Genomic DNA, 230,184 nt, shown 5'->3' with positions numbered 1-230,184 from the left:
GAGCGACGACATCGGTGTGTTGAATATTCCAGTGATCGAGCAACTGCGCCAACAGTTGGTTTTGCACGCCGAGAGAGACATCGGCGTCAGGTTGCTCGGAGCGCCCGTAGCCCAGCAGGTCGAAGTAATGCACGCGATGCGTGGCGAAAAAGTGCGGCGCGATCCGGTGCCACACGTATGACGAAAACGGCGTGCCATGCACGAACACCAGCGGCGGGCCGTCGCCGCGTATGGCGTAATGAACGGGATGCCCGTTGAAGTCAAAGACCTGATCCAGCAGCCAGTCTGTCATCGGCCTGTCCTCTTGGCGGGTGGGAGCCAAAAAGCATAGGCGTAAAAAAACAGCCTCGCGGGCTGTTCTCTATTTCCCAGACAAAACACCAATCCCCCTGTAGGAGCCTTCGGCAGCTCCTACGAGGGAGATCTACGTCAGGTTATTCACCGCGATAGATGCAACCGCTGGTGCACGTCTCGTGAATACGGATCGCGCTCAGTTCCGGCAACAACGGCTTCATTTCATTCCAGATGAATTTGGCCAGCACTTCGCTGGTCGGGTTTTCCAGACCGGGAATGTCGTTCAGGTAGTTGTGATCGAGACGCTCGTACAGCGGCTTGAAGATCGCTTTGATTTCAGAGAAATCGCGGATCCAGCCGGTGTGCGGATCGAGGTCGCCGCTGAGGTGAAGCGCCACTTTGAACGAGTGACCGTGCAGACGCCCGCACTTGTGGCCGTCCGGGACGTGCGGCAGGCGGTGGGCGGATTCGAAAGTAAACTCTTTGAAGATTTCCACGGTATTTTCGGCTCTGTTCAGATGGCGTTCGCCGCAGCGATTCGGGCAGGCGGCGAGTTTACCAGCTTGTCTTTGGCCGTGCTGACTAAAGGGTCAGCAAGCGCTCGGCGAGGCGACCATTGGCAGTCAGTTCAAGGAACTCATCGCCGAGGCGACGGCTCTCGTCCATCGCTGCGTGCCAGTATTTCTGCCGGCTCGGCGCATCGCCCATGAAGCGTTTGAAATCATTACGATCGGGGAGTTTGCCGTAGGGCAGACGCGCCAGATATTCCTTCGAAGGCGCGAGCAGCAGCACGTCCTGCAAGCGCTCCACCGAGGCCTTGCGCCATGGCAGGGTCTTGTCGAACCAGCCGGGAATCACCCGATCAGTGAAGTGCGGATAAAGCACGATGCCGTCGCCGCTGTAGGGCAGGTCAAGGTGATAGTCGAGCAGGCCACCGTCGCGGAACGTCCCGGCACCGGCGCCCGGCAGGTCGCGTACGCCTTCCATGACCATCGGGATCGATCCCGACGCCAACAAGGCCTGACGCAGATTGCCGGCATTCAGGGCGACAAAGCGCGACGGGAAATCGTTCAGCGCATTGACCGGCGGGGCGAGGCGTGGGTCGTGGATGATCAGTCGTTCGAAGTGCCGCGACAGCCGCGCGCGACCGCGCAGGTTGTCGGCAATCACCGAGCCCAGTGCCAGACCCAGTCGGCCGCGATGGTCATCGGCCAGACGCCCCTGACTTTTCACCACCATGATGTTCAGCCGGTAATGCGCGTTGTCGAGGATGCTCGCGTCGCGGCCGTCGAGCAGGTCGTTGAGCATGCGCTGCGAACTCTGGCTGATCTCGGCCATGGTCACGCCTTTGTTGAAATTCTGCTCGGCGTACAGATGACCGAGGCGGCGAATGCCTTCGGCGGCGTCCGGCAGGCAGGCGCTGGCGAAGCGCCAGGAACCGACCGAGGCGCCGATCAGCGAACGCTCACGCGGTGCACTCGGCAGCCATTCACCGAACAACGCCAGATCCAGTCCCTGAATGCCCAACGCCTTCGGTCCACCGGCCGCGCCGGGCAGGGTGCCGACATCGGCGGCGTTCAGGCCTTGGGCACGAATGCGCGCCATGGCGCGTGGGCCGGCCTTGAGGGTGAGGGCGGGGAATTTGATGTGGATGGCGGTCATACCGGTCTCGATCGTTAGCAAGCGAACAATTATAAGCACATGTTACAAAATCCTGTAGGAGCTGCCGCAGCCTGCGGCAGCTCCTACACGGGGGTATGTGTTGAGCTGGGGCAATGATGGCAATTCAGTTTCAGTTAAGTTCATCTCGCTAAGGTGCCCACCGTAAGCAACACATAAAAATACGGAGACCCCATGAAAACCCTGACTGCCCTGTCCATTGCCGCGATCATCGGCTTCACCGCCAACCTCGCCCACGCCCGCGATCTCGGCCCCGACGAAGCCCTGCGTCTGCGCGACGCTGGTACTATCGTCTCCTTCGAGAAGCTCAACGCCACGGCGCTGGAAAAACACCCGGGTTCGACGATCACCGATACCGAGCTGGAAGAGCAGTACGGCAAGTACATCTACCAGATCGAAATGCGTGATCCGCAGGGGCTGGAGTGGGATCTGGAATTAGACGCGGTGACTGGGCAGGTTCTCAAGGATCATCAGGATACGTAATGAAGGTTAATGTTCGCGCCACCCGCCGTACGGCGTTGGCGCTGGTGATGTGTTGCTCGACGGCCATGGCCCGCGACCTCGGTCCGGACGAGGCGCTTGATCTGCGCAAGCAGGGCGTGATCCTGCCGCTGGAGCAAGTGCTGCAGCAGGCGATGGATCGTTATCCCGGCGCAAAACTGCTGGAAGTCGAGCTGGAAGAAAAACACGACGTCTACATTTATGAAGTCGAGTTGCTGACCGTCGAAGGTGTCGCCCGTGAGCTGCACTTGAAGGCCGATACCGGCGAACTGGTGAAAGACAAGGAAGATTGATCGATGCGTTTGCTATTGGTGGAAGACCACGTACCGCTGGCCGACGAATTGCTCGCCGGCCTGCAACGCCAGGGCTATGCAGTCGATTGGCTGGCGGACGGCCGCGATGCGCTGTATCAGGGCAGCAGCGAACCCTATGACCTGATCATTCTCGACCTCGGCCTGCCCGGTGTACCGGGGCTTGAAGTGCTGGCGCAGTGGCGCGCCGGCGGCCTGGCGATTCCAGTGCTGATCCTCACGGCGCGCGATTCCTGGGCCGAGCGCATCGAAGGCCTGAAGGCCGGCGCTGACGATTACCTGACCAAACCGTTCCACCCCGAAGAGTTGCAGTTGCGCATTCAATCGCTGCTGCGTCGCTCCAAAGGCCAGGCCAATCAACCCACATTGCAGGCGGCCGGTCTGCATCTGGACGAAGGTCGCCAATGCGTGGTGCGCGACGGCGCCGACATTCAATTGACCGCCGCCGAATTCCGCCTGCTGCGCTATTTCATGCTGCACCCGGAGCAGATCCTCTCCAAAAGCCACCTCGCCGAACACCTCTACGACGGTGAAACCGAGCGCGATTCCAACGTCCTCGAAGTGCACGTCAATCACCTGCGGCGCAAGCTCGGCAAAAGTGTGATCGAAACCCGTCGAGGTCAGGGTTACCTGTTCGGCGGGCAAGCTTCGTGAGGTCGATCCAACGCCGCTTGAGCCTGGGTTTGATCAGCGTGATGGTGGTCGTCGGTGTGGTGGTGGCGCAAACCAGTCTGTGGTTGTTCGAAGTAGGTTTGCAGCGCTATCTCGAAGCCGGTCTGCGCAACGACAGCGAAAGTCTGCTGGTGGCATTGGTGCGCGGGCCGCAAGGCCTGCAACTGGATGAGCGGCATTTGTCGCCAGCTTATCAGCGGCCGTTTTCCGGGCACTATTTCCGCATTGATTTTGCCGACAGCCATTGGCGTTCGCGTTCGTTGTGGGATCAGGATCTGCCACTGCTCGACCATCCCGGGCTGCACAGCAATCTGCAACTGGGGCCGGACGGTCAGCAATTGCTGGTGCTGCGTTCGGACTATCGGCGTCTCGGCCAGTCGATTTCGATCAGCGTCGCCCAGGATTACACGCCGGTGCGCGAGAGCTTTCAGCGCATGCGCCAGATCGGCCTGGGCCTGGGTCTGGCGGCATTGCTGTTGATTCTGCTGCTGCAACGGCTGACCGTGCGTCGCGCCTTGAAACCACTGGAAAAGGCCCGCGAGCAGATTGCGCAATTGCAGCAGGGCCAGCGTTCACAACTCGATGAACAGGTGCCGGTGGAACTGGAACCGCTGGTGGCGCAGATCAACCATTTGTTGGCGCACACCGAAGACAGCCTCAAGCGCTCGCGCAATGCCTTGGGCAATCTCGGGCACGCCTTGAAAACGCCGTTGGCGGTGCTGTTGAGCCTGGCGTCCAGCGAAAAACTGGATGCGCATCCCGAGTTGCGCAAGGTCCTCAAGGAACAACTGGAGCAGGTGCAGCAACGGCTTAATCGCGAGTTGAACCGTGCGCGGCTGTCCGGTGATGCGTTGCCAGGTGCGCTGTTTGATTGCGATGCGGAACTGCCGGGATTGCTGGCGACCCTGAACATGATTCACGGCGAGCATCTGGCCTTGAGTTATGTCGCGCCGGCGGGATTGCAACTGCCGTGGGATCGTGAGGATTTGCTGGAACTGCTCGGCAACTTGCCTGGACAACGCCTGCAAATGGGCGGATGCCGAAGTGCGCCTGAGCGTGATCGAGCGTACGGATGGCTTTGCCCTGAGCGTGGAAGATGACGGTCCGGGGATTCCCGAAGAACAGCGCGCCGAGGTATTCAGCCGGGGCACGCGGCTGGATGAGCAGACCCACGGGCATGGCCTGGGGCTGGGGATTGTCCGCGATATTGTCGAGACCTGGGGTGGTTTGCTGGTGTTGGGCGAGAGTGAGTGGGGCGGGCTGAAGGTGGTGATCGAGTTGCCTCGGCGGTGAGCCTTTTAGAAGCCCCTCACCCTAGCCCTCTCCCGGAGGGAGAGGGGACTGACCGCGTTGTTTGTTCGAGGTACGCCGACGTGAGATACCGAGTCGAACTCAGGGTTTGAAAGCTTCCCTGTGACGTGAGACACCGAGTCGAAATAAGGTTTTGAAAGCATCACCGTGATCTGAAATAAGGAGTCGAACTCAGGTTTTGAATGGCACGGAGATCGGCTCCCTTTCCCCCTCGCCCCCCTTGGGGGGAGAGGGCTGGGGTGAGGGGGGAATCTCACTGACACCCCACAACCTGCGAATCAAACCCGAAACTGATCCATTAAACTCTGCTGCTGATTCGCCAGACTATTGAGCGACTGACTCACCCGCGCCGACTCATTCGCCTGCCCGGACAACGACTCGGTCACATCGCGAATCGTCGCCACGTTGTTATTGATCTCCTCGGCCACCGCACTTTGCTCTTCCGCCGCACTGGCAATCTGCAGGTTCATGTCGCTGATCACCGTGACCGCATCGCCAATCTGGCGCAGCGCCGTCACAGCCTGGCCAACCTGCTCGACACTGCCCTGAGCCTGACGATGGCTGTTGCCCATCGAACCAACCACATCTTGCGTACCGGTTTGCAGTTGTTCGATGACCTGACGGGTCTCTTCCACCGACTCTTGTGTGCGGCGGGCGAGGTTGCGGACTTCGTCGGCGACTACGGCAAAACCGCGTCCGGCCTCACCGGCGCGCGCCGCTTCGATCGCGGCATTAAGCGCGAGCAAGTTAGTCTGCTCGGCAATCGCACGAATGGTTTCCAGCACGGCGCCGATCTTCTCGCTGTTGGCGGCCAGGCCTTCGACTTGCACCATGGCTGCGCTCATGTCGGCGGCGAGGGTGTCGATGCTGGCGGTGGTGCGGTCGATCACGGTCAGGCCCTGACGGGTCGCGCGATCAGCATCCTTGGCGGCTTCGGCAGCCTGCGCGGCGCTGCGGGCGACGTCTTGCGCGGTGGCGCTCATTTCGTGGGAGGCAGTGGCAACCTGATCGACCTGGCGGTATTGCTGCTCCATGCCGGCGCTGGTTTGCGTGGCGATGGCCGAAGACTGGTCGGCGGTGTTGCGCGCGTCCTGCACCGAGCGTTTCACCTCGGCAATGATCGGCTGCAACTTGTCGAGGAACTTGTTGAACCAACCGGCCAGTTGCCCGAGTTCGTCCTTTTTGTCATAGGCCAGACGGCGGGTCAGATCGCCTTCGCCGCTGGCGATGTCTTCAAGCATGTGCGCCACGCCGAGGATCGGCTTGGTCACGCTGCGCGCCATCAGCCACACCAGCAGCAAGCCGATCAACGCGGCCAGCACGCCGAGGCTCAATTCGATCAGCGTGCCGGAGTTGTTGCTCGCGTCCAGTTGTTGCTTGAGCGCTTCGGCACGGCTGACCAGGACTTTCTCTGGCACATCCAGCAGCACGCCCCACGACGGACCCCCGGGAATCGGCTGAAATGGCGACAGCACTTTCAACTGGCCGTTGCTGTGCAGGCTGCTGACGCTTGTGCTGGAGGCGAGCTTGCTGAGCAACTCGGCGCCGCTGGTTTTATCCACCGCATCCAGACGCTGGCTGAGTTTGCCGGCGTCCGGGCTGTAACCGGCGAGCAGGCCAGCGGGACTGATGATGCTCACGGCGGTCTGGCCGTCGTAGAGCTTTTTGCTCGCGCCCTGGCTGATCGCTTGCAGGCTGTTGAGGTTGATGTCGACCGACAGCGAAGCGATGACTTTGCCGTTGACCATCAGCGGGAAGACGATGCTGGTCATCAGCACGTTTTGCCCGTCGATCACATAGAAGTACGGTTCGATCACACACGGCTTGAGCGTGGCGCGCGGGCAGGTGAACCAGGCGTTGGCCGCTTGACCGCTGGGACCGGTGCTGGTGTCGGCCATGTCGCTTTCCGGCAGGGCCATCGAGGTGACTTTGCCCGGGGTCGGTTGCGACCAGTACAGAGCGAAACGGCCCTTGTCGTTGCTGCCCAGTTCAGCCTGGCCGGCGAACAGTTCGTCTTTGCCGTCCAGTGCGTTGGCTTCGAACACCAGCGATAGGCCGAGCAGGTCCGGGTTGGCTTGCAGCGCCGATTTGACCTGACGGGTCATGTCTTCGCGCAGGTCGAAGGCATCGAGGAAGCGCTTCTCGGCCTGTTCGCGCAGGAACAGCACCTGCCGCGAGAAACCGTGGCCGTACTGATAGGCGTCCATGAATTGCTGGCGAATGCCGGCAGCCTGCACTTCACCTTGCGACTCGATGCGCGCTTGCGCCGACTCGGTGAGCATCTCCATGCTCGAAGCTTTCACCAGTTCAGAACTGTGCTCCATGCGATACAGCGAAAGACCCACCAACAGGGTCACGATACCGGCCAGGCAGAGGCCGGCGAGCAGGGTGATTTTCCATTGGATGGAAAGTTGTCTGAGCGACATGGAGACGTCCTTATTCGATAAATATCTGAGACTTTGCACTGTAACGGCCGCGTTTCGGCTTTCTTTATCCTTGAAACACAATATGACCGATTGCCGCAGCCGAAATCGCCCGCTCGCTTTGACACTGCGGCCACTCTGCGGCACAGTGCGCGCCCTTCTAATAAGACCCTCTTTGCAAATCCGCCGGTGAACCGTTGGCGGACTCATTCTGTCTGGCGGTCGGTTTTCCACCGCAGTGTTTTTCGAGGAAGTGAAATGAATGCAGTCATAGCGGCAGTCGGCGTCATGCTGATTCTCAGCCTGTCCCGCGTGCACGTAGTGATCGCCTTGATCGTTGGCGCGCTGGTCGGCGGCCTGACCGGTGGCCTGGGCATCGACGCCACGCTCAAGGCGTTCAACAGCGGCCTGGGCGGCGGGGCGACGGTGGCGTTGTCCTACGCGTTGCTCGGCGCTTTCGCCGTGGCGATTGCCAAGTCGGGCCTGGCCCATGCCCTGGCTGACAAGGCGCTGGCGATGGTTGATCGCCAGCATGCGACCGGCGGTGGCAGCGTCAAATGGCTGCTGATCGGCTTGCTGTGGGTCGTGGCGATCGCTTCGCAGAACATCCTGCCGATCCACATCGCGTTCATTCCGCTACTGGTGCCGCCACTTCTCTATGTACTGACCAAGCTGCAACTCGATCGCCGGCTGATCGCGTGCGTCATGACCTTCGGTCTGATCACGCCGTACATGTTCCTGCCGGTGGGCTTCGGCAACATCTTCCTCAATGAAATCCTGCTGGCCAACGTTGCCCGTAGCGGTGTTGATATCAGCGGCATCAATGTCACCCACGCCATGGGCATTCCGGCGCTGGGCATGGTCTTCGGCCTGGCGATGGCGTTCATCACTTATCGCAAGCGGCGCGTATACGACCTGGCGAAGATTGAGCAGGTCGAGCAAGTGGCGGTGCAGTACAACCCGCTGAGCCTGATGATTGCCGGTGTGGCGATTGCCGCTGCGTTCATCGTGCAGCTGCTGCTGGACTCGATGATTATCGGGGCGCTGGTCGGTTTCCTGATCTTCTCGGTGTCGGGCATTGTGAAATGGCGCGAGACCGATGACCTCTTCACCGAGGGCATGAAGATGATGGCGATGATCGGCTTCATCATGATCGCCGCCTCCGGGTTTGCCGAGGTGATGAAGGCCACCGGTGAGGTACAGACCCTGGTCGAGTCGTCGGCGTCGTGGATCAATCACAGCAAGGGCATCGGCGCGTTGTTGATGCTGCTGGTCGGGTTGCTGGTAACCATGGGGATTGGTTCGTCGTTTTCCACGGTGCCTATTCTGGCGGCGATTTTCGTGCCGCTGTGCGTGCAACTGGGCTTCAGCCCGATCGCTATCGTGTGCATCGTCGGTACCGCTGGTGCTTTGGGCGACGCCGGCTCGCCGGCCTCGGACTCGACGCTGGGCCCGACCTCCGGTCTGAACATCGACGGCCAGCATCACCACATCTGGGACACCGTGGTGCCGACGTTCCTGCACTACAACCTGCCGCTGCTGGCGTTCGGCTGGGTGGCCGCGATGGTTCTCTGAACCCCGCCGGTGATCGTTCCCACGCTCTGCGTGGGAATGCCTCTTGTGACGCGCTGCGTCACGTTGTTGGACGCGGAGCGTCCGGGGCTGCGTTCCCACGCAGAGCGTGGGAATGATCCTCATACCGAAGCTCAACTTTTGTGATGGCGTGCCGTTAAAGCCTTTAACCACGCCAATAAAACCAAAAGAGTGAGCTCCCACAATGCGCCTGAGCCTCAAGGCTAAAGTCCTGTCCCTCGCCGTTCTCCCGGTGTTGCTCTTTGCCCTAGTCATCAGCCTGACCACGCTGTTCATCCTCCAGGAACAGGCGCACAAAGAGGTCGAACAGACCCGCGAACGCCTGCTTGGCGATGCCAAAGCCACCCTGCAAAGTTACGTCGCCGTGGCCATGACCACGATCAAGCCGCTGTACGACGCGGCCGCGCCGGGTGATAACGAGGCACGCGCCCAGGCGATCAAACTGCTCTCCGGCATTCGCTACGGCAAGGACGGCTACTTCTTCGGCTACGACTCCGAGACCGTGCGCCTGTTCAAGGCCAACGACCCCGAAGGCGTGGGCAAAAGCTTTAAAGACAACCGCGACCCGAACGGCGTTTACGTCAACCTCGGCCTGGTGAAAGTGGCGAAGGACGGTACGCACTATCTGCAATACAGCTCGCCGTTGCCGGGTAATGCCAAGGTGTTGGTACCGAAACTCGGTTACACCGAATACCTGGCCAAGTGGGACATGGCGGTCGGTACCTCGGTCAACCTCGACGGCATCGAAGCGCAAGTCGCACAGGTCGAAGCGCAAGTGCAGGAGCGTATGCAAGGCGTGGTGCTGAGCATCGTCGGCGTGGCGGTGGTGGTGCTGCTGGTGATCGCGGCGGCGGGGATGTTGCTGGCCAATACCATTTTGCGTCCGTTGACCCTGATGAAAGCCAACCTCGATGACATTGCAGCGGGCGAGGGCGATCTGACCCGTCGCCTGAACATCACCAGCCAGGATGAACTCGGCGAACTGGCCGGCTCGTTCAACCGCTTCGTCGACAAGATCCATGGTCTGGTGCGGCAGATCACCGAGATGACCACGCAACTGACCGGGCTGGTGACGCAAGTGTCCGATCAGGCCCAGCGTTCGGATCAGGCGATGGAGCGTCAGCGGCACGAAACCGATCAGGTCGCCACGGCGATCAATGAAATGTCCGCCGCCGCGCAGGAAGTAGCGAAGAGCGCGCAGAACGCTGCCGTCGCCGCCCAGCAGACCGACGAAGAAGGCCAGAGCGCCAAGCGTGTGGTGGCCGGCAGCATCAAGCAGATTCATGCGCTGGTCGATGACATCCGCAGCAGCGGTGTGTCGCTCGACAGCCTGCAGCAGGACGTGACCTCGATTGTTGGCGTGCTCGGGGTGATCCGCTCGATTGCCGAGCAGACCAACCTGCTGGCACTGAACGCCGCGATTGAAGCGGCGCGCGCCGGTGAGGCCGGACGCGGGTTTGCCGTGGTGGCGGATGAGGTGCGGGCGTTGGCCAGTCGCACGCAGATCAGCACCCAGGAAATTCAGGGCATGATCGACCGCTTGCAGGCGGGTACGCAGTCGGCGGTTGAGGCGATGCGTCGCTCCAGTGAGGCGGGTGATGGTACTTCGCAACAGGCCAATCAGGCTGGGGCTTCGCTGGATGCGATGGCCGAGCTGATCGCGACGATCAACTCGATGAACGCGCAGATTGCCAGTGCGGCGGAAGAGCAGACGGCGGTGGCCGAAGAGATCAACCGCAGCGTGCATCAGATTGCGGTGGCGGTGGACAGCGTGGCCGATGAAACGCAGTTGGGTGCACAGACGTCGCGCAGTCTGGCGGAGCTGGGGCAGCGCCTTGGCAAACTCGTCGGCCAGTTCCGTATTTGACCGCTTGAAAAGCCCCTCACCCTAGCCCTCTCCCAGAGGGAGAGGGGACTGACCGAAGTGTCTTGCGTCATACATCGACCTGAAAGATTCAGTCGATTATGGATTCGGTAAAGCTGTTTCAGGTCGGCGTAGTTCCACAGCATCCCCCAATCAGTCCCCTCTCCCTCCGGGAGAGGGCTAGGGTGAGGGGCTCTTGAACTTCAGCCCCTCAAGGTCTATCCCAGTAGGGCACTTCGCCAAAGCATTCGACAAAGAAATCAATCACCGTCCGCACCTTCACCGACAACCGCCGGCTCCCCGGCCACAACACCGCAATCTGCTGCGGCTCCAGACTGTTCGATACCTGATATTCCCCCAACACTGGCACCAGCGTGCCATCGCGCACGGCTTCGCCAATCAGCCAAGACGGAAACATCACCAGCCCCAAACCCTGTTCAGCGGCTTGGGTAAGGGTGTCGGCGTGGTTGCCGGTGATCGGGCCTTTCACCGAATACGGCGTCCAGTCCTCGCCGTCGCGGCGGAAAAACCAGCGCTGCTGGCCGGTGGCGCCTTTGTAGGCGAGGCATTGGTGTTGCGCCAGATCTTCGGGTTTTTGCGGCGTACCGTGACGCTTGAGATACGCCGGGCTGGCCGCGACCTGAAAGCGATGCGGCGCAAGAATCCGTGCCTGCATGCTCGAGTCGTGCAACGGGCCGATGCGGAACAGCAGGTCGGCGCCTTCCTGCAATGGATCGACGTAGTGGTCGGTCTGCTGGATATCCAGTTGCAGCTTCGGATAACGCGCACACAACTGGCCCAGCCACGGCGTCAGATGCCGCTGGCCGAACACCACTGGCGCGTTGATGCGCACCAGCCCGGTGGGCTCGCTTTGCTGTTCCTGCAAGGCCTGTTCGGCTTCTTCCAGTTGCACCAGCACCAGCCGCGCGTGATGACCGAGCATGCGCCCGGCTTCGGTCGGCGTGACGGCGCGGGTGTGGCGGTAGAGCAATTGCTGGTTCAGCGCCTGCTCCATCAATTGAATCTGCCGGGAGATTGAAGAGGGCGCCACGCCTTCGCGGCGGGCGACTTCGGAAAAACTGCCGTGATCGAGAACGGCCACAAACAGCCTGAGTGCCTTGAATCCGAGTTCGTTGAGCCCGTGCATGGATGATCCTGTTGTGCGTATTGCGCAAAAGTGTTGTCCGGATGCTCCCATTTATCGCACAGCTGCGCCAGCCGATAATCCGCGCCATCGTTTACTTGAGTGGAAGGTTGTTTATGCAGACGTTGGATGAGGTGAGCGTTAGCGCGCCGGCGACGAAGTCGGGGTTGCGCTTGTTGTTGCTGCCGCTGGTGATTCTCGCGGGTATGGGCTTGTCGGTGGAGGCGGGGTTGCTCGGGCCGTTGGGCGTGCAGGTCGGGCATCTGTGGGCGACCTTGAGCATCTTTGGTGTGGGCTCGGCGATTCTGTTTTTGCTGTTGCTGTTCGCTGGCCCGCAAAAAGGCCCGGCACTGACTGATCTGCCGCGCTGGCAGTTGATTGGCGGGTTTCTGGGGCCGATGTATGTGGTGGTGCTGACCCTGGCGACGCCGCATATCGGCATTGCGATGACCATGATTGCGATTCTGTCCGGGCAGGTTGGCAAGAGTGTGTTGATTGACCATTTCGGTTGGTTCGGCGCGACGCGCAAGAAGGTCAATGCCGAGCGGTGGCTGGCGTTGGGGTTGATTGTGGTGGCTTTGGTTTTGATTGCGCGGGGGTGAGTGATGAGTCTGGTTATTTTGTTGGCGGTGGTGGTGTTGGCCGGTGCGGTGTTGAGTGTGCAGGCGGCGATCAATGGGCGTCTGGGCGAGAGCGTCGGGGTGTTGCGCAGTAGTTTGCTGACGTTTGTTGTGGGTGCGGTGTCGACCGGGTTGTTGATTTTGTTTTTTGAGCCGGCCCATGCGGTGAGTCTTTTCGATGTGCCGAAGTGGCAGTTGACCGGGGCGCTGTTTGGCGTGGTGTACATGATGGTGATGGTCGGGGCGGTGCCGGTGGTGGGGACGGCTGTGGCGACGGTGGCGGTGATTGTCGGGCAGTTGGGGATGGGGATGTTGATTGATAATTTTGGCTGGTTGGGGAATCCGGCGATTGAGCTGTCTGGTTCGCGGATTTTGGCGATGGTGTGTTTGGGGGTGGCTTTGGTGTTTATGTATAGGAGTTCGCGTCAGGCTGGGTGAGTTGGGTTTAGTTGAGTACATATCCGTTGCTGCGGTCACGGCGGCTTAGGGTTCCGCCCTTACGGCGGGTCACTTTTGACAAACGCCTCAAAAGTAACCAAAAACGCTTGCTCCTACGTACGGCCCGCTCGCTAGGGCTCGGGGTTCCTTCGCTGCGGGATCGATCCGGGCGCAGCGCCTACGGTTTGCTTCGCTGCACCTCCTCTCGCTGTGTTTGGCTGCGCCAAACGGTCGCTGCGCTCCCACGCCCGGATCAATCCCTCCACTCAGCCTTCCGACGTCGCCCGTGGGTCAAGATCAAGAGCAGGCGAGCTGACACTCGGCCTATTGAGTGGTGAAGAGCGGGGCGTGGTCGGCTTTGGATTTGTGGTGGATTTGCCCCTCACCCCAGCCCTCTCCCGAGGGAGAGGGAGCCGATTTTTGGGCTTTTCAGAATCTGAGTTCAACGCGGTATCGCACGTCGGCGTACCTCTCCCAAACACCACCGTCAGTCCCCTCTCCCTCCGGGAGAGGGCTAGGGTGAGGGGCTCTTGATCTGGCTCTTGATCTGGCTCTTGATCTGGCTCTTGATCTGGCTCTTGATCTGGCTCTTGATCTGGCTCTTGATCTGGCTCTTGATCTGGCTCTTGATCTGGCTTCGGCTTTTGATCTTTTGCCCCATCGGCAGGCCGAGCGGAGGTGTTCATCCGGGGGTAGGCGCGTAGCGCCGTGCGGCGAAGCCGCATACATCGAGAGGAGGTGCAGCGAAGCAAACCGTAGGCGATGCCCCCGGATGGACACCGTAGCGAGGGAACACTGAGCCTAAGCGAAGTGCCGTACGCCAGGGGCAAAGCCTTTTGCTTACTTTTCGGCGTCTGGAAAAGTGAGTCGCTGTAAGAGCGAAACCGCCAGCGGCAGCACCCGCAGCAACGGATATGCCCCCAAATCCCCCACCCCCCCAAATCTCCGGCAGCTTCTACACTGGTTATCACGGCTTGCCCTTCAAGCCCCAGACAACCCCCACCCAAGGAGTCTGTCCCATGCCCGATAGAAAATGCGATTGTCCCAACTGCAAGTGCACCATCAAGGAAGGCGAGCATGCCTACGCAGTTCACGGCAAACACTATTGCTGCGAGGCCTGCGCTCACCACCACAAGAGTGGCGAAGAATGTTCAACCAAGGGCTGTAAATGCGCCCACGGATGACGAACGACGCATAAAAAAAGTGGAGCCTAATCAGGCTCCACTTCCAGTTTCATACTTTCATCATCCAGCCGCTCTGTATGCCTCACTGTGCCTTGCAGCCGTCGCCCTTCAACCCTGACCACGATGGTTTTCGCCTGGTCCAGATCTTCAGGCAGCGGCGCCGGCACTCGCAAGGCAAAGCGAAACGGATCACCTTCGACCGCCTCCAGCCCAACGCGACAGTCCACGCTTTTGGTGATCCGCCCAAACAGCGTATCGAGGCCGTAGTCCAGGTGCGCCGGGCTGATGATGTTGCTCATGGTGCATTCCCCCGAATGATGCCGATCGATGCGCAGAGCTTAGCTGGTCGGTCGCCACACAACGTTTTCCACGCCGAATTTTTCCGCCATCGGTTTGCTGGTCTTCTGCACTTTTTCACGGCCAAAGCGCGGGATGCGACCAACGCCTGCGTCGCAGCTCGCCCAGTGCCACGCCTCGGTGTTGTCCATTTTGTCCGAGCGGATAATGAACGACTTGGGCGTGCCGTGAAGGGTGTATTCGATGACATAGAGTTTTGCGTTGTTCATAAAGCCCGTATTCCTCCCTGTGGTAATAGAGGGATCGCGGCGCTGCGGGAAAATTCACTCGGATTGTCCGACGGTATCTATCGTTGGCGACGCCGTGGCGCACTGGTTACCATGGGTTTTTCGCCAACCCCAATGAATGCTCGCCATGGCCCTTGCCGCACCCCCAGATCTGAGCGATACCGATGTGCCCGTGCAACGTGTGGCGCGGACGTATCCGCGCGGCTTGTTTATCGAGCCGCATGAGCATGTCTGGGGACAGTTGCTGTATGCGATGAGCGGGGTGATGTGGGTCGAGACGCCGCACGAAGCGCTGGTGGTGCCGCCGCAGCGGGCGGTGTGGTTGCCGCCGGGCGTGCCGCACGGGATTCGCGTGGTGTCGGATTTGCAGATGCGCAATATCTACCTGCGCCCGGCGCTGGCGGCGACGCTGGACACGACGGTACAGGTGATCGAGGTCGGTGGGTTGCTGCGCGAGTTGATTGTCGGGCTGGTGGAGCAGGGTGACAGTGGTGAACCAGCCTACTACGAGGCGTTGGTCGGGTTGGCGTTGCTGGAGCTGAAACGCGCACGGCGCTCGCAGTTGAAGATCCCGATGCCGGATGACTCCGACCGGCGCTTGATGAATCTGTGTCAGGCAGTGATGGCGGCGCCGTCGCTGGAGATTCCTTTCGAACAGCATGCGGAAAATGCCGGAGCCAGCGTGCGCACCCTGGCGCGGTTGTTCAAGGACAGCCTCGGCATGGGCTTCGCCGAGTGGCGGCGGCAGGTACAACTGGCGACGGCGGTGGCGGCGTTGATTCAGGGCGTGGCGGTGAGTGTCATTGCCCGGGAGCTCGGCTATTCACCCAGTAGCTTCAGCGACATGTTTCGTCGCGAACTGGGCGTCGCCCCTTCGCAATTCACTCTATAACGACGCTATATCCTGAACCTACACAGAACCTTGTGGGAGCTGGCTTGCCAGCGATAGCGGTGTGTCAGCCGATGAGGATGTCGGATGTACAGGCCTCATCGCTGGCAAGCCAGCTCCCACCGGGTTTTGTGGTGACTGTGGTTGGTTTGTCCGAAATTCAGAAGTCCTTGGCCGATGCCAACCTCGCCGACTCCCTAAACTTTGCCCATTCCTTTCCACGGGCGGAGTTCCTCCCCATGAATTACCTGATTTCGCTGGCCATCGGTCTGGGCGTCGGTCTGTTGTACGGCGCGCTGGATTTCCGTTCTCCGGCGCCACCGGCTATCGCGCTGGTCGGTTTACTCGGCATGTTGGCCGGTGAGCAGTTGTGGCCGATGGGCCGGCAACTGGTCGCGGGCTGGCTGTCCTGAATTCCCTCTTTTCCTTCGGTGGATGTCCCCATGAAAGCACTGCAATTCGATAAAACCGGCGACCTGTCTTCCCTGCGTTACGTCGAGGTGCCGACTCCGGTACCCGGCGCTGACGAAGTGCTGGTGCAGATCAAGGCTGCTGGCCTCAACCCCAGCGATGTGAAAAACGTCCTCGGCCGCTTCCCCTACACCACGCTGCCGCGAATTCCCGGTCGGGATTTCGCCGGTGTTGTGATTGAAGGCCCACAGGCGCTGATCGGTCAGGAAGTCTGGGGCACTGGCCGTGAGCTGGGCTTTTTCGCCGACGGCTCCCATGCCGAGTTCGTCAAACTGCCAGCCAATGGCGTCGCACACAAACCTTCGCACCTGAGTTTCGCCCAGGCCGCCAGCCTTGGCGTGCCCTACACCACGGCGTGGGATGCTTTGGAGCGTAGCCTCGTCACGGCTGACACTCGTTTGCTGGTGATCGGCGGCGGGGCTGTGGCGACTGCTGCTTTGGCGCTGGCGAAAGTGCGTGGTGCGCAATTGCTGGCAGCGGCGCGTCGCCCCGAGCAGGTCGCGGATTTGCAGGCGCAGGGTTATCAGACGATTCAACTGGATAAACCCGAAGACCTCGGTGCGCAGGTCAACGCGGTGTATCGCGGTGGTGCCGATGTGATCTTTGACACCACCGGTTTCTGGCTGCCGGCGTCGGTGGCAGCACTGGCCACTTTCGGACGGATCGCGATCATCGCCGCGCCGGTGGACGGGCATGTGCAACTGCCGGCGCTGGCCTTGTATCGCAAGGGCGGGTCGGTGGTCGGAATCAATTCGCTGTTGTATGGCGTTGAAGCCTGCGCGGCGATGCTCGAGCAGTTCGGGCGGTTCTTCGATGAAGGGTTGTTGCCGTTGCCGCAAGGGTTGGTCGAGGCGCCGTTGGCCGAAGGCCTGTTGCGCTACGCCGACGTCAATCAGGGCAGCGGCGACAAGGTCATCCTTATCCCCTGACACACCTTGGATCTCCTTGACACCTGGCAAACTGTGGGAGCTGGCTTGCCAGCGATAGCGTCAGTTCAGGCAACTTCTTCTTTGCCTGTTCCGCCGCCATCGCTGGCAAGCCAGCTCCCACAGGGATTTTCGGTGTTCTTAAGAGGCGGGGACGCCGTTTTCCCACGCCAACCAGTTTTTCAGTATGTCCTGCACCAGCGGATTCCCCGCGCGATAGAGGTTTTCCAGCGCCGGCACGAAGCCGCCCTGATCGGCGTATTTGAGCAGGTTATCCACTTCACTGCCGCCCGGCTCCGGGCGGTCAAAGTCGGAGCCTGCACGCACCACGGCGAGGCGTTGGACATCGACCAGACCTTCACGACCGGCACGCAGCAAGGCCTCATAGGTCGAGTTGTCTTCCTGCTGCGTCGTGCAGTATTCGCCCTTGTTGTCGGTGAGCAACTTGGTCCAGACCTCGGCCCGCTCGCTCAGGCGCGTTCCGGAAAACCAGGTGTTGCCGGCCAGTGTGTCGCAGCGCGTCACCACCGGCGGCTGATTGGCCGGGGCCGACGGATATTTCAGACGCCACGCGGCGGACTCTTTGCTTTCGCTCAGTTCGACCTTGTGGCTCAGGGCGAAGGCCTTGGCCTGCAGCTTCGGGTTGAGTTCAAAGACTTCGGTCTTGTAATCCAGCGGCGGTTTTTCGTTCGGCCCTTTGGTGTTGATGCCCAGATAGCCGGTCGGCCAGGTCGACGGCGCATCACGCGAATCGATCTCCCACTGCGTGCCGAATTCCACCAGATAGTGCGCCCATGCAGCGGTGCCGATGGTCCCGTGTTTCGGGCTGATGCCGGCAATGCCGGCGATCAGGAAGTAGCTTTTGCGCAGGTCGAATTTCGGCGACAGCGCCAACGCCAATGTCGAGGCGGCCGCATTGGTCTGGCCCATGCCGGTGGTCAACAGGCACACCTGCTGCGTGTTGCAGCGAATGCTCGGGTACTCGGCGGACAGGCCCGGCACGCGGACTTCCTGCTTCAGTTCAAGGCGATCAATCCAGTGCTGCGCCTCGGGGGCGAACATGGTGATCAACATGACTTTCGGTTGCATCGGGGCCTCGGCCGCCCACGCGGTGGAGGAGAGCAGGGCCGCACCGGCCAGGGTCAAACGCATCATTGCTTGCATGGAAAACTCCTTGATTCAGAACTGATAACCGACGCCGGCGTAGTAACCCCAGCCGTTGGAACGCGCGCGGAAATTGCCATCGCCAAAATTCAGCTCGCTGCCGTCTTCCCAGTTGCCGCCGTTGTGGAAATAACGGCCGACCAGGGTGAAGCGCAAGTGCGTGAACGAGTAGAGCAGGACGTTGGTCGCCACCGTCGCATTGGCGGTGCGCGCCGGGTTGTCCTTGTGGATGTCCGAGCCGAAATCGAAGTTGGTGAAGCCGATGTAGGTCAATGAGGCGCCGTTGCTGAATTTATCGATCGGCACGATGTACTTGAGCTGTGCGCGGTAGCCGTCCCAGGAATATTCGTTGCTGGCACCGTAATTTTCCCACTGATAGCGACCGTACAGATTGGCCGACAGGTTGACCCGCGAGTGCGTGTCGATGTCGGTGCCGAAACCGCTGTACAGCGTGTTGGCGCGGTTCTCTTTGCGGCTGCCGTGGTCGTAGATCCAGTCGAACGCCACATACCATTCCTTGAACGGACCGATGGCCAGGCTGCGGCCGGCGAGGTAGTCGATGGAGATGCGCGGTTCGTGCTCCATGAACACCGGCGAGCCGTGATCCCACACGCCTTTGTCGTGGCTGTTGCCGATGTTGAAGATCTTCGGAATGTCGACATAGCCGTACAGTTCGAACGGACCTTTGCGGCCGAAGTACTCGTATTCCAGATAGATATCGTCGGCCGGTTGCGGGCCGAAGCTGATGTCCTTGCTGCCGATCAGCATCAGGTCCTGGTTGTACCAGTCCGAGAGGTAGGCGCCTTTTTTCGGCGGGCTGGCTTCGGGGCTGAGGGCTTCGCCCTGGGCGGATTCTTCTTTGGCTGCCGGTTGCGCCAGAGCGCTGTGGCTGAGAAGTCCGGTAACGCCGGTCAGTAGCAAGGAAACAGCAAGCGTGCACGAGAAAGGTGCGCGAAAAGGGCATGCAATGGCCATTCAAAGTCCTTTTTTGCGGATCGAGGCCCGTGTTCCGTGGGCTTGTACGGTTTTGTTACGAAAACGTTGGGATTGACGTTACGCAAACGTTTGCACAAGGCATACCAGTTTTCTCAATGCCATGAAATATCGAAGAATTCGCAAATTTAACTGACGGACTGATCAGGTATAACTGATCACCGCAAACCCCTGTAGGCCATCGCGAGCAGGCGAAGGCCTACAGGTTCTGCGACAGGTTGAAGGGCCACGAATACGGGCTGAAACGCTTATTCCAGACCCCTCTAGTATTAAAGTATTAACACCATTTAATCCGTGCCCCATTGCCGGGCGTCTACTAGCTTTGTCCCCAATCAACGGTTTTGTGATGACCGTCGCAGTCTTGATTCGCGTGTGGAATAAGCACGGCTCTTCGCGCGCTCAAGGAAGAATTTGGCCACGACAAGGAGTAGCCCGTGGAAGCAAGGTTTGGTGTCGCCCTCGTTTCGCGCTTTTCCCCTCTTTCCCTTGCTGTGCATCTGAGTGTCGCCGGGCTGTTGTTCGGCGGCGTCAGCGCTCCTGCGTTGGCCACGTGCTCCACGGCGGGTTCAACGGTGACCTGCACCGGCGTGCCGAGCCTGCCGCTGTTTCTCAACAACTTCTCCAGCGCCACCAGTGGTTTGACGGTCAACGTCAACAGCGGGGCGCAGATGAACGCGACCCTCGGCGGCCATGTGATGGACCTGACCGGGGTGAACATTTCCCTGAACAACTCCGGCACGCTCGACCCGGCACTGCTCGGCCTGGTCTCGGTGCTGAGCGGCGGCGCGTTCATCGGCACTGGCGCTACGAGTACGGTCAGCGTGCTCAACAACGCCAGCGGGATCATTCGCGGCACGGGCATGTTGCTCGGGCTCAACCTGACCAGCATCGACGGCCTCGGCATTGCGGTGAACAACGCTGCTGCCGGCACCACCAGCATCACCAACAACGGCACCATCACCTCGACCGGTTTGTCGATCGGCGGCATCACCCTCGCCGACACCCCGGTGGTCGGCGTCTACGGCGGCTCGCAGGTCAACATGACCAACAGCAGCACCGGTGTGATCAACGGCCGGATCGCGTTCGAAACATCGGCGGCAGGCAATACCTTCACCAACGCCGGTGCGATTACCGGCGGCGTGTCGATGGGCGCGGCCAGCACCAACACCTTCACCGCGGTGACCGGTTCCAGCGTCAACGTCGGTGACGGTGTACAGATCAGCGTCGGCCTTGGCGGTTTGATCGGCATCAATCTGACCTTCGCTCCGACCGGCACGGTCGATGGTGGCGCGGGCGGCACCAACAGCCTGATTCTGCAAAACCCGATCGGCGTCGGCGGCGGCACCACGGGTGTCGGCACCGCATCGAGCGCGACCTACGTCAACTTCAACAACCTGACCCTCAATAGCGGCACCTGGACCTTGCAGGGGCCATTGGTCAGCGGCGCGACCACGCTTAACGGTGGTGTCGCCCAGTTCAACAACAACGCCACGTTCGGCAGCGGCGTGATCACCTCCAACGGCGGGATACTCCAGGCCAGCAATGCCGGGTTGAACGTCAGTAACCTGATTTCCCTCGGCGCGGGCGGCGTGACAGTGCAAGGTACCAACGCCACCACCCTGAGCGGCGTCATTTCCGGCAGCGGCGGCCTGACCAAAGTCGGTTCCGGGCAACTGAGCCTCAGCGCCGCCAACACCTACCTGGGCAACACCACGCTCAACGGCGGCACCGTGCAGTTGGGCAACAACCTGGCGCTGAGCACCGGCACCCTCAACGTCACTGGCGCGACAACGTTGAGCGCCCCGGGCACGATCAGCCTGAACAACGCCATCAGCCTCGGCGGCACCTTGACCGCCGGCGGCACTGGCGCGCTGACCCTCGGCGGTTTGATCAGCGGCAGCAGCGGCCTGACCAAAACCGGCAGCGGCAGCCTGACTGTCAGTGGCGCCAACAGCGGGTTCACCGGCACCACCACCCTGAGCGCCGGCACCCTGCTGGTGACCAACAACAACTCGCTGGGTAGTGGCGCGGTGAATACCGCCGCCGGCACCAGTCTGGACAGCACCACCAACGTCACCCTGGCCAACAACATCGGCATGACCGGTGCGCTCAACGTGCTCGGCAGCAATGCCCTGACACTCGGCGGCGTGTTGTCCGGCACTGGTGGGATTACCAAATCCGGCAGCGCCAGCCTGACCTTGAGCGGCAACAACACCAACAGCGGCAACACGCTGCTCAATGCCGGCAGCCTGTTCGTTGGCAGCAACACCGCGCTGGGTACGGGCGCGTTGAACGCGGCGGCCGGTACCACACTGGATGCGACCACGGCGGTGACTCTCGCCAACACCGTCGCGCTGGCGGCCGATCTGACCATCGGCGGCACGCAGGCGCTGGGTTTGAGCGGCGTCATCAGCGGTGCCGGTAATCTGATCAAGAACGGCACCGCCAACCTCAGCCTCAGCGGCAACAACACCTTTTCCGGCGGTACCGCGCTGAATGCCGGCACGCTGATTGTCGGCTCCAACACCGCGCTGGGCACGGGTGCCTTGACCACGGCGGCGGGCACCACCCTCGATGCCAGCACTGCCGTTGCGCTAACCAACGCAGTCTCACTCGGCGGCAACCTGACTGTCGGCGGCAGTGCCAACCTGACCCTGGGCGGGATTGTCAGCGGCAGCGGCGGGCTGACCAAAAACGGCGCGGCCAACCTGATTCTCAACGGCGCCAACACCTTCCTCGGTGCCGTCGCGTTGAACGCGGGTACGATCACGGCGGGCGCCAACGCGGCGCTGGGCAGTGGCAACATCACCGTCGGCGGCGTGGCCGCCCTCGACAGCAATGCGACGGTGACCCTGAACAATGCCATCATTCTCAACAACAGCCTGGGCATTGGCGGCAGCAACGCGCTGACCCTCGGCGGCGTGATCAGCGGCACCAGCCAACTGGTGAAAAACGGCGCCGCCAATCTCACGCTCAATGGCACCAATACCTACAGCGGCGGCACCACGCTGAATGCCGGCAGCTTGACGGTCGGCAACGGCGCGGCACTGGGCACTGGCGCCTTGTCGGTGGAAGGCGCGGGCACCCTCAACAGCAGTTCGGCCGTGACCCTCAACAACAACGTCATTCTCAACGCCAACCTCACCGCCGGCGGCGCCAATGCGCTGACCCTTGGCGGGGTGATCAGTGGCGGTAACGGTCTGATCAAAACCGGCGCTTCGAGTCTGACCCTCAACGGCAACAACACCTACACGGGCACCACGGCGCTGAACGCCGGTTCACTGATTGTCGGTTCCAGCACCGCCCTGGGCACCGGCACACTCAACGCCTCGAACGGCACCACCCTCGATACCAGTACCGCCGCGACCTTGGCCAACAACGTCAACCTCGCCGGCACTCTGACCCTGGGTGGCTCCAATGCGCTGACCCTCGGCGGCGTGGTCGCCGGTATCGGTGGACTGACCAAGAACGGTGCTGCCGACCTGACCCTCAACGGCGCCAACACTTATTTTGGCAACACCCTGTTGAACACCGGCAAACTGACCGTCGGCAGCAACACCGCGCTGGGTTCCGGCACGTTGAACGCGGCGGCCAACACCACGCTGGATGCCAACACCGCCGTCAGCCTGAACAATGCCGTGGCACTCGCCGGTGCCTTGAACATCGGCGGCACAGCGGATATGACCCTGACCGGTCTGGTCAGCGGGGCTGGCAGTCTGGTGAAAGACGGCGCGGCCAATCTGATTCTCAATGCCGCCAACAACTACCTCGGCGGCACCACGCTGAACGCCGGCACTCTGACCGTCGGCAACAGTTCGGCGCTCGGTTCCGGTGCATTGACCGTCGCTGGCGCCGCGACACTGGACAGCAACTCGCCGCTGGTCAGCCTCAACAACAATGTCGCCCTGAATGCGGCGCTGACCGTGGGCGGTACGCAGAACCTGACCCTCGGCGGCGTGACCAGTGGCACCGGCCAGTTGATCAAGGACGGCGCAGCCAACCTGACCGTCAATGGCAACAACACCTTCAGCGGCGGCACCACACTCAACGCCGGCACGTTGACCCTTGGCAATGCCAACGGTCTGGGCAGTGGCGCATTGCTCGTCGGTGGCGCGGCAACGCTGGATAACAGCGCATCGTTCGGCATCGGCAACGCCATTACCCTGAATGCCGGACTGACCGTCGCCGGCAACAACGATTTGAGCTTGAACGGCATCATTGACGGCGCCGGCAGCCTGACCAAAAACGGCCTTTCAGACCTGACCCTGGCCGGCAATAACACCTTCACTGGCGCGCTGAACATCATTTCGGGCAGCGTCACCACGCTCAATACCAACGCATTGGGCAACACCTCCGGCGTCAACATCAGCGCCGGCGCCGGCCTGAATCTGGGCAGTGACGCCAGCCTCGGCGCGCTGAGCGGCAGCGGCAGTGTGCAACTCACCGGCAGCAACACCCTGACGGTCGGCACCGGCAACGTCACCAGCATCTTTGATGGCGATCTCAGCGGCAGCGGCGGCCTGGTCAAAGTCGGTACCGGCACCTTGAACCTCACTGGCATCAACGGCATTACCGGCAATACCGCGATCGATGGCGGTATCGTGAACCTGAGCGGTTCGCTGGGCAGTGCTCAACTCAACGTCAATACCGGCGGCACCCTGACCGGTACCGGCTCGGCGCTCGGCGCGGTCAACATCAACAACGGTGGGCATCTGGCGTTGGCGTCGGGCAACACCTTGTCGGCGAGTGCTCTGACTCTCGGCGCCGGCAGCAACGTTGATGTAGCACTGGGCACACCGTCGACCGCGTCGCTGATGAACGTCGGCGGCAACCTCACGCTTGATGGCAATCTCAACGTCAGCGATGCCGGTGGTTTCGGCGTCGGCGTGTATCGCCTGTTCAACTACACCGGTGCCCTGACTAATCTCGGTCTGGACGTGGCCAGCGTGCCGGTCGGCTACGGCCTCGGCGATCTGCTGGTGCAAACCGGGGTGGCCAATCAGATCAACATTCAAGTCTCCGCGCCGAACGTCAACATTCGTTACTGGGACGGCAGCCAGACCATCGCCAACGGCGTGGTCGATGGCGGCAGCGGCACGTGGAACGCGGTCGGCACCAACTGGACCGACGCCAACGGTTTGGTCAACCAACCGTGGGCCGGCGACTTCGCGGTGTTCCAGGGCACTGCCGGCACGGTGACGGTGAACGGCACGCAAGCGTTTACCGGCATGCAATTCCTCACCGATGGCTACAACGTGGTCAACGGTGCGGCGGGGCAACTCACGGCGGTCAACGGCACCGGCGGCACCACTTCGTTGCGCGTCGATCCGGGCGTCACGGCGACCATCAATGCCAATATCGATGGCAGCGGCATCCTTAATAAACTTGACGCCGGCACCCTGGTGCTCGGCGGTGCGAACACTTACACCGGCGGCACGCAACTGGACGGCGGCAAGATTATCGTCGGCAGCAATACGGCGCTCGGTACCGGTACGCTGACGGCGAATGCCGGTACGCAGTTGGACAGCAACGCGGCGGTGACACTGGCCAACGCGGCGACGCTGAACGGCAACCTGACCATCGTCGGCAGCAATGCCCTGACCCTCAACGGCGTGATTGGCGGCACCGGTGGCCTGATCAAAACCGGCGCGGCCAACCTGACCCTCGGCGGCAACAATGCCTTCCTCGGGCCGGTCGCGCTGAATGCCGGCGGACTGGTTCTGGCGTCGAACTCGGCGCTGGGTTCCGGCACCTTGAACGCGGCGGGCGGCACTACGCTGGATGCGAGCACTGCGGTTTCGCTGAACAACGCGGTCAACCTCGCGGGCAACCTCGGCATTGGCGGCACGGCGGATCTGACCCTGGCCGGCACGGTCAACGGCGCCGGCAGCCTGAGCAAAAACGGCGCGGCCAACCTGAGCCTGAGTGGCAACAATAATTTTCTTGGTGGCGTGACCCTCAACGCGGGCACCCTGACCGCCGGCAGCAACTCGGCGCTGGGCCTGGGCAATCTCACCGTAGCCGGCGCCTCCGCGCTGGACAGCAACAGTGCGCTGAGCCTGGGCAACAACGTTGTGCTCAATGCCAATCTGAGCAACACCGGCAGCAACAATCTGACCCTCGCGGGTGTGGTCAGCGGCGCGGGTGGCTTGATCAAGGACGGCGCGTCGAACCTGACACTCAACGGCGTCAACACTTACACCGGCGGCACCACGTTGAACGCCGGTACGCTGACCCTCGGCACCGGTTCGGCATTGGGCAGCGGCGCACTGACCGTGGCCGGCGCGTCGAGCCTCGACACCAGTGCGCCGCTGGTGCTGGCGAACAACGTCAACGTCAATGCCAACCTGAGTCTGGCCGGCAACAACAACCTGACCCTCGGCGGCGTGATTGCCGGTGCGGGCACTCTGACCAAGAACGGTCTGGCCGACGTGACACTGTCCGGCAACAACACCTTCAGCGGCACTTTCGATGTACTGTCCGGCAGCCTGACCACCCTGAACGGCACGGCATTGGGCAATAACGCCACGGTCAATCTCGCGGGCGGCGCGGCGCTCAATCTTGGTGCTTCGGGCAGCCTTGCCAGCCTCACCGGCAGCGGTACTGCGCTGGTCGGTACGGGCAACACGCTGAGCCTCGGTGGCAACAACGTCAGCAGCACCTTCGCCGGCATCCTCAGCGGTGACGGCAGCCTGAGCAAACTTGGCACGGGCACCCTGACCCTCAGCGGCATCAGCGACCTGACCGGCGACACCAACGTCAACGCCGGTACCTTGCAGGTCAACGGTTCGCTGGCCAGCGGCAATGTGCTGGTCAACAACGGCGGCACCCTCGGCGGCAGCGGCACCCTGACCGGTGCCGTGACCGTGGCCGATGGCGGTCATCTGGCTGGCGTCACCGGCAGTACGCTGAACGTCAGTTCGCTGCTGTTCAACGGCAATTCAAACTTCGACGTCGGCCTCGGCACACCGGTGTCCGGCGGCGGCAATGCGCTGGTCAATGTCGGCGGCAACCTGACCCTCGACGGCACCCTGAACGTCAGCGACATCGGTGGTTTTGGCAGCGGTGTCTATCGCCTGATCGACTACACCGGCGGCCTGACCGACAACGGCATGCTCTTCGGCACACTGCCGGGCAGCGTCAGCCCTGGCGATTTGACCCTGCAAACCGCGCTGGCCAATCAGATCAACCTGCTGGTCACCGCACCGGGCGTCACCGTGCAGTTCTGGGACGGCAATCAACTGGTGGCCAACGGTTCGGTTGAGGGCGGCAGCGGCACCTGGGGCACCGGCACCACCAACTGGACCGACGTCAACGGCACCACCAATCAGGCCTGGACCAACAATTTTGCGGTGTTCCAGGGCGCGGCCGGCACAGTGACTGTCAACGGCGCGCAAACCATCACCGGCATGCAGTTCGTCACCGACGGCTACAGCCTAGTGAACGGCGCGGCGGGCTCGTTGAATCTGGTCAACGGTTCGCTGGGCAATGCCACGGTGCGGGTTGACCCGAACGCCACGGCAACCATTGGTGTCGCGCTGAACGGCAGCGGCACGCTGGGCAAATACGACAGCGGTACGCTGGTGCTCAACGCCGCCAACGGCTACAGCGGCGGCACGGTGCTCAATGGCGGCAAGATCGTAGTCGGCAACAACGCGGCGCTCGGCACTGGCGTGTTGACTGCTGCTGACGGCACAGCGCTGGACAGCAATGCGGCCGTCAGTCTGAGCAACGACCTGGTCGTCAACGGTGGTTTGACCGTTGCCGGTTCCAACGCCTTGACCCTCGGCGGCGTGGTTAGCGGCAGCGGCAGCCTGATCAAGGCCGGCGCGTCGAGCCTGACCCTCAACGGCAGCAACACCTACGGCGGCGGCACTCAACTCGCCGGCGGTACGCTGATCCTCGGCAACAACAGTGCAATCAGCAGCGGTGCACTCAACGTGACCGGCACCGGCACCCTCGACAGCACCTCGGCATTGCAACTGGCCAACACCGTCAACCTTGGCGCGCAACTGATCCTCGCCGGCAACCAGAACACCACGTTGATCGGTGCTGTGACTGGCACCGGCAGTCTGGTGAAAAACGGTAGCGGTGATCTCGTCCTCAGTGGCGCCAACACCTACAGCGGCGGCACCACCCTGAACGCCGGCACGACGCGCGGCGATACCAGCAGCCTGCAAGGTGCAATCGTCAACAACGCGACGCTGACCTTCGAGCAAAACGCCGACGGCAGCTACACCGGCAACCTCACCGGCGCCGGCACGCTGAACAAAACCGGCACTGGTGAACTTCTGCTGGCCGGCAACAACACCTTCACCGGCAACACCTCGGTGCAGGCCGGCAACCTGATCGTCAACGGGGTGCTCAACAGCGCCAACGTCAACGTCGCCAGCGGCGCGAGCATCGGCGGTGGCGGCCAACTCGGCGGCGCCGTGCAACTGGCCAACGGTGCGACGCTGGCCGGTGGCGGTACAGCAACGCCTTTGTCAGTCGGTTCGCTGGCGCTGTCGTCGGGAACCAATCTGGACTTCAGCCTCGGCGCGGCGACCAGTTCGACCACCGTGGTCAATGTTGCCGGCAACCTGACCCTCGACGGTACGTTGAACATCAGCAACGCCGGCGGCTTCGGCACCGGGGTTTATCAACTGTTCAGCTATGGCGGCAGCCTGACCGACAACGGTCTGGTGTATGGCAGCCTGCCGGTGTCGGCGGCCAATCTGACCCTGCAAACGGCTATCGCCAATCAGATCAATCTGCTGGTGCAAGGCACCCCGGGTGAGGTGCAGTTCTGGAACGGTGGCACTACCAATCCGGACGGCAGCATCGGTGGCGGCAGCGGTGTATGGGGTCCAGGCACCAACTGGACCGATCCGAGCGGTACTCAGGCCCTGGCTTCAAATGGTCAGTTCGCCGTGTTCGGCGGCCAGGCGGGTACGGTTACCGTGCAGGGCAATCAGAACTTCACCGGTGTGCAATTCCTCTCCGGCGGCTACAGCCTGGTTCCGGGGGCTGGCGGGACGTTGACGCCGGTCAATGGCGCGGACGGGAGCCTTGCACCGGTGCGGGTCAATGCCGGCGCGAGTGCAGAAATTTCCACGCCACTGGTGGGCACGGGTGGTATCGAAAAGCTTGATTCCGGCACGTTGGTATTGAGCGGTGCCAACACCTACAGCGGTGGCACCACCGTCAGCGGCGGTACGCTGGTCGGTAACACCACCAGTCTGCAAGGCAATATCCTCGACAACGCCACGCTGGTGTTCCAGCAGAATGCCAATGGTCAGTTCAACGGGGTCCTCAGCGGTCTCGGGGCGATGGCCAAACGCGGCACCGGCACCTTGCTGTTGAGCGGAGATAATCCGTTCAGCGGTACCGTCGCGGTTGATCAAGGCGTGCTGCAAGTCGGCAGCCGTTCGGCGCGGGCTTCGTTGGGCGGGCAAGTGACCGTGGCCAACGGTGCAGGGCTGAGCGGTAACGGCAGTGTCGGTTCGGTGATCAACCATGGTGTGGTGGCTTCCGGCGCTGAGGCCGGAACCCTGAGCGTGGCCGGTAACCTGACCAACGCCTCGGATGGCGTGCTGGCGCTGACTGTCAGTTCGCCAACCGCGACGCCGCTGGCCGTCGGTGGTACCGCAAACCTGGGCGGCGCTTTGCAAGTCAACTCGCTGGCACCGTTCACCGGCAACACCACGTATTCGCTGATTACGGCGGGCGGTGGCGTAAACGGCACCTTCAGCGCTGCGGACCTGCCGCAATATGCGTTCCTCAACAGCGCACTGGTGTATGACGCTAATGCGGTGAACCTGGTGGTCAGCCGCAACGGCAATTCCTTCGCCGATGTCGCCGCCACTGGCAACCAGTTCAGAACCGCCACCGCGCTGTCGAACAACGGCCCGGCCGGTGCGGCGTTGCAGAACGAGATCGTCAACCTCAGTGTCGCCGGTGCGCGTAATGCCTTCGACAGTCTGTCCGGTGAGATCCACGCCAGCACCGCCAGCGCCATCCTCGAGGATTCGCGCTACGTGCGTGACGCGGTCAACGATCGCATGCGCCAACCGTCATGCAGCGCGGCGGATGATCCACGCCGTGCCCTGGCGCCAAGTGACAACCAATTGAGCAGCAACGGTTGCCACGGCGAAATGGTCGGCTGGGCGCGGGCACTCGGTGCCTGGGGCGAGTCGGATGGCGACAGCAACGCGGCGAAACTCGACCGTAACCTCAGCGGCTTCATGCTCGGCACCGACAAGCAACTCGATGACCAATGGCGCGTGGGCATGGCCGCCGGTTACACCCGCAGCGACCTCGATGCGCATGATCGTCGCTCGGATGCCACCGTCGAAAGCTACCACCTGGCGGCGTATCTCAATTCGCAGTTTGACGCCTTGGCGGTGCGCCTCGGCGCGGCTTACAGCTGGCACGACATCGAGACCAAACGCAACGTCAGCGTCGGCAGCTACAACGATCGCCTGAAGGCCAATTACGATGCGCGCAGTGCGCAGGTATTCGGTGAAGTCGGCTACGCCATCGACGCTGGCGGCATTGCCCTCGAACCGTTTGCCGGTCTGGCCTACGTCAACTACGACACTGACAAAGCCAAGGAGAAGGGTGGAGTAGGGCGCCTGGAGGCCGATGCCGATCAGGACATCACCTTCTCGACCCTCGGCGTGCGTGCCGGCAAAGTCATCACCCTGGCCAACGGCGGGCAATTCACCCCGCGCGCGGCCATCGGCTGGCGCCATGCCTTTGGTGATACCAAGCCTGACGCCGACCTGACCTTCATCGACGGCGGCGCCTCGTTCAGCACCCAAGGCGTGCCGATTGCCAAGGACAGCGCCATCGTTGAAGCCGGTGTCGACTTCCAGATCAGCCCGACCGGCAAACTCGGTATCGGCTACTCGGGGCAACTGTCGAACGACAGCAACGACCATGCAATGACCATCAGCTTCAGCCTGGGCTTCTGATTTAGGGTCGAAGCACTTTTAGCCGCCCGTAAGGGCGGTTTTTTTTGCCTTGCCTCAAGCTGCTCGTTCCCACGCTCTGCGTGGGAATGCCTCTAGGGACGCTCCGCGTTCCGGCTCCGGAAGGGACGCGGAGCGTCCCGGTCTGCATTCCCACGCGGAGCGTGGGAACGATCAAAAAACTGCTGCGTCGCGCTCTGCTAGAATCGCCCCCATCAACAGCCTGAGACTCCCCCATGAGCGAGCCGATTCGTCTGACCCAATACAGCCACGGCGCCGGCTGCGGCTGCAAGATTTCCCCGCAGGTGCTCGAAGTTATTCTGGCCGGCAGCGGTGCGCAGAACCTTGACCCGAAACTGTGGGTCGGCAATGCCTCGCGCGATGATGCGGCGGTGTATGAGATCGATGCCGAGCGCGGAGTGGTCTCGACCACGGATTTTTTCATGCCGATCGTCGATGACCCGTTCGACTTCGGCCGCATTGCCGCGACCAATGCGATCAGTGACATCTATGCGATGGGCGGCGATCCGTTGATGGCCATCGCCATTCTCGGCTGGCCGGTCAATGTGCTGGCGCCGGAAGTGGCGCGTGAAGTGATTCGCGGCGGCCGCGCGGTGTGCGACGCGGCGGGCATTCCACTGGCGGGCGGGCATTCGATTGATGCGCCGGAACCGATCTTCGGTCTCGCCGTCACCGGTCTGGTGGAAAAGCGTCACATGAAGCGCAACGACACCGCCACCGCCGGCTGCCTGCTGTACCTGACCAAACCGCTGGGCATCGGCATCCTCACCACCGCCGAGAAAAAAGGCAAATTGCGCGCCGCCGACGTTGGCGTGGCCCGCGACTGGATGTGCACCCTGAACAAACCCGGCAGCCGTTTCGGCAAACTCGCCGGCGTTACCGCCATGACCGATGTCACCGGTTTTGGTCTGCTCGGGCATCTGGTGGAAATGGCCGATGGCAGCCAGCTCACCGCGCGCATCGCTTATGACCGTGTGCCGCGTCTGGACAGCGTCGAGTACTACCTCGATCAGGGCTGCGTTCCCGGCGGTACGCTGCGCAACTTCGACAGCTACGCGAGCAAGGTTGGCCGCGTGCAGGAACTGCACAAACGCGTGCTCTGCGACCCGCAAACCAGCGGTGGTCTGTTGATCGCGGTGACGCCTGAAGGCAATGAAGAGTTTCTCGCCGTAGCCGCCGAACTGGGCCTGAACCTGGCGCCAATCGGCGAACTGGTTGAGCGACAGACGAACGCAGTCGAGGTGATTTGATGCTCCGCGACTGCACTGATTACCGTGATATTTTCCTCAATGACCGGCCAATGATGGACGCCCGTGCGCCGGTCGAATTCTCCCACGGTGCTTTTCCCGGGGTGGTCAACCTGCCGCTGATGAACGATCGTGAGCGCGAACAGGTGGGCACCTGTTACAAACAACACGGACAGCAAGCCGCGATTGCCTTGGGCGAGCGACTGGTGTCCGCCGAGGTCAGAGAGCGGCGCATTCAAGGCTGGGTCGAGTTTGCCCGTAACCACCCCGATGGCTATCTGTATTGTTTCCGCGGCGGCCTGCGTTCACAGATCGTCCAGCAATGGATCAAGGACGAGGGCGGCATCGATTACCCGCGTGTCGCCGGCGGTTACAAGGCCATGCGCACATTCCTCCTGGAGACAGTCGATCAGGCTGTGGCCGAATGCGATCTGGTCCTGCTCGGCGGCATGACCGGTACTGGCAAGACTGAAGTGCTGGTGCAGTTGAGCAATGGTCTGGATCTGGAAGGTCACGCCAATCATCGCGGCTCGAGTTTTGGCAAGCGTGCCACCGGACAGCCGACCAATATCGATTTCGAAAACCGCCTGGCTGTCGATGTGCTGAAAAAACGCGCAGGCGGGATCAACCAGTTTGTTCTGGAAGACGAGAGTCGGGTGGTCGGCAGCTGTGCCTTGCCATTACCGCTCTACCGGGGCATGCAGGCGGCACCACTGGTCTGGCTGGAAGATAGCCTCGAGAGTCGGGTCGAGCGAATTCTGCAGGATTATGTCATCGACCTGTACGCCGAGTTTGTCGCGGTTCACGGCGAGCAGGGTTTTGCTTTGTATGCCGAGCGATTGATTTCCAGCCTGAACAATATTCAACGTCGGTTGGGTGGCGAGCGCTATCAACGCATGTATTTGCAGATGGAAGCGGCGCTGTCCGAACAGGCGCGCAGCGGGTCGGTCGAGCTGTTCCGTGAGTGGATCGGCGTACTGCTACGCGATTATTACGACCCGATGTATGTGTTTCAGCGCGAGAAGAAGGGCGGGCGGATCGAGTTTGCCGGGGAGCGTGGAGCGGTGCTTGAGTATCTGCGTGAGCGGGGGAATCAGAAGGTTTGATAGTGCTTTTGCTGGCCCCATCGCTGGCAAGCCAGCTCCCACAGGTATTGCGGATGTATATGGAATTTGTGTACACCCTGGAACCCTGTGGGAGCTGGCTTGCCAGCGATGGGGCCGGTTCAGACAGAAGATGACTCAGGTCGGACACGTTTCCTTGCCATGATCCAGCCCCTGCTTGTAGCTGTGGCTTTGCAAACTGGCCTTGCCGTTGTGCCAGGTCAGCGTCAGTACATACAGCGAGTCAAAGTCGTTGCCCGCCCAGTCCTCGGTGATGTTCTGTTTCTCGCCGACCGCTTTGCCCGCCACCTTGTTGATCAGCTCCGGCAGATAGCCGTGGGACCAGGCGGTGTAGATCGTCGAGTTGTGATACTTGTCTTCCAGCAGTTCGCGGGCCAGATCGCTGGTGTCGTTGGCCGAGAACTCGATGTTCACCGGCAGGCCGAGCTTGATCGCGGCGGGGCTGATGGTCATCAATGGACGGATGTAGCTGTAGGAGTTGTCCAGCTCACCTTCCTCGACATTGCGCGTCGGGTTGGCGGCGAACACGTAATCGGCCTTGCCGAATTTTTCCGGCAGCAGCGTCGACAGGTCGATGGCGCGGTTCAGGCCCTGACAGTTGAGCTGGCCGAGCCCGCCCTCGGGTTTTTCTGCGTGGCGCAGGAACACCAGTGTCTGGGTGCCGTCCACCGGTTGCGCGCGGCTTTCGCTGGACTCAAGCGACAGGAACAGTGCACTGACGGCCAGCAGGGAAGGCAGGGCCACATACGCGCGGTGTTTGAAACGTTTGGCGAATCGCATAAGGATCGTCATGAAATAAAGGGTTCTTCAGCAAATTCGGTTAAGGCTGACAAACCTTTACACCGCGGGCTCCCAGCACCGGGTGTTTTCCCTGTCGTGAACGGCTTCCTCTGCAACAAACGCATAGCTCAGAGTCCCCTGAGGGCCGTTTGGTTCGATCGTAAGAGTGCGCAGCACTCTAACGGCAACCTTCAACGGTCTGGCCGCAGGTTAGCGACAGGATGTTACGGGTTCATGTAGGCGCTCCGAAGGCTGCGATCGTTTTGCAGACTGCAAAGCCTCAAGATCAAAAGATCGCAGCCTGCGCAGCGCCTACATTATGATCAGGCTTTAATTTGTGACTGGATGCTTCTCATGACCGATCTGTCCACGTTCCCGATCACCCAGAAATGGCCGGCGCAGTACCCTGACTGGATTCAGCTCTATTCCTTGCCGACGCCTAACGGCGTCAAAGTCTCGATCATGCTTGAGGAAATCGGCCTGCCGTACGAACCGCACAAGGTCGCTTTCGACAACAATGATCAACTGTCCGCCGAGTTCCTGTCGCTGAATCCGAACAACAAGATTCCGGCGATCCTCGATCCGCACGGCCCTGATGATCAGCCGCTGCCGCTGTTCGAATCCGGTGCGATCCTGATTTATCTGGCCGACAAAAGCGGTCAGTTGCTGGCGCAGGAAGGCGCGCTGCGTTACGAGACCATCCAGTGGTTGATGTTCCAGATGGGTGGTATCGGTCCGATGTTCGGCCAGTTGGGTTTCTTCAACAAATTCGCCGGCAAGGATTACGAAGACAAGCGTCCGCGTGATCGTTATGTCGACGAAAGCAAACGCCTGCTCAAGGTGCTCGACGGCCGGCTCGAGGGCCGTGACTGGATCATGGGCGAGCGCTATACCATTGCCGATATCGCCACATTTCCGTGGGTGCGTAACTTGATCGGATTTTATGAGGCCGGTGATCTGGTTGGCATCAGCAACTTCCCGAATGTCACCCGTGTGCTTGAGCGTTTCCTCGCGCGTCCGGCAGTCATTCGCGGCCTGACCATTCCCTCGTAATTTTCGGACTACACACATAACCCTGTGGGAGCTGGCTTGCCAGCGATGACGCCGGCACAGTCGACATCTATGTTGACTGAACCACCGCCATCGCTGGCAAGCCAGCTCCCACAGGGATTTACAGTGTTCTGAAAGATTGTTACACCCCCAGTAATGCACTCTTGATTGATCCAGGTTTGTACCCCAACCCCCGCAAGGCATAAGCTTCGCCCCCTACGACTTTCGTCTCATCTGCCGTTTTCAGGAAAGGCCCTCATGTCCAGTCAGTTCCCCGAAGCACGTCCCCGCCGTCTGCGCCGCAATGCGAGCCTGCGCAGCCTGTTCCAGGAAACCGAATTCAGCCTGAACGATCTGGTCCTGCCGATTTTCGTTGAAGAAGAAATCGACGACTTCGTGCCGATCAACAGCATGCCCGGGGTGATGCGCATTCCCGAGCGCAAACTGGCCAGTGAAATCGAGCGCTATGCCCGCGCCGGCATCAAGTCGGTGATGACCTTCGGCGTGTCCCACCATCTGGACAGCAACGGCAGCGACACCTGGCGCGAAGAAGGTCTGGTCTCGCGCATGTCGCGCATTGCCAAAGATGCCGTGCCGGAAATGATCGTGATGTCCGACACCTGCTTCTGCGAATACACCGATCACGGCCACTGCGGCGTGATGCACAACCATGAAGTCGACAACGACCAGACCCTGATCAACCTCGGCAAACAAGCCGTGGCAGCGGCCCGCGCCGGTGCGGACGTGATCGCGCCGTCGGCAGCGATGGACGGTCAGGTGCGGGCGATTCGTCAGGCACTCGACGCGGCCGGGTTCACCCAGATTCCGATCATGGCCTACTCGACCAAATTCGCTTCGGCACTCTACGGCCCGTTCCGCGAGGCGGGTGGCAGCGCGCTGAAGGGCGATCGCAAAAGCTATCAGATGAACCCGATGAACCGCCGCGAAGCCCTGCGCGAATCGCTGCTCGACGAGCAGGAAGGCGCCGATGCGCTGATGGTCAAACCGGCCGGCGCTTACCTCGACATCATCCGCGACATTCGTGAGGCCTCGAACCTGCCGCTGGCGGCGTATCAGGTCAGTGGCGAATACGCGATGATCAAGTTCGGCGCGCAGGCCGGGGCGATCGATGAGGATCGTGTGGTGCGCGAAAGCCTGGGCGCGATCAAGCGTGCAGGCGCTGATTTGATCTTCACTTACTTTGCGATGGATCTGGCACTGGCCGGGATCTAAAGACCAACGCACAACCCTGTGGGAGCTGGCTTGCCAGCGATAGCGGCGCATCAGTCAACATTGATTTTGACTGTGCTGACGCCATCGCTGGCAAGCCAGCTCCCACAGGTTCTTGTGGTGTTCTTGGGTCAGAGGCAGGCAAAGAACGGCCGGATGCCGTGATCGCGGAAGTAGCGTTCAATCACCTTCGGATCCGCGCTGTTTTCGGCAATCGCCACATAGGTATCCGGGCGCAGCAGATAAAAACCGTTACGCCCCAACCCCGCCGTTTCAAACGCCGGGCGCCAGTCGAACACATGCAGCGGCAAATGATGTTCGTGGCACCAGGCAATCATTTCGTCGCTGGTGTCACCGTACACATGCACCTGCCAGCACGGCTGTCTGAGCGGTTCGTAATTATCTCCCTCACCATCATGCGCCCACGGCAAGCGGTCGCCGCCGTGCACATGGCCGGCGGCGCCCTGACTCAGAGGCATGCCGCGATAGTTGAGGGTGACCTGCGAAACGGTGCGAAAAAGGAACTCGCGACTGGCCTCGAACGAGGCCATTTTCGGGATCAGAAACGGTGCCACACGCATGCGCAGCAGATCGGCCATGCGCCCCTCGGCGGTGACGAAACTGAAGACTTTGTCGGTGGTCGACACCAGTCGACGGGCGAAGGCCTTGCGTTCGGTTTCGTAGCTGTCGAGCAGGCTCGGTTCAGCGGCGCCGCTGAGCACTGCGGCGAGTTTCCACGCCAGGTTGATCGCGTCGCCGATGCCGGTGTTCATGCCCTGACCGCCCGCCGGGCTGTGCACATGCGCGGCATCGCCGAGCAGAAACGCGCGGCCACTGCGAAAGTGCTCAGCCACGCGGTGATGCACGCGGTAGGTCGAGAACCAATGGACATCTTCGATATGCACTTTCAGGTGTTCGATGGCACGGCTGCTGACATCAGAAAATTCCAAGGTTTCGGCGCGATCCGCACGTTCGTCACGCACGGTGCCGATCAGCCTTGCGCGGCCTTCGCCGGCGAGAGGAAACACGGCGAGAAAGTCCGCTTCATCCAGATCCAGATGCAACTCGCCGTTCATCGCCGGGCCGCTGGCCTCGACATCTGCTACGTAGAAAATCTGCTGATAGGTGCCGCCGGGAAAACCGGTGTCGAGGGTTTTGCGCACGACTGAGCGGGCGCCGTCACAGCCGGCCAGATAACAGGCCTGGCAGATTTCCTGCTCGCCATCGGGCAGGCGCAGGTGCGCGGTGAGGCCATCGCCGGTTTCCTCGAAACTGTCCAGCGTGGTGTTGCGTTCGACCGTGACGCCGTAGTCTTCGAGACGCTCGATCAGCAGCCGTTCATGTTCATCCTGCGGGAAGACTTCAACGAACGCGTAGGGCGTCAGGCCTTCGCCGATGCGGTTCAGCGGCAATTGCGCGACCGGTTTGCCATTGACCCAGAAATTCGCCGCCGCCACCCGATGGCCGTTGCGCACAATAGTGTCGGCGAGGTCCAGTTGCCGGTACAACTCAAGGGTGCGCGCCTGCACCGCCAACGCTCGCGAAGTGGTGCCGGGCGCGGAGGTTTTATCGATGATGCGCACGCGTACGCCGAGTTTGCTCAGCCACAGGGCCAGCACCAGCCCGGTCGGGCCGGCGCCGATGATCAGGACGTCGCTGCGGTTCATGGGCCTGTCCTCCGTTTGCTGTGCAGCAAGTATGGATCAGCAGGAGCGGGTGGCCAGTTGATCGGCCAGACGGAGAAAGGCCCCGCAGCGGTGGGGCTGTGGGGCCTTTTTTCGGGTGTTCGGCAGGAGATATTGGTGACAGTGAAATTTACCCCCTCACCCCAGCCCTCTCCCCCAAGGGGGCGAGGGGGAAAGGGAGCCGATTTGGGTGCCTTTCAAAACCTGAGTTCGACTTGGTGGCACACGTCGGCGTAACTCGAAAGAACACCTCGGTCAGTCCCCTCTCCTCTAAAAGGCGAGGGGAAAGGGAGCCGATTTGGGTGCCTTTCAAAACCTGAGTTCGACTCGGTGGCACACGTCGGCGTAACTCGAAAGAACACCTCGGTCAGTCCCCTCTCCTCTAAAAGGCGAGGGGAAAGGGAGCCGATTTGGGTGCCTTTCAAAACCTGAGTTCGACTTGGTGGCACACGTCGGCGTAACTCGAAAGAACACCTCGGTCAGTCCCCTCTCCTCTAAAAGGCGAGGGGAAAGGGAGCCGATTTGGGTGCCTTTCAAAACCTGAGTTCGACTTGGTGGCACACGTCGGCGTAACTCGAAAAAACACCTCGGTCAGTCCCCTCTCCCTCCGGGAGAGGGCTAGGCGGGCGGCGTTCCGATGAGGGGCTTTTCAAGCTTAGAAATCAATGGTGCCGGACAGCTTCGCCACCCGCGGCTCACCCTGAGTCAGATACCCACCCTGAGCCGATTCCCAGTACTTCTTGTTCGCCAGGTTCTCCACACCCAGACGCACGGTCACGTCTTTCTCCGACACCTTGAACGCATAACGCGCACCCGCATCGAAACGGTTCCAGGTCGGCAGGCTCAGATTGTTCGCCGCATCGGCGTACTGGCCGCCAGTACGCAGCATCCGCGCATTCAGCGCTACGCCCTGCAGACCGGGTACATCCCAGTCAGCGCCGGCGTTGAACTGGAAGGTCGGCACGCCGATCGCACGGTTGCCGTCGTTGGCACCGTTGAGGGTGTTCTTCAGCTCTGTGTCCATCAGGGTCAGGCCGCTGATCAGGCGCAGGCCCTGGATCGGCTCGCCGAACACGTTCATTTCCACACCTTTGTTGATCTGCTCGCCTTCACGCACGTAGGTGCAGGTAGTGGCGCTGTCGATTTCGCAGTAACCATCGCTCGGCTGTTCGATGCGATAAACACCCAGGCTGGCGCCGTAAGTGCCCATGTCGACTTTCACCCCGACTTCGGTCTGCTTGGAGCGTGCCGGTGCATAGACTTCGTTGCCGTTGGTCACACGGAATCCGCCAGAACTGGTCGGCGAGGTCGGGCCCTGGGCCAAGCCTTCGATGTGGTTGGCGTAGAACGACACGTGTTCCCACGGTTTGAACACCACGCCGTACACCGGCGTGGTGATCGATTCGTCGTAGCTCGACTTGCGATCGCCGCTGCCCCAACTGGCGTAGTTGTAACCTTGCACCACCAGTTGTTGGCGACGCAGGCCGGCGGTGACCAGCAGGCGATCGTCGAAGAAACCGAGGGTGTCGGAAATCGCAATGCTGCGGTTGAAGGTCTTGCCGACGATGCCCGGATCATTCAAGTCGCCGCCGGCAAAATTGCCCACTGGCGACGGGGTTTGCACCGGGTGATAGATATTGTTGGCGTACTGGGTCAGGTCGAAGTCATAGGCGCTGCGCTGTTCGGCCCAGATGCCGGTCAGGCCGAAATTGAGTTTGTGGCTGACCGGGCCGGTGTTGAATTTACCGTTGAGGCCAGCCATCACACTGGTGTTGTCTTCGTCATGGGGAATGAACGAGCCGGTGGTGAACGAAGCGCCGCTGTTGCCGACCAGCGTGGTCGAGTTGTAGCGCCCGACTTCGCGGGTGTGCTTGGCGCCGCCGGCCGCGTAGGCGGTCCAGTTGTCGTTCAGGTCGTACTCGGCGCGGAGCATGCCGAAGGTGTCTTCGATGTCGGTGTAGCCCCACTTCGGCGCATAGTTGGTATCGGCCGACGGCGCGTCCGGAATGTGTGTGGCGGTGCCGAGGTTGACCGAGTTGCGGCCACCGTTGACGCGTTCTTTCTGGTAGGCGAAGTCGCCGGAAATGCGCAGGGCATCGCCGCGATAGTCGAGGCCGATGGCGAACAGTTTCGAGCGCTGGTTCTCGTGATCGATACCGGTGTCGCCTTCGCGCTGGGACAGGTTGATCCGGGCGCCGAAGCGGTTGTCTTCACCGAAACGCTGGCCGATGTCGAAGTGATGACCGATACGGCCTTCGCTGTTGATGTCGGTGGTGTAGCGACGCAACGGCACGTCGCCGGCGCGCTTCGGTTGCAGGTTGACGCCACCGCCAATGCCGGAGCCGGTCGGGGTCACGCCGTTGATAAAGGCGTTCGGGCCTTTGAACACTTCCACGCGCTCAAGGGCGTCGGTGGAAATGATCTGCCGTGGCAACACGCCGTACAGGCCGTTATAGGAAATGTCGTCGCCGTTCAGCGGCAGGCCGCGAATCATGAAGACCTGCGCCTGGTTGGAGAAACCCGAGGCCTGACGTACCGACGAATCGTTGAGCAGCACGTCGGCGACGTTTTCGGCCTGCTGATCCTGAATCAATTGTTCGGTGTAGGACGCGGCGCTGAACGGCACGTCCATCATGTCCTGATTGCCCAGCACGCCGAGTTGACCACCACGGGCAACTTGTCCGCCGGAGTAGACCGGAGGCAGGGCACCGGGTGTCGGGGCCTGGGCATTGACGTTGACGTCGTCCAGCACCAGCGCTTTGGTATCGCCTTCGGCGGCGTAAGCGGTGACAGTCAGGGAGCACAGCAGGGCGAGAAGCGTCGGGCGAAACGGGACGGCGAGTCGAGCTGAAGCGGGCATGTAGATACCTGGAGGCGCACGGCCGGTGAGAAAAATAAGGGCGGCGCGGGAACTCCTTGCGCAAATGCGACTCCAGGTGCAAATGATAGATTTTCTCAGTAACGTTTTGCAATCAGTTTGTCATCAGCCGTTGGAAGCTCTATTTCGGGGCACTTGGCGGCGCAGGGAAATGAACATCAAGGGAACAGGGCCAGATCAGCGCAGTCCTAGCCTGCGCCATACCATTGAACGTATGGTGAACCCGGCACAACGGACTGGATGAAGTTACATGCACAACTTTCGATTACCGATCACGCTCGCCGCACTGCTGGTGCTCGCCGGTTGCGCGGGGCAGCGCAGCCAGGAGCCGGTGCCGCGTGCGCCTGCCGAAGTGAAGGCCGAGATTGTGCGGCTGATGCCGGCCAAGACGGCCGATCGGCAAGGCTGGGCCACCGATATCTACGCCGCATTTGCCGCGCAAAACATCAGCCCGACCACGCAGAATCTGTGTTCGGTACTGGCCGTCGCCGAGCAGGAATCCACCTTCCAGGCCGACCCCTCCGTGCCCGGCCTGGGCAAAATCGCCCGCGACGAAATCGATCGCCGCGCCGCCAAAGTGCATATTCCCAGCCTGTTGGTCAGCGGCGCTCTGCAAGTGCGTTCAACCAACGGCAAGACCTACAGCGAACGCCTGAATGCGGCACGCAGTGAGAAAGAACTCAGTGGCATTTTCGACGACTTCATCGGTCGGGTGCCGATGGGCCGCACGCTGTTCGGCGGCTTCAACCCGGTGCACACCGGCGGGCCGATGCAGGTCAGCATCGAGTTTGCCGAGCAACACGCCAAGGATTATCCGTACCCGGTGGACGGCACGATCCGCCGTGAAGTGTTCAGCCGCCGTGGTGGCATGTATTTCGGTATCGCGCATTTGCTCGGTTATCCGGTGAGTTATCGCGAGCCGCTGTATCGGTTTGCCGACTTCAACGCCGGTTGGTACGCCAGTCGCAATGCTGCGTTTCAGAATGCGGTCAGTCGCGCCTCGGGCATTCCACTGGCGCTGGATGGCGACCTGATCCGCTACGACTCGATCATGCCCGGCGGCACGGAACTGGCGGTACGCACTCTCGGCAAGTCGCTGGGCATGCGCAACCCGACCATTCGCGATCAACTGGAGAAGGGCAAAACCCTGGAATTCGAAGAGACCAGACTCTATCAGCGGGTGTTCGAACTGGCGGAGCAAGCGGAGGGGAAAAAGCTGCCGCGTGCGGTGTTGCCGGGGATCGTACTGCAGAGTCCGAAGATCACCCGCAAGCTCACGACGGCCTGGTTCGCCAAACGCGTGGATGAGCGCTACAAGCGCTGCATGGCCAAGGCCGGATAAAACAACCGGGCATAAAAAACCCGGCTGAGGGAGCCGGGTTTCTCTGGGGTGTTGCGCTTGCAGCCATGCATTCAGGCAACGCGGCGTTCGAGCAGACGATCCGAGCCACCTTCGGCGACGCGGCGTTCCAGCAGACGATCCGAACCACCTTCGGCGACGCGGCGTTCGATCAGACGATCCGCACCACCTTCAGCCACGCGACGTTCCAGCAGACGATCCGAGCCACCTTCAGCAACGCGGCGTTCCAGCAGACGATCCGAACCACCTTCAGCAACGCGGCGTTCGAGCAGACGATCAGAACCACCTTCAGCAACGCGACGTTCAATCAGACGATCCGAACCACCTTCAGCCACACGGCTTTCGATCAGTTTGTCCGAGCCGCCTTCGGCGATCATGGTGTGGGCCGGGGTGGCGGCGAAAGCGTTGATAGCGAAGACCGAGAAAGCGATACCGAGAAGGGTTTGGCGTTTCATGATGGTGTGCTCCGGGGTGTTGTTGGTTGGTATGGAGCCGATGTTACGCCGGAGATTTTTTATGAGAACTTCATTGCCGTGATGGTGAACATCGATGTCGATGATGGTCGCCAGAAGCCGCAGATCAGAGCCTTACAGCACCTTCACCGCACGCCCGATCGCCTGAATCGGCCCGGTCGGTTTGCCGATCGGCGAGCCATTGGCACCCTCAAGTGTCAGCTCGAACAACTGATTGGGTTGCAGCGGCGGCAACTTGTCCAGCGGCACCGACAAGGCCTGCCCGGGTTTGACCAGTCCCAGCGAAACCGGCCCTTGCCAGCCGTCAGCCTTGGTCCAGAATTCCAGGGCCTTGTCCGCCGGCACCTCAACCACGCCCAATGGAATCAACTGAATCTCCCGCGAATTGCTTGCCTGAATCACCCAGCCCGGGGCCTTGTCCTGCGGCGCGACCAGCACCACCAGAAAGCTTGGTTTCGGCGTGGTCTGGGTCAACAGGATCGAACCCAAAATCAACGTGGCGGCCAATCCGATAGCACTCAACCCGCGCCAGAGTGGCAGCAGGTTCCACCATGAAGTCGACGGCGCTTTTGCCGTGAGTCGGTCGAGGCTGCGTTCGATGCGCGGCCACAACAACGCAGACGGTTGCTGCGAGGGGGCAAGATCAGTCAACTCCAGCAGGCGCCGCTCCCAGGCATCCACCGCTGCACGCAATTCGGGTTCGTTGGGCAAGCGTCGTTGCACCTCGATCCGCTGTTCAAAAGAAAGCGTGCCGAGCACATATTCGCCGGCCAGTTCATCGCGGTCTTGCGCTGATTCGCTGGTCATCCCATGCACTCCCGCAAGGCGTTGAGGCTGCGTTTGATCCACGCTTTGACCGTGCCCAGCGGCGTGTCGAGGCGCGCGGCAATTTGCGCGTGGCTGTAGCCGTCGACATAGGCATGCAGGATGCAGTGGCGGCGTTGCGGCTCCAGTTGCTCAAGGCAACGGTGGATACGCGCCGAATGAACTTGGGCGTCGAAACCGTCATCGTCTGCAGCCACTTCGTGGGCTTCGTCGAATGGTGTTTCCCGGCCCTGATCGCGTAGCAGATTCAGCGCCAGATGCCGCGTCACCGTGAACATCCAGCCCCGCGCCGAACCGCGTGCCGGGTCAAACCCCGCCGCGCCGTTCCAGATCTTGATGAACGCCTCATGAACGATGTCCTCCGCCAGCGCCGTATCGCGCACCAGACGCTTGGCCACACCGAGCAGACGCGGGCCTTCCTGCACATACAAATCGCGCAGGGCCGCACGCTCGCCACGGGCACAGGCAGCGAGGCGGGCTTCGTAATCGAACGCGGATTCGGCTAAAGGCATGTCGTGCAATCTAGCTCACATTCCGCAAACATCCAGAACACATGATTCCCCTTGTAGGCCTTCGCCTGCTCGCGATAGCGGTGTGTCAGTGATGCATATGTTGGCTGACACTCCGCTATCGCGAGCAGGCGAAGGCCTACAGGGGAGGCGGTAAATCCGGGAATCAGTTCGCCGCCCAGAAAATGTAATCGGCTTGATACTTCACCACTTCCTGCTTGCCCTTGTTCGCCGCCGTGCATTCACTGCCCGGCGCTACGCCGCCCTTGAGCGCGACCCGCTGGATGTAACTCACGCCGTTCATCGCGCCTTTGCCTTCGGCCGGATTGGCCTTGACCAGTTGATAGGGCAGGTTGCCCGGGCTGGACGGCGCCACGGCCAATTGCGTGCCGGTGACTTTCGAACCGTCCTTGGCCTGCCAGGTAGCCGGCGGGCCAAAGTAGGTGCCGACCTGCTTGCCGCTGCGATCATTGAGCACCGCTTTCGGGCCGACGAAGGTCCACTCGGTCTGCCCGGGCGCATTGGCTTTGTCCCGGCATTCGTAGGTGATCTCACCGACGCCGGTGGTTTCCATCGCGATCTTGTGGCCGTCCGGGACTTTGATCGCGTCGGGATAGCTGCTTTGGGCGAAGGTCGTCGAGGACAGGGCGAGCAAACCGGTGAGGCCAATCAGCTGGGTGATGTTCATCAGTGTTATCTCCGAAAAGGGTAAACCGCTGACAGCCGAAGAGGGCTGTTACAAGGACTACCCGTGGCGGAGGTGTTTGGATGCAGTGCCTGAAAAATATTTTTTGGACCACTTCTATACCTGTGGGAGCTGGCTTGCCAGCGATAGCGGTGGGTCAGCGAAGGGGATGTCGACTGACCCGGCGCCATCGCTGGCAAGCCAGCTCCCACAGGGTTTTGTGTCGGGCTTCAGGCCGGAGGCGTTCAAGAGCTCTTGGGTGTAGGGGTGTTTGGGCGCGGCGAAAATCTCGCGCGACGAACCCTGCTCAACCACCTTGCCATCCTTGATCACCATCAAGTCATGCGCCAACGCATGCACCACTGCCAGGTCATGGCTGATAAACAAATAGGTCAGCCCATGCCTGATCTGCAATTGCCGCAACAACTCCACCACCTGTTTCTGCACCGTACGATCCAGCGCCGATGTCGGCTCATCGAGCAGAATCAGCGCCGGCTCCAGCACCAGTGCGCGGGCGATGGAAATGCGCTGGCGCTGGCCGCCGGAAAACTCATGGGGATAACGATGGCGGCTCTGTGGATCGAGGCCGACTTCCTCCAGCACCCGAATCACCGCCGCCTCACGCTCGGCCTCGGTGCCGATGCCGTGAGTCAGCAAGCCTTCGGCAATAATCTGCTGCACTGACATCCGTGGGCTGAGGCTGCCGAACGGGTCCTGGAACACCACTTGAATCTGCCGCCGCAACGGCCGCATCAAACGTTGATTGAGCAAGCTCAGTTGCTTGTTACCAAAACGGATATTGCCCTCGGACTCGACCAACCGCAGGATCGCCTGACCCAGGGTCGATTTTCCTGAACCGGACTCGCCGACAATCCCCAAAGTCTTGCCCCGTTGCAGGGTGAAACTCACGCCGTCCACCGCTTTGATGTAATCCTGCTGGCGGCTGAACAACGCCTTGGGCAACGGAAACCACACCTTCAAATCATCAACTTCGAGCAGGTTGTGATCATACTCACTCGGCACCGGCCCACCGCTCGGCTCAGCCTCGATCAACAAGCGGCTGTAAGGATGCTGCGGCGCGCGAAACAACGCTTCGCAATCCGCCTGCTCGACGATTTCACCATGGCGCATCACGCACACCCGTTGCGCGATGCGCCGCACCAGATTGAGGTCATGGCTGATCAGCAACAGCGACATGCCGAGGCGTTGCTGCAACTCGATCAACAACTCAAGAATCTTCTGTTGTACCGTGACGTCGAGCGCCGTGGTCGGCTCATCGGCGATCAACAGCTCCGGCTCATTGGCCAGCGCCATGGCGATCATCACCCGTTGCCGCTGACCACCGGAGAGTTGATGTGGATAGGCTTTCAAGCGCTGCAACGGCTGGCGAATGCCGACCAGTTCCAGCAGCTCCAGAGTCCGTTCGCGGGCAGCGCGGCCCTTGAGGCCTTTGTGAATCTCCAGTACTTCGCTGACTTGCTTTTCCACCGTGTGCAACGGATTGAGCGAGGTCATCGGCTCCTGAAAAATCATCGCAATGCGGTTGCCGCGCAAACCGCGCATCTGCTGCTCGCTGGCGTGCAATAAATCCACGCCGTTGTAGCGGATCGCGCCGCTGCTGCTGACGTTCTTGCCCGGCAATAAACGCAGAATCGAATGCGCCGTCACCGACTTGCCCGAGCCGGATTCACCGACCAGTGCCAGACATTCGCCACGGCGAATATCCAGGTTCAAACCGTGCACCACTTCTTGCCCGGCGAAGGCCACGCGCAGATCGCGGATCTCGATCAAATTGTCGTTCATCTCAGCTCCGGGGATCGAATGCATCACGGCAAGCCTCACCAATAAAAACCAACAAGGACAGAATCAGTGCCAGGGCAAAAAACGCCGTCAGCCCTAGCCACGGCGCTTGCAGGTTGCGCTTGGCCTGACCGATCAATTCGCCCAGCGACGCGGTGCCAGCCGGCATGCCGAAGCCAAGAAAATCCAGCGCAGTCAGCGTCGCAATCGCACCAGTCAGAATGAATGGCAGATAGGTGAGGGTGGAGGTCATCGCGTTGGGCAGAATATGCCGGCACATCAGCTCGTTGTCGGTCAGACCCAGCGCTCGCGCGGCTTTGACGTATTCCAGATTGCGCCCACGGAGGAACTCGGCGCGCACCACATCGACCAGCGCCAGCCAGGAAAACAGCGCCATGATCCCCAGCAACCACCAGAAACTCGGCGAGACGAAGCCGGACAGAATGATCAGCAGGTACAGCACCGGCAACCCCGACCAGATCTCCAGCACCCGTTGCCCGAGCAAGTCGACCCAGCCACCGTAATAACCCTGCAACGCCCCGGCAACGATGCCGATAAACGCACTGATGCCGGTAAGGATCAGCGCAAACAGAATCGAAATCCGCGTGCCGAAAATCACCCGCGCCAGCACATCGCGCGCCTGATCATCGGTGCCCAGCCAGTTGCTTGCTGACGGTGGACTCGGCGCTGGTTCGCTGAGATCGTAATTGACCGTGTCGTAACTGAACGGGATCGGCGGAAACAACATCCAGCCGCCCTGATCCTCGATCAGTTTGTGTACATAGCTGCTGGCGTAATCCGGCTGAAACGGCAACTCGCCGCCGAAATCGGTTTCCAGATAATCGCTGAGGATCGGGAAGTAAAAAGCGTTGTGATAGCGAATCACCAACGGTTTGTCGTTGGCGATCAGCTCACCGCCGAGACAAATCAGGCACAGGCCGACAAACAGCCACAGCGACCAGCGTCCGCGCCGGTTGGCCTTGAACTGCGCAACACGACGCTGGCCGAGAGGAGAAAGTGTGAACATCAGGCAGTCCTCGCCGAGAAGTCGATGCGCGGGTCGAGCAGGGTGTAGCAGAGATCGCCGATCAGCTTGATCAACAGGCCGAACAGGGTGAACAGAAACAACGCACCGAACACCACCGGGTAATCGCGCGACACCGCCGCTTCGTAGCTCATGCGCCCGAGGCCGTCGAGGTTGAAGATGGTTTCGATCAGCAAGGAACCGGCGAAAAACACCTCGATCAGCGCCGACGGCACACCGGCAACGACCAAGAGCATGGCGTTGCGAAACACATGGCCGTAGAGCACGCGGCGCTCGGTCAGGCCTTTGGCCCGCGCGGTGATCACGTACTGGCGGCTGATCTCGTTGAGGAAGCTGTTCTTGGTCAGAATGGTCAGCGTGGCGAAACCGCCAATCACCAGCGCCGTCACTGGCAACACCAGGTGCCAGAGGTAGTCGCCGACCTTGCCCAAGGTGCTGAGGCTGTCGAAGTTATCCGAGACCAGCCCCTGCACTGGAAACCAGTTGACGTAGCTGCCGCCGGCAAACACCACGATCAACAGAATCGCGAACAGGAACGCTGGCATCGCATAGCCGATGATGATCGCCGTGCTGCTCCAGACATCGAAGGCGCTGCCGTTCTTGATCGCTTTGCGAATGCCCAGCGGGATCGAAATCAGGTAGGTGATCAACGTCGCCCACAAGCCCAGCGACAGCGACACCGGCAACTTCTGCACAATCAGATCGGTGACCTTGGCGCCGCGAAAGAAACTGCTGCCCAGATCCAGTTGCGCGTAGTTTTTCAGCATCAGCCACAGGCGTTCGTGCAGCGGTTTGTCGAAACCGTAATGGTGTTTGATCTCCTCGATCAGCGCCGGGTCGAGGCCACGGCTGCTGCGGCCTGCACCGCCAACCGCCGCGACCTCGCCACCGCCGCCCATGCTGTGGCCGCCGAAGCCTTGCAAGCGGGCGATGGCTTGCTCTACCGGCCCACCCGGCGCGGCCTGCACGATAAGGAAGTTGACCACCAGAATGCACAGCAGCGTCGGGATGATCAGCAGCAAACGTCGACTCAGATAACGCAGCATGTCACTGGCCCCCCGCAAGCTGAGTGTGCATCTGTTGCGTGGTCAATGCCTTGGTCGACACCTCCCACCAGGTGTTGAGGCCTTCGTCGTATGCCGGTTGCACGGGTGGCATGGCGAAGCGGTTCTGATACACCGTCGGCGTGCCTTTGGAGTAGTAGTTGGGAATCATGTAGTAACCCCATTGCAGCACCCGGTCGAGGGCGCGGGCGTAATGCACCATGGCTTCGCGGGTATTGGCCTGGACCAGCCCGTCGATCAACTGATCGACCGCCGGGTTGGCCAGCACCATCGAGTTGGAACTGCCGACTTGCGTGGCGCTTTGCGAGGCGTACAGGCTGTACAACTCACGGCCGGGGGATACGATCGGATCGCCGCTGCGCGGGAAAGCGACGACGATCATGTCGTAGTCGCGGGCGTTGAGGCGGTTGACGTATTGCGCCGAATCGATCCGCCGCAGATTGAGGGTGATGCCGATCTGCGCGAGGGTGCGTTTGAACGGCAAGAGCATGCGATCGAAGCCGCCCTGACCGTCGAGGAAAGTGAACTCCAGCGGCTCACCCGCAGCGTTGACCAGGCGATTGTGTTGCGGCGTCCAGCCAGCCTCGGCGAGCAGCTTCAGCGCCTGCAGTTGTTTGTCGCGGATGTAGCCGCTGCCATCGGTTTTCGGCGCTTCATACACTGTGGTGAAAACCTCGTCGGGGACTTGCCCGCGTAGCGGTTCGAGGATCTTCAATTCTTCAGCGTCGGGCAGGGCGGTGGCGGCCATTTCGCTCTTCGGCCAGAAGCTGTTCTGGCGCACGTAGAAGCCGCGCATCATCTGCTTGTTGGTCCACTCGAAATCCCACAGCAGGCTGATCGCCTGACGCACGCGGCGATCCTGGAAGATCGGGTTCTGCAGGTTGAACACAAAGCCTTGGGCGGCGGTGGGTTTCTCCGGCGCCAGAATCGACTGCTGCAAGCGACCGTCACGCAGTGCCGGGCTGTCGTAGCCGACCACGTAACCAGACGAGGAGAACTCGCGGTTGTAGTCGAATGCGCCGGCCTGCAGCAGTTGGCGGGCGACGTCGGTGTCGCCGTAGAAATTCACCGTGAGGGTGTCGAAGTTGTACATGCCGCGACTGACCGGCAGGTCTTTGCCCCACCAGTCCGGATCACGTTGAAAACTGATGCTGCGCCCGGCGTCGACCTTGCTGACCCGGTACGGGCCGCTGCCCAGCGGTGGCTCGAAGCCGCCGCCATTGGCGAAGTCGCGGGTTTTCCACCAGTGCTCGGGGACCACGCGCATCGTCGCCAAGTCCAGTGCGAGGGTGCGGTTCAGATTGTTCTTGAAGGTGAAGCGCACCTGCCGTGGGCCTTCGATCAGCACGTCCTGCACGTCGGCGTATTGCTGGCGATAACTCAGGCTGCCCTTGGTCATCAGCAGGTTGAAGGTGTAGCGCACGTCTTCGGCAGTGATCGGCGTACCGTCAGCGAAACGTGCTTTTGGATTGAGGGTGAAACGCACCCAGAGTCCATCGGGATCGCGCTCGATCTGTTGCGCGACCAGTGCGTAAACGGTGTACGGCTCGTCGAGCGAACGGAACGCCAATGGCGAGTACACCCAGTCGTTGACCTGCACCACGGAAATGCCCTGATCGGCATACGGGCTGATGTAGTTGTACTGGCCGATCTCCATCGACGCGCGACTGAGCGAACCGCCCTTGGGCGCGTTGGGATCGACGAAATCAAAGTGCTGGAAGTTCGCCGGATACTTCGGCGCTTCGCCGTACACCGTCAGCGCATAACTGCCGCCGGCCAGCGCCGAGGTGCCGGTGCACAGCAGCGCACTGCCCAAAAGCAGGCCCGCCATGTTGCGCAAAAAACTCATGCAATCACTCCTGAAAATCCCTGAAGAAACCCGGTCCCCATGTGGTAGCTGGCTTGCCAGCGATAGCGATATGTCAGTGAAGTAAATGTCGACTGATACGACGCCATCGCTGGCAAGCCAGCTCCCACAGGGTTTTGCGGTGCTCGTTCTTTAGAAGTGGTACGTCATGCGCGCAAACAAGGTGCGGCCCAGCGGATCGGTGTAGCGCGGGTCATAGCCGCTCTGGAAGTTGTAAGCCTGGTTGGAGAACGGCGGGTTGCGGTCGAACACGTTCTTCATTCCGGCATCGACATCCAGCACCTTGTTGAAGGTGTAGCCGGCCGACAGGTCCCACACCGAATACGACGCCACGCGCGCGTGGGTGTCGCGGTCGTAGTCGTTGTAACCGGTGGTGAAGCGGTTGGTCAGTGCCGCCCGCGCTGCGCCGAAGGTCCAGCTGCCGGTGAGGTTATGCTTCCAGCGGGCGATCACGCCGTCACCCTGGAAGTCGCCGACCTTGTCGGTGAACGGGCCTTTGATGGTGCTCTGGAAGTCGTACTCGTCAACATAGGTGCCTTGCAGGCCCAGACCGAACTGACCGTACGGCGTGTTCGGGAAGCGGTAGTCCAGCGAGACGTCGACACCGTTGGTTTCGACGATGCCGAGGTTGGCGTTGCCGGTAACGATGTAATTGAGCGTGCCGTCGGCGTTGCGCACGAAGCGATCCGGGTAGGAACCGGCCTGATCAAACACGGTGGATTCCGGGAACGGCTGGATCTGGTTGGAAATGTGAATCCACCAGAAATCCAGACCTACCGAGAGGTTGTTGATCGGCTGATAAACGAAGCCGAGGGTCACGTTGCGCGCCTTCTCCGGGGCCAGATCTTCGTTGCCGCCAATCTGGTTGAGGAACTGCTGACCGCAATCGCGGCCGCCGTTGCCGCCCGGTTGCACGACGCCACCGGTACACAGCACCGGGTCGTTGTAGTAGCCCTGGGTGAAGGTGATGCTGCGCGGCGAATACAGCTCGTACAGCGACGGCGCACGGAAACCTTCACTGTAGGCGCCACGCACCACCAGCTCTTTCAACGGCTGATAACGGAACGAGTATTTCGGGTTGGTGGTGCTGCCGAAGTCGCTGTATTTGTCGTGACGCACGGCGGCGGACAGTTCAAGGCTGTCGAGCACCGGCACGTTGATTTCGGCGTAGGCGGCTTTGACGCTGCGGTCGCCCTCGACGCTGCCGGCCGGGTCGATGCCAAGGCTCTGGATGTCGCCGGCGAACGACTCGAAATCCTGATGGAATTTCTCTTTGCGGTATTCGCCGCCCAGCGCCAGACCGGACGGACCGGCACCAAACCAGTCGCCGATTTCACGGCTGATACGCCCGTCGAATCCGGCCACGCGGCCAACGGCAGTGGAATAGGCGCCGTGGTATGCGGCATTGTCGATGTACTGCTGGCCGGCCGCCGACTGCGGGCCGAACGGGTTGAGCAGACCGCTGGCCAGACCGGCGATCATCGCCTGATCGCTGACAAAGCCATTGGTGACGCTGGAGACGATTTTGTTCTGGTTGTACGAGGCGCCGACGTTGTAATCCCAACCGGCGACCAGACCATCGAAACTGAGCAGGAAGCGCTGGCTGGTGTTCTGGTCTTTCGATTCCCGCGGGCCGGCCGCGGTTTCCCGCCAGTTCACATCGACCGGTTGGGTCGGGTCGAGGGCGAAATCGGTCGGCGCCGGGGTGATGCCGTTGCCGGGGTAGTAGGGCGACGAAGAATCGAGGCTCAGACCGGTCAGTGGTGCCGGGCCGATCGCCGTGGCGTTGTTGTTGCGCGACCAGAAGTATTCGAGATTGACGTTGTGATCGTCGCCGAGTTTGCCGGTGGTCTTGCCGAAGAACGAGGTCTTCTCGGTCTGCGGCACCAGGTCGATGTATTCGCGGGTGCTGAAGCGGCACAAGCCGTCGCGGGCGATCAGGTTGGGGCCGTTGCAATTGCTGTTGGCCAACGGGTTGGTGGCGTTGCCGTTCTGGCTGTAGTTACCGGGAAATGCGGTGCCGGAAGTCTGATCGAGACCGCGACCGGGGGCATAGTCAGTGGCAAAAGAGCGATCGTTGGCGTCGAGGTTCTGCTGCTTGTTGTAGTTGAACACGCCGAGGACGTTGAAGCGGTCCTCTTCCAGGTCGCCGTAGCCCCAACTGGCGCTCATGTCTTTGGTTTGGCCGCCGCCGCTGTGGGTCGGGGTTTCGCCGCCGAGGGTCAACTGGCCGTCGGTCAGGGATTTCTTGGTGATGAAGTTGATCACACCGCCGATGGCGTCAGTGCCGTACAGCGCCGACGCGCCGTCACGCAACACTTCCACGCGTTCGATGGCGGCAAACGGGATCATGTTCAGATCCACCGCGCCGCCGGCCGAGTTGGTTCCCGACAAGGCGTTGTTGGCCAGGCGTCGACCGTTGAGCAGCACCAGCGTCTTGTTCGCGCCGATGCCGCGCATGTCGGCGAACGAGGCGCCGCCAGTGGCTGCGCCGACTGAGCCTGCGCTGTTGTTGATCGACTGGCTGCCGGTGATGCGCTGCACCAGTTCGGCGGTGGTGGTCACGCCCTGTTTGCGCAGTTCATCGGCCTTGAGAATGGTGATCGGCACCGCCGTTTCCGCATCGACCCGGCGAATCGCCGAGCCCGTCACTTCGACCCGTTGCAGTTGCGTGGTCGGCGCAACCACCGCCGCAGCTGCCGGGACGGCAGCGTTGTCGTCCTCGGCCGCTTGCACAGTCCCAGCGCCCATCCCCATGGCCACCAGATACAACGGAACAAAACGGTGGCGAGAAATCGTGGCCACCAAGGGTTTGAGCGTGAAGCGTGGAGTGTTCATCAGCATGGTTATTTCCGACTTTTTAGACGTTATCGAATTGGCCTTGTGAGCCCCTCATTGCTCCGCTATCGGTGATACCGCGTGCGGAAAACCACTTTCTTCAAGCAAGCCGATCCCCTCCGAAGACGCGTGGCGTTTTTTCGGTCGGCTGATTGCGACAGGATTCAGCGGGCGGTGGCGGGCGCGTCTCTCAAGACCCGGCCGCCACCGCACTCAGTGGGTGGTCATCACCGATATTTTGGTAATGCCCGAGCGTTCGATCGACGCCATGGCCTTGGCCACCTGGCCGTAATTGACGGCGGAGTCGGCCTGCAATTGCACGCGGACTTCGGCGTCCTTGGCCTTGACCTCCTTGAGGCTGGCTTCCAGCGATTCCGGGGCCAACTCGGTTTTCGCCAGATAGAACTTGCCGTCCTGATCGACGCTGACCACCACCGGGTCTTTCTTTTCGGCGGGGGCGACGGCGTCGGTTTTCGGCAGATTCACTTTGATCGCGTTGGTCATCAGCGGCGCGGTGACGATGAACACCACCAGCAGCACCAGCATCACGTCGACCAACGGCGTGACGTTCATTTCGCTGAGTACTTCATCGCTGTCTTGAGTGGAGAACGACATCAGCTGGCCTCCCGCACGGCGGCTGTGGTTTTGCTGGCGATGGCCTGACGGCTGATGGAAAACGCACTGCGCGAGGCGAGGGCGTCGAAGTCGTGGGCGAAGTCATCCATGTCTGCCGAAGCCAGTTTCAAGCGGCGCAGGAAGAAGTTGTAAATCAGCACCGCTGGCACGGCGACAGCGATGCCGACACCGGTGGCGATCAGTGCGTGACCGATCGGCCCAGCCACTGCTTCAAGGCTGGCCGAACCGGTTTCGCCGATGCTTTTCAGCGCTTCCATGATTCCCCACACGGTGCCGAACAGGCCAATGAACGGCGCGGTGCTGCCGATACTGGCGAGGATCGCCTGGCCGTTTTCCAGCGAGCGGCGTTCCTTCTGGATCTGCTGGCGCAGGTTGCGTTCCAGGCGATCCGAGCGGTTGATGGTGTGTGCCAGTTGTTGCGTGGTGCGCGGCGAGTCTTCCACCAGCAGCGCTTCGAAACCGCTGCTGGCAATGCGCGCCAGCGAGCCCGGATACTGGCTGGCGTGTTCGGCGGCAGTGAGCAGATCCGGCGCGCCCCAGAAGGCTTTGGTGAACTGTTTGTTCTGCGCTTTCTGCCGCAGGTACTGCGCCGACTTGACCAGCAGGATCGCCCAGCTGACCACGGAAAACAGCACCAGACCCCAGAGCACGCCGGGGACAATCATCGAAGACAAATCGTTCATGGTGATACCTCGCTTGCGTTATTCGGTTGTGCGTTGATTGAGCGTTCGGTTATTGCGGCAATTTGAAATCGATGGTCTGGGTGGCGAAGCCGTCGATCGGCGTGTCACCGCGTTTGGCCGGAATAAATTTCCAGTTCTTCACGGCGGTAACAGCCGCGTCATCCAGTTGCGGTTTGCCGCTGGATTTGGTCACCGTCACCGAGCCGGCGCGACCATTGGCGAGCACCTGAATGCGCAGCACCACGTTGCCTTCCCAGTTGCGCCGCAGGGCCAGCGAGGGATATTCCGGCGGCGGGTTGCCGAGGCTGGCGAGGCCCGAGATCGCTGCCGATTCCTTGACCGGACCCGGCGCAGCGGCGGGTGCCGGGGGCGCGCTCGGTGTTGCCGGCGCAGCGGGTGCGGCCGGTTGTGCCGGGGCGGGTGGGGCTTTCGGCGGCTCGACCTTTTTCACCGGTTTCGGCTTCTCGACCGGTTTTGGTTTTTCGATCGGCTTGGGCTTCTCCACCGGTTTCGGCGGTGGCTTGACCGCGTCCTCGTCTTCCACCGGTTGTTCAGGTTCCGGCGGTGGTGGAGGAGGCGGCGGTGGCGGCGGTGGCGGCGGTTCCGGAGTGGGCGGTGCCGGTGGCGTCGGGCTGGTCAGCTCGACGGTCATTTCCGGAATCTGCGGTGGCGTTGGCAATGGCTGTGTTTTCGATTGCTGGAGAAACCACCAGGCGCCGCCATGTATCAGCGCCGACACAGCGACCAGCAACACCATCTGCTGTTTATTCAGACCACCGGGTTGCGAGGTATTGGCTTTAAACGCCGGCCTGCCCGGTGGCGGCGGAATTGGCGCTTCCCGCAACGGCCCCGGCAGGGTTCTGTGCTTTACCGCATCGTTCATTAAAGCTCCCTCGGGTTGATGAAGGGCAATAAGGTGCCGTCCGAACATCCAGGGGATATTCGAGTGGGTGGGTGTAACTTTCTTCAAGGTGTGCAGAAGCCGATAGTTGAACTATTCGGTTAACAAGGCTTGTGCAAACTTACTGGCTTGGCGTCATCGACTTCGAGTGTTCATTAGCCATTCCCTGGTTGTTCTTCTATTACGTGAGCGCACTGTCGGTGTCTCATGCTTGTTACACATAGCAACCGCTGTGCCACATGTTGCTGAAATGTAGAGTGCGTATTTCATGAGTGTTACCCATGTCGCATTTATATAAGTTTTACCCTTGTCGTGGTTTTTCCATGGCGCGCAGATTGCCGTTACTCCGGTTGAGGGAGCTTTTTCACAGGCGAGTCAGGCTGTGCGCCATATCACGCGGGTTGGCGGGATAGAGCGGCTACGCAGCTGGCGGCCAGGGCACTTGCTGGTGCGCGGCGGACTGAATTGGTGCGGGTCAATGTTTTAGCGGCTCACGGGGTATGTTCCTTGTTGTTGTTTAAATGAAATCACTGTTTTAAGTATTGAATAGTGCAAGTCCGTGGAGCAGTTTTGGTGCACTTGCAATGGCGCTGAAAGTTATTGTTCGACAATCCTGCTGTCGTTCAATGCACACTGCGGTTGTGCAATAACTGCCCGAGTCTTATTTAAAAAATAAATAGCACGCTGCCGTCGGCCAATAACTCATTGCCGAACGCAGTGCGCTGTCGAGGTGTCAGGTAATAAAGTAAGAGTGAAGGTAGCCGGGACTGTTCGGATGAACTCGGCGGCGAACGGATAAATGCAAAGAGGCTGTGATGCGGCAAAGCGTTTGAAGATTCACGCGGTGAACTCCTTGTTGCCAGCTCGGATACGCGAACTTTTGGTTCGGTATCGCACCTTACAAGAACGCGGATAGCGTTCGATGATTGCTCTTGGTGCGGGATGGGCACCGCCAGCGCTGTTTTGCGAGGTTTGAATTCGCAAGTCGCGAGTGCATGGGAAAACCGTGCCAAAACCGATACACAGGCAGATTTTTTCTACACCCACGCTACAGCCATCTACCCTGTGGCAATGGTCTTTTCGGGGGGATTGGATATGTACCAGCTCTACGGGCACAGAAATTCAGGCGCAGCCGCCATCGAAGCGGCGCTGGAACTGTGCCAGATCGCTTACCGTTTCATTGATATCGAAGCCAGCACCGAAGCCGCCGAGGCACTGGCCCAGCTCAATCCACTCAAGCAGATACCGACCTTGCAGCTGCCCGACGGCAGCGCTCTCACCGAGAGTGCGGCGATCCTGATTCATCTGGGCCTGACGTTTCCCAAGTCCGGCCTGCTGCCAGCCAAGGCGGATGATCGCGATCAGGCCATTCGCGGTCTGGTCTACATCGTCAGCAATTGCTACGCAGCGATCGGCGTCATCGATTATCCAGAGCGCTGGCTGCTGATGCCCGACGAAGCCTCGCGACAGAATCTGGTGGCCGGCGCGCGCGAGCGTTTGCACTGGAGTTGGGAGGTATTTGCCGACCAGTTTTCTGCCGAGCTGTATCTGGATGACGAAACGCCGGGGGCGCTGGATGTGCTGGCGGCGGTGGTGACGCGCTGGGCGGGCAGCCGCGAGCATTTGCGCCAGACGCGGCCGGGGTTTTATGCGTGGTTGCAGCGAATTGACCGGCACCCGGTGCTGGCGCCGGTGTTTGCCCGGCATTGGCCGTCCTGACCGACGATGATCGTTCCCACGCGGAGCGTGGGAACGATCTCGGTAAAGGAGGGTTATTCCCCGCGAATGTACTGCTCCAACTGCTTGATCAACTCCGCCTGTTCGGCAATCGCTTCCTTGACCAGGTCACCGATCGACAGCAGGCCGATCAACTTGCCGTTCTCTACCACCGGCAAGTGGCGCAGGCGTTTGTCCGACATGATGCCCAGGCAGGTGTCGACGGTTTGGTGGGTGTCGACGGTGATCACGTTCGCCACCATGATGTCGCGCACCGGCGTGCCCACGGATGAGCGGCCATGCAGTACCAATTTGCGCGCATAGTCCCGTTCGCTGATGATGCCGACCACTTTTTCGTCTTCGACCACCAGCAAGGCGCCGACGTTTTTCTCGGCCATCTTCATCAGCGCTTCGAGCACCATGTGATCAGGTTTGATCTGGTGCACTTCCTGATTTTTCTGATCTTTGAGCTTGAGCAGTTGGGCGACGGTCTTCATGGCGGTTACTCAGGTGTTGTCGTTGTTCTCCAAGCATCGTAGACGCAAGCGCGCAGGGCAAGGTGGCAAAGCGGCAGATAACACGCAAAAAACGTCATTTGCCGGTTTTTTCCGTGGCTGACGGCGATTTATCGCCAGAGTCATCCCAGGCAATGCCGCGTAGAATGCCCTTCTGATTCAATTCCTGAGGTTGCAGTGGTGGATTTACCGCAGGGCTTCGTCCTGACCCGGCATTGGCGCGATACGCCGGCCGGCACCGAAGTCGAGTTCTGGCTGGCGACCGACGCCGGGCCGCGCCGTGTGCGCCTGCCGCATCAGCCGTCGGTGGCGTTTGTTCCTGCCGAGCAGCGCGAGGCTGCCGAACGTCTGCTGCACGACGAAAAGAACGTCGAACTGCGCCCGTTGGCCCTGCAGGATTTCGAACATCGCCCGGTGCTCGGTCTGTATTGTCAGCAACACGGCCAGTTGATGCGCCTGGAAACCGCGCTCAACCGCAACGGGGTCGACGTCTACGAAGCCGACGTGCGCCCGCCGGAGCGCTATCTGATGGAGCGCTTCATCACCGCACCGGTACGGTTCAGTGGCACGTCCGATGCCGACGGCGTATTGCTCAACGCCCAGCTCAAACCTGACCCCGATTACCGACCGAAGCTGCGCCTTGTCTCGCTCGACATCGAAACCACCGAAACCGGCGAGTTGTATTCGATTGCCCTCGAAGGGTGCGGCGAACGTCAGGTGTACATGCTCGGTGCGCCGAACGGCGACGCCAGCATCGTCGACTTTGATCTTGAATACTGCGACTCGCGCACGGTCATTCTGAAGAAACTCAACGACTGGTTCGCCCGTCACGACCCCGACGCGATCATCGGCTGGAACGTCGTGCAGTTCGATCTGCGCATCCTCCACGAACACGCGCGACGCCTCGGCGTGCCGCTGAAGATCGGCCGTGGCGGCGAAGAGATGCAATGGCGCGAACACGGCAGCCGCAATCACTACTTCGCCTCCGCAGCGGGGCGGCTGATCATCGACGGTATCGAGTCCCTGCGTTCAGCGACCTGGAGCTTCCCGTCGTTCAGTCTGGAAAACGTTGCCCAGACTCTGCTCGGCGAAGGCAAGTCGATCGACAACCCGTACCAGCGCATGGACGAGATCAACCGCATGTTCGCCGAGGACAAACCGGCGCTGGCCAAGTACAACCTCAAGGACTGCGAACTGGTCACTCGGATCTTCGCCAAGACCGAGTTGCTGACCTTTCTGCTCGAGCGCGCCAGTGTCACCGGACTGCCGGCGGACAGAAGCGGTGGCTCGGTAGCAGCGTTCACGCATTTGTATATGCCGTTGATGCACCGACAGGGTTTTGTCGCGCCGAATCTCGGCACCAATCCGCCGCAGGCCAGCCCCGGCGGGTTTGTCATGGACTCGCAACCGGGCCTGTATGAGTCGGTGCTGGTGCTCGATTACAAGAGCCTTTATCCATCGATCATTCGCACCTTTCTGATCGACCCGGTCGGCCTGATCGAAGGCTTGCAACACCCGGACGATAGCGACTCCGTGCCGGGCTTCCGAGGTGCGCGGTTCTCGCGTACCCGGCATTGTCTGCCGTCAATCGTTTCGCGGGTGGCCGAAGGTCGTGAGACCGCCAAGCGCGAGCACAACGCACCGTTGTCGCAAGCGCTGAAAATCATCATGAACGCCTTCTACGGCGTGCTCGGCTCCAGCGGCTGCCGCTTCTTCGATACGCGGCTGGCCTCATCGATCACCCTGCGCGGTCACGAGATCATGCTGCGCACGCGCAAGCTGATCGAAGAGCAGGGCCACGCGGTGATCTATGGCGACACCGATTCAACGTTTGTCTGGCTGCGTCGCCCGCACGGACAGGAAGAAGCGGCGAACATCGGTCATGCGCTGGTCAAGCACGTCAACGACTGGTGGCGCGCGCATGTGCGTGATGAATATGGCCTGGAAAGCGCCCTCGAACTGCAATTCGAAATTCACTACAAACGCTTTCTGATGCCGACCATTCGCGGTGCCGAGGAGGGCAGCAAGAAGCGCTACGCCGGCCTCGTCACCCGCGCCGACGGCAGCGATGAAATGGTCTACAAAGGCCTGGAAACCGTGCGCACCGACTGGTCGTTGCTGGCCCGGCAATTCCAGCAGGAACTCTACGAGCGGATCTTCCAGCGCAAGCCCTATCAGGATTACGTGCGCGACTACGTGCGCAAAACCCTCGCTGGCGAATTCGATGATCGGCTGGTCTACCGCAAGCGCCTGCGCCGCACTCTCGACGATTACGAGCGCAACGTGCCGCCCCACGTGCGTGCGGCGCGGCTGGCCGACGACTACAACGCCCAGCACGGGCGCCCACGGCAGTACCAGAATGGCGGCTGGATCAGCTACGTCATCACCCTGGCAGGTCCCGAACCGCTGGAAGTGCGCCGCGCCGCGATCGACTACGACCACTACATCACCCGGCAACTGCAACCGGTGGCGGACGCGATTCTGCCGTTTGTCGACGACGATTTCTCAACCCTGATCGGGGGGCAACTGGGCCTGTTTTGAGTCGAGCAACTGCAGCGTCCATTCATCGAGAATGCCGTGGAAGTAGCGTTCCAGCGCCTGATTGAACACGCTGTCTTCAGCGCAAAACTGCGCGAACAGCGTCATCGAAGAATGAAATTTCAGGTCATCGGGATGGCCGAAAATCTCCGCGATCGAGCGCTGTTGCACTTTTAGCACTAGCTGCGTGCAAGTACGCAGGCGTGCGCCGAGCAGTTCGTGAGCCAGATAAGCCCGGGCTTCCTCGGCCGAACCGATGGCGTAGCGCCGGGACATTTCACTGCCGCCCAGGCCGGCGAACTGCGGAAAGACAAACCACATCCAGTGGCTGCGTTTGCGGCCCTCATCGAGTTCGCGTTGCACGCGCTCGAACACCGGGTCCTGGGCCTGGACAAAGCGTTGCAGGTTGAACGGGTCGTACTGATCAGTGCTTCTCATCGCGAAGCCCTCGCCAGTCGGCGGCTCAGACCATGGCCAGCCGCTGCTTGCGTTGTGGCGCTTTAAAAACCTGGTCCAGCGCCGCCAGATCCCCGGCCTCCAGTTGCAGTTGCGCGGCTTGTGCATTGAGTTGCACGTGCTCCGGTCGCACAGCCTTGGGAATCGCAATCACACCATCCTGACGCAGAATCCACGCCAGCGAAACCTGTGCCGGGGTTACACCATGACGAGCGGCAATCTCATTCAGCAGCGGTTCAGCCAGCATCGCGCCGCCCTGGCCGATTGGACAGTAGGCCATCAGCGGCATGCGCTGGTGTTGGCACCACGGCAGCAGATCGAACTCGATGCCGCGCTCCCCGAGGTTGTAAAGCACCTGATTGGTCGCGCAGGCCGAGCTTGAGAGTTCTTCGAGATCGTCAACATCGAAATTCGACACACCCCAACGGCCGATCTTGCCATCCTCGCGCAGGCGTTCGAAGGCCTCGACGGTTTCCTCCAGCGGATACTGGCCGCGCCAGTGCAACAGATAGAGGTCGATGTAGTCGGTGTCGAGCCGGCGCAAACTGCGCTCGCAAGCTTGCGGGATGCCCTTGCGGCTGGCGTTGTGCGGGTAGACCTTGCTCACCAGAAACACCTGATCGCGCAGGCCGGCGATGGCCTCGCCAACCAAGCTTTCGGCACCGCCCTCGGCGTACATTTCCGCCGTGTCGATCAGGGTCATGCCCAGCTCGATACCCGTGCGCAGCGCCGCCACTTCACGCTTGTGCGCCGAGCGATCTTCACCCATGCGCCAGGTGCCTTGGCCAATCACCGGAACCTGGACGCCGGCCAATTCGAGGGTACGCATGCAAACCTCCTTGCTGAATGTGTCGATACCTTTTAGTGGGCAGCAGGATAGCTCAGGGGTTCAATAAGCAAAGAGATCGCGGCCTTCGGCAGCGCTTTCCTTATGGGTAGCGGTTTCCCATGTAGGAGCTGCCGAAGGCTGCGATCTTTTGATCTGGCGCTCTTCTTTATCCATCCACGTACAAGTGCGCAAGAAGTTGCGCAGTGCCTCGCCTGTTTTCACCCGGATAAGTCTCTACAGGCCGCGTAGCTCGTGGCCTCCAGCCAAGTGCGCAACTTCTTGCACACCACTGCGCAAAAAGTTGCGCACTTTCCTTTGTTTTTCATTGGCTTAGTCACAGGAAAAAATCAGTCGATGAGCTCAAGGCATTGATCCGTATGGGCTGCATAAAAGCTGGCACGAAGTTTGATGGCGCATGGCCATCCTTTCAGGCAATGGTGCCTGAGAGGTATGTCTTTCAAGCAAGGAGAGCATCCCATGGCAACACCAGCGTACATGTCGGTTACCGGCGAAAAACAAGGCCTGATCACTGCCGGCGCATTCACCGCTGACTCCGTTGGCAACACCTACCAGGAAGGCCACGAAGACCAGGTTATGGTTCAGGCTTTCAGCCACGACGTGATCATCCCGCGTGACCCACAATCCGGTCAGCCAACCGGTCAGCGCGTTCACAAGCCAGTTGTGATCACCAAGGTCTACGACAAAGCTTCGCCTCTGCTGCAAGCCGCTCTGACCTCCGGCGAGCGCATGAGCGAAATCGTTATCCAGTGGTTCCGTACTTCTGCTCAAGGCACCCAAGAGCACTACTACACCACCAAACTGGAAGACGCGATCATCGTCGCCATCAACAACAAAATGCACAACTGCCAGGATCCAGGCAACTCGCACTTCACCCACCTGGAAGAAGTGCAGTTCACCTACCGTAAAATCACCTGGACCCACGAAGTCTCCGGTACTTCGGGTTCCGATGACTGGCGTGCTCCAGTCGTTTAATTACGGCTGATGGTTGTACCGCCCCGATCGGCATGACTGGTCGGGGCGGATTCACTTCTAAAGAATTTTTTGCCAATAGCCCCTTGAGGGCTGTTGCGCGTCGCAGCACTGCGCGAGGAACAAGGGATGTTCTCACCGGCCAACCAGCCTCATTTCAATCTGACCGTCGATGGCATCGACAGCGATTTCCAGGTGCTGTCGTTCACCGGTCGCGAGGCCCTCAACACGCCGTTCGAATTCGAGCTGGAACTGGTCAGCGAAAAGGCTTCGATCAACCTCGAAAGCGTGCTGCACAAACTGGCGTTTCTGCAGTTGTCGCCGAGCGGCAGCGGCATTCACGGGCTGGTCTACAGCATCGCCCAGGGCGAGGCGGGCAAACGCCTGACTCGTTACAAGATCTCCCTGCGCCCGCAACTGGCGTACCTCGCGCACCGGGTCAACCAGCGCATCTTCCAGCAGATGACCGTGCAGCAGATCATCAGCCAGGTGCTGGAAGAACACGGCATCCTTGCCAGCGATTACCACTTCCAGCTCAGCGCGATTTACCCCGAGCGCATTTACTGCGTGCAGTACGACGAATCGGACCTGGATTTCATCCAGCGCCTGTGCGAAGAGGAGGGCATTCACTACCACTTCCAGCACACGTCCAGCGGCCACAAGCTGACCTTCGGCGATGACCAGACGGTGTTCCCGAAACTGGCGCCAGTGGCCTATCAGCAGGACTCCGGACTGGTCGCCGACAAACCGGTGGTCAAGCGTTTCGGCCTGCGTCTGGCCACCCGTACCAGCCGCACCACGCGGCGCGATTACGACTTCGTCAAACCGAAGATCGAGCTGGAAAGCGATGCCAAGAGTTCGGCTCAGCCAGACCTCGAAGACTACGATTACCCGGGCCGTTTCGTTGACCGCGAGCGCGGCAAACACCTGGCCAATCGCGCCTTGGAACGGCATCGCAGCGACTATCGTCTGGCCGAGGGCAACAGCGATCAGCCAATCCTGGTCAGCGGGCATTTCCTCGCCCTGACCGACCACGCCAACTCGACGTGGAACGACCTCTGGCTGCTCACCGAAATCTTCCACGAAGGCAAGCAACCGCAGGTGCTGGAAGAGTCGGTGACCAGCGACACCACCGACCTCAAGGACGATTTTCACCAGGGCTACCGCAACCGCTTCAGCGCGATCCCGTGGGACGTGCCGTATCGTCCGCCGCTCGATCACCCGAAACCGAAAGTCCTCGGCACGCAAAGTGCGGTGGTCTGCGGCCCCGAGGGCGAAGAGATTTACTGCGACCAGTACGGCCGGGTGAAGGTGCAGTTCTTCTGGGATCGCGAAGGCAAGCACGACGACATGACCAGTTGCTGGATGCGCGTCGCGTCGAGTTGGGCGGCGGAAACCTTTGGTTCTATCAACATTCCGCGGGTCGGCATGGAAGTGCTGATCACCTTCCTCGAAGGCGATCCCGATCAGCCGCTGATCACCGGTTGCCTGTACCACGGCGCCAATCTGCCGCCGTACAAGCTGCCGGACTTCAAGACCCTGGCCACGGTCAAGAGCAAGGAATACAAGGGCAGTCGCGCCAACGAATTACGCATCGACGACACCACCAGCGAGATCAGCATCGCGCTGCGCAGCGACCACGGCGCGAGTGCGATCAACCTCGGTTATCTGACCCATCCGCGCCCTAGCGGTGGCCAGCCGCGTGGCGAAGGTTTTGAGTTAAGAACCGACCGCCACGGTGCGGTGCGTGCGGCCGCTGGTCTGCTGATCACTACCGAGCCACGGCCGAACGAATCCAAGCACCACAAGGACCTGCCGGAAACCGCCGAGCGTCTCGCCACGGCCAGCGATCAGCAGGATGGCTTCGCTGTTCAAGCCAAAGAGTTGCAAGCCCAGGAGGCGGGCGACCAGGACGACGTGGCCAAGGCCTTGCACGCCCAGCATCAAGGCGTGCTCGGCAGCGGTCCAGCCAACCTCACCGCCAACGAATTCCCCGAATTCACCGAACCGCATCTGGTTCTCGCCAGCCCGGCCGGCATCGCCCTGACAACGCCGCGCTCCAGCCACATCGCCACTGGCGAACATTTGGCATTGAGCAGCACCGGCCACACCAGCCTGTCGATCGGCAAACGCCTGCTGGCCAGCGCCAGTCGCGGCATGCGCCTGTTCGTGCAGAGCATGGGCTGGCGGCTGGTCGCGGCGTCCGGCGACATCGACGTGCGTGCGCTTAAGGACAGCATCAACCTGCTGGCCAAACTCAACATCACCGCCAATGCCGACCGCATCACCATCACCGCGAAAACCGAACTGGTGATCCAGGGCGGCGGCAGCGCCACCACCTACAACGCCGGCGGCATCACCCACGCCACCAGCGGCCCGTACACCGCGCACGCAGCGAACTTCGCCTACACCGGGGCGAAAAGTCTCGCCGGGGTGTTCCCGGAACCACCGAAACCCGGCAAGGGCAACCTTGAATTGTTCAACCAGTACGCCGGGCGTCAGGGCATCAAGGAAGGCGATTACGAAGTCATCGATGCGCTGGGTAAAAGCATCAAGGGCAAGCTCGACGGCAAGGGTTTTGCCAGCGTCGCCGGGGCTGCACCGGGGCCTGCGCGTGTGCTGTTCGGCAAGGATCCGGCGGACACCTGGAGCGATGGCAGTTACATCGGAAAACCGGAGTGGCCGTTGAATCCACCGGGTGCCGAAGACGTGCCGAGCCAAGTGCAAGCCATGGTCGCGCAGGTGTTGCCGAGCAAGAGCTGGGAGATGTTGGAGAAGGGTAAGGACATGGCGCAAACAGGGATGAGTGCGATGCAGACCGCGCAAGGTGCGATGCAAACGGCGCAGCAGGTGAAAGGCTTGGCGCAGGGCGGGGTGGCCGGGTTGCCGAAGCTGGCGAGTGCGGCGTTGCCGAGTGCGTCCGGGATTCTAGGGGCGGCGAGCAAGGCGGGCAACTTGCCGAGCCTGCCTGCACCGAGTCTGCCAAAACCTTCCTTGAAAACCCCGGGCCTGTTGGCGGGTGAGATGCTGTCATGACCACTGAAGTAGCTGCTGTAAAACGTGAACCTCAAGTTGCCATCGTTCCCCTGAATGCCATCGACATTCAGGATGTCGCCAGCGGTGCGGCAACCTTCGACGCCTGGCTGCAATCGGCTACGGATGGCGTGGTCACGCTTGATCGAATCAAGAACTACGCCGGCTTCCTGCCGGTGGTGGGCAACATCATGGCGCTAGTCGATGCGCTGGGTGACATCGTCACCCTGTCGAACGCCAAGCAACGCGACTTGCTCGCTTGGGCCAGTCTTGGCATCAACCTGATCGGCGTCTTGCCGTTGCCGCCGTCGATGGCCGCGGCGCGGATGACCCTGCGCCCGACGCTGTTTCTGGTGCGTCAGGAAATGAGGGCCAGCAGCAAGGTGTTGCTCAGCACTTCCGTGATCGAGGTGCTGGTCGGCCACCTGAACGCCTCGATTATCGGCACGCTGGATGATTTTGTTGAGCAAGCCAAAGGCAAGTTACCGGGCATTTTGGCGGACGCTGGCAAGCTCGGCGAAGAAATCATTGATCAGATTGCAATAGGCATCGAAGCGGTGGCGTTCGGCAATCTGGATGCCAAAGGTGATCTGAATGCAGCCAGCGCCCAGGCGAGCGCCGCAGCCGATCAATTCAAGAATGATCCGCTGGCGTCATTCAGCAATGTTTTTGGGGCTGCCAACAGCGCCCTGAAGTCGGCGGGCAAAGGCCTGGCCAACAGCGTGGCGCAAAACCTTGTCCCCGATGACTTCAAAAAAACCGTTTCTGACGAAACCAAAAAACTGCGCGCCATGGGCCCGGAGCTGCGTACGCAGTTGAGCAAGCTCGACGATGAGTCGGTGCAGAACTCGATCGGCTGGTTGCTGCTGATCCTCTCCAGTGCCGTGACCTTGTGGCGCAAGCGCAATGCCCATGGGCAGAACGCCGCGGTCCACCCGGACAAGACCGGTCAGGCGAAGCGTACGGCATCCGAGGGGCAGTTGGCCTCTAACGGCCAACAGGCTTCGGCGACTCACGCACCCGAGCCGAAAAAAAACTGCGCCTGCGCCAGCACGGGGCGCAGTATCAATTTCGCCATAGGCTCTGAAAGCCTCAGTCATACCGATTTCAGCCTGCCCGGCCCCTTCCCGATCGAATGGACGCGCACCTACAACTCGCGCCTCGATGCCTACGATCAGAGCGAACTCGGCGCTCGCTGGATCAGCGAATTCACCACGCGTTTCGACTGCGTGGACGATGGCCTGACGTTCTACAGCGCCGGCGGCCGCGACCACAGCTATCCGTTGCCTAAAGTCGGCCTGTTCCACTACGACGCCATCGAAAACATCACTCTGGTCCGCAACAGCGAAGATCAGCTGTTGCTGTGCCGTGGTTTCGAACGCAAAGAAACCTACGTCCGCCGTGGCCAGCGCTTTGTGCTGAGTAACATTTCGCTGCGCAACGGCGCCGGAGTGATGCTGCATTACGAGCATCGTCACGGCGAAGACTCCCTGCTCTCCGACCTGATCACCTATCAGGAAAACGACTTCACCAAAGTCCATTTGCACCTCGGCACGATGCTCGACGAGCACGGCCGGTTTATCGGCCTCTGGCAGATCGTTGACGGCGAACCGCTGCGCCAGCTCTGCGCCTATCAGTACGACACCTGTGGCGACCTGATTCAGGCGCAGGACGAGAACGGCGCCGTCTGGGCGTATCAGTTCCAGCACCACCTGATCACCCGCTACACCGACCGCACCGGGCGCGGCATGAACCTGCAGTGGAACGGTTCAAGCGCCAAGGCCAAAGCCGTGCGCGAATGGGCCGATGACGGTAGCTTCGACACGCGCCTGGAGTGGGACGAGAACATTCGTCTGACCTACGTCACCGACGCGCTCGGCAACGAGACTTGGCACTACTACGACATCCTTGGCTACACCTACCGCATCCGTTACGCCGATGAGCGTTCGGAATGGTTCTTCCGCGACGAGGCCAAGAACATCGTGCGCCGCGTCAATGCCGACGGCAGCACCGATCGCTACAGCTACGATGAACGCAGCAACTTGCTCGAACACATCCGCGCCGACCACACGGTGATGCATTACGCCTACGATGATCAGGACCTGCTGATCAAGATCAGCGATGCCGAGGGCGGTCAGTGGCAGCGCGCCTATGACGATCAAGGTAATCTGGTTGAAGCGCTCGATCCGCTGGGCAACAAAACCGAATACGCCTACAACAAATCCGGCCAGCCCACCGCGATCAAGGACGCCAACGGCAACGAAAAAAACCTCGACTACAACGACGCCGGGCAACTGGTCGAGTACGTCGATTGCTCGGGCAAGACCAGCGCGTGGGAATACAACGAACTGGGGCAGATGATCTGCTTCACCGACGCTGCCGGCAACGCCACCGAATACCAATACAAGGCCGGCCAACCGGTGCTGATCAAGCACCCGGACAAGACCGAAGAGCGTTTCGAGCGAGACGCCGAAGGTCGGTTGTTGGCGCACGTTGATGGACTTGATCGTTGCACCACGTGGAGCTACAGCGCCGCCGGTTTGATCGCCGAACGCATCGACGCAGCCGAACAAACCCTGCGCTATCGCTGGGACCGTCTCGGACGGTTAACGGCTTTGGAAAACGAAAACGAACAACGCGCGCACTTCCACTACGACCCGGTCGGTCGTCTGCTCGAGGAACGCGGTTTCGACGGCCGCAGCACGCGCTATCAGTACGACCCACTCACCGGCCGCCTCGCGCAATCGATCAATGGCCAACGCGTCATCTCTTTGAGCTTCGACCCGATGGGCCGCTTGACCGAGCGTCGCGCCACTCTGGGCGACCAGTCGCAAAGCGAAACCTTTGCCTACGATGGCAACGGCAATCTGGTGCTGGCCGACAACGCCGACAGCCGCCTGCAATGGTTCCATGACCCGGCCGGCAATCTGCTGCGCGAGCACCAGCATTATCTCGGCCTGGAAAAGCCCACCGTCGCGATCTGGCAGCACGAGTACGACGTGCTCAACCAACGAGTCGCCACCGTTCGCCCCGACGGCCACCGCGTCAGCTGGCTGACTTACGGCAGCGGCCACCTGCTGGGCCTGCGCCTCGATGAACACGAACTGATCGGCTACGAGCGTGACGACCTGCACCGCGAAGTCGCCCGCCATCAAGGCAACCACCTGCTGCAAACCCAAAGCTGGGACCCGGCCGGCCGCTTGCAGGAACAGTTGCTGGGACGCAGCGACGACAAATCCACCCTGCTCAAACGCGAGTACAGCTACGACGCCGCCGGCCAACTGACCGACATCAACGACAGCCGCCGCGGGCCGCTCGCCTATCGCTACGATCCGGTCGGCCGACTGCTCAGCGCCACCACACGTCAAGGCGTGGAAACCTTCGCCTTCGACCCGGCCGGCAACCTGCTCGACGACAAAGCGACAGAAATTCGCCGCCCACTGGACCTGACCCCACCACGCAGCAAACTGGTCGATAACCTGCTGCGCGAATACGCCGGCACCCACTTCGAGTACGACGAACGCGGCAACCAGATCCAGCGCTGGCACAACGGCCAACGGAGCGACCTGCGTTGGGATCTGTTTGATCGATTGGTGCATTTCGAGGACCCGCGCCTGAGCGTGGATTTCGCCTACGACGCACTGGGACGACGCCTGCACAAAAAATCCCGCGCGCATTACAAACAACGTCCTGAAGCAGGTTCCCTCTGGAACAGAAACGAGCACGCGCGCAAACAACGCGAACTCGGCTGCGGCTTCACCTTGTACGGCTGGGATGGCGACAACCTCGCCTGGGAAAGCAGCCCAGCGCAAAGCGATGGTGAACCGGGTCGCACGGTGCACTACGTCTTCGAACCGGGCACTTTTGTCCCTGTGGCACAGGCTGTACGGCACGCGCCAATCGATCTGATTGGGCTGCCGGATTACAGCGGTGAATACAGCCTCGATGAAGACCCGGTGTGGAATCACAAGGCAACGGCTTTACCGTTTGATGCGTTGGCCTGGTATCAGTGTGATCACCTCGGCACGCCGCAGGAATTGACGGACTCGCACGGCAACATGGCCTGGACCGCGCAGTACAAGGCGTGGGGACAGGTGACGGAGCAGCGTTCGGAGTAGGCGCAGCAGCATGGCGTGATGAACCCGATACGGTTCCAGGGGCAGTATCACGATCATGAGACGGGGCTGCATTACAATCGCTACCGATACTACGATTCTGAGGTAGGGCGTTTCATTTCACAGGACCCGATTGGGCTGGCTGGTGGACTGAACCTTTATCATTACGTACCTAACCCGCTGGAGTGGATTGATCCACTTGGCCTTTCCGCCTCTTCTGATCTACCTCGGATGAAAGGTACGAGTATTCCTCGCGCCGGTAGAACGTTGAACAGCGCCGGATTTTCGAAAACCAAAGACAATGGGGTTAACGAAACCTGGAAGCATGCAGACGGTTCAGAGGTCAGGGTTCACAAGTACGGAAACTTGAATGCCTGCCCTCACAAATCTGGCAACAATGCACACATCCATAAACAGGATCCGTCCAATCATCAACTGGATGATGAGGGTAAAGTTTCCACCGATCCTAATAAAACTCACATTGGCATTCGTAATCCTGCCGATTTACCAGCTGTCCGAGGGAGACCACACGGATCATGAGTTATGAATACAAATTGGTGTTTGACGACAACTCTACAGCTCAGCATGTCATCGACATTGTTAAAGCTAGTAGTGCTTGTGTTCGCTCGGGCGACGGTGATCTTTATTTGAAGGATCACTCGTTGAATAGCAGTGGGGCTTACGATACTCGTCTCATTTATGGGGATGATGAATCCCTGTGGCTCCAAGTGAATTTCCAATCAGCAGAACTGTACGCCCTACTTAAAAAAGCACTCAATGGAAGAAATTTCAGGTGTCTTGAAGATGGGGACGAGGATGAAGAGGTTGGCTTAAATGAGGCCTTCCGCGTGTAGGTTGACTCTCGGTCAAATTGCAGCCGAATAGCCACTTTTTAATCTCTAAAAATTTATGAAATATATCAGGGGCAGGCCACGTTTTTGAAGGTTGATTAAACGCAACCTGCCTCTGATAAAACTCTCTGCCATTGGTGGTCGAAAGACGCGAAATTGATCGAGGCTGCAGTCAACCCTCGTAGTCGAAGGAATGACAACATGAAAGACGCCATTCGCTTGGGCTACTCCACCACTCACGGTGGCAAAGTCCTCGAAGCCTTTTCCCAGACTGACCTCAACGGCAAGCCCATCGCAGGGGTTGGCCACAAAGTCAGTTGTCCTCTGTGCAAAGGCATTTTTCCAATTGCCGAAGGCAGCAGCACTTACACCGTCGATGGAACGCCCATCGCGCTGGACGGCATGAAAACCGCCTGCGGGGCCGCGCTGATTGCCAGTGGCCCGAAAGGAGCGGTGGTCAGTTGAATCCGCGAGGGTGAGCTCTTCGTTCGCCCTCAGGAATACTGCAAGTAAACAACCTGGCTTCATCCATTAAAGGAATAAACATGAAGAACACCGCTTTGATCCTCGCACTGACCGCCGCTCTCGGCACCGTCAATGTTGCTCACGCAGAAGGACCGGACGCCGCTACGTTGAAAGGGATGTACGACACTGGGCGCAACATGTCCGGTCTGATTAACCATTGCGTTGACAAAGGTTTCCTGAAAGCTGAAAGCGCTACGAACGCCAATAAAATGGTGGCGTTTGTTGCTGGTATTCCAGGGCAGATGGACAAGAGCGACGGCGATAAGAACGAGGCCCATGGTCGCAAGGGTGAAGTATTGGACGATGGTCAATACAAAACCCTGGAGGCCAATCTGCCGCCGAGTCTGACGCTGAAGCAGTGGTGCGAGCAGGCGGATCAAGGCATGCGTCAGGGATTGGAGCGTGTGGGTCTTTAATCCCTTGATGGTTGATCGTTCCCTCGCGCAGCAAAGGAATGCCTCAAGGGACGCGGAGCATCCCGGGCTGCATGCCTTTGCTGCGCGTGGGAACGATCAGGTGCAACGGGCAGGTTATTTTGCGGAGAACTTCAGCACCACGCTGTGGCTGTAGGTCTGCCCCGGATCAAGCCGTGTACTCGGGAAGTCCGGCTGATTCGGTGAATCCGGATAATGCTGAGTCTCCAGAGTAAACGCGCCCCAGTGCGGATACACCTTGCCACCCTTGCCCTTGACGGTGCCGTCGAGGAAGTTGCTGGTATAGAACTGCACACCCGGCTCCGTGGTGAACAACTGCAGCACGCGACCGGACTGCGGATCACTCACCTCAGTCGCAACTTTGCCGATATCACCCTTGGTATCCAGCGCCCAGTTGAAGTCGAAGCCACCTTGTTTCGGCTCAGCGAATTTCAGCTGCGGATGATCAGCCTTGATGTGCGTGCCGATTGCGGTCGGTTTGCTGAAGTCCATCGGCGTGCCGGCCACGGGTGCCAGTTCGCCGGTCGGGATCAGTTTGGCGGTGACCGGGGTGTAATGGCTGGCGTGCAGGGTGGCGACCTGTTTGAGAATGTCGCCATTGCCGGCGCCGGCGAGGTTGAAGTAGCTGTGGTTGGTCAGGTTGAGCACCGTCGGTTTGTCGGTGCTGGCCTTGTAGTCGATGCGCAGTTCGTTGTTGTCGGTGAGGCGATAGGTCACTTCGGTGGTGAGGTTGCCGGGGAAGCCCATTTCACCGTCGGCCGAGAGATAGGTCAGGGTCACGCCGACCGAATCCTTGTCCTTAGTTTCCTGGGCCTTCCAGACTTTCTTGTCGAAGCCCGATGTGCCGCCGTGCAGCGCGTTGGTCTTGTCGTTCTGCGGCACTTGATAGCGCTTGCCGTCGAGTTCGAACGCGCCTTCGGCGAGGCGATTGCCGAAGCGGCCGATGGTTGCGCCGAAGTAAGCGGTGCCTTTCTGATAGCCCTGCACATCGTCGAAGCCGAGTACGACGTCGTCGAACTTGCCGTGCTTGTCGGCGACTTTCAGCGATTGCAGGGTCGCGCCGTAGGTGATGACGGTGGCTTGCATGCCGTGGCTGTTGCGCAGGATGTATTGCTCGACGGGCGTGCCGTCATTGGTTTTGCCGAAGGCTTTGTGTTCGGCGCTGAGGCCGGCCGCGTTGGCGGAGAGGGTGGCGATCATCAGGGACAGTCCGAGGCCGGAGAGCAGGTGACGGGATTGAAGCATGGTTGACCTTCCTTTTTGTTGTTGTTTTCAAAATGGCGCCGATGCCGTGTAGGAGCTGCCGCAGGCTGCGATCTTTTGATTTTGGTTTTCAAAGGCAAGGTCAAAAGATCGCAGCCTGCGGCAGCTCCTACAGCGTAACTAGTCATGCTATTTGTATTTGCAATCAAGATTTATAGTTGATTAATCGTTTATTTCAACAATAAAGACAGACTAATTGGTTGGGCAGGCATTGCCGAAGGTCGGCTGGTCGTGCGCACCACTGCACTTTTTCGCAATCAGCGGCTCTATCCATGGCCAGGATGCGGTGACTCCCGCCGCACAGGAATGTGCCTGTTCGAGATTTCATGCCGAGAGTTTTTGCCCTGATCGCTGCTTTTTTCCGCCGCCCGAGCCTGTTGCTGGCGTGTTTGTCGTCGCTGCTGTTCAGCGGTTGCAGTCATCAGGACGGCAACGGCTTCTTCAATCAGATGCGTGAAGGGAAGCCGCAGGAGTTCCTGCAGACCAGCGTCGACCGCATGGCCACGCTGGCGATGCGCGACAACCTCAGCAGCCTCTATCGCTTGCAAGCCAAGCTGTACCTGCGCAACCCGGACGAGCTGCGCAAGTCAGGCTTTCTCAACATCCATGCCGCTGTGAAGCAGGTGCGGATGGCCGTAGAGCAGCAACAGCCGCTGCCGGTGTTGGGTGGTCGAAAGGATCTGGCGGCGCTGAGCTATGCGATGAGCCCGGAGTTTCTCGGTGACCGCGTCGGCGCGTTCATCTATGCCATCGGCAGCATGCTGGTCACCGCCCATGGCAATCGCACCGAGTTCTATATGACGGACGCGATCAACCCGACGTTCGTTCACAACGCCGCACGCAATATCGAAAAAGCCACGTGGATCTTGTCCCAGCGGCAGAACAAGGAAGGTCAGCCGCTGCTGTTTTCCAATGAGATCTCGGAGGAGGGCAGCAACCTGAGCTTCGCCACCGAGTTCGGCAAAATCGTTGCGCGACTGGATCTGATCACGCAGATGCTTGATGAGCGTTACCGGCGGATCGGCCTTAACTACGCGCAGAGTTTGCTGTTCCTGAATTTCTTGCCGGTGCAGTGAGTTCTGTTTGGGCGGTGATGATCAATTCACCACAAAACCCTGTGGGAGCTGGCTTGCCAGCGATAGCGGTGGGTCAAGCAAAGCAGTGTTGCCTGACCTGGCCTCATCGCTGGCAAGCCAGCTCCCACATTGATCGAATAGTGAAGGTTGTTTTTGTATACAATCCGTCACCGCTATTGATCAAAATGGAGCCACACCCGTCATGACCGACCCCGCCAGCGCCGATTTCAGCCGCGTCGACCGCACCGCCCGTGCGGACAAACTGCCCTACGCCGCGTTACTGGCGTTCGCCATGACCGGGTTCATTGCCATCCTCACCGAAACCCTGCCCGCCGGGCTGCTGCCGCAGATCGGTGCCGGGCTCAACGTCAGTGAAGTACTCGCCGGGCAACTGGTGACGCTGTACGCGCTGGGTTCGATTGTCGCGGCGATTCCGCTGACCGTCGCCACGCGCGGCTGGCCTCGACGCCGTGTTTTATTGATGACGGTCGGCGGGTTTCTGCTATTCAACACGGTCACCACGTTTTCCAGCCATTACGGTTTGACCCTGGCTTCGCGTTTTCTCGCCGGGATGGCGGCGGGGTTGTCGTGGGGGATCATGGCCGGTTATGCGCGCGGCATCGTGCCGGTGCATCAACAAGGGCGGGCGCTGGCGATTGCCATGCTCGGCACGCCGGTGGCGTTGTCACTGGGCACGCCGGCAGGGACGTGGCTGGGCAATCTGATCGGCTGGCGCGCGTCGTTCGGGATCATGTCGGCGCTGGCGCTGTTTTTGGCCGCGTGGATTGTTATCGCCGTGCCGGATCGTCCGGGGCAAACCAGCGAGGAGCGTCTGCCGTTGCTCGAATCGCTGCGCCTGCCGGGCGTGCGGCCGGTGCTGTTCGTGGTGCTGACGTGGATGCTCGGACACAACATTCTCTACACCTACATCGCGCCGTTTCTGATGCAGGCCGGGCTGGCTGATCGGGTCGATCTGGTGCTGCTGGTGTTTGGCCTGTGTTCGCTGGTGGGGATCTGGATTATTGGCATGCTGGTTGATCGCTGGCTGCGCTGGCTGACGCTGATCAGCCTCGCGGTGTTTGCGCTGACGGCATTGGTTCTGGCATTGGCAGCGCCGTCGCCTCTGATCATTTATGCCTGCATGGCGGTGTGGGGCTTGTCGTTTGGCGGCTCGGCCACTTTGCTGCTGACCTCGGCGGCGGACTCGGCTGGTGATCACGTCGACGTGGTGCAAGCAATGCTCACCACCTCTTGGAACGTGGCGATCGCCGGGGGCGGGTTGTTTGGCGGGTTGTTGCTGGATCGGGCGGGGGCGATGTCGTTTCCGTGGGCGTTGCTGATTCTGTCGCTGATCGCGCTGGCCACGGTGTGGATCAACAAAAACCACAGCTTCAAACCTGGCCGAAGGGTGCACTGAATCTGCATCCACCACCTGACCCTGTAGGAGTGAGCCTGCTCGCGATAGCGGAGGGTCAGTCACTGAATCCGTCACTGATAGACCGCTATCGCGAGCAGGCTCACTCCTACAGTAAAGCGCTGGTGAATTCGATATGGCATAACGATAGACCGCATCGATATATGTGGTTATAAGAAAAATCGCTATGCTGCGGGCCAGATTTTTCCTGTCGTTTTTCTGGACGGTTTAATGGAATTGGCAAATTTCGGCCTGGTGATTGCCGGGCTGGTAGTGGGGTTTATCGTCGGCATGACCGGTGTCGGCGGTGGTTCGTTGATGACGCCGATCCTGCTGTGGTTCGGCATCAACCCGGCAACGGCGGTGGGCACTGACCTGCTGTACGCCGCTATTACCAAATCCAGTGGCGTCCTCGTTCACCGCAAGAACAAGAACATCGACTGGGCCATCACCGGTTGGCTGACCCTCGGCAGCGTGCCGGCGGTAGCGATGACCTTGTGGTTCCTCAGCACCCTGCACACCGCGCCGGACGCGATGAACGCCATCATCAAACAGGCGCTGGGCTTCGTCCTGTTCGCCACGGCGCTGGCGATCTTCTTCAAGAAGCGCTTGCTCGAATTCGCCCACAAACGCGCCGGTGGCAACTACAACCCGAGCGGTTCGCGGTTGAACGTGATGACCGTGATCACTGGTCTGATCCTCGGCACCATGGTTGCCCTGACCTCGATCGGTGCGGGCGCCCTCGGCACCGTTGCGCTGTTTATCCTCTATCCGCTGCTGCCGACCCGCCGTCTGGTCGGCACTGAAATCGCTCACGCCGTGCCGCTGACCCTCGTTGCAGGCCTTGGCCACGCGAGCATGGGCAATATGGATTGGGGTGTGCTGGGCTTCTTGCTGGTCGGCTCGCTGCCAGGCATCTGGCTCGGCAGCCACCTGACCGGACGCATTTCCGATGAAGTGCTGCGCCCGTGCCTGGCGACGATGCTGGTGCTGATCGGTTACAAACTGGCGTTCTGATCCGGCCATGAGTGAAACCACTGTCCACTGCGAGGGCCGTCTCGCGATCACCGTCGAGCCGCGTGAGATGCGCATGAGCCATTGGCTGTACGCGCCGCGGGTGGTCGATCTGCAGCGCCAGCAAGTGCTGCTGGATCTGAGCGAGAGCCTGTGGGATTTGCTCGGTACTGCCAACGAGACGGCCAATGGCATCGAACTGATGTTGCGCAAATACCCGGGCGATCGGTCGTCGGTGAGGTTGAGTGTTGAACTCGACAGCGGTGAGCTCAAGCTCGGTGGACAACCTGTCGATCCTTCAGAATTGCTCTCCGTGCTCGATTCAGCGCTGGAGTGAGGCGGCACAGCTTGCGGCGCGCCGCCTCAGCACGGGTTAACGCTCAATGACGTATTTCATCACCGTCACCGGCAAATCGTCGTAGACCAGCTCTTCAACCACTTCCCAACCCAGTCGCGCATACAGCGACTGCGACGTGTCGGTGTACAGATACAACTCGGGCACGCCCAGCGCCGCCGCTTCTGCAACCACTCGATTGACCAGTTGCGAAGCAATCCCGCGACCGCGCTCCTCAGCCTTCACATAAACGCCTGCCAGCCACGGCGTCAGGTTCGGGCGCAGCTTCAGATCACTTTCGATCAGCAGCGCACCGCCCAGCAGTCGCGAACCCTCTAGCGCTACCACGACACTCGGCACGGCACGTTTGCCGCAGGACTCGCGCATGTGTTCGATACGGTCCTCGACGGTTTGTCCGGGACGAAACTCGCCCCACTCCTCGAAGTTGAGCGTGGCCAGTTCTTCGATCAATTCGGGGTGATCGCACAGGTAATCGATGTGCATGCGGGTGAACTCCATTTCATGGGCAGAACTGCCACCCTAATGCGGTCATAAAAGGTAATCAAATCCGCGTTGCGATCACCTCGGATATGTTGCGCAATGTCGCGCCTGTCCTAAGCTTCTGACTAGGCGGAAGATATTTGCCGGGTTGTCCCGGAACAATCGCCACGATGCGCAATCATTAGAGCGTGGATATCAAAAGGAGATGCGCATGCTCATCAGGTCATTGACCCTGACACTCTTGCTGGCGATTGCCGGCCCCTTGTTCGCCGCTGACAACGATTCACCCATCGCCGGGGACATGGGCCGCGCCCGACCGCTGATCGTGATCGCACAAAGCACCGTCGACCCCGTGTGGGTAGCCCTGAAAAAGTCGCTGGAGGATCCCGCCAACAAAAAGGGCGTCACCGACCGCAACATCAAGGTCTACACCATCCTCAACATGTCCGGTCAACTCGACGGCAAGGACATGGGCCAGCAAGACACCATGGCGCTGCTGCGCTCGCTGAAGCTAGGTGCCGGGGCGTATCCGAAAGTGTTTCTGGTGGGCAAGGACGGCGAGACCAAACTCTCGGCTTCTGGGGATGAGGCGAAAGCGGTGGATTTGAAGAAGATCTTCGACACCATCGATGCCATGCCAATGGCTGAGAAGGAGGCGGCCGCTGCGGCTCAAGCGCCGGTTGCTGCTACGCCGGAACCTGCAAAAGGCGCGAAGAACGCCAAACCGACCAAGCCTGCGAAACCAGCCAAGCCGCCGGAAATGCCGGATGATTGATCGGTTGTTGTAGAGACGGTTTCATGTCAAAGGGGCGAGAGGATTCAATCTTCTCGCCCCTTTTCTGTTTCTGCATGCTGCGACGCAAAGCCCTTCAACCTCGTCGGATTTTTCCTGCAAGTCGCGGCGGCGGTGGTGAACTGGTGGGCTTGGGTGAGGAGGGATAGTCTTCTTTGGCCGCTGCAAAACACAGTGGTCGGGTGTGGAAGTCCGGTGATTCCCGAGAGCGCATTGCGCCTGTAAACACATGTTGGTGGTTTTTATGCCAACATTGTTTGTTTATGGCAGCGATGCGCAGGAGCACTCTCGAGTGCACCGGGTTCCTCGGGTTTCCCCGGACTTCCACCCCTGCGCAAAGCTGCCACCCTCTCGTGGAAGTGAGTTCGGCAGTTTTTTCTTTGAATGTCCCGAGGATTTACTAATGAAAAAACATACTCCAAGTCCCCCCGAATCCCCCATGGATTCAGGATCCTTCGACGCCAACAACCCCCGCTTGCGCAACCCGCATCACCCCGATCCCATCAGCCATCTCTTCACCATCCTCCCCGATATCGATACGCCCACGCTGCTCTGCCACGCTTGCGAAACCCTCGCCTCACTGAACGTCCTGACCACTGACCTCGCCGCAGAACTGCAAGGTTCACCGCGCAGTCTCGCCTTGTCGATTCAGCAGTTGGCCGTACTCGGCGAGTTGCTGGTCAACCGTGCGCTGGACAATCTCGATCCACCAGCGGCGACGCAGCATTGAACAGGGAGGTTAAAACATGACGCGATACATTTCGCTGACCGGGATTGACTGCAAGATTCCCGCTCTGCTGATCGACCGCGAAGCACCGGTGGATGTGCTGCATGGCACGGCGGCTTACCGTTTGCGTTGTGTCACGCAACTTATGGAGACACTGGCGCTGGGGGATGGCAAGGGCCAAGACGCTTTGCTGCTGCAGGATTTCGCCCGGGTGATGGCGATTCCGTTGCGGGACAGTTGCGACTTGATGGATGTCATCGGCTGGAAGTTGCAGGCGCAGCTTTAAAGACAAAAGATCGCAGCCTGCGGCAGCTCCTACATTGACCGAGTGAAAACCCGATCCTGTAGGAGCTGCCGCAGGCTGCGATCTTTTGATTTTCAGTCAGTGACAGCGCTGAGGATTTTGTGGGCGATCTTCACCCGTTCAGGAATCGGAAAGTTCTTGTTGGCCATGATCACGATGCCAACGTCTTTGCTCGGCACAAACGCCACGTAAGTCCCGAAGCCACCTGTCGAGCCGGTCTTGTTGATCAGCACGTCATCCGGTTGCGGTCGCGGCGGATTCAGCCACTGCACCTTGTGCGGTTCCATGGCCATTTCCGTCGAGTTGCCGGCCAGCAAACGCTCGAGGCTGAGCGGGTAGCGATACATTTCCCAACCCAGGCCTTGGGTCATGTCGCCGACGGTGTAGTAACCGGTGTGGGTGTTGGCGATGGTTTTTTGCAGGGAGGCTTCCAGCGTTTCAGGTTTCAGATTGGCCTGTACGTAACGCAGCATGTCCACCGCGCTGGTTTTCACGCCATAGGCCTGTGAGTCAAGCGCACCGGGCGTGACGCGCACCGGTTTGCCGTTCTTGTCGTAACCCTGCGCATACAGGTCCATTTGCGCGGCCGGCACGCTGAGGTAGGTGTGCTGCAAACCGAGTTTCGGCAGCAGGGTTTGCGTCATTGCCTGATCGAAAGGCTGGCCCAGGCTTTTCGCGGCCAGATAACCGAACAAACCCAAACTCGGGTTGGAGTACTGGCGATGGCTGCCTGCCGGATAAACCGGTTTCCACTGCTGGAAATAGCCGAGCATCTTGTCAGACGAATCCGCGTTGTCCGGGAATTGCAGCGGCAAACCACCGGCGCTGTAGGTGCCCAGTTGCAGCACGCTGATAGTGTCGAAGGCGCTGCCTTTCAATTCGGGCCAGAGCTGACTGGCCTTGGTCGACAGGTCGAGTTTGCCAGTCGCTTGGGCGTAACCGGCGAGCGTCGCGGTGAAGGTTTTGCTCACCGAGCCGATTTCAAACAGGGTGTTTTCGCTGGCTTTTTGCCCGGTATCTTTGCTGGCGACGCCGTAGTTAAAGTAATGCGCTTTGCCGTTGATAGTCAGCGCCACGCTCAGGCCGGGAATGTTCTGCTGCTGCATCACGGGCGTTACCGCGTCGTTGACCAATGCTTGCAACTGCACAGCATCGGGCGCGGCGGCGAGGCAGGATGTGGCGCCGAATAACAGGCCGAAAGCGGCGCAGGAAATGACTTTTCTCGATTGAATGGATGACATGGGTGAACCACTCTCCATGAGTGTTGATGACGTTATCCCGCTACACTGCGGGCGATTTCTTCGTTGGGCGACCGATCAGCGCCGCCAATTTAGTTAGCGCGACGCCAATCGACAAACGATGAAAACTCGCACGAGCCATTAGAAAAATTTGGGACTGGGCATGATTCGACCGCAATTGCCGCTGAATGCACTGCGCGCCTTTGAAGCCTCCGCGCGTCATTTGAGCTTCACTCGCGCGGCCGTGGAGCTGTGCGTCACCCAGGCTGCCGTCAGCCATCAGGTCAAAAGCCTTGAGGCACAACTCAACGTTACCTTGTTCAAACGCCTGCCCCGTGGGCTGATGCTGACCAGCGAAGGCGAAACTTTGTTGCCGGTGCTGAGCACTTCGTTCGATCACATCGCGCAGATTCTCGAACGCCTGGCCGGTGGACAATATCGCGAAGTGCTGACCGTCGGCGCGGTCGGCACCTTCGCTGTCGGTTGGCTGTTGCCGAGGCTGGCGGACTTCCGGGCGAAACATCCGCTCATAGATTTGCGGCTGTCGACCAACAACAACCGCGTCGATGTCGCGGCGGAAGGGCTGGATTACGCGATCCGCTTCGGCGCCGGGGCGTGGCATGGCATCGAGGCGACGCGTTTGCTTGAGGCGCCGCTGTCGGTGTTGTGCGTGCCGGAGATCGCCCGGCAATTGCATTCGCCGGGGGATTTGTTGCAGCAAACACTGCTGCGTTCCTATCGCACCGATGAATGGCCGGAATGGTTTCAGGCTGCCGGGTTGGCGACGCAGGCAGCACCGCCGCAGAGCATCGTGTTTGATTCATCGCTGGCGATGATGGAAGCGGCTTTGCAGGGTAGCGGGGTGGCGCTGGCGCCACCGCTGATGTTCGCCCGGCAACTGGCGGCGGAGGCGATTTGTCAGCCGTTTGCGATTGAGATTACGACGGGGAGTTACTGGTTGACGCGGCTGCAGTCGCGGCCGGAAACGGCGGCGATGAGTGCGTTCAAAACCTGGCTGCTGCAAATCTCTACATGACTCACATCATCCCCTGTGGGAGCTGGCTTGCCAGCGATAGGGCCGGCACGGCCAACATCGATGTTGGCTGACCCACCGCTATCGCTGGCAAGCCAGCTCCCACAGGTTCATTTGTTGAACCAGCTACTCGGATTCAACCCCTATTCCCAGTAGAAGTGAGCCTGTGGGGATATCGGTTTGGGTTGATGATCAGCGCACCAGACACGGCCGCTTGTTATCGAACTTCCACCCCGGAATCAAAAACTGCATCGCCACGCTGTCATCCCGCGCGCCGAGGCCCATGCCTTTATATAGCTCATGAGCCTTGGCCACTTGGTCCATGTCCAGTTCGACACCCAGCCCCGGTTTCTTCGGCACTTGCACCAGACCGTCGACAATTTGCAGCGGCGCCTTGGTCAAACGCTGGCCGTCCTGCCAGATCCAGTGGGTGTCGATGGCGGTGATCTCGCCCGGTGCGGCCGCAGCGACATGGGTGAACATCGCCAGCGAAATGTCGAAGTGGTTGTTGGAATGCGAACCCCAGGTCAGGCCCCATTCATGGCACATCTGCGCCACGCGCACCGAACCCTGCATGGTCCAGAAGTGCGGGTCGGCCAGTGGAATGTCCACCGACTGCAACTGGATCGCATGACCCATTTCACGCCAGTCAGTGGCGATCATGTTAGTGGCGGTTTTCAGCCCTGTAGCGCGGCGAAATTCGGCCATCACTTCACGGCCCGAATAACCGTTTTCCGCACCGCACGGGTCTTCGGCGTAGGCGAGCACTTGATGCTGATCGCGGCACAAACGAATAGCTTCTTTGAGTGACCACGCACCGTTCGGATCAAGGGTGATGCGCGCCTCGGGAAAGCGTTCGGCCAGCGCTGTCACCGCTTCGATTTCGGCATCACCGCTGAGCACGCCGCCCTTGAGTTTGAAGTCCTTGAAACCGTACTTGGCATGGGCCGCTTCGGCGAGGCGCACCACGGCCTCGGCAGTCATGGCCTTCTCGTGACGTACGCGGAACCAGTCATTGTCGGCGTCCGGTTCGCTGCGATAGGCGAGATCGGTTTCGCGCTGATCACCAACGTAGAACAGATAACCGAGCATCTTCACTTCATCGCGTTGCTGACCTTCGCCGAGCAATGCCGCCACCGGTACGTCGAGATGCTGACCGAGCAAATCGAGCAGCGCGGCTTCGAGACCGGTGACCGCGTGGATGGTGATGCGCAGGTCAAAAGTCTGCAGACCACGACCGCCGGCATCGCGGTCGGCGAAGGTCTGGCGCACTTGATTGAGGATCTTCTGCCAGGTGCCGATCGGGCTGCCGACCACCAGGCTGCGCGCGTCCTCCAGGGTCTGGCGAATACGCTCGCCACCGGGCACTTCACCGACGCCGGTGTGGCCGGCGTTGTCCTTGAGGATGACGATGTTGCGGGTGAAAAACGGCCCGTGGGCGCCACTCAGATTGAGCAGCATGCCGTCGTGGCCGGCCACCGGGATGACTTGCATGTCGGTGATGATCGGGGCTTTGGCGGTGTCGTGTGCGGTCATGTTCTTATCCTTAATACGCAATCTTAAAAATGGGCGTCAGGCGTGTTTCGGCGCGGTCTCGACCACGGCGATGTCGGCAGCAGGTTTCGGTGTGATGCGGGCGAAGAAGACAATGATCGCGGCAATGATCGAGGTCGCGGCCAGGCCATAGAGGCCGCCCTGAATCGAGCCGGTGTGTTCTTCGAGCAGGCCGAACGTGGTCGGCGCGACGAAGCCGCCAAGGTTGCCCACCGAGTTGATCAACGCGATCACCGCTGCGGCGATGCGTGCATCCAGATAGGCCTGCGGAATCGGCCAGAACAGCGACGACGCGGATTTGAAGCCCAGTGCGGCAAAGCAGATCGCAACGAAGGCGAAGATCGGCCCGCCGGTGGTGGACATGAACATCCCCGCTGCGGCGATCAACAGGGCGGTGGCGACCCACGCCTGCTGGTGTTTCCACTTGGCCGAGAACGAAGCGAAGGCGTACATGCCGATGATCGACAACAACCACGGAATCGAGTTGAACAGGCCGACCTGGAAGTCGCTCATCTCGCCCATTTTCTTGATGATGCTCGGCAGCCAGAAGGTTGCCGCGTAGATGGTCAACTGAATGAAGAAGTAGATCAGGCAGAACAGGATGATCTGGCGATCCTTGAGCAGTTTGCCCATCGATGGCCGGATCGGCGTCGCGGCTTCGCGGGCTTTTTGTTCAGCGTCGATGGCGTTGACCAATGCGTCCTGTTCGGCGCGGCTCAGCCATTTCGCATCGTGAGGTTTGGCGTCGAGCCAGAACCAGACGAAGACGCACAGGCACACCGAGAACATCCCTTCAATGAAGTACATCCATTGCCAGCCGTGCATGCCCAGCCCGTTGATCTGCAGGAGCAGGCCGGACAACGGGCCGGAGATCAGCGAGGCCACGGCCGAGCCGCTGAGGAAGATCGCAATTGCCTTGCCGCGCTCGGCGCCGGGCAGCCAGCGGGTAAAGTAGTAGATCACCCCGGGAAAGAACCCGGCCTCGGCCACGCCGAGCAAAAAGCGCAATACGTAGAAGTGGGTTTCGTTCTGGATAAACGCCATGCCGGCGGCGACCAGGCCCCAGGTGAACATGATGCGGGTCAGCCAGATGCGTGCGCCGACTTTCTGCAAAAGCATGTTGGAGGGGACTTCAAACAGCGCGTAACCGATGAAGAACAACCCGGCGCCGAAGCCGTAAGCGGCGGCACCAATACCGAGGTCGTGTTCCATGTGGGTGCGGACGAAACCGATGTTCACCCGGTCAATGTAATTGACGATGAACATGATCACGAAGAGCGGCAGGACGTGGCGTTTCACTTTCGAGATGGCCGACGCGAGTGTCGAATCGACGCCCTCGTTCATCCCGGAGACGGAGGTTTTCACTTGGTTTTCTCCCACTGATTATTTTTATGCGGGGTAGAGCAGGTACTGCGTTGTTGCTAGACATCATACAACTGAGAATTTTTGTCCTACAAGTGGGGAAGGCCGATTAATTTTCTCTGGAAAGCCGGTTTTTTATGCTTTTTTACACGGATACTCAATGATTGCTGGGTGTTATGGCTTTTGAGAAGTGAAGGCTTCCTACGGTTGTGCGGCTCTGTTCGTCTGGGAAGTATCAAATTATTTCGATTAATTTGAGTGTTGTCATACAAGTTGGTCCGCTAAAATCAATCTTGTAAGCCCCGCGCGCGATGCTACGATCGGCAAGCCCCGATCACCGGAACCAACCATGCAAGAAGACCTCGACGCTCCCGCTCGCAAACGTGCGCACAACCTCGCCCATGATCTGGTGGAGAAACTCACCCAGAGCATCCTGCTCGGCCAGTTGTCACCCGGCGACAAGCTGCCCTCGGAGAACGCCATCGTTCAGGAACATGGCGTCAGCCGCACGGTGGTGCGCGAGGCGATTTCCAAATTGCAGGCTTCGGGACTGGTCGAGACGCGCCACGGCATCGGCACGTTTGTCATCGAGCGCGCGGCGGAGCAGGGCTTGCGCCTTAACGTCGACACGGCGCTCGGCGTGCGCAGCATTCTTGAATTGCGTCTGGGCCTGGAAACACAAGCGGCGGCGCTCGCGGCGCAACGCCGTACCGAGCAGCAATTGCTGCAAATGCGTCAGGCGCTGGATGACTATCAACGGCTGCTCGACAACAACGACAGCTGCGTCGAGGCCGATCGGCGCTTTCATCTGCTGATCGCGGAGGCCACCGGCAACGTCTGCTTCAGCGAGATCATGCAACACCTGGGCAGTGCGATGATTCCGCGTAACCGGCTCAATGCTGCTGAACGTGGCGCGGCGGATTTGAGCAAACTCGGGCAACTGGCCCATCTGGAGCATGAGGCGATTCTGAATGCGATCAAACGTCAGGATGCGGATGCCGCGCGGGCAGCCATGTGGTTGCACCTGACCAACAGCCGCGACCGTTTTTCCGCGCAAGGTTGAACGCCGTCGGTCTGTTCGATAGCACGCCGTCCACAGGCCTGATTCCAAGTTGTACGGCCCGGGTATTCCGGACCTCCTTGGTGAGGTGTGTCATGGCTAATGATTTGCTGTTTCAGGGTGGTGTGCTGCCAACCGATCCAACCCGGCCGATGCCGGGTACCGATGAACCGACCCTGGCCGATCACGATTCACCGATGGGCATGCCCCCAGGGCGTGATCCGTTGAGCGATGCTGATCGGCCCGAAGACTGGAAGGATCCGGCGGCGGATGACGATGTACCGCCGGCGGATGAGCCGACGCCGTTGTCGGATGATCGGCGCTGATCGGCGATTGCCTTGATTAATGTGTTGTCTGGGCTGGCCTCATCGCTGGCAAGCCAGCTCCCACAGGTTATGCGGATGTACCTGAAAACTATGTTCACCATAGAACCCTGTGGGAGCTGGCTTGCCAGCGATGTCGGCATTTGCCTCAACAACAATCATTGATCAGATCGCTGCCCGAACACCCCCAACCCGTCGCTCCAGATTCAACGCCAACACACTGATCAACACCACCACCGACCCCACCAGCATCAGCAACGTCGGCCGCTCCGCCAACCCGACCGACGCAATCCCCATCGCTGTTGGCGGAATCAGATACAACGTCATCGTCGCCCGGCTCAAATCCACATGCTGGAGCACAAACCCCCACGCCAGATAGGCCAGCGCACTGGGAAACACGCCCAATGCCAACACCGCCCACTGCACCCGCAGCGGCGCATTCAGCAAGGCTTGACCCAACCCGGGCAGATAAATCAGCAGCATCAACGTCCCCGACCACACCGCGTAACACGCCAGACTGAAGCCGTCGTAACGCCGCGCATGATGCTTTTGCAGGGCGAAGTAAACGCTCCATGAAACGGCCGCCAGCAGGATCAGCAGGGCATGCGCATCGATATCGCCCAGACCCTTATCGCCGCTGACCACAATCACCACACCGACAAAGCCGAGCAACACACAACCCCAGCGCCAGGCGCTGACCTGATCTTTGAACACGAATCGCGCCAGCAACGTGCTGAACAACGGGCTCGATTGCGCCAACACGCTGGAAGCGCCGGCACTGACACTTTGCTGGCCGATGTTCAGTGCGACGTGATGCAGGCTGACGGCGAAAAACCCCAGGGCGAACAACAGCGGCACATCGCGCCAGTGCGGCAGGCGCATGCCTTTGAAAACGGCGATCAACGCCATGAACAACGACGCCAACAGAAAGCGCAGCAATGCCAGATGCCCGGGGTCGTAGGCTTGCAGACCGATGTGAATGCCGGTCGGCGAATACGCCCAGCAGCCAACGACAAAGGCCATCGCCAAGAGGATTTTCCACGGGGAAGGGTGCGGCATGATCGGGCGCTCGGTGGTGTCGATGCGCCGAGTATCCGGGCCGCCAATCATTCGCCACAACTGACTTATACTGCGTCAAATGTTCACTCAGAGTGATGAATATGGAGCTGGCGCAAATCCGTATGTTCAAGACCGTGGCCGAGGTCGGCAGCATCGCGCGAGCGGCGGAAAAGCTGTTTTGCGTGCCCTCGAACATCACCGCGCGGATCAAGGCACTCGAGGCCGAGTTGGGCGTTGCGTTGTTTCTGCGTGAGGGGCGCGGGTTGCGCATCAGCCCGGCGGGGCAGACGTTTCTCGCCTATGCGGAAAAGATTCTGGCGCTGACCGTTGAAGCGAAACGTGCAGTGGACCCCTCGGCCGAGCCGTCCGGGCCGTTGCGCATCGGTGCGATCGAGTCCTCGGCGACCGGGCGCTTGCCGCGCTTGTTGGCGAAGTTTCACCAGCGCTATCCGCAGGTGGCGCTGGAACTCACCACCGGCACGTGGGGGCAGTTGCTCGATGACACCGTCAGCCATCGTCTCGACGGGGCGATTGTCGCGGTGGATGTCGAACGTTCGCAGCTCAGGCGCACGCCGATGTATCGCGAAGAATTGCTGTTGATCGCGTCGACGTCGTTCGGGCCAGTGCGCGGCATCGAAGACCTGCAGGACAAAACCGTGTTCATGTGGCCGCAGGGTTGTCCGTATCGAGCGGCGCTGGAGCATTGGTTGTTGCGTCAGGGGTTGTCGCTGCCGATCGTCAGTCTCGCCAGTTATGGCGCGATTGTCGGTTGTGTGAGTGCCGGGGCGGGCGTGGCGCTGGTGCCCAAGGGCGTGTTTGAGCAGTACGCGAAAGGGGCCGGGTGTGTGGGGTATGAGTTTGCTGAGCTGACGGCCGTCGACAACCTGTTTTACTGGCATGAAAACGCCGGGGTGCATCCGGCGCGGGAGGCGTTTGTGGCGATGTTGCGGGAGGAGTTTAGTGTGTAGGAAACTCCGACCCTCACCCCAGCCCTCTCCCAAAGGGAGAGGGGGCCGACCGAGTTGTCATGCGCTATACGCCGACCTGAAACACCGTGTTGAATATAGATTCAACCGAGTCCAGTGTGCTTGATCAGAAAAGTCGATTATGGATTCGGCGCAGCACGTTCAGGTCGATGAACCTCTCCAACATCCCCCAATCAGTCCCCTCTCCCTCTGGGAGAGGGGCCTTTTCAGGCAACACCGATATCCCGCATCAACAACCCAAACCGCAAATCCACCGCCTCCGGAATCGGCACAAAAACCGTGTGCCCATCCCCCGGCGCTACCTCGATCGCCTCACCCTCAACACTCTGCAACTCACGCAGATCAAAATGAAAATTGCCCGCGGGCGTCATCAATTCCAGATGATCACCAAGACCAAAACGGTTCTTCACCTTGACCTCGGCCAGCCCCTCACGCCGCTCCCCAGTCAGCTCACCCACAAACTGCTGACGCTCCGACACCGAGCTGCCATTTTGATAATTCTGGTACTCGTCATGCACATGCCGACGCAGAAAACCCTCGGTGTAGCCACGCTGCGCCAGTGACTCAAGATCCGTCATCAGGCTGCGATCAAACTCACGCCCGGCCACCGCATCATCAATCGCCCGGCGATACACCTGCGTGGTGCGCGCGCAATAGAAGTGCGATTTGGTCCGGCCTTCAATCTTCAATGAATGCACGCCCATGCGCGTCAGGCGCTCGACGTGCTGCACCGCGCGCAGGTCCTTGGCGTTCATGATGTAGGTGCCGTGCTCGTCTTCGAATGCCGGCATCAATTCATCGGGGCGGTTGGCTTCCTGAAGCAGGAACACCTGATCGGTAGGAGCGCCGAGGCCCAGGGTCGGCTCGGGCTGGAAGGTCTGGACGATGTCGCCGAGTTGATTTTCCGTGGCCGCTTGCGCCGAGTATTTCCAGCGACAGGCGTTGGTGCAGGTGCCCTGATTGGCATCGCGTTTGTTCATGTAACCCGACAGCAGGCAGCGCCCGGAGTAAGCCATGCACAATGCGCCATGAACGAACACTTCCAGTTCCATGCCCGGCACTTGTTCGCGAATTTCGCCGATTTCTTCCAGCGACAATTCCCGCGACAGGATGATCCGGCTCAAACCCTGTTGTTGCCAAAACTCGACGCTCGCCCAGTTCACCGTATTGGCCTGCACCGAGAGGTGGATCGGCATCTGCGGGAAATGCCGGCGCACCAGCATGATCAGGCCCGGGTCAGACATGATCAGTGCATCCGGCGCCATCTCGATCACCGGCGCCAGATCCTTGAGGAAGGTCTTCAACTTGGCGTTGTGCGGCGCGATGTTGACGACGACATAGAAGCGCTTGCCCTGTGCCTGGGCTTCGCGAATGCCCAGTGCCAGATTGGCGTGATCGAATTCATTGTTGCGCACCCGCAGGCTGTATCGCGGTTGGCCGGCGTAGACCGCATCGGCACCATAGGCGAAGGCGTAGCGCATGTTTTTCAGGGTGCCGGCGGGGGCGAGCAGTTCGGGGGTGGCGAGGGTCGGCGTCATGGCGGTGTCGGTCGTAAAAGCGCGGCAGGGTAGAACGGGTACCAATGGCGAGCATTGATCTGGATCTAGGTTTTGGCAGTTTCTGTTTGTGCAGAAACAGCACAAATCATGTGCCGGTTTCACTGTGTTCGACGGTCTGGCGGCTGCTTAAGCTTTGTTCATCACTTAACTGAACAGAGGCACTCGCCATGCAACGTTTTACCCGTCGTTTCCTCAGCGCCTGTGCATTTTCCGGTGTGTTGGCCAGCACCGGTGCACTGGCAGACAACCATCCGACCATTCGCGCAATGTCCGGGGCCACACCGGTCAGCCAGTTACCGGCCGGCAAGTCCGCCTTGTTGGTGATCGATTTTCAAAACGAATACTTCACCGGCAGGATGCCGATTCCGGACGGTGTCGCTGCGCTGGCGAAAACCCGTGAGTTGATCACGTTTGCCGACAGCCACAAGATCCCCGTGTACCACGTTCAACATATCGCCCCGGCAGGCTCGGCGGTGTTTGCCATCGATGGCGAAACCGTGAAATTTCACCCGGACATGCAGCCACGCGCGAAGGATGCGGTGCTGCAAAAGACCACGGTCAGCGTGTTCGGCAGCACCGATCTGAACGAACGGCTGAAGCAATCCGGCATCAACACGGTCATCGTCGCGGGCCTGATGACCCACGCTTGCGTCGCCGGTGCCGCGCGGGACGCGGCGCCACTCGGTTACAGCGTGATCGTCGCCTCCGACGCCTCGGCGACCCGTGCGATCACCCGCGTCAATGGCACATCCATCGACAAGGATGCCTTGCACAAAGCCGCACTGGCGGAAGTCGAGGACACCTTCGGCGATGTGCTGAGCACGGCTGAAATCGTCAAGTTGCCGGTTCGTTAATCGGCTTGCGCTGATCCGCAACTATGCTCCATGAATAAAGATGGCACTCGTGCAGGCCCCGGTTGACTAAGCATCGGGGCGTGCATGACGCCTGACTGACATGGATCGGACATGAACGAAAAAAGCCTTCAATTCAAATCCCTCACCGTGCTGCTGTTGCTGGTCACGGTGGCGTTTATCTGGATCCTCCTGCCGTTCTACGGCGCGGTGTTCTGGGCGGTGATTCTCGGCATTGTGTTTGCGCCGATGCAGCGCCGGCTGCAGGCGAAATTCGGCTGGCAGCGCAACCTGACGTCCCTGTGTACCTTGGCGGTCTGCCTGGTGATCGCGATTCTGCCGGTGATCATCCTCAGTGTGCTGCTGGTGCAGGAAGGCGCAGCGGTCTACAAGAGCATCGAAAGCGGCGAGCTGGACATTGCCGCGTATCTGGCACAATTCAAGCACAGCCTGCCGCCGTACTTTCAGCACTTGCTCGACCGCTTCGGCATGGGCGAACTCAATGGCCTGCGCGAGAAAATCGTCAAATCGGCGATGCAGGGCAGTCAGGTCCTGGCCACTCAAGCGTTCAGTTTTGGCCAAGGTACGTTCGAGTTCGTGGTGAGTTTCTTCATCATGCTGTATCTGCTGTTTTTCTTTCTGCGTGACGGCGCCGAACTGGCGCGCAAGGTGCGCACTGCCGTGCCACTGGAGGAAGGCCACAAGCGGCGCTTGCAGTTGAAGTTCAACCGCGTGGTACGCGCGACGGTGAAGGGCAATCTCGTAGTCGCGGTGACTCAGGGAGCGCTGGGCGGGGCGATTTTCTGGTTTCTCGACATCCCCAGCGCCTTGCTGTGGGCGGTCTTGATGGGGTTTTTGTCGTTGCTGCCAGCAGTGGGCGCGGGGATTGTCTGGGCGCCGGTGGCGGTGTATTTCCTGCTCAGCGGGATGATCTGGCAGGGCGTGGTGCTTGGCTTGTTTGGGGTGTTTGTGATCGGGTTGGTGGACAACGTGATGCGACCGATTCTGGTGGGCAAGGACACCAAAATGCCCGATTACATGATTCTGATCTCGACTCTGGGTGGCCTTGCGGTATTCGGCCTGAATGGTTTTGTGATCGGCCCGCTGATCGCGGCGTTGTTCATGTCGAGCTGGGCGCTTTTCGCCGAAACCAAGCCTAAGGTGCAACTGCCTTAAGCGTGAAACGGCTCGCTGACGATCTTCTGCGACAGTGCCTGCGCAGCGGGCAGCGAAGTGAGCGGGCCGCTGATCGCTTCACCGTCGCGCATCAGATACCAGCAGGCAAGCAGGCCCGAGGCTCTGAGCGAGGCGGGAACGGCGCTGCCGATAACGGACATGATTTGAACCTGAGCCATGACGGGTACCTCCATCTATCAATGGAGCTACCTTAATGAGTCGTCGCTTCTACGGACAATCAACGCTTTCGATAGTGGTCATTGATGCCGTTGAGGGCTGGCTCAATCGACCACTTGATCGAGCATGTGCATGACTTCGCGTTCGTTGAGCAAACCTTTGTGCACGAGGTTTTCCGCCAGCAGCGAAAGGAACTTGGCGCAGCGATGGCCTTCCAGGTGCTTGAGTTCTGTCAGCGCGCCGTACACCTTGCTTGAGGTGCACAGGCCGACGATGCGGTGCGGGTTTTGTGTTGGCATACAGTCGTCCTTGTTGTTATCAACTTGTTGTTTACGGACGGATTCAGATTGCGGTTCCGTCATGACAAACGAGTGACCGTTTTGCGTAGATGTACATAACGGTCACTCAATCATGCCGACTTTAGCCGGTGAAACTGTCCTCACAGCGACCTTGGCGAGATTTTTTCAGACGCTGGCCGACCAACGGTCATAAAAAAGCCCCGCTATAAAAGCGGGGCTTTCGTGTTTCGGTTACCAGCGTGGGCCACCGTAGTAGCCATGTGGCCGCCCGTAATAACCGCGAGGCGGGCCGTAGTAGACGGGGGCCTGTTGGATGTACACCGGTTGTTGCACATACACCGGTGCCGGCTGGTAGTAGACCGGTGGTGGCGGCTGCTGCACGTAGACCGGTTGTGGCTGAACATAAACCGGCTGTTGTTGCACGTATACCGGCCGATCCTGGTTGATCAGTGCCGAGCCGATGATGGCCGAGCCGACGATCGCGCCAAACACCGCAGGGCCTTGCCAGCCGTGGCCACCACCGGCTTCTGCCTGACCTGTGACAGCGAGTGCGCCAATCAGCAAGGCCAGAATGGGGAGTTTACGAATCATGATAAGTCCTCGGTTCTTCGACCCGGCGGCAGGGCCTGCACCAGGCCCACAGTTGTCGCGGGGATACTTCTAAGACAGCGAAATTCTGAAAATCAGCACAGCCGCTGGGTAAATTTTGTGTAAGGTCTGTACCGGCTTCTTTACCGGGCCGCGTAATGGCCGCGCAGCACCTTTTAAAACAGGCCTCAATGATCGTTCAGAAGCCGATGGGCTGGCTAATCCCGTTTATCCGAAAGTGCGTTTGAAGGAGAAGTTTCATGCAGATGAACCCGAACAAAGACACCCAGCTGTGCATGTCCCTGTCCGGACGCCCAGGCAATTTCGGTCTGCGTTTTCATAACCATTTGTATGAGCAGTTGGGCCTGAATTTCTATTACAAGGCGTTCAGCAGCCAGGATTTGACGGGTGCCGTGGGCGGCATTCGCGCTTTGGGCATTCGCGGTTGCGGCGTGTCGATGCCGTTCAAGGAAGCGTGCATTGCGCTGGTCGATGAGTTGGATGCGTCGGCGGCAGCGATCCAGTCGATCAACACCATCGTCAATACCGACGGCCATCTGAAGGCTTACAACACCGATTACATTGCTGTCGCGCAGTTGCTGGAAACCCACGCGGTACCCAAGGATTCGACCTTCGCCCTGCGAGGCAGCGGCGGCATGGCCAAAGCGGTGGCCAGCGCCTTGCGTGATGGCGGTTATAAAAACGGTTTGATCGTCGCCCGCAACGAGCGCGCCGGGCGTGCCTTGGCGGATTCGCTGGGTTATCGCTGGCAGGCGGAACTGGGCGATGAACGTCCGCAGATGCTGATCAATGTGACGCCGGTGGGCATGGATGGCGGGCCGGAGGCGGGGCAACTGGCGTTTGAGCCTGAGGCGATCAAGGCTGCGGATACGGTGTTTGATGTGGTGGCGATCCCGTCGGAGACACCGTTGATCGTACGTGGTCGGGCTGAGGGCAAGCGGGTAATTACCGGGCTTGAGGTGATTGCGATTCAGGCGCTGGAGCAGTTTGTGCTGTACACCGGCGTGCGCCCGACTGAAGAGCAATTTGCGGCGGCGGTGGCGTTTGCCCGGAGCTGATTCTCATAATTATGCAGTGAGTTAATTGGCCTCATCGCTGGCAAGCCAGCTCCCACAAGGTATGGGAGCTGCTCACAGATTTGTGTTCCAACCCGAAACCTGTGAGAGCTGGCTTGCCAGCGATGAATTCACCTCGGTTTATCCTGCTGCCTATACTGCCTCCCCAGCAAGCCCAGACTTGCCCACCACAAAAACCGTGACCGAGGCTCCCATGCATCCGCCCATCCTCAACCTGCATCAGGTCGAACTCGAACCCCTGCCCGAAGCCCTGGCCCCGGAAGGCGAAACCGCCGGGCGCTATCAGCAGCGCATGGCGCGGATTGGCCAGCAACTGGGTTCGCAGAAACTCGGTTATCGCCTGTACGCCTTGCCTCCGGGCATGCGCGGCAGTCCGTTTCACAGTCATCGGGTCAACGAAGAGATGTTCTACGTGGTGGCCGGGGAGGGCGAGGTGCGTCTTGGTACGGAGCGTTTTCCGATCCGCGAAGGCGATGTGATCGCTTGCCCGCCGGGCGGCCCGGAGAAGGCGCATCAGATCATCAATACCAGTCAGGCCGAACTGCGTTATCTGGCGGTGAGTACCCAGCAACAGCCGGAAATCTGCGAGTACCCGGATTCGAACAAGTATGCGGTGATGGATAACTTCAACATCGATGCCGAGGGCAATGCCTCAGGTTTTGTGGCTGTGGCACGGCAGGCGGAGGGTGTGGATTACTGGGATGGCGAGTAATGCGCAGATCCCTGTAGGAGTGAGCCTGCTCGCGATAGCGGTGTGTCATTAACGGTAATTTGACTGACACACCGCTATCGCGGGCAGGCTCACTCCTGCATTGATTTTGTGTGGCTATTCGAGGCGGGCCAGACGCTCTTCCAGCGCGGCAATCCGCGCTTCCAGCTCTTCAATACGCTCAACCGAAACGCCACTGCTGGTACCGCGATCCGACGGGTTCTGCCGTGCCGCCATGATCGCCTCGCTATCCGCCGGATCACCCAGAGCATGGGTGTAGCGATCTTCGCGCTGCCCGGCCTGACGTGGAATCAGTACCGCTAGCCCCCGCGCAATCAAACGCTCAAGTTGATGCACCACCTGCTCGGTGTCTTCAAATTCATGCATGCGCCCACTGCGGGTCAGCAGTTCATTGACGGTTTGCGGGCCGCGCAGAAACATCAAACCGCTCAGAATCACTTGCGCCGGCACCAACTCCAGCGCCTTGTCGACCTTGTGCTCCCAGCGGTCGGCACGACTGCCCATTACCAGTTTGGCGAAACCACGACCTTCCAGTGCGCGCAGGCTCTGGCCGACCTGACCCGGAGTCAGGTTCATCACCGGTTCGCGGCTGGTTTTCTGATTACACGCCGTGACCAGTGCATTCAGGGTCAGCGGATAGGTTTCCGGACTGGTGGCCTGTTTCTCGATCAACGAGCCGAGGATGCGAATTTCCGTGGCATTGAGCCGTGGCTCGTCGAAGGTGGATTCTGGTTCTGTGGTCATCGCGCGTTCCCTCTGCAGTCGAAGGCGCCTAGCCTAATCCTTGCCAAACAAAAGGCAAGCCGTGTGGTCATCAAGCATGGCTATAATCGCCTCCTTGTTCCACCCAGCCACCACACGAGACTGCCATGACCATTTCCCTGTACGCCGCATCTGTCCCGGTTTTTCAACAAATGCTCAACGCTTTGAGCGATGTGCTGAAAAAGGCTGAAGCCCATGCCACCGAGAAAAACATCGACCCGAACGCGTTCCTGCAGGCCCGTCTGTTCCCGGATATGTTCCCGTTGACCCGCCAGGTACAGATCGCCGTGGACTTCGCCAAAGGCGTTTCCTCGCGTCTGGCTGAAGTCGAAGTGCCGAAGTACGACGATACCGAAACCACCTTCGCCGAGCTGCAAGCTCTGATTGCCAAGGTGCTGGCCTACATCGGCGAGATCAAGCCAGAGCAGATTGATGGCAAGGAAGGCATTGAAATCGTCACCCGTCCGGGCACGCCGAAAGAAAAGCGCTTCAGCGGTCAGGCTTATCTGCTGACTTACGGTCTGCCGCAATTCTTCTTCCACGTCACCACCACTTATGCGCTGCTGCGTCATAACGGCGTTGAAGTGGGCAAGCGTGATTACATGGGCGCGTTCTAAAAAGTCAAAAGCCCCTCATCGGAACGCCGCCCGCCTAGCCCTCTCCCAGAGGGAGAGGGGACTGACGGTGTTGTTTGTTCGAGTTACACCGACCTGAACTATCAAGTCGAACTCAGATCTTGAACAACAATCGGTCTGCCCCCTTTCCCCCTCGCCCCCTTGGGGGGAGAGGGTTGGGGTGAGGGGAAAAGATCTCAGCCACAAAAAAGCCCGCCAAGGTTCACACCATGGCGGGCTTTTCATTACAGCGAATATCAAGCCGTACGCTGGGCCTTTTCTTCTTCACCCAGGCACGCCGCTGCGGTAAACAGCACGTCAGTCGACGAGTTCAGCGCCGTCTCCGCCGAGTCCTGCAACACGCCAATAATGAAACCGACCGCCACCACCTGCATGGCAATCTCACTCGGAATGCCAAACAGGCTGCACGCCAACGGAATCAACAGCAACGAACCACCCGCCACACCCGACGCGCCACACGCGCAAATCGCGGCGACAACGCTGAGCAGAATCGCCGTCGGAATGTCCACGGCAATACCCAATGTGTGCACGGCCGCCAGCGTCAACACGGTAATGGTAATCGCCGCACCGGCCATATTGATGGTCGCGCCCAGCGGGATCGACACCGAATAGGTGTCTTCATGCAGGCCCAGACGCTTGCTCAACTCCAGATTGACCGGAATATTCGCCGCCGAACTGCGGGTGAAGAATGCAGTGATACCGCTTTCACGCAGGCACTTGAGGGTCAGCGGATACGGGTTGCGACGCAGTTTCCAGAACACGATCAGCGGGTTCATCACCAGCGCCACGAACAGCATGCAGCCGAGCAGCACGGCCAGCAGGTGCGCGTAACCGATCAGCGCGCCGAAGCCGGACGTAGCCAGCGTCGAAGCCACCAGACCGAAAATGCCCAGCGGCGCGAAGCGAATCACCACACGCACGATCAAGGTCACGCCGTTGGACAGGTCCCCCAGCACTTCGCGGGTGGTGTCGCCGGCATGGCGAATCGCGATGCCCATGCCGATCGCCCAGGCCAGAATGCCGATGAAGTTGGCGTTCATCAGTGCGCTGACCGGGTTGTCGACCACGCTCAACAGCAGGCTTTGCAGCACTTCGCCGATACCGCCCGGCGCCGTCACCGAAACGTTGTCGGTCGACAGTACCAGATGCGACGGGAACGCCATGCTCGCGACCACGGCCACGACCGCCGCAGCGAAGGTGCCCAGCAGATAGAGGAACAGAATCGGGCGGATGTGGGTTTCCTGGCCGTGCTTGTGGTTGGCAATCGAGGCCATTACCAGCACGAACACCAGAATCGGTGCGACGGCTTTCAACGCCGATACGAATACTTTACCGATGAACGCCGTGCCTTTCGCCGCTTCCGGGGCGAACAGCGCCAGGGCGATACCGGCGATCAGGCCAATGAGGATCTGCGTGACCAGGCTGAGGTTCTTGAGGCGTTGCAATAGAGAAGGGGATGAAGCAGTCATAGCGGCATCTCTGATTTTTTATAGGGTGCAAGGTTGCGTAAAGCGATGGCAAAACAGAGGCAGACCACCGCCACGAACCGAAAGTGTTGACGCGACATCAACGCCAATAAGCCGGTCGTTGAACAGGCCGTACGTTTTTCAGGGCGCGGACTTTATCACAGCGTAGGCCTTATCCTTCAGGCATGTGACGATCTGCCACCGGATCAGGCAACAAAGTCGGCAGGTTTGTGCAAGTCAGCCCGGACACACTCTGTTAAGATTGCGCATCCTTATTTTCAAACTCTGCCAGCGGGCCTCCGGGTCAACGCTGGTGTCGTCGTTTTGCTGGAGTTGCGCATGCTGTTGCCCATTCTTCTGTTGTCCGCCGCCGGCTTCACGGTGCTGACCACGGAATTCGTCATCGTCGGCCTGTTGCCGGCGATTGCCCGAGACCTCGCAGTCACCATCCCGCAGGCCGGGTTGCTGGTGACTTTGTTCGCCTTCACGGTGGCGATGTTCGGGCCTTTCCTGACCGCGTATTTCGCCCGCTTCGAGCGGCGCAAGCTGTTTATCAGCATCCTGATCATGTTTGGTCTGGCCAATACCGTGGCGGCGCTGGCGCCGAATATCTGGGTGATGGCGATTGCCCGGTTGATCCCGGCGCTCGGTCTGCCGGTGTTCTGGGCCTTGGCCAGTGAGACTGCCGTGGACATCGTCGGTCCGGATTTCGCCGGTCGCGCGATTGCCAAGATCGGCTTTGGCATTGTCTGCGCCACGGTGTTCGGCATTCCAGTCGGCACGCTGATTTCCGATGCGTTCGGCTGGCGCAGTGCCTTTGGGATTTTGGCGGTGATCGCTTTTGCCAAAGCCTTGTTGCTATTTGTTTATCTGCCGAAAACCAGCCTGCATCAGCATCAGGTCAGCTTCCGCTCGCAATTCAAAATCCTGCGCAGTCCGCTGATGATCGGCCATATCCTGCTGTCGATTCTGGTGTTCAGCGGCATGTTTACCGCTTACACGTATCTGGCCGACATTCTTGAGCGCCTCGCCGGGTTCAACGGCACTGTGGTTGGTTGGTGCCTGATGGCCTTCGGCGCGGTCGGGTTGATTGGTAACTCGCTGGGCGGTCGTGCGGTCGATAAGCATCCGCTGGGGGCGTCGGTGTTGTTCTGTGCGTTCATGATTGCCGGCATGGTCTCGCTCGTGCCGAACATTCATTCGCCGCTGGGCTTGGCGGTGGCGATGGGGATCTGGGGCGTAACCCAGGCTGCGTTGTTCCTGGTCAGCCACGTGCGCCTGATGAAAGCGGCGCCGGAAGCGCCGGCCTTTGCCGCCTCGTTGAACATCGCCGGGGCCAATCTGGGGATCGGCCTGGGCGCCATCGTCGGTGGTCGGGTCATCGACAGCGCGGGTCTGGGCTTCCTTGGCTTTGCCGCCGCCGGGTTCATTTTGCTGTCGGTGTTCCTCGCCATGGTGCTGATGACGCTCAAGCCGCGCGAAATGTGCGCCGAGGCCTCATAGCGCGGTAAACAGCTCGCGTCGGGCACCTTCGGTAATCGCAACGATGCCGGGGTGCTTGACCTTGCGTTCCACCGAAATGGCGTAGAACGACTCGGTCACCGCGTCGGTCTGGCCAATCAGCTCGACGCCATACTGGCGCTTCACCTCATCGGCAATCACGCTCGGGCCGATAAAAATCCCGCTGCCGGATTGGCCGAAGGCCTGCATCAAGGCACTGTCATCGAATTCGCCGACAATTTGCGGCTGGATCTGCTGCTCGGCAAACCAGCGCTGCAAGCGGCTGCGCACCACGGTTTCCGGCCCGGGAATCAACAGTGGTGCACCGTGCAGACTGCGTGGGAAATCCTGGCCGTATTTGGCTGCCAGTTCCGGGGTGGCGAAAAAACTGATCCCGCACTCACCGAGCTTTTGGCTATAGCCCTTGATGTCGAGGTGCGAGGGCATCGGGCTGTCGGAAATCACCAGGTCCAGACGCTGGATGGCCAGATCGGCGAGCAAACGTTCGAGCTTGTCTTCGCGGCAGGTGATGCGCAGTGGTTCGTTCAGCTCCATGGTCGGTGCGATCAGGCGATAGACGATGGATTTCGGCACCACGTCAGCCACGCCGACGCGGAACAGGATCTGCTGTTCGTTGGGTTGTGCGCGCAGCATCAGTTCCAGCTCGCCACCCAGCTGAAACATTTGCTCGGCGTAGGGCAGGGCTTGGCGTCCGGCTTCGGTCAATTCGAGTTGCCGGCCGACCCGTCTGAATAACTCGATGCCATACGTCTGTTCGAGCAGTGAAATTTGCCCGCTGATGGTTTGTGGGGTCAGGTTCAGTTGCTCGCAGGCGCGCACGATGCTGCCGGTCTTGGCTACGACCCAGAAGTAATGCAGTTGTCGATAATTGAGCATGACGTTCTACAGTTCGTGAAAACCGAAGTATAGCCGCTAAAAATACGAATTTTCCTGAAGTGTTCATCTCCCTAGAATGCCCAGCCATCGACGGCTGGTCTGTGACCCTGTCTGTTCATTCGAAGGAAGCCTCATGAAATACACCATCCCAGCATTGATGTTTACGTCTTTACTGCTTCTGGCCGGTTGCGATCAGGCCGAGAAAAGCGCTCAGCAACTGATGGGCAAGGCTGCCGAAAGCGCCAAGCAAGCGATTGACGACACCCACAAAGCCGCCGAGCAAGCACTCAGCGATGCCACCGGCGGGCTGATCGAGAAGAAAGAAACACCGGAAAAAGATGCGGAAAAATCCGAATCTTCCTCCAAGACCATCTAATTCGTCTTACACAGAGTCAGGACTGACCCATGGAATATCTGTTACAGCTCGCCGCCAGCCCCACCGCCTGGGTTGCTTTGGCCACCTTGGTGGTGATGGAAATCGTGCTCGGCATCGATAACCTGATCTTTATCTCGATCCTGACCAACAAGCTGCCCAAGCAGTACCAGCAGAAAGCGCGCCGCATCGGTATCGGTATGGCGTTGATTCTGCGTCTGGCACTGTTGAGCACCATCGCCTTCATCGTGCAGCTGACTGCGCCGGTGATCGAGATTCTGGGCCAGGCGTTCTCCTGGAAGGACATGATCCTGATTGCCGGTGGTCTGTTCCTGGTCTGGAAGGCCACGACTGAAATCCATCACAGCATGGACCCGGCGCCGGAAGATCCGAAGTCGGCGACCTCGACGGTTACCCTGGGTTTTGCCGCCGCTATCGGTCAGATCCTGATGCTCGACATGGTGTTCTCGATCGACAGCATCATTACTGCGGTCGGCATGACCGAACACTTGCCGATCATGATCATCGCGGTGGTGGTGTCGGTACTGGTGATGCTGTTTGCTGCTGAGCCGCTGGCCAAGTTCATCAACGACAACCCGACGGTGGTGATGCTGGCTCTGGGCTTCCTGATCATGATCGGTATGACCTTGATCGCTGAAGGCTTCGGTGCCCACGTACCGAAAGGTTATGTGTATGCGGCGATGGCGTTCTCGGCAGCGATTGAAGTGCTGAACATGATGTCGCGTCGGGCGAGGCAGAAGAAACTGGCTGAGCAGGCGTAACTGCTGAAAGTACAAAAAACCGCCTGAACTCTTAGAGATCAGGCGGTTTTTTTTGATTCAAGATTTGCAGTGCAGGATAGATCCAGCCCCTCACCCCAGCCCTCTCCCGAGGGAGAGGGGGAAAGGGAGCCGATTTGTGTAGTTTTTAAACGTGTGTTCAATCTGGTCTTCCAGGTCGGCGTAGCTCGAAAAACAACTCGATCAGTCCCCTCTCCCTCCGGGAGAGGGCTAGGGTGAGGGGCTTTTGCTTTTAAAGTTTGGCCTCAGTGCGCAGTTGCGTGACGCGGGCTGTGCTTCTCGGTTTTCTCAACCGCAGCAGGCTGAACCGGATGATGGTGGCGCCGCGAAATTCGCAGCACGCCCCACAACATGGCAGCCGCCACGGCCAGCCAGCCGGCAATCAACATCACAATGGTCATGGTCAGGCTCATCAGTGCCTCCTCTTCGCCCTGCATCGGGCGCACGCTTTTTCAATTCGCTCTGTTTCAGTGACAGTCTAGACAATGGGGTGTTTCAGACTATTGACCAAAGGTCGATTGCGACCAATCAGTTTGCTCTATGCAATCGATGGGTCTGCCGCTTAAGGCTATACCGCAGCCTGGAGCGGCCCTATGATCGCAGGCGTTGCCGGAACACGATGACCGGCGTCTGAACAGAGAGTGATGATGGTGCAGGTATTTTCTCGAATTCGTGCGGCGCTGCTGGTGGCGGGTTGCGCGGCCGTGTTGGCCGGATGTGCAGGCAGTGTCGCGCCCGAGGTCAAGCGTCTGCCGGAGCGGGTCGAACTCAGCGGCACGTTCTATCGCGGTGAAGCCAATCAAAGCGGGCCGCAAGTGCTGGCTAGCCTGTTGTCGCAGCAGGGCATCGTGATTACCCCGGGGCTGCTCGAGAAACCATTGCACCTGCCGGGTGCCGAAGACCAATTGCAGCAGAATCTGCAAAACCTTGCCCGTGAGTACGGCATGGTGGTGTACCCGCTGGACAGCAAGCTGCCAGCGCTGTTGAAGCAAGTGGCAGCGGGTTATCCGGTGATGGTGCGTTTCAGCGAGGGTTCGGCATTCTGGGCCGAACCGCGTTACGCGATCCTGTCCGGCTACGACCGCAATAAGCAGAAAGTGTTGCTGCGCGCCGGCATGAACCGTCGCGAGCTGATGAGTTTCAGTTCCTTTGAGTCGGCACTGGAAAAGTCCGGTGGCTGGGCCGTGCTGATTCAGAAACCGTCGCAGATCCCCGCAGCCGTCGACCGACAGCGCTGGCTCAAAGCGGCGGATGATCTGGCTCAGGCCGGTCAGGAAAACGAAGCGGCGCAGGCGCGCAAGGCGCTGGCAGCCCACTGAGTCTCCGTTCGTCATTTGCCGGGCACGACTGCGCCCGGCAAGCCTCCTACGAATAGAACCCGCTTTCCGCGGGTGAATCAGGAGGCGATATGACAGATTCCCAAGCACCGAAAGGCCCGCATTCGTCCGAGCATTCTTCGGGAGATGATCTGGGGTTTGATCCGGACTCGCCCGACCTCGATGATCCGCAAGTCGATCCTGTCGGCCCCGCCAAGGCGCCTCTCGACGTTGAGCCAGGCGAAGACCCCAGGAAACCAGCCAAACCCTACGATCCCCTGGCTGATCTGAAACCTTGATGCGAGGTGCGTATGAGTACTGATTCAAGCTTCGACGACCATAAACCCGACAGTGTGCCCACCACGCCAGAGCCGGAGATTGATCCGGTGCTGGACCCGGAAAGCCCGCTGCGCGACCCGATGGCCCGGCCCAACGTGTTGACGCCGGAACCTGCGCGGGATCCGAGCGCGGGCGATGGCATCCCCGATGACGACAAGATGCCGCTGCCCAATGACTGATTCGCAGATGAAAAAAAGCCCCGAGGATTCGGGGCTTTTTCTTGTGCGGCAGGTTACTTGGACGCTTCGACCACGCCGCTCTGGCGCGACTTGAGATTTTTCACGGCTTTGTATTGTTGAGCCACGGCTGGGACGTTGGCGCTCCTGCCGGTTTCCACCCAGCTGCGGATGCGGCTGGCATCGGCAAAGTGGGTGTACTTGCCGAACGCGTCGAGAATCACCAAAGCGACCGGGCGATTGCCCATTTTCGTCACCAGAACCAGGCAATGCCCGGCGGGGTTGGTGAAGCCGGTTTTAGTGATCTTGATGTCCCAGTCGGCTTTATTGACCAAGTGATCGGTATTACGGAAACCCAGGGTGTAATTGGGTTTACGGAACGACACGGTTTTTTCCTTGGTGGTGGTCAGTTCGCTGAGGAGCGGATACTTATGCGCGGCCACCAGCAACTTGCTCAGGTCGCGGGCGGTGGAAACGTTACGCTCCGACAGGCCTGTCGGTTCGACGAAATGCGTGCTGGTCATGCCCAGTGCCTTGGCTTTGGCGTTCATCGCCGCGATAAAGGCGGCGTAGCCTCCCGGATAGTGGTGCGCGAGGCTGGCGGCCGCGCGGTTCTCCGAAGACATCAAGGCGATCAGCAGCATCTCGCGGCGCGGCAGTTCACTCTTGAGTTTGACTCGGGAAAACACACCGCGCATTTCCGGTGTGTTGCTGATATCGACATTGATCCATTCGTCCATGTTCTGCCGGGCTTCAACCACTACCAAACCGGTCATCAACTTACTGACGGAGGCAATCGGTACGATCACGTCAGGGTTGCTGGAGTAGATGACTTTGTTGGTCTGCATATCCATGAGCAGGGCGCTGCCGGAGGCGATCTTCAGGGTCGAAGCGTCACGGGGGGCAGCGGTGGTTTCCGCAGCGTTGATCGTTGGCGTGATGAATGTGCCTGTAAAAGCAAAAAACAGGCTCAGAATCGAAAGACGAATTTTCACGCGGGCGAACTCATAAAGGTTGGATATTCCGTTAGTTTGTAACGGGTTATTTCTTCAAAGCGTCGCATTCTAGGAGTATGGCTGAAGATCTGTCGATGGTTGTTTGAACGACCTGAAAAACTCGTGAAAAGGCCTGTAAAAAGAGGGGTTTCCGGCGAACGGTTACAGTTTTTTCTCAGGCATGAAAAAACCCGCACAAGGCGGGTTTTTCTTATTGCTGAAAGTACCGATCAGGCGTGCAGGGTTTCTGCCGCATAAAGGGTGTTTTCCAGCAGGCAGGCGCGGGTCATCGGACCGACGCCACCCGGCACCGGAGTGATCCAGCCAGCGCGGGGCAGGGCGGTTTCGTAGACTACGTCGCCGACCAGTTTGCCGTCGTCCTGACGGTTGATGCCGACGTCGATCACGATCGCGCCTTCCTTGATCCACTCGCCTTTGACCAGGCCCGGCTTGCCGGCGGCCACCACCACCAGATCAGCACGGCCAACGTGGCCGGCCAGATCCTTGGTGAAGCGGTGAGTCACGGTCACGGTGCAACCGGCCAGCAACAGTTCCATCGCCATCGGGCGCCCGACAATGTTGGAGGCGCCGACGACCACTGCGTCCATGCCATAAAGGTCAGCGCCAGTGCTTTCCAGCAGCGTCATGATGCCTTTAGGCGTGCATGGACGCAGCAGCGGAATGCGCTGGGCCAGACGACCGACGTTATAAGGATGGAAACCGTCGACGTCTTTGTCCGGGCGGATACGCTCCAGAAGTCTGGAGGCATCCAGGTGCTCGGGCAGCGGCAACTGAAGCAGGATGCCGTCGATTGCAGGGTCGTCGTTGAGGCGATCGATCAGATCGGTCAACGCGTCTTGCGTGGTGTCAGAGGGCAGGTCGTAGGCTTGAGAGAGGAAGCCAACCTCTTCACAGTCTTTACGCTTGTGCGAGACATAAACCTGAGAGGCAGGATCGCTGCCGACCAGGATCACCGCGAGGCCGGGAGTGCGCAGGCCTTGCTGGCGACGCTCGGCAACTCGTTGGGCGATCTGCTGGCGCAGGCTGGCGGCGATCGATTTGCCGTCGATTAGTTGTGCAGTCATTGCGCGTGATTAACCATCGAGAGGGGAAAAAATGAGAACGCATTCTCGCATGTCGAGCGGTGAGGGCAAAGGCGCTTGGTCAGCAAATTCCTCTAACTCCTTTAATTAAATGAATTTTTTTCAAAAAGGATTTGACGACCTTCGGAGCGCTCTATACTATTCGTCGCACTTGTCGGGCACAGCCTAGCACTGGTTAAGAAGGTGAAGCGGAATCAAGGTTCTGCGACACTGGAAAGCACTTAGTTTGTAGTCCTTTAAGAGTACAGATTAATAAGGCGCCCGTAGCTCAGCTGGATAGAGCATCCGCCTTCTAAGCGGATGGTCGCAGGTTCGAGTCCTGCCGGGTGCGCCATTAGGCAGCTTTGGCACAAGTAACGCGATATGGTGGGCGTAGCTCAGTTGGTAGAGCACGGGATTGTGACTCCCGTTGTCGTGGGTTCGATCCCCATCGTCCACCCCATATTTCGAAAGGCGCCAGATGTAAAAGTCTGGCGCCTTTGCTTTAAAAGCTTCATCCGCGGATGTGGTGGAATTGGTAGACACACTGGATTTAGGTTCCAGCGCCGCGAGGCGTAAGAGTTCGAGTCTCTTCATCCGCACCAATTAAAGCTTCATTCATGTCTTCGGGCTGGTGAGGTTTCAACAAAGAAGTTGTTTGGCTTTTTTGTTACGCAATATGGTGGGCGTAGCTCAGTTGGTAGAGCACGGGATTGTGACTCCCGTTGTCGTGGGTTCGATCCCCATCGTCCACCCCATATTTCGAAAGGCGCCAGATTTAACAGTCTGGCGCCTTTTTTGTTTTAGCGCTTCTGAAAATCGGTGATTGCCGGTTTCGGGGTGCAGGGGCAGGGCGCTTCGTCGTATTTATGTTGCTCGATGATGCTGCGCTGTTCGCCGGGCTTGCTTGCAAGAGCGGCCGTCAGGGAGTGATTGGCAGTCTCTTCTATATATAGAAGCGGTTGGCGCAGAGCCCTGGCGTGATTGGTTGTATTCGCCTGTGGGACGCGCTGCATTGGTGTGGCGGTCCCGATAATATGCCTGCTGTTTTTTTACCCGTTTTCAGTAGGGTGACTTCTTGAGTTTGACCCACTAGAATGCATGCCCTTGATTCTGGGGTCGGAAACGGCCGGCTAACGTCTGTGCAACGAGGAATATCCATGCAAGTTTCTGTTGAAAATACTACTGCTCTCGAGCGCCGCATGAGCGTCACCGTGCCGGCAGAGCGCATCGAGACTCAGGTCAACAAGCGTCTGCAGCAGACTGCCCAAAAGGCCAAGATTGCTGGCTTCCGTCCAGGCAAAGTGCCAATGAGCGAAATCAAGCGCCGTTTCGGTGCTGATGCTCGTCAGGAAGCGGTAGGCGACGTGATCCAGTCCTCCTTCTACGAAGCTGTGGTCGAGCAGAAGCTGAACCCGGCAGGTTCGCCATCGATCGAGCCTAAGTCGCTCGAAGCTGGCAAAGACCTGGAATACGTTGCTGTATTCGAAGTGTTCCCTGAGTTCACCGTTGCCGGTTTCGACGGCATCACCGTTGAGCGCCTGAGCGCTGACGTGGCTGACGCTGACCTGGACAAAATGCTCGACATCCTGCGCAAGCAGAACACTCGTTTTGAAGTGGCCGATCGCGCTGCCCAGAACGAAGACCAACTGAACATCGATTTCGTTGGCAAGGTTGACGGCGAAGTATTCGCTGGCGGCTCCGCCAAGGGCACTCAACTGGTGCTGGGTTCCGGTCGCATGATCCCGGGCTTCGAAGAAGGCCTGGTTGGTGCTAAAGCCGGCGAAGAGCGCGTTCTGAACCTGACCTTCCCTGAGGACTATCAGAACCTGGACCTGGCCGGCAAAACCGCCGAGTTCACCGTGACCGTCAACACTGTGTCCGAGCCTAAGCTGCCAGAGCTGAACGAAGAGTTCTTCGCTCAATTCGGCATCAAGGAAAGCGGCATCGATGGTTTCCGCACCGAAGTTCGCAAGAACATGGAGCGCGAACTGCGTCAGGCGATCAAATCCAAGGTCAAGAATCAGGTAATGGACGGTCTGCTGGCCACCAACCCGATCGAAGTACCTAAGGCGCTGCTGTCCAACGAAGTTGACCGTCTGCGCGTGCAGGCTGTTCAGCAGTTCGGTGGCAACATCAAGCCTGATCAACTGCCGGCCGAGCTGTTCGAAGAGCAAGCCAAGCGCCGCGTCGTGCTGGGCCTGATCGTTGCTGAAGTGGTCAAGCAGTTCGACCTGAAGCCTGACGAAGCTCGCGTTCGCGAAATGATTCAGGAAATGGCTTCGGCTTACCAAGAGCCTGAGCAGGTTGTGTCGTGGTACTACAAAAACGAGCAGCAGCTGAACGAAGTGCGTTCGGTTGTGCTGGAAGAACAAGTTGTGGATACTGTTCTGCAGAAAGCTAGTGTGGCCGACAAAGCGGTCTCTTACGAAGAAGCAGTCAAGCCGGTAGAAGCTCCAACAGCCGACTGATTGAATTTGCGTTAAGAAGTACACACCATAAGCCAGCTCTCGAGCTGGCTTATGCGTATTCAAGACATAACTATTTGGGAGCGACTGCAGAGCATGTTCCGTAATTCTTATATTCAGCAGAACTCTGATATCCAGGCCGCCGGCGGCCTGGTCCCGATGGTTGTCGAGCAATCTGCTCGTGGCGAACGCGCCTATGACATCTATTCGCGCCTGCTCAAGGAGCGAGTGATCTTTCTGGTTGGTCCGGTAGAGGACTACATGGCCAACCTGATCTGCGCGCAACTGCTGTTCCTTGAAGCGGAAAACCCGGACAAGGACATCCATCTTTACATCAACTCCCCGGGCGGTTCGGTGACTGCAGGCATGTCGATCTACGACACCATGCAGTTCATCAAACCGAACGTGTCGACCACCTGCATCGGCCAGGCCTGCAGCATGGGTGCATTCCTGCTGACCGCAGGTGCCCCGGGCAAGCGTTTCTGCCTGCCGAACTCGCGCGTGATGATTCACCAGCCACTGGGCGGTTTCCAGGGCCAGGCGTCGGACATCGAGATCCATGCCAAGGAAATCCTCTTCATTCGCGAGCGTCTGAACACGCTGATGGCCAAGCACAGCGGGCGTACTCTGGAAGAAATCGAGCGCGATACCAATCGCGACAACTTCATGAGTGCAGAAGCTGCGAAGGAATATGGCCTGATCGACGAAGTGATCAACCAGCGCCCAGCTTAAAATAAGCAGCTCAAAATAGGCTTGGTCGGCTTGTCTGATCAGCGGCGGGCTTGAAAAAGCCCGCAATAGCCTTCATCTTGTGTTGCAAGCCTATCGGATTTGGATCGAACGAATGACTGACACCCGCAACGGCGAGGACAACGGCAAGCTGCTCTATTGCTCCTTCTGTGGCAAAAGCCAGCATGAAGTGCGCAAATTGATTGCCGGCCCCTCGGTCTTTATCTGCGACGAGTGCGTCGACCTGTGCAATGACATCATCCGTGAGGAGGTGCAGGAAGCCCAGGCCGAAAGCAGCGCGCATAAATTGCCTTCGCCTAAAGAAATCAGCGGCATCCTTGACCAGTACGTCATTGGTCAGGAGCGTGCCAAAAAGGTTTTGGCCGTAGCGGTGTACAACCACTACAAGCGCCTGAACCAGCGTGACAAAAAGGCTGACGACGTCGAACTCGGCAAGAGCAACATCCTGCTGATCGGCCCGACAGGCTCCGGTAAAACCCTGCTGGCCGAAACACTGGCCCGCTTGCTGAACGTTCCGTTCACCATTGCCGACGCAACCACCCTCACCGAGGCGGGTTACGTGGGTGAAGATGTCGAGAACATCATTCAGAAGCTGCTGCAGAAGTGCGATTACGACGTAGAGAAAGCCCAGATGGGTATTGTCTACATCGACGAAATCGACAAGATTTCCCGCAAGTCCGACAACCCGTCGATCACCCGGGACGTTTCCGGTGAAGGCGTGCAACAGGCCTTGCTGAAGTTGATCGAAGGCACGGTTGCTTCCGTACCGCCGCAAGGTGGTCGCAAGCACCCGCAGCAGGAATTCCTGCAGGTCGACACCCGTAACATCTTGTTCATCTGCGGTGGTGCGTTCTCTGGTCTGGAAAAGGTTATTCAAAACCGTTCCACCAAGGGCGGCATCGGCTTCAACGCGGAAGTGCGCAGCAAGGAAGAAGGCAAGAAAGTCGGTGAATCCCTGCGTGAAGTCGAGCCTGACGATCTGGTCAAGTTCGGTCTGATCCCGGAGTTCGTCGGTCGTCTGCCGGTCCTCGCGACGCTGGACGAGCTGGATGAGGCTGCGCTGATGCAGATCCTCACCGAGCCGAAAAATGCTCTGACCAAACAGTATGCCAAGCTGTTCGAGATGGAAGGCGTGGATCTGGAATTCCGGACCGACGCGCTGAAATCGGTCGCCAAGCGTGCCCTGGAACGTAAAACCGGTGCCCGTGGTCTGCGTTCGATTCTCGAAGGTGTACTGCTCGACACGATGTATGAAATCCCCTCGCAGTCCGAGGTGAGCAAAGTCGTGATCGATGAAAGCGTGATCGAAGGCAAGTCCAAGCCACTGTATATCTACGAGAACAGTGAGCCGACAGCCAAGGCAGCGCCGGACGCGTAAGCGTCCAGTCTGCTGGAATAAAGAAGGGGCCTTCGGGCCTCTTTTTTTTTATGTCATTTTTTACATCCGCTTAGCGCTTGTTTTTTTTCAAGGCAGCCCCCATCTTGGTTTCAAGCTCAATTCCATCTGATTACGGCCATATGGCCGCCGTAGAGGCGAAATCATGAAGACGACCATCGAATTGCCTCTCCTGCCATTGCGTGATGTCGTGGTTTATCCGCACATGGTTATCCCGCTGTTCGTGGGGCGCGAGAAATCCATCGAAGCCCTCGAGGCCGCGATGACGGGCGACAAGCAGATCCTCCTGCTGGCCCAGAGAAACCCGGCTGACGACGATCCCGGTGAAGACGCTCTCTATCGCGTAGGTACCATCGCCACTGTTCTACAGCTTCTGAAGCTGCCTGACGGCACCGTAAAGGTTCTCGTCGAGGGTGAGCAGCGTGGCACCGTCGAACGCTTCAGCGAAGTCGACGGCCACTGCCGTGCTGAAGTTTCGCTGATTGAAGAAGTCGACGCTGCCGAGCGCGAATCCGAAGTGTTCGTGCGCACGCTGCTGTCGCAGTTCGAACAATATGTGCAGTTGGGCAAGAAAGTCCCGGCTGAAGTCCTGTCGTCGCTCAACAGCATCGATGAGCCGGGTCGCCTGGTCGACACCATGGCGGCGCACATGGCGCTGAAAATCGAGCAGAAGCAGGAAATCCTCGAAATCATCGATTTGTCGGCCCGGGTCGAGCACGTTCTGGCGTTGCTGGATGCCGAGATCGATCTGCTGCAAGTCGAAAAACGCATTCGTGGCCGCGTCAAAAAGCAAATGGAGCGCAGTCAGCGCGAGTACTACTTGAATGAGCAGATGAAGGCCATTCAGAAAGAGCTCGGCGACAGCGACGAAGGCCACAACGAAATCGAAGACCTGAAAAAGCGTATCGACGCTGCCGGTCTGCCGAAAGACGCGTTGGCCAAGGCCACGGCCGAGCTGAACAAGCTCAAGCAGATGTCGCCGATGTCCGCTGAGGCCACGGTGGTGCGCTCGTACATCGACTGGCTGGTGCAAGTGCCGTGGAAGGCGCAAAGCAAGGTTCGCTTGGACCTGGCGCGTGCAGAAGACATTCTCGATGCCGATCACTACGGCCTCGAAGAGGTCAAGGAACGTATCCTTGAATACCTCGCCGTGCAAAAACGCGTGAAGAAAATCCGTGGCCCGGTGTTGTGTCTGGTTGGTCCTCCGGGCGTGGGTAAAACCTCGCTGGCAGAGTCGATCGCTCACGCCACCAACCGCAAATTCGTGCGCATGGCCCTCGGTGGCGTGCGTGATGAAGCGGAAATTCGCGGTCACCGTCGGACTTACATCGGTTCGATGCCGGGAAGATTGATTCAAAAGATGACAAAAGTGGGTGTGCGCAACCCGCTGTTCCTGCTCGATGAAATCGACAAAATGGGCAGTGACATGCGTGGCGACCCGGCATCGGCATTGCTGGAAGTGCTCGATCCAGAGCAGAACCACAACTTCAACGACCACTATCTGGAAGTCGATTACGACCTTTCCGATGTGATGTTCCTGTGCACCTCGAACTCGATGAACATCCCGCCGGCGCTGCTCGACCGGATGGAAGTGATCCGTCTGCCGGGCTACACCGAAGACGAGAAGATCAACATCGCGGTCAAATACCTCTCGCCTAAACAGATCGCCGCTAACGGTCTGAAGAAGGGCGAGCTGGAATTCGACGCAGAAGCGATTCGCGACATCATCCGTTACTACACCCGTGAAGCCGGTGTGCGTGGCCTCGAACGTCAGATCGCCAAGGTCTGCCGCAAGGCTGTTAAAGAGCACGCACTGGAAAAACGCTTCTCGGTGAAAGTGACAGCTGATCTGCTGGAGCACTTCCTGGGTGTGCGCAAATTCCGCTACGGTCTGGCCGAACAGCAGGATCAGATCGGTCAGGTGACCGGCCTTGCCTGGACACAGGTGGGCGGCGAATTGCTGACCATCGAAGCCGCGGTTGTGCCGGGTAAAGGTCAGTTGATCAAGACCGGTTCGCTGGGCGATGTAATGGTCGAATCGATCACTGCTGCGCTCACTGTAGTGCGCAGCCGCGCCAAGAGCCTGGGCATTCCTCTGGACTTCCACGAGAAGCGCGACACGCACATCCACATGCCCGAAGGGGCGACCCCGAAGGACGGCCCTAGCGCTGGTGTAGGCATGTGCACGGCGCTGGTGTCGGCATTGACCGGCATTCCGGTGCGCGCCGATGTCGCCATGACCGGTGAAATTACCCTGCGTGGTCAGGTGCTGGCAATTGGTGGTCTGAAGGAAAAATTGCTGGCGGCTCACCGCGGCGGAATCAAGATTGTGATTATTCCGGAAGAGAACGTGCGTGATCTGAAGGAGATTCCTGACAATATCAAGCAGGATCTGCAGATTAAACCGGTTAAATGGATTGACGAGGTCCTGCAAATTGCGCTGCAATACGCGCCGGAGCCCTTGCCGGATGTGGCTCCGGAGATAGTTGCCAAGGACGAAAAACGTGAGTCTGACTCTAAGGAAAGAATTAGCACGCATTAATACGCTTTTGACTGGGGGGCTTCCTTGACAGTTTTTTAGAGCCCTTGTTATAAAGCGGCTCTTAAGTGTCTGTAGGCCATTCAGCACTCGTTTTTGCTTTCACCAAAAAACTTAGAATCATCTCAAAATAGATATAAGGGGACTTAGAGTGAACAAGTCGGAACTGATTGATGCTATCGCTGCATCCGCTGATATCCCGAAAGCTGCTGCTGGCCGTGCGCTGGACGCTGTAATCGAATCCGTCACTGGCGCTCTGAAGGCTGGCGACTCCGTTGTTCTGGTTGGTTTCGGTACTTTCTCCGTGACGGACCGTCCGGCTCGTACCGGTCGTAACCCTCAGACCGGCAAGACTCTGGAAATCCCGGCTGCCAAGAAACCAGGTTTCAAAGCCGGTAAAGCACTGAAAGAAGCTGTTAACTAAGTTTTCAGGTTTTTACCCATCCGGGTCGGGGTCATGCCTGACTTGGCAGCGGAGCGGTAGAGCAGGTCGCTGAAACAGTGGCTTGTAACGCCGGGATCGAGGGTTCGAGCCCTGTCCGCTCCGCCAGTTACGAGAAGGCGCATCCTCGGATGCGCCTTTCTTCTATCCGGATTCTACCCACGCTCCACGGTTGCCTAATTTTGAAGTTCAACCGTTTCTGGGGGACGCATGCTGCAGAATATCAGGGACAATTCACAAGGCTGGATTGCCAAGACCATTATCGGGGTCATCGTTGCACTGATGGCTCTGACCGGTTTCGACGCCATTTTCCAGGCCACGACTCACAAGAATGAGGCGGCCAAGGTCAACGGTGAAGAAATCAGCCAGAACGAACTGAGTCAGGCCGTTGATATGCAACGCCGTCAGTTGATGCAACAGTTGGGCAAAGACTTCGATGCTTCCTTGCTTGATGAGAAAATGCTGCGCGAATCGGCCCTCAAGGGTCTGATCGATCGCAAGCTGCTGCTGCAAGGCGCCGAACAAGCGAAATTCGCTTTCTCCGAAGGCGCACTGGACCAAGTGATCCTGCAAACACCTGAATTCCAGGTGGACGGCAAGTTCAGCTCCGAGCGCTTTGACCAGGTGATCCGTCAACTGGGTTACAGCCGTATGCAATTCCGCCAGATGCTGGCTCAGGAAATGCTGATCGGCCAACTGCGTGCCGGTGTGGCTGGCAGCGGTTTCGTCACCGACGCTGAAGTGTTGGCATTTGCCCGTCTGGAAAAACAGACCCGCGATTTCGCCACCCTGAACGTCAAGGCTGACCCGGCAGCGGTCAAACTGACCGACGACGAAGTCAAGGCGTACTACGACGAGCACGCCAAGGAGTTCATGACTCCGGATCAAGTGATCATCGATTACGTAGAACTGAAGAAGTCTTCGTTCTTCGATCAGGTTGCGGTCAAGGACGAAGACCTGCAGGCGGCGTATCAGAAAGAGATCGCCAACCTGTCGGAACAGCGTCGTGCCGCGCACATTCTGATCGAAGTGAACGACAAGACCACCGAAGCTCAGGCCAAGGCGAAGATCGACGAAGTCCAGGCGCGTCTGGCCAAGGGCGAGAAGTTCGAAGCGCTGGCCAAGGAGTTCTCGCAGGACCCGGGTTCGGCCAACAACGGTGGTGACCTCGGTTATGCAGGTCCGGGTGTTTACGACCCGGCGTTCGAAAAAGCCTTGTACTCCTTGTCGAAAGACCAGGTGTCCGAGCCGATTCGTACTGACTTCGGTTACCACTTGATCAAGCTGCTGGGTGTGGAAGCGCCTGAAGTGCCGACTCTGGCCAGCCTGAAAGACAAGCTGACCCGCGAGCTGAAAGCCGCACAGGTCGAGCAGCGTTTTGTCGAGGCGACCAAGCAACTGGAAGACTCGGCGTTCGAAGCGTCTGACCTGGCTCAGCCAGCGGCGGATCTGAAGCTGACCGTGCACACCTCCAAGCCGTTCGGCCGTGAAGGTGGCGAAGGTGTTGCAGCCAACCGTGCCGTGGTCACTGCTGCTTTCAGCACTGAAGTGATCGACGAAGGTGCCAACAGCACCGCCATCGAGCTGGATCCGGAAACCGTGATCGTGCTGCGTTCCAAGGAGCACCTGAAGCCTGCGCAACTGCCGCTGGAAAGCGTGAATGTGGCCATCCGCACTCAGTTGACCAAAGAGCACGCCAGTGCGGCTGCCAAGACCAAGGCCGAGAAGCTGATTGCTGATCTGCGTGATGGCAAGGCGCCGTTGGACAAGGCAGTTGAGGGTCAGAACTGGAAAGCCACCGAAGCGGCCACTCGTGGTCAGGAAGGTGTTGATCCGGCGGTGCTGCAGGCGTTGTTCCGTATGCCGAAGCCGGCTGCCAAGGACAAGCCGACGTTCACCAGCGTGACGTTGCCCGATGGCAGTCTGATGATCGTGCGTCTGAATGGCGTTAACGAAGCGGCTGCGCCGACGGATGAAGAGAAGGTTCAGTACCGTCGTTTCCTTGCTTCGCGTGAGGGGCAGCAGGACTTTGCGGCGTATCGCAAGCAGTTGGAAGCTCAGGCTGAGATCAAGCGGTTTTGATGGTTGACTGAGATGTAATGTGAAAGCCCCGGCCTGAATAGGTCGGGGCTTTTTTTTCGCTGGGTGGCTGGGCGTGGCGGCCTCTGGGCCGGCCATGCTGCGGGTGTTTTTTATGAATATCCGTTTCTGCGGGTGTTGCCGCTGGCGGTTCCGCCCTTACGGCGGGTCACTTTGGCAAACGCCCCAAAGTAACCAAAGGTCTGTGCCCTGACGTTCGGCCCGCTCGCTGGGGCTCGGGGTTCCTTCGCTCCGGGATTCATCCGGGGGCATCGCCTACGGTTTGCTTCGCTGCACCTCCTCTCGATGTGTTCGACTTCGTCGAACGGTCGCTGCGCTCCCACCCCCGGATAAATCCCTCCACTCAGCCTGCCGACGGGCCTTCAGATCAAGATCAAAAGCTGCAGCCGAGCTAACGCTCATCCTGTTGAGTGGGGCGGCTTTGCCGCGTGGGCGGTATACAAATTAACTGTGGGAGCGAGCTTGCTCGCGAAGGCGGCCTGACAGCCGACCCATCTTCTGTCTGATGTACTCAGTTCCATTGTAGGAGTGAGCCTGCTCGCGATGGCGGCCTGTCAATCGGCCGATTTCCAGCGGTCAGGTCTCAATCCAACAGCTCATTCGGTCTCATTCGGCTCTTGGAAAACCATGTTTCCGAGCTTTGATAGTTACTGACAGGGTCAACACCAACAACCCTGCAACGATCCACGGAAACGCCCCCACACCGAGGTTGCCCAGCAACACACCACCCATCAAACCACCGCCAGCAATCCCGACATTCCACAACGTCACCAGCATCGATTGCGCTGTGTCAGCAGCCTCTTTCGCGGTTTTCGCTGAGGCGGTCTGCAGCAGCGATGGCATTGCGCCAAACGCCAGTCCCCACACAGCGGTGGCGATGTACACCACATTCGGCGAGTCGCGCCACAGACCCAGTGCTATCGCCGAGAGCATGAACAATCCGGCGCTGATCAATACCAGTTCGCGTAGCCAACGGTCGATCAGGCTGCCGACGATCCACAGGCTCAGCACCGAGGCGAGGCCGAATACCAGCAACACGCGGTCGACATTGGTATCCAGCCCGGAAAGCTGCAGAAAGGGCGCGATGTAGGTGTAGAGCAAGTTGTGCGCGACGACGTAGGTGAGGGTGACAAACAATACGGCTCGCACGCCCGGCAAGTTAAACACCTGACGCAGCGGCATGCGCTTTCCCACGCGTTCGCCGGCGAAGTCCGGTACTTGCCAGCGTACCCAGACCACCAACACTACGGTCAGCGCGGTCATGATCGCGAAGCTCAGACGCCAACCGATCAGGCTGCCGAGCAGGGTGCCGACGGGTATTCCCAGCGATAGCGCGAGCGGCGCGCCGAGCATGGCCACGGTGATGGCGCGGCCTTGCAGGTGCGGGGCGACCATACGGCTCGCATATCCGGCCAGCAGTGCCCATAGTAATCCGGCAAATACGCCGGCAATGAAACGTGCAATCAACGTTAGCCAGTACAGCTCCGACAGCGCGGTGATGCTGTTGGCGATGGCAAAGCCGCCGATGGCGGACAGCAGCAGCGGTCTGCGCCGCCAGCCGCGGGTGGCGATCGTCAGTGGAATCGCTGCCAGAATCGAGCCGATTGCGTACAGCGTGACCAATTGCCCGATCAGCGCCTGGGAGACATTCAGGCCGCTGCTCATCTGCGGCAACAGGCCGGCGGGCATGGCTTCGGTCATGACCGTAATGAATCCGGCGGTGGCCAGTGCCAGCAGCGCAGCAAGGGGTAATCGCTCGCGGCGTTCGGCGGGTTGTTCAAGTGCGGGGCATTCGAGTTGTGCGTCGTTCATGAGCCGGCATCCGTGTGCAGAGTTGACGAGGAGCACAGGGTAGAGCGCTGCACATCGGTGAAAAACGGGTTAAGGTTCCGAACATATCGGACACGGATGTCAGCAATGGGAGAGTGGTATGGATAGCCTGGGCAGTATTTCGGTGTTTGTTCAGGTCGCCGAAACGCGCAGTTTCACTGAGGCTGGCCGCTTGCAAGGGGTGTCATCGTCGGCGGTGGGCAAAAGTATCGCGCGGCTGGAGGCGCGACTCGGCGTGCGCCTGTTCCAACGCACCACGCGCAGCGTCACGCTGACCAGTGAGGGCGCGCTGTTTCTGGAGCGCTGTCGCAAGATCCTCGCTGAAGTCGAGGCGGCGGAATTCGAGTTGTGTGATGCCGCCGCCAAACCCCATGGCAAGTTACGCATCAGCCTGCCGCAGGTGCATGGCCTGGTGATGCCGGTCATGACCGAGTTCATGGGGTTGTACCCGCAGATTGAACTGGATCTGGATTTGACCGATCGCATGGTCGATGTGGTTGAGGAAGGTTTCGACGCGGTGATCCGTACCGGCAAACCGCGAGATTCGCGACTGATGGCGCGACCGTTGGGCGATTTTCACATGGTGCTGGTGGCCAGCCCGGCCTATCTGGCGCAACGCGGTGTGCCACAAACGCCGGGCGATCTGGCAGCGCACGCGTGCCTGCGGCATACGTTTCATGCGACCGGCAAACTGGAAACATGGCCGCTGATCCGCGCGCAAAGTGCCGCCGAGCCGACGTTGCCGACGCGGCTGGTCAGTACGTCCATCGAGGCCGTGAGCCACGCGGTGCTGGCCGGTATGGGCATTGCCTGTCTGCCTGATTTCATGACCCGTGAGGCCGAGGCCCAAGGGCGCTTGCAGCGGGTGCTGGATGCGCATCTGGAACACACCGGGCAGTTCTGGGTCCTATGGCCATCGAGTCGCCACGCCACGGCGAAACTGCGCGTGTTCATCGATCATCTGGCGTTGCGACTTTTTCCCGCAACGCGCGGTCGATAGAGTTGTAACTGCTTTAAGACACTAATCCATGCGCCGCAGGGTCGTGATCTGTTGCACAATACGCCCCGGACTGTTTTCTCTCAGGATGTTCAATGTTGATTTCCACTCCCATGCGTGTTGTCGGGTTGGCGCTGTTGTTGACCGCTGTTGCCGGCTGTTCGAAAGACAAGCCGATGTATGAGCATGAGAACTTCGATGACTCTGGTACGTTTTCGCGCAATTACCCGGTGACCGATTCGGTCAGTTGCGAAGCGGCCCGTCGTGCGTTGCTCAGCCAGGGCTACATCATCACCAGCAGTGACCCGAAACTGGTCAGTGGCCACAAGAGTTTCCAGCAAACCGGCGACACCCACATGGAGATCAGCTTCAACGTGGTCTGCGCCGATGACGGCAGTGTCGGGCACCATGCGACGATGTTTGCCAACGCCTTGCAGGATCGTTATGCGCTGAAGAAGACCAACAACTCCGCCAGCCTCGGCGTGGGTGTGTTGGGTTCGGTGTCGATGCCGATCGGCTCGTCCGACGATTCGATGGTCAAGGTTGCCAGCGAGACGGTGACGTCGCAGAAGTTCTATGAGCGCTTCTTCACGCTGGTGGAGTTGTTCCTGCCGGCGGAAGCAAAGAAAGCTGCGCACATTGAAGAGAAGCCGAAGGCTGACCTCGGTGTGCCTGAGGCGAAGGCGGCTCCGGCAGCGCTGGCGCCAACGCCGACTCCAACGCCTGCGCCCGCCGCAACCCCTGCGCCTGCAGCGGAGCCCGCTCCCGCACCCGCCGAGGCCGCGCCAGTGACGTCTGAACCGGTTGCGCCACCGGCAGAGGCCGCGCCGATCACTCCGGCGCCGAGCGCAGAACCTGCACCGGCGCCGACGACCGAAACCATCACGCCACCGGCCAACCCGGACATCCCGCCGCCATCCGAGCCGATTCCGGCGATGCCAGCGTCCGGCCAATAAACCAGCCTCACCGCAAATCCCTGTGGGAGCGAGCCTGCTCGCGAAAGCGTCGGAACATTCAGCACGCATGTGACTGACTGGCCGCCTTCGCGAGCAGGCTCGCTCCCACAGTGGTTTTTGCGGTGGCTTAAAATCTCGTTACATTCCCCTGACAAAATTCCCGCGATAAATTCCTGACCACCTGCTACGTTTTAATCATGAAGGCCGGGTTTCACTTTTCCTTCACACGAGCACGTTAAGCTCGAGGTACTGGGCATTTGCTCAGGCCCATTCAAGAGAGCAGCAGGGGGATTACACGATGGATGAATATCAAGAAGAGCTGCTCGAGTATCAGGCCTTTGAACTGGATCAACCCGAGCCCGCCGAAGACGCCACCGAGCTTTGACTTGCAGCTTGAAGCTGGTAACGCGCAGCCGCTTTTATGCCGTTTTGCGGTGACTGCGGCGGAATTCGCCGGGCGTCTGACCGCTCCAGCGTTTAAAGGCTCGCTGGAACGCTTCGGCTGAAGCGAAACCGAGCAGGTAGGCGATTTCTCCAAAAGCCAGTTCGGTGTCGCGGATGTAGGTCATCGCCAGATCCCGACGCGTGTCGTTGAGGATCGCGCGAAACTGCGTGCCTTCCTCGGCCAGTTTGCGCCGCAACGTCCAGGTCGGCAGCTTCAGGCGTGCCGCCACTTCTTCCAGGTCGGGTTCCCGGCCGCCATTGAGCAACGGCCCCAATAGCTGAGTGATGCGTTCGCGCAGGCTGCGGGTTCGGGTCAATTGCTCAAGTTCCCGCTCACACAACTGCAGCAGATGCCGCCAGGTACTCGGGCAATGCTCGGGATTGCGCTGTGCGAGGCTGTTGAGGTTCAGGCGCAGTTGATTACGCTCGGCACCGAACTGGATCGGGCAATCCCCCAGCACGCTGTAAGCCTCGCGGTAATCGGGCTCATCGAATTCGATTTCAATGCGTTCGGCGCGCAGCGGTTCACCGCTGACACTGGAGAGCTGATGCAACCACCCGGCGATGATTGAGTCCACGACAAAACGGTTATAGGCGTTGTACGGGCTGATCGAATAGAAACGCAGCCACGCGCCATGGGCGTCTTCGTGGAAACTCGACTGGCCGCGATAATTGGAGCCGTACAACGCTTCGAAACGGATCAGGCAGCGCGCGGCCTCACGCACGGTCGGCGCTTGTGCGGCGGTGACACCGGCCAGCCCGGCCTGGCTCAGGCGACTGAGCTGGCCCATGCGCAATCCCAACGCCGAATTGCCGGTCAGTTGAATCGCCGCGTGGCCCAGGCGCATATAGCGCGGAATCGACAAACGCGCCCCGGCCTCGGCCAGCCGTGCGGCGTCGAGGCCATATTGCTCGAGGAGCGGCTGCGGATCGACCGCATGACTGCGCACGGCATCGGCGAGGCTGTGCACGAAGCCCACCGACAGATCCCCCAGACGCATCGGCAGCGGTTTCATGGCTTACAACCAGATGTTCAACAAACGCGCGCCACGGGCCTCGCCATCGGCGAACTGCTGACCGTTGCTGCTGAGGAAACTCTGACCGGCACTGGCCTTGTCCCAGAACTGCCCGCGCAGGAACACACTGATGCCGGCGATCGCTCGGCTGCTCGGTGGCTGCGCGGTCAGCGTCAACCGATGCCAAGCCTGTCCTTCTGTAAGCTCACCGGGTTTGAGACTGACCGAGCCCGGGGTACTTGAACCTTTGTAACCGCGCCATGGCTGATTCCACGCGCCTTGGCCGAACACCTGCGCCGGCACCGCAACCAATTGTGCGTTTTGCTCATCGAGTTTGCGGTAATTGTCCGGATACCAACTGTCGCTGCCAATCAGCACACCGAGGCGTCCGGCCGGGGTGTCGACCACGTTGAGCGCATGTTTGTCTGCACCTTCGATCACTTCACGTTGATCGAACACCGGGTGCATCTGCCGTTGCGGCTGACCCAGCGGCACGCCGTCACGGCCGAACACCACGCTGCTGTTGAACAGCGCACCGCTGCCGGGTTTGAGCTGGCCATCACGGATGCTCGGTTCCGGCAGCACGATCGAACCCGCCACCAGCGTCACATGAAACTCTTTGGCCAGACCACCGAACAGTGCCTGGTAATCCTTGGCCATCGCCTTGGATTTCATGCGCAGGTACGCGTCATTGAGGCGGTCACTGCCGTTGGCACTGAACCAGGCGCGGGCGAACAACAACGGATTGCTCGCCGCCAGCCAGTTCATCGCCTCGGCGAGGGTCGGGGCCTGATACAGCTCGTCTTTTTCACCGCTGAGCAGCAACCAGGTGCCGACGTTTTCCGGCAATACCACGACGGTTTTGTCATTCAGCAGGCCTTGATCCTGGGCTTGCTGCAGATAAGCCGCGAGTTTGCGGTGCAAGCGTTCGGCGCTTTGATAATCGGTGGGAAACAGTTCGGGCTGGATGCCCAGCAGATTGCCGCGATCGGCTGGGGTGCCCTGATCGACCGCGACTTTAATGCGTAAGTCCGACAGGTAATGCCCCGCCGGCCGGTCCGCCGCCCACATGGCGTAGGTGGTCAGGGCGGCAACGAGGGCCATGGAAAAAAACAGGTACAAAAGTTTGCGCATGAAAACCAACAACTACCGGGTGCAGGGTATGGCGACTAGGGTAGGGCCCATGGCTCCGGTTGCCAAGGGGCGCTGCGCATTTGGATCAATAAGTTGTCAGTTACGGTCATTGAGTGACAGCGATACGACTCTTAGTCTGTCGAACATGACTGATGGGGGCCGCAGAGCTCCCGCAACTTTTCCGTGATTGCTCGTTGTGGAGTTACCGATGACCGCCGCTCATTACCCGCACCTGTTGGCCCCGCTGGACCTGGGATTCACCACGCTACGCAACCGCACCCTGATGGGCTCGATGCACACGGGCCTTGAAGAAAAACCGGGTGGTTTCGAGCGCATGGCGGCGTACTTCGCTGAGCGTGCCCGAGGCGGCGTTGGCCTGATGGTCACTGGCGGTATCGGTCCGAACGACGAGGGCGGCGTCTATTCTGGTGCGGCCAAGCTGACCACCGAGGAGGAAGCGCTCAAGCACCGCATCGTCACCCGCGCGGTGCACGACGCGGGCGGCAAGATCTGCATGCAGATCCTTCACGCTGGGCGTTATGCCTACAGCCCGAAGCAGGTCGCGCCGAGTGCGATCCAGGCCCCGATCAACCCGTTCAAGCCCAAAGAGCTGGACGAAGAAGGCATCGAGAAGCAGATCAACGATTTCGTCACCTGCTCGGTACTGGCGCAGACCGCCGAGTATGACGGCGTCGAGATCATGGGCTCGGAAGGGTATTTCATTAACCAGTTCCTCGCCGCGCACACCAATCACCGCACCGACCGTTGGGGTGGCAGCTACGAAAACCGTATGCGCCTGCCGGTGGAAATCGTTCGCCGTGTACGCGAAGCCGTCGGCCCGAACTTCATCATCATTTTCCGTCTGTCGATGCTCGATCTGGTCGAGGGCGGCAGCACCTGGGACGAGATCGTCACCCTGGCCAAAGCCATCGAGCAGGCCGGTGCGACCATCATCAACACCGGCATCGGCTGGCACGAAGCGCGGATCCCGACCATCGCCACCAAAGTGCCGCGTGCGGCGTTCAGCAAGGTCACGGCCAAACTGCGCGGCTCGGTGAAGATCCCGCTGATCACCACCAACCGCATCAACACCCCGGAAATCGCCGAGCAGATTCTTGCCGAGGGCGATGCCGACATGGTCTCGATGGCGCGGCCGTTCCTCGCCGACCCGGACTTCGTCAACAAGGCCGCTGAAGGTCGTGCGGACGAAATCAACACCTGCATCGGTTGCAACCAGGCGTGCCTCGATCACACCTTCGGCGGCAAGCTGACCAGCTGTCTGGTCAACCCGCGTGCGTGCCACGAAACCGAACTCAACTACCTGCCGGTGCAGCAGAGCAAGAAAATCGCCGTGGTCGGCGCTGGCCCTGCCGGTTTGTCCGCCGCCACTGTAGCTGCCGAGCGCGGCCATCAGGTGACGTTGTTCGATTCGGCCAGTGAAATCGGCGGCCAGTTCAACATCGCCAAGCGCGTGCCGGGCAAGGAAGAGTTTTTCGAAACCCTGCGTTACTTCAAGCGCAAGCTGCAGACCACTAACGTTGAGGTGTGCCTGAACACCCGCGTCGACGTGGCGAAACTGGTTGAAGGCGGGTACGACGAAATCATCCTTGCCACCGGCATTGCGCCGCGTGTGCCGGCGATTCCGGGCGTCGACAACGCCAAGGTGCTGAGCTACCTGGATGTGATCCTTGAGCGTAAACCGGTCGGCAAGCGTGTCGCTGTGATCGGCGCCGGCGGTATCGGTTTTGACGTGTCGGAATTCCTTGTCCACGAAGGCGTGGCCACCAGTCAGGATCGCGCCGCGTTCTGGAAAGAGTGGGGCATCGATACCAAACTGGAGGCTCGCGGTGGCGTCGCCGGGATCAAAGCCGCACCGCATGCCCCGGCCCGTGAAGTGTTTCTGTTGCAGCGCAAGAAAACCAAGGTCGGTGATGGTCTGGGTAAAACCACCGGCTGGATTCACCGTACCGGTTTGAAGAACAAACAGGTGCAGATGCTTAACAGCGTTGAATACCTGAGCATCGATGACCAAGGCCTGCACATTCGAATCGGTGAAACTGGCGAGCCCCAACTGCTGGCGGTGGACAACATTGTGATTTGCGCGGGGCAGGATCCGCTGCGTGAACTGCACGACGGTCTGGTTGAGGCGGGGCAGAACGTGCACCTGATCGGCGGCGCCGATGTCGCGGCGGAGCTGGATGCCAAGCGTGCGATCAACCAGGGTTCGCGCCTCGCCGCTGAACTTTAAGCCCTGCGCTGAACCTGTGGGAGCGAGCCTGCTCGCGAAGGCGTGGTGTCAGTCGACATATGTATTGGCTGACACTCCGCTTTCGCGAGCAGGCTCGCTCCCACAGGGTTTGTGTTGTTCACAGATGCAGTGAGCACCACCAAACCAATGTATGAGTGAGCCTGCTCGCGATGGCTGCTTCTGAGCGACTAGAATGCCGGCTCTGTCCAGATCGAATCGCCGCCCATGCTTTTGCCTCCCTCCAACTGGCTCCCCCAAGCCCCGCTACAACCGCTTCAACTCGACTGGCTCGCAACCGCCGGCATTGAAGTCGCCATCCTGCGCCTCGACCAGATCGACCCGCTGATCAGCGGCAACAAATGGTTCAAACTCGTCGAACACCTCAAGGCCGCCGACCGTGCGGGTGCCGAAGGCATCATCAGTCTCGGTGGGGCTCACTCCAATCATCTGCATGCGTTGGCGGCGGCGGGAAAACGGCTGGGGTTCAAAACCGTGGGGCTGTTGCGCGGGCATGCACAGGAAACGCCGACAGTGCAGGATTTGCAGGCATTCGGCATGCAACTGCATTGGTTGGGTTACGGCGGCTATCGCGCACGAAACCAGCCGGGATTCTGGGAGCCTTGGCGCGCGCAGTATCCGCAGTTGTATGCGGTGCCCGAGGGCGGTGGCAGCTTAACGGGGGCGCTCGGTTGTGCGGCCATCAAACAGCAGGTGCAAGCGCAATTGCACACGCTGGGCTGGAGTGATTATCACGCTTGGTGGCTGGCTTGCGGCACCGGCACGACATTGGCGGGATTGCTGCTGGCCGAAGCAGGGGCCCACCCGGTCTATGGCGCGCTGGCTGTGCCAGATGATCACGGCGTGGCGCCGCAAGTCGAGTCGATCCTGCAAGCCGCAGGGCAGGGCAACGGGCGCTATGAACTGATCGACGCCAGCCGCGGCGGTTTCGCCAAGGTTGATCCGGCGTTGCTTGAGTTCATCGAACAAACCGAACAGGCCAGCGGCGTTCCTCTGGAGCCGCTGTACACCGGCAAGGCGTTGCTGGCGCTCAAACTGCAAGTCGAGGCGGGCAGGTTCGCAGCCGGCACACGGCTGATCTTCATTCATACCGGAGGTTTGCAGGGGCGGCGCGGGTTTATCGCCAGCCCCTGACGCTCAACCGCGCTTGGGCATCATCCGCAGCAGGGTGTTATCGCGCACCACATAATGGTGATAGATCCCCGCCAGGGCATGTAGCCCGATCAGCCAGTAGCCGATCGTGGCAATGAGCACATGCCAGTACTCGACCTGTTTGGCGAAATCCTTGTTCTCCGCGACCAGCAGCGGCAGATCAAAACCATAGAACATCACCTGATGCCCTTCGGCGCTGGTGATCAGCCAGCCGAGAATCGGCATGCTGATCATGAACAGGTACAACGCCCAGTGCATCAGCCGCGCCAGCACGGTTTGCCATTGCGGCGAGGCGGGGAAGATTTTCGGCGCCGGGCCAATGCTGCGCGCGAGCAGGCGAAACCACACCAGCACAAACACGGTCAGGCCGAGCATGTAGTGCACTTCGCGGATCAGCGTGCGCCCGCCACTGCCTTTGGGAAACAGGCCGCGCAACTCCATGCTGGCGTACACCAGCACCAACAGGACCAGCATCAGCCAGTGCAACAGGACCGAGACGGTGCTGTAGCGCGATTCGGAACTTGTCCACGGCATACGGTGTGTCCTCACAGATCAGGGTCAAAACGGCCGTTCTTGGGCGACGGCATGCTTTAACTGTAATCCGCTTTGGCGGATTTGCCTGAGGCTGATCGGACTTTCAATGCTCTGAATGGGGGCTTTGCCAATAAAAAACGCCAGCGTCGTGCAGACGCTGGCGTTTTTGTTTGTAGCCAGCGCCAGGAATCAGCTCGATTGCGGCATCTCGCCGTTGGCCAGGCGCTTGTTGATGTCAGCAATCACTTCCGGCAAATCGGTGATGGTGTCGATCATGTAATGCGGGCGCGAGCCTTCGAACAGCGCGTGAATGCGCTTGCGTTCGCTGGCCAGTTCATCGCTGCCCAAGGCGCGGAAACCGGCGTAATCCAGACCCAGCGCGTTGCCCGAGCAGATCAGTGCCACGGTCCACATCCCGGCGCGGCGGCCTTCGAGAATGCCCGGCACGGTGTCATCGATCTTCACGCACGCCGCGACATCGTCGATGCCCAGCGCGATCACGTTGGCCAGGGCCTGTGCCGGCCATGGGCGACCATTCGGCACTTCGTCGGTGGCAACCACGTGGTCGGCGACGTAGCCGTTGGTGGCAGCCAGTTCGACGACCTTGTCCATCACTTGCTTCGGGTAGCCGGAGCAGGAACCGATCTTGATCCCTTGCTGACGCAGATTGGCGATGGTTTCCAGTGCGCCGGGAATCAGCGCCGAGTGCTCGGCGATCTTCTCGATCTGCAGCGGCATGAAGCGCTTGTAGATCGCAGTGACGTCGTCATCGGTCGGCGTGCGGCCGAATGCCTTGCGATAACGCTCGGCCACTTGTGGCTGATCGCAGAGGGTGCGGATGTGGTCCCACTTGCCCATGCCCATCGGCCCGCGGGCTTCTTCGATGGAGACCTGCACGTCGAACTCGGCGAAGGCTTCGACGAAGATCTGCGTGGGTGCGAACGAGCCGAAATCGACCACGGTGCCGGCCCAGTCGAGGATCGCGGCTTGCAGCTTGTTTGGATTGATGTAGTTCATGTTGATCAAATTCCTGAGTTGGCAATGCAATTCAAACTGTAGGAATGAGCCTGCTCGCGATAGCGGTTGATTACTCAACAGCTTCGTCGACTGACACGGCCTCATCGCGAGCAGGCTCACTCCTACAAGGGATTGGTGGTGTGGCTCAGATTTCGAGGACTTCCATCTCACGCAACACTTCACCGACCGCCGCGACGGCCTGGCGCATTTCGTCCGGGCTGACATGGCCGATGCAACCGACGCGGAAGGTCTCGACCTGGGTCAATTTGCCCGGATAGAGGATGTAACCCTTGGCCTTGACCCGCTCGTAGAAATCCTTGAACTGATAACGCGGATCTTGCGGCGCATGGAACGTGGCAATGATCGGCGCCTGAATCGCCGCCGGCAGGAAGCTGCGCAAACCGAGTTTGCCCATCTCATCCATCAATGCCTGACAGTTGGCGGCATAGCGCGCATGCCGCGCCGGCAGGCCACCTTCTTCGTTGTATTGCAGCAGCGCTTCGTGCAGCGCCGCGACCACGTGGGTCGGCGGGGTGAAGCGCCATTGCCCGGTTTTCATCATGTAAGCGTGCTGGTCGTACAGGTCCATTGCCAGCGAATGCGAGTTACCGGCGGCAGCGGCCAGTGACTCTTTGCGAGCAAACACGAAGCCCATCCCCGGCACGCCTTCCAGGCATTTGCCGGACGCGGCGATCAGTGCGTCGAACGGCACTTGCTGCGCATCCACCGGCAGTGCGCCGAAGGAGCTCATGGCGTCGATGATCAGGCGTTTGCCGTGTTGCGCGACGACCTGGGCAATCTCCGCCAGCGGGTTGAGAATGCCGGTGCTGGTTTCGCAGTGGATCAGCGCAACGTGGGTAATGTTGCTATCGGCGCGCAACAGGCGATCGACGTCAGCGGCGGTGGTCGGCTCATCTTCAGCGGTTTCAAAGGTGCTGAACGAGCGGCCGAGCACTTCGCAGATCTTCGCCAGACGCTTGCCGTAGGCACCGTTGATCAGCACCAGCACTTTGCCATCACGCGGCACCAGGGTGCCGATCGCCGCTTCAACAGCGAAGGTGCCGCTGCCCTGCAATGGTACGCAGTGGTGAGTGGCGGCGCCGTTGAGGATCGCCAGCAGTTGTTCGCAGAGGCTGGCGGTCAGTTGATTGAAACGGTCATCCCATGACCCCCAGTCGACCATCATCGCCTGGCGGGTGCGGGCCGAAGTGGTCAACGGGCCGGGAGTGAGCAGGATGGGTTCGGCGATACTCATTCGTATGTCCTCGGATTGCGCTGTGGGATGAAGCTACGGGGCATACGTTGCAATTCGCCGTTGCATCAATCAAATTGTTTGTTGTTATGCCAGCCATCAGCGAGAGTTATTCATGAACCTGTTCCAGCTCCGCGCCTTCGACGCCGTGGCCCGTGAAGGCAGCTTCACCCGCGCCGCCGCACGGTTGTTCATCAGTCAGCCGGCGGTTACCGGGCACATCAAGGCGTTGGAGGAGCACTACCAGATCACTCTGTTGCGGCGCACCGCGCGTCGGGTGGAACTGACCGAGGAGGGCACCAAACTCGCGGCGATTACCCGCGCAATGTTTGGCCTCGCGGAAGAGGCGCAGACGATGCTCGAGGCCAACCGGCAATTACTCACCGGACGGCTGGAAGTGGCGGCGGACGGGCCGCACATGGTCATGCCGATGCTCGCCAGCCTGCGTGCGCGCTATCCGGGGATCACCGTGAATCTGCGTTTGGGCAATGCTCAGGAAACCCTCGCGGCGTTGTTGTCGGAACACGCCGATGTGGCGGTGTTGACCGAAGTGGAGCCGCGCAAAGGCTTGCATCTGCAAGCGTTGAGCGAATCACGGATCTGCGCCTTGGTACCGGCAGGGCATGCGTGGGCGATGCGCACCGGGGAAGTGAAGCTCAAGGAGCTGGATCAAGTGATCATGGTGTTGCGCGAGCCGAGTTCGATCACCCGGCGCACGTTTGATGAGGCCTGTGCGCAGGCGTCGATCCATCCGCGCGTGTTGCTGGAGCTCGATAGCCGTGAGGCGGTGACCGAAGCCGTTGCCGCTGAGTTGGGCGTTGGCGTGGTGTCCTCGGTGGAGGTCAGTCATGACCCGAGGGTGGTGGCGATTCCAATTGTCGGCGAAGGGCTGGTCAATCGGCACATGATCGGTTGCATGGAGCGGCGCCGGGATTTGCGCTTGATTCAGGCGTTCTTTGGCTTGGCGCCGGCCTGATACACCGAGTCGCCCCAATCGCTGGCAAGCCAGCTCCCACAGTGATCTCGGTCGTTCAAAGGTGCTGGGTACAGCCAAGAAACCTGTGGGAGCTGGCTTGCCAGCGATGGGGCCGGTATTCCTTACACAAGACTGTCGCGAACCATATCGAGGAAGGTCGCCACCACCCGTCGATTGCTTTGCTCGCGCAAACACACCAGCGTCTCCGTCAGTCGTCGTGTGCAATCTATTATCGGCAACGCACACACCCGCGAATCCGCACCAAACTCCGCCGCCGAAACAACGCCGACACCAATCCCGACCACCACCGCCTCGCGCGCCGCTTCCCGCCCCTCAACCTGAATCGCCGGACGAATACGAAACCCCGCCCGCGCCATTTCCTCTTCCAGCGTTTGCCGCGTCACCGAACCGTGTTCACGCAACACTAGCGGCGTGTCATCCAGGTCTGCCAGGCAAATCGATTCACGTTCGGCCCACGGATGATTGCGTGATACGAACGCCACCATCGGATCATTGCGCAGCGGCACACACAGCAAGCGTTCATCACTGACATCACGCCCAAGCAACGCCAGATCGGCCTGATAGTTGAACAGGCGAAACAGCGATTCATCGGTATTGCCGGTCTCGATCTTCACGCTGATGCCCGGATAGCGCTCACAGAACCGCGCGATCTGCGGCAGCACGTGCACCGGCGCATCCACCGCCAGAATCAGGCTGCCGGTCTGCAGGGCCTGGGATTCCTGCAGCAGTTCCTGCGCTTCGGCTTCAATTACAAACAGGCGCTGGGTGATCGCCAGTAAGCGCTCGCCCAGGTCGGTCAGGCGCACGGAACGTTTATTGCGGTGAAACAGCAAAACGCCGAAACGCTCTTCGAGTTTGCGCACTTGGTCGGATATCGCCGGTTGCGTGAGAAAAAGGCGCTCGGCGGCTTTGGTGAAGCTTCCATGCACGGCCACGGCGTGGAAGGCTTTGAGTTGGGCGTGGGACACCGACATGCAGTCACCTGATCGATAAGTCAGTAACAAGCTGAGCTTATGTGTGAAATACGATAAATCGATTTTATTTATTAAACAGTAATTGCTTTGATCGGCTCACGCCATCGCTGACTGCCCGCTCGGGCAGCACGGTGGCCATGAGCCTGTGCGTGCAACAGCAGGACTCATCTGACCGATATCGCCGTAGGGACGGGGTGATATCGCAGTGCTCAACAATAAAAACACAGGCGTTTTGCTTAACGATTCTGCCGGCACACTCACACCCTGAGGTCAGAACCACCATGAACAAGCACATCGGCACCATTGCGCGTTGGCGCGTGCAGATTTTCGCGATTACCTGGCTGGCGTACGCCGCTTTCTACTTCACCCGCAAAGCGTTTTCGGTGGCCAAACTGGGCATCGCCGAAGACCCCACCTTCATGCTCGACAAGATGGCCATGGCCAACCTCGATGCGATTTATCTGGCGGCTTATGCCCTCGGCCAGTTCACTTGGGGCATGCTCGCTGACCGCTTTGGCCCACGGGTCGTGGTGCTCGGCGGTTTGCTGATTTCCGCAGCGGCGGCGTTGGTGATGGGCAGTTTCGCCACGTTGCCGATCTTCGCCACCTGCATGTTGATTCAGGGGTTGGCGCAGTCCACCGGATGGTCGGGATTGTGCAAGAACCTCGGCAGTTTTTTCCCTTCCCAACAACGCGGGCGAGTGCTCGGGTTATGGAGTTCCTGCTACGCGTTTGGTGGTCTGGTAGCGTCGCCGTTCGCCGGTTGGTGGGCGTATACCTTGATGGGCACCTGGCACGCGGCATTCATTTCCAGTGCGGTGGTGGTTGCCGTGGTGGCGGTGTTGTTCTTTATCTTCCAGCGCAATAAGCCGGAAGACGTCGGCTTGCCGGCGGTTGAGCCGGAGCCTGAATTGACGGCGGAAGAAACCGAAGCCAACAGCAAGCTCAGTGTCTGGGAGCCGCTGAAGGAAATCCTGCGTAACCGCACGGTGCTGGTGCTGGGCCTGGCGTATTTCATGTTGAAACCGGCGCGTTACGCGATTCTGTTGTGGGGCCCGGTGATTGTCTTTGAACAGATGCCGAGTGTCGGCAAGGTCGGCGCGGCGATCATTCCCACTTCGTTCGAACTGGCCGGGTTGCTCGGGCCGATTCTGATCGGCCTGGCTTCGGACAAACTCTTTGGCGCCCGGCGTATGCCGGCCTGCGTATTGAGCTTGTTGGCGCTGACCGTGACGCTGGCGCTGTTCATGGCTGCGTTGCAGAGCGGCAGTGTGTTGCTGGTGGTCGCCTTGTTGTTTGTCATGGGCCTGACCCTCTACGGCCCGGATTCAATGATCAGCGGTGCCGCCGCGATCGACTTCGGCAAAGCCAAGGCCGGCGCCACGGCGGCCGGTTTCGTCAACGGCTGCGGCTCGGTCGGCGCGGTACTCGGCGGTTTGCTGCCAGGCTACTTCGACTCGGTGACGGTGTTCATCGTCTTCGCCGGTTGTGCGCTGTTCTCGGCGCTGGTGCTGATTCCGCACTGGAACAGCCGTCCGGTCGGCGTGATGGAGCCGCGTGCCTCAATCCCCAATTGCCCGCTGACGATCAAACCCCTGCGTTCCTGAAACCCTTTGCCTCGCGGCCTGCTGCGGCGCTCGCGGCAGGCTGGGTCGTGGCCATCTGACTTGGAGAACCCCACATGAGACCGTTTTGGCTGGAGCAGGCCTTGCAGGCCGACAGCTCTGAAACCTGCCCGCTGTTGCACGGCGAAGTCCGCGCCGATGTGTGCATCGTCGGCGGTGGCTACACCGGGTTGTGGACGGCGATCATGCTCAAGCAACAGAACCCCGAACTCGATGTGTTGCTGATCGAAGCGGACATCTGCGGCGCTGGCGCCAGTGGGCGTAATGGCGGGTGTGCGCTGTCGTGGTCGGCGAAGTATTTCACCCTTGAGCGCTTGTTTGGCGTCGAGGAAGCGGTACGTCTGGTCAAGGAATCGGAACGCAGTATCCACGCGATCGGCGAGTTCTGTGAGCAGTACGGTGTCGACGCCGATTACCGTCTGGACGGCACGCTGTACACCGCGACCAACCGCGCGCAAGTCGGTTCGACCGACGCGGTGATTGCCGCACTGGAGCGCAATGGCATCAACTCGTTCACCCAGCGTCCGCTGGCCGATGTGCAGCGCATGGCCGGTTCGAGCAAACATCTGGAGGGCTGGTTCTCGCCGGCAGCGGCCAGTGTGCAGCCGGGCAAATTGGTGCGTGGCTTGCGTCGGGTGGCATTGCAGTTGGGTGTGAAGATTCACGAAAACACGGCAATGACCGGGCTGGAGGAGGGACGCCCGGCGCGGTTGCAGACGCCGAATGGCACGGTGATCGCTGATCGCGTGGTGCTGGCGATGAACGCGTGGATGGCCCGTGCCTTCCCGCAGTTCGAACGTAGCGTGGCGATTGTTTCCAGCGACATGCTGATCACCGAACCGCGCCCGGATCTGTTGCAGGAGATCGGTTTGACCAGTGGCGTCACCGTGCTTGATTCGCGGATTTTCGTGCACTACTACCACAACACCCCGGACGGCCGGATCATGCTCGGCAAGGGCGGCAATACCTTCGCGTTTGGCGGGCGCATGCTGCCAGTATTCGATCAGCCATCGCCCTATGCCGGCCTGCTGAAAAACAGCCTCGCCGACTTCTTCCCGGCATTTGCCGATGTCAAAGTCGAGGCCACCTGGAACGGCCCGTCGGATCGCTCGGTCACCGGTTTGCCGTTCTTCGGCCAGATGAGCAGCGCCGGCAATGTGTTTTACGGTTTCGGCTATTCGGGCAGCGGTGTCGGCCCATGTCACATGGGCGGGCAGATTCTCGCTTCGCTGGTGCAAGGCCTGGACAATCCATGGACGCGTTCGCCGCTGGTCAACGGGCCGCTGGGCTACTTCCCGCCGGAGCCGATCCGTTACCTCGGCTCGCTGATGGTGCGCAACGCCATCCGCCGCAAGGAGCGCGCCGAGGATCACGGCCGGCGGCCTCGGCATCTGGATGTGCGTCTGGCCAGGTTCGCCGCAGCGGCGGGCAAGGCTGACAAAGGTTGAAGCACGGCGTGTTGATGTAGCGGGATCAGCGGGCGTTGCTGTTGAGCAACCAGTCGAGCAACAAGTCGTTGTCGCGTGCGGTCGGTGGTTCGCGAGGCGTCGGGTTGGGTGAGTTGCCCAGACAGAGAATTGGCCGGTCCGGGTCGCTGTCGAGGAAACTCACCCACACTTCACTGCCGGCGCAGGGCAGTTCGTCCCGTGCGAATCGACCATTGGCTCGCGTCATGGCGATGGGCAGCCAGACCGCGTCGCTATCAAGTGTTTGCGGTTGTTCCGAGGGCCACAGCCTGACGGCGACTCGACCTTGCTCATCGAGCTGCGCCGGTTGCCCGGTGGGTCCGACTACCTGTGCCAGGTGATACCCGGCGATGGCCGGGCGGGTTTGTTTGAGCGCTGGACGGTAGTCGGTCGACCAGGGCTGGGCGGTGAAATCGTTGTGGTAGCGGTGCCGCGGCGGTGTCGGATCCAGAATCGACGGATGTTGCCCATGATGGCGTATTGAAGTGAGTCGCCATTGTTCGTTGAAGTGGCTGATCGGATGCGCCGACACTTGCAGCAGATGCCCACTGAGCAAGCCCACCCGGTCAGAGCGGCCGTTGATCGTGCGATGCTGGCAGCGTTGCCGTTCCAGATGTCGACGGCTGCGTTGTTCGTGGTGACGTTGTTCGAGAGAGGGTATCGGCGGCAGGTGATTGGCTGTGATGTGGTTGGCGGCATCGTTGCTGAGCGCTTGCTGCCCTCGATTACGCACCGCATGCAGTGTGGCGATGGGGGCAGCGTGATGATGCTGGTACAGCGCACTGACGCAGGGGGAGGGCGTTTGCTCGCAAGCCTTGAATGCAACCAGCACCGGCATTTGCGGCAAGCTCAGGCTGTCATCGGCAAACACGACAATGTGCCCGTCCACCCGGTGTTCGAAGTGATAGTGAATGCCTTCCTCTTCGCAAAGCCTGTCCAGCAGCGCCAGATCGCTTTCTTCGTACTGGATGCAAAACGGCCGGATCGGGTATTGCCCGACGCTCATTTCAATCCGGTAGCCGTCAGCGGGCAAGGCATTTTCCGTGAGCAATTGCTCAAGGATCTGCGGCACGCTCAGTTGCACGAACACGCGCCGTTTGCTCGGCTGGGCCAGCCTCTGCAGGCGCGGCACAACCGTCAGTCGATAGCCGATCCGGTGTGTGCCTCGATGTTCGCAACTGGCACTGTCGATCACGCCGTGAATCCCATAATGGTCGTCCAGGCGCAGAAATGCCGGTTGATGCAGAAATGTACCCGGCGCCATGGCGGGGGCCAGGCCGATCAGTTCGATGTCGAAACGGTAGGGCTGGTTGAGCGCTTCCTCGCCGTGAAAGCGCACCACTGGCAGGCACAGACCGCTGTCGGTCAGGGTCAGGGTAAAAGGACTTTCCTTGTCATTGAGCATTCGAACGGGCTCTGTCAGGCAATACGGGCCTGAGAGGGTACGAAACCGCAGCGTTGAATGGTCATGTCAAATCCGTTTTTCAGAATCGCCCTACACGCTTTGGTGAAGATGTCGATTCCACATTGCGTTTTTTTGGTCGATTGCCGACTTTAGGCCGTATAAACTTGGCGCCACGCGTCGGCCAATAGATGTCTCGGCGCCACAGATCAAGAGAGTGAGTAATGGGCGCACAGTGGAAGGTTAAACACAAAGAAGCGGCAGCCAACGCCAAAGGCAAGATCTTCGGCAAACTGGTGAAAGAAATCACCATCGCTGCCCGCAACGGTGCCGATACCACCACCAACGCACACCTGCGTCTGGTGGTCGAACAGGCCAAGAAAGCCTCGATGCCAAAAGAAACCCTGGACCGCGCGATCAAGAAAGGCGCCGGTCTGCTGGGTGAAACCGTGCAGTACCATCGCGTGACCTACGAAGGGTTCGCCCCGCACCAGGTGCCGCTGATCGTCGAGTGCGTGACCGACAACATCAACCGTACCGTCGCGGAAATCCGCGTGGCGTTCCGCAAGGGCCAACTGGGGGCTTCCGGCTCTGTGGCCTGGGACTTCAACCACGTCGGCATGATCGAAGCCTCGCCGGACACCCCGGACGCCGATCCGGAAATGGCCGCCATCGAAGCCGGCGCGCAGGATTTCGAGCCGGGCGAAGAGGGCGCGACGCTGTTCCTGACCGACCCTACCGATCTGGATGCGGTGCAGAAAGCACTGCCAGAGCAAGGTTTCACCGTGTTGTCGGCCAAACTCGGTTACCAGCCGAAGAACCCGGTGAGCGGTTTGAGCGACGAGCAGATGGCTGAGGTTGAAGCGTTCCTCGAAGGCCTCGACAACCATGATGACGTGCAGGACATGTTTGTTGGCCTGGCGGGCTGATCTGTTTCTCCGGTGATGGCCTCATCGCGGGCAAGCCCGCTCCCACAGGTTCAGAGGTGTCCACACATTTTGTGAGCGACTCGGACACTGTGGGAGCGGGCTTGCCCGCGATTGACTGCGCAGCAGTCAGCTTTGCCGCAGAACCGCATTAACTTCAGCAAACCCCGGCCGCGCCAGCACCTCCGCCTGACAGCAACGCCGCTCCAGCTCTTCGAGCACCGCACGCAATTCATCACTCAACCCCGAGTCGATGCGTGCCAGCAATTCCCCCAGCAAAATCCCGAACGCGCGCACTTCAATACGTTGCAACGCCCGTGTTTCTGCTGTGTCGGCAACCGCGTGGAACGACGCCCCACCAAAATCCCCGAGCAGGCAATCGCCGTGTCCATTCAACAGAATGTTGTGCCCGTAGAGATCGCCGTGGGTGATGCCTTGCCGATGCAAGTGTTCTGCCGCCGAGGCAATGCCTTTGGCAACGTTCAGCGCAACCTCGGCGCTGAACCGGCAATCATCGGCGTAAACATCTCGCGAGCAGGATGCCAGGCTTGGCAGGTCGGCTAGGTTGCGGAAAGACGGATCGATCAACTGCATCACCAAGCCTTGCTGGCCGTCGGGATGGCCATTGATGCGCCCCTCGATGCGGATCAGATTGGGATGCAGACCGGCGGTGATACAGGCATTCATTTCGTGCAGCGGTGAACCGTCGCTAGTCATTTCACCTTTGTACAGTTTCACCGCGACCAGCGTCACTGAGCCATCGTCGCGTTGCCAGCTCGCCCGGGAAATCACCCCCGAAGCGCCTTCACCCAGCCGTTGCTCCAGGCGCAGCGCTGACCAAGGGATGTGCGGCGTCGCTTCCAGCGCGGCGGCGTCTGCCTCGGTTTCCAGCGGATTACCGGCGTAGGCCAGCCACGTCAGGCTCGGCAGCGCGAGCAGCCACTGCGGCAGTTCGGTCAGGCGGTTGGCGGCAATGCGCAGCAGCTCCAGTCGATGGCAGTTGCTCAGCGAGGACGGCAGCGCTTGCAGGCGATTGCCGGACAGCATGAGTTTTTGCAGGGCCGGGCGCTCACCGAGTTCGCTTGGCAGGCTTTCGATGCAGTTGTCGGTCAGGATCAGCCAGCGCAACTGAGGCGGCAGCGCTTGAGCGGGGACGTTGACGATGCGATTGGCCCTGAAACCGATCATCGTCAGCGCCGCGCACTGGCCGAGACAGGCTGGCAGTTCGGTGAACGGGTTATCGGAGCAGAACAGCACGCGCAGGCGCGTCAGACGATGCAAGTCATCCGGCAGGCTGCTCAATTGGTTGCCGCTGAGGTTGAGGATTTCCAGGGTGTCGGCCAGGTCGAAAATCTCGCGCGGGAACTCGGTCAGTCCACAAGACAGATCCAGACGCGTAATGCCCGACAACTCGCCGGCGCGCAATTGAGCAAGGGTGTGCATGTTGGTGTTCGCTATTGTTCAGTGGAGCGACGCTGGGGCGCTGGGAATGGGCAGCATGATAACGGCAAAGCCCGGGTTTGAATTGGACAGATGGCGAAACTTCAGTAGCCCTTGGTGGGAGCGCGCCTGCTCGCGAAGGCGGAGTGTCAGAAGCTGATGTTTTGACTGATAGGGCGCTTTCGCGAGCAGGCTCGCTCCCGCAGGGGAATGGCGTGCTCAGATCGTCCCGTGCACTTCTTGCAACTGCCCCAAGCGGCTGCGCGTGCGCGCCAGGTCGATGACATGGCCGTCCATGCTTTCGCGCAAGGGCAGTCGACCGAGCAGCGTCAGGTGCTTGTCCTGGTCGTACAGCACGTCGATCAGGTTGATGAAGCGCTGTTGCGCGGCGATCGAGCATTGCGCCAGTTCTGGCAGATCATCAATGATCCAGCGGTCGAAACGTCGACACAGTTCCAAGTAATCCATGACCGCCGTTGGCTGTTCACACAGGTCGTTGAAGGTGAAACCGACCCGCCGCTCCTGACAAAACCGCGCCTGAAACTGCCGGGTGCCGACTGTTAGCGTGACGGTTGGTGCGTCGGCAGGTGGCAAATCGAGGGCGGCGCGCTGTGCTGGCGTCGCCGGCCACACGTAATGCCCTTGGGTGAAGATCTGATGTGCAGAATGGCGCGTCTGGCTGCGGTAATCGTGCGGGCCGCCGACCTCCATCACCTGCATGCGCGTATTGATCAGTTCGATCACCGGTTTGAAGCGGGCGTGATAGAGCGGATTGGGCAGCAGGCCTTCAGGCGCGTAGTTGGAGGTGACCAGCAGCAGGATCCGCCGCTTGAACAGTGCCTTGAACAGCCGGGTGATGAGCATGGCATCGCCGATGTCATGCACATGAAACTCGTCGAAACACAGCACCCGGCAATCTTGCAGCAATTCGTCGAGGCAGACTTCGAGAGCATCGTCGTGCTCGCGATGACTGAACATGGCCTGATGCAATTGCGCGAAGAACTGATGGAAATGCAGACGCCGTTTCTGGGTGATCGGCAAGGCTTGAAAGAAACCGTCGAGCAGCCAGCTCTTGCCTCGCCCGACAGCGCCGAACAAATAGAGGCTCTGGGGTGTGCGAGCGCTTGCGCCGAGCAAAAGACTCGCCTGCTGCGCCATGCAATCGATGACGCACTGCTGGCTGTGGCTGAGGGTGTAGCCCTGACCACTGGCCTTGTGCCGAAAGTAATCGCGGATCGACTGGGCACTGGCATCATGGCCGGCACTGGCCGGAAAACCTTTGCCGAACCAGCGGCGCAACGCCGGCCAGCGCTGGATCAGTCGTGATCGTTTCGGCGGTTGGGCAGGCACTGTGGGCGTCTCCGTGTTCGTCAAGACCGGCACCCGGGAGCGCGGCAACGTAGTGTAACCAGACGCCGACTTGGCCAGCCACCGCAACGATCCGAGAGTGGGCGGTTATTGGACAAATTTGTGCGGCACGTACAGCTATTTTTAGCGACATGGCTCGACGTGTTGCCAACCTTTCGAAACATATCTCGGGCGATCCCTGGATCCAATCGACTGGCGGAATCGTCGACCATTGCTAACCTCAATCACAGAAACGACGTCGCAAGCGATCGCTGACAAGGAACGGCGCAGTGAATGTACAGGTAGTCATGGGCTTGCTGGTTGTACTCGTTGCGCCTGTTCATGCGGCGGATCTTCAAGTCGAAGTGCGCGTTGACGTGCAGCGCGGCTGCCAGTTGATCGGCCAGCAGCGTGGCGCCGGCATTGAGCAACTGGGTGTGCTCGACTTCGGCAGCACCGCACGCCTCGATGACCCCGCCGGGCCGTTGGCTGCCGCATTGACCAATCAGCGCCTGCCACGGCTGGAGTGCAACCCGGACACGCCGTACCAGATGCGCGTCGATGGCGGCTTGCATGGCGGTGTCGGTGAAGTCCGCTACATGGCCGGTTCGTTCGGCAGCAAACCGATTCCGTATCGCTTGTATCAGGACGCGGCGCGCCGGGTACCGCTGGTGGTGGATGTGCCAGTCAGCGGGCGGGTGCCGGACAGTGGCACGGTAGAATTGCCGCTGTATGCGCGGATCGAGCGTCTGGCTGAGGTGCCGCAGGTCAGTCGTTATTCGGATCTGGTCAAGGTGACGGTTACCTGGTGATCGCGGTATCAAGGCAACCGCTGGACGCGGGTGCACAAGGAAGGCGTTCAATCATGAGCGCGGTGATCGATTCAGCGTGAAGGAGCAGGGACGGGCGCAATGACAGGCAAACACTGGATGGTGGTGGCGGCAGGTACGCTGGCATTGCTCGCAGATGACGCGCAAGCGGCGATGAGCGGGCAGATCAATGCGCGGCTGATCCTGATTGCCGGCTGCGAAGTCACCAATACCAGCACGCCCGAGAGCCCGGTCAGTGCCCTCGGCACCCTCGATTTCGGCCTTCAGGGGCCCACCTGGAACGCACCGATCAAGGCCAGTCTCGACGGTGACAGCAGCGGTACACTCAACGTTGCCTGCAATCCTTCGGTCACCGGCTTCACCGTCACTATCGATGGCGGTACCCACGGTGACGGCAACACCCGGCGCCTGAGCAACGGCCGCCAGACCCTTCCCTATCAGCTGTTTGTCGATCCCTCCGGCGCCCGGAGCTACAGCATCGGCCAGCAACACAATTTCGCTGTCACCAGCGGTGCGCAGATACCCATTCCGGTATTTGGCTCGGTGGTGGCGAATACCCGCGCGGTGCCGGCAGGGGTCTATACCGACACCCTGACGGTGACGCTCGACTGGTAAACCCGTAGAGGACGGACACCATGCGTACGTTTGCATCAAGGATAGGTTTGTCGTTACTCGGCCTGGCGCTGGTTTCCAGTGCCAACGCCGCCACCACGGTCACCGGCCAGATCACCTCCAGCCTGATCCTGATCAGCAGTTGTCAGGTCAACGGCGCCGGCGGTTCCACCGGGCTGAACTTCGGTGCGTTGAATTTCGGCACCGCCAACAGCCTGTTCACCACCGCCACCGGGCAGGTGTTGGGCGGTGGTGGCGGGGCGCTGTCGATTCTCTGCTCCAGTGGCACCACGCCGACGGTCAAGGTGCGCGCGGGTTCCCATGACGGCATGTCGCCGGGCGGCACGCGAGCGTTGTATGACGGGGTGGCCAATTACGTGCCGTACGACTTGTACACCGATGCCGGGCACTCGCAACTGCTGGCGATCGACGGGACCATCAACCTTGCGGCCAGCACCGGTGTCGCGCAGACGGTGAACCTCTACGGTCAGGCGGTGGGCAAGGCCGGTTTGCCGGCGGGGACTTACACCGACACCGTCGCTGTTGAACTGACGTTCTGATGCCATGCGCTGCCATGGCTGCGCCGCGTTGCTCCTGCTTTGTGCGGGCAGTGCACCGCTGCCGCTGACCGCCGCGACCAGCCAGAGCTTTCAGGTCAGCGCCACGGTCACTGCCGGGTGTCTGGTGGTGGGCGGGGTATCGAATTATGGCGGGCTGAATTTCGGTTCACGTTCGGCACTGGCCACCGGCACCGTACAGGTCGCGCTGACCGGCGGGGTGCAATTGCAATGCACGCCGGGCGTAACGCTGAACATGAGCGTCGATGGCGGCCAGTACAACAGCAGCGGCCGGCATATGCAGGTCAACAGCGGCAGCGCGCGGGTGGCGTATGCACTGTTTCGTGATGCGGCTTACAGCCAGAGCCTGGGTATTGGCCAGAGTGTGGCGGTGGCTTACAGCGATGCGAACAACATCAGCCTGCCGATTTACGGTCAGGTGCAATTGCCGGGCAATCAGCCTGGGGGGACGTACAGCGACGTGTTGCAGGTGCAACTGTCGTGGTAAGGCGAAGTTGAATGGCCGACAAGGAGCAGGTTTATGGGGGCAGTTACGTCACGGCATTCGCTCGTGTGTTGCGCGATGTGCGCGGTGGTCATGTTCGGGGCAAGCAACGCACACGCTGCCAGTTCGGTGCTGATCTGGCCGATCGATCCGGTGCTGGAGGCTGATCAGCAGGCCAGTGCGCTGTGGCTGGAGAACCGCGGCAGCGAAACCGCCAATCTGCAGATCCGCGTGTTCGGCTGGAGCCAGAGTGGGTTCGCCGAGCAATACCAGAACCAGCGCGACGTGATCGGCAGCCCGCCGGTGGCGAAAATCGAACCGGGGCAGAAACAATTGGTGCGTCTGACCCGGACCAAGGAAGTGCCGCCGGGGCAGGAACTGGCCTATCGAATCATCATCGACGAAATTCCCACTGCGCAACCAGCGACTACCGACGGCGGCAAAACCGCCGCCGCGATCCGCTTCCAGATGCGTTATTCGGTACCGCTGTTTGCCTATGGCGCGGGGCTGTGGAGCAAGGAAGACAGCACCCGTGCGCGCGATCCCAAAGGTGTCGGTCTGCCGCAGTTGAGCTGGCGCACGGTGGCGGTGGACGGCAAGCCCTACGTCGAAGTGCGCAATCAGGGCGCGGTGCATGCTCGGCTGACCGACGTGGCCATCAAACAGGCCGGGCAGAGCAAGCCATTGGCCGAAGGGTTGTTGGGTTATGTGCTGCCCGGTGCGGTGATGCGCTGGCCGGCACCGACGCCGCTGACCAGTGATTCAGCGTTGCAGGTACGAGTAAATGGCGCGGCACAGGTGCAGAGCATCACGCCAGCCAAGTGAGTGAGTCGTAGCGCAGGCATCTGGCGTCGACGCAAGCGGTATCAGGAGGATTGAGTCCATTGACGGACGTAAAGCGCGTATGAGCCCAGGACGGGTTCGCCGTATTCAGCGTCCGTTGTGGCTCATCACCGGCGCGTGTTGCCTGATGTTCATTCAACCATCCGGGGCCGGCGATCTGCCGCCGCCACCCAGCGGCATGGAGGCCGTGAGTGATGCACAGTTGTTTCTGGAACTGGTGGTCAACCAGATGAATACCGGGCGCGTAGTGGCGGTGCAGCAGCGCGACGGGCGCTTGTTTGTCCCGGCAACGGCGTTGCGTGAAACCGGCATGAAGCTGCCCGACAGTCTCGGCGCCGAGGTCGATCTCGACAGTCTGGCGGGGCTGCACTCTGACTACGACAGTGTTGGTCAACGCCTGCTGCTGGACGTGCCGCCGGACTGGCTGCCGGAACAGTTCATCGGTAATCGACAAGCCTATCCGCGCACCCCGGCGCTGAGCAGTTTCGGCGCGCTGTTCAACTATGACCTGTACCTCAACGACACTGACGATGCCGGCACTTACCTGGCGGCGTGGAACGAAGTGCGGCTGTTCGACAGTTGGGGCACGTTGTCCAATACCGGGCAATACCGGCGCACCTTGTCCGGTGATTCGCTCAACACGCTGGACAACGGCTACTTGCGATACGACACCACCTGGCGTTACTCCGACGACGAGCGAATGCTTACCTATGAGGCCGGCGACGTGATCAGCGGCGCTTTGCCGTGGAGCAGTTCGGTGCGTCTGGGCGGCGTGCAGTTCTCGCGGGATTTCGCGGTGCGCCCGGATCTGGTGACCTATCCGTTGCCGCAATTTGCCGGTGAAGCAGCGGTGCCGTCCTCGGTGGATCTGTTCATCAATGGCTACAAGTCCAGCAGTGCAGACTTGCAGCCGGGGCCGTACACACTGACCAATATTCCGTTCATCAACGGCGCTGGCGAAGCTGTCGTTGTGACCACTGATGCGCTCGGTCGGCAGGTCTCGACCACGGTGCCGTTCTATGTCACCAGCACCTTACTGCAAAAAGGCTTGAGCGACTTTTCCGTGGCCGCCGGTACGTTGCGTCGCGACTACGGTTTGAAGGATTTCAGTTACGGGCCGGGTGTCACCTCAGGCAGCCTGCGTTACGGCATCAGCGACAGTTTCACTCTGGAAAGCCATGCCGAAGCGGCCGATTCGCTGACACTGGGCGGCCTCGGCGGCAACCTGCGTCTGGGCAATTTCGGCGTACTCAACAGCGCGATGAGTCAAAGCCGCTTCGACGGCGAGGGCGGGCAGCAATTAAGCCTGGGCTATCAGTACAGCAACCAGCGTTTCAGCTTTTCTTATCAGCGGCTGCAACGTCACGCTCAATACGCCGATCTGACCGTGGTCGACAGCCCGTACATCAGTCTTAGCCGGCGTAGCGAGCAAGCGACCCTGAGCCTCAACCTAGACCGCTGGGGCAGTCTCGGCGCGGGTTATTTCGATGTGCGCGCGGCGGACGATTCGCGCACGCGGCTGCTCAACCTCAGCTGGAGCAAGCCGCTGTGGCGCAACAGCAGTTTCTACCTCTCGGCCAACCGTGAGATCGGCGACAGCAACTGGGCGGTGCAGGCGCAACTGGTGATTCCATTCGATCTGCGCGGCAGCCTGGCGATCAGCAGCGATCGCAGTAAAACCGGGCAGAGCCAGCAGCGGGTCAACTATAGCCGCGCGGTGCCGACTGAGGGCGGCGTGGGTTTCAATCTGGGCTACGCCAAGGGTGATGGTGCTGATTATCGTCAGGCCGACGTCACCTGGCGTCTGCAATCGGTGCAGTTGCAGGCCGGCGTCTACGGTACTTCCGACGCCGAAACCCGTTGGGCCGATGCCAGTGGTTCGCTGGTGTGGATGGACCGTCAGGTGTTCGCCGCCAACCGCATCGACGATGCATTTGTGGTGGTCAGTACTGAGGGTTTTGCCGACATTCCGGTGCGCTACGAAAATCAGCAGGTCGGCCAGACTGACAAGAATGGGCATCTGCTGGTGCCGTGGAGCAGTGCCTATTACCGCGGCAAGTATGAAATCGATCCACTGAATCTGCCGGCCAACGTGCGCAGCCCCAACGTCGAACAGCGCATCGCTGTGCGGCGTGGCAGCGGTTATCTGCTGGAATTTCCGCTGACCCGAGTGATTGCCGCGAGCATCGTGCTGGTCGACGCGCAGCAGCGCGAGTTGCCGCTGGGCGCGGGTGTGCTGCATGAGCAGAGCGGGACGCGGACGGTGGTCGGTTGGGATGGGCTGGTGTATCTGGAAAACCTGCAGGCGCAGAACTCGTTGCAAGTGACGCTGGCCGACGGCAAGACCTGTCAGGCGCAGTTCAGTGTCGATCTGAATCAGGATCAGGTGCCGTTGATTGGCCCGTTGGTGTGCCAATGATGTTCCGGCGATGGCTGTTATGTCTGGCACTGCTTATACCCGGGGCGGTGCAGGCCGCGTGCTCGGTGGTCAGCACCACGCCAGCGGCGTTTGGCACGCTCAGTTCGATTGCCGTGCGCACAACTTCGCAACCCAGTTCCACGTTGAATGCGGGTTTGAGTTGCACCGGTTCGCTGCTGTCCCTGCTGACCAGCAACGACCACTTCTGGGGCACCGTTTCATCGACTCAAAGTGGTCTGGTCGGGCCGACCGGCGATGTCATCAATTACACGATCTACGCCAACAACAGCACCAGCTATCCGCTGACTCGCGGCACTGCCTATGACTTTGCGCGCAACGGCATCATCGATGCTCTGGGCCTGCTCAACGGTACGACGCCGAAAACGGTGCCGCTGTATCTCGGTACCACCATTGGCAGCAACGTCGCCGCCGGGGTGTATACCGAAACCCTGAGTATTTTCTGGAACTGGAATTACTGTTCGGGCATCGGCATCGGTGCTATTTGCCTCGGGCGTGATATCGCCAACGGCACGACGTCGTTGACGGTGAACTTGACGGTGTCCAACGACTGTACGATTACCGCACCGAACATTGCCTTCGGCAGCGCGCCGGTGGTCAGCGCGTTCACCCCGGTGACCGGACAGACGATCAATCTGGCCTGCACCAAGGGCAGTGCCTACACCGTGGGGCTGAGCGACGGGCAGAACGCGGTGAGTGTCGGTGGCCGGCGCCGGATGATTTCCGGAAGCAATTATCTGGCCTACGACATTTTCAAAAGTGCCGGCACCACGCGTTGGGGCAGTGTCGGCGCGGCACGGCGGGCGAGTACCGACGCCGAGGTCAATCCGGGAAACGGCTTGGGCACGGGCAGTCAGATCTTCAACTACAACGCGAAGATCTACACCGACCAGACCACGCCGCCGGCGGGCACGTATCTGGACAATGTGGTTTTGGACGTGGGTTTCTGAGCTGACACGATCCTTTGTATGAGCTGTCGAGTGAAACGAGGCTGCGATCTGTTGATCTTGCCCTTAAGAACAAGATCAAAAGATCGCAGCGTGCCGCAGCTCCTACGTAGAACAGCGGTGTTTTCAGAATTGCAGTGATTGCTTGAGCTGTTGCGCCGCTGGCGTATCGACCGGGCTGACCATGGCGTAGTTGTACCCGCCACCCGACCAGTATTCGGCCTGCAAGTCGCCATCACTGCGGCTTCCACGCGGCAAAAAAGTGTTCTTCGGCCCCGGCGGGCGCACGTAGAAACTCACCTTGTGGCCACTGCCATCCTCATACATCACCATCGCTGCCGGGCCTTCGTCGGTGCTGAGCAGGCGTCCGCTGACCGGTTCAAACCCGGCCGCCTTCAGATCCGGTAAACGACTGGCCCGGTTGAAATAGCGGTCGAGCCAGCGCTGCATGTCGCCATCACTGTCGACCTTGTAATCAGCCGGCAGCATGCCTTGCTGGGCAATCAGGCGATAGGCTTGCAAGGCGTCGGTCATCGGCAACATGGACGGGCGCACCAGGGTCATTTCCCGAGCCTGCCAACCACTGAATCCGCCGACGCTGACCGCTATCAGCAACACCGCCGCGCTGGCCAGATGGCGACGCGATTGACGCTGGCGGCGCTGGCGAATCATCGCCGGATCAAGCGCCGGGTTGGCCGGTTGCTGCAATGCGCCGCTGAGTGCCGCGCGCAATTGCTGGGCATCCTGTTGCCAGGCGCGAACCTGCGCCGCTTCATCCGGGTGACTGGCCAGCCAGGTCTCCAGTACACGCCGGTCGGCGTCGCTGAGCTGGTGGTCGACATAGGCGTGCAGGTCACGCTCGTTGGGAGGCAGGCTGATCATTTGAGTATCCGCAAAGAAGGGCTGCTGATTTCGCCGTCGCTGAGTTGGCGCAAGGCCTGGCGGGCGCGGGACAGGCGCGACATCACGGTGCCGATCGGGGCGCCGAGAATCTCGGCGACCTCTTTATAGGAAAGGCCTTCCACCGAGACCATCAGCAACAGGGCGCGCTGTTCGCTGGGCAGGCGATCGAAGGCTTGCAGGGTCGACTGGGCGATGACGGTGCGCTCGACCGAGGGTTCGGCATCGTCGCGGCCGGTGAAGAATTCGAGCATGCGCGCATAGCGTCGGGAGCGCCGATGGGCGTCGAGAAACTGCCGATAGAGGATCGCAAACAGCCAGGCGCGCAAGTCGCCGTCGGCGCGTTTATCGCCCCAACTCGACAGTGCCCGCTCGAGGCAAGCCTGTACCAGATCGTCGGCGCTGCTGCTGTTGCGTGTCAGTGACACGGCAAAGCGGCGCAATCTGGGAATGATTTCTCTCAACTGTTCGTCGAATTCGCTCATGAAATTCTGCTAGTCACTACGCTGTGGACTAGGGAGACGTCCGTCGTTGGAGGTTATTCCACGTTCGGAAAAATAAATACCGTCGCGTGGAATAAACCCGGACGAGGCGCGTCTTGCTGATTCTTCCTACTTGTGGCCGATGGCCCTGGAGTTTTTCATGGTTGATCGTTCATCACCCGATGCTGCACCGCCCGGCGGGCCGCAGCGTCCGCCACTGAGTGCGGCGAGCCTGGTTCTGCGTCTGGGCGGCATTGCCGTGGTAGTCGCCGCAGTGGCCGGAGCATTCGCCTACGTTCACGGCAACTTTGACCCACAACGCCTGACGCCAAAAGCGTTGGTCGATGTGCTGGAGAAGAACAACGGCGTGCACCCCGGGTTTCGCCGTAACCACGCCAAAGGCGTGTGCGTGATCGGGCATTTCGAGAGCAGTGGTGAGGCACGGGCGTTTTCTACCGCGCAGGTGTTCAACGAGCCGCAGACCCCGGTAGTCGGGCGATTCGCCTTGCCAGCCGGCAATCCGTATGCACCGGACAGCAGCGTGCCGATTCGCAGTCTGGCGTTGCGATTCACCCAGGCCAACGGGCAGCAGTGGCGCACCGGGATGAACAGCATGCCGGTGTTCCCGGTCGGTACGCCTGAAGCGTTTTATCAATTGCAGCAGGCGCAGTCGCCAGATCCGGCCACCGGTAAACCGGATCCGAGCAAGGTGCCAGCGTTCTTCGCATCGCATCCGGAAGCCGTGCCGTTTCTGACCTGGGTGAAGACCGCCAAACCCTCGGCCAGTTACGCCACCGAAACCTACAACAGCGTCAACGCGTTTTATCTGGTCGACGCCAGCGGTAAAAAACAGGCCGTGCGCTGGAGCATGACGCCGTTGGCGCGAGACGCTGCGGGCGCCACTGCGCCTGAGGGCGGCGATTTTCTCGAGAAGGATCTGGTGCAGCGGTTGGCGTCTGCGCCGTTGCGTTTTCAGTTGAACATCACCCTGGCCAATCCTGAGGACCCGGTGAACGATGCCAGCAAGACCTGGCCCGACGGCCGCAAAGTGTTGAACGCCGGCACACTGGTGCTGGAAAAAACCCAGCCACAACTGAGCGGCGAATGCCGTGATATCAACTACGACCCGCTGGTGCTGCCGGCCGGGATTCAAGGCTCCGACGACCCGTTGCTCGCGGCGCGTTCCGCCGGTTACGCCAATTCCTATCTGCGTCGCACCAGCGAAGTCAGCCAGTTGCCCGCTGCCAAACAGGAGGCTCGTCCATGAGCACTCAACCGACGCATTTCGCCCTGTTGGCGCGCCTGCTGCACTGGCTGATGGCGATCATGATCATCGCCATGCTGTTTATTGGTGCCGGCATGGTCACCTCGGTTTCCGAGCGGCATGAATGGTTGATCCATCTGCACAAACCGCTGGGCATTGCGATTCTGGCGCTGGTGATTGTCCGTTTGCTGGTGCGGTTCACTACGCGCCAACCGCCGCTGCCAGCGGATTTGCCAAGTTGGCAAGTGATGGCGGCGAAGGCTTCGCATCTGCTGCTGTACGCGTTGATGCTGGTGTTGCCGTTGCTGGGCTGGGCGATGATCAGTGCTTCGGGTGAACCGGTCATGCTCAGCACAACGTTGCAGTTGCCAGCCATTGTTCCGGCCGATGCGCAGTTGTTCGCGTTATTGCGCAAGGCGCACGGGTATCTGGCCTATCTGTTGTTTCTGACGGTGCTGCTGCACCTGGCGGCGGCGCTGTTTCATGGCTGGATCCGCCGCGACGAGGTGCTCGACAGTATGTTGCGCGGTCGCGACCGCGGTTAACTCGCTTGAGTGGCGCAGCGTGCCGGTGCGCCGCTTTTCAGGGTCAGCCACCAGTACGCGAGCGCCACGGCGTTGATGCCCGCGCCGAGCAGGCACACGCCGATCCAACCGGCCCACGCGTACATCGCGGTCGAGCCGATGGAGCCGAGCGCGCTGCCGATCGAGTAGAACAGCATGTAACCGGCGGTGAGACGGCTTTGCGCTTCGGGGCGCACGCTGTAGATCATGCTCTGGCTGGTGACGTGCACCGCTTGCAGACCCAGATCCAGAGTGATCACGCCGAGTAGCAATGCCCACAGCGAAGATTGGGTGAGGGCGATTGGTAGCCATGAAGCGAGCATCAGCAACAGCGAAAGACCGCTGACCCATTGTCCGAGGCCGCGATCAGCCAGATGCCCGGCGCGTGCAGCGGCCAGCGCACCCGCTGCGCCAGCCAGTCCGAACAGACCGATTTCACTGTGCGACAAAGAAAGTGGCGGCGCGGCCAGCGGCAACACCATCGGCGTCCACAGCACCATTGCGCTGGCAAAGGTCAGCAGCGCCAGGATCGCGCGTTGACGCAGTACCGGTTCCTCTTTGAACAGACTGAATACCGAAGCAATCAGTGCGGTGTAGCCAGTCGCCGGTTGTGGGGCTTCATGCTTGGGCAGGACGCGAAACAGCAGCAGCGCCATCAACAATGTCAGCCCTGCTGACAGGAAGTAAATCGCTCGCCACCCAGCCAGATCGGCCATGCCGCCGGCAACCGTGCGTGCCAGCAGAATTCCTACCACGATACCGCTGGTGACCACCCCGACCACGCGCCCGCGCTGGGCCGGGAGCGCCAGCGTGGCGGCGTAAGCCACCAGCACCTGCGTCACTACCGCGAGCAGCCCTGTCAAGGTCATGCCAAGCAGCAGCCATACACTGTTGGGCGCCAGCGCGATCATCAACAATGCCGCTGCCGATAGCAGCGTTTGAGTGACGATCAATCGGCGCCGGTTGAGCAGATCACCGAGGGGCACCAGTAGTACCAGACCGATGCCGTAGCCGATTTGCGTCAGGGTGATGACGATGCCGATGGTCGCCGGCGACAGGGCAAACGCCTCGGCCATGGCGTCCAGCAATGGCTGTGCGTAATACACGTTGCCCACGGCCAGACCGCAGGCCACAGAGAAAAGCAAAACGGCGCTGCTTTTGAGAGGTTTCATATCCCGCATCCTTTTAGGTTTCAAAATAAAACCTTGATCACGGTATGGGTTCGGGTTTTATTTTGCAACCTGTTTGCGCGAGTGTGTGAATGGCAAAAAGCAAAAGATCGCAGACAAGCTGCGATCTTTTGATGGACGGAGGAGGGGATCAGCGCAGGGTATCAACCATTTCAGCGATGGTTGTCAGCACGTCTTTGCCCAGCTGTTTGGAGCGTTTGCCCGACCAGCCGGTTTCCTTGTCAGGGTGGTCGTCGTGATCCTTGAACGGCATTTCCAGGGTCAGCGACAAGCAGTCGTATTTCTGCCCGACGCTGTTGCAGGCCAGGGTCATGTTGGCCTGGCCCGGTTCGTCGCGGGTGTAGCCGTGCTTGGTCTGGAAATCTTTGGTGGTGTGTTTAAGGTGGCTGCGAAAGTGCTCTTCGAGCTTCTCGATTCGTGGCGTGTAGCCCGGATTGCCTTCGCAACCGGCGGTGAACACATGGGGGATTTCTTCATCGCCGTGTACGTCGAGGAACAGGTCGACGCCATACTTTTCCATCTGTTGTTGTACGAAAAGTACTTCGGGGCTGACGTCCTGACTGGCGTTCTGCCAAGCGCGGTTCAAGTCCTGGCCCATCGCATTGGTGCGCAGGTGACCGTGGAAGGCACCGTCCGGATTCATGTTCGGCACCAGGTACAGATCGGCACTCGCCAGCAGCTTGTTCAGCACCGGATCGTCATGTCTTTCCAGGCGTTCGATCACGCCTTCCATGAACCATTCGGCCATGTGTTCGCCCGGATGCTGCTGAGCAATGATCCAGACTTTGCGCTGGCCTTCGGCACCGGTGCCTTTGCGCAGCAGCTGAATGTCGCGACCTTCGACGCTCTTGCCGGTTGCCAGCAATTCGGTGCCGGCCTTGCTCAGTGCCTGATCGATCAACCAGTCGTGACGGCCACGGCTGTAGGGTTCGAAATACGCAAACCATGCATGGGTTTGCTCGGCTTCGAGGCAAAAGCGCAGGCTGTCACCTTCAAAACTGGTTGGAATGCGGAACCAGTTGACGTGGTCGTAGGACGCGACTGCCTGATAGCCGGTCCAGGCTTTGTTATAGGAAGACTGGCTGGCGTTGACCAGGCGAAACCAATGTTCCTGATGAACATGCAGGCCGCTGGCCTTGAAGTGGAACCACTGAAAGTGGGCGCTGCGGGTATCCGGGCGAATGGCCAGAACCGGATTGAGCGGGTTGCTGATGTCGATGACTTGGATGTTGCCGCTGTCGAAGTTGGCGCTGATGTCGAACGAAGATTTGGCCACGGTCATAATCGATTCCTGAATATGATTTTTATGGCCGTTACTTTACACGCAGGCAGGGCTGAAACCGAGGGGAATTGCGGGGTGTGGCGGGGGGCGTCCTCCATGACGCGCAAGCAGCTTAGAGACTGTGCGATTGATTCTCAAGTGCTAATTGTCATTAGTTTGCCCCAATCTGGCCGGGCCTCGCTTGCCAAGCGATATTCTTTTGATATTATCCGCGCCATCGAATTTGCAGCACTTAAAGACTTCATTAGCCTGAAGCCATAAGCCCGAAAAACGGGCAAAAAAAGACCCGGCAAAAAGCCGGGTCAAAAACCGTGATTAGCCTGATGAGGAGATAGTCCAGAAGACCGACCTAAGGTCTCTGGTCCATCGACTGATCTCGCGACCAGCTGCATGCAATAATAATCATTATCATTTGCAAGTCAAATGTTTTTATCTGCGCGATTGGAAAATTCTTTCCCGTCCGCCCACACTCGCGTCCCTCTCAGGCTTCATCGCCATCGAGCGAATGGTCGACCATCGCCCGCGCCATATCCACCATGTGCACCACTGAAAATGCCAGATCGCGACTCGCGCCTTGCAGGCTTTCGGCTGCCTTGAACGCAGTGGCTGCCGCACAGCGCAACAGGTCCGAGGCATGCACCAGGGCTTCTTCGCCACTGAGATGGCGCCTGACATCGAAAAAACGCTCGTCGACCTCTGGTTCTGAAACAGCTGGTTTCAAGTAATAGTCCAGCGCTCGCTGCGCTGCCGCATTGCCCTGAGGGGAGGTGAAGCTGGTGTCCATTTGCAGGTCGGGCAAGTCTTTGCTGCTGATATTCATGATGAAGAAGCACTCCTTGGTCGATTGTAAATCCGTGCTTTCAGAATAGTACTCTGTGTAGTTGTGACCAGAATTTAAATACTACAATATGTGTTTTGTTGGCCGAAGGCGTCGACGTAAGGTGCTGCACATGGATAAATGGATTGAGTTGGTCAAGGCCAAGATGAGTGAACTCAAAATCACTCAAACAGAGCTCGGAGAGCGCGTCGGCATGTCCCAGGGCGGGATAGGCCATTGGCTGAACAAGCGTCGCGAACCCGGTATCACGGAAATGAACCGCGTGCTGCAGGCGCTGGGCATGGATTTCCTCGAAGTGGTGCTGGTGATCCGTGAACCGCAACCAATGGCGGACGACGAGATGCCGCTGGCGCAGAAGTACAACCCGTACTTCCGTTACCCGGTCAGCGATTGGCAGACGACCTGCGAGGTGCGCGAGAACGATCCGGCGTCTTACACCAAGGCATCCGGCAAGCAGCGCTTCGAACTGACGGATTACCATGCGCGTGGCCCGGCGTTCTGGCTGACGGTGACGGGGGATTCAATGACCGCTCCCAGTGGCCAGAGCATCGCCGAAGGCATGCTGATTCTGGTCGACCCGGCGGCCGAAGCGGTGCCCGGCAAACTGGTGATCGCCCAGTGGCCCGACAGCCCTGAAGCGATCTTCCGCAAACTCGACGAAGAGGGCGGCCAGCGTTACCTGGTGCCGCTCAATCCGACCTGGCCGAAAGCCCTGCTGACCGATGAGTGTCGAATCATCGGTGTTGTGGTTCAGGCAACGGCGCGTTACTAGTCAGATCGATCCGCGCCCGGCGTAGGATCGATCCTCCCCATCACACTGCTTCCAGTTCAACCAAAGCGCTGCCTTCGCCGACCATTTCGCCTTCCTGGCAATACAGCGCTTTGATCACTCCCGCATGCGGCGCGCGGATGCTGTGCTCCATCTTCATTGCTTCCAGCACCACCAGTTGCGCACCGGCCTCGACCGATTGCCCGGCCTCGACCAGCACACGGACAATGCTGCCGTTCATGGGCGCAGTCAGGCCACCCTGATGACTGTGACTGGCTTCGACGGCGCTGATCGGGTCATGCGTCTCGATGCGCCGCAACTCACCTTCCCATTGCAGATAAAGCGCATCACCTTGGCGGATAGCCCGCAACGTACGACGTACGCCATCGTGCTCGACGATGAGGGCTTCGCCGGACAGTCTGGCGTGATCATCGGCATTCAGCGTCAGTGCTCGATCCTGTCCCTCGCAACTCAAATGCAGGGTGATTTCCCGAGGCAATCCCGCACGCAAACCGCTGTTGAGTGACCATGGCGAAGCCGGGTCATCCTGGCGCGCCAACTGCGGCAGGCTCTGCGCCACCGCCTGAGCCGCCGCGTTCCAGAACGCATCGCTCAACGCGCCCGGCGCAGGCAGTAATTGCTCCTGATAACGCGGAATAAATCCGGTATCCAACTCCGCCGCCGCAAACGCCGGGTGCGCGATGATCCGCCGCAAAAAGTTGATGTTGGTCTTCAATCCGCCAATCGCGAATTCGTCGAGCATGCTCAACAGACGCAGGCGCGCCTGCTCACGATCCTCGCCCCAGGCAATCAGCTTGCCCAGCATCGGGTCGTAGAACGGCGAAATTTCGTCACCTTCTTCAACCCCGCTATCGACCCGGCGTCCAGGCCCTTCAGCCGATTCGCGATACAACGCCAAACGCCCGGTCGCCGGCAGGAAGTCATTTGCAGGGTCTTCGGCGTACAAGCGCACTTCAATCGCATGACCGTTTAACGGCACCTGCGCCTGGGTGATCGGCAGCTCTTCACCACGGGCTACGCGGATCTGCCACGCGACCAGGTCCAGACCGGTGATGGCCTCGGTCACTGGATGCTCCACTTGCAGGCGCGTATTCATCTCCATAAAGAAGAACTCACCGCGCGCATCCAGCAAAAATTCCACAGTACCGGCGCCGACATAACCGATTGCCTGCGCCGAGCGCACCGCCGCTTCGCCCATGGCGCGACGCAGCTCCGGGGTCAGGCCCGGTGCCGGCGCTTCTTCGACGACTTTCTGATGGCGTCGTTGAATCGAGCAGTCACGCTCGTTGAGGTACAGGCAGTTGCCATGTTGATCGGCGAACACCTGGATTTCCACGTGACGCGGTTTGAGCAGGTATTTCTCCACCAGCATCCGCGAATCGCCGAACGACGACTGCGCTTCACGCTGAGCCGAGGCGAGGGCTTCGGCCAACTGGCTGACGTCCTCGACCACTTTCATGCCTTTGCCACCACCGCCGGCCGTGGCTTTGAGCAGCACTGGATAACCGATGCGTTCGCAGGCATCACGGAAGGTGTCGAGGTCCTGTGCTTCGCCGTGATAACCCGGCACCAGGGGCACACCGGCGGTTTCCATCAGCGCTTTGGCGGCGGACTTGCTGCCCATGGCGTCAATGGCCGAGGCGGGCGGGCCGAGGAAAATCAGCCCGGCCGCTTCGATGGCACGAGCGAAGCCGGCGTTTTCCGAGAGAAAACCGTAACCCGGATGAATCGCCTGCGCGCCGCTGGCCTTGGCCGCTGCGATCAGTTTGTCGATTTGCAGATAACTGTCGGCGGCTTTGCTGCCGCCCAGGTCGACGCGAATATCCGCTTCCCGGCTGTGCCGCGCCTCGCGGTCGGTGGCGCTGTGCACGGCGACCGTGGTCAGGCCCAGCGCTTTGGCGGTGCGCATCACGCGGCAGGCGATTTCGCCACGGTTGGCCACCAGCAGGGTGGTGAGAACGGGTGCGCTCATCAATGCGGCTCCTTGGTGGTGGTTGCTGCTTGCCAGCTCGGTGGACGTTTTTGCAGAAAGGCGCGCAAGCCTTCCTGACCTTCCGGGCTGACGCGGATACGGGCGATGGCATTTTCGGTGTAGCGGCGCAGCGCCGGGGTCAGTGAGCCGTTGCCGACTTCACGCAGCAGGTCCTTGCTGGCGCGCATCGCGGCGGGGCTGTTGAGCAGCAAGTTGTTGATCCAGTGCTCGACTTGCTGATCAAGTTCAGCGGCCGGATAGCTCTCGGACAACAAACCGATTTCGCGCGCACGCTGCCCGCCGAAACGCTCGGCGGTCAGGGCATATCGACGTGCAGCGCGTTCGCCGATGGCCTGCACTACGAACGGACTGATCACCGCCGGCGCCAGACCAATGCGTACTTCCGACAGGCAGAACTGCGCGTCATCGGCGCCAATCGCCATGTCGCAGCAACTGATCAACCCCAGCGCGCCCCCGAATGCCGCGCCTTGTACCACAGCCACGGTGGGGATCTTCAGCTTGGCGAGGTTGTACATCAACTCTGCCAGTTCACGGGCGTCGTCGAGGTTGGTGTGGTAATCGAGTTCGGCCGATTGCTGCATCCACGCCAGATCAGCGCCGGCACTGAAGTGCTTGCCACGGCCACGCACCAGCAAGAAACGCAGGCTGGCGTCGCTGGCGACTTTGTCCAGCGCGAGGATCAGCTCGCGGATCATCTCGGCGTTGAAGGCGTTGTTCTTTTCCGCGCGGTTGAGCCACAGCGTGGCGAAACCCCGTGGGTCGCTCTGCAGTTCGAGGGTGTTGAAATCACTCATGAGATTCTCCCGATCACATCCGGAACACGCCGAAGCGGCTCGGTTCGATTGGCGCGTTCAGCGACGCGGACAGGGCCAGGGCCAGCACATCGCGGGTCTGCGCCGGGTCGATGACGCCGTCGTCCCATAGCCGTGCGCTGGAATAGTAGGGGTGACCCTGCTCTTCATACTGGTCGAGGATCGGTTGTTTGATCTCGGTTTCCTGCTCGGCACTGAAACCCTGACCGCTGCGCTCAGCCTGCTCGCGTTTGACCTGCACCAACACGCCCGCCGCCTGCTCGGCGCCCATCACGCCGATCCGCGCGTTCGGCCACATCCACAGGAAGCGCGGATCGTAAGCGCGCCCGCACATGCCGTAGTTACCGGCGCCGAAGCTGCCGCCGATGATTACGGTGAATTTCGGCACTTTCGCGCAAGCCACGGCCGTGACCAGTTTCGCGCCATGTTTGGCGATGCCGCCGGCCTCGTATTTCTGGCCGACCATGAAGCCGGTGATGTTCTGCAAAAACAGCAGCGGAATGCCGCGCTGGCAGGCCAGTTCGATGAAGTGCGCGCCTTTCTGTGCGGCTTCGGCGAAGAGGATGCCGTTGTTCGCCAGAATCGCGATCGGGTACCCGTACAGATGCGCAAAGCCACACACCAGCGTGGTGCCGAACAAAGCCTTGAATTCATCGAACACCGAACCGTCGACCAGTCGCGCAATCACTTCGCGCACGTCGAACGGCTGCTTGGCATCAGCCGAAACCACGCCGTACAACTCATCGCTGGCGTACAGCGGTGCAATCGGCGCGCGTTGCTGCACTTCGCCGAGTTTGCGCCAGTTAAGGTTGGCGACGCTGCGGCGGGCGAGGGCGAGGGCGTGTTCGTCGCTCTCGGCGTAATGGTCGGCGACCCCGGAAATCTTGCAGTGCACATCGGCGCCGCCCAGATCTTCGGCGCTGACCACTTCACCGGTCGCGGCTTTCACCAGTGGCGGGCCGGCGAGAAAAATGGTGGCCTGATTGCGCACCATGATCGCTTCGTCGGCCATCGCCGGCACATAAGCGCCGCCAGCGGTGCAGGAGCCCATGACCACGGCGATCTGCGGGATGCCCATCGCGCTCATGTTGGCCTGGTTGAAGAAGATCCGCCCGAAGTGCTCGCGGTCCGGAAACACTTCGTCCTGACGCGGCAGGTTGGCGCCGCCGGAATCCACCAGATAGATGCACGGCAGACGATTCTGCTGAGCGATGGTCTGTGCGCGAAGATGTTTTTTCACGGTCAGCGGGTAGTACGAACCGCCCTTCACCGTCGCATCATTGGCGACGATCATGCACTCGACGCCTTCGACCCGACCGATCCCGGCAATCACGCCAGCGGCGGGCACGTCTTCGCCATACACGGCGTGGGCGGCCAATTGGCTGATTTCCAGAAACGGTGAGCCCGGATCGAGCAAACGGTTGATGCGTTCGCGCGGCAGCAGTTTGCCACGCGAGGTGTGGCGTTCCTGGGCTTTCGCGCCGCCACCCTGCGCCACTTGGGCGAGCAGGGTGTGCAGGGCGTCGACCTGTTTGAGCATCGCCGCGCTGTTGGCGGCGAACTCCGCTGAGCGGGGATTGAGCTGAGTGTGCAGGGTAGCCATGGCCAGCTCCGTTTAGCGGGTTTCGTTGAACAGTTCGCGACCGATCAGCATGCGACGGATCTCACTGGTGCCAGCGCCGATTTCGTACAGCTTGGCGTCACGCAGCAGACGACCGGCCGGGAACTCATTGATGTAACCGTTACCGCCGAGAATCTGGATCGCGTCGAGGGCCATTTGCGTGGCGCGCTCGGCGGTGTAGAGGATCACTCCGGCGGCGTCTTTGCGGGTGGTTTCGCCGCGCTCGCAAGCCTGCGCAACTGCGTAGAGATAAGCGCGGCTGGCGTTGAGTTGGGTGTACATGTCGGCGACTTTGCCCTGGATCAGCTGGAATTCGCCGATGCTCTGGCCGAACTGTTTGCGGTCGTGGATGTACGGCACGATCAGGTCCATGCACGACTGCATGATCCCGGTCGGGCCGCCGGACAACACGACGCGCTCGTAATCGAGGCCGCTCATCAACACTTTTACGCCGCCGTTGAGCACGCCGAGGATATTTTCTTCCGGCACTTCGACGTCATCGAAAAACAGCTCGCAGGTGTTGGAGCCGCGCATGCCGAGCTTGTCGAATTTGTTGCTGCGGCTGAAACCTTTCCAGTCGCGCTCGACGATGAAGGCGGTGATGCCGTGCGGGCCTTTCTCCAGGTCGGTCTTGGCGTAGATCACATAGGTGTTGGCGTCGGGGCCGTTGGTGATCCAGGTTTTGCTGCCGTTGAGGACGAAGCGGTCACCGCGTTTGTCGGCGCGCAGTTTCATCGAGACCACGTCGGAGCCGGCGTTTGGCTCGCTCATCGCCAGTGCACCGACGTGCTCGCCGCTGATCAGCTTCGGCAGGTATTTGGATTTCTGTTCGTGGTTGCCGTTGCGGTTGATCTGGTTGACGCAGAGGTTGGAATGCGCGCCGTAGGACAGCGCCACCGAGGCCGAACCGCGACTGATTTCTTCCATCGCCACCACGTGCGCCAGGTAACCCAGACCTGCGCCGCCGTACTCCTCCGGCACGGTGATGCCGAGCAGGCCCATGTCGCCGAATTTGCGCCACATGTCGGCGGGGAACAGGTTGTCGCTGTCGATCTGCGCAGCGCGCGGAGCAATTTCCTTGGCGACAAAAGACTGAACCTGATCGCGCAGCATGTCGATGGTTTCACCGAGGGCGAAGTTCAGGGATGGATAGCTCATGGGTCACCTTTTGGCTTTTTTGTAGGGTGGGGAGGGCGGTCATTCAGCTCTCACCTTTACGTTAACGTAAGCCTGCGATGAAGGGCTGTCAATCACCCTTTACGTTAACGTCAACTTGAGCGACAGTAGGGGCAATTCAAGATTGAAAGCTGATTAGATTTTGTAGGAGTGAGCCTGCTCGCGATCGCGTCGTGTCAGTCGACGTAAGTGTTGACTAATGGATCGAGATCGCGAGCAGGCTCACTCCTACAAGTGACCGTCGGCAACCCGTAAATAAAGACAATAGGGGTCGTCATGGATCAACCCAGTGCAAACCCGCCGCGCAGCTACACCCGTGGTTCACAGGACAAAGCCTTGCTGGCGATGACCATCGGGCAGAAGTTCGATCAGACTGTCGCGCAATACCCCGACGGTGAAGCGCTGGTGGTCCGCCATCAGCAGTTGCGTTATTCCTGGCGACAACTGGCCGATGCGGTGGACCTGCACGCCAGAGCGCTGCTTGCCCTGGGTTTGCAGGCGGGGGATCGGCTCGGTATCTGGGCGCCGAACTGCGCGCAGTGGTGCATCACGCAAGTCGCCACCGCAAAAATCGGCGTGATCCTGGTCAACATCAACCCGGCCTACCGCAGTTCCGAACTGGAATACGTGCTCAAACAATCCGGCTGCCAATGGCTGGTCTGCGCCGGGGCGTTCAAGTCCTCCAACTACCACGGCATGCTGCAAGGCCTGGTGCCGGAACTGGCCGAGCAACCCATCGGCCAACTGCGCAACGAACGCCTCCCCGAACTGCGCGGCGTGATCAGCCTCGATGCGCAGCCACCCTCAGGTTTCCTGCCGTGGTCGGAGCTGGCAGATCTCGCCGCCAGCCTCTCCCCCGAACAACTACACGAACGCAGCAACAGCCTGCACTTTGATCAGCCGGTGAACATCCAGTACACCTCCGGCACCACCGGTTTCCCCAAGGGCGCGACCCTCAGCCACTACAACATCCTCAATAACGGTTACATGGTTGGCGAAAGCATCGGCCTGACCCCGCGCGATCGCCTGGTCATCCCGGTGCCGCTGTACCACTGCTTCGGCATGGTCATGGGCAACCTCGGCTGCATCACCCACGGCAGCACGATGATTTACCCCAACGATGCCTTCGATCCTTTACTGACCCTGCAAACCGTCGCCGAAGAGAAAGCCACCGGCCTTTACGGCGTACCGACCATGTTCATCGCCATGCTCGACCAGCCACAACGCAGCGAATTCGATCTGTCGAGCCTGCGCACCGGGATCATGGCCGGCGCGACGTGCCCGATCGAAGTGATGCGCCGGGTGATCAGCGAAATGCACATGAGTGAAGTGCAAATTGCTTACGGCATGACCGAAACCAGTCCGGTGTCACTGCAGACCGGGCCGAACGATGAGCTGGAATTGCGCGTGACCACCGTCGGCCGCACCCAGCCACAGCTGGAGAGCAAGATCATCGACGAAGCCGGCAACCTCGTAACGCGCGGCACCATCGGCGAACTGTGTACCCGTGGTTACAGTGTGATGCTCGGTTACTGGAACAATCCGCAAGCCACCGCCGAAGCCATCGATGACGCGGGCTGGATGCACACCGGCGACCTGGCGAGCATGAACGAGGAGGGTTACGTCAACATCGCCGGGCGTAACAAGGACATGATCATTCGCGGTGGCGAAAACATTTATCCGCGTGAGCTCGAGGAGTTTTTCTTCACCCATCCGGCGGTGGCGGACGTGCAGGTGATCGGCATTCCGTGTTCGCGTTACGGTGAGGAGATTGTCGCCTGGATCAAACTCCACCCCGGCCACAGCGCCACGGAGCTGGAGCTGCAAACCTGGTGCAAGGAACGCATCGCGCACTTCAAGACGCCACGGCACTTCAAGTTTGTCGAAGAGTTTCCGATGACGGTGACGGGCAAGATCCAGAAATTCAGGATGCGTGAGATCAGTATCGAAGAACTGAAAACAATCGAGCGTTAACCACCACCCCTGTGGGAGCTGGCAAGCCAGCTTCCACAGGGATTTGCGGTGAAAACAGGAATCACAGAAAGCACAAAGGGGAGCCGAAGCTCCCCTTTAATTTTGTCGTCGCGTGCTCTTTTTTATTATTGAGGGTCGGTCTGTTGTTGTTTTTGGCAACCGTGGCCCTTTACCGCTGTTTTTGGCGACCCCCATCCGGGGTCAAGAGCAAACGTATTTTTTTGAGCGCTGATCTGCTTTCTCGCTAAGCGATCCAACCGATTCGGGAGCTACCTGAAGGTAGTTTTATTGTTCTCTGCCCGGTTGCGGGTCACTCCTGAGAGCACCCTGAAAAGCACACCTTCTCCAAAAAAATCTGTTAGCTGCGTCTCTGCCGTGTTGTTTTTGTTATGTCAGAGTCGGTACGTCTTATTTTTATTGGTTTGCTGCTTTTTATTCTTGTTATGCCATAGAGATAGCAGAAGCCGTGCCAACTTTTAAAAAACCTTATAAATCAAAGGTTTGAAAATTTCGGCAGATTTTCGCTCCAGCGAAACCAGACAATTTGTTTCCGTGTTACTCGCTTAAACCCACATTCCGGACACAGCGGTAACACCTTCCCCCCTTACTGCGCGCTACGAGCCTTGGCCACGCGCGAACCGCTCGGGCGACCGAGCACCGCGCTGATCTGCTGACCCGCGGCAATCAAGGCGTCCAGGTCGATACCGGTCTCGATACCCAGGCCGTTGAGCAGGTACACTACGTCTTCGGTGGCAACGTTACCGCTCGCGCCTTTGGCGTACGGGCAGCCGCCGAGGCCCGCGATAGAGCTGTCGAACACCGAAATCCCTTCAAGCAGGCTGGCGTAGATGTTGGCCATGGCCTGGCCGTAAGTGTCGTGGAAATGCCCGGCGAGTTTTTCCCGTGGCACTTGCGCCGACACCACTTCAAACAAACGGCGCGTCGCGCCCGCAGTGCCAGTGCCAATGGTGTCGCCCAGCGAAACTTCGTAGCAGCCCATCGCATACAACTCGCGCGCGACCATCGCCACTTGCTCCGGCGCGACCGTGCCTTCGTACGGGCATCCGAGCACACACGACACGTAACCGCGCACGGTAACGCCATGCTGTTGCGCCGCCTCCATGATCGGTGCGAAGCGCGCCAGGCTTTCGCTGATCGAGCAGTTGATGTTGCGCTGCGAGAAGGCTTCGGAGGCGGCGGCGAACACCGCGACTTCCTTGACCCCGGCAGCGATGGCGTCTTCAAATCCGCGCAAGTTCGGCGCCAATGCGCCGTAGGTTACGCCGGGCTTGCGCTGAATCTGCGCGAACACTTCGGCGGAACCGGCCATTTGTGGCACCCATTTCGGAGAGACGAAACTGCCGACTTCTATATAGCCGAGGCCAGCGGCGCTCAAAGCATCGACCAGTTGCACCTTGTCAGCGACGCTGATCGGTTGGGCTTCGTTCTGCAAGCCATCGCGCGGGCCGACTTCGATCAGGCGTACTTGGGAGGGGAGGGACATGGGCTGACCTGCTCTTTTGAATTTGTGGAGAACCCCTGTAGGAGTGAGCCTGCTCGCGATCGCGGAGTGCCAGATGAAAATTGCTTGACTGACACACCGCTATCGCGAGCAGGCTCACTCCTACAGGGGGATTTATGTTGTTAGTCAGATCGCCTGCTGGCTCTTCAGCGTCTGCTCCAACGCCTGGACGCAGCGCTCTTCAGCGGTATCGAGTTCCAGTTTCATCTGTTCGATATCCAGCAACTGCTGTTCCAACTGCTCGCGACGCTCAGTGATTTTCGCCAGCATGCTGTTGAGCTGTTTGGTGTTACCGCTGGACGGGTCGTAGAGTTCGATCAATTCGCGGCATTCGGCCAGCGAAAAACCGATGCGCTTGCCGCGCAGGATCAGCTTCAGGCTGACCTTGTCGCGCGGCGAATAGATGCGTTCCTGGCCACGGCGCTCAGGGCTGAGCAGGCCTTGTTCTTCATAAAAGCGGATCGCCCGGGTGGTGATGTCCAGCTCGCGGGCGAGGTCGGAGATGCTGTAAGTCTGGCTGCTCATGGAAGCGCTCGGAAAAAGGTCTTGGCGCTAAGCTAATGGCAGGTTGACGTTTACGTCAAGCAAGAAAAAGATCGCAGCCTTCGGCAGCTCCTACAGGGGTGATAGATTCCAAATGCAGGAGCTGCCGAAGGCTGCGATCTTTTGATCTTTCCTTTACACCACCTGCTTATCCAGCTTCTTCTCCTGCGCCGTCACCTGCTGGCACAACTCGATCATCTGCTCGCGCATCCAGCGATTCGCCGGATCCTGGTCAGTGCTTTCATGCCAATACAGATGCGTCTCCACCGGCGGCACATCATTCACCGGCAGATTAAACGCCTGCAGTTCATGGCGACGGGCAAAGCGCTCCGGCACGGTCATGACCATGTCGGTCTGCTGCATCACTTGCGATGCCATCAAATAGTGCTGCGAACGCAGGGCGATCTTGCGTTGAATGCCCATTTTGCCCAGCGCCAGATCGACATAACCCAAACCACTGCGGCGGCTGGAAATGTGGATATGGGTCAGCGACAGGTAATCATCCAGCGAGAGCTTTTCCTTGCCCGCCATCGGATGCCCTTTGCGCATCGCGCAGACGTAGCGGTCTTCCATCAGCTTGACGTGGCGCACCTGCGGGTCGGTGTTGAGCGGCGCATCCACGGCGAAATCCAGACGCCCGGCGGCCAGCTCTTTGGTGGTCTCGCGGCGTTTGGACAGAAAACTTTCGATGATCACCGTCGGCGCCAGGCGGCGCAGGCGCTGAAACAGCGGCGGCAAAATCACCGCCTCGGTGAGGTCGGTCATGCTGATGCGGTAAGTCTTGACCGCTTGTGCCGGGTTGAAAATGCGGCTTTCCTGTACCGACACACGCAGCAACGACAGCGCGTTACGCACCGGGCCGATGATGTTCTGTGCCATCGGTGTTGGCACCATGCCCTGAGCCGTGCGCACGAACAGTGGATCGTTAAAGGTTTCGCGCAACCGGGCCAAGGCGTTGGATACCGCCGGCTGAGTGATGCCGACAATCTGCCCGGCGCGGGTCAGGTTGGCTTCGGTGTAAATCGCGTCGAAGACGATGAAAAGGTTGAGGTCGACCTTGCTCAGATTCATAACGCGGCTTCTCTTGTTTTTAAGGGCTGACGATCACTGGATCATATATCGGTGATGAATGTTTATACACGCCGAGAATAGGCTAGGTAAATTATCAGCGCTGTTCTAGCATCGATTGCATGACTTGAACAACCTCTGCCCAAGAAGGTAATTGATCATGGATTTCGCTTATTCGCCCAAGGTGCAAGAACTGCGTGAGCGCGTGACCGCGTTCATGGACACTTACGTTTATCCGGCTGAGGCGGTGTTCGAACGCCAGGTTGCCGAAGGCGATCGCTGGCAGCCGACCGCGATCATGGAAGAGCTCAAAGCCAAGGCCAAGGCCGAAGGCCTGTGGAACCTGTTTCTGCCGGAGTCGGAACTTGGTGCCGGTCTGAGCAACCTCGAATACGCACCATTGGCCGAAATCATGGGCCGCTCGCTGTTAGGCCCGGAGCCGTTCAACTGCTCGGCGCCGGACACCGGCAACATGGAAGTGCTGGTGCGTTACGCCAACGAAGAACAGAAACAGCGCTGGCTCGAACCGTTGCTGCGCGGCGAAATCCGCTCGGCATTCGCCATGACCGAACCTGACGTAGCCTCGTCCGACGCCACCAACATGGCCGCCCGCGCCGTGCGTGATGGTGACGAGTGGGTGATCAACGGTAAAAAATGGTGGACCTCCGGCGCCTGTGATCCACGCTGCAAAATCCTGATTTTCATGGGCCTGAGCAATCCAGATGCGCCGCGCCACGCCCAGCACTCGATGATCCTCGTGCCAGTCGATACTCCCGGGGTAAAAATCGTTCGTCCGCTGCCGGTGTTTGGTTACGACGACGCTCCGCATGGCCACGCCGAAGTGCTGTTCGACAACGTGCGCGTGCCGTACGAAAACGTCCTGCTCGGCGAAGGGCGCGGCTTCGAAATCGCTCAAGGTCGTCTTGGCCCAGGCCGGATTCACCACTGCATGCGCTCGATCGGCATGGCCGAACGTGCACTGGAATTGATGTGCAAACGTGCGGTGAGCCGCACTGCATTCGGTAAACCACTGGCACGTCTGGGCGGTAACGTCGACAAGATCGCCGACTCGCGGATGGAAATCGACATGGCACGTCTGCTGACGTTGAAAGCGGCGTACATGATGGACACCGTCGGTAACAAAGTGGCGAAGAGCGAAATCGCGCAGATCAAGGTTGTTGCGCCGAACGTCGCGCTGCGCGTGATCGACCGGGCGATCCAGATGCATGGAGGGGCAGGGGTCTCGAACGATTTCCCGCTGGCCTATATGTACGCCATGCAACGTACTTTGCGCCTGGCCGACGGCCCGGACGAAGTGCACCGCGCAGCGATTGGCAAGTTCGAGATCGGCAAGTATGTGCCGAAGGAGATGCTGCGAAGCGAGCGCTGATCCAGCACCGCGTTGATCGTTCCCACGCTCTGCGTGGGAATGCATCCCGTGACGCTCTGCGTCACAGTGGACGCGGAGCGTCCATGGCGGCGTTACCACGCAGAGCGTGGGAACGATCGGGTAGGGCTAATACACCCAAACCTCAACCCGCCGATTCTTGATCCTGCCCTCATCCGCATTGTTCGCCGCCACCGGCATCAACGCGCCAAAGCCACGAACCTCACGCAACACCACGCCGTTTTTCACTAACTCCCGCCGCACCGCCATCGCCCGCAGCTTCGACAGCAGATCCGCCCGCGCCGGGTCATCCTTGGCATCACCAAACCCGACCAATGTCACCGCGCGCTCGGTCTTGTCATGGCGCTTTATATAGTCGAACACCCGTGCCAGATCCTGCCGCGCCTTGTTATCCAGATTCGCGCTGCCTTCTTCAAACCGGAAATTCACCGTCAGACGCTGGGCGTGACGGCTGAGGGATTGATAACCCTCGGGCATCAGCGCATTCGGCGCGACGCTCATCGCATGCACGGTCTGACTGATGAAACCGTTGGCGGCGACAATTGCCTGGCCCTGACGACTTTGCGCAAATGTCACCAATGCCTTTGCCCACGGATTCTTGCTGTCGGGCGGCAGATAGAAGAACAAGCGCCGCGACAGTGGATAGTCTTCGGTGGCGATCAGGCTGTTCAGCGGCAACATCGATTGCGACGCGCCATCGGCAATGGCCACGGCTTTGGCCTGGCGCACGTAGGGTAAACCGATGAAGCCGATGCCTTGCGGATCCGCGCTGACGGCGTCGGATAATTGTTCGCTGGACTCAAACCTTTTCGCGGCGCTGTTCAGACTTTTCCCACGCCGGCTGAGGACCAATTCCTTAAACGTGTCGTAGGTGCCGGACTGATCATCGCGCGCATATAAATGAATGGCGCCGCCACGTCCGCCGAGGTCTTCCCAGGTTTTCACCTCACCACTGAAGATCCGCGCCAGTTGCTCTGTGTCGAGTTGATGCAGTGGATTGTCGGGATGAAGGATGATCGCCAGGCCATCGATGGCGATGACTTGCTCGGCGGCCGGGCTTTTCAGATCGCCAAGCGTTTGCAGGCTGAGCAGCTCACTGTCCTTGATCTCGCGAGAGGACGCCGCCAGGTCGGCGCTGGCATTTTTCAACGCGGTGAAACCGGTGCTGGAACCGTGGGCGGCGACTTCAACGACCACGCGTTTGCCTTCGTGGGTCTGGCCGACGATGCGCAATTCATTAGCGGTGTCCGGGGTTTCGCGGTGTATCTTCAGCAAACCCTGTTCCTGCAGCAGGCCTTCGACCAGTGCTGGGCCGAGTTCGGCGCCGATGGTGTTGGAACCTTGAATGCGCAGCGCCGGGCCGTTTTCAGGAAGGGGCAGGGCGGCGGCCGAAACCGTCAGCCACGCACTCAAGAGAAAAACGCACAGAACACGCAGGGTCATGCCGGCACCGAATCAAGCCAAGGGGATTGCCGGGGAGATTAAGTCAGGCGCATGACCGAAAGATGACACCGATTCAATGTAGGAGTGAGCCTGTTCGCGATAGCGGTGTACCGGTCAACATTTATGTCGTCTGATTCACCGCTATCGCGAGCAGGCTCACTCCTACAGGTATTGCGTAAGGCTGGGGATCAGCTGAGCTCAAGCCAGATCGGCGCATGATCGGACGGTTTTTCCATCCCGCGCAATTCATAGTCAACACCGGCGGCCTTCACCCGTGGCAACAAACCATGCGACGCCAGAATCACGTCAATGCGCAGGCCACGCTTCGGCTCATCCTCAAACCCACGGCTGCGGTAATCGAACCAGCTGAACATATCGGTCACGTCCGGGTTCAGGTGGCGATAGCTATCCGTCAGGCCCCAATTCTTCAAGCGCGCCATCCACTCGCGTTCTTCCGGCAGGAAGCTGCATTTGCCGGTTTTCAGCCAGCGCTTCATGTTGTCCGGGCCGATGCCGATGTCGCAGTCTTCCGGGGAAATGTTCACATCGCCCATCACCACCAGCGGCTGCTCGTTGTGGAACTGGCTTTCCAGTAGCGTTTGCAGATCGCTGTAGAAACGCTGCTTGGCCGGGAATTTGGTCGGGTGGTCGCGGCTTTCGCCCTGTGGAAAATAGCCGTTCATGATGGTCACCGGCACGCCATTGGCGTCGGCGAAGGTGCCCCAGATAAAGCGGCGCTGGGCGTCTTCTTCGTCGGTGGCGAAGCCTTTGTGGATGGCGATCGGTTCCTGACGCGAGAGCATTGCCACGCCGTAATGGCCTTTCTGGCCATGGAAGTACACGTGGTAGCCGAGGGCGCGGACTTCTTCGAGCGGGAACTGGTCGTCGTGGACTTTGGTTTCCTGCAGGCCGATGACGTCCGGCTGATGTTTTTCGATCAGCGCTGCCAGCTGATGCGGACGGGCGCGCAGTCCGTTGATGTTGAAGGAAACGATCTTCATGGTCGGCAGTCCTGGCAAAAGGGCGATGCTAGCTGACATGGGGGAGATGGGCCAGTGTGGGAGAAATCATTTTGGCCTGTGGGACATGTGTTGCCTCGGAGGGCCCCATCGCTGGCAAGCCAGCTCCCACAATGTCCGCGTCGTTCATAACATTCATGTACACCAGAGAAACCTGTGGCAGCTGGCTTGCCAGCGATGGGGCCAACCCGGTCGATGAAGATCCCGAGTTGGTCTATACCTGTGGGGAACTGTGTCACTGCCAAAAGGTTCGTACCAACAAGAGCGCCGCCATTTGAACGCGCCCGGGGAGAATCACCGTCATGCCTGAAACCCAGACCGCCATCGCCGACATTCATATGCTCGACCGCGGCTACTCGCGCGAAGCCCGCTCGCTGCTTTATCAGGCCTATCGCCACGAACCGACCTTCGGCTACCTGTTCGAAGCTGAGCGCCCCGGCTACGAACAGCGCGTGCGGGCAACGGTGCGCGAACTGGTCAAACAACACTTTCTGCAGGATCTGCCGGCCATCGGCCTGCTGGTCAACGACCGCCTGATCGGCATCGCCCTGATCGCGCCACCGCAACGCCGTTTGGGCATCACCGAAAGCTGGGCGTGGCGCCTGCGCATGGTGCTCAGCACCGGTTTCCGCTGCACCCGCCGCTACCTTGAATACCACGATGCCGTTGCCGCCTGCGTGCCCAGCGATTCCGTGCACATGCTGCCGCTGCTGGGGATTCACCCGCAGTTCCAGGGCAAACATTTCGGCGAGCAATTGCTGACGGCGGTACACAACTGGTGCGCGGTCGACGAAACCTCGCAAGGTGTGGTGCTCGACACCGGCAACCCGCGTTATCTGGAATTCTATAAAAGGCAGGGTTACGAGGAGATCGGCGAGGTTGCCGTCGGACCGGTGCGCGAACACGTATTTTTCCATGCCAACCCGCAGGTGTTACAAACTGCAACAGCATAACAATCGAACTTCTGGGGAAATTTCCTGTTCTATCACGCTCCCAAGCCCGTGATAGCATCCGCGCCTATGAAGTTTCCAGGAAGATTTACCAGTGGCGTGCTCATGCTGTTAACCAGCTGCGCGGCGCTGGCGCAAAGTGAATTGGATGTGCGGATCAAACCGTCCAACGATGAACTCAAGGCCAATATAGAAGGCTATATCGGCAGTCTCGGCGACCGTGACGAAGAAGCCCTGCAGCGCTTCAGTCGCGGTGCCGAAGAGCAGGCGCGCAAGGCGGCCCAGGCGTTGGGCTACTACCAGCCGCAGATTGAAAGTGACGTCAAGGGCGGCGACAAGCCGCGCTTGGTGTTGAACATCGATCCCGGCGAGCCTATTCACCTGCGCAACGTCACCATTCGTGTCGACGGCCCGGCTGCCTCCCTCAAATCCTTTCGTGTACCGAAAAGCGATGCGCTCAAGTCCGGCGCGGTGCTCAACCATGGGCGTTACGAAGACGCCAAAAGACTTATTCAGAATCAGGCCTCGCGCTTCGGTTTCTTCAGTGGCCATTTCACCAGTCAAAAACTCATGGTCGACCCGCGCGCTGGGGTGGCCGACATCGAACTGATCTACGACAGCGGCCCGCGTTATGCGCTGGGCAAAATCAAATTCGAAGGTGACACGCCGTTCGACGAAGACCTGCTGCAACGCATGGTGCCGTTCAAGGAAGGCGAACCGTACGACTCCGAGCTGATCGCCGAGCTGAACCGCGATCTGCAATCGAGCGGCTATTTCGAAGGCGTGCGCGTCGATGCCGCACCGACCACGGCGAAAAATGACGTGATCCCGGTGGAGGTCAAACTCGACACGCGCAAGCCACGGACCATGGGCCTGGGCCTCGGTTACTCGACCGACGTCGGCCCGCGCATCAAAGCCAACTGGACACGCCACTGGGTCAACCCGCAAGGCGACAGTTACGGATGGGAAGCCGAGCTGTCGGCGCCACGGCAAAACGTTGGACTGTTCTATGACATCCCGCTCGACCCGCCACTGACCGACAAACTGCGCTGGGCCGGTGGCTATCAATTCGAAGACATCGACGGCTCCGACACGCTGAGCAAGCTGCTGACCTTTGGCCCGGAATGGCACAGCAAATTGCCGAGCGGCTGGCAGCGGGTGATCTCGCTGAAATGGCAGCGCGAAGAATATGAACTCGGCGACGATTCGGGCCTGAGTACTTTGCTGATGCCCGGCATCAGCTACTCGTACCTGAAAAGCGACAACCGTATCGACCCGCACAACGGCTATCGCCTGAGCTTCGAGAGCAAAGTGGCGAAGGAAGGCCTCGGCTCGGACAACAACCTTTTATATGGCACCGCGCTGGTCAAAGGCCTGACCACGGTATTCGACAAACACCGCTTCCTTGGTCGTGTGCAGGTCGGCGGCAGCGCCACCAACGGCTACAACTCGGTGCCGCCGTCGCTGCGCTTCTTCGCCGGTGGCGATCAGAGCGTGCGCGGTTACGACTATCAGAGCCTGTCGCCGAAAAACTCCGACGGTGACCGGATCGGCGGGCGTTACATGGTCGCCGGCAGCGTCGAGTATCAATACTCGATCGCCGAGAAATGGCGCGTCGCGACTTTCGTCGACCAGGGCAACTCTTTCAACAAACTCGAACTGCCGAACCTCAAGACCGGGGTCGGTATTGGTGTGCGCTGGGTCTCGCCGGTCGGGCCGATCCGCCTCGACCTGGCCCACGCACTCGACGACGATGGCGGCATCCGGCTGCACTTTTCCATGGGGCCTGAGCTGTGAAGCGTGGTTTGAAAATTACGGCGCTGGCGTTGTTGGCGCTGGTGTTGTTGATTGTGTTGAGTGTCACCGCCGTACTCGGCACGGCGGCCGGCAGCCGCTGGGTGTTGGGCCTCGTACCGGGTCTGACAGTGGAGAATTTCCAGGGACGCCTCGGCGGACAATGGAGTGCCGATCATCTGCTGTGGCAGCAGGACAGCAGCCGCGTCGAACTGAACAAGGCAATCTTCGCTTGGTCACCGCTGTGCCTGACCCGTATGACCCTGTGCATCGAACAGCTCAAGGCCGATCAGGTCATTCTGCAATTCCCGCCGAGCGAAGAAACCTCCGAGAGCGGCCCGATCAAACTACCGGATCTGCAATTGCCGGTGGCCATCGAACTGGGCGACGTGCAGGTCGGCAGCCTGTTGTTCAACGGCAGCGAACAGCTCAAGGGCCTGCAACTGGCGGCGCACTGGACCGCGCAAGGCATGCAGATCGACAGCGTGAAATTGCAGCGCGACGACCTCAGCCTGAACCTGTCCGGCACACTTGAACCGAGCGGCAACTGGCCGTTGAACATCGCCGGTGACCTGACCCTGCCATCCCCGGGCACTGGGCCGTGGTCACTGGCGTTGAAGATCGACGGCGACCTGTTGAAAACCCTCAACCTGCACGCCGACAGCCGTGGTTACCTCGACGGCCAGTTGAGCGGCGAACTGCAACCGCTGGTTGAAAACCTGCCGGCGAAAGTGCGCATCACCTCCGAGGCGTTCAAACCGAGCGCTGATTTACCGGACACTCTGCAACTCAATCAATTGCTGTTGACCGGTGAAGGCGACCTGAAAAACGGTTACCAGCTCAACGGCAACGCCACGCTGCCCGCCGACAAAGGTCCGGTAGCGTTGTTGCTCAAAGGTAAAGTCGACGCCAGCGGCGCGCAGATCGCCGGCCTTGATCTGACGGCCAACGACAAGCAAAGCCTGAAACTCACTGGCAGTGTCGATTGGAGCAAAGGCCTCAGCGCGCAAGCCAATATCAACTGGCAGGATTTTCCGTGGCACCGGCTCTATAACGAAATCGACGAGCCACAAGTTGCCTTGCGTACGTTCACTGGTGAAGTCTCCTACACCGACGGCCAATATCTCGGTAACTTCGCCGCCGCACTGGATGGCCCGGCGGGCGCGTTTACGTTGAGCAGTCCGTTCAGCGGCAGCCTTAAACAGATCGCTTTGCCGCAATTGAAAATGCAAGCCGGGCAGGGCAAGGCTGAAGGGCACGTCAATGTGCAGTTCGCCGACGGTATTGCCTGGGACACGGCGCTGGATCTGTCGGCGCTCAACCCGGCGTACTGGGTCGCCGAGTTGCCGGGCACTTTGGCCGGGCCGCTGAAAAGCCAAGGCGAAATGAAGAACGAACGCCTGAGTCTCACCGCCGACCTCGACTTGAAGGGCAAATTGCGCGGGCAACCGGCGATCCTCCAGGCCAAGGCTGACGGCGCGGGTGAGCAGTGGAACCTGAATGCCCTGCAAATCCGCCTCGGTGACAACAGCATCAACGGCAAGGGCAGCCTGCAACAGAAACTCACCGGGCAGATCGACATCAAGCTGTCGCGCCTGGCTCAGCTCTGGCCGCAACTGCGCGGGCAGGTCAACGGCCAGGTCAATGTGGCCGGCACGCTGAAGGCGCCGCAGGGCAAACTTGGCCTGCAAGGTTCGCAACTGGCGTTCCAGGACAATCGCCTGCAAAGCCTCAATCTCGACGCCACCCTCGACAGCGCGCAACGGGCGAAAATCGATCTGAAAGGCAGCGGGATTCAGGCAGGTGACACCAACCTGGGCGTGTTGACCGCCAGCGCCCAAGGCGACATCAAGAACCAGAAACTCAACCTCGACCTGATCGGGCCGAAACTGAAACTGGCCCTTGGTCTGGATGGCAATCTGGACAAGGGCAACTGGCGCGGGCGTTTAGCCAGCGGCGACATTCAGGCCGGTGGCCAGGACTGGAAACTGCAAAGCCCGGCCAAACTCGAACGTCTGGCCGACGGCAAAATCAACTTCGGCGCGCATTGCTGGATGTCCGGCGATGCCAGCCTGTGCGGTGAAGATCAGCGGCTGATGCCAGAGCCGAAATTGCGCTATCACCTCAAGCAATTCCCGATCGAAAGCCTCGCGCAATGGCTGCCGAAAGACTTTGCCTGGAAGGGCAAGCTCAACGCCGACCTGCAACTGGATCTGCCGGCCAGCGGCCCCAACGGCGTGGTCAGCATTGACGCCAGCGGCGGCACCTTGCGCATGAAGGAAAAGGACCAGTGGCTGGATTTCCCGTATCAGACCCTGAAACTCACCAGCAAACTCACGCCCAAGCGCGTCGACACCGAACTCAATTTCGTCGGCGGCAAACTCGGCGAGTTGCTGGTGCAGGCGCAGCTCAATCCACTGCCGAAAAACAAACCGCTGAGCGGCTCGTTCCGCCTCAGCGGGCTGGATCTGTCGGTGGCGCGGCCGTTTGTGCCGATGGTTGAAAAGCTCACCGGCCGCCTGAATGGCAGCGGGACGATTTCCGGCGGATTGCTCGCGCCGCTGGTCAACGGCACCGTGCAGCTGAGTGACGGCGAAGTGTCCGGCGCCGAGTTGCCGATGGAGCTGCAAAATCTGCAACTCACCGCCCTGATTGCCGGCGAATCGGTACGCCTCGACGGCGGCTGGAAAAGCGGCAAGGCCGGGCAGGGCAGCTTGACGGGGAACGTCGCTTGGGGCCAGGCGCTGGTGGTCGATCTGGCGCTCAAGGGCACGCAATTGCCGGTCACCGTCGAGCCGTACGCCAAGCTGGAAGTGGCGCCGGACTTGAAGATTTCCATGGCCGGCGACGAGCTGAAGATCGCTGGCAAAGTGCAGGTGCCCAAAGGCGAAATCACCGTGCGCGAATTGCCGCCATCCACGGTGAAAGTCTCCGATGACACGATCATCGTCGGCGCGCAGACCGAAGAGGGCAAACCACCGCTGGCGATGAAAATGGACATCGACGTGGTGGTCGGCGAAGACAAACTGGCCTTCGCCGGTTTCGGCCTGACCGCCAACGTGCAAGGTCATGTGCACATCGGCGACAACATGGACACCCGTGGCGAGCTGTGGCTCAACGACGGCCGCTACAGTGCCTACGGCCAGCGCCTGCAAGTGCGCCGTGCGCGTCTGTTGTTCGCCGGCCCCCTCGATCAGCCGTATCTGGACATCGAAGCGATCCGCCAGACCGACGACGTGATCGCCGGTATTCGCCTGAGCGGTAGCGCCGAGCAGCCGACCACGCAGATCTTCTCGGAACCGGCGATGAGTCAGGAACAGGCGTTGTCCTATCTGGTCCTCGGTCGACCGCTGAGCACCAACGGCGAAGACAACAACATGCTCGCGCAAGCGGCGTTGGGTCTGGGCTTGATGGGCAGCTCCGGGGTCACCAGCAGTCTGGCCAAGGATCTGGGGATTCAGGATTTCCAGCTCGACACTGCAGGCAGCGGCGATGCCACCAGTGTTGTGGCCAGCGGCAATATTACCGAGAAGCTCAGTTTGCGTTATGGCGTTGGCGTGTTTGAACCGGCCAGCACCATCGCGCTGCGCTACAAGCTGAGCAAGAAGGTTTACGTCGAGGCGGCGAGTGGCGTCGCCAGTTCGCTGGATATCTTCTACAAGCGCGATTTCTAACGCGCGTTTCCCATCGCCGGGTCGCGTCGCTGCGATCCGGCTTTTGCCGAATGAATTAGACTCAGCGCTACTTGAATGCTGCGCGATTGGCGGCTGCCCGAAAACAACAGAGACGCCTATGATCCGCTTGAGTATGGTCTTGCTCGGTCACGAATTCGTCCGCAAGCGTTGGTCTGCGCTGGCGCTGACGGGCATTGTCTGGGGCGCGGCCGGTGTGGGCATCTTCATTGATGCGCTGGACGGGGTTTTGTATTTTCCGCTGCATCTCTTCGGCTATCTGTTGTTGCTCGAAGCGCTGATCCTGCTGCTGGTGCCGGCACCACAAGCCGGGACCGCTGCGGCCCTGCGCAGAGCGCGCGGACTGGCTTTTCTCTTGCTGGGGCTGCTGATCGTCGACCGGCAACATGCCGCCGGGCTGATTCTGGCGGTGCTGTTTGGTGGGGCTTTTCTGCTCGATGGCGGCTTTCGGTTGGCGGCGGCGCTGGTGGTGCGCTTTGTCGGTTGGCAGGTGTCGTTGCTGGCGGGGTTGTTCGAAATCGGCTTTGGCGTGTTTATCCTCGAGCCGTATCCGACGCTGTATAAGGGCACGGTGCCGTTTTGCATTGGCATGAGCCTTTTCCTGACCGGTTGCGCCTTGTTGCGGCAAGCCGTGCGCTTCAAAAACCAGCCGCCGCTGACAAGCCCTTTGTCGGTCAGTGCGCCGGCCAGCAGCGATGCGTTGGTGATTCACGTCTGGACCCCCAGTGGCACCGTCGACGACACCTTGGTGCGCAACCGCCTGCTCAACCGCTACATCGCGGCGGTCGACATCAATGGCGTTATCTCCGCCGGTCACGCGGCACTGGAATGTGGCCCGGACATTTACATCAGCCATTACCCGCAGGACGACATCGATCGTTCGGCGGGGGATTTTGTGCGACTGCTGCGGGCGACGCCGAACAACGATGTTGCCGGCAGGTTTTTGCCGGATTATGCGGGGGAGGTGGCTGACTGGTGTCCGTCTTCGGTGCAGGTCAGTTTTGCCCATTACGACGCCCGGCGCCTGCATGCGTTCTGGACTGCGTATCGGCAGAACAGCACGTACAACCTGACCAGTCGCAATTGTTCCAGCGCCGTCGCTCATAGCCTCGAAGCGGCCCTTGAGGGAGCGATGAACCGGGGCCATTCGAGCATGCTGGATTTCGCCCGGGTCATTTTCAGCCCCGAGTTCTGGGTTGCCGCGCAAGTGCGCAAACGGGCAGAGGCGATGGCGTGGACGCCCGGACTGGTGCTCGATTATGCGCGGGCGTTGCATGCCGCCATCGAGCCGGCACCGCCGGGCTGGCACAGCATTTATGCGGTGAGCAAGCGTGCGTTTGGGTATGTGGGCGCTGCGTTGCGGGGGCGTGCGGTGCATCCTGTGCAGCCGCCTGCGCATCCTTCCGACGAATCCTCGACATCCTCATAAAGGTCAAAAGATCGCAGCCTTCGGCAGCTCCTACATGTTTCACATCCCTGTAGGAGCTGCCGAAGGCTGCGATCTTTTGATCTTCGTCACCCCTCTTCAGCACAAAAACCCACTCCACTGGTCAACTAATTGCAAAGCAGCCTAACTATTGCGTTGACATTCGCTGCCTAGGCAGTAATATCTCGACATACATTCACTGCCTAGGCAGTTATTAGGTGAGCAAATGAAGCATTTCACCCCGGACGAATTCAAACATTGCCATCTCGGCCTGTTGCTTGGCCGTGCTGCGCTGCTCAAGGACCGGATCATCGACACCCACATGGAACCCCACGGCATCACCGCCGCGCAGTTCAAGGTGTTGATCATCATGGCCCAGTTCGGCGTCGACACCCCGGCCGAGCTGTGCCGGCATCTGTCGCTCGACAGCGGTTCGATGACACGCATGCTCGATCGTCTGGAGCAGAAAGGCTTTCTGGCTCGCCAGCGCAGCGAAGGCGATCGCCGTCAGGTGCAACTCAAGCTGACCGAACAAGGCCAGCAACTGGCCGATCGCCTGCCGCACATCGGCGCCGATGCGATGAATGAACTGGCCGGCGCCGTCACTCCGGACGAGTTGAAGACCCTGGAATACATCCTCAAGAAAATCCTGCTGGCAGCCGGTGACCCGATCACCATCCAGCGGTTAGGTGAACACAATGAGCGGTAAAACCTTGCGCAGCAGCCTGACGCTGGTGCTGTCGGCGATGATCCTCGCCGGTTGCGCCAACTACAGCGGCCTCGACACTCAAGGCAAAAGCCTTGATGCGAAAAGCCTCAATGCCAGCCAGTCCCTCAACGGCGTGACCCTGTCGCCGGCCGCGTGGCCGAAAAGCGACTGGTGGACCAGCCTCGGCGATCCGCAACTCGACGGTCTGATCCGCGAAGCGCTGCACGACAGCCCGGACATGCAAATCGCCGAAGCCCGCGCGCATCAGGCCAACGCCGCTGCGTACGCCGCCGATGCCGAACGTTATCCGACCCTCGACGCCAGCGCCGGCATCAGCCGTTCGCGTCTGGCCAAGGATCAGGATCCGCTGGGGCAGGGCGATGCCTACGCCACCGTGCGTAACGTCAGCGCCGGGTTCAATTACAACTTCGACCTCTGGGGCGGCCAGCGTGATGCCTGGGAAGCTGCACTCGGTCAGGCCCGCGCCGCTGAAGTTGATCGTCAGGCTGCGCAGTTGACCCTCGCCGCTGATGTCGCTCGCGCTTACAGCGATCTCGGTCAGGCGCACATCGTTTACGACCTGGCGAACGAAGACCTCAAACGCACCAAGCAGATGCTCGACCTGAGCCAGCGTCGCCTCAGTTCCGGGATCGACAGCCAGTACCAGTTCCAGCAAACCCAGAGCCTGGAAGCTAGTTCCGAAGCCAGCCTGATCGACGCAGAAAAACGCTTGAACAGCGCGAAAATCGCCCTGGCCGTGCTGCTCGGCAAAGGCCCGGATCGCGGCAACGAAATCGCCCGACCGAAAGTCCTGCAAGCCAGCGCGGTCGCCGTGCCGTCAGTGTTGCCGGCGGAACTGCTCGGTCGGCGCCCGGATCTGGTCGCTGCGCGCTGGCGTGTAGAAGCGGCGAGCAAGGATATCGACTCGGCGAAAACCCAGTTCTATCCGAACCTGAACCTGACGGCCTCGGCCGGCGCCGAATCCCTTTTGGGTGACGCGATGTTCGGCTCGGCCAGTCGCTTCTTCAACATTGCCCCGACCATTTCGGTGCCGATCTTCGACGGCGGACGCCTGCGCGCCAACCTCGATGCGCGCGACGCCGATTACGACCTGGCGGTGGCGCAGTACAACAAAAGTCTGGTGAAAGCACTGGGCGATGTCAGCGACACGATCAACCAGTTGCGTGACATCGGCCGGCAGATCGGTGCGCAGCAACACGCCACCGACATTGCCCAGGATTCTTACAACACCGTCGTCCAGCGTTACGGTTCCGGCATCGGCAACTACCTGGACGTGCTCAGCATCGAGCAGCAATTGCTGCAGGCCCAGCGTCAACTGGCCACCCTCAATGCCGAGCAGATCGACCTGTCGATTCAACTGATGCAAGCGCTGGGCGGCGGCTTCCAGGGTGACACCCTGACCGCAGCCAACGCCAGCCCAGCCACGCCGCACAACTAATTCAAGGTACTTGTCATGGCCACTGCCGAAAACACCCAAGCTCAAGGCAACACCCCGGACACCGGCAACCCGCGCAAACGCAAAGTCATGCTGCTGGTGCTGGCCGTTGTGGTTGCACTCGCCTGCGCCGGCGTCTGGGCGTATCACGAATTCATCGGGCGCTTTAACGAAAGCACCGACGACGCCTACGTCAACGGCAACGTCGTCGAAATCACGCCGCTGGTGACCGGCACCGTGGTCAGCATTGGCGCTGACGATGGTGATCTGGTGCACGAAGGTCAGGTGCTGATCAACTTCGATCCGAACGACGCTGAAGTCGGCCTGCAAAGTGCCCAGGCGAAACTGGCGCGCACCGTGCGTCAGGTGCGCGGTCTGTATAGCAACGTTGATGGCATGAAAGCTCAGGTCAACGCGCAGCAGGCCGAAGTGCAGAAAGCCCAGGACAACTACAACCGCCGGAAAAACCTCGCGCAGGGCGGGGCGATTTCCCAGGAAGAACTGTCCCACGCTCGCGACGACCTGACCTCGGCGCAAAACGCCCTGGCCAACGCCAAACAGCAATTGAAAACCACCAGCGCGCTGGTTGATGACACCGTGGTGTCGTCGCATCCGGACGTGATGTCGGCCGCTGCCGATCTGCGTCAGGCGTACCTGACCAATGCCCGCAGCACCTTGATCGCGCCGGTCACCGGTTACGTCGCCAAGCGCACCGTGCAACTCGGTCAGCGCGTGCAGCCGGGCACGGCGTTGATGGCGGTGATTCCGCTGGATCAACTGTGGATCGACGCCAACTTCAAGGAAACCCAACTGCGTGATATGCGCATCGGTCAGCCGGTCGATATCGAGTCCGACATCTACGGCAGCGACGTGAAGTACAGCGGCACCGTCGACAGCCTCGGCGCCGGCACCGGTAGCGCGTTTGCTCTGCTGCCAGCGCAGAACGCCACCGGTAACTGGATCAAGATCGTGCAGCGTGTGCCGGTGCGGATTCACATCAACGCCGAAGAACTGGCCAAGCATCCGCTGCGCGTCGGTCTGTCGACCAACGTTGAAGTGAACCTGCACGACCAGAGCGGTCCGGTGCTCGCACAGCAGCCACCGCAGAAAGCGTCGTTCAGCACCAACGTCTACGACCGCCAACTGGCTGAAGCCGACGCGATGATTGCGCAGCTGATCCACGACAACAGCGCAGCGGTGAGCAAAACCGCACAACGCTGACCTGCACTGACTTTGTAGGAGTGAGCCTGCTCGCGATAGCGGTGTGTCAGACCCAATTCCTCGACTGATACACCGTTATCGCGAGCAGGCTCACTCCTACAGGGCTGCGGCGACCATCAGGTTTCATAGGATTCACAATGAGCAATAACGCCTCTTTCACGCCGCCCAGCCTGTTGCTCAGCACCATCGGCCTGTCGCTGGCGACGTTCATGCAAGTGCTCGACACCACCATCGCCAACGTGGCACTGCCGACGATTTCCGGCAACCTCGGGGTGAGTTCGGAGCAGGGCACCTGGGTGATCACCTCGTTCGCCGTGAGCAACGCGATTGCGCTGCCGCTGACCGGTTGGCTTAGCCGTCGGTTCGGCGAGGTGAAGCTGTTTCTCTGGGCCACCATTCTGTTCGTGCTGGCCTCGTTTCTCTGCGGTATCTCGACGTCGATGCCGGAACTGATCGGCTTCCGTGTGCTGCAAGGTCTGGTCGCCGGCCCGCTGTACCCGATGACGCAGACCCTGTTGATCGCAGTTTATCCGCCCGCCAGGCGCGGCATGGCCCTTGCGTTACTGGCGATGGTCACGGTGGTCGCGCCGATTGCCGGGCCGATTCTCGGTGGCTGGATTACCGACAGTTACAGCTGGCCGTGGATCTTCTTCATCAACGTGCCGATCGGCATCTTTGCGGTGATGGTGGTGCGTTCGCAACTGGCCAAACGTCCGGTGGAAACCAGCCGTCAGCCGATGGATTACGTCGGCCTGATCACGCTGATCATTGGTGTTGGCGCGTTGCAGGTGATCCTCGACAAGGGCAATGATCTGGACTGGTTCGAGTCGAACTTCATCATCATCGGCGCGGCGATTTCGGTGATCGCGCTGGCGGTGTTCGTTATCTGGGAAATGACCGACCAGCATCCGGTGGTGAATCTGCGGTTGTTCGCGTACCGCAACTTCCGCATCGGCACGCTGGTGTTGGTGCTGGGTTATGCCGGGTTCTTCGGCATCAACCTGATCCTGCCGCAGTGGTTGCAGACGCAAATGGGCTACACCGCAACCTGGGCGGGTCTGGCCGTGGCGCCGATCGGTATTTTGCCGGTGCTGCTGTCGCCGTTTGTCGGCAAGTACGCCAACAAGTTCGACCTGCGTTTGCTGGCCGGGCTGGCGTTTCTGGCGATTGGTTTGAGTTGCTTTATGCGGGCGGGATTCACCAATGAGGTGGACTTCCAGCACATCGCGTTGGTGCAGTTGTTCATGGGTATTGGTGTGGCGCTGTTCTTCATGCCGACCTTGAGTATTTTGATGTCGGACTTGCCGCCGAGCCAGATTGCCGATGGCGCGGGTCTTGCGACTTTTCTGCGGACATTGGGCGGTAGCTTTGCGGCGTCGCTGACCACGTGGATCTGGATTCGCCGCGCGGATCAGCATCATGCGTATATGAGTGAAAGCATCAGCACTTTCGAACCGGCGACGCGCGAGACCTTGAATCAGTTGGGCGGGGCGAGCCAGTCGGCTTATGCGCAGATGGATCAGATCCTCACCAGCCAGGCGTACATGCTCTCCACCGTGGATTACTTCACGCTGCTGGGCTGGGGGTTTATGGGGTTGATTCTGATTGTGTGGCTGGCTAAGCCACCGTTTGCCGCGAAGGCGGGGCCGGCGGCTTCAGGGCACTAAGGTCAAAAGCCCCTCACCCTAACCCTCCCGAAACGTCGGACCGCCCGTAGGGAGAGGGGACTGACCGTGGTGGATGTTCGAGATACACCGACTTGCAATACCGAGTCGAACTCAGGTTTGAAAAGCACAGAGATCGGCTCCCATATCCCCTCGCTCACTAGGGTAGAGGGGACTGACCGAGTTGATTGTTTGAGGTACACCGACTTGCAATACCGAGTCGAACTCAGGTTTTGAAAAGCATAGAGATCGGCTCCCTTTCCCCCTCGCCCCCTTGGGGGAGAGGGCTGGGGTGAGGGGGAAGCGATCTTCAGCCGTGCGGCAAAGCCAGCGGCGGGGCGAAGTCGAACGGCGCCAATGCGTAACCGCTTTCATCCACCTGCAACGCCCAACCCTGCCGATCCCAATCCCCCAACACAATCCGCTTCGCCGCTTGTTCACCAAGCTGCAACTTGTGAATCGCCGGCCGATGGGTGTGCCCGTGAATCAGGGTTTTCACCCCGTATTCCTGCATGATCCGCGGAATCTCTTCCGGCGTGACATCGACAATGTCATTGGCCTTCATCCGCGTCTGTGCCTTGCTTTCGCTGCGCAGCTTGCGCGCCAGTTTGTGGCGGCTGCTCAAGGGCAGGTTACGCAGGATGAACAGCGTGATCGGATTACGCAGATAACGCCGCAGCTTCATATAGCCGACGTCGCGGGTGCAGAGGCTGTCGCCGTGCATCAACAGCACCGGCTCGCCGTAAAACTGCACGACACTCGGATCCTTCAGCAAGGTGCAGCCGGCCTGTTTACAGAAGGCCTTGCCGAGCATGAAGTCGCGATTGCCGTGCATCAGGAAAATCGCCGTGCCACTGTCGCTGAGTTCGCGCAGGGCCTGGCAGATGGAACGCTGGAAGGGCGTCATGGCGTCGTCGCCAATCCACGCTTCGAAGAAGTCGCCGAGAATGTACAGCGCACTCGCCGAGCGGGCGCGTCCGGCGAGCAAATCCAGAAACGCCCGGGTAATGTCCGGGCGCTCCTCTTCCAGATGCAAGTCTGAAATCAGCAATATCACGCTTCGATGATCTCGGCTTTCTCGATGATCACGTCGTCTTTTGGCACGTCCTGGTGACCGGCCTTGGAGGTAGTGGCAACGCCTTCGATCTTGTCGACGACATCAGTGCCGGCAACCACTTTACCGAATACGGCGTAGCCCCAGCCCTGAGCGGTCTTGGCGGTGTGGTTGAGGAAGCTGTTGTTGGTGGCGTTGATGAAGAACTGCGCCGAGGCCGAATGCGGGTCCATGGTGCGAGCCATGGCCAGGGTGTACTTCTCGTTCTTCAGGCCGTTGTCGGCTTCGTTCTGGATGCTTGGGCGCTTGTCTTTCTTTTCTTGCATGCCAGGCTCGAAACCGCCGCCCTGGATCATGAAGCCCTTGATCACGCGGTGGAATACCACGTTCTCGTAGTGACCGTTTTTAACGTATTCGAGGAAGTTGGCAGCGGTGATCGGCGCTTTTTCCGCGTCCAGTTCGATGACGATGTCGCCGTAGTTGGTGGTCAGTTTGACTTGAGTCATGATCGCTACTCTTTATAAGGAATTCGTGGGTAATGGGACATTTCGACCCGTTACCGGTTCAGCCCATCGGCCAAGGTGCGCAGTTTAGCGTGACAGGCGCGAATTTCGAGGCAGTTTTTCCAAATCCCTGCGATTAAATGCGCTCCTTTATAGGCCGTGCTCTGTCAGCCCCTTGACAGCATCGGCTATGATAGCGGCTTTGTTTTGTCTGGCCCCCTCTGCGGCCGCGCACCTGTAAGTCAAGGATCCTATGAGCAAGCCCACTGTCGACCCTACCTCGAATGCCAAGTCCGGCCCTGCCGTGCCGGTCAATTTCCTGCGGCCGATCATCCAGGCAGACCTGGACTCGGGCAAGCACACCCAGATCGTCACCCGTTTCCCGCCGGAGCCCAACGGCTACCTGCACATCGGCCACGCCAAGTCGATCTGCGTGAACTTCGGCCTGGCCCAGGAGTTCGGCGGCGTCACGCACCTGCGTTTCGACGACACCAACCCGGCCAAGGAAGATCAGGAATACATCGACGCGATCGAAGCCGACGTCAAATGGCTGGGCTTTGAGTGGTCCGGCGAAGTGCGCTACGCCTCGCAGTATTTCGACCAGTTGCACGATTGGGCCGTCGAGTTGATCAAGGCCGGCAAGGCCTACGTCGACGACCTGACCCCGGAGCAGGCCAAGGAATACCGTGGCAGCCTGACCGAGCCGGGCAAGAACAGCCCGTTCCGCGACCGTTCGGTAGAAGAAAACCTCGACTGGTTTGCGCGTATGCGCGCCGGTGAGTTCCCGGACGGCGCCCGCGTGCTTCGTGCGAAGATCGACATGGCCTCGCCGAACATGAACCTGCGTGACCCGATCATGTATCGCATCCGTCACGCGCATCACCACCAGACCGGTGACAAGTGGTGCATCTACCCGAACTACGACTTCACCCACGGTCAGTCGGACGCCATCGAAGGCATCACCCACTCGATCTGCACCCTGGAATTCGAAAGCCATCGTCCGCTGTACGAGTGGTTCCTCGACGCACTGCCAGTGCCGGCGCACCCGCGTCAGTACGAGTTCAGCCGTCTGAACCTCAACTACACCATCACCAGCAAGCGCAAGCTCAAGCAGCTGGTCGATGAAAAGCACGTCAATGGCTGGGACGATCCGCGCATGTCCACGCTGTCGGGTTTCCGCCGCCGTGGTTACACGCCGAAATCGATCCGCAACTTCTGCGAAATGGTCGGCACCAACCGTTCCGATGGCGTGGTTGACTTCGGCATGCTCGAATTCAGCATCCGTGACGACCTCGATCACACCGCGCCACGCGCCATGTGCGTGCTGCGTCCGCTGAAAGTCGTCATCACCAACTACCCGGAAGGCCAGGTCGAAAACCTCGAACTGCCGCGCCACCCGAAAGAAGACATGGGCGTACGCGCGCTGCCATTCGCTCGGGAAATCTACATCGACCGTGACGACTTCATGGAAGAGCCACCGAAGGGCTACAAGCGCCTGGAACCGGCCGGTGAAGTGCGTCTGCGCGGCAGCTACGTGATCCGTGCCGACGAAGCGATCAAGGACGCCGATGGCAACATCGTCGAACTGCGTTGCTCGTACGATCCGGAAACCCTCGGCAAGAACCCTGAAGGCCGCAAGGTCAAAGGCGTGATCCACTGGGTGCCGGCCGCGGCCAGCGTCGAGTGCGAAGTGCGTCTGTACGATCGCCTGTTCCGTTCGGCCAACCCTGAGAAGGCTGAAGACAGCGCGAGTTTCCTCGACAACATCAACCCTGATTCGCTGCAGGTGCTCACCGGTTGTCGTGCTGAGCCATCGCTTGGCAATGCACAGCCGGAAGACCGGTTCCAGTTCGAGCGCGAAGGCTACTTCGTCGCGGATTTGAAGGACTCGAAACCAGGTCAGCCGGTATTCAACCGTACCGTGACCCTGCGTGATTCGTGGGGCCAGTGATTCAGCGTCAAAGGAAATAACGTGCTAACGATCTACAACACGCTCACCAAGAGCAAAGAAGTCTTCAAGCCGCTGGATGGCAACAAGGTGCGCATGTACGTCTGCGGGATGACCGTGTACGACTACTGCCACCTCGGCCACGGCCGCAGCATGGTCGCGTTCGACCTGGTGACCCGCTGGTTGCGGTTCAGCGGTTACGACCTGACCTACGTGCGCAATATCACCGACATCGACGACAAGATCATCAATCGCGCCAACGAGAACGGTGAATCGTTCGAAGCGTTGACCGAGCGCATGATCGCCGCGATGCACGAAGATGAAGCGCGTCTGAACATCAAGAAGCCGGACATGGAACCGCGCGCCACGGATCACATTCCGGGCATGCACGCGATGATCCAGACCCTGATCGACAAGGGCTACGCCTACGCTCCTGGCAACGGCGACGTGTACTACCGCGTCGCCAAGTTCATGGGCTACGGCAAACTGTCGCGCAATAAAATCGAAGACCTGCGCATCGGCGCCCGCATCGAAGTCGACGAGTCGAAACAGGACCCGCTTGACTTCGTCCTGTGGAAAGCCGCCAAACCGGGCGAGCCGAGCTGGGAATCGCCGTGGGGCGCCGGGCGTCCGGGCTGGCACATCGAGTGCTCGGTGATGTCCACCTGCTGCCTCGGCGAGACCTTCGACATTCATGGCGGCGGCAGCGATCTTGAGTTCCCGCACCACGAAAACGAAATCGCCCAGAGCGAAGCGGCCACCGGCAAGACCTACGCCAATGCGTGGATGCATTGCGGCATGATTCGCATCAATGGCGAGAAGATGTCCAAGTCCTTGAACAACTTCTTCACCATTCGCGACGTGCTGGAAAAGTACCACCCTGAGGTCGTGCGTTACCTGCTGGTGTCGAGCCACTACCGCAGCGCGATCAACTACTCGGAAGACAACCTCAAGGACGCCAAAGGCGCTCTGGAGCGTTTCTATCACGCGTTGAAAGGCCTGCCGACTGTGGCGCCCGCTGGCGGCGAAGCGTTTGTTGAACGCTTCACTGCGGTGATGAACGACGACTTCGGTACGCCGGAAGCCTGTGCCGTGCTGTTCGAGATGGTGCGTGAGATCAACCGTCTGCGCGAGAGCGATCTTGATGCAGCGGCAGGTCTGGCGGCACGTCTGAAAGAGCTGGCGAGTGTGCTGGGTGTGTTGCAGTTGGAAGCGGATGACTTCCTGCAGGCGGGTGCTGAAGGGCGTGTCGATGCGGCTGAGGTTGATGCGCTGATTGCGGCGCGTCTGGCGGCACGTGCGGGTAAGGATTGGGCCGAGTCGGATCGGATTCGTGATCAACTGTCGGCGATGGGCGTTGTGTTGGAAGACGGCAAGGGTGGGACTACCTGGCGTCTGGCTGACTGAAAGCTGTACTTGTTACAAACAAAACCCGCCGTGTGCGGGTTTTTGTTTGGCCGCGAGAAAAGCCCCTCACCCTAACCCTCTCCCAGAGGGAGAGGGGACCGAATGGGGGATGCTTGCGAGATACGCCGACCTGAGCGATTTCTGCCGAATCCATAATCGACACAATCTTTCAGGTCGATGCACAACGCCAGACACCTCGGTCAGCTCCCTCTCCCTCTGGGAGAGGGCTGGGGTGAGGGGAATGGTGTCAAAGCGATCCACCGACCTCAACGCTCCGTACCAAATCCATAATCGACTGGTTCTTTCAGGTCGATGGATGACTCGAGACACCTCGGTCAGCTCCCTCTCCCACCGGGAGAGGGCTGGGGTGAGGGTTGCTTTTGACGTTCGCGTAGGTCTTGATGTCGGCAACGCGTTCAGCCGGATGCTGAGCGGCGATGAATATCGAATGGAGACACCATGGCCAATCACTACCGCGAGCTGCTAACGACCCCCGGCGCCACCGGGTTAGTGCTCGCGAGTTCTATCGCCCGCTTGCCACAGGCAATGATCGGCATCGGCATCATCACCATGCTGGTGCAGCAGACCGGGGTTTACTGGCTGGCCGGCACCGTCGCCGGGACGTTCACCCTGGCCAACGCACTGCTCGGCCCGTACATCTCGAGACTGGTCGATCAACATGGCCAGAGCCGTGTGCTACCCGTTGTCACGGCGTTCAGCATTGCCATGTTGCTGGCCCTGATCCTTGCGGTTTACATGCGGGCACCGGCCGCGCTGCTGTTTGTTCTGGCCGCACTGGCGGGGACGATGCCGAGCATGCCGTCGATGATTCGCGCGCGATGGTCGCAGTTGTTCCGGGGCAAGCCGCAGTTGCACACGGCGTTTTCGCTGGACACGGTCCTCACCGAAATGGCCTACATCGTCGGTCCGCCGCTGGCGATCGGCTTGAGCGTGAGTTTCTTTGCCGAGGCGGGGCCACTGGTCGCGGTCGGGCTGCTGGCCGTCGGGGTGACGGCGTTTCTCCTGCAACGCCAGACTGAACCCAAGGTTGTCGTGGGCCACGCCAGTCATGGCGGCTCAACCCTGCGGATTCCCGGCGTACGCACCATTGTCCTCGCGCTGTTGGCGATGGGTGTCATTGGCGGAGCAATCGATGTGGCCGTCGTCGCGTTCGCCAATGCGCAGGGTTGGCCAGCGTCGGCGACCTTTATCCTCGCGGCCTATGCGTTCGGTTCACTGGTGGCGGGTTTGACGTTCGGTGCGATGAGGGTTTCCCTGGCGATTGAAAAACAGTTTCTGATCGGGATATTGGTGACGGCGTTCACCGGTGTACTGCCTGTTTTTGCAACGGATGTTTATGTGCTGACAGCGGCGCTGTTTATCGCCGGCATCTCATTTGCGCCGACGATGGTCGTGGTGATGAAAATGGGGACGATCATTATTCCTCCGTCGCGGATCACGGAGGGGCTGACATGGATGACTACCGGTATCAGCGTTGGTGTTGCGCTGGGCGGCATGCTGGCAGGGTTGGTTATTGATGCCTTCGGCGCGCGCGCGGGATTTGCGGTGGCTATTGGTGCGGGATTGATGATGGTGGTGGTTGTGCTGGTGGGGTTGCGCACATTGGAGGCGGCTTCGGTTGCGCATGTTGAGCCAGAACTTTCGCCCTCACCCTAGCCCTCTCCCCCAGGAGAGGGGACTGAATGGGGGATGTTCAGGAAATACACCGACCTGAGCGATTTGCGCTGAATCCATAATCGCCACGATGTTTCAGGTCGATGTCCGGTGCCAGACACCTCGGTCGGCTCCCTCTACCTCCGGGAGAGGGATGGGCGGGCGGCGTTCCGATGAGGGGAAGGGGTTCACTCAACCTTCAATCTGCCGCAACCGTTTATAGAGCGTATTGCGGCTAACACCCAAACGTCGCGCCAGATGCGAAATATTGCCCCCGGAAGCCTTCAACTCCCGGTTCAACGCTTCCACATCATTCAAATCCAGCCCCAACGGCGCCGCGCTCTCAACCGGCTCCATCTCCAGATCCACAAAAAAATCATCCGGCAAATGCTCCAGCCTCACCGGCTGTTCCTCAGCCATCGCCAACGCCACCTGCATCACACTACTGACCTGACGCAAATTCCCCGGCCACGGATGACGGCTGAACAGCTCCAGCACTTCCTGGCTCAACCCCGCCCACTGCGTCGGTTCACGATGCTGTTCCCACAATCGCTTAAACAACGCCTCCTTGTCACTGCGCTCCCTCAGCGGCGGCAGTTCCAGGGTCAAACCACCAATGCGGTAATACAAATCCTCACGAAACCGCCCCAACTGCACTTGTTCACGCAGAGAACGGTTAGTCGCCGAAATAATCCGCAAATCCACCGGGAACAATTCGCTACTGCCCACCGGTTGCACGCAGCGCTCCTGCAACACCCGCAACAACCGCGCCTGCGTCGGCAACGGCATATCGCCAATCTCGTCGAGAAACAGCGTGCCTTTGTCCGCCTTGCGAATCAGCCCTATGCTGCCTTTCTGATTCGCGCCGGTGAATGCGCCTTTCTCATAACCGAATAACTCGGACTCGACCAATTCGGCGGGGATCGCCGCACAGTTGACGGCAATGAAGGCTTGTTTGCTGCGAGAGCTAGCCTGGTGCAGGGCTTTGACGAAGACCTCTTTGCCGACCCCGGTTTCGCCATGGATCAGCAGCGGAATGTCTTTTTCCAGTAACCGCTCAGCCTGCCGCACGGCTTTTTCCACGCGACTGTCGCCGAAGTGCAGGGTGTTGAGGCTGATGGCGGTGGGCGCGGCGGTTTTGGGTTCAGCAGCAAAAACGCGCGGTTGAATCGACGCCTGTTTCGGCCGCTTCAACAAACATTGAAAACGGTTACGCCCAGAGGTCTGCAAGGCAAACGGCAAACCGTCCGGCTGGTTGATCAATTCCAGCAGTGACACTTTGAACAGGCTCTCAACGCTGACCCGCGACAAACGCACGCCGAGCAAATTGTCCGCCCGGCGATTGGCCGACAGCACCTGACCGCTCTCATCAAAGATCAACAACCCGGCCCACTGACTGTCGAGGTTGTTCAACCCGGTGTTGAAAGTCAGTTGAAAATGCTGGCCATGGAACAGGTTGAGGATCAGCCGGTTTTCCACGGTCTGGCTCATCATCTTGACCATGCCCAGCGTGTGCGAGGGCGGCAGATAGCTGTCGCTGGACACATCGAGCACCGCGATCACCTTGCGCTCGGCGTCGAAAATCGGCGCGGCGGACCCGGTCATGAAGCGGTTGGCTTTCAGAAAGTGTTCATCGTGTTCAATGTGCACCGCTTGCTCACACGCCAGTGCCGTGCCGATCGCATTGGTACCGCTGCAGCGCTCCATCCAGCTCGCCCCAGCCTGAAAACCCCGGGCCAGATTCGGTTCGATAAAGCGTTGCGTGCCCCACGAGGTCAGCACCTGGCCCTGATTGTCAGCGAGCATGATCAGGCAGTTGGAGTTGCTGAGGATGTTTTCGTAGTAGGGCAGGACTTCCTGGTGCGTGGTCTGCACCAGTGAATGATGGCTGTCGAGCAACTGCGCAATGCCGGCGGCAGGCAGTTGATCGAAGGCCGGCGTGCTTTGGTGGTCGAGACCGAACGCGCGACAACGTTGCCAGGACGTCTGGACGATCGCGTCGTGGGACAGCGGCGGGGCAGGTGCGGCCATGGCAGTCAGCCTCTGATGCAGCATTCTTATTATTGTTATTCGATCCTACAGGGGGATCGGTTCGCAAAAAGCGTTCATAGAGTGTTGTTCACTATTGTTCATTGTCAATCGGTCAACTGTTCAAATGTGTTCAGCAATGAACGCCGTCTCCCCACGCTTTCACCGATTTTCGCGACAAATCAATCACTTAGATTTTTGGCACGAAACTCGCTCCCGTGCACAGGTCGATTGACTCCAATAATAAAAAGGCCGAGCCATGTCACTCACCCTGGAGCACGTCAGCCGTACCGTCGAGGGCCAGACCTGGATCGACGATGCGTGCCTGAAATTCGAACCCGGTTCGTTCAACGTTTTGCTCGGCCGCACCCTGTCCGGCAAAACCAGCCTCATGCGTTTAATGGCCGGGTTGGATAAACCTGACAGCGGCCGCATCTTGATGAACGGCGTCGACGTCACCCAGCGCCCGGTGCGTTTGCGCAACGTGTCGATGGTTTATCAGCAGTTCATCAACTACCCGACCATGACCGTGTTCGAGAACATCGCCTCGCCGCTGCGGCAGGCCGGTGTCTCGAAAGAGATCATCCATAGCAAAGTGCAGGAAACTGCGAAGATGCTGCGCATCGAGAAGTTTCTGCAGCGCTATCCGCTGGAGCTGTCCGGCGGTCAACAGCAGCGCACGGCCATGGCCCGCGCGTTGGTCAAGGACGCCGAGCTGATCCTGTTCGATGAGCCGCTGGTCAACCTCGACTACAAACTGCGCGAAGAGCTGCGTCAGGAAATGCGCGAGCTGTTCAAGGCGCGCCACACCATCGCGATCTACGCCACCACCGAACCCAACGAAGCGCTGGCACTCGGCGGCACCACGACGATTCTTCACGAAGGCCGGGTGATTCAGAGCGGCCCGTCGACTTCGGTCTATCACCAGCCGCAAACCGTGCTCGCCGCCGAATTGTTCTCCGAACCGCCGATCAACCTGATGCCCGGGCGCATCGCCGGCAACGAAGTCAGCTTCGCCAATTTTGTGCACTTCCCGTTGAACGTCGATCTGCGCCCGGTGGGCGAGGGCGAGTTCCGCTTTGGCGTGCGCCCCAGCCACATCTCGCTGGTGCCGAGCAACGATGACGACCTCGAACTGGCAGTCACCGTCGAAGTCGCCGAGATCAGCGGTTCGGAAACCTTCCTGCATGTGCGCAACGAGCATTTCCTGCTGGTGCTGCACTTGCCCGGCGTTCACGAATACGACGTCGATGCGCCGATCCGCATTTACATCCCGACCCACAAACTGTTCGTTTTCGATGCGCAGGGCCGTCTGGTGCAAGCACCGGGCCGGCGTGTCGCGAGGGTTGCCTGATGGCCGAAATCCGTTTGCAGCACCTCGCCCACAGCTACAGCAAAACCCCCAGCGGCGCCGAGGATTATGCGATCCGCGAGATGGATCACGTCTGGGAGCAGGGCGGTGCTTACGCCTTGCTCGGTCCGTCGGGTTGCGGCAAGTCGACCTTGCTCAACATCATCTCCGGACTGCTCAGCCCCTCGCAGGGCCATGTGTTGTTCGACGGCAAAGCGGTCAACGACCTGACGCCGGAGAAGCGCAACATCGCCCAGGTTTTCCAGTTTCCGGTGGTCTACGACACCATGACCGTGTTCGATAACCTGGCTTTCCCCCTGCGCAATCAGGGCATGGCCGAGGCGAAAGTGCACAGCAAGGTGCAGGAAATTGCCGAAGTCCTCGACCTGCAAAACCTCCTGAGCAAAAAGGCGCGCAACCTCACCGCCGACGAAAAACAGAAAGTCTCGATGGGCCGTGGTCTGGTGCGTGACGATGTCTCGGCGATCCTCTTCGATGAACCGCTGACGGTGATCGACCCGCACCTGAAGTGGAAACTGCGGCGCAAGCTCAAGCAGATCCACGAGCAGTTCAACATCACCATGGTCTACGTCACCCACGATCAACTGGAAGCCTCGACCTTCGCCGACAAGATTGCGGTGATGTACGGCGGCCAGATCGTCCAGTTCGGCACGCCACGGGAATTGTTCGAGCGGCCGAGCCACACCTTTGTCGGCTATTTCATCGGCAGCCCGGGGATGAACCTGATCGACGTGCAGCCGCAGCCCGGCGGCGTCGGTTTCGCCTCGACGCACCTGCCGTTGTCCGACGCCATGCAGCGCCATATCGAACACGGTCAGTGGAAAAATCTGAAGGTCGGCATCCGCCCGGAGTTTATTCATGTCTGGGACGAGCCGTTTGATGACGCGATGCAGGCCAGGGTCGTACACGTCGAAGACCTCGGCACCTACAAGATCATGACCCTCGATCTCGACGGCGCGCCGTTGAAAGTGCGACTGGCCGAAGACAAACCGGTGCCGCAGGGCACGGCGTACATCAGTTTCCCGGCGCAGTGGTTGATGGTTTATGCCGATGAGTTTCTGCTCGAAGCCGACGATGAGGTGCAGCCATGAACAAGGTGCAGAACAACAAGGCCTGGTGGCTGGTGTTGCCGGTGTTCCTGCTGGTGGCATTCAGTGCGGTGATCCCGATGATGACCGTGGTCAACTATTCGGTGCAGGACATCTTCGACCAGTCCAGCCGCTACTTCGTCGGCGCTGACTGGTACAAGCAGGTTCTGCTCGATCCACGTTTGCACGACTCATTACTGCGCCAGTTCATCTACTCCGCGTGTGTGTTGCTGATCGAAATTCCGCTGGGCATTGCCGTTGCGCTGACCATGCCGACCAAGGGCCGCTGGTCGTCGGTGGTGCTGATCATTCTGGCGATTCCGTTGCTGATCCCGTGGAACGTGGTCGGCACCATCTGGCAGATCTTCGGCCGTGCCGACATTGGTTTGCTCGGTTCCAGCCTCAACGCGATGGGCATCAGCTACAACTACGCGGCCAACACCATGGACGCCTGGGTGACGGTGCTGGTGATGGACGTCTGGCACTGGACTTCGCTGGTGGCGCTGTTGTGTTTCTCCGGGTTGCGGGCGATTCCCGACGTGTATTACCAGGCCGCGCGGATCGACCGGGCCTCGGCCTGGGCGGTGTTCCGCCACATCCAGTTGCCCAAGTTGAAAAGTGTGCTGCTGATCGCGGTGATGCTGCGGTTTATGGACAGTTTCATGATTTACACCGAGCCGTTCGTGCTCACCGGCGGCGGGCCGGGCAATGCCACGACCTTCCTGAGTCAGACGTTGACCCAGATGGCCGTAGGGCAATTCGACCTCGGTCCGGCAGCGGCGTTTTCGCTGGTGTACTTCCTGATCATCCTGTTGGTGTCCTGGCTGTTCTACACCGCCATGACGCACTCCGACGCCAACCGCTGAGGCCCGGCCATGAGCAAGAGAAAGCTGATTCCATTGCTGGTGTACATCCTGTTCCTGCTGGTGCCGATCTACTGGCTGCTGAACATGTCGTTCAAGAGCAACACCGAAATCCTTGGTGGCCTCACACTTTTCCCACAGGACTTCACGCTGGCGAACTACAAGGTGATCTTCACCGATCCGAGCTGGTACACCGGATATCTGAACTCGCTGTATTACGTCAGCCTGAACACGGTGATCTCGCTGAGCGTGGCGTTGCCGGCGGCGTATGCGTTTTCGCGCTACCGTTTTCTCGGCGACAAGCACCTGTTTTTCTGGCTGCTGACCAACCGCATGGCGCCGCCGGCGGTGTTTCTGCTGCCGTTTTTCCAGTTGTATTCGTCGATTGGGCTGTTCGATACGCACATCGCCGTGGCCTTGGCGCATTGCCTGTTTAACGTGCCATTGGCGGTGTGGATTCTGGAGGGCTTTATGTCCGGTGTGCCCAAAGAAATCGACGAAACCGCCTACATCGACGGCTACAGTTTTCCCAAGTTCTTCGTGAAGATTTTCATCCCGCTGATCGGCTCCGGCATCGGTGTGACGGCGTTTTTCTGCTTTATGTTTTCCTGGGTCGAACTGCTGCTCGCGCGCACCTTGACCTCGGTAAACGCCAAGCCGATCGCGGCGGTGATGACGCGCACGGTGTCGGCGTCGGGTATCGATTGGGGCGTGCTGGCAGCGGCGGGGGTGTTGACCATTCTGCCGGGCATGCTGGTGATCTGGTTTGTTCGCAACCACGTGGCCAAGGGCTTTGCCCTCGGTCGGGTCTGAGGAGCTGATGATGGAATGGATGAGCTGGACCACGCCTACCGCAGCATTCTTCATCGTCATCGGCCTGATTCTGGTCGGCATGACCACTTGGGAATTGCGCTCGCCGAGCATCCTGCGGCGAGGTTTTCTGCCGATTGCCACCACCCGTGGCGATCGCTTGTTTATCGGTCTTCTCGGCAGCGCCTACCTGCATTTGCTGGTGATCGGCGCCACCGACTGGAGCATCTGGGTGGCGTCCGCGTTGTCCCTGGTGTGGCTGTTGGCTGTGATGCGTTGGGGCTAGTCGAGTCGTTCGGCAATGCGGCTCCACAACTTAAACAGGAGGTCTCTATGTTCGACAAAAACAATAAGCTGCGACATAGCATTTCATTGGCAGCCATGCTGGCACTCAGCGGTTTGAGCGCATCCGCCTGGGCCGATGCCTACGAGGACGCGGCGAAAAAATGGATCGGCAGTGAATTCAAACCGTCGACCCTGACGGCCGAGCAGCAACTCGAAGAACTGAAGTGGTTCATCAAGGCCGCCGAGCCGTTTCGCGGCATGGACATCAAGGTCGTTTCCGAGACCCTGACCACCCATGAATACGAGTCGAAAGTGCTGGCCAAGGCGTTCAGCGAAATCACCGGGATCAAGCTCACCCACGACCTGCTGCAAGAAGGCGACGTGGTGGAAAAAATGCAGACGGTGATGCAGTCGGACAAGAATATCTATGACGGCTGGGTCAACGACTCGGACCTGATCGGTACGCACTTTCGCTACGGCAAGACCGAATCGATCACCGACCTGATGGCCAACGAAGGCAAGAACTTCACCTCGCCAACCCTCGACATCAAGGACTTCATCGGCATCTCGTTCACCACCGCGCCGGACGGCAAGATCTATCAACTTCCCGACCAGCAATTCGCCAACCTCTATTGGTTCCGCGCCGACTGGTTCGAACGCGCCGATCTGAAAGCCAAGTTCAAGGAAAAGTACGGCTACGAATTGGGCGTGCCGGTGAACTGGTCGGCCTATGAAGACATCGCCAAATTCTTCAGCGAAGACGTCAAGGAAATCGACGGCAAACGTGTGTACGGGCACATGGACTACGGCAAGAAAGACCCGTCGCTGGGCTGGCGTTTCACCGATGCCTGGTTCTCCATGGCCGGCGGCGGCGACAAGGGCATTCCCAACGGCTTGCCGGTGGACGAGTGGGGGATTCGTGTTGAGGATTGCCATCCGGTCGGCTCCAGTGTGACCCGTGGCGGCGATACCAACGGCCCGGCCGCGGTGTTCGCCACCACCAAGTATGTCGACTGGTTGAAGAAGTACGCGCCACCGGAAGCGGCGGGCATGACCTTCTCCGAGTCTGGCCCGGTGCCGTCGCAGGGCAACATTGCTCAGCAGATCTTCTGGTACACCGCGTTCACCGCCGACATGACCAAACCGGGCCTGCCGGTGGTCAACGCCGACGGCACGCCGAAATGGCGGATGGCGCCATCGCCGCGTGGGCCGTATTGGGAGGAGGGCATGAAGCTCGGTTATCAGGACGTGGGTTCGTGGACGTTCATGAAGTCCACGCCTGAGAAACAGAAACTGGCGGCGTGGCTGTACGCGCAATTCGTCACGTCGAAAACCGTGTCGCTGAAGAAAACCATCGTCGGTCTGACGCCGATTCGCGAGTCGGACATCAACTCGCAGGCGATGACCGATCTGGCGCCGAAACTCGGTGGTCTGGTCGAGTTCTACCGCAGCCCGGCCCGCGTGCAATGGACCCCGACCGGCACCAACGTGCCGGACTACCCGCGTTTGGCGCAACTGTGGTGGAGCCACATCGCCGAAGCGGCCAGCGGCGAGAAGACCCCGCAACAGGCGCTGGATGGCTTGGCCAAGGATCAGGACGCGATCATGACGCGTCTGGAACGCTCCAAAGCCCAGGCGGTTTGTGCACCGAAGATGAATCCGGAGCGCGATGCTCAGTACTGGTTTGATCAACCGGGCGCACCGAAACCGAAACTGGCCAACGAGAAGCCGAAAGGCGAGACCGTGAGCTACAACGAACTGCTGAAATCCTGGGCGGATGCGCGTAAGTGATAGTGGAACTGTGAAAGGCGAACGGCACCGGAAGGTGCCGTTTTTTTTGCTGCCTGATCTACCGCTTTCGCTTGCAGGCAAGCTCCCACAGGTTTCTGTGATGTTCACAAACTCCGGGTACGCCGCAGATCACTGTGGGAGCTGGCTTGCCAGCGATTCGATCTGACATTCAACATTGATATCGACTGACCCGTCGCCATCGCTGGCAAGCCAGGCCCCCACAGTTTTCTGTGATGTTCACAAACTCCGGGCACGCCGCAGATCACTGTGGGAGCTGGCTTGCCAGCGATTCGATCTGACATTCAACATTGATATCGACCGACCCGCCGCCATCGCTGGCAAGCCAGGCTCCCACAGTTTTCTTTGATGTTCACAAACTCCGGGTACGCCGCAGATCACTGTGGGAGCTGGCTTGCCAGCGATTCGATCTGACATTCAACATTGATATCGACCGACCCGCCGCCATCGCTGGCAAGCCAGGCTCCCACAGTTTTCTCTGATGTTCACAAACTCCGGGCACGCCGCAGATCACTGTGGGAGCTGGCTTACCAGCGATTCGATCTGACATTCAACATTGATATCGACCGACCCGTCGCCAACGCTGGCAAGCCAGGCCCCCACAGTTTTCTTTGATGTTCACAAACTCCGGGCACGCCGCAGATCACTGTGGGAGCTGGCTTGCCAGCGATTCGATCTGACATTCAACATTGATATCGACCGACCCGTCGCCATCGCTGGCAAGCCAGGCTCCCACAGGTTTCTGTGATGTTCACAAACTCCGGGCACGCCGCAGATCACTGTGGGAGCTGGCTTGCCAGCGATTCGATCTGACATTCAACATTGATATCGACCGACCCGTCGCCATCGCTGGCAAGCCAGGCTCCCACAGTTTTCTTTGATGTTCACAAACTCCGGGCACGCCGCAAATCACTGTGGGAGCTGGCTTGCAAGCGAAGAGGCCGTTGGCGGCACCGCAGGAAACCCGAGCCGGAACACGGTCATCGCCCCCGGCAAGCTCTTAACCTCCGCTACACCCTGATGCAGGCTCATGATCGAGCGCACAATTGCCAGCCCCAACCCGGTGCTGCCCTGCGAACGCGAGCGGCTGCTGTCGACGCGGTAGAAGCGGTCGAACAGATGTGGCAGGTGTTGCGCCTCGATCCCGGCACCGGGGTTGCTGACCAACAGGGAGGCCTGGGTCGCACCTTGTTCGATCAGCAACGTCACGGTTTTCCCGTTCGGGCAGTGGCGCAGCGCATTCGACAACAGATTGGAAATCGCCCGCTGAATCATCAGCCGATCACCCATTACCGTCGCACTGCCAACGACGTTCAAGTGAATGTTCTTATCCTGCGCCGACAGCGAAAACATCTCAGCGACCTTCGCCGCCTCGTCCTCCAGCGCCACCGATTCAAACGGCGCCAGCGCCGACGGATGACTGACCTGCGCCAGAAACAACATGTCCGAGACAATCCGCGCCACGCGCTCCAGTTCCTCGGTGCACGACACCAGCACGTCCTTGTATTCCTCGGTCGTGCGCTCGCGGGACAAGGTCACCTGCGCTTTGCCCATCAGGTTGTTGATCGGCGTGCGCAGCTCATGCGCCAGGTCATCGGAGAACTGCGACAACTGCTGCACTCCTGCATCGAGCCGATGCAGCATGAAGTTGATGCCTTGCGCCAATTCGCTCAACTCCTGCGGCATGTTCACCACGGACAGCCGGTGTTCCAGATCCTGGGTCGAGACCATCGCTGCGACTTTGCGAAACTCGCGCAACGGCGCCAAGCCACGCTGCACCGCACCCCAAGCGGTCAGACCGATAAACACCAGCAACAACGGCAAGGCAATCAGCGTTGAGCGCAGATAGGCGCTGAGCAGCGCCTCATCGTGGGCGTTATCCACTGACAGCAGCACCGGCACGCTGCTGCTGTCCTTGAGGCGAATCAGTTTCGAGGCGGTGAGGAATTTCTTGCCTTCCGCGTCGGTGCTGTCGCTGTAAGTCAGTTGATCGGTGGTGGCGCGCACCGCTTTCAATTCGACGCGCGGATCGCTCAATCCCGAGCCGGATTTGAACAGCGGCGAGCGCTGATTGAGGCGGTCATAAATGGTCAGCGTGAGGTTGTCATGCCCCATCACCTGATCGAGCAGAATATGCGGTTTGCCGGTGATTTCATTGGCATCGACGTACAACGACAGGCTGTGTTCGACCTGCGCCATTTTCTTTTCCAGACTGTCGCGCGACAGCGCGTTCAGTTCATGAGTCAACGCGAAATAGGCAAGGATCGCGAGGAACACCACCAATAGCGCGCCGAGAATACTCACCGTCAAACCGAGGCGCATCGACAGGCTGGAGGGCTTCATTCCCGTGCCTCCAGCACATAGCCGACACCGCGCAGGGTGTGAATCAGTTTGCTGTCGAACGGGTCGTCGATCTTCGCCCGCAAACGGCGGATCGACACCTCGACCACATTGGTGTCGCAGTCGAAATTCATGTCCCACACCAGCGAGATGATCTGCGTGCGCGTCAGCACTTCGCCGGACTGACGCATCAGCAGATGCAGCAGGGCGAACTCCTTGGTGGTCAGGTCGATACGCTGTTGCCCGCGAAACGCGCGATGGCGGCCCGGATCAAGTTCCAGATCAGCGACTTTCAGCACCTGAGGCACCGGGATGTTTTCACTGCGACGCATCAAGGTGCGCACCCGCGCCAGCAGTTCGGGGAACTCGAACGGCTTGACCAGATAATCGTCAGCGCCCAGATCAAGACCACGAATCTTGTCCGCCAGGCGCCCGCGTGCGGTGAGCATCATCACCCGCGTCGAATGGGTGCGACGCAGTTGTTCCAGCACGCCCCAGCCGTCGAGTTCCGGCAGGTTCACATCGAGAATAATCAGGTCATAGGCCTGTTGTTGCGCCAGATGCAAGCCATCGGCGCCAGTGGCCGCGTGGTCAACGACATAACCACTTTCGGTCAAACCCTGATGCAAGTATTCGGCAGCTTTAAGCTCGTCCTCGACGACAAGGATTCGCATGATCTTTCACCACTTTTATTTAATGGGTATTTAATTAAAAAGGCCCCTCACCCTAGCCCTCTCCCGGGGGAGAGGGGACTGAATGCGGGATATTTCAGAACTACGCCGACGTGAAAAAACATTACTGAATCCATAATCGACTAGATGTAACAGGTCGATATATAACGCCAGACATCTCGGTCGGCTCCCTCTCCCTCTGGGAGAGGGCTGGGGTGAGGGGAAGTCCGGACGATAAAGGTTGAAGTGGCTACAGGGTCAACCACCAAGCGCTTTAAAACGGTGCTCTGCGACAGTCGGTCGCAGCACAAACCATAAAATTCCCATCAGTTTGATTCCGGCAAGTGCAATTCAGCAGATAACTACCGTGTTTTTGTTTCGATGTATTTCGATAAAACCATTTGCACTTCGCATCCTAGAACAAAACAACTTCGGCAAACCGTGGATAACGGATTTGTAATGTTCCAGTCACCTTGTCGATAAGTTCAAAACCCTACCGTGGCGGCATCCGAGATTCTTCAATAAAGGAAGTCTTCCATTGCCCGGTTTAATAGAACTGACGGCGCGATCACGCCTGAAAAAAACCGCCAGCGGCATCCTGTTGTTGGCCTGTACCAGCCTCGCGAACGCAGCGACCTTGACGCTGGAGCAAGCCCTGCAAAGCGCCTTCGCCGGCAACCCGGAACTGGCCGCTGCGCAATGGGAAATCGGCATCGCCGAAGGTGACCGCCAACAGGCCGGCCTGATCCCCAACCCCGAAGTGTCGTGGGAAGCCGAAGACACTCGCCGCGAGTCGCGCACAACCACGGTGATGCTCAGTCAGCCGATCGAACTGGGTGGCAAGCGCGGCGCACGGATCGACGTTGCCAGCCGCGCGCAGGACGCTGCCGGCATCGAACTGGAGCGCAAGCGCAATGCTTTGCGTGCCGATGTGATTCAGGCGTTCAACAGTGCGCAAACCGCGCAGCAGCGTTTGCAGCTGTCCCGGCAATCCCTGCAATTGGCCGAGCACGGTGTGCGGGTGGCGCAAGGGCGGATCGAGGCGGGTAAATCGTCGCCGGTCGAGGGCACGCGGGCGCAAGTGCAGCTCTCGGAAGTGCGCCTTGAACTGAGCCGCGCCGAACGTGATCAGGCCACCGCGTACCAACAACTGGCGCAGGTCATGGGCGCGCCTCTACCGACCTCGACCAAGGTGCAGGCACCCACGCAAAGCATGCCGGCCGTTCCACCACCGACAAGATTGCTCGAGCGTCTGAACGAAACCGCCGAACTGCGTCTGGCCAAGTTGCAGATCGATCAGCGCGAAGCATCGCTTGGCCTGGAAAAGTCTCAGCGCATTCCCGACCTCACCGTGAGCATCGGCAGTCAATACAGCGAAACCGAGCGCGAGCGGGTTAACGTGGTCGGGTTGTCGATGCCGATTCCGCTGTTCAACCGCAATCAGGGCAACGTGCTCGCCGCCGCCCGCCGCACCGATCAGGCGCGGGATCTGCGCAACGCCACCGAGTTGCGTTTGCGCACGGAAATCCAGACCAGTCTCGAGCAATGGCAGACCGCCAACGGCGAAGTCACCGCGTTCAACCAGACCATCCTGCCCGCCGCGCAAAGTGCGGTCGACAGCGCCACACGCGGTTTCGAAATGGGCAAGTTCGGCTTCCTCGATGTACTCGATGCGCAACGCACATTGATCAGCGCTCGTAGCCAGTACATCCAGGCCGTCAGCGAGGCGACCGACGCCCGCGTACGCATCGAACGAATTTTTGGCGACCTCAGCGTCAGCCGTTGAATTTCATTCTTCAGACAACTGCGCGATGGCTCGACGCAGAGGAGTTTCCATGGATAAAAAACTGATGGTGGTCGCGGTGGCGACGTTGGCGCTGGGCATTGGTATCGGCTCGCAGTGGTCAGGTAACGCAAGCATCGACGCGCATGCCGACGAGACTTCTGAGCATGCCGATCACGCCGAAGAAGGTGCAGCGGCTGAACATGCCGAAGAAGGGCACATCGAATTGAGCGCCGAGCAGATCACGGCTGCCGGTATTCAACTCGCCGAAGCACGGGCGCAAAACATCAGCCGCGGCCTGCCATTCCCCGGCGAAGTGCGCTTCGACGAAGACCGCACCGCCCACGTCGTGCCGCGTGTGCCGGGCGTGGTCGAATCGGTGGCGGTCAACCTCGGGCAAACGGTGAAAAAGGGCCAGTTGCTGGCGGTGATCGCCAGTCAGCAGATCTCCGATCAACGCAGCGAACAGGCCGCCGCGCAACGTCGCCTGGCCCTGGCGCGCACCACCTACGAGCGCGAGAAAAAGCTGTGGCAGGACAAGATCTCCGCCGAGCAGGATTTCCTCCAGGCGCGCCAGGCGTTGCAGGAAGCGGAAATCGCCGTGAGCAATGCGCGGCAAAAGATCAGCGTGCTCAGCGGCAGCCTGGTCGCCACTGGCGGCAACCGCTACGAATTGCGCGCACCGTTCGACGGCGTGGTTGTGGAAAAACATCTGACGCCGGGGGAAGTCGTTGATGAAAGTACAGCGGCGTTCACCCTCTCGGATCTGTCGCGAGTGTGGGTGACGTTCGGCGTGTCACCGAAGGATTTGAACAAGGTTCAAGTAGGCAAAGCGGTCACCGTCAGCGCCCCGGAATTGAACGCGGAAGTGGTCGGTAGCGTGGCTTACGTCGGTAGCTTGCTCGGCGAACAGACCCGCACGGCAACCGTCCGCGTCACTCTGGAAAACCCGCAAGGCTCGTGGCGCCCCGGTCTGTTCGTCACCGCGCTGGTGGCGACCGACAGCCGCGAAGCGAAAGTCGCCGTACCGGAATCTGCGATCCAGACCGTCGAGGACAAATCCACGGTGTTCGTGCGTACCGACGACGGTTTCGAAGCGCGCGCGGTTGAGCTGGGCAGCCGCGCAGCCGGCCATGTGGAAATTACTCAAGGGCTGGAACCGGGCGCGCAAGTCGCCAGCGCCGGCAGCTTCGTCCTCAAGTCGGAACTGGGCAAAGCCTCAGCCGAGCACAGCCACTGATCCGGAAGAATCCCATGTTCGAACGCCTGATCCAGTTTGCCATCGAGCAGCGCATCATCGTCCTGCTCGCCGTTCTGCTCATGGCCGGCCTCGGCATCGCCAGTTATCAAAAACTGCCGATCGACGCCGTGCCGGACATCACCAACGTCCAGGTGCAAATCAACACCGGCGCCGCCGGGTTTTCGCCGCTGGAAACCGAGCAGCGCATCACCTTCCCGATTGAAACCGCCATGGCCGGTCTGCCGGCACTCGAACAGACCCGTTCACTGTCGCGCTCGGGCCTGTCGCAAGTCACGGTAATCTTCAAGGACGGCACCGACCTGTTTTTCGCCCGCCAATTGGTCAACGAGCGTCTGCAGATCGCCAAGGAGCAATTGCCCGAAGGCGCGGAAGCGGTGATGGGGCCGATTTCCACCGGCCTCGGCGAGATCTTTTTATGGACCGTGGAAGCCAAGGAGGGCGCATTGAAGGACGACGGCAGCGCGTACACACCGACCGATCTGCGGGTGATTCAGGACTGGATCATCAAGCCGCAATTGCGCAACGTCCCGGGCGTGGCCGAGATCAACACCATCGGCGGTTTCGCCAAGGAATATCAGATTGCGCCGGACCCGAAACGCTTGGCCGCGTACAAGCTGACGCTGACCGATCTGGTCACCGCGCTGGAGCGCAACAACGCCAACGTCGGCGCCGGTTACATCGAGCGCAGCGGCGAGCAATTGCTGATTCGCGCGCCGGGCCAAGTGGCGAGCACCGAGGACATCGCCAACATCGTCATGGCCAATGTCGACGGCACACCGATCCGGGTGAAGAACGTCGCCAGCGTGGAAATCGGCCGCGAATTGCGCAGCGGTGCGGCCACGGAAAACGGTCGTGAAGTGGTGCTTGGCACGGTGTTCATGTTGATCGGCGAGAACAGCCGCACGGTCTCGCAAGCGGTCGCCAGCAAGCTCGAACAGATCAATAAGTCCCTGCCGCAAGGCGTGATCGCCGTGCCGGTTTACGACCGCACGCACCTGGTCGACAAAGCCATCGCCACGGTGAAAAAGAACCTCATCGAAGGCGCGATTCTGGTGATCGCGATTCTGTTTCTGTTCCTCGGCAACATTCGCGCGGCGCTGATTACTGCGATGGTGATTCCGCTGTCGATGCTGTTCACCTTCACCGGGATGTTCAGCAACAAGGTCAGCGCCAACCTGATGAGCCTAGGCGCGCTGGACTTCGGGATTATTGTCGACGGCGCGGTGGTTATCGTCGAAAACACCCTGCGTCGACTGGCCCATGCGCAGCAGCATCACGGTCGCTTGCTGACCCGCGCCGAGCGTTTCAAGGAAGTCTTTGCCGCAGCGAAAGAAGCGCGGCGACCGCTGATTTTCGGCCAGTTGATCATCATGGTCGTGTACCTGCCGATTTTCGCCTTGAGCGGCGTCGAAGGGAAAATGTTCCACCCGATGGCGTTCACCGTGGTCATCGCTTTGCTTGGCGCGATGCTGTTGTCGGTGACCTTTGTGCCGGCGGCGATTGCGTTGTTCGTCACGGGCAAGGTCAAGGAAGAGGAGGGCGCGGTGATGCGCGGCGCACGTCGCGTTTACGCGCCGGCGCTGGCCTGGGTCATGTCCCATCGCGCAATCGCAGTGGGCGCGGCGTTGGGTGTGATTGTGCTCAGCGGTGTGCTCACCAGTCGTATGGGCAGCGAGTTTGTGCCGAGCCTCAGTGAAGGCGATTTTGCCCTGCAAGCGTTGCGCGTGCCGGGCACCAGCCTGACGCAATCGGTGGACATGCAGCAGCGCTTGGAGACGTTGATACTGGCGAAGGTGCCGGAAGTCGAACGTGTTTTTGCCCGTACCGGCACCGCCGAAATCGCCTCCGATCCGATGCCGCCGAATATCTCCGACAGCTACGTGATGCTCAAGCCGAAAGAGCAGTGGCCGGATCCGGGCAAGTCCCGCGAAACCCTGATGGCCGAACTGCAAGCTGCGGCCGCGATGTTGCCGGGCAGCAACTATGAGCTGTCGCAGCCGATTCAGTTGCGTTTCAACGAATTGATCTCCGGTGTTCGCAGCGATGTGGCGGTGAAGGTGTTCGGTGATGACATGGACGTGCTCAACGCCACCGCTGCGAAAATCGCCGCTGCCATGCAGAAGGTCAACGGTGCCTCTGAAGTGAAGGTCGAACAAACCACCGGGCTGCCGGTGCTGACCATCAACATTGATCGCGACAAGGCTGCGCGATATGGGCTGAATGTCGGTGATGTGCAGGACACCATTGCGGTTGCAGTTGGTGGTCGTCAGGCCGGGACCTTGTATGAGGGTGATCGGCGTTTCGATATGGTCGTGCGCCTGTCCGATGCCATGCGCAAGGACATCGACGGCTTGTCGGCATTGCTGATCCCGGTGCCAGCACTGAGCGGCGCTGCGAATCAGATCGGCTTCATCGCGCTGCAAGACGTCGCCAGCCTCGACCTGGTGCTCGGGCCGAATCAGGTCAGCCGCGAAAACGGCAAGCGTCTGGTGATCGTCAGCGCCAACGTGCGCGGGCGTGATATCGGCTCGTTCGTCAGCGAGGCCGGCGAGTTGATCGAGCGTGACGTGCAGGTCCCGGCGGGTTACTGGACCAGTTGGGGCGGGCAGTTCGAGCAACTGCAATCAGCGGCCAAACGCTTGCAGATTGTCGTGCCGGTGGCGCTGCTGTTGGTGTTCGGGTTGTTGTTCATGATGTTCAACAACTTGAAGGACGGTTTGCTGGTGTTTACCGGGATTCCGTTTGCGCTGACCGGTGGGGTCATGGCGCTGTGGCTGCGCGATATACCGCTGTCGATTTCGGCGGGTGTCGGGTTTATCGCGTTGTCCGGGGTGGCGGTGTTGAACGGCTTGGTGATGATTGCGTTTATTCGTAATTTGCGCGAGGAGGGGCGTTCGCTGTCCGATGCCATTAACGAAGGTGCGTTGACGCGTTTGCGGCCGGTGTTGATGACGGCGTTGGTGGCGTCGCTGGGTTTCATCCCGATGGCGCTTGCAACCGGCACCGGCGCCGAAGTGCAGCGGCCGCTCGCCACCGTAGTGATCGGCGGAATCCTGTCTTCCACGATCCTCACGCTGCTGATCTTGCCGGCGCTCTATCAACTCGCCCATCGCCGGGATGAGGACACCGTTCCATCTAACTAGGCAATCCCACTGTAGGAGTGAGCCTGCTCGCGATAGCGGTCTATCAGTCAGATCTACATTGACTGAGCCACGGCTATCGCGAGCAGGCTCACTCCTACAGGTTTTGTGTTCGACTTCAGGAGAGTGCCCGGCACATAACGGATATGTAATTTCCCCGCCACTGTCACGAAAGGTTCGGATTGTTACCTTGATCCCGTCAGTTACTTAAACGAGGAATCAACGATGAAACTTGCCCGACTCAGTGCTTTCGCCGCCGCTCTGGCGATCTCTTCCGTGGCCCTGGCCGAAGGCGGCGGTGACCGCACATTCGAGCGGATGATGACCAGCAACGAGCGCTCCATGGAGCTCTTCGTCGCCAAGGAAAAAGCCGCCGGCAACCCGGTCGTGGTCAATGACAAGAAAGACGACAAAACCCGCGATCTGTAAGCCTGCTGCACCTGAACAAGCCCTTCATCGCGCATCGATGCCGGGCTTTTTTTTCAAGCCCGGACGGGAAGGAAATGGATATGAACATGCTCAAGTGGATCGCGTTCGTCGGCGTAATGGCGATGTCTGCGAATGTGCTGGCCGAAGGCGGTGGTGACCGCACCTTTGAACGCGCGCTCAGCGCCAACAGCAAAGCCATGGAACAGTACGCCGCCAACCAGGGCAAAGCGCCGCCGGTGGTGAAGGATTACGAATACGGAATGAAGCTGGACGTGGCCAAGGTGGTGAGTGTTGTGAAGCCGCAGGCGGCGTGCAATGTCGTGCCCACCGCGATGACCTACGAGGATTCCAAAGGCCAGCTCAACACCATCAAGTACAGCGTGATGGGTGTGTGTCGAAACGGCGGGAGCTGAATCCGCTACGCCAAAACGCGGTCCCGTGTAGGAGCTGCCGAAGGCTGCGATCTTTTGACTTTGATTTTAACGATCAAGATCAAAAGATCGCAGCCTTCGGCAGCTCCTACAGGGGCCGAATTTCAATATCACGATGCGTATTTCAATTCGTGATGTTTAAGGTTTGTGTGGGAAGTGCGGAACCTTCCCACAATGTTTTCAGGTTGTCCGTCGGACGTCAGCTCTCTAGCCTGTGTGGGTCGCTGCCAATTCAGCGATCGGGATTGGAACCCCGGAGAACGTGTCAGCGCCAAAGCGTCTTTCATGACGTATGCTTGCCCACCTTCATGGTGTGCAGTCTGTTATGGCGGCTGTGCGCGGGAGACTTTCGAGTCTGCCGGGTTTCTCCGTTCCCCGGGTTCCAACCTGCGTACAGCTGCCACCCCTTCGCGTGGAACCGAATGGATCAGCTTCAACGTTATGAAGGAGAAATATCATGAAAAAGCCAACCCCGAATCCCCCCGAAACAGACGCCACCCCTGACGCCACCTCAACATCCCCCTACGTCTCCATTGAGACTAGAAAACTCCACGAAGCCGCCGACCGCGCCCTCGATTTCTACCTCAAACCGTCGGCCGCCATCATGTCCGCACCGTACATCCCTAACCAGATGTTCCTGGTCAATCCCAAAGCCGACACCGAATCACTACTGGCCAACGCCAGCGAATCCCTGGCCTCGGCCACGGTAATGCTCGGTGACTTCGCCGCGCTGCTAGGCGGCACCCATCGCAAGACCCTGCTCGGCATCGCGCAGGTCGTCATGCTTGGCGAACTTGCGGTGAACAAGGCATTGGATAACGTAGATCCTGCGTCGTAGCTATCAATGGCCGGGTTTTATCCGTTGTTTTTGCGTTGACCTCAAAATCCTGCCCCCTCACCCCAGCCCTCTCCCCCGAGGGGGCGAGGGGGAAGGGAGCAGATCTTCAAGCCATTCAAAATCAGAGTACGCCCCGGTTTTTTGGGTCGGTGTATCTTCGACAACCAACTCGGTCTGTCCTCTCTCCCCCAATGGGAAAGGGAGCAGATCTTCAAGCCATTCAAAACCAGAGTACGCCCCGGTTTTTCAGGTCGATGGATTTCCAATAAGCAGCTCGGTCAGTCCCCTCTACCTCTGGGAGAGGGCTAGGGTGAGGGCCGGGTCTAAATCTGGAAAACACAACCACGGCAAAACGCAGCGCAAAAAAAAGCGCCCCGAAGGACGCCAAAAGATTCACCTCTTACCAAAGGAGCAAGGAGCTTCTAAAGGTGAATTTGCATCAACCGCGCAATCAAAGAATCGCCAGCGGATACTCGACAATCACCCGCACCTCATCCAGATCCGACTCGAACGCCGTGGCGCGGGTCGTGGCTTGGCGCAAGCGTAGCGACAGGTCTTTCATCGAGCCGCTCTGCACCACGTATTTGACTTCGATATCGCGCTCCCAACGTTTTTGATCGGTCAGTGGATTACCCTCGGCATCGCGGCGCATGTACACCGCGTTGGCGTTGGAATAATCAGCGTCGGTGCCGCGCGCGTAGCGAGTCATGAACGACAGACCCGGTACGCCATAGGTGCTCATGTCGAGGTCATACCGCACCATCCACGAACGCTCTTTCGGCGAGTTGAAGTCGCTGTACTGGATCGAGTTGTCGAGGAAGATCGAATCGGATTGACGCAGGTAATCGAAGTCGTCATTGCCGTTGTTGCGCTGGTGGGAGAGGGCGACCGAGTGGGCACCGAGTTTGACGCCGACGCGGCCGCTCCAGATGTTGTTGTCGAACTCGCCGAGCAGTTGTTTGCCTTCATCGACGGCTTTGTAATAGTTCAGGCCACCGAACAGTGAGAGGTCATCGGACAGCGGATACGTCCAGGCGGTGCCAGCGTAATACTGATTCCACGCATCCTTGAGACGGCTGGAGTACAGGCTGAAACTGAGGTTTTTGTTCAGCACATAATCGCCGCCGCCGTAAGCGATCCACGGCGAATTGACCGGGCCTGCGTAGAAGGTCGCGAAGTTCTCGCGCATGTCGCTGGACACCGGTTGGCTCATCGCATGCAATCGACCGCCCTGCACCGACAGACCTTCAATGCTGGTGTTGCTCGCCGTCACCCCGCGGAAGCTTTCCGGCAGCAAGCGCGAGTCACCGGCCGCGACCATCGGGTTGGCCGGGAACACATCACCGACCCTGACCACCGTATCGAACGCCCGCACTTTCGCAGCGCCACCGACCTTGGTGTATTCGTCCCGCGCTTCGCCGTCGCTGTTGACCGGCAACACATCAAACGAACTGCGCCCGCCATTACGGCCGTCACCGGTGTTGAGTTTCAGACCAATCATCGCAAACGCATCGACACCGACGCCGACGGTGCCTTGAGTGAAACCGGATTCGAATTTGCTGATCACGGCATGCGCCCAGGCTTCGGAATAACCGTTGCCGGTCGGGCTGGACTGGCCGTTGCGATGATCACGATTGAAGTAGAAGTTACGGTTGAGCACCGTCAGGCTGCTGCCTTCGACAAAGCCTTCAGGCTTGTCTTCTGCAAACACCATGGACGGCCCGGCGCCGACCACCACCGCTAAAGCGGCCATCGACATTTTTGAATTGTTAACCATCAAACACTCCTTGGGTTCGGCAGAACGGGAACGTGCTTCGGCGTGGGTTTTGTTGTGCGACGGGCAAGGGCCCGCCGGCATTGGTCGCCGGGTCACATCGTTGCAAGCTGCGGATAACGCCAAGGTGATGAGGGAATTACAATTTCGTCATGTGGCTATATGGATTGAGTGAACGCCACACAAACCTGTGGGAGCCGGGCTTGCCCGCGATGAGGCCAGCGCAAACGCTCAAGATGTTAAATCCCGCAAAAACAAAAACGGCACCCGAAGGTGCCGTTTTCATTTCTGGCCAGCCGAACTATCAGCCCGCCAGACCCGCCTGCTGAACCAGAGTCAGCAATGGCTGCGGGTACACACCCAGGAAGAACGCGACCAGGGCGATGGCCAGCAGCATCACACCGCCTGCCTTCTGTTCCCAGTGCAGCTGGGCGTCGTGGCGACGCAGGTTTGGCTCGATCAGGTACAGGGTGACCATCACGCGCAGGTAGTAGAAGACGCCGATGGCGCTGCCCAGCACCAGCGAACCGACCAGCCACCATTGGTGCGATTCAACACCGGTAGCGATGATGTAGAACTTGCCGATGAAGCCAGCGGTCAGCGGGATACCCGCCAGCGACAGCATCATTACGGTCAGCACGGCGGTCAGGTACGGACGACGCCAGAACAGGCCGCGGTATTCGTACAGGGCATCCGCGTCACGGCCGTTGTACGGCGAGGACATCAGGGTGATCACGCCGAAGGCGCCGAGGCTGGTGATCACATAAGTCACCAGGTACACGCCGATGGCTTCCACCGCCAGACCCTTGCTCGCCACCAGCGCGATCAGCAGGTAGCCGAAGTGCGCGATGGACGAGTAACCGAGCAGACGCTTGAGGTTGCTCTGGGTCAGGGCCAGCAGGTTACCGAACAGGATCGAGGCGATGGCGATAACGGTCAGCACGTCGCTCAGTACGCCACTGCTGGCAGCAGGGGAGATCTGGAACAGACGCACCATCACCGCAAACACCGCAACCTTCGAAGCGGTCGCGAGGAACGCGGCCACCGGTGCCGGAGCACCTTCGTAAACGTCCGGCGTCCACAGGTGGAACGGTACCAGCGACAGCTTGAACGCCAGACCGATCAGCATCATGCCCAGGCCCAGTTGTGCCAGCGAGCTAGGCAGGCCAGTCGCAGCCAATGCCTGACCGATGCCAACGAAGCTCAGCGAACCCGAGTCGGCGTACAGCAGCGCCATACCGAACAACAGGAATGCGGAACCGGCGGCCGACAGCACCATGTACTTGATGCCGGCTTCCAGCGAACGCTTGTTGAAGAATGCGTAAGCCACCAGACCGTAAACCGGTACCGAGAGCAGTTCCAGACCGATGAACAAACCGGCCAGGTGCTGCGCGCTGACCAGAACCAGACCGCCGGCGGCGGCCATCAGGATCAGCAGGTAGAGTTCTTCACGGTTGCCCGGGTAACCCGAACCGCCATCACCCAGATAAGCGTGGGCGAGGGTGACGCAGGCGAGGGTGGCGACCAGGATCAGCGCCATGTACAGGCAAGCGAAGGTGTCGATTTGCAGCAGTGGAGTCACGGCCAGAGGCGCGACTTTCAGGGCTGGCAGGATCGACAGCAAGGCCAGGTTCAGACCGGCGACCGAGATCAGGAAGGTCTGCGAGTGGTTGCGGCGCCAGGCGATTGCCAGCATCACCACGATAATGGTGAGGCTGGTGATCAACAGTGGCGCAAGCGCAATAAAGTGTTGAATCGTGAATTCCATAGCGCTCTTACCGGGCCGAAGCGAGTTGAGTGAAGGCGGTGCCGAGCCACTGCTGCACGCCATGCATCGTGGCGGCAGACGTGTCGAGGAACGGTTGCGGGTAGACGCCGATGTAGATCAGCAATACCGCAAGGCCTAGCACCATGATCAGTTCGCGAGCGTCCATACCGTGCAGGATCGAATCCGATTTCGCCGGACCGAAGTAGGCACGGTGGATCATGATCAGCGAGTAGACCGAACCGAACACCAGACCAGAGGTGGCAATCGCGGTGATCCAAGGCCAGCTGGCGAAAGAGCCGATCAGGATCAGGAACTCGCCGACAAAGTTACCGGTACCCGGCAGACCCAATGAAGCGGCTGCAAAGAACAGGCTGATTGCCGGCAGGTAAGCGATACGCGACCACACACCGCCCATCTCACGCATGTCACGAGTGTGCAGACGCTCGTACAACTGACCGCTGAGGATAAACAGTGCCGCCGCCGACACACCGTGCGCCAGCATCTGGATCACTGCACCTTGCAGGGCCAGTTGGCTGCCGGAGTAGATGCCGATCAACACGAAGCCCATGTGGGAAACGGACGAGAAGGCAATCAGACGCTTGATGTCGGTTTGTGCGAAAGCGAGGAAAGCACCGTAGAAGATCCCGATCAGACCGAGGGTCATGGCGATCGGCGCAAACTCGGCCGAAGCATTCGGGAACAGCGGCAGGGCGAAACGCAACAGACCGTAGGCAGCGGTTTTCAGCAAGATACCGGCGAGGTCGACGGAACCGGCAGTCGGCGCCTGGGCGTGGGCATCAGGCAACCACGAGTGGAACGGTACGACCGGCAGCTTGACCGCGAAGGCGATGAAGAAGCCGAGCATCAGGATGTACTCGGTGGTCATCGACATCTTGGTTTTCAACAGGTCGGCGTAGTTGAAAGTAATCACGCCAGTGTTGTTGAAGTTGACCAGCACCAGACCGAGGATCGCCACCAGCATGATCAGGCCGGAAGCCTGAGTGAAGATGAAGAACTTGGTCGCCGCGTAGATCCGGGTTTTCTTGCCGTCCGAAGAACTGTGACCCCAGAGCGCGATGAGGAAGTACATCGGCACCAGCATCATTTCCCAGAAGAAGAAGAACATGAACAGGTCGAGGGCGAGGAACACGCCGACAACGCCGCCCAGGATCCACATCAGGTTCAGGTGGAAGAAGCCAACGTGACGTTGAATCTCTTTCCACGAGCAGAGTACCGAGAGGATACCCAGCAGACCGGTCAGCAGGATCATCAGCAGCGACAGGCCGTCGAGGGCCAGGTGCACGTTGATGCCGAAGCGCTGGATCCAGACATGCTTGAACTCAAGCGCCCAGGTCGGATCGGCGCCAGGCGCCGGCGCAAATGAATAGTCACCGTGGGCCCACAGCCAGAGGCCGAGGGCGAGTTCCAGGGTCATGGTCAACAGCGCAATCCAGCGCGGGAGGGTAGCGCCGAAGCGCTCACCCATCCAGCACAGCAGGCCGCCGATGAAGGGGATCAGGATTAGCCAAGGCAGAATCATGACGGGCTCGTTTCCTTTCGCAAATTCGCAAGGTTCATATCAGACCGCTACCAGCACGATGGCGCCGATAACCAGCACGGCACCAGCAGCCATCGAAGCAGCGTACCAACGCAGTTGACCGGTCTCGGTGCGGCTCAGGGCGGTGTGACCACCCTTGGCCATACGCGGGATCAGACCGATGGTCTGGTCGAGCGGGTCTTTGCGCAGTACGTGGCTGATCGCCAGGTAAGGTTTGACGAACAGTTTGTCGTAGATCCAGTCGAAGCCCCAGGCAGCGAACCACCAGGCCGAAAGGAAACGGCCGATGCCGCTGTTGGCGATGGCCGTGACGAAGCGACGCTTGCCGAGGAACAGCAGCGCTGCCAGCAGGATGCCGGCCAGGGCGATGGCGCCCGAAGCGATTTCCAGACTGTGCTTGGCTTCGCCACCGGCATGGCCAACGCTTTCTGGCAGAACGCCGTGCAGCGGTGGCACGATCATCGCGCCGACGAACGTCGACAGTACGATCAGCACCGACAGTGGCAGCCAGTGCGAGATGCCGTGACCGGCGTGGGCTTCAGTCTTGGCTTCACCGTGGAACGTGATGAAGATCAGGCGGAAGGTGTACAGCGAGGTCATGAACGCACCGACCAGACCTGCGTAAAGCAGACCGTGGTTGCCGCTGGCGAACGCTTCCCAAAGGATTTCGTCCTTGGAGTAGAAGCCTGCGGTGACCAGTGGCAGGGCAGCCAGTGCCGCGCCGCCGACGATGAAGCTGGCGTAGGCCAGTGGCAGTTTTTTCCACAGACCGCCCATCTTGAAGATGTTCTGCTCGTGGTGGCAGGCAACGATCACCGCACCGGAAGCAAGGAACAGCAGGGCCTTGAAGAAGGCGTGGGTCATCAGGTGGAAAATCGCGCCATCCCAGGCACCAACGCCCAGCGCCAGGAACATGTAGCCGATCTGGCTCATGGTCGAGTAGGCGAGGATACGTTTGATGTCGGTTTGTACCAGTGCGGCGAAGCCTGCGAGAACCAGCGTCACACCACCGACTATGCCGACGAGGTGCAGGATTTCCGGCGCCAGGGTGAACAGGCCGTGGGTACGGGCGATCAGGTAGACACCGGCAGTAACCATCGTCGCGGCGTGGATCAGTGCCGAAACCGGGGTCGGGCCAGCCATCGCGTCCGCGAGCCAGGTTTGCAGCGGCAGTTGTGCCGATTTACCCACCGCACCACCCAGCAGCATCAGGGTCGCCAGGGTGATCCAGAAGTCGCCGACCTGGAATTTCTGCGGTGCCAGCACCAGCAGTTCCTGGATGTTCAACGTGCCCACTTGCTGGAACAGGATGAACAGGCCGATGGCCATGAACACGTCGCCGATCCGGGTCACGATGAAAGCCTTGAGTGCGGCGTTACCGTTGTTGCGGTTGCTGTAGTAGAAACCGATCAACAGGTACGAGCACAGGCCCACGCCTTCCCAGCCGAAGTACAGGAACAACAGGTTATCGCCGAGTACCAGGAACAGCATGCTGGCGATAAACAGGTTGGTGTACGAGAAGAAGCGCGAGTAGCCCGCTTCACCGCGCATGTACCAGGACGCGAACAGGTGGATCAGGAAACCGACGCCAACGACCACGCCGAGCATGGTGATCGACAGGCCATCGACGTAGAGGGCGAAGTCAGGCTTGAAGCCTTCGACCGCCATCCACTTCCACAGTACCAGCGTGTAGTGACCGCCTTCCGGTGGCGCGACGTTGAATTGCCAGATGACGTAGGCGGCGACAATCGCCGACAAGCCAATGGAACCCACGCCGATCAGCGCCGAGAGGTTTTCCGACCAGCGTCCACGGGAGAACGACAGCAGCAGGAAACCGATCAGAGGGAATACGAAAGTCAGAAAGATAAGATTCATCCGCGCATCTCACTGGCAGCGTCGATATCGAGCGTGTGGAAGCGGCGATACAGTTGCAGCAGGATCGCCAGACCAATACTGGCCTCGGCGGCTGCAAGGCTGATCACCAGGATGAACATGATCTGCCCATCCGGCTGGCCCCAACGGGCGCCTGCAACAATGAACGCCAATGCAGAGGCGTTCATCATCACTTCCAGACTCATCAACACGAACAAAATGTTGCGGCGGACCATCAGGCCGACCAGACCAAGGCAGAACAGGATGCCGGCTACGGCTAAACCATGTTCGAGAGGGATAGCAGGCATGTCTTACTCCTTCGCCTCGTTACGGCCCAAATGGAACGCCGTGACGGCTGCAGCAAGCAGCAGCATCGAGGCGAGTTCGACCACCAGCAGGTACGGGCCGAACAGGCTGATGCCCACGGCTTTCGCGTCTACGGTGGTGTGGCCGATGGCCTGACCGCTCTGGTGAGCGAACAGCACATACAGCAGTTCGGCCAGCAGCAGCGCGGCGAGAATCACCGGACCGGCCCAGATGCCGGGCTTGAGCCAGACGCGTTCTTGCTGAACCGAGGCGGGACCCAGGTTCAGCATCATCACCACGAACACGAACAGCACCATGATGGCGCCGGCGTAAGCGATCACTTCCAGCACGCCGGCGAACGGTGCGCCGAGTGCGAAGAAGGTCATGGCCACGGCGATCAACGAGATGATCAGGTAGAGCAGGGCGTGCACAGGGTTGGTGTTGGTGACTACGCGAAGCGTGGACACAACAGCGATACCCGATGCGAAATAGAAAGCGAATTCCATCGTTCTTCCTTAAGGCAGCAAGCTCTTCACGTTGATCGGTTCGGCTTCGTTCTGCGCGGAGCCTTTCGGCTTGCCAGCGATTGCCATACCTGCAACACGATAGAAGTTGTAATCAGGGTTTTTGCCGGGGCCGGAGATCAACAGATCTTCTTTCTCGTACACCAGGTCCTGACGTTTGAACTCGGCCATCTCGAAATCCGGGGTCAGCTGGATTGCGGTGGTCGGACAGGCTTCCTCGCAGAGACCGCAGAAAATGCAGCGCGAGAAGTTGATACGGAAGAAGTCCGGGTACCAGCGACCGTCTTCGGTTTCCGCTTTCTGCAGTGAGATGCAACCCACCGGGCAAGCCACGGCGCACAGGTTGCAGGCTACGCAACGCTCTTCGCCATCGGGGTCACGGGTCAGGACGATGCGACCACGGTAGCGTGGTGGCAGGTAGACCGCTTCTTCCGGGTATTGCAGGGTGTCGCGCTTGCGAAAACCATGGCCGAAGACCATGACCAGGCTGCGCAACTGGGTACCAGTACCCTTAACGATGTCGCCAATATATTTGAACATGGGTCAAATCCTCACTGAACCGCGACTGCAGGCGTGTTCCACAACACGACCGCAGCGGTCACCAGCAAATTGATCAGGGTCAGTGGCAGGCAGAATTTCCAGCTGAAATCCATCACCTGGTCATAACGCGGACGCGGGATGGAAGCGCGCAGCAGGATGAACAGCATGATGAAGAACGCGGTCTTCAGTGCGAACCAGACGAAGGCCAGTTGCGGCAGGATGCCGAACGGACCGTGCCAGCCACCGAAGAACAGGGTGACCAGCAGCGCCGAGATCAGGATGATGCCGATGTATTCACCGACGAAGAACATGCCCCATTTCATACCGGCGTATTCAATGTGGTAACCGTCGGCCAGTTCCTGTTCCGCTTCCGGCTGGTCGAACGGGTGACGGTGAGTCACGGCGACGCCAGCGATGAAGAAGGTACAGAAGCCGAAGAACTGCGGAATGATGAACCACAGGTTCTGTGCCTGGTACTCGACGATGTCGCGCATGTTGAACGAGCCGACCTGGACCACGATGCCCATCAGGGCCAGGCCCATGAACACTTCGTAGGACACGGTCTGCGCCGACGCACGCAAGCTGCCGAGCAGGGCGAACTTGTTGTTGCTCGACCAGCCGGCGAACAACACCGCGTAGACCGACAGACCGGCCATGGCGAAGAAGAACAGCAGGCCGATGTTCAGATCCGCGACGCCCCAGGTCGGGGTGATCGGGATGATCGCAAACGCGATCAGCAAGGCCGACATGGCCACCACCGGTGCCAAAGTGAAGATCACTTTGTCGGCAAACGGCGGGGTCCAGTCTTCCTTGAAGAACATCTTCAGCATGTCGGCGGCGATCTGGAACATACCGAACGGGCCAACGCGGTTCGGACCGTAACGGTCCTGCCACCAGCCCAGCAGGCGACGTTCGACAAAGCTGAGCAACGCGCCCGCGACCACCACGGCCAGCAGAATCACGATGGCTTTGACGACCGAGAGGATCACATCGATCACTTCAGGGGTGAACCAGGTCATTGCGCTGCCTCCTGCAGACCGTCGACGGATACGCCGGCGAATGCCGGTGGAATGCCGGCGATGCCCGCAGGCAATGCCACCAGACCGGCGCCCAGTTCTTCATTGATGCGCAGCGGCAGACGCAGGGTCTGACCGGCCACGTTCAGACTCAGCAGGGCACCGTCGTTGACGCCCAGACGATCCGCTTCCGACTTGGCCAGAGCCACGTACGGAGCCGGAATGCGCTCTTGAACCGGCGCGGCTTTCGAAGAGTTCTCTTCGCTGCCGAACAGGTGGAAGAACGGCACGGCTTGCCAGGTGCCCGGCGCCGGGTTGAACGCGCGCGGTGCTGCAGCGAACCAGTTCAGCGAATCGCCAGTGCTTTCGATCAGGCGGGTGCCCGGGTCGCCTGCACGGATGTGGCCACCGACTTCGTCTTGGAACTTGTTCCACGCTTGTGGCGAGTTCCAGCCCGGCGACCATGCAAATGGCACTTGCTGACGCGGTTCGGCAGAGCCCGAGTAACCTTCCATGGAGAAGGCGAACGCGGTGTCTTTGTCTTGCGGGGTGCGCGGTTCGTGAACGCTGATGTCGGCGCGCATCGCGGTGCGACCGGAATAACGCAGCGGCTCACGCGCCAGTTTCAGACCCTTGATGCGGAACGCTGCCGATGGTGCAGCGTCGACGATACGCGCCAGTTGCTCGGTGCTCGAAGCAACGGCAGCAGTGACGTGGTCGAGTTGCGTCCAGTCGATCGGCTGGTTCAGCAGGGTCGCGCGCAGGGCGTGCAGCCAGCGCCAGCCTTCGTGAACCAGAATGCTCGCATCCATGTATTGCGGATCGAAAACCTGGAAGAAGCGCTGGGCGCGGCCTTCCTGGCTGACCAGCGTACCGTCGCCTTCAGCGAAGCTTGCGGCTGGCAGCACCAGGTGCGCGCGGTCGCTGGTAGCCGTCTTCTGATGGTCAGCAACGATCACCACTTGCGCAGCGTTCAGTGCCGCATCGACTTTTTCTTTGGCGGTGCGGGTGTACAGATCGTTTTCCAGCACGACGATGGCGTCGGCCTTGCCGTCGATCACTGCTTGCAGAGCCGCGTCGACCGATTCGCCACCGAGCATGGCCAGACCAAGGCTGTTGGCTTCCGGCACGATCAGGCTGATCGAACCGTTCTTCTCGCGCAGCTTCAGGGCTTTGGCGATGTTCGCGGCGGCTTCGATCAGGGCTTTGGAGCCCAGCGAAGTACCGGCGATGATCAGCGGACGTTTTGCAGCGAGCAGGGCGTCAGCGATGCGCTGAGCCAGTTCCAGTGCTTCAGCGTCCAGACCTTCAACGGCCGGGGCGCTGGCGTCCAGTGCGTGAGCAACGGCGAAACCGATGCGCGCCAGGTCATCCGGAGCAGCGTGTACGCATTCTTCAGCGATGTCGTCGAGCTTGGTTTCCGCCAGGCTGGCGATGAACAGCGGGTTCAGCGCGTGCTGACCGATGTTCTTCACCGCCGCGTCGAGCCAAGGCTGAACGCGCATGGCTTCGGCCATGTCTTCAGCCTTGCCTTTGACCGATTGACGCAGCGACAGCGCCACACGGGCGGCGGTCTGGGTCAGGTCTTCACCGAGCACGAAAATCGCGTCGTGGTCTTCAATGTCGCGCATGTTCGGCACTGGCAGCGGGCTGTCTTTCAGCACTTGCAGGACCAGACGGATGCGTTCCAGTTCGGAGGCTTCGATACCCGAGTAGAAGTGCTCGGCGCCGACCAGTTCGCGCAACGCGTAGTTGCTTTCGAGGCTGGCGCGCGGCGAACCGATACCGACGATGTTGCGCCCGCGCAGCAGATCAGCAGCTTTATCCAGCGCAGCATCCAGACCGAGTTTGGTGCCGTCGGCCAGCAGTGGCTGACGAGGACGGTCGGTGCGGTTGACGTAGCCATAACCGAAACGGCCACGGTCGCACAGGAAGTACTGGTTCACCGAACCGTTGAAACGGTTTTCGATGCGACGCAGTTCGCCGTAACGCTCGCCCGGAGAGATGTTGCAACCGCTCGAGCAGCCATGGCAGATGCTCGGCGCGAACTGCATGTCCCATTTACGGTTGTAACGCTCGGAGTGAGTCTTGTCGGTGAACACACCGGTCGGGCAGACCTCGGTGAGGTTGCCGGAGAACTCGCTTTCGAGGGTGCCGTCTTCAACGCGACCGAAGTACACGTTGTCGTGGGCGCCGAACACACCGAGGTCGGTGCCGCCAGCGTAATCCTTGTAGAAACGCACGCAGCGGTAGCAAGCGATGCAGCGGTTCATTTCGTGGGAAATGAACGGCCCCAGTTGCTGGTTCTGGTGGGTGCGTTTGGTGAAGCGATAACGGCGCTCGTTGTGGCCGGTCATCACAGTCATGTCTTGCAGGTGGCAATGACCGCCTTCTTCGCACACAGGGCAGTCGTGCGGGTGGTTGGTCATCAGCCATTCGACAACACTGGCGCGGAACGCCTTGGATTCTTCATCGTCGATGGAGATCCAGGTGTTGTCGGTGGCCGGGGTCATGCAGGACATGACGATGCGACCACGGGTGTCGTTCTCGTCGGTGTACTGCTTGACCGCGCACTGGCGGCAAGCCCCGACGCTACCAAGCGCGGGGTGCCAGCAGAAATAAGGGATGTCGAGGCCCAGCGACAGACATGCCTGTAACAGGTTGTCTGCCCCGTCGACTTCGAGCGCTTTGCCGTCTACGTGGATAGTGGCCATGGTTCAAAGGTCTTCGTTGGCCCGGTGTCAGCGGGCGTGGCTAATGGAATCTTGTTATCCGTCCGAATCCAGTCAGCCCCGAAAGGCGTCATCGGACGAAAGGCGAAGGGCACGGACCCTTCGCCTTTTTAAGCGTTTACGCGCCGATTACGATCGGCCTTGCCAGAGGCGGGACGGCGGCGCTGACTGGCGCGATACCGGCTTCGAACTCTGGACGGAAGTATTTGATGGCACTGCCCAACGGCTCCACGGCACCCGGTGCGTGAGCACAGAAGGTCTTGCCCGGGCCGAGGAAGTTGACCAGACCCAGCAGGGTCTCGATATCGCCCGGCTGACCACGGCCTTGTTCGATGGCCATCAAGAGCTTGACGCTCCATGGCAAACCATCGCGGCACGGGGTGCAGAAACCGCACGACTCGCGAGCGAAGAACTGCTCCATGTTGCGCAGCAAGGAGACCATGTTGACGCTGTCGTCCACCGCCATGGCCAGGCCGGTACCCATACGGGTGCCCACTTTGGCGATGCCGCCGGCGTACATTTGGGCGTCGAGGTGTTCTGGCAGGAGGAAACCGGTACCGGCGCCACCTGGTTGCCAGGCCTTGAGCTTGAAGCCGTCGCGCATACCGCCGGCGTAGTCTTCGAACAACTCGCGACCGGTAACGCCGAATGGCAGTTCCCACAGGCCCGGGTTCTTGACCTTGCCGGAGAAGCCCATGAGTTTGGTGCCCATGTCTTCGCTGCCTTCGCGGGCCAACGATTTGTACCAGTCAACGCCGTCGGCAATGATCGCCGGCACGTTGCACAGGGTTTCGACGTTGTTCACGCAGGTCGGCTTGCCCCACACGCCGACGGCGGCAGGGAAGGGCGGCTTGGAGCGCGGGTTGGCGCGGCGGCCTTCGAGGGAGTTGATCAGTGCGGTTTCTTCACCGCAGATATAACGCCCGGCGCCGGTGTGGACGAACAGCTCGAAATCAAAACCGCTGCCGAGAATGTTCTTGCCCAGCAGGCCCGCAGCCTTGGCTTCTTCCACGGCACGGTTGAGGTGCTTGGCGGCGGTGGTGTACTCGCCACGCAGGAAGATGTAGCCACGGTAGGTTTTCAGCGCGCGAGCACTGATCAGCATGCCTTCGATCAGCAGATGGGGCAGTTGCTCCATCAGCATGCGGTCTTTCCAGGTGTTCGGCTCCATTTCATCCGCGTTGCACAGCAGGTAGCGGATGTTGATGGATTCGTCTTTGGGCATCAGGCCCCACTTCACGCCAGTGGGGAAGCCTGCACCGCCGCGACCTTTCAAGCCTGCGTCTTTCACGGTCTGGACGATGGCGTCCTGATCCATGTCGGCGAAGGCTTTGCGCGCCGCAGCGTAACCGTTCTTGGCCTGGTATTCGTCGAGCCAAACGGCTTCGCCGTCGTCACGCAGACGCCAGGTCAGCGGGTGAGTCTCGGCCGAACGCTGAATGCGGTTGGCCGGGCCGAAAGATGTCAGGGTCATACGTAGCCCTCGAGCAGTTTGGCGACGCCAGCAGGCTGCACATCACCAAAGGTGTCGTCGTCGATCATCAGCGCCGGCGCCTTGTCGCAGTTGCCGAGGCAGCAGACCGGCAGCAGGGTGAAACGACCGTCGGTGGTGGTCTGACCCAGGCCGATGCCCAGATTGTTCTGGATTTCGCTGACCACCGACTCGTGGCCGCCGATGTAGCAGACCATGCTGTCGCAGACGCGAATGATGTGACGGCCAACCGGCTGACGGAAAATCTGGCTATAGAACGTCGCCACACCTTCAACGTCGCTGGCCGGGATGCCGAGGATCTCGCCGATCGCGTACAAGGCGCCATCCGGCACCCAGCCGCGTTCTTTCTGAACGATCTTCAGGGCTTCGATCGACGCCGCGCGCGGGTCTTCGTAGTGATGCAGCTCGTGCTCGATGGCCGAGCGCTCGGTTTCACTGAGGGTGAAACGGTCTGTCTGGATAAGCGTGCTGTTCATGCTTAGCGGTCCACGTCGGCCATAACGAAATCGATACTACCCAGGTACGCAATCATGTCCGCGACCATGCTGCCTTTGATCACCGAAGGGATCTGTTGCAGATGCGGGAAGCTTGGAGTGCGGATCCGGGTACGGTAGCTCATGGTGCCGCCGTCGCTCGTCAGGTAATAACTGTTGATGCCCTTGGTCGCTTCGATCATCTGGAAGGATTCGTTGGCCGGCATCACCGGGCCCCACGAAACTTGCAGGAAGTGCGTGATCAAGGTTTCGATGTGCTGCAGCGTGCGCTCTTTCGGCGGCGGCGTGGTCAGCGGGTGATCCGCCTTGTACGGGCCTTCCGGCATGTTGCGCATGCACTGGTCGATGATCTTGATGCTCTGGCGCATTTCTTCGACGCGAACCATGCAGCGGTCGTAGGCATCGCCGTTGGCAGCCAGCGGTACTTCGAACTCGAAGTTCTCGTAGCCGGAGTACGGACGCGCCTTACGCAGGTCGAAATCGCAACCGGTCGAACGCAGGCCAGCACCGGTGACACCCCATTCCAGGGCTTCTTTGGTGTTGTACTGGGCGACGCCGATGGTACGGCCCTTGAGGATGCTGTTCTGCAGGGCAGCCTTGGTGTATTCGTCGAGGCGTTTTGGCAGCCATTCAACGAAGTCTTTCACCAGTTTTTCCCAGCCGCGCGGCAGGTCGTGGGCGACGCCACCGATGCGGTACCAGGCCGGGTGCAGACGGAAACCGGTAATGGCTTCAATCACCGTGTACGCCTTCTGGCGGTCGGTGAAGGTGAAGAACACCGGGGTCATGGCGCCGACGTCCTGGATGTAAGTCCCGAGGAACAGCAGGTGGCTGGTGATCCGGAAGAACTCGGCCATCATGATGCGGATGACGTCGACCTTTTCAGGCACCTTGATGCCGGCCAGCTTCTCGACCGAGAGCACGTACGGCAGGTTGTTCATCACGCCGCCGAGGTAGTCGATACGGTCGGTGTACGGAATGAAGCTGTGCCACGACTGACGCTCGGCCATCTTCTCGGCACCACGGTGGTGGTAACCGATGTCCGGTACGCAGTCGACGATCTCTTCACCGTCCAGTTGCAGAATGATGCGGAACGCACCGTGCGCCGAAGGGTGGTTCGGACCGAGGTTGAGGAACATGTAGTCCTCGTTCGGGCCGGAGCGCTTCATGCCCCAGTCTTCAGGACGGAAACGCGCGGCTTCTTCCTCAAGCTGTTGCTTGGCGAGGTTGAGGCTGTACGGATCGAATTCGGTGGCGCGCGCAGGGAAGTCCTTGCGCAGCGGGTGACCTTCCCAGGTCGGCGGCATCATGATGCGCGACAGGTGCGGGTGACCTTTGAAGTCGATACCGAACATGTCCCAGACTTCACGCTCGTACCAGTTGGCGTTCGGCCAGATGCTGGTGACGGTCGGCAAGCTGAGGTCGCTCTCGGACAAGGCGACCTTGATCATCACGTCACTATTACGCTCCAGCGACATGAGGTGATAGAACACGGTGAACTCAGCGTCACTCGGCAGCCCTTGACGCTTGGTGCGCAGACGCTCGTCCACGCCGTGCAGGTCATAGAGCATGACGTACGGCTTGGGCAGGTTGCGCAGGAAGGTCAGGACTTCAACGAGCCTGGCGCGCGCGACCCACAGTACCGGCATGCCGGTACGGGTCGACTGAGCGGTGAACGCTTCGGCGCCAAAACGGTTGTTCAATTCAACGACCACATCCTGGTCGTCTGCCTTATAAGGCGGGATGTACAGAGCACTGCCTGTAGTCATGGTTATTTTTTCGCTTTCGGTCAACGTAAAGAATGAAGCCAGCTTCTCGTTTCTTTTGTAAGAACAGATCTGGATCAGACTTCGTCAGGGCTGCGCAGGTTGGTGACTGCGATTCGCTGTTCGCGGCGCTCTTCTTTTTGCGAAGGCATGTCGGCGCGATAAACGCCTTGATCGCCAACGACCCAGGAAAGCGGACGACGCTCCTTGCCGATCGATTCCTGCAACAGCATCAAGCCTTGCAGAAATGCTTCCGGACGAGGAGGGCAGCCAGGTACGTAGACGTCCACGGGCAGGAACTTGTCCACCCCTTGAACCACAGAGTAGATGTCGTACATGCCACCGGAGTTAGCGCACGAACCCATGGAGATAACCCATTTCGGCTCGAGCATCTGCTCGTAGAGACGCTGGATGATCGGCGCCATCTTGATGAAGCAGGTACCGGCGATAACCATGAAGTCGGCCTGACGCGGCGATGCCCGGATCACTTCGGCGCCAAAGCGCGCGATGTCGTGGGGCGCCGTGAAGGCGGTGGTCATTTCCACATAGCAGCACGATAAGCCGAAGTTGTACGGCCACAGGGAGTTCTTACGTCCCCAGTTGACCGCGCCACTCAGCACGTCTTCCAGCTTGCCCATGAAAATGTTTTTGTGGACTTGATCTTCTAACGGATCGGAAACGGTTTCCCGTTCGCCAATCGGATATTGCTCGTTAGGAGCATCGGGGTCGATCCTGGTGAGATTGTATTGCATTGCCAAAGCCTCATTGTTTCAGCTTCGCCTGCCGCTTGCGACGAGCTTCCGGAGCCCAGTCAAGGGCGCCCACTCGGAACAGGTAGACAAGACCTGCCAACAGAATTGCTATGAAAACGAGAGCTTCGACGAATCCGGTCCAGCCGCTTTCGCGGACGGACACAGACCATGCAAAGAGAAAGAGGGCTTCGATATCGAAGATCACGAAGAGCATCGCGACCAGATAGAATTTGGCTGAGAGCCGCAAGCGGGCGCCACCGGTAGGTAGCATGCCGGACTCGAACGGTTCATTTTTGCTGCGACCCCAGGCTTTTGACCCAAGGAGGCTGGAGACGCCAAGCATGAAGGCACACAGGCCGACGACACCCAGAAGGAAAATGGCAAAGCCCCAGTTGTGGGCCATGAGTCCTGTCGCTTCGGGCATGCTGGTAATCCTTAACAGAGAGCAAAGGTCTCTGAGCTTGATAAAGAAATAGGCAGTGACGATATGTCGCAGCAATCAATCGCGCTGATTTTATGGCTAAACACCCTGCAAGTAAAATTCCTATAGCGAAATTATTTATTGGAATAAGGACATAGCGCATCTCCAATGCCCTGCAGCCCATGCGTTGCGGGCATTAGGCGGGTTTATGCAAATAATGTTTTGTAGGGAGTGTAACGAACATAGTTGCGGCTAAATGATAATTGATATCGTTTGCAGGGGTTTTGTAACTGTTTAACGGGATGTCAGTTGGGAAGTTGTCTTACTTGTACGTTACTGCAAGTAGCGACGGCGCCCGTTTTAGCGGATTTTTCTGACGGATGTACCGCTCTGGATCAATGTTTTCTCCGAACGACGCCGATCCCTGTAGGAGCTGCCGAAGGCTGCGATCTTTTGATCCTGCTTTTGATTCTGAAAAAACAAAGTCAAAAGATCGCAGCCTTCGGCAGCTCCTACAGGGGAGGGTGTGTTTTCCGGGGGCAAAAAAAACGCCCCGAACCAGTCGGGGCGTCAGTTTTGCGGCTCTGCGGTTAGCTTTCTATACGATCCGCAAAGGCCGTTTGCTCAGCGAAGCCGAATCAGTGGAACTGTTCTTCTTCAGTCGAACCGGTCAGTGCGGTTACCGAGGACGAGCCACCCTGGATCACAGTGGTCATGTCGTCGAAGTAGCCGGTGCCCACTTCCTGCTGGTGAGCCACGAAGGTGTAACCCTTGGCGGCGTCAGCGAACTCCTGCTCTTGCAGTTTCACGTAGGCAGTCATGTCGTTGCGGGCGTAGTCGTGCGCCAGGTTGAACATGCTGTGCCACATGTTGTGAATGCCGGCCAGGGTGATGAACTGGTGCTTGTAACCCATGGCGGACAGTTCGCGCTGGAACTTGGCGATGGTCGCGTCGTCCAGGTTTTTCTTCCAGTTGAAGGAAGGCGAGCAGTTGTACGACAGCAGTTGGTCCGGGTATTCCTTTTTGATCGCTTCGGCGAAGCGACGAGCCTCGTCCAGATCCGGCTTGGCGGTTTCGCACCAGATCAGGTCGGCGTATGGAGCGTAAGCCAGGCCACGAGCGATGGCTTGATCGAGGCCGGCACGGACCTTGTAGAAACCTTCCTGAGTGCGCTCGCCAGTCACGAACGGCTGGTCGTACGGGTCGCAATCGGAGGTCAGCAGGTCAGCAGCGTTGGCGTCGGTACGGGCCAGGATGATGGTCGGGGTGCCGGCAACGTCAGCAGCCAGACGCGCAGCGGTCAGCTTCTGTACGGCTTCCTGAGTCGGAACCAGTACTTTGCCGCCCATGTGACCACACTTCTTCACGGAAGCCAGTTGGTCTTCGAAGTGAACGCCGGCGGCGCCTGCTTCGATCATGCTCTTCATCAGCTCGTAGGCGTTCAGCACGCCGCCGAAACCGGCTTCAGCGTCAGCCACGATCGGTGCGAAGTAGTCGATGTAGCCATCGTCGCCCGGGTTCTTGCCGGCTTTCCACTGGATCTGGTCAGCACGACGGAACGAGTTGTTGATGCGCTTGACCACGGTTGGAACCGAATCCACCGGGTACAGCGACTGGTCCGGGTACATGGATTCTGCGGAGTTGTTGTCCGCAGCCACTTGCCAGCCCGACAGGTAGATTGCCTGGATACCGGCTTTAACCTGTTGAACAGCCTGGCCGCCGGTCAGGGCGCCCATGCAGTTGACGAAATCTTTCTCAGGACGGAAGGACGGCTTGGCACCCTGGGTGACCAGGTTCCACAGCTTGTCGGCGCCCATTTTTGCAAAGGTGTGCTCAGGTTGAACCGAGCCACGCAGACGGACGACGTCAGCAGCGGAGTAAGTGCGTGTCACGCCTTTCCAGCGCGGGTTTTCAGCCCAGTCTTTTTCGAGGGCTGCAATTTGCTGTTCGCGTGTCAGTGCCATGGAGATAAACCTCGTCGCGTCTTTATGAAAAGTTGTTCTGCGGTGGAAAATTCCTGCGCTCGCTGACCAGAAGCTTAGGTGGTCAAGTCGGATTCGGCGGGGTAGGCGACGGGATGAACGATGGGCTCGAGGGGAAGTGAGCAGGTAGTGGCGGACTGCGGGCGCATTCGGGCGTCGTGGGCCTTTATACGGTCTACAGTGTGAAGCCGGGTTACCTAAATACGCTTCCGTCCCTCGGGACAACTTCGTTCCAGTCGGCAACCTCGTCAAACACACCTTGTGGGCGGTACAGACACGAAACGGTTCGCGGGGTAGGTGCGAACGTCGCTTCGAAGGCCCTTGCCAGGGCCTCTGATTAGCGGGAGCGAGGCCATCATGCCTTCGCTTTTTTACCCCGTCAAACGTTTTGTAGTGCTTTTTTTAAAGCACTACATCTTTCGTCTAATACGACTAATCAGTCAGTTTTCGGTGCTTTAGTCCAAGGCGTCGACTTTCACCCGCAAGGTCATGTCATCCCGGCCTTGAGTCGAGTAGCTGCGGGTCAGGCCCTGTTTGTCGGCCTGGGTCTGGCGATTGACGCCGGCAAGGGTGATCCATTCGCCGAGACGTCCGCTGACAGTTGTGTCGGTGCTTTGCACGTTCACTACATCGGGACGTTCCTGGCTCATACGGTCACGGTTGGTACTGATCGCCAGGTGAACGATGTCGCCGGTGACGCTGGCGGTGACGTAGAAACCCTGGGTGACGTTGCGGTATTGCGTCTGGCTGTTGTAACCGCCGTAGGAGTCGCTCTGAACATTGGTGATCGGCACGCTCTGGCCAACCTGAATCAGCGCGGGCATGCCATCGGTGGCCTGCACTTGCTGGACGCCGCCTTCGCGGCTGGTGGTGCTGCGGCTGATGATACGGGTCTGATTCGGCTGGGTGCCGTTGACCGCATAGCCTTCGTCGCCACGGCCATTGTTTTCATTGGTGTCGACGGTGATCAGCAAGCGCTTGGGCGCAGTGTCCAGTTGGCTGATCAGCGCCTTGAGTTCCTGAATCTTGTCCGGCTCGGCCTTGATGATCAGTTGGTTGCCGTAGGCGCTGACCTGACCGTCCTTGCCGAGGAAGTCTTGTGCCATCGGCAGCATGTCGGCGCTGGTGCGGTAATTGAGGGGCACGATTTCTGTGGCTGCCATCACCGAAAAACTGCAACCGAGCAGCAGGGTGGTGAGCAGGGTGCGTAGGGACATGTCCGTTATCTCCGCTTTCGAAAGGCTTGATATTGCCAGTTTGTCGGCCTGGGGTGGGGCAAGTTGAATCGTAGACAGCAAAACGCCCCGGCATCGGTTGATGTCGGGGCGTGATCGTTCCCACGCTCTGCGTGGGAATGCAGCCAGTGACGCTCTGCGTCACATGCCGCAAGGGACGCGGAGCGTCCCGAGAGGCATTCCCACGCAGAGCGTGGGAACGATCAGGTCGCCGCGCCGCGGTCTTAAGCCGAATGGCGAACCATATCGACATGCGGAATCCCGGCTTCGAGGAACTCCTCGCTGACCAGGCTGAAACCCAAGCGCTCATAGAACGCCGTGGCTTGAACCTGAGCACTGAGCATCTGCTGCTTCAACCCACGTTCTTCAGCTTCAGCAATGACCGCTTGCATCAGCGCATCACCGACCTTCATCCCGCGCCAGTCTTTCAGCACCGAAACGCGGCCAATGTGCCCGTCGGGCAACAAGCGCGCAGTGCCAATCGGAAAGTCGCCTTCAAACGCCAGAAAATGCACGGCGGTCGCGTCATCCGCGTCCCATTCCAGCTCAGGTGGCACCGATTGCTCGGCGATGAACACCGTTTCACGAATGCGCCGGATCTCGGCGATGTCCTTCTGCCAGTCTGCGACACGTACGCGAATCTTATTCATCGGCGAACCCCAGGCTCCCTTGCTTGACCAGTTGGCACAGCAGGCCGCAGGCGTCTTCGTCGTTCAGCCACTCACCGAGGTTGTCGGTGTGCAGGGCGTCAGCGGCGCAGATCAGCTTCAGCAGTTCGCGCAGCTTGCCCGGCAGGTAACGGCTCTGGCCGCTGGCGAACAGCAGCAGGTCGTCATCGACCTCCGACCAGGCCAGGCGCGCACTCGGGTTGCGGATCAGGATGGCGCCATCCTGCAGGGCGGCGAGGAAGTCTTCTTCTTCGATTTCTTCCGGGCCAGCCACCAGCTCCGGATAACGCGGCTCGGTCATGTACTGGCCGAACCAGGTCAGCAGCAGGCGCTCGTCGCTCATGTGCTCGGCGAGCAGCGCTTTCAGGCGATCCAGTGCGTCGTGTTGAATCTGGTGCGGATCGGCTGCTGGCTGTGCGTCGGCATCGGTGTAGCGCTCTTCGTCAGTCAGGAACTGGCTGAGGAAGTCGGTGAAGTGAGTCAGCACTTCGGAAGCGCTTGGCGCACGGAAACCGACCGAGTAGGTCATGCAGTTGTCGACCGCGACACCGCAGTGAGCCAGACGCGGCGGCAGGTAGAGCATGTCGCCCGGTTCCAGTACCCACTCTTCGGTCTCGTGGAATTCGGCGAGGATGCGCAGATCGGCGTGTTGCAACAGCGGGCTCTCGGAGTCGCACATCTGGCCGATTTTCCAGTTGCGCTTGCCGTGGCCTTGCAGCAGGAACACGTCGTAGTTGTCGAAGTGCGGACCAACGCTGCCACCCGGGGCGGCGAAGCTGATCATCACGTCATCGACGCGCCAGCTCGGCAGGAAGCGGAAGTTTTCCAGCAGCTCGCTGACTTCCGGCACGAATTGGTCGACCGCTTGCACCAGCAAGGTCCACTCTTTTTCCGGCAATTTGCTGAACTCGTCTTCAGCGAACGGGCCGCGACGCAGTTCCCATGGACGCTCGCCGTGCTCGATCACCAGGCGCGATTCGACTTCTTCTTCCAGGGCCAGGCCGGCCAGTTCGTCGGCGTCGATCGGGCTTTCGAAGTCAGGAATCGCCTGACGGATCAGCAGCGGCTTTTTCTGCCAGTAGTCGCGCAGGAATTCGCGTGCAGTGAGGCCGCCCAGAAGTTGAAGAGGAATATCGGAATTCATATGTAACCTATTGAAAAAAAGCACTTTTCAGACGGGAATAAAAACGCCCGGCGCGGCCGGGCGTCTCAAACGGATCAAGCGGTCGATCAGATGCGTTTGGCTTGCGCTACAGCGTTGCCGATGTAGTTGGCCGGGGTCAGTTGCTTGAGCTCGGCTTTCGCTTCGGCAGGCATGTCCAGACCATCGATGAAAGTCTGCAACGCTTCCGGGCTGATGCCCTTGCCGCGGGTCAGTTCTTTCAGCTTCTCGTACGGGTTTTCGATGTTGTAGCGGCGCATCACGGTCTGGATCGGCTCAGCCAACACTTCCCAGCAAGCGTCGAGGTCAGCGGCAATCTTCTGCTCGTTGAGCTCCAGTTTGCTGATGCCTTTGAGGCTGGCTTCGTAGGCGATCACGCTGTGGGCGAAGCCAACACCGAGGTTGCGCAGTACGGTGGAGTCGGTCAGGTCGCGCTGCCAGCGGGAGATCGGCAGTTTGCTCGCCAGGTGCTGGAACAGCGCGTTGGCGATGCCCAGGTTGCCTTCGGAGTTTTCGAAGTCGATCGGGTTGACCTTGTGCGGCATGGTCGACGAACCGATTTCGCCAGCGATGGTGCGCTGCTTGAAATAACCCAGGGAAATATAGCCCCAGATGTCACGGTCGAAGTCGATCAGGATGGTGTTGAAGCGCGCGATCGCGTCGAACAGTTCGGCGATGTAGTCGTGCGGTTCGATCTGCGTGGTGTACGGGTTGAAGCCCAGGCCCAGCTCGTCTTCGATGAAGGCGCGGGCGTTGGCTTCCCAGTCGATCTGCGGATAGGCCGACAGGTGTGCGTTGTAGTTGCCGACGGCGCCGTTGATTTTGCCCAGCAGCGGCACGGCAGCGACTTGAGCGATCTGACGCTCGAGACGGTAAACCACGTTCGCCAGCTCTTTACCCAAAGTCGTCGGGGAGGCTGGTTGGCCGTGGGTGCGCGACAGCATCGGCACGTCAGCGAAACGGATGGCCAGTTCGCGGATGGCGTTGGCGGTCTGGCGCATCAGCGGCAGCATCACGTCGTCACGGCCTTCGCGCAGCATCAGGGCGTGGGACAGGTTGTTGATGTCTTCGCTGGTGCAGGCAAAGTGGATGAACTCGCTGACCTTGGCCAGCTCCGGCAACTTGGCCGCCTGCTCTTTGAGCAGGTATTCGATCGCTTTGACGTCGTGGTTGGTGGTGCGCTCGATCTCTTTGACGCGCTCGGCGTGCTCCAGCGAGAAGTTTTCAGCCAGTTCATTGAGAACGGCGTTGGCCTCGGCGGAGAAGGCTGGCACTTCAGGGATGCCCGCGTGGGCGGCCAGGCGCTGGAGCCAGCGCACTTCAACCAGAACACGGGCACGGATCAAACCGTACTCGCTGAAAATCGGGCGCAGGGCCTGGGTTTTGCCGGCGTAGCGGCCGTCAACAGGGGAAACCGCAGTGAGCGAAGAAAGCTGCATGGGGTGTTCTCGGACAGTCGGGCAACGAAATGGGGCGCGTATCATACATGAAAAAATCCGCCGGTCCGTTGCCAACTGACCGGCGTATTACGCGTTACAGACTACAAAGCTTTTATTGCGCGGCGTTTTACTCGCTGCGCATCAACGGATACAGCTCTTTGAGCAGCTTGCGTCGGCTGATCACCAACTGCCAGCGATGGCCGCCGAGCTGCCGCCACAGACGTGCCGAACGGATACCGGCAAGGAGCAGGGCGCGGATTTTCGAGGCATTGCTCGGCTGCTGCAGGTTGCGCATGTCGCCGTGCACCTGAATACGTTGGCGCAGGGTGCTCAGGGTGTCCTGATACAGCGCGCCGCAAGCCGCGACCACGTTTTCGTGGGCCGGGCCAAAATGCTCGACCTGCGACTGGATCTGCGGCAAGCGCTTGCCGATGGTGTCGAGCATGTCGTCGCGCTTGGCCAGTTGACGTTCCAGGCCGAGCATCGACAGGGCGTAGCGCAATGGCTCGCGTTGCAGCGTGCTTGGGTCGCGTTCCAGTGCACCGATCAGCGCTCGATAGCCCTCGCGCAGATTGAGGTCATCGCCGCCGTAGACGTCCAGCGTGTCTTTCGGGTCGCGCACCAACAGGCTGCCGAGCATGCAGGTCAGGCCGGCCTCGCTGGTCTGCCCGGTCTTGGCGATCCGGTCGACCAGTACGGCGGCGAGAAACACACCGCCGAGCGCCGTCAGTTGCTCCTGAGTCGGGCTCATGCCTGGCCGCTCCACGGTTCGGCCACTTCGATCACGCCGCCACCGAGGCAGATTTCACCGTCATAGAACACCACGGATTGACCCGGCGTGACCGCGCGTTGCGGCTCGTCGAACACTGCGCGGTAGCCGCTGGCGGTTTTTTCCAAAGTGCAGGCCTGGTCGCTCTGGCGATAACGCACTTTCGCGGTCAGGCGCAGCGGCTGGCTCAGGTCGATCGGGTTGACCCAATAGATTTCCGAAGCGAGCAGGGCGCTGGAGAACAGCCATGGATGGTTGTTGCCCTGGCCGACGATCAGCTCGTTGCTGTCGAGATCCTTGCGCAGCACGTACCACGGCTCATCGCCGGCGTCTTTCAAACCGCCGATGCCGAGGCCCTGGCGCTGACCGATGGTGTGGTACATCAAGCCGTGGTGACGGCCAATGACTTCACCTTCGGTGGTTTTGATTTCGCCCGGTTGCGCCGGCAGGTATTGCTTGAGGAAGTCGCTGAAGCGACGCTCGCCGATAAAGCAGATCCCGGTGGAATCCTTCTTCTTGGCGGTCGCCAGCTCGTATTTCTCGGCAATTGCGCGCACTTCCGGCTTTTCCAGTTCGCCGACCGGGAACAGGGTCTTGGCAATCTGTTCGCCGCCAACGGCGTGCAGGAAATAGCTCTGATCCTTGTTCGGATCGAGGCCTTTGAGCAGTTCGGTGCGGCCATCAATGTCGCGGCGGCGCACGTAGTGGCCGGTGGCAATCAGGTCGGCGCCGAGCATCATGGCGTAGTCGAGGAACGCCTTGAACTTGATCTCGCGGTTACACAGGATGTCCGGGTTCGGCGTACGGCCGGCCTTGTATTCGGCCAGGAAGTGCTCGAACACGTTGTCCCAGTATTCAGCAGCGAAGTTGGCGGTGTGCAGCTTGATGCCGATCTTGTCGCAGACAGCCTGGGCATCCGCCAGGTCGTCCATGGCGGTGCAGTATTCCGTTCCGTCGTCTTCTTCCCAGTTCTTCATGAACAGGCCTTCCACCTCGTAACCCTGCTCGATCAGCAGGAGAGCGGAAACGGAAGAGTCCACGCCGCCGGACATGCCGACAATGACGCGCTTCTTGGATGTGTCAGAAGGGGCTGGATCACGCATAGGGATTCAATGAGTGTCTTGAAAAAGGACGCGATTCTAGCAGGCTCGCGGCCTCAAGGCTAAAGAGAAGGGCGGATCAGTTCGAGGCTGAAGTGATGGCCGGCCAGATAATCGTCGATGCAGCGGATGATCAGCTCGCTGCGCCAGTTGTCGCGCTGAGCAATTAATTCGTCACGGGTCAGCCACTTGGCGCCGACGATGCCGTCGTCGAGTTGGTAATCGGGGTGGTGTTGCACGGCTTTGGCGCTGAAGCACACGCGCTGATAGGTCACGCCGTTGCTTGGGGCGGTATACAGATAAATGCCAATGACGCCGGTGGGCTCGACGTCCCAGCCGGTTTCTTCGAGAGTTTCGCGGATGGCAGCGTCGATCAGGGTTTCGTCTGGGTCGAGATGGCCGGCGGGCTGGTTGAGCACATTACGCCCGGCCTTGTGTTCCTCGACCATCAGGAAGCGGCCGTTGTCCTCGACGATGGTGGCGACGGTGATGTGGGGGAGCCATTCCATACGGTGTCCTCGTTTTTGAATATTGGAACCCGATCCCTGTGGGAGCTGGCTTGCCAGCGATGGCGGCCTATCATTCAGCATTGAAGGTGACTGATCCACCGCTATCGCTGGCAAGCCAGCTCCCACAGGGTTTTGTGGTGATCATAAAGCCCGGAAACACAAACCCCGGCACAAGGCCGGGGTTTGTGATGTTCCCTTTACAACCTTAAACCAGCGCAGCAATCGCCGCGTTGAGGGTTGCGCTTGGGCGCATGGCCTTGCTGATCAGCTCGGCATTGGCGTGGTAGTAACCGCCGATGTCGACTGGCTTGCCCTGAACGGCGTTGAGCTCGGCAACGATGGTTGCTTCGTTCTCGGTCAGGGTTTTTGCCAGGGTCGCGAACTGCGCTTGCAGTGCAGCGTCTTCAGTCTGGGCGGCCAGGGCCTGAGCCCAGTACATCGCCAGGTAGAAGTGGCTGCCGCGGTTGTCGATGTTGCCGACTTTACGCGATGGCGACTTGTTGTTGTCGAGGAACTGGCCAGTGGCCTGATCCAGAGTTTTCGACAGCACCAGTGCTTTCGGGTTGTTGTAGTTCACACCCAGATGCTCAAGGGACGCTGCCAGTGCGAGGAACTCGCCCAGCGAATCCCAGCGCAGGAAGTTTTCTTCAACCAGTTGCTGCACGTGCTTCGGAGCCGAACCGCCGGCGCCGGTTTCGAACAGGCCGCCGCCGTTCATCAGCGGCACGATCGACAGCATCTTGGCGCTGGTGCCCAGTTCCATGATCGGGAACAGGTCGGTCAGGTAGTCACGCAGTACGTTGCCGGTCACCGAAATGGTGTCCTTGCCTTCGCGGGTGCGCTGCAGGGTGTACTTCATCGCGTCGACCGGCGCCATGATCTGGATGTCCAGACCGGCAGTGTCGTGATCCTTCAGGTAAGCCTGAACCTTCTCGATCACTACGCCGTCGTGAGCGCGCATCGGGTCCAGCCAGAAGATCGCTGGAGTTGC

Annotated in this window: 191 protein-coding genes, 4 tRNA genes and 5 pseudogenes (2 of these 200 only partly in view); 103 read left to right on the top strand and 97 right to left on the bottom strand. The window is 60.0% G+C overall.

The window, feature by feature from the left end; translation table 11 throughout:
- The 3 genes and pseudogenes from ACZZ0A_RS15635 to ACZZ0A_RS15625 form a co-directional block, all read right to left on the bottom strand.
- A pseudogene (locus ACZZ0A_RS15635) lies at nt 1-292 on the bottom strand (alpha/beta fold hydrolase); it reaches 522 nt to the left of the window's first position.
- Nucleotides 293-434: 142 nt separating this feature from the next.
- Complete coding sequence (gene queD, locus ACZZ0A_RS15630) at nt 435-791, bottom strand: 6-carboxytetrahydropterin synthase QueD (protein ID WP_007915588.1); 357 nt, start codon at nt 789-791, stop codon at nt 435-437.
- Between the two features lie 85 nt (nt 792-876).
- The gene (locus ACZZ0A_RS15625; RefSeq protein WP_007915589.1) at nt 877-1,956 is read right to left on the bottom strand and encodes a patatin-like phospholipase family protein; all 1,080 of its coding nucleotides are present in this window, start codon (nt 1,954-1,956) and stop codon (nt 877-879) included.
- A gap of 192 nt (nt 1,957-2,148) precedes the next feature.
- Here ACZZ0A_RS15625 and ACZZ0A_RS15620 point away from each other — a divergent pair, with 192 nt between their 5' ends.
- From ACZZ0A_RS15620 to ACZZ0A_RS15605, 4 genes and pseudogenes are all read left to right on the top strand, one after another.
- Nucleotides 2,149-2,457 (top strand): PepSY domain-containing protein, encoded by a 309-nt coding sequence (locus ACZZ0A_RS15620; RefSeq protein ID WP_007915590.1) that lies wholly within the window; start codon nt 2,149-2,151, stop codon nt 2,455-2,457.
- Nucleotides 2,457-2,768: a PepSY domain-containing protein gene (locus tag ACZZ0A_RS15615; protein WP_007915591.1), complete on the top strand. Its 312-nt coding sequence runs from the start codon at nt 2,457-2,459 to the stop codon at nt 2,766-2,768. Before ACZZ0A_RS15620 ends, ACZZ0A_RS15615 begins: the two co-directional genes overlap by 1 nt.
- 3 nt (nt 2,769-2,771) lie before the next feature.
- On the top strand, nt 2,772-3,440 hold the full coding sequence (locus ACZZ0A_RS15610; RefSeq protein ID WP_007915592.1) for a response regulator transcription factor: 669 nt from the start codon (nt 2,772-2,774) through the stop codon (nt 3,438-3,440).
- Nucleotides 3,437-4,751: pseudogene (locus ACZZ0A_RS15605) on the top strand (sensor histidine kinase). Before ACZZ0A_RS15610 ends, ACZZ0A_RS15605 begins: the two are co-directional and overlap by 4 nt.
- Nucleotides 4,752-5,047: 296 nt before the next feature.
- Here ACZZ0A_RS15605 and ACZZ0A_RS15600 read toward each other — a convergent pair.
- Nucleotides 5,048-5,803, bottom strand: coding sequence for a methyl-accepting chemotaxis protein (locus ACZZ0A_RS15600; protein WP_371857720.1), 756 nt, complete (start codon nt 5,801-5,803; stop codon nt 5,048-5,050).
- A gap of 102 nt (nt 5,804-5,905) precedes the next feature.
- Nucleotides 5,906-6,052 (bottom strand): annotated as a pseudogene (locus ACZZ0A_RS15595) (HAMP domain-containing protein); the annotation flags it as partial.
- A 1,398-nt stretch (nt 6,053-7,450) separates the two neighbouring features.
- Between ACZZ0A_RS15595 and ACZZ0A_RS15590 the strand changes: the two are divergent.
- The 3 genes and pseudogenes from ACZZ0A_RS15590 (at nt 7,451) to ACZZ0A_RS15580 (ending at nt 10,652) form a co-directional block, all read left to right on the top strand.
- Nucleotides 7,451-8,767 carry a Na+/H+ antiporter family protein gene (locus ACZZ0A_RS15590; protein ID WP_007920443.1) on the top strand — a complete coding sequence of 439 codons (1,317 nt, stop codon included), beginning with the start codon at nt 7,451-7,453 and terminating at the stop codon, nt 8,765-8,767.
- Nucleotides 8,768-8,969: 202 nt separating this feature from the next.
- Nucleotides 8,970-9,746, top strand: a pseudogene (locus tag ACZZ0A_RS15585) (cache domain-containing protein); the annotation flags it as partial.
- Nucleotides 9,747-9,830: 84 nt separating this feature from the next.
- Nucleotides 9,831-10,652 (top strand): methyl-accepting chemotaxis protein, encoded by an 822-nt coding sequence (locus tag ACZZ0A_RS15580; protein WP_409077500.1) that lies wholly within the window; start codon nt 9,831-9,833, stop codon nt 10,650-10,652.
- A 208-nt stretch (nt 10,653-10,860) separates the two neighbouring features.
- Here ACZZ0A_RS15580 and ACZZ0A_RS15575 read toward each other — a convergent pair whose 3' ends face one another.
- A complete protein-coding gene (locus ACZZ0A_RS15575) occupies nt 10,861-11,796 on the bottom strand; it encodes a LysR family transcriptional regulator (protein ID WP_123376974.1) in 936 nt (311 codons plus the stop codon).
- A 113-nt stretch (nt 11,797-11,909) separates the two neighbouring features.
- Here ACZZ0A_RS15575 and ACZZ0A_RS15570 point away from each other — a divergent pair, with 113 nt between their 5' ends.
- Both ACZZ0A_RS15570 and ACZZ0A_RS15565 read left to right on the top strand, forming a co-directional pair.
- On the top strand, nt 11,910-12,395 hold the full coding sequence (locus tag ACZZ0A_RS15570) for a DMT family transporter (protein WP_016987941.1): 486 nt from the start codon (nt 11,910-11,912) through the stop codon (nt 12,393-12,395).
- Nucleotides 12,396-12,398: 3 nt separating this feature from the next.
- Entirely contained in the window at nt 12,399-12,851 is a 453-nt protein-coding gene (locus ACZZ0A_RS15565; RefSeq protein WP_007920427.1) for a DMT family transporter, read from the top strand.
- 514 nt (nt 12,852-13,365) lie between these two features.
- Here ACZZ0A_RS15565 and ACZZ0A_RS15560 read toward each other — a convergent pair.
- Nucleotides 13,366-13,512 carry a hypothetical protein gene (locus tag ACZZ0A_RS15560; RefSeq protein ID WP_463543422.1) on the bottom strand — a complete coding sequence of 49 codons (147 nt, stop codon included), beginning with the start codon at nt 13,510-13,512 and terminating at the stop codon, nt 13,366-13,368.
- 358 nt (nt 13,513-13,870) lie between these two features.
- Here ACZZ0A_RS15560 and ACZZ0A_RS15555 point away from each other — a divergent pair, with 358 nt between their 5' ends.
- Nucleotides 13,871-14,035, top strand: a complete 165-nt coding sequence (locus ACZZ0A_RS15555; protein WP_007919030.1) for a metallothionein — start codon at nt 13,871-13,873, stop codon at nt 14,033-14,035.
- Nucleotides 14,036-14,061: 26 nt separating this feature from the next.
- Here ACZZ0A_RS15555 and ACZZ0A_RS15550 read toward each other — a convergent pair whose 3' ends face one another.
- Nucleotides 14,062-14,334 carry a hypothetical protein gene (locus ACZZ0A_RS15550; RefSeq protein WP_007919028.1) on the bottom strand — a complete coding sequence of 91 codons (273 nt, stop codon included), beginning with the start codon at nt 14,332-14,334 and terminating at the stop codon, nt 14,062-14,064.
- Between the two features lie 39 nt (nt 14,335-14,373).
- Nucleotides 14,374-14,601 (bottom strand): DUF6555 family protein, encoded by a 228-nt coding sequence (locus ACZZ0A_RS15545; RefSeq protein WP_007919026.1) that lies wholly within the window; start codon nt 14,599-14,601, stop codon nt 14,374-14,376.
- 136 nt (nt 14,602-14,737) lie between these two features.
- Here ACZZ0A_RS15545 and ACZZ0A_RS15540 point away from each other — a divergent pair, with 136 nt between their 5' ends.
- The 3 genes from ACZZ0A_RS15540 (at nt 14,738) to ACZZ0A_RS15530 (ending at nt 16,908) form a co-directional block, all read left to right on the top strand.
- Entirely contained in the window at nt 14,738-15,511 is a 774-nt protein-coding gene (locus ACZZ0A_RS15540; protein ID WP_447786295.1) for an AraC family transcriptional regulator, read from the top strand.
- Nucleotides 15,512-15,747: 236 nt separating this feature from the next.
- Nucleotides 15,748-15,921 (top strand): DUF1427 family protein, encoded by a 174-nt coding sequence (locus tag ACZZ0A_RS15535; protein WP_007969534.1) that lies wholly within the window; start codon nt 15,748-15,750, stop codon nt 15,919-15,921.
- A gap of 30 nt (nt 15,922-15,951) precedes the next feature.
- Nucleotides 15,952-16,908, top strand: coding sequence for a quinone oxidoreductase family protein (locus tag ACZZ0A_RS15530; protein ID WP_414916190.1), 957 nt, complete (start codon nt 15,952-15,954; stop codon nt 16,906-16,908).
- Nucleotides 16,909-17,046: 138 nt separating this feature from the next.
- Here the strand turns inward: ACZZ0A_RS15530 and ACZZ0A_RS15525 are convergent, their stop codons facing one another.
- Together ACZZ0A_RS15525 and ACZZ0A_RS15520 are read right to left on the bottom strand one after the other, a co-directional pair.
- Nucleotides 17,047-18,069 carry a purine-nucleoside phosphorylase gene (locus tag ACZZ0A_RS15525; protein ID WP_463543421.1) on the bottom strand — a complete coding sequence of 341 codons (1,023 nt, stop codon included), beginning with the start codon at nt 18,067-18,069 and terminating at the stop codon, nt 17,047-17,049.
- Nucleotides 18,070-18,084: 15 nt separating this feature from the next.
- Nucleotides 18,085-19,044 carry a nucleoside-specific channel-forming protein Tsx gene (locus tag ACZZ0A_RS15520; RefSeq protein WP_123376971.1) on the bottom strand — a complete coding sequence of 320 codons (960 nt, stop codon included), beginning with the start codon at nt 19,042-19,044 and terminating at the stop codon, nt 18,085-18,087.
- 452 nt (nt 19,045-19,496) lie between these two features.
- On the opposite strand from ACZZ0A_RS15520, the gene ACZZ0A_RS15515 reads away from it, so the two are divergent.
- From ACZZ0A_RS15515 to mnmH, 3 genes are all read left to right on the top strand, one after another.
- On the top strand, nt 19,497-30,020 hold the full coding sequence (locus ACZZ0A_RS15515; protein WP_463543420.1) for an autotransporter-associated beta strand repeat-containing protein: 10,524 nt from the start codon (nt 19,497-19,499) through the stop codon (nt 30,018-30,020).
- 233 nt (nt 30,021-30,253) lie between these two features.
- Nucleotides 30,254-31,288: a selenide, water dikinase SelD gene (gene selD, locus ACZZ0A_RS15510; RefSeq protein ID WP_007918229.1), complete on the top strand. Its 1,035-nt coding sequence runs from the start codon at nt 30,254-30,256 to the stop codon at nt 31,286-31,288.
- Nucleotides 31,288-32,391, top strand: coding sequence for a tRNA 2-selenouridine(34) synthase MnmH (gene mnmH / locus ACZZ0A_RS15505; RefSeq protein ID WP_463543419.1), 1,104 nt, complete (start codon nt 31,288-31,290; stop codon nt 32,389-32,391). Before selD ends, mnmH begins: the two co-directional genes overlap by 1 nt.
- 135 nt (nt 32,392-32,526) lie before the next feature.
- Here the strand turns inward: mnmH and ACZZ0A_RS15500 are convergent, their stop codons facing one another.
- On the bottom strand, nt 32,527-33,201 hold the full coding sequence (locus tag ACZZ0A_RS15500; RefSeq protein WP_007918234.1) for a hypothetical protein: 675 nt from the start codon (nt 33,199-33,201) through the stop codon (nt 32,527-32,529).
- 342 nt (nt 33,202-33,543) lie between these two features.
- On the opposite strand from ACZZ0A_RS15500, the gene ACZZ0A_RS15495 reads away from it, so the two are divergent.
- Together ACZZ0A_RS15495 and hemB are read left to right on the top strand one after the other, a co-directional pair.
- The gene (locus ACZZ0A_RS15495; protein WP_007918236.1) at nt 33,544-34,242 is read left to right on the top strand and encodes a glutathione binding-like protein; all 699 of its coding nucleotides are present in this window, start codon (nt 33,544-33,546) and stop codon (nt 34,240-34,242) included.
- A gap of 255 nt (nt 34,243-34,497) precedes the next feature.
- Nucleotides 34,498-35,472, top strand: a complete 975-nt coding sequence (gene hemB / locus ACZZ0A_RS15490) for a porphobilinogen synthase (RefSeq protein ID WP_016985320.1) — start codon at nt 34,498-34,500, stop codon at nt 35,470-35,472.
- Nucleotides 35,473-35,600: 128 nt separating this feature from the next.
- On the opposite strand, the gene ACZZ0A_RS15485 is transcribed toward hemB, so the two are convergent.
- A complete protein-coding gene (locus ACZZ0A_RS15485) occupies nt 35,601-37,136 on the bottom strand; it encodes an FAD-dependent oxidoreductase (protein WP_463543418.1) in 1,536 nt (511 codons plus the stop codon).
- Nucleotides 37,137-37,809: 673 nt separating this feature from the next.
- A complete protein-coding gene (locus ACZZ0A_RS15480) occupies nt 37,810-40,014 on the bottom strand; it encodes a TonB-dependent receptor (RefSeq protein WP_463543417.1) in 2,205 nt (734 codons plus the stop codon).
- A gap of 268 nt (nt 40,015-40,282) precedes the next feature.
- On the opposite strand from ACZZ0A_RS15480, the gene ACZZ0A_RS15475 reads away from it, so the two are divergent.
- The gene (locus tag ACZZ0A_RS15475) at nt 40,283-41,374 is read left to right on the top strand and encodes a DUF1615 domain-containing protein (protein WP_414893315.1); all 1,092 of its coding nucleotides are present in this window, start codon (nt 40,283-40,285) and stop codon (nt 41,372-41,374) included.
- A 71-nt stretch (nt 41,375-41,445) separates the two neighbouring features.
- Here ACZZ0A_RS15475 and ACZZ0A_RS15470 read toward each other — a convergent pair whose 3' ends face one another.
- The 12 genes from ACZZ0A_RS15470 to ACZZ0A_RS15415 form a co-directional block, all read right to left on the bottom strand.
- Nucleotides 41,446-41,847, bottom strand: coding sequence for a hypothetical protein (locus ACZZ0A_RS15470; protein WP_463543416.1), 402 nt, complete (start codon nt 41,845-41,847; stop codon nt 41,446-41,448).
- A 132-nt stretch (nt 41,848-41,979) separates the two neighbouring features.
- Nucleotides 41,980-42,672 carry an anti-sigma factor gene (locus ACZZ0A_RS15465; protein ID WP_463543415.1) on the bottom strand — a complete coding sequence of 231 codons (693 nt, stop codon included), beginning with the start codon at nt 42,670-42,672 and terminating at the stop codon, nt 41,980-41,982.
- The gene (locus ACZZ0A_RS15460) at nt 42,669-43,202 is read right to left on the bottom strand and encodes a sigma-70 family RNA polymerase sigma factor (protein ID WP_007918254.1); all 534 of its coding nucleotides are present in this window, start codon (nt 43,200-43,202) and stop codon (nt 42,669-42,671) included. The genes ACZZ0A_RS15465 and ACZZ0A_RS15460 overlap by 4 nt, the downstream gene beginning before the upstream one ends.
- 163 nt (nt 43,203-43,365) lie before the next feature.
- A complete protein-coding gene (locus tag ACZZ0A_RS15455; protein ID WP_414893319.1) occupies nt 43,366-43,887 on the bottom strand; it encodes a DUF3455 domain-containing protein in 522 nt (173 codons plus the stop codon).
- Nucleotides 43,888-44,001: 114 nt separating this feature from the next.
- Nucleotides 44,002-45,687 (bottom strand): ABC transporter ATP-binding protein, encoded by a 1,686-nt coding sequence (locus ACZZ0A_RS15450; RefSeq protein ID WP_238539565.1) that lies wholly within the window; start codon nt 45,685-45,687, stop codon nt 44,002-44,004.
- 1 nt (nt 45,688) lies between these two features.
- The gene (locus ACZZ0A_RS15445) at nt 45,689-46,711 is read right to left on the bottom strand and encodes an ABC transporter permease (RefSeq protein ID WP_123376962.1); all 1,023 of its coding nucleotides are present in this window, start codon (nt 46,709-46,711) and stop codon (nt 45,689-45,691) included.
- Entirely contained in the window at nt 46,711-47,775 is a 1,065-nt protein-coding gene (locus ACZZ0A_RS15440) for a microcin C ABC transporter permease YejB (protein WP_108227252.1), read from the bottom strand. Before ACZZ0A_RS15440 ends, ACZZ0A_RS15445 begins: the two co-directional genes overlap by 1 nt.
- Nucleotide 47,776: 1 nt before the next feature.
- Nucleotides 47,777-49,642, bottom strand: coding sequence for an extracellular solute-binding protein (locus ACZZ0A_RS15435; protein ID WP_463543414.1), 1,866 nt, complete (start codon nt 49,640-49,642; stop codon nt 47,777-47,779).
- Nucleotides 49,643-49,792: 150 nt separating this feature from the next.
- Complete coding sequence (locus ACZZ0A_RS15430; RefSeq protein WP_463543413.1) at nt 49,793-52,504, bottom strand: TonB-dependent receptor; 2,712 nt, start codon at nt 52,502-52,504, stop codon at nt 49,793-49,795.
- A 207-nt stretch (nt 52,505-52,711) separates the two neighbouring features.
- Nucleotides 52,712-53,113 carry an ExbD/TolR family protein gene (locus ACZZ0A_RS15425; protein WP_007918272.1) on the bottom strand — a complete coding sequence of 134 codons (402 nt, stop codon included), beginning with the start codon at nt 53,111-53,113 and terminating at the stop codon, nt 52,712-52,714.
- Nucleotides 53,113-53,799, bottom strand: coding sequence for a MotA/TolQ/ExbB proton channel family protein (locus ACZZ0A_RS15420; RefSeq protein WP_371857975.1), 687 nt, complete (start codon nt 53,797-53,799; stop codon nt 53,113-53,115). Before ACZZ0A_RS15420 ends, ACZZ0A_RS15425 begins: the two co-directional genes overlap by 1 nt.
- A gap of 67 nt (nt 53,800-53,866) precedes the next feature.
- The gene (locus tag ACZZ0A_RS15415) at nt 53,867-54,700 is read right to left on the bottom strand and encodes an energy transducer TonB (protein ID WP_463543412.1); all 834 of its coding nucleotides are present in this window, start codon (nt 54,698-54,700) and stop codon (nt 53,867-53,869) included.
- Nucleotides 54,701-55,813: 1,113 nt separating this feature from the next.
- Between ACZZ0A_RS15415 and ACZZ0A_RS15410 the strand changes: the two genes are divergently transcribed.
- Nucleotides 55,814-56,437: a glutathione S-transferase gene (locus tag ACZZ0A_RS15410; protein WP_007949951.1), complete on the top strand. Its 624-nt coding sequence runs from the start codon at nt 55,814-55,816 to the stop codon at nt 56,435-56,437.
- 53 nt (nt 56,438-56,490) lie between these two features.
- Here the strand turns inward: ACZZ0A_RS15410 and ACZZ0A_RS15405 are convergent, their stop codons facing one another.
- Complete coding sequence (locus ACZZ0A_RS15405; RefSeq protein WP_007918278.1) at nt 56,491-56,931, bottom strand: CBS domain-containing protein; 441 nt, start codon at nt 56,929-56,931, stop codon at nt 56,491-56,493.
- A gap of 198 nt (nt 56,932-57,129) precedes the next feature.
- Between ACZZ0A_RS15405 and ACZZ0A_RS15400 the strand changes: the two genes are divergently transcribed.
- On the top strand, nt 57,130-59,490 hold the full coding sequence (locus ACZZ0A_RS15400; RefSeq protein WP_463543411.1) for a DNA polymerase II: 2,361 nt from the start codon (nt 57,130-57,132) through the stop codon (nt 59,488-59,490).
- On the opposite strand, the gene ACZZ0A_RS15395 is transcribed toward ACZZ0A_RS15400, so the two are convergent.
- Nucleotides 59,455-59,925 (bottom strand): DUF1810 domain-containing protein, encoded by a 471-nt coding sequence (locus tag ACZZ0A_RS15395; protein WP_007918280.1) that lies wholly within the window; start codon nt 59,923-59,925, stop codon nt 59,455-59,457. The two genes, ACZZ0A_RS15400 and ACZZ0A_RS15395, sit on opposite strands and share 36 nt — an antisense overlap.
- Before the next feature lie 25 nt (nt 59,926-59,950).
- A complete protein-coding gene (locus ACZZ0A_RS15390) occupies nt 59,951-60,772 on the bottom strand; it encodes an aldo/keto reductase (protein ID WP_463543410.1) in 822 nt (273 codons plus the stop codon).
- A gap of 477 nt (nt 60,773-61,249) precedes the next feature.
- Here ACZZ0A_RS15390 and ACZZ0A_RS15385 point away from each other — a divergent pair, with 477 nt between their 5' ends.
- The 6 genes and pseudogenes from ACZZ0A_RS15385 to ACZZ0A_RS15360 all read left to right on the top strand — a co-directional run bounded on the left by ACZZ0A_RS15385 (nt 61,250) and on the right by ACZZ0A_RS15360 (nt 70,702).
- On the top strand, nt 61,250-61,765 hold the full coding sequence (locus ACZZ0A_RS15385) for an Hcp family type VI secretion system effector (RefSeq protein ID WP_007919523.1): 516 nt from the start codon (nt 61,250-61,252) through the stop codon (nt 61,763-61,765).
- A 126-nt stretch (nt 61,766-61,891) separates the two neighbouring features.
- Nucleotides 61,892-64,798, top strand: a complete 2,907-nt coding sequence (locus tag ACZZ0A_RS15380) for a type VI secretion system Vgr family protein (protein WP_463543409.1) — start codon at nt 61,892-61,894, stop codon at nt 64,796-64,798.
- A pseudogene (locus ACZZ0A_RS15375) lies at nt 64,795-69,121 on the top strand (RHS repeat-associated core domain-containing protein); the annotation flags it as partial. The gene ACZZ0A_RS15380 and the pseudogene ACZZ0A_RS15375, both read left to right, overlap by 4 nt.
- A gap of 325 nt (nt 69,122-69,446) precedes the next feature.
- Nucleotides 69,447-69,764 (top strand): hypothetical protein, encoded by a 318-nt coding sequence (locus ACZZ0A_RS15370; protein ID WP_007918682.1) that lies wholly within the window; start codon nt 69,447-69,449, stop codon nt 69,762-69,764.
- Between the two features lie 198 nt (nt 69,765-69,962).
- Complete coding sequence (locus tag ACZZ0A_RS15365) at nt 69,963-70,226, top strand: PAAR domain-containing protein (protein WP_463543408.1); 264 nt, start codon at nt 69,963-69,965, stop codon at nt 70,224-70,226.
- 80 nt (nt 70,227-70,306) lie between these two features.
- The gene (locus tag ACZZ0A_RS15360) at nt 70,307-70,702 is read left to right on the top strand and encodes a hypothetical protein (RefSeq protein WP_007918678.1); all 396 of its coding nucleotides are present in this window, start codon (nt 70,307-70,309) and stop codon (nt 70,700-70,702) included.
- A gap of 114 nt (nt 70,703-70,816) precedes the next feature.
- Here the strand turns inward: ACZZ0A_RS15360 and ACZZ0A_RS15355 are convergent, their stop codons facing one another.
- The gene (locus tag ACZZ0A_RS15355; RefSeq protein ID WP_007918676.1) at nt 70,817-71,965 is read right to left on the bottom strand and encodes an aldose epimerase family protein; all 1,149 of its coding nucleotides are present in this window, start codon (nt 71,963-71,965) and stop codon (nt 70,817-70,819) included.
- 344 nt (nt 71,966-72,309) lie between these two features.
- On the opposite strand from ACZZ0A_RS15355, the gene ACZZ0A_RS15350 reads away from it, so the two are divergent.
- From ACZZ0A_RS15350 to ACZZ0A_RS15335, 4 genes are all read left to right on the top strand, one after another.
- Nucleotides 72,310-73,059: a hypothetical protein gene (locus ACZZ0A_RS15350; protein WP_463543406.1), complete on the top strand. Its 750-nt coding sequence runs from the start codon at nt 72,310-72,312 to the stop codon at nt 73,057-73,059.
- A gap of 202 nt (nt 73,060-73,261) precedes the next feature.
- Nucleotides 73,262-74,476, top strand: a complete 1,215-nt coding sequence (locus tag ACZZ0A_RS15345) for an MFS transporter (protein ID WP_463543405.1) — start codon at nt 73,262-73,264, stop codon at nt 74,474-74,476.
- Between the two features lie 228 nt (nt 74,477-74,704).
- Nucleotides 74,705-75,490, top strand: coding sequence for a sulfite exporter TauE/SafE family protein (locus tag ACZZ0A_RS15340; protein ID WP_007918673.1), 786 nt, complete (start codon nt 74,705-74,707; stop codon nt 75,488-75,490).
- A 7-nt stretch (nt 75,491-75,497) separates the two neighbouring features.
- Nucleotides 75,498-75,824 carry a hypothetical protein gene (locus ACZZ0A_RS15335; protein ID WP_463543404.1) on the top strand — a complete coding sequence of 109 codons (327 nt, stop codon included), beginning with the start codon at nt 75,498-75,500 and terminating at the stop codon, nt 75,822-75,824.
- A gap of 36 nt (nt 75,825-75,860) precedes the next feature.
- Here the strand turns inward: ACZZ0A_RS15335 and ACZZ0A_RS15330 are convergent, their stop codons facing one another.
- On the bottom strand, nt 75,861-76,325 hold the full coding sequence (locus ACZZ0A_RS15330) for a GNAT family N-acetyltransferase (RefSeq protein WP_007918671.1): 465 nt from the start codon (nt 76,323-76,325) through the stop codon (nt 75,861-75,863).
- 208 nt (nt 76,326-76,533) lie between these two features.
- Between ACZZ0A_RS15330 and ACZZ0A_RS15325 the strand changes: the two genes are divergently transcribed.
- From ACZZ0A_RS15325 to ACZZ0A_RS15315, 3 genes are all read left to right on the top strand, one after another.
- A complete protein-coding gene (locus tag ACZZ0A_RS15325; protein WP_095114544.1) occupies nt 76,534-77,097 on the top strand; it encodes a DUF4174 domain-containing protein in 564 nt (187 codons plus the stop codon).
- A gap of 457 nt (nt 77,098-77,554) precedes the next feature.
- The gene (locus ACZZ0A_RS15320) at nt 77,555-77,845 is read left to right on the top strand and encodes a DUF6124 family protein (RefSeq protein ID WP_371929249.1); all 291 of its coding nucleotides are present in this window, start codon (nt 77,555-77,557) and stop codon (nt 77,843-77,845) included.
- Between the two features lie 16 nt (nt 77,846-77,861).
- On the top strand, nt 77,862-78,128 hold the full coding sequence (locus tag ACZZ0A_RS15315; protein WP_463543403.1) for a hypothetical protein: 267 nt from the start codon (nt 77,862-77,864) through the stop codon (nt 78,126-78,128).
- Between the two features lie 92 nt (nt 78,129-78,220).
- On the opposite strand, the gene ampC is transcribed toward ACZZ0A_RS15315, so the two are convergent.
- Entirely contained in the window at nt 78,221-79,378 is a 1,158-nt protein-coding gene (gene ampC / locus ACZZ0A_RS15310; protein WP_463544099.1) for a class C beta-lactamase, read from the bottom strand.
- 169 nt (nt 79,379-79,547) lie between these two features.
- Between ampC and ACZZ0A_RS15305 the strand changes: the two genes are divergently transcribed.
- Complete coding sequence (locus ACZZ0A_RS15305; protein WP_414916211.1) at nt 79,548-80,420, top strand: LysR family transcriptional regulator; 873 nt, start codon at nt 79,548-79,550, stop codon at nt 80,418-80,420.
- 189 nt (nt 80,421-80,609) lie between these two features.
- On the opposite strand, the gene gudD is transcribed toward ACZZ0A_RS15305, so the two are convergent.
- Both gudD and ACZZ0A_RS15295 read right to left on the bottom strand, forming a co-directional pair.
- Nucleotides 80,610-81,953, bottom strand: coding sequence for a glucarate dehydratase (gudD, locus tag ACZZ0A_RS15300; protein WP_463543402.1), 1,344 nt, complete (start codon nt 81,951-81,953; stop codon nt 80,610-80,612).
- A 36-nt stretch (nt 81,954-81,989) separates the two neighbouring features.
- Nucleotides 81,990-83,336, bottom strand: coding sequence for an MFS transporter (locus tag ACZZ0A_RS15295; RefSeq protein WP_123376945.1), 1,347 nt, complete (start codon nt 83,334-83,336; stop codon nt 81,990-81,992).
- A gap of 346 nt (nt 83,337-83,682) precedes the next feature.
- Between ACZZ0A_RS15295 and ACZZ0A_RS15290 the strand changes: the two genes are divergently transcribed.
- Together ACZZ0A_RS15290 and ACZZ0A_RS15285 are read left to right on the top strand one after the other, a co-directional pair.
- On the top strand, nt 83,683-84,396 hold the full coding sequence (locus tag ACZZ0A_RS15290; RefSeq protein WP_007917373.1) for a FadR/GntR family transcriptional regulator: 714 nt from the start codon (nt 83,683-83,685) through the stop codon (nt 84,394-84,396).
- Nucleotides 84,397-84,488: 92 nt separating this feature from the next.
- Entirely contained in the window at nt 84,489-84,719 is a 231-nt protein-coding gene (locus tag ACZZ0A_RS15285; RefSeq protein ID WP_123376943.1) for a hypothetical protein, read from the top strand.
- 162 nt (nt 84,720-84,881) lie between these two features.
- On the opposite strand, the gene ACZZ0A_RS15280 is transcribed toward ACZZ0A_RS15285, so the two are convergent.
- Entirely contained in the window at nt 84,882-85,775 is an 894-nt protein-coding gene (locus ACZZ0A_RS15280; RefSeq protein WP_414893864.1) for a DMT family transporter, read from the bottom strand.
- Nucleotides 85,776-85,876: 101 nt separating this feature from the next.
- Between ACZZ0A_RS15280 and ACZZ0A_RS15275 the strand changes: the two genes are divergently transcribed.
- On the top strand, nt 85,877-86,743 hold the full coding sequence (locus ACZZ0A_RS15275) for a LysR family transcriptional regulator (RefSeq protein ID WP_007917367.1): 867 nt from the start codon (nt 85,877-85,879) through the stop codon (nt 86,741-86,743).
- Nucleotides 86,744-86,967: 224 nt separating this feature from the next.
- Here ACZZ0A_RS15275 and trhP read toward each other — a convergent pair whose 3' ends face one another.
- Complete coding sequence (gene trhP, locus ACZZ0A_RS15270; protein WP_463543401.1) at nt 86,968-88,299, bottom strand: prephenate-dependent tRNA uridine(34) hydroxylase TrhP; 1,332 nt, start codon at nt 88,297-88,299, stop codon at nt 86,968-86,970.
- A 188-nt stretch (nt 88,300-88,487) separates the two neighbouring features.
- On the opposite strand from trhP, the gene ACZZ0A_RS15265 reads away from it, so the two are divergent.
- Together ACZZ0A_RS15265 and ACZZ0A_RS15260 are read left to right on the top strand one after the other, a co-directional pair.
- Complete coding sequence (locus tag ACZZ0A_RS15265; protein ID WP_095114521.1) at nt 88,488-89,174, top strand: cysteine hydrolase family protein; 687 nt, start codon at nt 88,488-88,490, stop codon at nt 89,172-89,174.
- A 111-nt stretch (nt 89,175-89,285) separates the two neighbouring features.
- Nucleotides 89,286-90,347 carry an AI-2E family transporter gene (locus ACZZ0A_RS15260; RefSeq protein ID WP_007917361.1) on the top strand — a complete coding sequence of 354 codons (1,062 nt, stop codon included), beginning with the start codon at nt 89,286-89,288 and terminating at the stop codon, nt 90,345-90,347.
- On the opposite strand, the gene ACZZ0A_RS15255 is transcribed toward ACZZ0A_RS15260, so the two are convergent.
- From ACZZ0A_RS15255 to ACZZ0A_RS15245, 3 genes are all read right to left on the bottom strand, one after another.
- Nucleotides 90,344-90,526, bottom strand: a complete 183-nt coding sequence (locus ACZZ0A_RS15255) for a hypothetical protein (protein WP_007917359.1) — start codon at nt 90,524-90,526, stop codon at nt 90,344-90,346. The two genes, ACZZ0A_RS15260 and ACZZ0A_RS15255, sit on opposite strands and share 4 nt — an antisense overlap.
- 102 nt (nt 90,527-90,628) lie before the next feature.
- Nucleotides 90,629-90,823, bottom strand: a complete 195-nt coding sequence (locus ACZZ0A_RS15250) for a hypothetical protein (RefSeq protein ID WP_007917358.1) — start codon at nt 90,821-90,823, stop codon at nt 90,629-90,631.
- A 231-nt stretch (nt 90,824-91,054) separates the two neighbouring features.
- Nucleotides 91,055-91,414 (bottom strand): hypothetical protein, encoded by a 360-nt coding sequence (locus ACZZ0A_RS15245; RefSeq protein ID WP_007917357.1) that lies wholly within the window; start codon nt 91,412-91,414, stop codon nt 91,055-91,057.
- A 257-nt stretch (nt 91,415-91,671) separates the two neighbouring features.
- Between ACZZ0A_RS15245 and ACZZ0A_RS15240 the strand changes: the two genes are divergently transcribed.
- The gene (locus tag ACZZ0A_RS15240; protein ID WP_463543400.1) at nt 91,672-92,490 is read left to right on the top strand and encodes a shikimate 5-dehydrogenase; all 819 of its coding nucleotides are present in this window, start codon (nt 91,672-91,674) and stop codon (nt 92,488-92,490) included.
- Between the two features lie 211 nt (nt 92,491-92,701).
- Nucleotides 92,702-93,220, top strand: a complete 519-nt coding sequence (locus tag ACZZ0A_RS15235) for a cupin domain-containing protein (protein WP_414893861.1) — start codon at nt 92,702-92,704, stop codon at nt 93,218-93,220.
- A gap of 114 nt (nt 93,221-93,334) precedes the next feature.
- Here ACZZ0A_RS15235 and ACZZ0A_RS15230 read toward each other — a convergent pair whose 3' ends face one another.
- On the bottom strand, nt 93,335-93,982 hold the full coding sequence (locus ACZZ0A_RS15230; protein ID WP_007917353.1) for a YceH family protein: 648 nt from the start codon (nt 93,980-93,982) through the stop codon (nt 93,335-93,337).
- 125 nt (nt 93,983-94,107) lie between these two features.
- Between ACZZ0A_RS15230 and ACZZ0A_RS15225 the strand changes: the two genes are divergently transcribed.
- Nucleotides 94,108-94,617: a DUF1993 domain-containing protein gene (locus tag ACZZ0A_RS15225; protein ID WP_007917351.1), complete on the top strand. Its 510-nt coding sequence runs from the start codon at nt 94,108-94,110 to the stop codon at nt 94,615-94,617.
- Nucleotides 94,618-94,871: 254 nt separating this feature from the next.
- Here ACZZ0A_RS15225 and sstT read toward each other — a convergent pair whose 3' ends face one another.
- On the bottom strand, nt 94,872-96,104 hold the full coding sequence (gene sstT / locus ACZZ0A_RS15220) for a serine/threonine transporter SstT (RefSeq protein WP_007917349.1): 1,233 nt from the start codon (nt 96,102-96,104) through the stop codon (nt 94,872-94,874).
- A gap of 336 nt (nt 96,105-96,440) precedes the next feature.
- Here sstT and ACZZ0A_RS15215 point away from each other — a divergent pair, with 336 nt between their 5' ends.
- Entirely contained in the window at nt 96,441-97,604 is a 1,164-nt protein-coding gene (locus ACZZ0A_RS15215; RefSeq protein WP_007917347.1) for an MFS transporter, read from the top strand.
- Here ACZZ0A_RS15215 and nhaR read toward each other — a convergent pair.
- Complete coding sequence (gene nhaR / locus ACZZ0A_RS15210) at nt 97,599-98,498, bottom strand: transcriptional activator NhaR (protein ID WP_007917345.1); 900 nt, start codon at nt 98,496-98,498, stop codon at nt 97,599-97,601. The genes ACZZ0A_RS15215 and nhaR overlap by 6 nt on opposite strands.
- 133 nt (nt 98,499-98,631) lie before the next feature.
- On the opposite strand from nhaR, the gene ACZZ0A_RS15205 reads away from it, so the two are divergent.
- Nucleotides 98,632-98,874 (top strand): hypothetical protein, encoded by a 243-nt coding sequence (locus tag ACZZ0A_RS15205; RefSeq protein ID WP_007917343.1) that lies wholly within the window; start codon nt 98,632-98,634, stop codon nt 98,872-98,874.
- A gap of 29 nt (nt 98,875-98,903) precedes the next feature.
- Entirely contained in the window at nt 98,904-99,653 is a 750-nt protein-coding gene (locus ACZZ0A_RS15200) for a TerC family protein (protein ID WP_007917342.1), read from the top strand.
- A gap of 263 nt (nt 99,654-99,916) precedes the next feature.
- On the opposite strand, the gene ACZZ0A_RS15195 is transcribed toward ACZZ0A_RS15200, so the two are convergent.
- Nucleotides 99,917-100,084 carry a hypothetical protein gene (locus tag ACZZ0A_RS15195; protein WP_176472385.1) on the bottom strand — a complete coding sequence of 56 codons (168 nt, stop codon included), beginning with the start codon at nt 100,082-100,084 and terminating at the stop codon, nt 99,917-99,919.
- 234 nt (nt 100,085-100,318) lie between these two features.
- On the opposite strand from ACZZ0A_RS15195, the gene ACZZ0A_RS15190 reads away from it, so the two are divergent.
- The 3 genes from ACZZ0A_RS15190 to ACZZ0A_RS15180 all read left to right on the top strand — a co-directional run bounded on the left by ACZZ0A_RS15190 (nt 100,319) and on the right by ACZZ0A_RS15180 (nt 101,505).
- Entirely contained in the window at nt 100,319-100,990 is a 672-nt protein-coding gene (locus tag ACZZ0A_RS15190; protein WP_414916216.1) for a peptidase C39 family protein, read from the top strand.
- An 89-nt stretch (nt 100,991-101,079) separates the two neighbouring features.
- Nucleotides 101,080-101,286, top strand: a complete 207-nt coding sequence (locus ACZZ0A_RS15185; RefSeq protein WP_007917337.1) for a DUF6021 family protein — start codon at nt 101,080-101,082, stop codon at nt 101,284-101,286.
- 12 nt (nt 101,287-101,298) lie between these two features.
- The gene (locus ACZZ0A_RS15180) at nt 101,299-101,505 is read left to right on the top strand and encodes a hypothetical protein (protein ID WP_123376245.1); all 207 of its coding nucleotides are present in this window, start codon (nt 101,299-101,301) and stop codon (nt 101,503-101,505) included.
- 53 nt (nt 101,506-101,558) lie between these two features.
- Here the strand turns inward: ACZZ0A_RS15180 and pbpG are convergent, their stop codons facing one another.
- Complete coding sequence (gene pbpG, locus ACZZ0A_RS15175) at nt 101,559-102,497, bottom strand: D-alanyl-D-alanine endopeptidase (RefSeq protein WP_007917333.1); 939 nt, start codon at nt 102,495-102,497, stop codon at nt 101,559-101,561.
- A 230-nt stretch (nt 102,498-102,727) separates the two neighbouring features.
- Nucleotides 102,728-103,582, bottom strand: a complete 855-nt coding sequence (folD, locus tag ACZZ0A_RS15170) for a bifunctional methylenetetrahydrofolate dehydrogenase/methenyltetrahydrofolate cyclohydrolase FolD (RefSeq protein ID WP_007917331.1) — start codon at nt 103,580-103,582, stop codon at nt 102,728-102,730.
- Nucleotides 103,583-103,857: 275 nt separating this feature from the next.
- Here folD and ACZZ0A_RS15165 point away from each other — a divergent pair.
- The 10 genes from ACZZ0A_RS15165 to ACZZ0A_RS15120 all read left to right on the top strand — a co-directional run bounded on the left by ACZZ0A_RS15165 (nt 103,858) and on the right by ACZZ0A_RS15120 (nt 113,256).
- Nucleotides 103,858-103,934 (top strand) — tRNA-Arg (locus ACZZ0A_RS15165).
- Nucleotides 103,935-103,966: 32 nt separating this feature from the next.
- Nucleotides 103,967-104,042: transfer RNA gene (locus tag ACZZ0A_RS15160), tRNA-His, on the top strand.
- A 57-nt stretch (nt 104,043-104,099) separates the two neighbouring features.
- Nucleotides 104,100-104,184: transfer RNA gene (locus ACZZ0A_RS15155), tRNA-Leu, on the top strand.
- A 77-nt stretch (nt 104,185-104,261) separates the two neighbouring features.
- A tRNA-His gene (locus ACZZ0A_RS15150) sits at nt 104,262-104,337 on the top strand.
- A 402-nt stretch (nt 104,338-104,739) separates the two neighbouring features.
- Nucleotides 104,740-106,050, top strand: a complete 1,311-nt coding sequence (tig, locus tag ACZZ0A_RS15145) for a trigger factor (RefSeq protein WP_463543399.1) — start codon at nt 104,740-104,742, stop codon at nt 106,048-106,050.
- A 93-nt stretch (nt 106,051-106,143) separates the two neighbouring features.
- The gene (gene clpP / locus ACZZ0A_RS15140) at nt 106,144-106,779 is read left to right on the top strand and encodes an ATP-dependent Clp endopeptidase proteolytic subunit ClpP (RefSeq protein WP_007951559.1); all 636 of its coding nucleotides are present in this window, start codon (nt 106,144-106,146) and stop codon (nt 106,777-106,779) included.
- A 112-nt stretch (nt 106,780-106,891) separates the two neighbouring features.
- On the top strand, nt 106,892-108,175 hold the full coding sequence (clpX, locus tag ACZZ0A_RS15135; protein ID WP_003223632.1) for an ATP-dependent Clp protease ATP-binding subunit ClpX: 1,284 nt from the start codon (nt 106,892-106,894) through the stop codon (nt 108,173-108,175).
- 163 nt (nt 108,176-108,338) lie between these two features.
- Nucleotides 108,339-110,735: an endopeptidase La gene (lon, locus tag ACZZ0A_RS15130; RefSeq protein ID WP_007917325.1), complete on the top strand. Its 2,397-nt coding sequence runs from the start codon at nt 108,339-108,341 to the stop codon at nt 110,733-110,735.
- 148 nt (nt 110,736-110,883) lie between these two features.
- Nucleotides 110,884-111,156, top strand: coding sequence for an HU family DNA-binding protein (locus ACZZ0A_RS15125; RefSeq protein ID WP_003183171.1), 273 nt, complete (start codon nt 110,884-110,886; stop codon nt 111,154-111,156).
- A gap of 228 nt (nt 111,157-111,384) precedes the next feature.
- Nucleotides 111,385-113,256, top strand: coding sequence for a SurA N-terminal domain-containing protein (locus ACZZ0A_RS15120; RefSeq protein WP_007917317.1), 1,872 nt, complete (start codon nt 111,385-111,387; stop codon nt 113,254-113,256).
- 624 nt (nt 113,257-113,880) lie between these two features.
- On the opposite strand, the gene ACZZ0A_RS15115 is transcribed toward ACZZ0A_RS15120, so the two are convergent.
- A complete protein-coding gene (locus ACZZ0A_RS15115; protein ID WP_463543398.1) occupies nt 113,881-115,086 on the bottom strand; it encodes an MFS transporter in 1,206 nt (401 codons plus the stop codon).
- Nucleotides 115,087-115,204: 118 nt separating this feature from the next.
- Between ACZZ0A_RS15115 and ACZZ0A_RS15110 the strand changes: the two genes are divergently transcribed.
- A complete protein-coding gene (locus ACZZ0A_RS15110) occupies nt 115,205-116,104 on the top strand; it encodes a LysR family transcriptional regulator (RefSeq protein WP_447786219.1) in 900 nt (299 codons plus the stop codon).
- Nucleotides 116,105-116,196: 92 nt separating this feature from the next.
- Entirely contained in the window at nt 116,197-117,057 is an 861-nt protein-coding gene (locus tag ACZZ0A_RS15105; protein ID WP_414893856.1) for a DUF2242 domain-containing protein, read from the top strand.
- A gap of 419 nt (nt 117,058-117,476) precedes the next feature.
- Here the strand turns inward: ACZZ0A_RS15105 and ACZZ0A_RS15100 are convergent, their stop codons facing one another.
- Nucleotides 117,477-118,517 (bottom strand): AraC family transcriptional regulator, encoded by a 1,041-nt coding sequence (locus tag ACZZ0A_RS15100; RefSeq protein WP_463543397.1) that lies wholly within the window; start codon nt 118,515-118,517, stop codon nt 117,477-117,479.
- Between the two features lie 3 nt (nt 118,518-118,520).
- The gene (locus ACZZ0A_RS15095) at nt 118,521-119,651 is read right to left on the bottom strand and encodes a nitrilase-related carbon-nitrogen hydrolase (protein ID WP_414893854.1); all 1,131 of its coding nucleotides are present in this window, start codon (nt 119,649-119,651) and stop codon (nt 118,521-118,523) included.
- A gap of 208 nt (nt 119,652-119,859) precedes the next feature.
- On the opposite strand from ACZZ0A_RS15095, the gene ACZZ0A_RS15090 reads away from it, so the two are divergent.
- Both ACZZ0A_RS15090 and ACZZ0A_RS15085 read left to right on the top strand, forming a co-directional pair.
- The gene (locus tag ACZZ0A_RS15090; protein WP_123376237.1) at nt 119,860-121,899 is read left to right on the top strand and encodes an NADPH-dependent 2,4-dienoyl-CoA reductase; all 2,040 of its coding nucleotides are present in this window, start codon (nt 119,860-119,862) and stop codon (nt 121,897-121,899) included.
- Nucleotides 121,900-122,124: 225 nt separating this feature from the next.
- Complete coding sequence (locus ACZZ0A_RS15085; RefSeq protein WP_463543396.1) at nt 122,125-123,051, top strand: 1-aminocyclopropane-1-carboxylate deaminase/D-cysteine desulfhydrase; 927 nt, start codon at nt 122,125-122,127, stop codon at nt 123,049-123,051.
- Between the two features lie 3 nt (nt 123,052-123,054).
- Here the strand turns inward: ACZZ0A_RS15085 and ACZZ0A_RS15080 are convergent, their stop codons facing one another.
- From ACZZ0A_RS15080 to ACZZ0A_RS15070, 3 genes are all read right to left on the bottom strand, one after another.
- Nucleotides 123,055-123,603 (bottom strand): cytochrome b, encoded by a 549-nt coding sequence (locus tag ACZZ0A_RS15080; protein ID WP_007917296.1) that lies wholly within the window; start codon nt 123,601-123,603, stop codon nt 123,055-123,057.
- A 189-nt stretch (nt 123,604-123,792) separates the two neighbouring features.
- The gene (gene phnX / locus ACZZ0A_RS15075; protein ID WP_095113725.1) at nt 123,793-124,620 is read right to left on the bottom strand and encodes a phosphonoacetaldehyde hydrolase; all 828 of its coding nucleotides are present in this window, start codon (nt 124,618-124,620) and stop codon (nt 123,793-123,795) included.
- Between the two features lie 145 nt (nt 124,621-124,765).
- Nucleotides 124,766-125,875, bottom strand: a complete 1,110-nt coding sequence (locus ACZZ0A_RS15070; RefSeq protein ID WP_095113724.1) for a 2-aminoethylphosphonate--pyruvate transaminase — start codon at nt 125,873-125,875, stop codon at nt 124,766-124,768.
- 112 nt (nt 125,876-125,987) lie between these two features.
- Between ACZZ0A_RS15070 and ACZZ0A_RS15065 the strand changes: the two genes are divergently transcribed.
- Nucleotides 125,988-126,848 (top strand): LysR substrate-binding domain-containing protein, encoded by an 861-nt coding sequence (locus tag ACZZ0A_RS15065; RefSeq protein ID WP_447786210.1) that lies wholly within the window; start codon nt 125,988-125,990, stop codon nt 126,846-126,848.
- A gap of 122 nt (nt 126,849-126,970) precedes the next feature.
- On the opposite strand, the gene ACZZ0A_RS15060 is transcribed toward ACZZ0A_RS15065, so the two are convergent.
- A complete protein-coding gene (locus tag ACZZ0A_RS15060; protein ID WP_007917288.1) occupies nt 126,971-127,843 on the bottom strand; it encodes a LysR family transcriptional regulator in 873 nt (290 codons plus the stop codon).
- A gap of 281 nt (nt 127,844-128,124) precedes the next feature.
- Between ACZZ0A_RS15060 and ACZZ0A_RS15055 the strand changes: the two genes are divergently transcribed.
- Both ACZZ0A_RS15055 and ACZZ0A_RS15050 read left to right on the top strand, forming a co-directional pair.
- Entirely contained in the window at nt 128,125-129,450 is a 1,326-nt protein-coding gene (locus ACZZ0A_RS15055; RefSeq protein ID WP_007917286.1) for an MFS transporter, read from the top strand.
- 74 nt (nt 129,451-129,524) lie between these two features.
- Nucleotides 129,525-130,916: an FAD-dependent oxidoreductase gene (locus tag ACZZ0A_RS15050; RefSeq protein WP_463543395.1), complete on the top strand. Its 1,392-nt coding sequence runs from the start codon at nt 129,525-129,527 to the stop codon at nt 130,914-130,916.
- Between the two features lie 25 nt (nt 130,917-130,941).
- Here ACZZ0A_RS15050 and ACZZ0A_RS15045 read toward each other — a convergent pair whose 3' ends face one another.
- Complete coding sequence (locus tag ACZZ0A_RS15045) at nt 130,942-132,339, bottom strand: type VI secretion system Vgr family protein (RefSeq protein ID WP_463543394.1); 1,398 nt, start codon at nt 132,337-132,339, stop codon at nt 130,942-130,944.
- A gap of 221 nt (nt 132,340-132,560) precedes the next feature.
- Here ACZZ0A_RS15045 and ACZZ0A_RS15040 point away from each other — a divergent pair, with 221 nt between their 5' ends.
- Nucleotides 132,561-133,265 (top strand): YebC/PmpR family DNA-binding transcriptional regulator, encoded by a 705-nt coding sequence (locus ACZZ0A_RS15040; RefSeq protein ID WP_007917279.1) that lies wholly within the window; start codon nt 132,561-132,563, stop codon nt 133,263-133,265.
- 126 nt (nt 133,266-133,391) lie between these two features.
- On the opposite strand, the gene ACZZ0A_RS15035 is transcribed toward ACZZ0A_RS15040, so the two are convergent.
- Entirely contained in the window at nt 133,392-134,705 is a 1,314-nt protein-coding gene (locus tag ACZZ0A_RS15035; RefSeq protein ID WP_463543393.1) for a leucine-rich repeat-containing protein kinase family protein, read from the bottom strand.
- 216 nt (nt 134,706-134,921) lie between these two features.
- Complete coding sequence (zapE, locus tag ACZZ0A_RS15030) at nt 134,922-136,052, bottom strand: cell division protein ZapE (RefSeq protein ID WP_414915803.1); 1,131 nt, start codon at nt 136,050-136,052, stop codon at nt 134,922-134,924.
- 305 nt (nt 136,053-136,357) lie between these two features.
- Between zapE and ACZZ0A_RS15025 the strand changes: the two genes are divergently transcribed.
- The 7 genes from ACZZ0A_RS15025 (at nt 136,358) to ACZZ0A_RS14995 (ending at nt 142,783) form a co-directional block, all read left to right on the top strand.
- Nucleotides 136,358-136,861: a Csu type fimbrial protein gene (locus ACZZ0A_RS15025; RefSeq protein ID WP_042704908.1), complete on the top strand. Its 504-nt coding sequence runs from the start codon at nt 136,358-136,360 to the stop codon at nt 136,859-136,861.
- A gap of 99 nt (nt 136,862-136,960) precedes the next feature.
- On the top strand, nt 136,961-137,494 hold the full coding sequence (locus ACZZ0A_RS15020; protein ID WP_007917274.1) for a Csu type fimbrial protein: 534 nt from the start codon (nt 136,961-136,963) through the stop codon (nt 137,492-137,494).
- Nucleotides 137,495-137,514: 20 nt separating this feature from the next.
- Nucleotides 137,515-138,051, top strand: coding sequence for a Csu type fimbrial protein (locus ACZZ0A_RS15015; protein ID WP_007949687.1), 537 nt, complete (start codon nt 137,515-137,517; stop codon nt 138,049-138,051).
- A 4-nt stretch (nt 138,052-138,055) separates the two neighbouring features.
- Entirely contained in the window at nt 138,056-138,556 is a 501-nt protein-coding gene (locus tag ACZZ0A_RS15010; RefSeq protein WP_007917272.1) for a Csu type fimbrial protein, read from the top strand.
- Between the two features lie 33 nt (nt 138,557-138,589).
- Nucleotides 138,590-139,378 carry a fimbrial biogenesis chaperone gene (locus ACZZ0A_RS15005; RefSeq protein WP_123376227.1) on the top strand — a complete coding sequence of 263 codons (789 nt, stop codon included), beginning with the start codon at nt 138,590-138,592 and terminating at the stop codon, nt 139,376-139,378.
- Nucleotides 139,379-139,457: 79 nt separating this feature from the next.
- Nucleotides 139,458-141,815, top strand: coding sequence for a fimbria/pilus outer membrane usher protein (locus tag ACZZ0A_RS15000; protein ID WP_007917269.1), 2,358 nt, complete (start codon nt 139,458-139,460; stop codon nt 141,813-141,815).
- A complete protein-coding gene (locus tag ACZZ0A_RS14995) occupies nt 141,812-142,783 on the top strand; it encodes a Csu type fimbrial protein (RefSeq protein ID WP_007917267.1) in 972 nt (323 codons plus the stop codon). The genes ACZZ0A_RS15000 and ACZZ0A_RS14995 overlap by 4 nt, the downstream gene beginning before the upstream one ends.
- A 123-nt stretch (nt 142,784-142,906) precedes the next feature.
- On the opposite strand, the gene ACZZ0A_RS14990 is transcribed toward ACZZ0A_RS14995, so the two are convergent.
- Nucleotides 142,907-143,662, bottom strand: coding sequence for an anti-sigma factor family protein (locus tag ACZZ0A_RS14990; RefSeq protein ID WP_095113715.1), 756 nt, complete (start codon nt 143,660-143,662; stop codon nt 142,907-142,909).
- Entirely contained in the window at nt 143,659-144,165 is a 507-nt protein-coding gene (locus tag ACZZ0A_RS14985) for a sigma-70 family RNA polymerase sigma factor (protein WP_007917263.1), read from the bottom strand. The genes ACZZ0A_RS14990 and ACZZ0A_RS14985 overlap by 4 nt, the downstream gene beginning before the upstream one ends.
- Nucleotides 144,166-144,322: 157 nt before the next feature.
- On the opposite strand from ACZZ0A_RS14985, the gene ACZZ0A_RS14980 reads away from it, so the two are divergent.
- Both ACZZ0A_RS14980 and ACZZ0A_RS14975 read left to right on the top strand, forming a co-directional pair.
- Nucleotides 144,323-145,429: a catalase family peroxidase gene (locus ACZZ0A_RS14980; RefSeq protein WP_007917260.1), complete on the top strand. Its 1,107-nt coding sequence runs from the start codon at nt 144,323-144,325 to the stop codon at nt 145,427-145,429.
- Nucleotides 145,426-145,971, top strand: a complete 546-nt coding sequence (locus ACZZ0A_RS14975; protein WP_123376225.1) for a cytochrome b — start codon at nt 145,426-145,428, stop codon at nt 145,969-145,971. The genes ACZZ0A_RS14980 and ACZZ0A_RS14975 overlap by 4 nt, the downstream gene beginning before the upstream one ends.
- Here ACZZ0A_RS14975 and ACZZ0A_RS14970 read toward each other — a convergent pair.
- Together ACZZ0A_RS14970 and ACZZ0A_RS14965 are read right to left on the bottom strand one after the other, a co-directional pair.
- Nucleotides 145,968-147,161, bottom strand: coding sequence for an MFS transporter (locus ACZZ0A_RS14970; protein ID WP_123376224.1), 1,194 nt, complete (start codon nt 147,159-147,161; stop codon nt 145,968-145,970). The two genes, ACZZ0A_RS14975 and ACZZ0A_RS14970, sit on opposite strands and share 4 nt — an antisense overlap.
- 148 nt (nt 147,162-147,309) lie before the next feature.
- A complete protein-coding gene (locus ACZZ0A_RS14965) occupies nt 147,310-148,461 on the bottom strand; it encodes a M14 family metallopeptidase (RefSeq protein ID WP_007917255.1) in 1,152 nt (383 codons plus the stop codon).
- A gap of 96 nt (nt 148,462-148,557) precedes the next feature.
- On the opposite strand from ACZZ0A_RS14965, the gene ACZZ0A_RS14960 reads away from it, so the two are divergent.
- A complete protein-coding gene (locus ACZZ0A_RS14960) occupies nt 148,558-148,722 on the top strand; it encodes a hypothetical protein (RefSeq protein ID WP_157279732.1) in 165 nt (54 codons plus the stop codon).
- A gap of 220 nt (nt 148,723-148,942) precedes the next feature.
- Here ACZZ0A_RS14960 and ACZZ0A_RS14955 read toward each other — a convergent pair whose 3' ends face one another.
- Nucleotides 148,943-149,281 (bottom strand): DUF6124 family protein, encoded by a 339-nt coding sequence (locus ACZZ0A_RS14955; protein ID WP_007917252.1) that lies wholly within the window; start codon nt 149,279-149,281, stop codon nt 148,943-148,945.
- 130 nt (nt 149,282-149,411) lie between these two features.
- Here ACZZ0A_RS14955 and ACZZ0A_RS14950 point away from each other — a divergent pair, with 130 nt between their 5' ends.
- Nucleotides 149,412-150,071: a LexA family protein gene (locus ACZZ0A_RS14950; RefSeq protein WP_007917250.1), complete on the top strand. Its 660-nt coding sequence runs from the start codon at nt 149,412-149,414 to the stop codon at nt 150,069-150,071.
- Between the two features lie 40 nt (nt 150,072-150,111).
- Here the strand turns inward: ACZZ0A_RS14950 and ACZZ0A_RS14945 are convergent, their stop codons facing one another.
- The 4 genes from ACZZ0A_RS14945 to ACZZ0A_RS14930 are packed head-to-tail and all read right to left on the bottom strand — an operon-like array spanning nt 150,112 to nt 155,673.
- Nucleotides 150,112-152,061 (bottom strand): acetyl/propionyl/methylcrotonyl-CoA carboxylase subunit alpha, encoded by a 1,950-nt coding sequence (locus ACZZ0A_RS14945; RefSeq protein ID WP_463543392.1) that lies wholly within the window; start codon nt 152,059-152,061, stop codon nt 150,112-150,114.
- Nucleotides 152,061-152,876, bottom strand: a complete 816-nt coding sequence (locus ACZZ0A_RS14940; protein WP_095113709.1) for a gamma-carboxygeranoyl-CoA hydratase — start codon at nt 152,874-152,876, stop codon at nt 152,061-152,063. Before ACZZ0A_RS14940 ends, ACZZ0A_RS14945 begins: the two co-directional genes overlap by 1 nt.
- 13 nt (nt 152,877-152,889) lie before the next feature.
- Nucleotides 152,890-154,497 carry a carboxyl transferase domain-containing protein gene (locus tag ACZZ0A_RS14935; protein WP_463543391.1) on the bottom strand — a complete coding sequence of 536 codons (1,608 nt, stop codon included), beginning with the start codon at nt 154,495-154,497 and terminating at the stop codon, nt 152,890-152,892.
- Nucleotides 154,498-154,509: 12 nt separating this feature from the next.
- Nucleotides 154,510-155,673 carry an isovaleryl-CoA dehydrogenase gene (locus ACZZ0A_RS14930; RefSeq protein WP_007917237.1) on the bottom strand — a complete coding sequence of 388 codons (1,164 nt, stop codon included), beginning with the start codon at nt 155,671-155,673 and terminating at the stop codon, nt 154,510-154,512.
- A 294-nt stretch (nt 155,674-155,967) separates the two neighbouring features.
- Between ACZZ0A_RS14930 and ACZZ0A_RS14925 the strand changes: the two genes are divergently transcribed.
- Nucleotides 155,968-157,665 carry an AMP-binding protein gene (locus ACZZ0A_RS14925; RefSeq protein ID WP_463543390.1) on the top strand — a complete coding sequence of 566 codons (1,698 nt, stop codon included), beginning with the start codon at nt 155,968-155,970 and terminating at the stop codon, nt 157,663-157,665.
- 604 nt (nt 157,666-158,269) lie between these two features.
- Here ACZZ0A_RS14925 and ACZZ0A_RS14920 read toward each other — a convergent pair.
- The 3 genes from ACZZ0A_RS14920 to ACZZ0A_RS14910 form a co-directional block, all read right to left on the bottom strand.
- Nucleotides 158,270-159,169, bottom strand: a complete 900-nt coding sequence (locus ACZZ0A_RS14920; RefSeq protein ID WP_123376218.1) for a hydroxymethylglutaryl-CoA lyase — start codon at nt 159,167-159,169, stop codon at nt 158,270-158,272.
- A gap of 144 nt (nt 159,170-159,313) precedes the next feature.
- Nucleotides 159,314-159,712: a MerR family transcriptional regulator gene (locus ACZZ0A_RS14915; protein WP_007917234.1), complete on the bottom strand. Its 399-nt coding sequence runs from the start codon at nt 159,710-159,712 to the stop codon at nt 159,314-159,316.
- 153 nt (nt 159,713-159,865) lie between these two features.
- Nucleotides 159,866-160,801, bottom strand: coding sequence for a LysR family transcriptional regulator (locus ACZZ0A_RS14910; protein WP_007917233.1), 936 nt, complete (start codon nt 160,799-160,801; stop codon nt 159,866-159,868).
- A 157-nt stretch (nt 160,802-160,958) separates the two neighbouring features.
- Between ACZZ0A_RS14910 and ACZZ0A_RS14905 the strand changes: the two genes are divergently transcribed.
- Nucleotides 160,959-162,188 carry an acyl-CoA dehydrogenase gene (locus ACZZ0A_RS14905; RefSeq protein WP_007917231.1) on the top strand — a complete coding sequence of 410 codons (1,230 nt, stop codon included), beginning with the start codon at nt 160,959-160,961 and terminating at the stop codon, nt 162,186-162,188.
- A 126-nt stretch (nt 162,189-162,314) separates the two neighbouring features.
- Here ACZZ0A_RS14905 and ACZZ0A_RS14900 read toward each other — a convergent pair whose 3' ends face one another.
- A complete protein-coding gene (locus tag ACZZ0A_RS14900; protein WP_463543389.1) occupies nt 162,315-163,649 on the bottom strand; it encodes a substrate-binding domain-containing protein in 1,335 nt (444 codons plus the stop codon).
- A 188-nt stretch (nt 163,650-163,837) separates the two neighbouring features.
- A complete protein-coding gene (gene xthA, locus ACZZ0A_RS14895) occupies nt 163,838-164,650 on the bottom strand; it encodes an exodeoxyribonuclease III (RefSeq protein WP_007917227.1) in 813 nt (270 codons plus the stop codon).
- A gap of 320 nt (nt 164,651-164,970) precedes the next feature.
- On the opposite strand from xthA, the gene ACZZ0A_RS14890 reads away from it, so the two are divergent.
- The 8 genes from ACZZ0A_RS14890 (at nt 164,971) to ACZZ0A_RS14855 (ending at nt 177,583) form a co-directional block, all read left to right on the top strand.
- Nucleotides 164,971-165,621 (top strand): GNAT family N-acetyltransferase, encoded by a 651-nt coding sequence (locus ACZZ0A_RS14890; RefSeq protein WP_007912451.1) that lies wholly within the window; start codon nt 164,971-164,973, stop codon nt 165,619-165,621.
- Nucleotides 165,622-165,687: 66 nt separating this feature from the next.
- On the top strand, nt 165,688-167,415 hold the full coding sequence (locus ACZZ0A_RS14885; RefSeq protein WP_463543388.1) for an autotransporter assembly complex protein TamA: 1,728 nt from the start codon (nt 165,688-165,690) through the stop codon (nt 167,413-167,415).
- A complete protein-coding gene (locus ACZZ0A_RS14880) occupies nt 167,412-171,086 on the top strand; it encodes a translocation/assembly module TamB domain-containing protein (protein ID WP_463543387.1) in 3,675 nt (1,224 codons plus the stop codon). Before ACZZ0A_RS14885 ends, ACZZ0A_RS14880 begins: the two co-directional genes overlap by 4 nt.
- A gap of 118 nt (nt 171,087-171,204) precedes the next feature.
- A complete protein-coding gene (locus ACZZ0A_RS14875; protein WP_463543386.1) occupies nt 171,205-172,533 on the top strand; it encodes a hypothetical protein in 1,329 nt (442 codons plus the stop codon).
- Nucleotides 172,534-172,756: 223 nt separating this feature from the next.
- On the top strand, nt 172,757-173,239 hold the full coding sequence (locus tag ACZZ0A_RS14870; RefSeq protein WP_077573642.1) for a MarR family winged helix-turn-helix transcriptional regulator: 483 nt from the start codon (nt 172,757-172,759) through the stop codon (nt 173,237-173,239).
- Nucleotides 173,229-174,698, top strand: a complete 1,470-nt coding sequence (locus tag ACZZ0A_RS14865) for an efflux transporter outer membrane subunit (RefSeq protein WP_463543385.1) — start codon at nt 173,229-173,231, stop codon at nt 174,696-174,698. The genes ACZZ0A_RS14870 and ACZZ0A_RS14865 overlap by 11 nt, the downstream gene beginning before the upstream one ends.
- Before the next feature lie 15 nt (nt 174,699-174,713).
- Nucleotides 174,714-175,916, top strand: a complete 1,203-nt coding sequence (locus ACZZ0A_RS14860) for an HlyD family secretion protein (RefSeq protein ID WP_008082123.1) — start codon at nt 174,714-174,716, stop codon at nt 175,914-175,916.
- Nucleotides 175,917-176,053: 137 nt separating this feature from the next.
- On the top strand, nt 176,054-177,583 hold the full coding sequence (locus ACZZ0A_RS14855) for a DHA2 family efflux MFS transporter permease subunit (protein ID WP_007912465.1): 1,530 nt from the start codon (nt 176,054-176,056) through the stop codon (nt 177,581-177,583).
- Between the two features lie 307 nt (nt 177,584-177,890).
- Here ACZZ0A_RS14855 and lpxH read toward each other — a convergent pair whose 3' ends face one another.
- Together lpxH and ACZZ0A_RS14845 are read right to left on the bottom strand one after the other, a co-directional pair.
- Complete coding sequence (gene lpxH / locus ACZZ0A_RS14850; RefSeq protein ID WP_034154735.1) at nt 177,891-178,637, bottom strand: UDP-2,3-diacylglucosamine diphosphatase; 747 nt, start codon at nt 178,635-178,637, stop codon at nt 177,891-177,893.
- The gene (locus tag ACZZ0A_RS14845) at nt 178,634-179,140 is read right to left on the bottom strand and encodes a peptidylprolyl isomerase (RefSeq protein ID WP_007912469.1); all 507 of its coding nucleotides are present in this window, start codon (nt 179,138-179,140) and stop codon (nt 178,634-178,636) included. The genes lpxH and ACZZ0A_RS14845 overlap by 4 nt, the downstream gene beginning before the upstream one ends.
- A 250-nt stretch (nt 179,141-179,390) precedes the next feature.
- On the opposite strand from ACZZ0A_RS14845, the gene ACZZ0A_RS14840 reads away from it, so the two are divergent.
- The 3 genes from ACZZ0A_RS14840 to ACZZ0A_RS14830 all read left to right on the top strand — a co-directional run bounded on the left by ACZZ0A_RS14840 (nt 179,391) and on the right by ACZZ0A_RS14830 (nt 184,169).
- On the top strand, nt 179,391-181,088 hold the full coding sequence (locus ACZZ0A_RS14840; protein ID WP_123376214.1) for a glutamine--tRNA ligase/YqeY domain fusion protein: 1,698 nt from the start codon (nt 179,391-179,393) through the stop codon (nt 181,086-181,088).
- Between the two features lie 21 nt (nt 181,089-181,109).
- The gene (gene cysS, locus ACZZ0A_RS14835) at nt 181,110-182,492 is read left to right on the top strand and encodes a cysteine--tRNA ligase (protein WP_463543384.1); all 1,383 of its coding nucleotides are present in this window, start codon (nt 181,110-181,112) and stop codon (nt 182,490-182,492) included.
- A gap of 459 nt (nt 182,493-182,951) precedes the next feature.
- Nucleotides 182,952-184,169, top strand: coding sequence for an MFS transporter (locus ACZZ0A_RS14830; RefSeq protein ID WP_007912476.1), 1,218 nt, complete (start codon nt 182,952-182,954; stop codon nt 184,167-184,169).
- A 189-nt stretch (nt 184,170-184,358) separates the two neighbouring features.
- On the opposite strand, the gene ACZZ0A_RS14825 is transcribed toward ACZZ0A_RS14830, so the two are convergent.
- Nucleotides 184,359-186,197 carry a sigma-54-dependent Fis family transcriptional regulator gene (locus ACZZ0A_RS14825; RefSeq protein WP_007912478.1) on the bottom strand — a complete coding sequence of 613 codons (1,839 nt, stop codon included), beginning with the start codon at nt 186,195-186,197 and terminating at the stop codon, nt 184,359-184,361.
- 256 nt (nt 186,198-186,453) lie between these two features.
- On the opposite strand from ACZZ0A_RS14825, the gene ACZZ0A_RS14820 reads away from it, so the two are divergent.
- The 6 genes from ACZZ0A_RS14820 to ACZZ0A_RS14795 are packed head-to-tail and all read left to right on the top strand — an operon-like array spanning nt 186,454 to nt 192,403.
- Nucleotides 186,454-187,548, top strand: a complete 1,095-nt coding sequence (locus ACZZ0A_RS14820; RefSeq protein WP_007912480.1) for an ABC transporter ATP-binding protein — start codon at nt 186,454-186,456, stop codon at nt 187,546-187,548.
- Nucleotides 187,548-188,657: an ABC transporter ATP-binding protein gene (locus tag ACZZ0A_RS14815; protein WP_108225644.1), complete on the top strand. Its 1,110-nt coding sequence runs from the start codon at nt 187,548-187,550 to the stop codon at nt 188,655-188,657. The genes ACZZ0A_RS14820 and ACZZ0A_RS14815 overlap by 1 nt, the downstream gene beginning before the upstream one ends.
- Nucleotides 188,654-189,520, top strand: a complete 867-nt coding sequence (locus tag ACZZ0A_RS14810) for a carbohydrate ABC transporter permease (RefSeq protein ID WP_007912484.1) — start codon at nt 188,654-188,656, stop codon at nt 189,518-189,520. Before ACZZ0A_RS14815 ends, ACZZ0A_RS14810 begins: the two co-directional genes overlap by 4 nt.
- A 9-nt stretch (nt 189,521-189,529) precedes the next feature.
- Nucleotides 189,530-190,330: a carbohydrate ABC transporter permease gene (locus tag ACZZ0A_RS14805; RefSeq protein WP_003192012.1), complete on the top strand. Its 801-nt coding sequence runs from the start codon at nt 189,530-189,532 to the stop codon at nt 190,328-190,330.
- 10 nt (nt 190,331-190,340) lie between these two features.
- Complete coding sequence (locus ACZZ0A_RS14800) at nt 190,341-190,613, top strand: DUF2160 domain-containing protein (RefSeq protein WP_007912485.1); 273 nt, start codon at nt 190,341-190,343, stop codon at nt 190,611-190,613.
- 47 nt (nt 190,614-190,660) lie between these two features.
- Complete coding sequence (locus ACZZ0A_RS14795) at nt 190,661-192,403, top strand: ABC transporter substrate-binding protein (protein WP_064389298.1); 1,743 nt, start codon at nt 190,661-190,663, stop codon at nt 192,401-192,403.
- A 927-nt stretch (nt 192,404-193,330) separates the two neighbouring features.
- On the opposite strand, the gene ACZZ0A_RS14790 is transcribed toward ACZZ0A_RS14795, so the two are convergent.
- Together ACZZ0A_RS14790 and ACZZ0A_RS14785 are read right to left on the bottom strand one after the other, a co-directional pair.
- Entirely contained in the window at nt 193,331-194,764 is a 1,434-nt protein-coding gene (locus ACZZ0A_RS14790) for a heavy metal sensor histidine kinase (protein WP_463543383.1), read from the bottom strand.
- Complete coding sequence (locus ACZZ0A_RS14785; protein ID WP_095048087.1) at nt 194,761-195,435, bottom strand: heavy metal response regulator transcription factor; 675 nt, start codon at nt 195,433-195,435, stop codon at nt 194,761-194,763. Before ACZZ0A_RS14785 ends, ACZZ0A_RS14790 begins: the two co-directional genes overlap by 4 nt.
- A 535-nt stretch (nt 195,436-195,970) precedes the next feature.
- Between ACZZ0A_RS14785 and ACZZ0A_RS14780 the strand changes: the two genes are divergently transcribed.
- From ACZZ0A_RS14780 to ACZZ0A_RS14755, 6 genes are all read left to right on the top strand, one after another.
- Nucleotides 195,971-197,218, top strand: a complete 1,248-nt coding sequence (locus ACZZ0A_RS14780; protein ID WP_095113694.1) for a TolC family protein — start codon at nt 195,971-195,973, stop codon at nt 197,216-197,218.
- Nucleotides 197,219-197,267: 49 nt separating this feature from the next.
- Nucleotides 197,268-198,455, top strand: a complete 1,188-nt coding sequence (locus ACZZ0A_RS14775; RefSeq protein WP_463543382.1) for an efflux RND transporter periplasmic adaptor subunit — start codon at nt 197,268-197,270, stop codon at nt 198,453-198,455.
- Nucleotides 198,456-198,469: 14 nt separating this feature from the next.
- Nucleotides 198,470-201,619: a CusA/CzcA family heavy metal efflux RND transporter gene (locus ACZZ0A_RS14770; RefSeq protein ID WP_463543381.1), complete on the top strand. Its 3,150-nt coding sequence runs from the start codon at nt 198,470-198,472 to the stop codon at nt 201,617-201,619.
- Between the two features lie 222 nt (nt 201,620-201,841).
- Complete coding sequence (locus tag ACZZ0A_RS14765) at nt 201,842-202,045, top strand: co-regulatory protein PtrA N-terminal domain-containing protein (protein WP_007920169.1); 204 nt, start codon at nt 201,842-201,844, stop codon at nt 202,043-202,045.
- A gap of 80 nt (nt 202,046-202,125) precedes the next feature.
- The gene (locus ACZZ0A_RS14760) at nt 202,126-202,458 is read left to right on the top strand and encodes a DUF2790 domain-containing protein (RefSeq protein WP_007920170.1); all 333 of its coding nucleotides are present in this window, start codon (nt 202,126-202,128) and stop codon (nt 202,456-202,458) included.
- A 475-nt stretch (nt 202,459-202,933) separates the two neighbouring features.
- On the top strand, nt 202,934-203,314 hold the full coding sequence (locus tag ACZZ0A_RS14755; protein WP_414915819.1) for a DUF6124 family protein: 381 nt from the start codon (nt 202,934-202,936) through the stop codon (nt 203,312-203,314).
- A 451-nt stretch (nt 203,315-203,765) separates the two neighbouring features.
- Here the strand turns inward: ACZZ0A_RS14755 and ACZZ0A_RS14750 are convergent, their stop codons facing one another.
- The 23 genes from ACZZ0A_RS14750 to ACZZ0A_RS14640 form a co-directional block, all read right to left on the bottom strand.
- Entirely contained in the window at nt 203,766-205,091 is a 1,326-nt protein-coding gene (locus tag ACZZ0A_RS14750) for an OprD family porin (protein ID WP_463543380.1), read from the bottom strand.
- A gap of 301 nt (nt 205,092-205,392) precedes the next feature.
- The gene (gene nuoN, locus ACZZ0A_RS14745; RefSeq protein WP_007920173.1) at nt 205,393-206,856 is read right to left on the bottom strand and encodes an NADH-quinone oxidoreductase subunit NuoN; all 1,464 of its coding nucleotides are present in this window, start codon (nt 206,854-206,856) and stop codon (nt 205,393-205,395) included.
- 7 nt (nt 206,857-206,863) lie between these two features.
- Nucleotides 206,864-208,396 carry an NADH-quinone oxidoreductase subunit M gene (gene nuoM, locus ACZZ0A_RS14740; RefSeq protein ID WP_007920174.1) on the bottom strand — a complete coding sequence of 511 codons (1,533 nt, stop codon included), beginning with the start codon at nt 208,394-208,396 and terminating at the stop codon, nt 206,864-206,866.
- 39 nt (nt 208,397-208,435) lie between these two features.
- Nucleotides 208,436-210,289 (bottom strand): NADH-quinone oxidoreductase subunit L, encoded by a 1,854-nt coding sequence (nuoL, locus tag ACZZ0A_RS14735; RefSeq protein WP_007920175.1) that lies wholly within the window; start codon nt 210,287-210,289, stop codon nt 208,436-208,438.
- The gene (gene nuoK, locus ACZZ0A_RS14730) at nt 210,286-210,594 is read right to left on the bottom strand and encodes an NADH-quinone oxidoreductase subunit NuoK (RefSeq protein ID WP_003223790.1); all 309 of its coding nucleotides are present in this window, start codon (nt 210,592-210,594) and stop codon (nt 210,286-210,288) included. Before nuoK ends, nuoL begins: the two co-directional genes overlap by 4 nt.
- Before the next feature lie 3 nt (nt 210,595-210,597).
- Nucleotides 210,598-211,098, bottom strand: a complete 501-nt coding sequence (gene nuoJ, locus ACZZ0A_RS14725; RefSeq protein ID WP_007920176.1) for an NADH-quinone oxidoreductase subunit J — start codon at nt 211,096-211,098, stop codon at nt 210,598-210,600.
- Between the two features lie 9 nt (nt 211,099-211,107).
- Nucleotides 211,108-211,656, bottom strand: coding sequence for an NADH-quinone oxidoreductase subunit NuoI (nuoI, locus tag ACZZ0A_RS14720; protein WP_007920177.1), 549 nt, complete (start codon nt 211,654-211,656; stop codon nt 211,108-211,110).
- Between the two features lie 11 nt (nt 211,657-211,667).
- The gene (gene nuoH, locus ACZZ0A_RS14715; RefSeq protein WP_007920179.1) at nt 211,668-212,675 is read right to left on the bottom strand and encodes an NADH-quinone oxidoreductase subunit NuoH; all 1,008 of its coding nucleotides are present in this window, start codon (nt 212,673-212,675) and stop codon (nt 211,668-211,670) included.
- Nucleotides 212,672-215,386 carry an NADH-quinone oxidoreductase subunit NuoG gene (nuoG, locus tag ACZZ0A_RS14710; RefSeq protein WP_095118220.1) on the bottom strand — a complete coding sequence of 905 codons (2,715 nt, stop codon included), beginning with the start codon at nt 215,384-215,386 and terminating at the stop codon, nt 212,672-212,674. Before nuoG ends, nuoH begins: the two co-directional genes overlap by 4 nt.
- A 136-nt stretch (nt 215,387-215,522) precedes the next feature.
- On the bottom strand, nt 215,523-216,878 hold the full coding sequence (gene nuoF, locus ACZZ0A_RS14705; protein ID WP_007920184.1) for an NADH-quinone oxidoreductase subunit NuoF: 1,356 nt from the start codon (nt 216,876-216,878) through the stop codon (nt 215,523-215,525).
- Nucleotides 216,875-217,372 carry an NADH-quinone oxidoreductase subunit NuoE gene (gene nuoE, locus ACZZ0A_RS14700; RefSeq protein ID WP_007920186.1) on the bottom strand — a complete coding sequence of 166 codons (498 nt, stop codon included), beginning with the start codon at nt 217,370-217,372 and terminating at the stop codon, nt 216,875-216,877. The genes nuoF and nuoE overlap by 4 nt, the downstream gene beginning before the upstream one ends.
- A 2-nt stretch (nt 217,373-217,374) precedes the next feature.
- On the bottom strand, nt 217,375-219,159 hold the full coding sequence (gene nuoC, locus ACZZ0A_RS14695) for an NADH-quinone oxidoreductase subunit C/D (RefSeq protein WP_007920189.1): 1,785 nt from the start codon (nt 219,157-219,159) through the stop codon (nt 217,375-217,377).
- Between the two features lie 74 nt (nt 219,160-219,233).
- Nucleotides 219,234-219,908 carry a NuoB/complex I 20 kDa subunit family protein gene (locus ACZZ0A_RS14690; RefSeq protein ID WP_007920192.1) on the bottom strand — a complete coding sequence of 225 codons (675 nt, stop codon included), beginning with the start codon at nt 219,906-219,908 and terminating at the stop codon, nt 219,234-219,236.
- A gap of 10 nt (nt 219,909-219,918) precedes the next feature.
- Nucleotides 219,919-220,332 carry an NADH-quinone oxidoreductase subunit A gene (locus ACZZ0A_RS14685; protein ID WP_003223812.1) on the bottom strand — a complete coding sequence of 138 codons (414 nt, stop codon included), beginning with the start codon at nt 220,330-220,332 and terminating at the stop codon, nt 219,919-219,921.
- Between the two features lie 635 nt (nt 220,333-220,967).
- A complete protein-coding gene (gene aceA / locus ACZZ0A_RS14680; RefSeq protein ID WP_007920195.1) occupies nt 220,968-222,293 on the bottom strand; it encodes an isocitrate lyase in 1,326 nt (441 codons plus the stop codon).
- Between the two features lie 473 nt (nt 222,294-222,766).
- On the bottom strand, nt 222,767-223,528 hold the full coding sequence (locus ACZZ0A_RS14675; protein WP_463543379.1) for a secretin N-terminal domain-containing protein: 762 nt from the start codon (nt 223,526-223,528) through the stop codon (nt 222,767-222,769).
- A 242-nt stretch (nt 223,529-223,770) separates the two neighbouring features.
- Nucleotides 223,771-224,196: a GNAT family N-acetyltransferase gene (locus tag ACZZ0A_RS14670; RefSeq protein ID WP_034155132.1), complete on the bottom strand. Its 426-nt coding sequence runs from the start codon at nt 224,194-224,196 to the stop codon at nt 223,771-223,773.
- Complete coding sequence (locus tag ACZZ0A_RS14665) at nt 224,189-225,358, bottom strand: ribosomal protein uL16 3-hydroxylase (RefSeq protein WP_007920198.1); 1,170 nt, start codon at nt 225,356-225,358, stop codon at nt 224,189-224,191. Before ACZZ0A_RS14665 ends, ACZZ0A_RS14670 begins: the two co-directional genes overlap by 8 nt.
- Nucleotides 225,359-225,444: 86 nt before the next feature.
- Nucleotides 225,445-226,815, bottom strand: coding sequence for an adenylosuccinate lyase (gene purB / locus ACZZ0A_RS14660; protein WP_003223822.1), 1,371 nt, complete (start codon nt 226,813-226,815; stop codon nt 225,445-225,447).
- A 127-nt stretch (nt 226,816-226,942) separates the two neighbouring features.
- Nucleotides 226,943-227,566, bottom strand: coding sequence for a high frequency lysogenization protein HflD (gene hflD, locus ACZZ0A_RS14655; protein ID WP_007920199.1), 624 nt, complete (start codon nt 227,564-227,566; stop codon nt 226,943-226,945).
- Nucleotides 227,563-228,687, bottom strand: a complete 1,125-nt coding sequence (gene mnmA, locus ACZZ0A_RS14650; protein ID WP_007920201.1) for a tRNA 2-thiouridine(34) synthase MnmA — start codon at nt 228,685-228,687, stop codon at nt 227,563-227,565. The genes hflD and mnmA overlap by 4 nt, the downstream gene beginning before the upstream one ends.
- Nucleotides 228,688-228,746: 59 nt before the next feature.
- The gene (locus tag ACZZ0A_RS14645; RefSeq protein ID WP_463543378.1) at nt 228,747-229,193 is read right to left on the bottom strand and encodes an NUDIX hydrolase; all 447 of its coding nucleotides are present in this window, start codon (nt 229,191-229,193) and stop codon (nt 228,747-228,749) included.
- A gap of 205 nt (nt 229,194-229,398) precedes the next feature.
- On the bottom strand, nt 229,399-230,184 hold the 3' end of the coding sequence (locus ACZZ0A_RS14640) for an NADP-dependent isocitrate dehydrogenase (RefSeq protein ID WP_007920205.1). It continues 1,440 nt past the right edge of the window; 786 of the gene's 2,226 nt are visible here — the last part of the coding sequence; its start codon lies beyond the right edge, outside the window; its stop codon occupies nt 229,399-229,401.

It is taken from the genome of Pseudomonas sp. AC242, assembly GCF_979258655.1.
Note: the sequence above shows the minus strand (reverse complement) of the source record. Positions and strands in the feature narration are given on the sequence as shown.

Bases quoted from the DNA above. Each gene is read 5' to 3' on its own strand.
- ACZZ0A_RS15625 (WP_007915589.1), bottom strand. From the start codon at position 1,956: ATGACCGCCATCCACATCAAATTCCCCGCCCTCACCCTCAAGGCCGGC.
- ACZZ0A_RS15620 (WP_007915590.1), top strand. From the start codon at position 2,149: ATGAAAACCCTGACTGCCCTGTCCATTGCCGCGATCATCGGCTTCACC.
- ACZZ0A_RS15615 (WP_007915591.1), top strand. From the start codon at position 2,457: ATGAAGGTTAATGTTCGCGCCACCCGCCGTACGGCGTTGGCGCTGGTG.
- ACZZ0A_RS15610 (WP_007915592.1), top strand. From the start codon at position 2,772: ATGCGTTTGCTATTGGTGGAAGACCACGTACCGCTGGCCGACGAATTG.
- ACZZ0A_RS15600 (WP_371857720.1), bottom strand. From the start codon at position 5,803: ATGGAGCAGCAATACCGCCAGGTCGATCAGGTTGCCACTGCCTCCCAC.
- ACZZ0A_RS15590 (WP_007920443.1), top strand. From the start codon at position 7,451: ATGAATGCAGTCATAGCGGCAGTCGGCGTCATGCTGATTCTCAGCCTG.
- ACZZ0A_RS15580 (WP_409077500.1), top strand. From the start codon at position 9,831: ATGACCACGCAACTGACCGGGCTGGTGACGCAAGTGTCCGATCAGGCC.
- ACZZ0A_RS15575 (WP_123376974.1), bottom strand. From the start codon at position 11,796: ATGCACGGGCTCAACGAACTCGGATTCAAGGCACTCAGGCTGTTTGTG.
- ACZZ0A_RS15570 (WP_016987941.1), top strand. From the start codon at position 11,910: ATGCAGACGTTGGATGAGGTGAGCGTTAGCGCGCCGGCGACGAAGTCG.
- ACZZ0A_RS15565 (WP_007920427.1), top strand. From the start codon at position 12,399: ATGAGTCTGGTTATTTTGTTGGCGGTGGTGGTGTTGGCCGGTGCGGTG.
- ACZZ0A_RS15560 (WP_463543422.1), bottom strand. From the start codon at position 13,512: ATGGGGCAAAAGATCAAAAGCCGAAGCCAGATCAAGAGCCAGATCAAG.
- ACZZ0A_RS15555 (WP_007919030.1), top strand. From the start codon at position 13,871: ATGCCCGATAGAAAATGCGATTGTCCCAACTGCAAGTGCACCATCAAG.
- ACZZ0A_RS15550 (WP_007919028.1), bottom strand. From the start codon at position 14,334: ATGAGCAACATCATCAGCCCGGCGCACCTGGACTACGGCCTCGATACG.
- ACZZ0A_RS15545 (WP_007919026.1), bottom strand. From the start codon at position 14,601: ATGAACAACGCAAAACTCTATGTCATCGAATACACCCTTCACGGCACG.
- ACZZ0A_RS15540 (WP_447786295.1), top strand. From the start codon at position 14,738: ATGCTCGCCATGGCCCTTGCCGCACCCCCAGATCTGAGCGATACCGAT.
- ACZZ0A_RS15535 (WP_007969534.1), top strand. From the start codon at position 15,748: ATGAATTACCTGATTTCGCTGGCCATCGGTCTGGGCGTCGGTCTGTTG.
- ACZZ0A_RS15530 (WP_414916190.1), top strand. From the start codon at position 15,952: ATGAAAGCACTGCAATTCGATAAAACCGGCGACCTGTCTTCCCTGCGT.
- ACZZ0A_RS15525 (WP_463543421.1), bottom strand. From the start codon at position 18,069: ATGCAAGCAATGATGCGTTTGACCCTGGCCGGTGCGGCCCTGCTCTCC.
- ACZZ0A_RS15520 (WP_123376971.1), bottom strand. From the start codon at position 19,044: ATGGCCATTGCATGCCCTTTTCGCGCACCTTTCTCGTGCACGCTTGCT.
- selD (WP_007918229.1), top strand. From the start codon at position 30,254: ATGAGCGAGCCGATTCGTCTGACCCAATACAGCCACGGCGCCGGCTGC.
- mnmH (WP_463543419.1), top strand. From the start codon at position 31,288: ATGCTCCGCGACTGCACTGATTACCGTGATATTTTCCTCAATGACCGG.
- ACZZ0A_RS15500 (WP_007918234.1), bottom strand. From the start codon at position 33,201: ATGACGATCCTTATGCGATTCGCCAAACGTTTCAAACACCGCGCGTAT.
- ACZZ0A_RS15495 (WP_007918236.1), top strand. From the start codon at position 33,544: ATGACCGATCTGTCCACGTTCCCGATCACCCAGAAATGGCCGGCGCAG.
- hemB (WP_016985320.1), top strand. From the start codon at position 34,498: ATGTCCAGTCAGTTCCCCGAAGCACGTCCCCGCCGTCTGCGCCGCAAT.
- ACZZ0A_RS15485 (WP_463543418.1), bottom strand. From the start codon at position 37,136: ATGAACCGCAGCGACGTCCTGATCATCGGCGCCGGCCCGACCGGGCTG.
- ACZZ0A_RS15480 (WP_463543417.1), bottom strand. From the start codon at position 40,014: ATGCCCGCTTCAGCTCGACTCGCCGTCCCGTTTCGCCCGACGCTTCTC.
- ACZZ0A_RS15475 (WP_414893315.1), top strand. From the start codon at position 40,283: ATGCACAACTTTCGATTACCGATCACGCTCGCCGCACTGCTGGTGCTC.
- ACZZ0A_RS15470 (WP_463543416.1), bottom strand. From the start codon at position 41,847: ATGAAACGCCAAACCCTTCTCGGTATCGCTTTCTCGGTCTTCGCTATC.
- ACZZ0A_RS15465 (WP_463543415.1), bottom strand. From the start codon at position 42,672: ATGACCAGCGAATCAGCGCAAGACCGCGATGAACTGGCCGGCGAATAT.
- ACZZ0A_RS15460 (WP_007918254.1), bottom strand. From the start codon at position 43,202: ATGCCTTTAGCCGAATCCGCGTTCGATTACGAAGCCCGCCTCGCTGCC.
- ACZZ0A_RS15455 (WP_414893319.1), bottom strand. From the start codon at position 43,887: ATGAACATCACCCAGCTGATTGGCCTCACCGGTTTGCTCGCCCTGTCC.
- ACZZ0A_RS15450 (WP_238539565.1), bottom strand. From the start codon at position 45,687: ATGAACGACAATTTGATCGAGATCCGCGATCTGCGCGTGGCCTTCGCC.
- ACZZ0A_RS15445 (WP_123376962.1), bottom strand. From the start codon at position 46,711: ATGTTCACACTTTCTCCTCTCGGCCAGCGTCGTGTTGCGCAGTTCAAG.
- ACZZ0A_RS15440 (WP_108227252.1), bottom strand. From the start codon at position 47,775: ATGCTGCGTTATCTGAGTCGACGTTTGCTGCTGATCATCCCGACGCTG.
- ACZZ0A_RS15435 (WP_463543414.1), bottom strand. From the start codon at position 49,642: ATGAGTTTTTTGCGCAACATGGCGGGCCTGCTTTTGGGCAGTGCGCTG.
- ACZZ0A_RS15430 (WP_463543413.1), bottom strand. From the start codon at position 52,504: ATGCTGATGAACACTCCACGCTTCACGCTCAAACCCTTGGTGGCCACG.
- ACZZ0A_RS15425 (WP_007918272.1), bottom strand. From the start codon at position 53,113: ATGTCGTTCTCCACTCAAGACAGCGATGAAGTACTCAGCGAAATGAAC.
- ACZZ0A_RS15420 (WP_371857975.1), bottom strand. From the start codon at position 53,799: ATGATTGTCCCCGGCGTGCTCTGGGGTCTGGTGCTGTTTTCCGTGGTC.
- ACZZ0A_RS15415 (WP_463543412.1), bottom strand. From the start codon at position 54,700: ATGAACGATGCGGTAAAGCACAGAACCCTGCCGGGGCCGTTGCGGGAA.
- ACZZ0A_RS15410 (WP_007949951.1), top strand. From the start codon at position 55,814: ATGTACCAGCTCTACGGGCACAGAAATTCAGGCGCAGCCGCCATCGAA.
- ACZZ0A_RS15405 (WP_007918278.1), bottom strand. From the start codon at position 56,931: ATGAAGACCGTCGCCCAACTGCTCAAGCTCAAAGATCAGAAAAATCAG.
- ACZZ0A_RS15395 (WP_007918280.1), bottom strand. From the start codon at position 59,925: ATGAGAAGCACTGATCAGTACGACCCGTTCAACCTGCAACGCTTTGTC.
- ACZZ0A_RS15390 (WP_463543410.1), bottom strand. From the start codon at position 60,772: ATGCGTACCCTCGAATTGGCCGGCGTCCAGGTTCCGGTGATTGGCCAA.
- ACZZ0A_RS15385 (WP_007919523.1), top strand. From the start codon at position 61,250: ATGGCAACACCAGCGTACATGTCGGTTACCGGCGAAAAACAAGGCCTG.
- ACZZ0A_RS15380 (WP_463543409.1), top strand. From the start codon at position 61,892: ATGTTCTCACCGGCCAACCAGCCTCATTTCAATCTGACCGTCGATGGC.
- ACZZ0A_RS15370 (WP_007918682.1), top strand. From the start codon at position 69,447: ATGAGTTATGAATACAAATTGGTGTTTGACGACAACTCTACAGCTCAG.
- ACZZ0A_RS15365 (WP_463543408.1), top strand. From the start codon at position 69,963: ATGAAAGACGCCATTCGCTTGGGCTACTCCACCACTCACGGTGGCAAA.
- ACZZ0A_RS15360 (WP_007918678.1), top strand. From the start codon at position 70,307: ATGAAGAACACCGCTTTGATCCTCGCACTGACCGCCGCTCTCGGCACC.
- ACZZ0A_RS15355 (WP_007918676.1), bottom strand. From the start codon at position 71,965: ATGCTTCAATCCCGTCACCTGCTCTCCGGCCTCGGACTGTCCCTGATG.
- ACZZ0A_RS15350 (WP_463543406.1), top strand. From the start codon at position 72,310: ATGCCGAGAGTTTTTGCCCTGATCGCTGCTTTTTTCCGCCGCCCGAGC.
- ACZZ0A_RS15345 (WP_463543405.1), top strand. From the start codon at position 73,262: ATGACCGACCCCGCCAGCGCCGATTTCAGCCGCGTCGACCGCACCGCC.
- ACZZ0A_RS15340 (WP_007918673.1), top strand. From the start codon at position 74,705: ATGGAATTGGCAAATTTCGGCCTGGTGATTGCCGGGCTGGTAGTGGGG.
- ACZZ0A_RS15335 (WP_463543404.1), top strand. From the start codon at position 75,498: ATGAGTGAAACCACTGTCCACTGCGAGGGCCGTCTCGCGATCACCGTC.
- ACZZ0A_RS15330 (WP_007918671.1), bottom strand. From the start codon at position 76,325: ATGCACATCGATTACCTGTGCGATCACCCCGAATTGATCGAAGAACTG.
- ACZZ0A_RS15325 (WP_095114544.1), top strand. From the start codon at position 76,534: ATGCTCATCAGGTCATTGACCCTGACACTCTTGCTGGCGATTGCCGGC.
- ACZZ0A_RS15320 (WP_371929249.1), top strand. From the start codon at position 77,555: ATGGATTCAGGATCCTTCGACGCCAACAACCCCCGCTTGCGCAACCCG.
- ACZZ0A_RS15315 (WP_463543403.1), top strand. From the start codon at position 77,862: ATGACGCGATACATTTCGCTGACCGGGATTGACTGCAAGATTCCCGCT.
- ACZZ0A_RS15305 (WP_414916211.1), top strand. From the start codon at position 79,548: ATGATTCGACCGCAATTGCCGCTGAATGCACTGCGCGCCTTTGAAGCC.
- gudD (WP_463543402.1), bottom strand. From the start codon at position 81,953: ATGACCGCACACGACACCGCCAAAGCCCCGATCATCACCGACATGCAA.
- ACZZ0A_RS15290 (WP_007917373.1), top strand. From the start codon at position 83,683: ATGCAAGAAGACCTCGACGCTCCCGCTCGCAAACGTGCGCACAACCTC.
- ACZZ0A_RS15285 (WP_123376943.1), top strand. From the start codon at position 84,489: ATGGCTAATGATTTGCTGTTTCAGGGTGGTGTGCTGCCAACCGATCCA.
- ACZZ0A_RS15280 (WP_414893864.1), bottom strand. From the start codon at position 85,775: ATGCCGCACCCTTCCCCGTGGAAAATCCTCTTGGCGATGGCCTTTGTC.
- ACZZ0A_RS15275 (WP_007917367.1), top strand. From the start codon at position 85,877: ATGGAGCTGGCGCAAATCCGTATGTTCAAGACCGTGGCCGAGGTCGGC.
- trhP (WP_463543401.1), bottom strand. From the start codon at position 88,299: ATGACGCCGACCCTCGCCACCCCCGAACTGCTCGCCCCCGCCGGCACC.
- ACZZ0A_RS15265 (WP_095114521.1), top strand. From the start codon at position 88,488: ATGCAACGTTTTACCCGTCGTTTCCTCAGCGCCTGTGCATTTTCCGGT.
- ACZZ0A_RS15260 (WP_007917361.1), top strand. From the start codon at position 89,286: ATGAACGAAAAAAGCCTTCAATTCAAATCCCTCACCGTGCTGCTGTTG.
- ACZZ0A_RS15255 (WP_007917359.1), bottom strand. From the start codon at position 90,526: ATGGCTCAGGTTCAAATCATGTCCGTTATCGGCAGCGCCGTTCCCGCC.
- ACZZ0A_RS15250 (WP_007917358.1), bottom strand. From the start codon at position 90,823: ATGCCAACACAAAACCCGCACCGCATCGTCGGCCTGTGCACCTCAAGC.
- ACZZ0A_RS15245 (WP_007917357.1), bottom strand. From the start codon at position 91,414: ATGATTCGTAAACTCCCCATTCTGGCCTTGCTGATTGGCGCACTCGCT.
- ACZZ0A_RS15240 (WP_463543400.1), top strand. From the start codon at position 91,672: ATGCAGATGAACCCGAACAAAGACACCCAGCTGTGCATGTCCCTGTCC.
- ACZZ0A_RS15235 (WP_414893861.1), top strand. From the start codon at position 92,702: ATGCATCCGCCCATCCTCAACCTGCATCAGGTCGAACTCGAACCCCTG.
- ACZZ0A_RS15230 (WP_007917353.1), bottom strand. From the start codon at position 93,982: ATGACCACAGAACCAGAATCCACCTTCGACGAGCCACGGCTCAATGCC.
- ACZZ0A_RS15225 (WP_007917351.1), top strand. From the start codon at position 94,108: ATGACCATTTCCCTGTACGCCGCATCTGTCCCGGTTTTTCAACAAATG.
- sstT (WP_007917349.1), bottom strand. From the start codon at position 96,104: ATGACTGCTTCATCCCCTTCTCTATTGCAACGCCTCAAGAACCTCAGC.
- ACZZ0A_RS15215 (WP_007917347.1), top strand. From the start codon at position 96,441: ATGCTGTTGCCCATTCTTCTGTTGTCCGCCGCCGGCTTCACGGTGCTG.
- nhaR (WP_007917345.1), bottom strand. From the start codon at position 98,498: ATGCTCAATTATCGACAACTGCATTACTTCTGGGTCGTAGCCAAGACC.
- ACZZ0A_RS15205 (WP_007917343.1), top strand. From the start codon at position 98,632: ATGAAATACACCATCCCAGCATTGATGTTTACGTCTTTACTGCTTCTG.
- ACZZ0A_RS15200 (WP_007917342.1), top strand. From the start codon at position 98,904: ATGGAATATCTGTTACAGCTCGCCGCCAGCCCCACCGCCTGGGTTGCT.
- ACZZ0A_RS15195 (WP_176472385.1), bottom strand. From the start codon at position 100,084: ATGAGCCTGACCATGACCATTGTGATGTTGATTGCCGGCTGGCTGGCC.
- ACZZ0A_RS15190 (WP_414916216.1), top strand. From the start codon at position 100,319: ATGGTGCAGGTATTTTCTCGAATTCGTGCGGCGCTGCTGGTGGCGGGT.
- ACZZ0A_RS15185 (WP_007917337.1), top strand. From the start codon at position 101,080: ATGACAGATTCCCAAGCACCGAAAGGCCCGCATTCGTCCGAGCATTCT.
- ACZZ0A_RS15180 (WP_123376245.1), top strand. From the start codon at position 101,299: ATGAGTACTGATTCAAGCTTCGACGACCATAAACCCGACAGTGTGCCC.
- folD (WP_007917331.1), bottom strand. From the start codon at position 103,582: ATGACTGCACAACTAATCGACGGCAAATCGATCGCCGCCAGCCTGCGC.
- tig (WP_463543399.1), top strand. From the start codon at position 104,740: ATGCAAGTTTCTGTTGAAAATACTACTGCTCTCGAGCGCCGCATGAGC.
- clpP (WP_007951559.1), top strand. From the start codon at position 106,144: ATGTTCCGTAATTCTTATATTCAGCAGAACTCTGATATCCAGGCCGCC.
- clpX (WP_003223632.1), top strand. From the start codon at position 106,892: ATGACTGACACCCGCAACGGCGAGGACAACGGCAAGCTGCTCTATTGC.
- lon (WP_007917325.1), top strand. From the start codon at position 108,339: ATGAAGACGACCATCGAATTGCCTCTCCTGCCATTGCGTGATGTCGTG.
- ACZZ0A_RS15120 (WP_007917317.1), top strand. From the start codon at position 111,385: ATGCTGCAGAATATCAGGGACAATTCACAAGGCTGGATTGCCAAGACC.
- ACZZ0A_RS15115 (WP_463543398.1), bottom strand. From the start codon at position 115,086: ATGAACGACGCACAACTCGAATGCCCCGCACTTGAACAACCCGCCGAA.
- ACZZ0A_RS15110 (WP_447786219.1), top strand. From the start codon at position 115,205: ATGGATAGCCTGGGCAGTATTTCGGTGTTTGTTCAGGTCGCCGAAACG.
- ACZZ0A_RS15105 (WP_414893856.1), top strand. From the start codon at position 116,197: ATGTTGATTTCCACTCCCATGCGTGTTGTCGGGTTGGCGCTGTTGTTG.
- ACZZ0A_RS15100 (WP_463543397.1), bottom strand. From the start codon at position 118,517: ATGAAACCGCTGCCGATGCGTCTGGGGGATCTGTCGGTGGGCTTCGTG.
- ACZZ0A_RS15095 (WP_414893854.1), bottom strand. From the start codon at position 119,651: ATGCGCAAACTTTTGTACCTGTTTTTTTCCATGGCCCTCGTTGCCGCC.
- ACZZ0A_RS15090 (WP_123376237.1), top strand. From the start codon at position 119,860: ATGACCGCCGCTCATTACCCGCACCTGTTGGCCCCGCTGGACCTGGGA.
- ACZZ0A_RS15085 (WP_463543396.1), top strand. From the start codon at position 122,125: ATGCTTTTGCCTCCCTCCAACTGGCTCCCCCAAGCCCCGCTACAACCG.
- ACZZ0A_RS15080 (WP_007917296.1), bottom strand. From the start codon at position 123,603: ATGCCGTGGACAAGTTCCGAATCGCGCTACAGCACCGTCTCGGTCCTG.
- phnX (WP_095113725.1), bottom strand. From the start codon at position 124,620: ATGAACTACATCAATCCAAACAAGCTGCAAGCCGCGATCCTCGACTGG.
- ACZZ0A_RS15070 (WP_095113724.1), bottom strand. From the start codon at position 125,875: ATGAGTATCGCCGAACCCATCCTGCTCACTCCCGGCCCGTTGACCACT.
- ACZZ0A_RS15065 (WP_447786210.1), top strand. From the start codon at position 125,988: ATGAACCTGTTCCAGCTCCGCGCCTTCGACGCCGTGGCCCGTGAAGGC.
- ACZZ0A_RS15060 (WP_007917288.1), bottom strand. From the start codon at position 127,843: ATGTCGGTGTCCCACGCCCAACTCAAAGCCTTCCACGCCGTGGCCGTG.
- ACZZ0A_RS15055 (WP_007917286.1), top strand. From the start codon at position 128,125: ATGAACAAGCACATCGGCACCATTGCGCGTTGGCGCGTGCAGATTTTC.
- ACZZ0A_RS15050 (WP_463543395.1), top strand. From the start codon at position 129,525: ATGAGACCGTTTTGGCTGGAGCAGGCCTTGCAGGCCGACAGCTCTGAA.
- ACZZ0A_RS15045 (WP_463543394.1), bottom strand. From the start codon at position 132,339: ATGCTCAATGACAAGGAAAGTCCTTTTACCCTGACCCTGACCGACAGC.
- ACZZ0A_RS15040 (WP_007917279.1), top strand. From the start codon at position 132,561: ATGGGCGCACAGTGGAAGGTTAAACACAAAGAAGCGGCAGCCAACGCC.
- ACZZ0A_RS15035 (WP_463543393.1), bottom strand. From the start codon at position 134,705: ATGCACACCCTTGCTCAATTGCGCGCCGGCGAGTTGTCGGGCATTACG.
- ACZZ0A_RS15025 (WP_042704908.1), top strand. From the start codon at position 136,358: ATGGGCTTGCTGGTTGTACTCGTTGCGCCTGTTCATGCGGCGGATCTT.
- ACZZ0A_RS15020 (WP_007917274.1), top strand. From the start codon at position 136,961: ATGACAGGCAAACACTGGATGGTGGTGGCGGCAGGTACGCTGGCATTG.
- ACZZ0A_RS15015 (WP_007949687.1), top strand. From the start codon at position 137,515: ATGCGTACGTTTGCATCAAGGATAGGTTTGTCGTTACTCGGCCTGGCG.
- ACZZ0A_RS15010 (WP_007917272.1), top strand. From the start codon at position 138,056: ATGCGCTGCCATGGCTGCGCCGCGTTGCTCCTGCTTTGTGCGGGCAGT.
- ACZZ0A_RS15005 (WP_123376227.1), top strand. From the start codon at position 138,590: ATGGGGGCAGTTACGTCACGGCATTCGCTCGTGTGTTGCGCGATGTGC.
- ACZZ0A_RS15000 (WP_007917269.1), top strand. From the start codon at position 139,458: ATGAGCCCAGGACGGGTTCGCCGTATTCAGCGTCCGTTGTGGCTCATC.
- ACZZ0A_RS14995 (WP_007917267.1), top strand. From the start codon at position 141,812: ATGATGTTCCGGCGATGGCTGTTATGTCTGGCACTGCTTATACCCGGG.
- ACZZ0A_RS14990 (WP_095113715.1), bottom strand. From the start codon at position 143,662: ATGATCAGCCTGCCTCCCAACGAGCGTGACCTGCACGCCTATGTCGAC.
- ACZZ0A_RS14985 (WP_007917263.1), bottom strand. From the start codon at position 144,165: ATGAGCGAATTCGACGAACAGTTGAGAGAAATCATTCCCAGATTGCGC.
- ACZZ0A_RS14980 (WP_007917260.1), top strand. From the start codon at position 144,323: ATGGTTGATCGTTCATCACCCGATGCTGCACCGCCCGGCGGGCCGCAG.
- ACZZ0A_RS14975 (WP_123376225.1), top strand. From the start codon at position 145,426: ATGAGCACTCAACCGACGCATTTCGCCCTGTTGGCGCGCCTGCTGCAC.
- ACZZ0A_RS14970 (WP_123376224.1), bottom strand. From the start codon at position 147,161: ATGAAACCTCTCAAAAGCAGCGCCGTTTTGCTTTTCTCTGTGGCCTGC.
- ACZZ0A_RS14965 (WP_007917255.1), bottom strand. From the start codon at position 148,461: ATGACCGTGGCCAAATCTTCGTTCGACATCAGCGCCAACTTCGACAGC.
- ACZZ0A_RS14960 (WP_157279732.1), top strand. From the start codon at position 148,558: ATGACGCGCAAGCAGCTTAGAGACTGTGCGATTGATTCTCAAGTGCTA.
- ACZZ0A_RS14955 (WP_007917252.1), bottom strand. From the start codon at position 149,281: ATGAATATCAGCAGCAAAGACTTGCCCGACCTGCAAATGGACACCAGC.
- ACZZ0A_RS14950 (WP_007917250.1), top strand. From the start codon at position 149,412: ATGGATAAATGGATTGAGTTGGTCAAGGCCAAGATGAGTGAACTCAAA.
- ACZZ0A_RS14945 (WP_463543392.1), bottom strand. From the start codon at position 152,061: ATGAGCGCACCCGTTCTCACCACCCTGCTGGTGGCCAACCGTGGCGAA.
- ACZZ0A_RS14940 (WP_095113709.1), bottom strand. From the start codon at position 152,876: ATGAGTGATTTCAACACCCTCGAACTGCAGAGCGACCCACGGGGTTTC.
- ACZZ0A_RS14935 (WP_463543391.1), bottom strand. From the start codon at position 154,497: ATGGCTACCCTGCACACTCAGCTCAATCCCCGCTCAGCGGAGTTCGCC.
- ACZZ0A_RS14930 (WP_007917237.1), bottom strand. From the start codon at position 155,673: ATGAGCTATCCATCCCTGAACTTCGCCCTCGGTGAAACCATCGACATG.
- ACZZ0A_RS14925 (WP_463543390.1), top strand. From the start codon at position 155,968: ATGGATCAACCCAGTGCAAACCCGCCGCGCAGCTACACCCGTGGTTCA.
- ACZZ0A_RS14920 (WP_123376218.1), bottom strand. From the start codon at position 159,169: ATGTCCCTCCCCTCCCAAGTACGCCTGATCGAAGTCGGCCCGCGCGAT.
- ACZZ0A_RS14915 (WP_007917234.1), bottom strand. From the start codon at position 159,712: ATGAGCAGCCAGACTTACAGCATCTCCGACCTCGCCCGCGAGCTGGAC.
- ACZZ0A_RS14910 (WP_007917233.1), bottom strand. From the start codon at position 160,801: ATGAATCTGAGCAAGGTCGACCTCAACCTTTTCATCGTCTTCGACGCG.
- ACZZ0A_RS14905 (WP_007917231.1), top strand. From the start codon at position 160,959: ATGGATTTCGCTTATTCGCCCAAGGTGCAAGAACTGCGTGAGCGCGTG.
- ACZZ0A_RS14900 (WP_463543389.1), bottom strand. From the start codon at position 163,649: ATGACCCTGCGTGTTCTGTGCGTTTTTCTCTTGAGTGCGTGGCTGACG.
- xthA (WP_007917227.1), bottom strand. From the start codon at position 164,650: ATGAAGATCGTTTCCTTCAACATCAACGGACTGCGCGCCCGTCCGCAT.
- ACZZ0A_RS14890 (WP_007912451.1), top strand. From the start codon at position 164,971: ATGCCTGAAACCCAGACCGCCATCGCCGACATTCATATGCTCGACCGC.
- ACZZ0A_RS14885 (WP_463543388.1), top strand. From the start codon at position 165,688: ATGAAGTTTCCAGGAAGATTTACCAGTGGCGTGCTCATGCTGTTAACC.
- ACZZ0A_RS14875 (WP_463543386.1), top strand. From the start codon at position 171,205: ATGATCCGCTTGAGTATGGTCTTGCTCGGTCACGAATTCGTCCGCAAG.
- ACZZ0A_RS14870 (WP_077573642.1), top strand. From the start codon at position 172,757: ATGAAGCATTTCACCCCGGACGAATTCAAACATTGCCATCTCGGCCTG.
- ACZZ0A_RS14865 (WP_463543385.1), top strand. From the start codon at position 173,229: ATGAGCGGTAAAACCTTGCGCAGCAGCCTGACGCTGGTGCTGTCGGCG.
- ACZZ0A_RS14860 (WP_008082123.1), top strand. From the start codon at position 174,714: ATGGCCACTGCCGAAAACACCCAAGCTCAAGGCAACACCCCGGACACC.
- ACZZ0A_RS14855 (WP_007912465.1), top strand. From the start codon at position 176,054: ATGAGCAATAACGCCTCTTTCACGCCGCCCAGCCTGTTGCTCAGCACC.
- ACZZ0A_RS14845 (WP_007912469.1), bottom strand. From the start codon at position 179,140: ATGACTCAAGTCAAACTGACCACCAACTACGGCGACATCGTCATCGAA.
- ACZZ0A_RS14840 (WP_123376214.1), top strand. From the start codon at position 179,391: ATGAGCAAGCCCACTGTCGACCCTACCTCGAATGCCAAGTCCGGCCCT.
- ACZZ0A_RS14830 (WP_007912476.1), top strand. From the start codon at position 182,952: ATGGCCAATCACTACCGCGAGCTGCTAACGACCCCCGGCGCCACCGGG.
- ACZZ0A_RS14825 (WP_007912478.1), bottom strand. From the start codon at position 186,197: ATGGCCGCACCTGCCCCGCCGCTGTCCCACGACGCGATCGTCCAGACG.
- ACZZ0A_RS14820 (WP_007912480.1), top strand. From the start codon at position 186,454: ATGTCACTCACCCTGGAGCACGTCAGCCGTACCGTCGAGGGCCAGACC.
- ACZZ0A_RS14815 (WP_108225644.1), top strand. From the start codon at position 187,548: ATGGCCGAAATCCGTTTGCAGCACCTCGCCCACAGCTACAGCAAAACC.
- ACZZ0A_RS14810 (WP_007912484.1), top strand. From the start codon at position 188,654: ATGAACAAGGTGCAGAACAACAAGGCCTGGTGGCTGGTGTTGCCGGTG.
- ACZZ0A_RS14805 (WP_003192012.1), top strand. From the start codon at position 189,530: ATGAGCAAGAGAAAGCTGATTCCATTGCTGGTGTACATCCTGTTCCTG.
- ACZZ0A_RS14800 (WP_007912485.1), top strand. From the start codon at position 190,341: ATGGAATGGATGAGCTGGACCACGCCTACCGCAGCATTCTTCATCGTC.
- ACZZ0A_RS14795 (WP_064389298.1), top strand. From the start codon at position 190,661: ATGTTCGACAAAAACAATAAGCTGCGACATAGCATTTCATTGGCAGCC.
- ACZZ0A_RS14790 (WP_463543383.1), bottom strand. From the start codon at position 194,764: ATGAAGCCCTCCAGCCTGTCGATGCGCCTCGGTTTGACGGTGAGTATT.
- ACZZ0A_RS14785 (WP_095048087.1), bottom strand. From the start codon at position 195,435: ATGCGAATCCTTGTCGTCGAGGACGAGCTTAAAGCTGCCGAATACTTG.
- ACZZ0A_RS14775 (WP_463543382.1), top strand. From the start codon at position 197,268: ATGGATAAAAAACTGATGGTGGTCGCGGTGGCGACGTTGGCGCTGGGC.
- ACZZ0A_RS14770 (WP_463543381.1), top strand. From the start codon at position 198,470: ATGTTCGAACGCCTGATCCAGTTTGCCATCGAGCAGCGCATCATCGTC.
- ACZZ0A_RS14765 (WP_007920169.1), top strand. From the start codon at position 201,842: ATGAAACTTGCCCGACTCAGTGCTTTCGCCGCCGCTCTGGCGATCTCT.
- ACZZ0A_RS14760 (WP_007920170.1), top strand. From the start codon at position 202,126: ATGAACATGCTCAAGTGGATCGCGTTCGTCGGCGTAATGGCGATGTCT.
- ACZZ0A_RS14755 (WP_414915819.1), top strand. From the start codon at position 202,934: ATGAAAAAGCCAACCCCGAATCCCCCCGAAACAGACGCCACCCCTGAC.
- ACZZ0A_RS14750 (WP_463543380.1), bottom strand. From the start codon at position 205,091: ATGGTTAACAATTCAAAAATGTCGATGGCCGCTTTAGCGGTGGTGGTC.
- nuoN (WP_007920173.1), bottom strand. From the start codon at position 206,856: ATGGAATTCACGATTCAACACTTTATTGCGCTTGCGCCACTGTTGATC.
- nuoM (WP_007920174.1), bottom strand. From the start codon at position 208,396: ATGATTCTGCCTTGGCTAATCCTGATCCCCTTCATCGGCGGCCTGCTG.
- nuoL (WP_007920175.1), bottom strand. From the start codon at position 210,289: ATGAATCTTATCTTTCTGACTTTCGTATTCCCTCTGATCGGTTTCCTG.
- nuoK (WP_003223790.1), bottom strand. From the start codon at position 210,594: ATGCCTGCTATCCCTCTCGAACATGGTTTAGCCGTAGCCGGCATCCTG.
- nuoJ (WP_007920176.1), bottom strand. From the start codon at position 211,098: ATGGAATTCGCTTTCTATTTCGCATCGGGTATCGCTGTTGTGTCCACG.
- nuoI (WP_007920177.1), bottom strand. From the start codon at position 211,656: ATGTTCAAATATATTGGCGACATCGTTAAGGGTACTGGTACCCAGTTG.
- nuoH (WP_007920179.1), bottom strand. From the start codon at position 212,675: ATGACCTGGTTCACCCCTGAAGTGATCGATGTGATCCTCTCGGTCGTC.
- nuoG (WP_095118220.1), bottom strand. From the start codon at position 215,386: ATGGCCACTATCCACGTAGACGGCAAAGCGCTCGAAGTCGACGGGGCA.
- nuoF (WP_007920184.1), bottom strand. From the start codon at position 216,878: ATGACCCTGACATCTTTCGGCCCGGCCAACCGCATTCAGCGTTCGGCC.
- nuoE (WP_007920186.1), bottom strand. From the start codon at position 217,372: ATGAACAGCACGCTTATCCAGACAGACCGTTTCACCCTCAGTGAAACC.
- nuoC (WP_007920189.1), bottom strand. From the start codon at position 219,159: ATGACTACAGGCAGTGCTCTGTACATCCCGCCTTATAAGGCAGACGAC.
- ACZZ0A_RS14690 (WP_007920192.1), bottom strand. From the start codon at position 219,908: ATGCAATACAATCTCACCAGGATCGACCCCGATGCTCCTAACGAGCAA.
- ACZZ0A_RS14685 (WP_003223812.1), bottom strand. From the start codon at position 220,332: ATGCCCGAAGCGACAGGACTCATGGCCCACAACTGGGGCTTTGCCATT.
- aceA (WP_007920195.1), bottom strand. From the start codon at position 222,293: ATGGCACTGACACGCGAACAGCAAATTGCAGCCCTCGAAAAAGACTGG.
- ACZZ0A_RS14675 (WP_463543379.1), bottom strand. From the start codon at position 223,528: ATGTCCCTACGCACCCTGCTCACCACCCTGCTGCTCGGTTGCAGTTTT.
- ACZZ0A_RS14670 (WP_034155132.1), bottom strand. From the start codon at position 224,196: ATGAATAAGATTCGCGTACGTGTCGCAGACTGGCAGAAGGACATCGCC.
- ACZZ0A_RS14665 (WP_007920198.1), bottom strand. From the start codon at position 225,358: ATGAATTCCGATATTCCTCTTCAACTTCTGGGCGGCCTCACTGCACGC.
- purB (WP_003223822.1), bottom strand. From the start codon at position 226,815: ATGCAGCTTTCTTCGCTCACTGCGGTTTCCCCTGTTGACGGCCGCTAC.
- hflD (WP_007920199.1), bottom strand. From the start codon at position 227,566: ATGAGCCCGACTCAGGAGCAACTGACGGCGCTCGGCGGTGTGTTTCTC.
- mnmA (WP_007920201.1), bottom strand. From the start codon at position 228,687: ATGCGTGATCCAGCCCCTTCTGACACATCCAAGAAGCGCGTCATTGTC.
- ACZZ0A_RS14645 (WP_463543378.1), bottom strand. From the start codon at position 229,193: ATGGAATGGCTCCCCCACATCACCGTCGCCACCATCGTCGAGGACAAC.